Origin of the sequence: Endozoicomonas sp. ISHI1 (assembly GCF_024606225.1) — a bacterium.
GTDB lineage: Bacteria > Pseudomonadota > Gammaproteobacteria > Pseudomonadales > Endozoicomonadaceae > Endozoicomonas_A.
In genome coordinates, this window is the sequence record NZ_JAGRPU010000003.1 from 1 (window position 1) to 230,686 (window position 230,686).

At 48.2% G+C, this 230,686-nt stretch carries 190 protein-coding genes, 2 tRNA genes, 1 other RNA gene, 2 pseudogenes and 1 CRISPR repeat array (1 of these 196 cut by a window edge); of the genes and pseudogenes, 85 read left to right on the top strand and 110 right to left on the bottom strand.

Annotated features, from left to right (window positions below; all coding sequences use genetic code 11):
• Nucleotides 1-125 precede the first annotated feature (125 nt).
• Nucleotides 126-314 (bottom strand): helix-turn-helix domain-containing protein, encoded by a 189-nt coding sequence (locus tag KBW69_RS23620; protein ID WP_373690666.1) that lies wholly within the window; start codon nucleotides 312-314, stop codon nucleotides 126-128.
• A gap of 46 nt (nucleotides 315-360) precedes the next feature.
• Between KBW69_RS23620 and KBW69_RS03235 the strand changes: the two are divergent.
• Nucleotides 361-534 (top strand): annotated as a pseudogene (locus KBW69_RS03235) (transposase); the annotation flags it as partial.
• Between the two features lie 99 nt (nucleotides 535-633).
• Here KBW69_RS03235 and KBW69_RS03240 read toward each other — a convergent pair.
• On the bottom strand, nucleotides 634-8,592 hold the full coding sequence (locus KBW69_RS03240) for an AAA family ATPase (protein ID WP_257279893.1): 7,959 nt from the start codon (nucleotides 8,590-8,592) through the stop codon (nucleotides 634-636).
• Nucleotides 8,593-8,809: 217 nt separating this feature from the next.
• Between KBW69_RS03240 and KBW69_RS03245 the strand changes: the two genes are divergently transcribed.
• Nucleotides 8,810-9,229 (top strand): RING finger protein, encoded by a 420-nt coding sequence (locus KBW69_RS03245; RefSeq protein WP_257279894.1) that lies wholly within the window; start codon nucleotides 8,810-8,812, stop codon nucleotides 9,227-9,229.
• A 115-nt stretch (nucleotides 9,230-9,344) separates the two neighbouring features.
• Here the strand turns inward: KBW69_RS03245 and KBW69_RS23625 are convergent, their stop codons facing one another.
• Both KBW69_RS23625 and ruvB read right to left on the bottom strand, forming a co-directional pair.
• Nucleotides 9,345-9,476, bottom strand: a complete 132-nt coding sequence (locus KBW69_RS23625) for a zinc ribbon domain-containing protein (RefSeq protein WP_368736463.1) — start codon at nucleotides 9,474-9,476, stop codon at nucleotides 9,345-9,347.
• A gap of 44 nt (nucleotides 9,477-9,520) precedes the next feature.
• Entirely contained in the window at nucleotides 9,521-10,531 is a 1,011-nt protein-coding gene (gene ruvB, locus KBW69_RS03250) for a Holliday junction branch migration DNA helicase RuvB (protein WP_257279895.1), read from the bottom strand.
• A gap of 206 nt (nucleotides 10,532-10,737) precedes the next feature.
• Between ruvB and rarD the strand changes: the two genes are divergently transcribed.
• Complete coding sequence (gene rarD, locus KBW69_RS03255) at nucleotides 10,738-11,637, top strand: EamA family transporter RarD (protein ID WP_257279896.1); 900 nt, start codon at nucleotides 10,738-10,740, stop codon at nucleotides 11,635-11,637.
• A 39-nt stretch (nucleotides 11,638-11,676) separates the two neighbouring features.
• On the opposite strand, the gene ruvA is transcribed toward rarD, so the two are convergent.
• Nucleotides 11,677-12,288 carry a Holliday junction branch migration protein RuvA gene (ruvA, locus tag KBW69_RS03260; protein WP_257279897.1) on the bottom strand — a complete coding sequence of 204 codons (612 nt, stop codon included), beginning with the start codon at nucleotides 12,286-12,288 and terminating at the stop codon, nucleotides 11,677-11,679.
• Between the two features lie 136 nt (nucleotides 12,289-12,424).
• Between ruvA and KBW69_RS03265 the strand changes: the two genes are divergently transcribed.
• Entirely contained in the window at nucleotides 12,425-12,970 is a 546-nt protein-coding gene (locus KBW69_RS03265) for a carboxymuconolactone decarboxylase family protein (protein WP_257279898.1), read from the top strand.
• Here KBW69_RS03265 and ruvC read toward each other — a convergent pair.
• Nucleotides 12,967-13,494: a crossover junction endodeoxyribonuclease RuvC gene (gene ruvC, locus KBW69_RS03270; RefSeq protein WP_257279899.1), complete on the bottom strand. Its 528-nt coding sequence runs from the start codon at nucleotides 13,492-13,494 to the stop codon at nucleotides 12,967-12,969. The two genes, KBW69_RS03265 and ruvC, sit on opposite strands and share 4 nt — an antisense overlap.
• Nucleotides 13,495-13,718: 224 nt before the next feature.
• Here ruvC and KBW69_RS03275 point away from each other — a divergent pair, with 224 nt between their 5' ends.
• Complete coding sequence (locus KBW69_RS03275) at nucleotides 13,719-14,003, top strand: hypothetical protein (protein WP_257279900.1); 285 nt, start codon at nucleotides 13,719-13,721, stop codon at nucleotides 14,001-14,003.
• A 138-nt stretch (nucleotides 14,004-14,141) separates the two neighbouring features.
• On the opposite strand, the gene KBW69_RS03280 is transcribed toward KBW69_RS03275, so the two are convergent.
• The 5 genes from KBW69_RS03280 to KBW69_RS03300 all read right to left on the bottom strand — a co-directional run bounded on the left by KBW69_RS03280 (nucleotide 14,142) and on the right by KBW69_RS03300 (nucleotide 19,437).
• A complete protein-coding gene (locus tag KBW69_RS03280) occupies nucleotides 14,142-14,888 on the bottom strand; it encodes a YebC/PmpR family DNA-binding transcriptional regulator (protein ID WP_257279901.1) in 747 nt (248 codons plus the stop codon).
• Between the two features lie 143 nt (nucleotides 14,889-15,031).
• Nucleotides 15,032-16,813 (bottom strand): aspartate--tRNA ligase, encoded by a 1,782-nt coding sequence (gene aspS, locus KBW69_RS03285; RefSeq protein WP_257279902.1) that lies wholly within the window; start codon nucleotides 16,811-16,813, stop codon nucleotides 15,032-15,034.
• A 120-nt stretch (nucleotides 16,814-16,933) separates the two neighbouring features.
• Entirely contained in the window at nucleotides 16,934-17,194 is a 261-nt protein-coding gene (locus KBW69_RS03290; protein WP_257279903.1) for a zinc ribbon domain-containing protein, read from the bottom strand.
• A 180-nt stretch (nucleotides 17,195-17,374) separates the two neighbouring features.
• A complete protein-coding gene (locus tag KBW69_RS03295) occupies nucleotides 17,375-18,949 on the bottom strand; it encodes a hypothetical protein (RefSeq protein ID WP_257279904.1) in 1,575 nt (524 codons plus the stop codon).
• A 2-nt stretch (nucleotides 18,950-18,951) separates the two neighbouring features.
• Nucleotides 18,952-19,437 carry a hypothetical protein gene (locus tag KBW69_RS03300; RefSeq protein WP_257279905.1) on the bottom strand — a complete coding sequence of 162 codons (486 nt, stop codon included), beginning with the start codon at nucleotides 19,435-19,437 and terminating at the stop codon, nucleotides 18,952-18,954.
• 764 nt (nucleotides 19,438-20,201) lie between these two features.
• Here KBW69_RS03300 and KBW69_RS03305 point away from each other — a divergent pair.
• The gene (locus KBW69_RS03305) at nucleotides 20,202-21,491 is read left to right on the top strand and encodes an OprD family porin (protein WP_257279906.1); all 1,290 of its coding nucleotides are present in this window, start codon (nucleotides 20,202-20,204) and stop codon (nucleotides 21,489-21,491) included.
• Between the two features lie 202 nt (nucleotides 21,492-21,693).
• Here KBW69_RS03305 and KBW69_RS03310 read toward each other — a convergent pair whose 3' ends face one another.
• A complete protein-coding gene (locus KBW69_RS03310; RefSeq protein ID WP_257274968.1) occupies nucleotides 21,694-22,035 on the bottom strand; it encodes an HU family DNA-binding protein in 342 nt (113 codons plus the stop codon).
• Nucleotides 22,036-22,637: 602 nt separating this feature from the next.
• Between KBW69_RS03310 and KBW69_RS23435 the strand changes: the two genes are divergently transcribed.
• Nucleotides 22,638-23,207, top strand: coding sequence for a cold-shock protein (locus KBW69_RS23435; RefSeq protein WP_306674479.1), 570 nt, complete (start codon nucleotides 22,638-22,640; stop codon nucleotides 23,205-23,207).
• Nucleotides 23,208-23,270: 63 nt separating this feature from the next.
• On the opposite strand, the gene KBW69_RS03320 is transcribed toward KBW69_RS23435, so the two are convergent.
• Both KBW69_RS03320 and KBW69_RS03325 read right to left on the bottom strand, forming a co-directional pair.
• Complete coding sequence (locus tag KBW69_RS03320) at nucleotides 23,271-23,471, bottom strand: SlyX family protein (protein WP_257279907.1); 201 nt, start codon at nucleotides 23,469-23,471, stop codon at nucleotides 23,271-23,273.
• Nucleotides 23,472-23,485: 14 nt separating this feature from the next.
• The gene (locus KBW69_RS03325) at nucleotides 23,486-23,902 is read right to left on the bottom strand and encodes an HIT domain-containing protein (protein ID WP_257279908.1); all 417 of its coding nucleotides are present in this window, start codon (nucleotides 23,900-23,902) and stop codon (nucleotides 23,486-23,488) included.
• 157 nt (nucleotides 23,903-24,059) lie between these two features.
• On the opposite strand from KBW69_RS03325, the gene KBW69_RS03330 reads away from it, so the two are divergent.
• Together KBW69_RS03330 and KBW69_RS03335 are read left to right on the top strand one after the other, a co-directional pair.
• Nucleotides 24,060-25,775 carry a proline--tRNA ligase gene (locus KBW69_RS03330; RefSeq protein WP_257279909.1) on the top strand — a complete coding sequence of 572 codons (1,716 nt, stop codon included), beginning with the start codon at nucleotides 24,060-24,062 and terminating at the stop codon, nucleotides 25,773-25,775.
• Between the two features lie 103 nt (nucleotides 25,776-25,878).
• On the top strand, nucleotides 25,879-26,379 hold the full coding sequence (locus tag KBW69_RS03335) for a lytic transglycosylase domain-containing protein (protein ID WP_373690667.1): 501 nt from the start codon (nucleotides 25,879-25,881) through the stop codon (nucleotides 26,377-26,379).
• A gap of 36 nt (nucleotides 26,380-26,415) precedes the next feature.
• Here the strand turns inward: KBW69_RS03335 and KBW69_RS03340 are convergent, their stop codons facing one another.
• From KBW69_RS03340 to KBW69_RS03355, 4 genes are all read right to left on the bottom strand, one after another.
• Nucleotides 26,416-26,688 (bottom strand): acylphosphatase, encoded by a 273-nt coding sequence (locus tag KBW69_RS03340; protein WP_257274963.1) that lies wholly within the window; start codon nucleotides 26,686-26,688, stop codon nucleotides 26,416-26,418.
• Nucleotides 26,681-27,154, bottom strand: a complete 474-nt coding sequence (locus KBW69_RS03345) for a TlpA disulfide reductase family protein (RefSeq protein WP_257274962.1) — start codon at nucleotides 27,152-27,154, stop codon at nucleotides 26,681-26,683. The genes KBW69_RS03340 and KBW69_RS03345 overlap by 8 nt, the downstream gene beginning before the upstream one ends.
• Nucleotides 27,155-27,471: 317 nt before the next feature.
• Nucleotides 27,472-28,728 (bottom strand): YihY family inner membrane protein, encoded by a 1,257-nt coding sequence (locus KBW69_RS03350; RefSeq protein WP_257274960.1) that lies wholly within the window; start codon nucleotides 28,726-28,728, stop codon nucleotides 27,472-27,474.
• Between the two features lie 69 nt (nucleotides 28,729-28,797).
• A complete protein-coding gene (locus KBW69_RS03355) occupies nucleotides 28,798-29,373 on the bottom strand; it encodes a DUF4136 domain-containing protein (protein WP_257279910.1) in 576 nt (191 codons plus the stop codon).
• A gap of 229 nt (nucleotides 29,374-29,602) precedes the next feature.
• Between KBW69_RS03355 and arsC the strand changes: the two genes are divergently transcribed.
• Together arsC and KBW69_RS03365 are read left to right on the top strand one after the other, a co-directional pair.
• Nucleotides 29,603-29,947 carry an arsenate reductase (glutaredoxin) gene (arsC, locus tag KBW69_RS03360; RefSeq protein WP_257274958.1) on the top strand — a complete coding sequence of 115 codons (345 nt, stop codon included), beginning with the start codon at nucleotides 29,603-29,605 and terminating at the stop codon, nucleotides 29,945-29,947.
• A gap of 2 nt (nucleotides 29,948-29,949) precedes the next feature.
• Nucleotides 29,950-30,315 carry a DUF2069 domain-containing protein gene (locus KBW69_RS03365; RefSeq protein ID WP_257274957.1) on the top strand — a complete coding sequence of 122 codons (366 nt, stop codon included), beginning with the start codon at nucleotides 29,950-29,952 and terminating at the stop codon, nucleotides 30,313-30,315.
• Nucleotides 30,316-30,399: 84 nt separating this feature from the next.
• Here the strand turns inward: KBW69_RS03365 and KBW69_RS03370 are convergent, their stop codons facing one another.
• The 4 genes from KBW69_RS03370 to KBW69_RS03385 form a co-directional block, all read right to left on the bottom strand.
• The gene (locus KBW69_RS03370) at nucleotides 30,400-32,511 is read right to left on the bottom strand and encodes a hypothetical protein (RefSeq protein ID WP_257279911.1); all 2,112 of its coding nucleotides are present in this window, start codon (nucleotides 32,509-32,511) and stop codon (nucleotides 30,400-30,402) included.
• A gap of 14 nt (nucleotides 32,512-32,525) precedes the next feature.
• On the bottom strand, nucleotides 32,526-33,242 hold the full coding sequence (gene hda / locus KBW69_RS03375; protein ID WP_257274954.1) for a DnaA regulatory inactivator Hda: 717 nt from the start codon (nucleotides 33,240-33,242) through the stop codon (nucleotides 32,526-32,528).
• 205 nt (nucleotides 33,243-33,447) lie between these two features.
• Entirely contained in the window at nucleotides 33,448-34,515 is a 1,068-nt protein-coding gene (locus KBW69_RS03380) for an AI-2E family transporter (protein WP_257279912.1), read from the bottom strand.
• 76 nt (nucleotides 34,516-34,591) lie between these two features.
• Nucleotides 34,592-35,680, bottom strand: a complete 1,089-nt coding sequence (locus tag KBW69_RS03385; protein ID WP_257279913.1) for a DUF2066 domain-containing protein — start codon at nucleotides 35,678-35,680, stop codon at nucleotides 34,592-34,594.
• Between the two features lie 316 nt (nucleotides 35,681-35,996).
• On the opposite strand from KBW69_RS03385, the gene purM reads away from it, so the two are divergent.
• The 9 genes from purM to KBW69_RS03430 all read left to right on the top strand — a co-directional run bounded on the left by purM (nucleotide 35,997) and on the right by KBW69_RS03430 (nucleotide 45,618).
• Nucleotides 35,997-37,052 carry a phosphoribosylformylglycinamidine cyclo-ligase gene (gene purM, locus KBW69_RS03390; RefSeq protein ID WP_257274951.1) on the top strand — a complete coding sequence of 352 codons (1,056 nt, stop codon included), beginning with the start codon at nucleotides 35,997-35,999 and terminating at the stop codon, nucleotides 37,050-37,052.
• 80 nt (nucleotides 37,053-37,132) lie between these two features.
• On the top strand, nucleotides 37,133-37,798 hold the full coding sequence (gene purN / locus KBW69_RS03395) for a phosphoribosylglycinamide formyltransferase (protein WP_257279914.1): 666 nt from the start codon (nucleotides 37,133-37,135) through the stop codon (nucleotides 37,796-37,798).
• Nucleotides 37,799-37,920: 122 nt separating this feature from the next.
• The gene (locus KBW69_RS03400) at nucleotides 37,921-38,673 is read left to right on the top strand and encodes a DUF3108 domain-containing protein (RefSeq protein ID WP_257274949.1); all 753 of its coding nucleotides are present in this window, start codon (nucleotides 37,921-37,923) and stop codon (nucleotides 38,671-38,673) included.
• Nucleotides 38,674-38,814: 141 nt separating this feature from the next.
• Nucleotides 38,815-39,222, top strand: a complete 408-nt coding sequence (gene gloA, locus KBW69_RS03405) for a lactoylglutathione lyase (protein ID WP_257274948.1) — start codon at nucleotides 38,815-38,817, stop codon at nucleotides 39,220-39,222.
• An 81-nt stretch (nucleotides 39,223-39,303) separates the two neighbouring features.
• On the top strand, nucleotides 39,304-40,425 hold the full coding sequence (mltC, locus tag KBW69_RS03410; RefSeq protein ID WP_257274946.1) for a membrane-bound lytic murein transglycosylase MltC: 1,122 nt from the start codon (nucleotides 39,304-39,306) through the stop codon (nucleotides 40,423-40,425).
• A 90-nt stretch (nucleotides 40,426-40,515) separates the two neighbouring features.
• On the top strand, nucleotides 40,516-41,643 hold the full coding sequence (locus KBW69_RS03415) for a hypothetical protein (RefSeq protein ID WP_257279915.1): 1,128 nt from the start codon (nucleotides 40,516-40,518) through the stop codon (nucleotides 41,641-41,643).
• Nucleotides 41,644-41,758: 115 nt separating this feature from the next.
• Nucleotides 41,759-42,487 carry a hypothetical protein gene (locus KBW69_RS03420; protein WP_257279916.1) on the top strand — a complete coding sequence of 243 codons (729 nt, stop codon included), beginning with the start codon at nucleotides 41,759-41,761 and terminating at the stop codon, nucleotides 42,485-42,487.
• A 173-nt stretch (nucleotides 42,488-42,660) separates the two neighbouring features.
• A complete protein-coding gene (locus KBW69_RS03425) occupies nucleotides 42,661-43,938 on the top strand; it encodes a hypothetical protein (protein WP_257279917.1) in 1,278 nt (425 codons plus the stop codon).
• Between the two features lie 219 nt (nucleotides 43,939-44,157).
• The gene (locus KBW69_RS03430; RefSeq protein WP_257279918.1) at nucleotides 44,158-45,618 is read left to right on the top strand and encodes a hypothetical protein; all 1,461 of its coding nucleotides are present in this window, start codon (nucleotides 44,158-44,160) and stop codon (nucleotides 45,616-45,618) included.
• 70 nt (nucleotides 45,619-45,688) lie between these two features.
• On the opposite strand, the gene KBW69_RS03435 is transcribed toward KBW69_RS03430, so the two are convergent.
• Nucleotides 45,689-47,404 carry an ankyrin repeat domain-containing protein gene (locus tag KBW69_RS03435; RefSeq protein ID WP_257279919.1) on the bottom strand — a complete coding sequence of 572 codons (1,716 nt, stop codon included), beginning with the start codon at nucleotides 47,402-47,404 and terminating at the stop codon, nucleotides 45,689-45,691.
• A gap of 348 nt (nucleotides 47,405-47,752) precedes the next feature.
• Here KBW69_RS03435 and KBW69_RS03440 point away from each other — a divergent pair, with 348 nt between their 5' ends.
• Nucleotides 47,753-49,033, top strand: coding sequence for a hypothetical protein (locus KBW69_RS03440; protein WP_257279920.1), 1,281 nt, complete (start codon nucleotides 47,753-47,755; stop codon nucleotides 49,031-49,033).
• Nucleotides 49,034-49,161: 128 nt separating this feature from the next.
• Here KBW69_RS03440 and KBW69_RS03445 read toward each other — a convergent pair whose 3' ends face one another.
• Nucleotides 49,162-51,717, bottom strand: a complete 2,556-nt coding sequence (locus KBW69_RS03445) for a hypothetical protein (protein ID WP_257279921.1) — start codon at nucleotides 51,715-51,717, stop codon at nucleotides 49,162-49,164.
• 631 nt (nucleotides 51,718-52,348) lie between these two features.
• On the opposite strand from KBW69_RS03445, the gene KBW69_RS03450 reads away from it, so the two are divergent.
• On the top strand, nucleotides 52,349-54,787 hold the full coding sequence (locus KBW69_RS03450; protein WP_257279922.1) for a hypothetical protein: 2,439 nt from the start codon (nucleotides 52,349-52,351) through the stop codon (nucleotides 54,785-54,787).
• 277 nt (nucleotides 54,788-55,064) lie between these two features.
• On the opposite strand, the gene KBW69_RS03455 is transcribed toward KBW69_RS03450, so the two are convergent.
• Nucleotides 55,065-56,279 carry an argininosuccinate synthase gene (locus tag KBW69_RS03455; protein WP_257276428.1) on the bottom strand — a complete coding sequence of 405 codons (1,215 nt, stop codon included), beginning with the start codon at nucleotides 56,277-56,279 and terminating at the stop codon, nucleotides 55,065-55,067.
• A 558-nt stretch (nucleotides 56,280-56,837) separates the two neighbouring features.
• Here KBW69_RS03455 and pyrC point away from each other — a divergent pair.
• Together pyrC and rnt are read left to right on the top strand one after the other, a co-directional pair.
• On the top strand, nucleotides 56,838-57,890 hold the full coding sequence (gene pyrC / locus KBW69_RS03460) for a dihydroorotase (protein ID WP_257276426.1): 1,053 nt from the start codon (nucleotides 56,838-56,840) through the stop codon (nucleotides 57,888-57,890).
• A 92-nt stretch (nucleotides 57,891-57,982) separates the two neighbouring features.
• The gene (gene rnt / locus KBW69_RS03465) at nucleotides 57,983-58,582 is read left to right on the top strand and encodes a ribonuclease T (RefSeq protein ID WP_257276430.1); all 600 of its coding nucleotides are present in this window, start codon (nucleotides 57,983-57,985) and stop codon (nucleotides 58,580-58,582) included.
• 256 nt (nucleotides 58,583-58,838) lie between these two features.
• Here the strand turns inward: rnt and KBW69_RS03470 are convergent, their stop codons facing one another.
• The 5 genes from KBW69_RS03470 to clpB form a co-directional block, all read right to left on the bottom strand.
• Complete coding sequence (locus tag KBW69_RS03470) at nucleotides 58,839-60,569, bottom strand: hypothetical protein (RefSeq protein ID WP_257279923.1); 1,731 nt, start codon at nucleotides 60,567-60,569, stop codon at nucleotides 58,839-58,841.
• A gap of 314 nt (nucleotides 60,570-60,883) precedes the next feature.
• On the bottom strand, nucleotides 60,884-62,611 hold the full coding sequence (locus KBW69_RS03475; protein WP_257279924.1) for a hypothetical protein: 1,728 nt from the start codon (nucleotides 62,609-62,611) through the stop codon (nucleotides 60,884-60,886).
• 314 nt (nucleotides 62,612-62,925) lie between these two features.
• On the bottom strand, nucleotides 62,926-64,662 hold the full coding sequence (locus tag KBW69_RS03480; RefSeq protein WP_257279925.1) for a hypothetical protein: 1,737 nt from the start codon (nucleotides 64,660-64,662) through the stop codon (nucleotides 62,926-62,928).
• Nucleotides 64,663-64,950: 288 nt separating this feature from the next.
• Nucleotides 64,951-65,754 (bottom strand): Cof-type HAD-IIB family hydrolase, encoded by an 804-nt coding sequence (locus KBW69_RS03485; RefSeq protein WP_257276317.1) that lies wholly within the window; start codon nucleotides 65,752-65,754, stop codon nucleotides 64,951-64,953.
• 273 nt (nucleotides 65,755-66,027) lie between these two features.
• Nucleotides 66,028-68,598, bottom strand: a complete 2,571-nt coding sequence (gene clpB / locus KBW69_RS03490; RefSeq protein ID WP_257279926.1) for an ATP-dependent chaperone ClpB — start codon at nucleotides 68,596-68,598, stop codon at nucleotides 66,028-66,030.
• Nucleotides 68,599-68,770: 172 nt separating this feature from the next.
• Here clpB and KBW69_RS03495 point away from each other — a divergent pair, with 172 nt between their 5' ends.
• A complete protein-coding gene (locus tag KBW69_RS03495) occupies nucleotides 68,771-69,517 on the top strand; it encodes a hypothetical protein (protein WP_257254665.1) in 747 nt (248 codons plus the stop codon).
• A 40-nt stretch (nucleotides 69,518-69,557) separates the two neighbouring features.
• Here KBW69_RS03495 and KBW69_RS03500 read toward each other — a convergent pair whose 3' ends face one another.
• The gene (locus KBW69_RS03500) at nucleotides 69,558-71,351 is read right to left on the bottom strand and encodes an MOSC domain-containing protein (RefSeq protein WP_257279927.1); all 1,794 of its coding nucleotides are present in this window, start codon (nucleotides 71,349-71,351) and stop codon (nucleotides 69,558-69,560) included.
• A gap of 211 nt (nucleotides 71,352-71,562) precedes the next feature.
• On the opposite strand from KBW69_RS03500, the gene KBW69_RS03505 reads away from it, so the two are divergent.
• Nucleotides 71,563-73,203: an alkaline phosphatase gene (locus tag KBW69_RS03505; protein WP_257279928.1), complete on the top strand. Its 1,641-nt coding sequence runs from the start codon at nucleotides 71,563-71,565 to the stop codon at nucleotides 73,201-73,203.
• 42 nt (nucleotides 73,204-73,245) lie between these two features.
• On the opposite strand, the gene pgeF is transcribed toward KBW69_RS03505, so the two are convergent.
• Nucleotides 73,246-73,986, bottom strand: a complete 741-nt coding sequence (gene pgeF / locus KBW69_RS03510) for a peptidoglycan editing factor PgeF (protein WP_257255408.1) — start codon at nucleotides 73,984-73,986, stop codon at nucleotides 73,246-73,248.
• A gap of 66 nt (nucleotides 73,987-74,052) precedes the next feature.
• Nucleotides 74,053-75,009 carry a 23S rRNA pseudouridine(1911/1915/1917) synthase RluD gene (rluD, locus tag KBW69_RS03515; protein ID WP_257255409.1) on the bottom strand — a complete coding sequence of 319 codons (957 nt, stop codon included), beginning with the start codon at nucleotides 75,007-75,009 and terminating at the stop codon, nucleotides 74,053-74,055.
• Between the two features lie 352 nt (nucleotides 75,010-75,361).
• Between rluD and KBW69_RS03520 the strand changes: the two genes are divergently transcribed.
• Together KBW69_RS03520 and yacG are read left to right on the top strand one after the other, a co-directional pair.
• Nucleotides 75,362-76,282 (top strand): outer membrane protein assembly factor BamD, encoded by a 921-nt coding sequence (locus KBW69_RS03520; protein ID WP_257279929.1) that lies wholly within the window; start codon nucleotides 75,362-75,364, stop codon nucleotides 76,280-76,282.
• A gap of 50 nt (nucleotides 76,283-76,332) precedes the next feature.
• Entirely contained in the window at nucleotides 76,333-76,530 is a 198-nt protein-coding gene (yacG, locus tag KBW69_RS03525) for a DNA gyrase inhibitor YacG (RefSeq protein WP_257280036.1), read from the top strand.
• Here yacG and KBW69_RS03530 read toward each other — a convergent pair.
• The 5 genes from KBW69_RS03530 to KBW69_RS03550 all read right to left on the bottom strand — a co-directional run bounded on the left by KBW69_RS03530 (nucleotide 76,519) and on the right by KBW69_RS03550 (nucleotide 81,251).
• Nucleotides 76,519-77,766, bottom strand: coding sequence for a hypothetical protein (locus KBW69_RS03530; protein WP_257279930.1), 1,248 nt, complete (start codon nucleotides 77,764-77,766; stop codon nucleotides 76,519-76,521). The two genes, yacG and KBW69_RS03530, sit on opposite strands and share 12 nt — an antisense overlap.
• Before the next feature lie 50 nt (nucleotides 77,767-77,816).
• Nucleotides 77,817-78,797 carry a Nudix family hydrolase gene (locus KBW69_RS03535; protein WP_257279931.1) on the bottom strand — a complete coding sequence of 327 codons (981 nt, stop codon included), beginning with the start codon at nucleotides 78,795-78,797 and terminating at the stop codon, nucleotides 77,817-77,819.
• Between the two features lie 37 nt (nucleotides 78,798-78,834).
• Entirely contained in the window at nucleotides 78,835-80,052 is a 1,218-nt protein-coding gene (gene argJ, locus KBW69_RS03540; protein ID WP_257279932.1) for a bifunctional glutamate N-acetyltransferase/amino-acid acetyltransferase ArgJ, read from the bottom strand.
• Between the two features lie 214 nt (nucleotides 80,053-80,266).
• Complete coding sequence (locus KBW69_RS03545; RefSeq protein WP_257279933.1) at nucleotides 80,267-80,707, bottom strand: transposase; 441 nt, start codon at nucleotides 80,705-80,707, stop codon at nucleotides 80,267-80,269.
• The gene (locus KBW69_RS03550) at nucleotides 80,667-81,251 is read right to left on the bottom strand and encodes a hypothetical protein (protein WP_257279934.1); all 585 of its coding nucleotides are present in this window, start codon (nucleotides 81,249-81,251) and stop codon (nucleotides 80,667-80,669) included. Before KBW69_RS03550 ends, KBW69_RS03545 begins: the two co-directional genes overlap by 41 nt.
• 116 nt (nucleotides 81,252-81,367) lie before the next feature.
• Here KBW69_RS03550 and KBW69_RS03555 point away from each other — a divergent pair, with 116 nt between their 5' ends.
• Nucleotides 81,368-81,640, top strand: coding sequence for a hypothetical protein (locus tag KBW69_RS03555; RefSeq protein ID WP_257279935.1), 273 nt, complete (start codon nucleotides 81,368-81,370; stop codon nucleotides 81,638-81,640).
• Between the two features lie 76 nt (nucleotides 81,641-81,716).
• Here KBW69_RS03555 and aroA read toward each other — a convergent pair whose 3' ends face one another.
• The 21 genes from aroA to rsmI all read right to left on the bottom strand — a co-directional run bounded on the left by aroA (nucleotide 81,717) and on the right by rsmI (nucleotide 107,485).
• A complete protein-coding gene (aroA, locus tag KBW69_RS03560) occupies nucleotides 81,717-82,994 on the bottom strand; it encodes a 3-phosphoshikimate 1-carboxyvinyltransferase (RefSeq protein WP_257279936.1) in 1,278 nt (425 codons plus the stop codon).
• A 136-nt stretch (nucleotides 82,995-83,130) separates the two neighbouring features.
• A complete protein-coding gene (gene secA, locus KBW69_RS03565) occupies nucleotides 83,131-85,860 on the bottom strand; it encodes a preprotein translocase subunit SecA (protein ID WP_257279937.1) in 2,730 nt (909 codons plus the stop codon).
• A 435-nt stretch (nucleotides 85,861-86,295) separates the two neighbouring features.
• Nucleotides 86,296-87,231 carry a M23 family metallopeptidase gene (locus tag KBW69_RS03570; protein ID WP_257279938.1) on the bottom strand — a complete coding sequence of 312 codons (936 nt, stop codon included), beginning with the start codon at nucleotides 87,229-87,231 and terminating at the stop codon, nucleotides 86,296-86,298.
• Between the two features lie 366 nt (nucleotides 87,232-87,597).
• Nucleotides 87,598-88,512, bottom strand: coding sequence for a UDP-3-O-acyl-N-acetylglucosamine deacetylase (lpxC, locus tag KBW69_RS03575; RefSeq protein ID WP_257279939.1), 915 nt, complete (start codon nucleotides 88,510-88,512; stop codon nucleotides 87,598-87,600).
• Nucleotides 88,513-88,605: 93 nt separating this feature from the next.
• The gene (gene ftsZ, locus KBW69_RS03580) at nucleotides 88,606-89,799 is read right to left on the bottom strand and encodes a cell division protein FtsZ (RefSeq protein WP_257279940.1); all 1,194 of its coding nucleotides are present in this window, start codon (nucleotides 89,797-89,799) and stop codon (nucleotides 88,606-88,608) included.
• Nucleotides 89,800-89,987: 188 nt separating this feature from the next.
• On the bottom strand, nucleotides 89,988-91,226 hold the full coding sequence (gene ftsA / locus KBW69_RS03585; protein ID WP_257276280.1) for a cell division protein FtsA: 1,239 nt from the start codon (nucleotides 91,224-91,226) through the stop codon (nucleotides 89,988-89,990).
• Between the two features lie 97 nt (nucleotides 91,227-91,323).
• Nucleotides 91,324-92,097: a cell division protein FtsQ/DivIB gene (locus KBW69_RS03590; RefSeq protein WP_257279941.1), complete on the bottom strand. Its 774-nt coding sequence runs from the start codon at nucleotides 92,095-92,097 to the stop codon at nucleotides 91,324-91,326.
• Nucleotides 92,069-93,094 carry a D-alanine--D-alanine ligase gene (locus tag KBW69_RS03595; RefSeq protein WP_306674480.1) on the bottom strand — a complete coding sequence of 342 codons (1,026 nt, stop codon included), beginning with the start codon at nucleotides 93,092-93,094 and terminating at the stop codon, nucleotides 92,069-92,071. Before KBW69_RS03595 ends, KBW69_RS03590 begins: the two co-directional genes overlap by 29 nt.
• 2 nt (nucleotides 93,095-93,096) lie before the next feature.
• Nucleotides 93,097-94,569, bottom strand: coding sequence for a UDP-N-acetylmuramate--L-alanine ligase (murC, locus tag KBW69_RS03600; RefSeq protein ID WP_257276274.1), 1,473 nt, complete (start codon nucleotides 94,567-94,569; stop codon nucleotides 93,097-93,099).
• Nucleotides 94,559-95,647, bottom strand: coding sequence for an undecaprenyldiphospho-muramoylpentapeptide beta-N-acetylglucosaminyltransferase (gene murG, locus KBW69_RS03605; protein ID WP_257279942.1), 1,089 nt, complete (start codon nucleotides 95,645-95,647; stop codon nucleotides 94,559-94,561). Before murG ends, murC begins: the two co-directional genes overlap by 11 nt.
• Entirely contained in the window at nucleotides 95,644-96,831 is a 1,188-nt protein-coding gene (ftsW, locus tag KBW69_RS03610; RefSeq protein WP_257276276.1) for a putative lipid II flippase FtsW, read from the bottom strand. The genes murG and ftsW overlap by 4 nt, the downstream gene beginning before the upstream one ends.
• On the bottom strand, nucleotides 96,828-98,183 hold the full coding sequence (gene murD / locus KBW69_RS03615) for a UDP-N-acetylmuramoyl-L-alanine--D-glutamate ligase (RefSeq protein ID WP_257276277.1): 1,356 nt from the start codon (nucleotides 98,181-98,183) through the stop codon (nucleotides 96,828-96,830). The genes ftsW and murD overlap by 4 nt, the downstream gene beginning before the upstream one ends.
• Before the next feature lie 27 nt (nucleotides 98,184-98,210).
• Complete coding sequence (gene mraY / locus KBW69_RS03620; RefSeq protein ID WP_257279943.1) at nucleotides 98,211-99,293, bottom strand: phospho-N-acetylmuramoyl-pentapeptide-transferase; 1,083 nt, start codon at nucleotides 99,291-99,293, stop codon at nucleotides 98,211-98,213.
• 2 nt (nucleotides 99,294-99,295) lie between these two features.
• Nucleotides 99,296-100,738, bottom strand: coding sequence for a UDP-N-acetylmuramoyl-tripeptide--D-alanyl-D-alanine ligase (gene murF, locus KBW69_RS03625; protein WP_257279944.1), 1,443 nt, complete (start codon nucleotides 100,736-100,738; stop codon nucleotides 99,296-99,298).
• Entirely contained in the window at nucleotides 100,735-102,261 is a 1,527-nt protein-coding gene (locus KBW69_RS03630; protein WP_257274243.1) for a UDP-N-acetylmuramoyl-L-alanyl-D-glutamate--2,6-diaminopimelate ligase, read from the bottom strand. The genes murF and KBW69_RS03630 overlap by 4 nt, the downstream gene beginning before the upstream one ends.
• On the bottom strand, nucleotides 102,258-104,039 hold the full coding sequence (locus KBW69_RS03635) for a penicillin-binding transpeptidase domain-containing protein (RefSeq protein ID WP_257279945.1): 1,782 nt from the start codon (nucleotides 104,037-104,039) through the stop codon (nucleotides 102,258-102,260). Before KBW69_RS03635 ends, KBW69_RS03630 begins: the two co-directional genes overlap by 4 nt.
• Nucleotides 104,036-104,332 (bottom strand): cell division protein FtsL, encoded by a 297-nt coding sequence (gene ftsL / locus KBW69_RS03640; protein WP_257255312.1) that lies wholly within the window; start codon nucleotides 104,330-104,332, stop codon nucleotides 104,036-104,038. Before ftsL ends, KBW69_RS03635 begins: the two co-directional genes overlap by 4 nt.
• Nucleotides 104,333-104,345: 13 nt before the next feature.
• Nucleotides 104,346-105,278 carry a 16S rRNA (cytosine(1402)-N(4))-methyltransferase RsmH gene (gene rsmH, locus KBW69_RS03645; RefSeq protein WP_257279946.1) on the bottom strand — a complete coding sequence of 311 codons (933 nt, stop codon included), beginning with the start codon at nucleotides 105,276-105,278 and terminating at the stop codon, nucleotides 104,346-104,348.
• Nucleotides 105,279-105,302: 24 nt separating this feature from the next.
• The gene (gene mraZ, locus KBW69_RS03650; RefSeq protein WP_257252313.1) at nucleotides 105,303-105,758 is read right to left on the bottom strand and encodes a division/cell wall cluster transcriptional repressor MraZ; all 456 of its coding nucleotides are present in this window, start codon (nucleotides 105,756-105,758) and stop codon (nucleotides 105,303-105,305) included.
• A 432-nt stretch (nucleotides 105,759-106,190) separates the two neighbouring features.
• An RNA gene (rnpB, locus tag KBW69_RS03655) (RNase P RNA component class A) lies at nucleotides 106,191-106,569 on the bottom strand.
• A 79-nt stretch (nucleotides 106,570-106,648) separates the two neighbouring features.
• On the bottom strand, nucleotides 106,649-107,485 hold the full coding sequence (rsmI, locus tag KBW69_RS03660; protein WP_257279947.1) for a 16S rRNA (cytidine(1402)-2'-O)-methyltransferase: 837 nt from the start codon (nucleotides 107,483-107,485) through the stop codon (nucleotides 106,649-106,651).
• 238 nt (nucleotides 107,486-107,723) lie between these two features.
• Here rsmI and KBW69_RS03665 point away from each other — a divergent pair, with 238 nt between their 5' ends.
• The 4 genes from KBW69_RS03665 to KBW69_RS03680 all read left to right on the top strand — a co-directional run bounded on the left by KBW69_RS03665 (nucleotide 107,724) and on the right by KBW69_RS03680 (nucleotide 111,388).
• On the top strand, nucleotides 107,724-109,568 hold the full coding sequence (locus KBW69_RS03665) for a penicillin-binding protein activator (protein ID WP_257279948.1): 1,845 nt from the start codon (nucleotides 107,724-107,726) through the stop codon (nucleotides 109,566-109,568).
• Nucleotides 109,540-109,926, top strand: coding sequence for a YraN family protein (locus KBW69_RS03670; protein WP_257279949.1), 387 nt, complete (start codon nucleotides 109,540-109,542; stop codon nucleotides 109,924-109,926). Before KBW69_RS03665 ends, KBW69_RS03670 begins: the two co-directional genes overlap by 29 nt.
• A gap of 224 nt (nucleotides 109,927-110,150) precedes the next feature.
• A complete protein-coding gene (locus KBW69_RS03675; RefSeq protein WP_257279950.1) occupies nucleotides 110,151-110,735 on the top strand; it encodes a phosphoheptose isomerase in 585 nt (194 codons plus the stop codon).
• 80 nt (nucleotides 110,736-110,815) lie between these two features.
• Nucleotides 110,816-111,388, top strand: coding sequence for a BON domain-containing protein (locus tag KBW69_RS03680; RefSeq protein WP_257279951.1), 573 nt, complete (start codon nucleotides 110,816-110,818; stop codon nucleotides 111,386-111,388).
• Between the two features lie 383 nt (nucleotides 111,389-111,771).
• Here the strand turns inward: KBW69_RS03680 and KBW69_RS03685 are convergent, their stop codons facing one another.
• From KBW69_RS03685 to KBW69_RS03735, 11 genes are all read right to left on the bottom strand, one after another.
• Nucleotides 111,772-112,116, bottom strand: coding sequence for a hypothetical protein (locus KBW69_RS03685; RefSeq protein WP_373690668.1), 345 nt, complete (start codon nucleotides 112,114-112,116; stop codon nucleotides 111,772-111,774).
• A 148-nt stretch (nucleotides 112,117-112,264) separates the two neighbouring features.
• On the bottom strand, nucleotides 112,265-112,537 hold the full coding sequence (locus tag KBW69_RS03690) for an NADPH-dependent FMN reductase (protein ID WP_257279952.1): 273 nt from the start codon (nucleotides 112,535-112,537) through the stop codon (nucleotides 112,265-112,267).
• 116 nt (nucleotides 112,538-112,653) lie between these two features.
• Entirely contained in the window at nucleotides 112,654-113,118 is a 465-nt protein-coding gene (locus tag KBW69_RS03695; RefSeq protein ID WP_257279953.1) for a ClpXP protease specificity-enhancing factor, read from the bottom strand.
• A 323-nt stretch (nucleotides 113,119-113,441) separates the two neighbouring features.
• Nucleotides 113,442-114,077 (bottom strand): glutathione S-transferase N-terminal domain-containing protein, encoded by a 636-nt coding sequence (locus KBW69_RS03700; protein ID WP_257252699.1) that lies wholly within the window; start codon nucleotides 114,075-114,077, stop codon nucleotides 113,442-113,444.
• A gap of 285 nt (nucleotides 114,078-114,362) precedes the next feature.
• Nucleotides 114,363-115,181, bottom strand: a complete 819-nt coding sequence (locus KBW69_RS03705) for a MetQ/NlpA family ABC transporter substrate-binding protein (protein WP_257252701.1) — start codon at nucleotides 115,179-115,181, stop codon at nucleotides 114,363-114,365.
• An 83-nt stretch (nucleotides 115,182-115,264) separates the two neighbouring features.
• Nucleotides 115,265-115,921 (bottom strand): methionine ABC transporter permease, encoded by a 657-nt coding sequence (locus KBW69_RS03710; protein WP_257252703.1) that lies wholly within the window; start codon nucleotides 115,919-115,921, stop codon nucleotides 115,265-115,267.
• Nucleotides 115,911-116,942 (bottom strand): methionine ABC transporter ATP-binding protein, encoded by a 1,032-nt coding sequence (locus KBW69_RS03715; protein WP_257252706.1) that lies wholly within the window; start codon nucleotides 116,940-116,942, stop codon nucleotides 115,911-115,913. The genes KBW69_RS03710 and KBW69_RS03715 overlap by 11 nt, the downstream gene beginning before the upstream one ends.
• 365 nt (nucleotides 116,943-117,307) lie before the next feature.
• A complete protein-coding gene (locus KBW69_RS03720) occupies nucleotides 117,308-118,030 on the bottom strand; it encodes a sulfite exporter TauE/SafE family protein (protein ID WP_257252704.1) in 723 nt (240 codons plus the stop codon).
• Between the two features lie 237 nt (nucleotides 118,031-118,267).
• Complete coding sequence (locus tag KBW69_RS03725) at nucleotides 118,268-120,055, bottom strand: hypothetical protein (RefSeq protein WP_257279954.1); 1,788 nt, start codon at nucleotides 120,053-120,055, stop codon at nucleotides 118,268-118,270.
• Nucleotides 120,056-120,240: 185 nt separating this feature from the next.
• Nucleotides 120,241-122,028, bottom strand: a complete 1,788-nt coding sequence (locus tag KBW69_RS03730) for a hypothetical protein (RefSeq protein ID WP_257279955.1) — start codon at nucleotides 122,026-122,028, stop codon at nucleotides 120,241-120,243.
• Nucleotides 122,029-122,152: 124 nt separating this feature from the next.
• Nucleotides 122,153-123,172 carry a hypothetical protein gene (locus tag KBW69_RS03735; protein WP_257279956.1) on the bottom strand — a complete coding sequence of 340 codons (1,020 nt, stop codon included), beginning with the start codon at nucleotides 123,170-123,172 and terminating at the stop codon, nucleotides 122,153-122,155.
• 264 nt (nucleotides 123,173-123,436) lie between these two features.
• On the opposite strand from KBW69_RS03735, the gene KBW69_RS03740 reads away from it, so the two are divergent.
• From KBW69_RS03740 to KBW69_RS03750, 3 genes are all read left to right on the top strand, one after another.
• Complete coding sequence (locus KBW69_RS03740) at nucleotides 123,437-124,345, top strand: pseudouridine-5'-phosphate glycosidase (protein WP_257279957.1); 909 nt, start codon at nucleotides 123,437-123,439, stop codon at nucleotides 124,343-124,345.
• A gap of 127 nt (nucleotides 124,346-124,472) precedes the next feature.
• Nucleotides 124,473-124,952 (top strand): GNAT family N-acetyltransferase, encoded by a 480-nt coding sequence (locus KBW69_RS03745; RefSeq protein WP_257279958.1) that lies wholly within the window; start codon nucleotides 124,473-124,475, stop codon nucleotides 124,950-124,952.
• Nucleotides 124,953-124,981: 29 nt separating this feature from the next.
• Nucleotides 124,982-125,833: a S1 RNA-binding domain-containing protein gene (locus KBW69_RS03750; protein ID WP_257275574.1), complete on the top strand. Its 852-nt coding sequence runs from the start codon at nucleotides 124,982-124,984 to the stop codon at nucleotides 125,831-125,833.
• Here the strand turns inward: KBW69_RS03750 and mmsB are convergent, their stop codons facing one another.
• On the bottom strand, nucleotides 125,834-126,733 hold the full coding sequence (gene mmsB / locus KBW69_RS03755; protein ID WP_257279959.1) for a 3-hydroxyisobutyrate dehydrogenase: 900 nt from the start codon (nucleotides 126,731-126,733) through the stop codon (nucleotides 125,834-125,836).
• A gap of 416 nt (nucleotides 126,734-127,149) precedes the next feature.
• Between mmsB and hpaR the strand changes: the two genes are divergently transcribed.
• The 10 genes from hpaR (at nucleotide 127,150) to KBW69_RS03805 (ending at nucleotide 143,052) form a co-directional block, all read left to right on the top strand.
• Complete coding sequence (hpaR, locus tag KBW69_RS03760; protein ID WP_257279960.1) at nucleotides 127,150-127,572, top strand: homoprotocatechuate degradation operon regulator HpaR; 423 nt, start codon at nucleotides 127,150-127,152, stop codon at nucleotides 127,570-127,572.
• 153 nt (nucleotides 127,573-127,725) lie between these two features.
• Nucleotides 127,726-128,154 carry a cupin domain-containing protein gene (locus KBW69_RS03765; RefSeq protein WP_257275546.1) on the top strand — a complete coding sequence of 143 codons (429 nt, stop codon included), beginning with the start codon at nucleotides 127,726-127,728 and terminating at the stop codon, nucleotides 128,152-128,154.
• 331 nt (nucleotides 128,155-128,485) lie between these two features.
• The gene (locus KBW69_RS03770) at nucleotides 128,486-130,012 is read left to right on the top strand and encodes a Na+/H+ antiporter NhaC family protein (protein ID WP_257275547.1); all 1,527 of its coding nucleotides are present in this window, start codon (nucleotides 128,486-128,488) and stop codon (nucleotides 130,010-130,012) included.
• 691 nt (nucleotides 130,013-130,703) lie between these two features.
• On the top strand, nucleotides 130,704-130,994 hold the full coding sequence (locus KBW69_RS03775) for a hypothetical protein (protein ID WP_257275548.1): 291 nt from the start codon (nucleotides 130,704-130,706) through the stop codon (nucleotides 130,992-130,994).
• A 44-nt stretch (nucleotides 130,995-131,038) separates the two neighbouring features.
• Nucleotides 131,039-132,013: a formimidoylglutamase gene (hutG, locus tag KBW69_RS03780; RefSeq protein WP_257275549.1), complete on the top strand. Its 975-nt coding sequence runs from the start codon at nucleotides 131,039-131,041 to the stop codon at nucleotides 132,011-132,013.
• 105 nt (nucleotides 132,014-132,118) lie between these two features.
• Nucleotides 132,119-133,225: a fatty acid desaturase gene (locus KBW69_RS03785; RefSeq protein WP_257275551.1), complete on the top strand. Its 1,107-nt coding sequence runs from the start codon at nucleotides 132,119-132,121 to the stop codon at nucleotides 133,223-133,225.
• A 787-nt stretch (nucleotides 133,226-134,012) separates the two neighbouring features.
• Nucleotides 134,013-139,058 carry a hypothetical protein gene (locus KBW69_RS03790; RefSeq protein WP_257279961.1) on the top strand — a complete coding sequence of 1,682 codons (5,046 nt, stop codon included), beginning with the start codon at nucleotides 134,013-134,015 and terminating at the stop codon, nucleotides 139,056-139,058.
• Between the two features lie 81 nt (nucleotides 139,059-139,139).
• Nucleotides 139,140-142,436, top strand: coding sequence for a PAS domain S-box protein (locus tag KBW69_RS23630; protein WP_257275555.1), 3,297 nt, complete (start codon nucleotides 139,140-139,142; stop codon nucleotides 142,434-142,436).
• Nucleotides 142,437-142,507: 71 nt separating this feature from the next.
• The gene (locus KBW69_RS03800; protein WP_257275556.1) at nucleotides 142,508-142,846 is read left to right on the top strand and encodes a hypothetical protein; all 339 of its coding nucleotides are present in this window, start codon (nucleotides 142,508-142,510) and stop codon (nucleotides 142,844-142,846) included.
• Between the two features lie 129 nt (nucleotides 142,847-142,975).
• Nucleotides 142,976-143,052 (top strand) — tRNA-Pro (locus KBW69_RS03805).
• A 143-nt stretch (nucleotides 143,053-143,195) separates the two neighbouring features.
• Here the strand turns inward: KBW69_RS03805 and KBW69_RS03810 are convergent.
• Nucleotides 143,196-143,786, bottom strand: a complete 591-nt coding sequence (locus KBW69_RS03810; RefSeq protein ID WP_257275557.1) for a hypothetical protein — start codon at nucleotides 143,784-143,786, stop codon at nucleotides 143,196-143,198.
• Between the two features lie 466 nt (nucleotides 143,787-144,252).
• Between KBW69_RS03810 and KBW69_RS03815 the strand changes: the two genes are divergently transcribed.
• Nucleotides 144,253-145,512, top strand: coding sequence for a hypothetical protein (locus KBW69_RS03815; RefSeq protein WP_257275560.1), 1,260 nt, complete (start codon nucleotides 144,253-144,255; stop codon nucleotides 145,510-145,512).
• A 331-nt stretch (nucleotides 145,513-145,843) separates the two neighbouring features.
• Nucleotides 145,844-154,174: direct repeats of the CRISPR family, unit length 29 nt; unit sequence CGGTTCATCCCTGCAGGCGCAGGGAACAC.
• A gap of 107 nt (nucleotides 154,175-154,281) precedes the next feature.
• Here the strand turns inward: KBW69_RS03815 and cas2e are convergent.
• The 8 genes from cas2e to cas3 all read right to left on the bottom strand — a co-directional run bounded on the left by cas2e (nucleotide 154,282) and on the right by cas3 (nucleotide 163,200).
• Nucleotides 154,282-154,569, bottom strand: coding sequence for a type I-E CRISPR-associated endoribonuclease Cas2e (cas2e, locus tag KBW69_RS03820; RefSeq protein ID WP_257275562.1), 288 nt, complete (start codon nucleotides 154,567-154,569; stop codon nucleotides 154,282-154,284).
• A gap of 1 nt (nucleotide 154,570) precedes the next feature.
• Nucleotides 154,571-155,491 carry a type I-E CRISPR-associated endonuclease Cas1e gene (gene cas1e, locus KBW69_RS03825; protein WP_257275563.1) on the bottom strand — a complete coding sequence of 307 codons (921 nt, stop codon included), beginning with the start codon at nucleotides 155,489-155,491 and terminating at the stop codon, nucleotides 154,571-154,573.
• The gene (gene cas6e / locus KBW69_RS03830; RefSeq protein ID WP_257279962.1) at nucleotides 155,491-156,321 is read right to left on the bottom strand and encodes a type I-E CRISPR-associated protein Cas6/Cse3/CasE; all 831 of its coding nucleotides are present in this window, start codon (nucleotides 156,319-156,321) and stop codon (nucleotides 155,491-155,493) included. The genes cas1e and cas6e overlap by 1 nt, the downstream gene beginning before the upstream one ends.
• A complete protein-coding gene (cas5e, locus tag KBW69_RS03835; RefSeq protein ID WP_257279963.1) occupies nucleotides 156,321-157,100 on the bottom strand; it encodes a type I-E CRISPR-associated protein Cas5/CasD in 780 nt (259 codons plus the stop codon). The genes cas6e and cas5e overlap by 1 nt, the downstream gene beginning before the upstream one ends.
• A 9-nt stretch (nucleotides 157,101-157,109) precedes the next feature.
• A complete protein-coding gene (cas7e, locus tag KBW69_RS03840; protein WP_257279964.1) occupies nucleotides 157,110-158,171 on the bottom strand; it encodes a type I-E CRISPR-associated protein Cas7/Cse4/CasC in 1,062 nt (353 codons plus the stop codon).
• A gap of 23 nt (nucleotides 158,172-158,194) precedes the next feature.
• Complete coding sequence (gene casB / locus KBW69_RS03845) at nucleotides 158,195-158,740, bottom strand: type I-E CRISPR-associated protein Cse2/CasB (RefSeq protein WP_257279965.1); 546 nt, start codon at nucleotides 158,738-158,740, stop codon at nucleotides 158,195-158,197.
• Complete coding sequence (gene casA / locus KBW69_RS03850; RefSeq protein ID WP_257279966.1) at nucleotides 158,740-160,341, bottom strand: type I-E CRISPR-associated protein Cse1/CasA; 1,602 nt, start codon at nucleotides 160,339-160,341, stop codon at nucleotides 158,740-158,742. The genes casB and casA overlap by 1 nt, the downstream gene beginning before the upstream one ends.
• A gap of 141 nt (nucleotides 160,342-160,482) precedes the next feature.
• Nucleotides 160,483-163,200, bottom strand: a complete 2,718-nt coding sequence (gene cas3 / locus KBW69_RS03855; RefSeq protein WP_257279967.1) for a CRISPR-associated helicase Cas3' — start codon at nucleotides 163,198-163,200, stop codon at nucleotides 160,483-160,485.
• A gap of 317 nt (nucleotides 163,201-163,517) precedes the next feature.
• Here cas3 and KBW69_RS03860 point away from each other — a divergent pair, with 317 nt between their 5' ends.
• Entirely contained in the window at nucleotides 163,518-164,339 is an 822-nt protein-coding gene (locus KBW69_RS03860) for a hypothetical protein (RefSeq protein ID WP_257275667.1), read from the top strand.
• 104 nt (nucleotides 164,340-164,443) lie between these two features.
• On the opposite strand, the gene KBW69_RS03865 is transcribed toward KBW69_RS03860, so the two are convergent.
• A complete protein-coding gene (locus KBW69_RS03865; protein ID WP_257279968.1) occupies nucleotides 164,444-166,432 on the bottom strand; it encodes an amidohydrolase in 1,989 nt (662 codons plus the stop codon).
• A 58-nt stretch (nucleotides 166,433-166,490) separates the two neighbouring features.
• Between KBW69_RS03865 and KBW69_RS03870 the strand changes: the two genes are divergently transcribed.
• The 13 genes from KBW69_RS03870 to KBW69_RS03935 all read left to right on the top strand — a co-directional run bounded on the left by KBW69_RS03870 (nucleotide 166,491) and on the right by KBW69_RS03935 (nucleotide 172,716).
• The gene (locus KBW69_RS03870) at nucleotides 166,491-167,381 is read left to right on the top strand and encodes a LysR family transcriptional regulator (protein WP_257275670.1); all 891 of its coding nucleotides are present in this window, start codon (nucleotides 166,491-166,493) and stop codon (nucleotides 167,379-167,381) included.
• 192 nt (nucleotides 167,382-167,573) lie between these two features.
• Complete coding sequence (locus tag KBW69_RS03875) at nucleotides 167,574-167,987, top strand: hypothetical protein (RefSeq protein ID WP_257279969.1); 414 nt, start codon at nucleotides 167,574-167,576, stop codon at nucleotides 167,985-167,987.
• 110 nt (nucleotides 167,988-168,097) lie between these two features.
• On the top strand, nucleotides 168,098-168,352 hold the full coding sequence (locus KBW69_RS03880; protein WP_257274842.1) for a hypothetical protein: 255 nt from the start codon (nucleotides 168,098-168,100) through the stop codon (nucleotides 168,350-168,352).
• Nucleotides 168,353-168,636: 284 nt separating this feature from the next.
• Nucleotides 168,637-168,852 (top strand): hypothetical protein, encoded by a 216-nt coding sequence (locus KBW69_RS03885; protein WP_257279970.1) that lies wholly within the window; start codon nucleotides 168,637-168,639, stop codon nucleotides 168,850-168,852.
• 53 nt (nucleotides 168,853-168,905) lie between these two features.
• The gene (locus KBW69_RS03890) at nucleotides 168,906-169,127 is read left to right on the top strand and encodes a type II toxin-antitoxin system CcdA family antitoxin (RefSeq protein WP_257274846.1); all 222 of its coding nucleotides are present in this window, start codon (nucleotides 168,906-168,908) and stop codon (nucleotides 169,125-169,127) included.
• On the top strand, nucleotides 169,127-169,438 hold the full coding sequence (locus KBW69_RS03895) for a CcdB family protein (protein ID WP_257274848.1): 312 nt from the start codon (nucleotides 169,127-169,129) through the stop codon (nucleotides 169,436-169,438). The genes KBW69_RS03890 and KBW69_RS03895 overlap by 1 nt, the downstream gene beginning before the upstream one ends.
• A 290-nt stretch (nucleotides 169,439-169,728) precedes the next feature.
• Entirely contained in the window at nucleotides 169,729-170,112 is a 384-nt protein-coding gene (locus KBW69_RS03905) for a HigA family addiction module antitoxin (RefSeq protein WP_257274850.1), read from the top strand.
• A 292-nt stretch (nucleotides 170,113-170,404) separates the two neighbouring features.
• Nucleotides 170,405-170,944, top strand: a complete 540-nt coding sequence (traN, locus tag KBW69_RS03910) for a conjugal transfer protein TraN (protein WP_257279971.1) — start codon at nucleotides 170,405-170,407, stop codon at nucleotides 170,942-170,944.
• A 104-nt stretch (nucleotides 170,945-171,048) separates the two neighbouring features.
• A complete protein-coding gene (locus KBW69_RS03915; protein ID WP_257279972.1) occupies nucleotides 171,049-171,267 on the top strand; it encodes a hypothetical protein in 219 nt (72 codons plus the stop codon).
• Nucleotides 171,268-171,333: 66 nt separating this feature from the next.
• Nucleotides 171,334-171,693, top strand: a complete 360-nt coding sequence (locus KBW69_RS03920; protein ID WP_257276181.1) for a winged helix-turn-helix domain-containing protein — start codon at nucleotides 171,334-171,336, stop codon at nucleotides 171,691-171,693.
• Between the two features lie 15 nt (nucleotides 171,694-171,708).
• On the top strand, nucleotides 171,709-171,882 hold the full coding sequence (locus KBW69_RS03925; RefSeq protein ID WP_257276182.1) for a nucleotidyltransferase: 174 nt from the start codon (nucleotides 171,709-171,711) through the stop codon (nucleotides 171,880-171,882).
• Between the two features lie 18 nt (nucleotides 171,883-171,900).
• Nucleotides 171,901-172,314, top strand: coding sequence for a hypothetical protein (locus KBW69_RS03930; protein ID WP_257279973.1), 414 nt, complete (start codon nucleotides 171,901-171,903; stop codon nucleotides 172,312-172,314).
• Nucleotides 172,315-172,482: 168 nt separating this feature from the next.
• Nucleotides 172,483-172,716, top strand: a complete 234-nt coding sequence (locus KBW69_RS03935; RefSeq protein WP_257279974.1) for a hypothetical protein — start codon at nucleotides 172,483-172,485, stop codon at nucleotides 172,714-172,716.
• A 45-nt stretch (nucleotides 172,717-172,761) separates the two neighbouring features.
• Here the strand turns inward: KBW69_RS03935 and KBW69_RS03940 are convergent, their stop codons facing one another.
• Together KBW69_RS03940 and KBW69_RS03945 are read right to left on the bottom strand one after the other, a co-directional pair.
• Nucleotides 172,762-175,668 carry an RING finger domain-containing protein gene (locus KBW69_RS03940; RefSeq protein WP_257279975.1) on the bottom strand — a complete coding sequence of 969 codons (2,907 nt, stop codon included), beginning with the start codon at nucleotides 175,666-175,668 and terminating at the stop codon, nucleotides 172,762-172,764.
• A 143-nt stretch (nucleotides 175,669-175,811) separates the two neighbouring features.
• On the bottom strand, nucleotides 175,812-176,027 hold the full coding sequence (locus KBW69_RS03945) for a hypothetical protein (protein ID WP_257280041.1): 216 nt from the start codon (nucleotides 176,025-176,027) through the stop codon (nucleotides 175,812-175,814).
• Here KBW69_RS03945 and KBW69_RS03950 point away from each other — a divergent pair.
• The 3 genes and pseudogenes from KBW69_RS03950 to KBW69_RS03960 all read left to right on the top strand — a co-directional run.
• Nucleotides 175,956-176,159, top strand: a pseudogene (locus KBW69_RS03950) (conjugal transfer protein); the annotation flags it as partial. The gene KBW69_RS03945 and the pseudogene KBW69_RS03950 overlap by 72 nt on opposite strands.
• A complete protein-coding gene (locus KBW69_RS03955) occupies nucleotides 176,141-176,506 on the top strand; it encodes a hypothetical protein (RefSeq protein WP_257279976.1) in 366 nt (121 codons plus the stop codon). The pseudogene KBW69_RS03950 and the gene KBW69_RS03955, both read left to right, overlap by 19 nt.
• On the top strand, nucleotides 176,487-176,738 hold the full coding sequence (locus tag KBW69_RS03960) for an AlpA family transcriptional regulator (RefSeq protein ID WP_257274324.1): 252 nt from the start codon (nucleotides 176,487-176,489) through the stop codon (nucleotides 176,736-176,738). The genes KBW69_RS03955 and KBW69_RS03960 overlap by 20 nt, the downstream gene beginning before the upstream one ends.
• Nucleotides 176,739-176,807: 69 nt before the next feature.
• Here the strand turns inward: KBW69_RS03960 and KBW69_RS03965 are convergent.
• The 3 genes from KBW69_RS03965 to KBW69_RS03975 all read right to left on the bottom strand — a co-directional run bounded on the left by KBW69_RS03965 (nucleotide 176,808) and on the right by KBW69_RS03975 (nucleotide 178,245).
• Nucleotides 176,808-176,884 (bottom strand) — tRNA-Arg (locus KBW69_RS03965).
• A gap of 128 nt (nucleotides 176,885-177,012) precedes the next feature.
• Nucleotides 177,013-177,222, bottom strand: a complete 210-nt coding sequence (locus KBW69_RS03970; RefSeq protein WP_257279977.1) for a hypothetical protein — start codon at nucleotides 177,220-177,222, stop codon at nucleotides 177,013-177,015.
• Between the two features lie 117 nt (nucleotides 177,223-177,339).
• Nucleotides 177,340-178,245, bottom strand: coding sequence for a multidrug DMT transporter permease (locus tag KBW69_RS03975; protein WP_257279978.1), 906 nt, complete (start codon nucleotides 178,243-178,245; stop codon nucleotides 177,340-177,342).
• Nucleotides 178,246-178,495: 250 nt separating this feature from the next.
• On the opposite strand from KBW69_RS03975, the gene KBW69_RS03980 reads away from it, so the two are divergent.
• The 3 genes from KBW69_RS03980 to KBW69_RS03990 all read left to right on the top strand — a co-directional run bounded on the left by KBW69_RS03980 (nucleotide 178,496) and on the right by KBW69_RS03990 (nucleotide 181,206).
• The gene (locus KBW69_RS03980) at nucleotides 178,496-179,218 is read left to right on the top strand and encodes a VacJ family lipoprotein (protein ID WP_257279979.1); all 723 of its coding nucleotides are present in this window, start codon (nucleotides 178,496-178,498) and stop codon (nucleotides 179,216-179,218) included.
• A gap of 296 nt (nucleotides 179,219-179,514) precedes the next feature.
• On the top strand, nucleotides 179,515-180,687 hold the full coding sequence (locus KBW69_RS03985; protein WP_257279980.1) for a SpoIIE family protein phosphatase: 1,173 nt from the start codon (nucleotides 179,515-179,517) through the stop codon (nucleotides 180,685-180,687).
• The gene (locus KBW69_RS03990; protein ID WP_257279981.1) at nucleotides 180,688-181,206 is read left to right on the top strand and encodes an STAS domain-containing protein; all 519 of its coding nucleotides are present in this window, start codon (nucleotides 180,688-180,690) and stop codon (nucleotides 181,204-181,206) included.
• A 63-nt stretch (nucleotides 181,207-181,269) separates the two neighbouring features.
• Here the strand turns inward: KBW69_RS03990 and dusA are convergent, their stop codons facing one another.
• Entirely contained in the window at nucleotides 181,270-182,259 is a 990-nt protein-coding gene (dusA, locus tag KBW69_RS03995) for a tRNA dihydrouridine(20/20a) synthase DusA (protein ID WP_373690669.1), read from the bottom strand.
• Nucleotides 182,260-182,400: 141 nt separating this feature from the next.
• Entirely contained in the window at nucleotides 182,401-183,573 is a 1,173-nt protein-coding gene (manA, locus tag KBW69_RS04000; RefSeq protein ID WP_257279983.1) for a mannose-6-phosphate isomerase, class I, read from the bottom strand.
• A 539-nt stretch (nucleotides 183,574-184,112) separates the two neighbouring features.
• Between manA and KBW69_RS04005 the strand changes: the two genes are divergently transcribed.
• The 4 genes from KBW69_RS04005 (at nucleotide 184,113) to KBW69_RS04020 (ending at nucleotide 188,092) form a co-directional block, all read left to right on the top strand.
• Nucleotides 184,113-184,304: a hypothetical protein gene (locus KBW69_RS04005; protein WP_257254693.1), complete on the top strand. Its 192-nt coding sequence runs from the start codon at nucleotides 184,113-184,115 to the stop codon at nucleotides 184,302-184,304.
• A gap of 226 nt (nucleotides 184,305-184,530) precedes the next feature.
• Complete coding sequence (locus KBW69_RS04010; protein WP_257279984.1) at nucleotides 184,531-186,372, top strand: hypothetical protein; 1,842 nt, start codon at nucleotides 184,531-184,533, stop codon at nucleotides 186,370-186,372.
• A gap of 92 nt (nucleotides 186,373-186,464) precedes the next feature.
• Entirely contained in the window at nucleotides 186,465-187,382 is a 918-nt protein-coding gene (locus KBW69_RS04015) for a DMT family transporter (RefSeq protein ID WP_257279985.1), read from the top strand.
• The gene (locus KBW69_RS04020; protein WP_257279986.1) at nucleotides 187,382-188,092 is read left to right on the top strand and encodes a tRNA1(Val) (adenine(37)-N6)-methyltransferase; all 711 of its coding nucleotides are present in this window, start codon (nucleotides 187,382-187,384) and stop codon (nucleotides 188,090-188,092) included. The genes KBW69_RS04015 and KBW69_RS04020 overlap by 1 nt, the downstream gene beginning before the upstream one ends.
• A gap of 56 nt (nucleotides 188,093-188,148) precedes the next feature.
• Here the strand turns inward: KBW69_RS04020 and KBW69_RS04025 are convergent, their stop codons facing one another.
• From KBW69_RS04025 to KBW69_RS04040, 4 genes are all read right to left on the bottom strand, one after another.
• Entirely contained in the window at nucleotides 188,149-190,023 is a 1,875-nt protein-coding gene (locus KBW69_RS04025; protein ID WP_257279987.1) for a hypothetical protein, read from the bottom strand.
• Between the two features lie 188 nt (nucleotides 190,024-190,211).
• Entirely contained in the window at nucleotides 190,212-190,877 is a 666-nt protein-coding gene (locus KBW69_RS04030) for an amino acid ABC transporter permease (protein ID WP_257279988.1), read from the bottom strand.
• Nucleotides 190,878-190,945: 68 nt separating this feature from the next.
• Nucleotides 190,946-191,761, bottom strand: a complete 816-nt coding sequence (locus KBW69_RS04035) for an amino acid ABC transporter substrate-binding protein (RefSeq protein WP_257279989.1) — start codon at nucleotides 191,759-191,761, stop codon at nucleotides 190,946-190,948.
• A gap of 179 nt (nucleotides 191,762-191,940) precedes the next feature.
• A complete protein-coding gene (locus KBW69_RS04040) occupies nucleotides 191,941-193,005 on the bottom strand; it encodes a class I SAM-dependent methyltransferase (protein WP_257279990.1) in 1,065 nt (354 codons plus the stop codon).
• A gap of 301 nt (nucleotides 193,006-193,306) precedes the next feature.
• Here KBW69_RS04040 and yciA point away from each other — a divergent pair, with 301 nt between their 5' ends.
• The 3 genes from yciA to KBW69_RS04055 all read left to right on the top strand — a co-directional run bounded on the left by yciA (nucleotide 193,307) and on the right by KBW69_RS04055 (nucleotide 195,749).
• Nucleotides 193,307-193,690 (top strand): acyl-CoA thioester hydrolase YciA, encoded by a 384-nt coding sequence (gene yciA / locus KBW69_RS04045; RefSeq protein WP_257279991.1) that lies wholly within the window; start codon nucleotides 193,307-193,309, stop codon nucleotides 193,688-193,690.
• A gap of 10 nt (nucleotides 193,691-193,700) precedes the next feature.
• On the top strand, nucleotides 193,701-194,324 hold the full coding sequence (gene udk, locus KBW69_RS04050; RefSeq protein ID WP_257279992.1) for a uridine kinase: 624 nt from the start codon (nucleotides 193,701-193,703) through the stop codon (nucleotides 194,322-194,324).
• A 387-nt stretch (nucleotides 194,325-194,711) separates the two neighbouring features.
• A complete protein-coding gene (locus tag KBW69_RS04055) occupies nucleotides 194,712-195,749 on the top strand; it encodes a GMP reductase (RefSeq protein WP_257279993.1) in 1,038 nt (345 codons plus the stop codon).
• A gap of 246 nt (nucleotides 195,750-195,995) precedes the next feature.
• Here KBW69_RS04055 and pflA read toward each other — a convergent pair whose 3' ends face one another.
• Both pflA and pflB read right to left on the bottom strand, forming a co-directional pair.
• Nucleotides 195,996-196,727, bottom strand: a complete 732-nt coding sequence (gene pflA / locus KBW69_RS04060) for a pyruvate formate-lyase-activating protein (protein ID WP_257279994.1) — start codon at nucleotides 196,725-196,727, stop codon at nucleotides 195,996-195,998.
• Nucleotides 196,728-196,856: 129 nt separating this feature from the next.
• Nucleotides 196,857-199,139, bottom strand: a complete 2,283-nt coding sequence (gene pflB, locus KBW69_RS04065; protein WP_257279995.1) for a formate C-acetyltransferase — start codon at nucleotides 199,137-199,139, stop codon at nucleotides 196,857-196,859.
• 1,001 nt (nucleotides 199,140-200,140) lie between these two features.
• On the opposite strand from pflB, the gene KBW69_RS04070 reads away from it, so the two are divergent.
• Nucleotides 200,141-200,545 carry a hypothetical protein gene (locus KBW69_RS04070; protein WP_257279996.1) on the top strand — a complete coding sequence of 135 codons (405 nt, stop codon included), beginning with the start codon at nucleotides 200,141-200,143 and terminating at the stop codon, nucleotides 200,543-200,545.
• Between the two features lie 535 nt (nucleotides 200,546-201,080).
• On the opposite strand, the gene KBW69_RS04075 is transcribed toward KBW69_RS04070, so the two are convergent.
• Nucleotides 201,081-201,257 carry a hypothetical protein gene (locus tag KBW69_RS04075; RefSeq protein WP_257279997.1) on the bottom strand — a complete coding sequence of 59 codons (177 nt, stop codon included), beginning with the start codon at nucleotides 201,255-201,257 and terminating at the stop codon, nucleotides 201,081-201,083.
• 153 nt (nucleotides 201,258-201,410) lie between these two features.
• Here KBW69_RS04075 and KBW69_RS04080 point away from each other — a divergent pair, with 153 nt between their 5' ends.
• Both KBW69_RS04080 and mnmC read left to right on the top strand, forming a co-directional pair.
• Nucleotides 201,411-202,397: a tRNA-dihydrouridine synthase gene (locus tag KBW69_RS04080; RefSeq protein ID WP_257279998.1), complete on the top strand. Its 987-nt coding sequence runs from the start codon at nucleotides 201,411-201,413 to the stop codon at nucleotides 202,395-202,397.
• Nucleotides 202,394-204,409 carry a bifunctional tRNA (5-methylaminomethyl-2-thiouridine)(34)-methyltransferase MnmD/FAD-dependent 5-carboxymethylaminomethyl-2-thiouridine(34) oxidoreductase MnmC gene (gene mnmC / locus KBW69_RS04085; protein ID WP_257279999.1) on the top strand — a complete coding sequence of 672 codons (2,016 nt, stop codon included), beginning with the start codon at nucleotides 202,394-202,396 and terminating at the stop codon, nucleotides 204,407-204,409. The genes KBW69_RS04080 and mnmC overlap by 4 nt, the downstream gene beginning before the upstream one ends.
• A 211-nt stretch (nucleotides 204,410-204,620) precedes the next feature.
• Here mnmC and msrA read toward each other — a convergent pair whose 3' ends face one another.
• The gene (gene msrA, locus KBW69_RS04090; protein WP_257280000.1) at nucleotides 204,621-205,262 is read right to left on the bottom strand and encodes a peptide-methionine (S)-S-oxide reductase MsrA; all 642 of its coding nucleotides are present in this window, start codon (nucleotides 205,260-205,262) and stop codon (nucleotides 204,621-204,623) included.
• Nucleotides 205,263-205,616: 354 nt separating this feature from the next.
• Here msrA and KBW69_RS04095 point away from each other — a divergent pair, with 354 nt between their 5' ends.
• A complete protein-coding gene (locus KBW69_RS04095) occupies nucleotides 205,617-206,900 on the top strand; it encodes an ankyrin repeat domain-containing protein (protein WP_257280001.1) in 1,284 nt (427 codons plus the stop codon).
• 335 nt (nucleotides 206,901-207,235) lie between these two features.
• Here the strand turns inward: KBW69_RS04095 and KBW69_RS04100 are convergent, their stop codons facing one another.
• Complete coding sequence (locus KBW69_RS04100) at nucleotides 207,236-208,039, bottom strand: M23 family metallopeptidase (RefSeq protein WP_257280002.1); 804 nt, start codon at nucleotides 208,037-208,039, stop codon at nucleotides 207,236-207,238.
• Between the two features lie 570 nt (nucleotides 208,040-208,609).
• On the opposite strand from KBW69_RS04100, the gene KBW69_RS04105 reads away from it, so the two are divergent.
• Nucleotides 208,610-209,770 carry a glycosyltransferase family 87 protein gene (locus KBW69_RS04105; RefSeq protein WP_257280003.1) on the top strand — a complete coding sequence of 387 codons (1,161 nt, stop codon included), beginning with the start codon at nucleotides 208,610-208,612 and terminating at the stop codon, nucleotides 209,768-209,770.
• A gap of 45 nt (nucleotides 209,771-209,815) precedes the next feature.
• On the opposite strand, the gene KBW69_RS04110 is transcribed toward KBW69_RS04105, so the two are convergent.
• From KBW69_RS04110 to KBW69_RS04160, 11 genes are all read right to left on the bottom strand, one after another.
• Nucleotides 209,816-210,760 (bottom strand): ABC transporter permease, encoded by a 945-nt coding sequence (locus KBW69_RS04110; RefSeq protein WP_373690670.1) that lies wholly within the window; start codon nucleotides 210,758-210,760, stop codon nucleotides 209,816-209,818.
• An 11-nt stretch (nucleotides 210,761-210,771) separates the two neighbouring features.
• On the bottom strand, nucleotides 210,772-211,752 hold the full coding sequence (locus tag KBW69_RS04115) for an ABC transporter permease (RefSeq protein ID WP_257280005.1): 981 nt from the start codon (nucleotides 211,750-211,752) through the stop codon (nucleotides 210,772-210,774).
• Between the two features lie 129 nt (nucleotides 211,753-211,881).
• Nucleotides 211,882-213,441 carry an ABC transporter substrate-binding protein gene (locus tag KBW69_RS04120; RefSeq protein ID WP_257280007.1) on the bottom strand — a complete coding sequence of 520 codons (1,560 nt, stop codon included), beginning with the start codon at nucleotides 213,439-213,441 and terminating at the stop codon, nucleotides 211,882-211,884.
• A gap of 138 nt (nucleotides 213,442-213,579) precedes the next feature.
• Complete coding sequence (locus KBW69_RS04125; protein WP_257280009.1) at nucleotides 213,580-215,319, bottom strand: ABC transporter ATP-binding protein; 1,740 nt, start codon at nucleotides 215,317-215,319, stop codon at nucleotides 213,580-213,582.
• A 527-nt stretch (nucleotides 215,320-215,846) separates the two neighbouring features.
• Nucleotides 215,847-216,278, bottom strand: a complete 432-nt coding sequence (gene alaE / locus KBW69_RS04130; protein ID WP_257280010.1) for an L-alanine exporter AlaE — start codon at nucleotides 216,276-216,278, stop codon at nucleotides 215,847-215,849.
• Between the two features lie 431 nt (nucleotides 216,279-216,709).
• Entirely contained in the window at nucleotides 216,710-217,297 is a 588-nt protein-coding gene (thpR, locus tag KBW69_RS04135) for an RNA 2',3'-cyclic phosphodiesterase (RefSeq protein WP_257280011.1), read from the bottom strand.
• 82 nt (nucleotides 217,298-217,379) lie between these two features.
• Nucleotides 217,380-218,786 carry an o-succinylbenzoate--CoA ligase gene (gene menE / locus KBW69_RS04140; protein ID WP_257280012.1) on the bottom strand — a complete coding sequence of 469 codons (1,407 nt, stop codon included), beginning with the start codon at nucleotides 218,784-218,786 and terminating at the stop codon, nucleotides 217,380-217,382.
• Entirely contained in the window at nucleotides 218,762-219,796 is a 1,035-nt protein-coding gene (menC, locus tag KBW69_RS04145; RefSeq protein WP_257280013.1) for an o-succinylbenzoate synthase, read from the bottom strand. The genes menE and menC overlap by 25 nt, the downstream gene beginning before the upstream one ends.
• 13 nt (nucleotides 219,797-219,809) lie before the next feature.
• Entirely contained in the window at nucleotides 219,810-220,643 is an 834-nt protein-coding gene (gene menH, locus KBW69_RS04150; protein WP_257280014.1) for a 2-succinyl-6-hydroxy-2,4-cyclohexadiene-1-carboxylate synthase, read from the bottom strand.
• On the bottom strand, nucleotides 220,640-222,382 hold the full coding sequence (gene menD / locus KBW69_RS04155; protein ID WP_257280016.1) for a 2-succinyl-5-enolpyruvyl-6-hydroxy-3-cyclohexene-1-carboxylic-acid synthase: 1,743 nt from the start codon (nucleotides 222,380-222,382) through the stop codon (nucleotides 220,640-220,642). Before menD ends, menH begins: the two co-directional genes overlap by 4 nt.
• The gene (locus KBW69_RS04160; protein WP_257280017.1) at nucleotides 222,351-223,772 is read right to left on the bottom strand and encodes an isochorismate synthase MenF; all 1,422 of its coding nucleotides are present in this window, start codon (nucleotides 223,770-223,772) and stop codon (nucleotides 222,351-222,353) included. Before KBW69_RS04160 ends, menD begins: the two co-directional genes overlap by 32 nt.
• Before the next feature lie 278 nt (nucleotides 223,773-224,050).
• Here KBW69_RS04160 and KBW69_RS04165 point away from each other — a divergent pair, with 278 nt between their 5' ends.
• Nucleotides 224,051-224,383 (top strand): hypothetical protein, encoded by a 333-nt coding sequence (locus KBW69_RS04165; protein WP_257280018.1) that lies wholly within the window; start codon nucleotides 224,051-224,053, stop codon nucleotides 224,381-224,383.
• A 219-nt stretch (nucleotides 224,384-224,602) separates the two neighbouring features.
• Here KBW69_RS04165 and KBW69_RS04170 read toward each other — a convergent pair whose 3' ends face one another.
• Complete coding sequence (locus tag KBW69_RS04170) at nucleotides 224,603-224,830, bottom strand: hypothetical protein (RefSeq protein WP_257280019.1); 228 nt, start codon at nucleotides 224,828-224,830, stop codon at nucleotides 224,603-224,605.
• 247 nt (nucleotides 224,831-225,077) lie between these two features.
• On the bottom strand, nucleotides 225,078-226,607 hold the full coding sequence (gene putP / locus KBW69_RS04175; protein ID WP_257280020.1) for a sodium/proline symporter PutP: 1,530 nt from the start codon (nucleotides 226,605-226,607) through the stop codon (nucleotides 225,078-225,080).
• Nucleotides 226,608-226,870: 263 nt separating this feature from the next.
• On the opposite strand from putP, the gene hutI reads away from it, so the two are divergent.
• The 5 genes from hutI to KBW69_RS04200 form a co-directional block, all read left to right on the top strand.
• A complete protein-coding gene (hutI, locus tag KBW69_RS04180; protein ID WP_257280021.1) occupies nucleotides 226,871-228,127 on the top strand; it encodes an imidazolonepropionase in 1,257 nt (418 codons plus the stop codon).
• Between the two features lie 248 nt (nucleotides 228,128-228,375).
• Nucleotides 228,376-228,573, top strand: coding sequence for a hypothetical protein (locus tag KBW69_RS04185; protein WP_257280022.1), 198 nt, complete (start codon nucleotides 228,376-228,378; stop codon nucleotides 228,571-228,573).
• A 248-nt stretch (nucleotides 228,574-228,821) separates the two neighbouring features.
• Nucleotides 228,822-229,610: an ABC transporter permease gene (locus KBW69_RS04190; protein WP_257280039.1), complete on the top strand. Its 789-nt coding sequence runs from the start codon at nucleotides 228,822-228,824 to the stop codon at nucleotides 229,608-229,610.
• 9 nt (nucleotides 229,611-229,619) lie between these two features.
• Complete coding sequence (locus tag KBW69_RS04195) at nucleotides 229,620-230,312, top strand: ABC transporter ATP-binding protein (RefSeq protein WP_257280023.1); 693 nt, start codon at nucleotides 229,620-229,622, stop codon at nucleotides 230,310-230,312.
• 296 nt (nucleotides 230,313-230,608) lie between these two features.
• On the top strand, nucleotides 230,609-230,686 hold the 5' portion of the coding sequence (locus tag KBW69_RS04200) for a glycosyltransferase (RefSeq protein ID WP_257280024.1). It continues 1,464 nt past the right edge of the window; only the first 78 of its 1,542 coding nucleotides appear in the window; the start codon lies at nucleotides 230,609-230,611; its stop codon lies beyond the right edge, outside the window.

Below are 230,686 nucleotides of genomic sequence, written 5' to 3' on the forward strand. Positions count from 1 at the left end.
ATTTTCCCTTGCTTCAGCTTCGAGAGATCATCAAAGTGCCTTTTCCATGCGGCTCCCAAGTCACAGAGTTTTTGCTGCAAGGTAACGGCATTGCCCTGAGAAAGAAACTCTGTTTCCGAGTCTTTCTACCAGATCGGAAGCCACTTGGTCATAGTGTAGGCCGTTGGGATTTTCCCCCCGGCTTCCTGCTTCTGATTACAAATCTCAAGCGCCTTATTCCAGACAAAACGAGCTGTCCCGCAAAGCTGCATGAGTCTTTCATGCTGCTCCGGGGTAGTCTCCAGTCTGAATTTATAGGCCTTGAGAATCTTCATTTATTTATTGGTTGAGTTCACGCCAAAGACCCCATCCATTGCGAAGCTGATAAACAGCCTGAAAGCGGTTTCCTCCAGAAGGTTAAGGCAAGAGTTTTGCGATATTGCCGGTGCTTACAAAAAGCCGGTTTTGTGGTCACGATCCTACTTTGCAGGGAGCTGTGGTGGTGCGCCACTGGAAGTTATCAAAGAGTATATTGAGAACCAGGATCAGCCCTGACGGGCTGACGAAATTCACCTCCCTGCCAAGTCGCAGGGAGCACTCTTTCGGCTATAGGTAGCTACTGTAGTAGTCACGTTCTGACCAGAGAGTCAGCAGTCAGTTATGAAATGACTCATAAATCGAATCCAAATTCACGCTGTTCAAAAACTCTTCGGCAATGTTTGTCAGCTCATCGGGTTTGAGTATCAAAGCGTTGCTGGCGTTGTGCGCCTGCCGTAAGCAGGCATCCTTGCCAACTTCCTGAAGCCAGCAAGAGTTATCAATTGCAGACATCATGGCGTGCAGCTCTTCTGGTGAGGATGGGTCATGAGCACCATGGCTTATTGAGTCCCAAGCCCCCACGACGGCGATACTGGCATCGGCCCAACAATATGATAAGCAGCCGCCTTTTGAATGTGTCACACCATACAGGTAGTGACTGAAGGCCTGTTGAATCGCTAGCTTGTATTTCTTTGTTAAATTATTCGCAAGTTTTTTCTCCTCACGCTGCACCCGGAGGGACTCCAGATCGCTCTTGATATCAAGCCGTTTTTTCTCATATTCTTGTTCTTTAGCTTGATATTGATCATAAAGAAGTGTTGATTGATTGTCGTCAGTTTCACCAGGTCTCATTAAACGCAAGTCGTCGAGTTCGCGTTTGAGTTTATTCAATGCTTTCAAAACATTGCGTAATTCTTTATTCATTTCCTCATATTTATTGACCTTTTCCAATATAAGCTTCAAATCCGGGTTGTTCTCAGCTTGACGTTGGAGCAGGGCTGCGACTTTTTCATTAAGCGCTGTTCTTCGCCAGAAAGGTTGTCCCGTGATAATCACCGGACGCTGGTTCGGCCTGCCCGAGTTTAACTGCACAAACGCGGGATCATGGGCCAGCATGCGTTCTATATCCGGAATGCCCTCAGGTTCGTCCGTCCAGACGGTCTGTAAAGATACATTTAGAATCTGACTTTCAAGGGAATGGGAAACCCCGTCGTGGCAATGAGTCATGAAGAAGGCATTATCTTCTTCCTTTTGGAAGTTTTTATAAGCCGACCGCCATGCCTGGCTATTTTTTTCTCTGGACAACAGATTCTTATACCAGCTTTTCAGGCAATGGGCGGCTTGAGCCTTCAGTTCATCGATATCTTCCAGACCCACTAATAGCGCATGATGTGCGGCCTTCAGCATTTTGTCCTCATAAGTCGTCGGTGGATTCAGCCAACCCGATTTCAGGGCTTCACGGGCAAGCTGCATAACCGAAGGTCTGGTTAAGTCACTGAATTTCAGTATATCTACCATTGAACTCAACCAGTGCTGAGGGTTTGCGCCGGCCTGTACAATCATTTTTGAATAAAGTGACTTGAGTGGTTCAATGACCTGATCTTCATTATCGTTGGACAATATTTCTCTTATTGCTTCCTGCATCGGTCTATAGGTATAGGTACGCTGAACTTCGCGAATCTCATCACAGATCAGTTCCTCCTCATTAGTGCCCAATTTATCGTTGAACAATTTTTCTCTCATTGCTTCCGGCATCGCTTCATAGGAATAGATAAGCTCATCTTCGCAAATCACATCACAGACCAGACTCTTCTCCTCAGGGCCCAATACTTTCGTGTCCAGCGACTCTAATAGCGAGACGCCCATAGAAAAACTGGCCAGGTTTTTTTCCTTCCAAAGGCTCTGTACTATTTCGGAAATATTTAGATGGGTTGGCAGCAATGCACTGTCTGTCTCAATGGCTTTGTTCAGCTCATCAAGATTCATGCCATGGGCTTTAGCCAGAATTTTCCGTTGTTCTGAATCAGCCCCTTTCAGGAGATCCCTGACTTTCTTCGGCACAATGTCAGAACCACTGACCCGCCTGATGGGCTGGAATTCAGGTTTGATGCCTGTTGACTCTACTGGCGCCCCACCCAAATGCATTGACTTCCAGGTTAGGCCTCCATCCAGAGAATACTCTGCAAAGGTGTGGACACCGTTACCAATTTGCCTGCATGGAATCTCAAAATAACGACAAAAAGCAACAAAAACAGGCACACGGTGACGACAGCTACCTTGCTGCTGTGTTACGAGGAAACGAAAGAAATTTTCTTTGGCTTCTGGTTCAGCTTCACCGGAAAACGCCATGCAATAGTCCGCGATCGCCTCAATGCGTTGCGTCGCGTTTTGAGCGTTTTTTATCGCCCGCAACCCCTCCTGTGCCTTGATTGGTTGTTCGCCAATGGCCGTAAGCACTTCTTCCAGCACTGTTTTCATACCTTCGGAGCAGTGGGCGTCAAAACGTGTTGATGGTTCTGGTTTGGCTCCTTTAGCGGGAGCGGGTGTTTTTTTGCCCGGTTTTCTGTGTTCCACGACATAAGTAAGTTGTTCAATATAGAGAGGTTTGATCTCATGAAAACACAGTGTGTGAAGTCCGCTATATCGGTCCCTGACCAGGGTAAATGGCAAATCGGGTTTTATACGCAGACCCACGATATAGTCGTCGGGCGTCAGGCTGGGCAATGAATATCGACCATTGAACGATGTATCGTTAAGGGTTCCCAGCGTTTGATTTTCGGTTAATGTCACTTCCTGGTTCTCACCTGGTAACAGGGCAGGTATGAGGACTTCGACTCCCTGCATGTGTCGATCATTAATATCGATCTGTTTGACCTCGCCCTCTGCAGTAACATGAACATCACGTACCCGCTTCCGATATATCCCGGAAGAATGGTTCTGCATATCAAAAATTTTATAATCGTAAACTTTCGACTTGCCATGAGCCTCATAGTCCGTCATTTGGTCCAGTGCTGGAGCCTGTATCCCGCAGGCCTCCGGAATGTATTTTTCAGGAGCTTTAACATCGGCAGCAGTCAACGCTTTGTCAGTATGTTGTGGCACGTATTGTTCGTGAGCTTTAGTATCGGCAGCAGTCAACGCTTTGTCAGTAGGTTGTGGCACGTATTGTTCGTGAGCTTTAGCATCGACAACAGTCAACGGTTCAGGAGCGTTATCACTGCCAACAGCTGACGCTTCGTTAACAAAATCGTCAACCAGATGGTTCAGCAGATCACTCATCTGATGCCAAAGCTCAGGACTCCATTGAACGCCATGAGAGTTCCATGCACTTATCCGCCGATCAGCCTCCTGAAGATAAGGCTGGTTAGCTGACATTTTCAGTGTTTGTTTCTGTTCTTCCGTCAGGGGAAATATCCGATTAACGTCCACGCCCGTCTGGCCAAACTCATGATCAAACCAACGGTGCTGGCAGTGTTGGTAGAGTGTCTGGGTGAGAATATCGTCCGACTCATCAGGCTTCTGGGGAAGACCGGTTGCCTGCCATCTGGCCTGAGCTACCATCCTGATGATTTCCGTTCTGGCTTCTTCTTTACTCAGACGAGTCTTAATACGAATTTCATGGTGCTTCTCATCAATACTGTTGAGATCACTGCGTCCTACTACCCACGGACGATCAGTGTCCGATACCATTTGGTTGAACCAATGGCAAAGTCGATAATCGAGAGCGCTGTTATCCATGGCAAGAGCCGTTGGTTCTGGTAGTTTCTCCAATGATATCTCCGCAGCCATCAGATAAAGCCGGTAGTGCTGATTGAGGCATCGATGAAGTCCGTCTTCGGTAAAAACGCCCCTTTGGATAACGGCCCTGGCCACATTCTGTAAATCCAGGCTGGTGGGTTGCAATGGTAGTTTTTTCCGTTGCAAATAAGCCCTTAGACGACAATGTTTATTAGCCAGTTGTTCAGCGATGATTTTTCCCTCCGGGGTCTGTGGCAACACTTTCCCGGCAATTGTCTGCAATTCTTCCTGGCTGTACTGCCGGATGGGCAAATGCCGGAAGCGCCCTTTCAGTGCCGGTGATAAGGGTTTTCGTCCGCTGTACTCCGGTGGATTGATGGTGGCAAACAGGTGGAATCCGGGATGGGCGTCACCGGCCAGAATATCGTTTAACTCACCTTCCAGATGCTGGCTGTCGATCAGATTCATTTCTGAAATAACCACGATGCCGCCATGGACTTTTGCCGTCTGGATTGCTTTACACACTCTGTCCCAGGAACAATCACAGGCATTCAGGGAAAAGACCTTGGGCATGTATTCACCCTGTTGCTCAGCCTGCCGTTTGACACTTTCAATCACCAGGTTCAGAGTGGCATCTTTACCCCGTCCGGCGGGGCCTTCAATCAGCGTCGCCTGACGACCGTCGTGTTTTATGTTGAGGTGATAAGCCTGCTGACAGCGGTTTAAATCCTGTCCCAGCCGTTGCACCAGTTCGTTGACTGCCGATCCGGAGGTATCAAAATCAGGTCGGGTTTGTTCGGTGAATTTTTTGAAAGCCTGCTGTAGAGGGTGCAGGGTGGTTTGGTTATGAACCTTATTGCTCAGGGTGTTGTCCGGTTCGTAACGGGCAGCAAACCAGATTTCCAGTGCTGTCAGGGCATCCTGATAACTCTCACTGACTTCGGGACCCAGTACATCCCGAAAACTTTGCTGGATCAAACCGTTCATTTGCTGATAGGTAACACTGTCGTTTACGGGTAGCGCACGATCCAGATACCAACCCACCCAACTGCAGATATCCGTTAAATCCCTGGGCGTAAACTCATGATCTGGCAAGAGTTCCTGATAATACTGCCAGAGCGTCATAACACTTTCGGCGGTCCTTTGTGTAAGGGTGTGGGTGTCTATTTGGCGGTCTGGAAAATGCCGCTGTAAATGCCTGACCAGAGCCGGTTCCACTACCCTGTCGCGCAGGAAAGCCCGGTCCAGGCGTGGGTAGTAAGCCTTTGTCATCTTCTCTTTCAGGGCCGGGTCGAGCTGGCGTCCGGCGTAATGATCCGGGTTACCGGTAAGAATCACCCGGTGTTTTGAGCTAACCCGGACAGGATGGCCATTGACATAGATGCAGGGCTGCGGTTCCCATAAGCCGTTCAATGACGCCAGCAAGCCGACTCTGGCCAGGTTAGCTTCATCCAGAACCAGTGTTATGTAGTCTCCGCTTTTGTCGGACTGGGTGCTGGCCCATGCCATCAGTGCCAGATTTTGTTGCTCCATGGAGCGGTCGCCATCGGCGTGCTCTTGCCACTGCCAGCGTTTCATCAGAGTCTGTTCGCTGTCCGATGGTCCAAGGGACATCACCGAAACCTGTCCTGAAGCCCTTGCCATTCTGGCAGAAAAGTAACTTTTGCCGGTGCCGGTTTCCCCCTGCAGGAATAGCACGGGAGAGTCCGCAAGCCGGTCATGGAGTCGGGATAAACGACGACTTTCACGATCCTTCTGATTCAGCGAACCGTGATAAAGATCCTGAGCCAGTGCTGACAGGGGCTGATCAGCGGAACCTTGCCATACCAGTGATTCAGACAGTCGATTTTCTATGCGTTCAATACGTTCTGCGTCAGAATTCTCCGATGCATATTCTCCCCGGGCAATGTGAAAACAATCGGTGGCCAGAGATTGAATGGCGTCGGATCGGGTCTGCCCCGGGGGCAAAGCTGACTGCCAGCCGGAAGCCAGTGCATCTTGCAAACGTTTAATCTGTATTTCTGGCCTGATAGTTAACGATTGATATGGTTTCGCTGCTGCCGGATCGACTTCCAACTGAAACGCCATAGCATTTCGTTGTTGTTCAGGTGCATGGGCAACGATCATGTTACAGAGTTGGTCGAGAGCTTCTTTTTCATTCCGCCATGGTGGAAATGGATTTTCATAGGACAGTTGTAGTTCAGTGTCCTTTAAGACGGACGGGTCAAATACTCTGGCCAGTGGCCATAGGTTCTGCTTCACAAACTCTCTATCGAACCGTGGAGTAGTGTTGATGATGGCAGTTAACCGATCCGGGTCTACCGAGGTGGTTTGATCCTCATTCGGTTTCTTGTGAGCATCCGGCAGTAACCACCAACAGGCTACTTTCATAAAATCCCTTACGGACGGATTCTGCCGGGTGCCATGGGTGATGACGCTATTGATGGCCTTGCGCCAGTGACGGGGCAGGAGCTGAGAGGACTGGTCAACTTGCTGTGCCCGCCGGGCAGCCAGTATCAGGTTATTCAGCAACCCTTCGGTCAGTTCTGGCAGAGGGTTACAAAGTTCGCCGGGTACGCTTTTGAAGGCTTCGTAAAGTTTTTTAAGTGCTTGTTCTGGCAGGTCAGCCCGGGGGATATCATGCCTCACCTTATTGATATCCCAGATGTCAACCTCAGGACAGGATTTGCCCGTGGCGATCATTGAACTGAATACAGAAGATGAGCTTTTTGCAGACTCAGGCCAGAGCACTGTGACCCGGGCTTTTGGGTATGCCTGTAATTGTCCATTAACCAACAGAGGTTGCCCAATAATCAGAGGTTCCAGAAGCTGCTGAAGGGTTGAGCTACTTTCCAACCCCCGGAACACAACCGGCCTGCCGGAGGTTAATGCCTCCTGCAACTTACTCTGACGTCGTCCAAAATGCGCCTTTTGTTCTGAGCTGATATGGATATTATCAAACAGCTGACTGAGACTGGTCTGTTCGTTGACCTGAATGGCCAAAGTTGCTTGCTGGTCGTGATTGATCCACTGACTGGCCTGAGCTTGATGCCGATACGTGACGGTATTAAAGCCGACGTGATCACTTGTATTAGTCAATAGTCGTTTATCATTTTCTGCCAGCCCCAGGGATTTAGGTTGCTGTTTTGAATGAGCAACCTCCAGTCGCGGCTGCAAATCTGTGGTCTCACGAATTGTTTGCAGTGAACCCAGTAAACGAAACCAGCATGCCTCAGTAAGTGGAGAAGTGACGGTGACAACCCCCCCCGCCCTAACCTGCTCCAACAGACACGTGTTAGGAACTGCATAACCTTCTCTAGCAATGGCAATTGGGCTCAGCCACTCCGCGATGTTACTCTGGTTAACGATGATCGGGTTCCCTGATGCATTGAGGGAAGGTCCATTATCCAGTTTTTTCTCAAGTTCTTTCTCACCCGAGTGGGAAATGCTCTGGAACAGTGAATGAAGCTCGCCATTCCCTACCGGCATCTGATAAAACTGGACATCGTCGGGTAACTGACAGAGCAACCCATTGCTCTCAAAGCTCTTTTGCGCCAACATCTGTCGAATCGCCTGCTCAAAGGCCAGGTCTTGCCAGTTGGCTCCTTTCAGAATCACTCGTTGTCCGGCTCTCAACGACTCAAGTTTGCCGGGGATGTGCTGAATTCGTCCCTGTTTATCCACTCCGGGGCCGCCCAGAAGTAACCGTCGCCAGCTAGTGTGCGAATGGCAGTCAATAACAACGGTATTGTCATCGTCCATAGCACTTTCGATAGCACTTCCTGTAACGCTTCCTGTAACACTTTCGGCACTGCGGAGTTCAGTTAATACCGGAGGAACCCCCTCGATCTCCATCGTTGAGTCATTGTCGTTTTGTGGATCGAACTGCCAGGTGTTTTCAGGTCGATTAATTCGCCGCCAGAAATCAGCGCCTGGCGCATCATCCCGCTGGCCAACCGATGCCAACTGTGCAGGGTCTGCCACCACAAGCAGATCAACATGCTCACCCAGAGAGCGTTTCGTCCTGCTGATTTTGTCGTATAGACAGGGGTTATCCGGGTCCAGTAGATCATTAAATTTTGGCAGATCGTCGCTGGTGAGCTTTCGGATATCCATCACCAGGGTGAGTGGCTGTGAATTTTCAAACAGCTTGCCTGAGCGCAAAATCTGGTGGCCATCGTCAGAAATGCTCAGTCGGCTGACCAGATTACCCTTTGAGAGGTCATCGGGGTGGGAGATAAGAGTGACATCACGATGTTCATCGCCGCTCCGGGCCATTAAAAGCTGTCGAATCTCATCATCACTGGCGACAAAACGAAAATCAAAGGAATAAGGGGTTTTGCGAAGCGAGGAGCCAGTTGAGGATACGGTTCTCGCTTTGTAAGGCAGTGTCATCGAAGGTGACGATCTACTGAGTTCGGGAGTGACCTCATTGCAGATTTCGACCCGCTCTTTTGACGATAACTCCTGCTTTGACGTCCTGTCTGGCAGGCTGCTGTGAGGCACCTCACTGGCAGGAACACGTTTGTTTATTGCCCCATCAATCTGACCATCCATAATCCATCTCACTCCTGTAATCTGAAAGACTGCATCAAAATTGTTTAACTCTATGACCTTCAGACAGGATGAAAGTTTCATTTGGATAAATACTCGTGGCCATCACAAATGCAATGGCTTCACTGAATATTCATGAACAGCACAGGGAACCAAATGGATAGACAATGATCTAAAATAATAAGCTATTTGAAAATTAACGATAGACAGGAGAAGAGATATGAACGGAATCACACCACCCAACAGCCCAAATAATCAGTCATCTAATCAGTCATCTAATCAGTCATCACCATATCAAAAAGCGACTGACGAGTGCCCTATTTGTTTCGATGCTTTCGACAAAAGAGAAGTCAAGGTTGCCGAACAATGCAAACATATGTTTCACAAAGACTGCCTGACTCGATGGTTATCGGAAAATACAACCTGTCCTGTATGCAGAACCAGTCTGATGGATAGGGAAGTACAGCCATTGCCTGCCATGCCCTTGAGATTTTCATTTTTCCCTCGTTTCGACGATCGGGTCGGCGTCGCACGTTCTGCGGACACCCCAGCCCGGTTGGGTTCGCAGATAGCCTTCTCTGGATACGTGGGGAGGGATATTAATTTAGTGGATCACTCAGTCAGGGTTGACTACCCCTGATCAAAAGAAATCAATGGAGTATTCCTATGGGGGCGCCCGGCCCAAGGCGCCACTTTCCCACAATTTCGCACTGGTTCCTGTTTCGTCACAGGTTCCAATGAACCCGCTCCAGAGGCTAACACGCCACGTCCTGAGCTAAGATATTCCTGGCAGCATGAGTGTCATTATTCCCCGCATGACCACAAGCAACACATGTGAAGCCAGACTGTGACTTGCGGTTGTCTTTATGGACATGACCACAGGCAATATAGGTTTACAGCAAAGAGTCATCCACAATTCAAGCAACAGGACTTATTCTTCTGCCTGGTCATCAAGCCCAAAATGCAGGTATGCGTGCCTGGTGACCATACGCCCTCTGGGCGTTCTCATCATATAGCCTTGTTGAATAAGATAAGGCTCCAGTACATCTTCGATGGTATCTCGCTCTTCACTGATGGCTGCCGCCAGACTGTCTACCCCGACCGGTCCACCATCAAACTTTTCGATCATGGCCAACAGCAGTCGTCTGTCCATATGATCAAAACCGCTGGCATCGACATCCAGCATATTCAGTGCTGCATCGGCTGTCTCCTTGTGGATCACACCATTGCCCTTAACTTCAGCAAAATCCCGCACCCGTCTTAGTAATCGATTGGCGATTCTGGGCGTTCCCCTGGAGCGCCGGGCTATCTCTTGCGCACCTTCCTTATCAATACCCACCCCCAGAATTCCGGCAGAACGTTCCACGATATGAGTCAGATCCTCAATATTGTAAAACTCCAACCTCTGTACAATACCAAAACGATCCCGGAGTGGTGATGTCAGCAGGCCCGCCCTGGTGGTGGCTCCAATTAAGGTAAAGGGAGGCAGATCCAACTTAATAGAACGTGCCGCCGGGCCTTCACCAATCATGATGTCCAGCTGATAATCTTCCATCGCCGGATACAGCACTTCTTCCACCACCGGACTGAGGCGGTGAATCTCATCAATAAACAGAATGTCATTGGGCTCAAGATTGGTCAGCAGTGCCGCCAGATCACCTGCTTTTTCCAGCACCGGGCCAGATGTAGTTCGAATGTTGCTACCCATCTCATTGGCCAGTATGTGGGAAAGCGTGGTTTTACCCAGCCCCGGAGGACCAAATATGAGGGTATGATCAAGGGCGTCATTACGAAGCCTTGCAGCCTGGATAAAAATCTCCATCTGCTCCCTGACTTTTGGCTGCCCTACATAATCAGCCAGTTTTACCGGGCGAATAGCCCGATCCATCACCTCTTCCAAAGGGCTTTCCGAGGAGGATATCAATCGATCTGCTTCAATCATTTTCTAACTCATTTACCAGTACTCTCAGCGTACCATCTCCGGTCTGTTAAAAAAATAATGCAGCATTGGGAACAAAACGCTATTTTTAATCGTCCAAGCTGCAGCCGTGGCATTGAGATACCGGTGGGTGCGATGCCTTTTCAGCTAAAGGTCAATGGACTCCCAAGCACCCTGTTTTTCAATTCTGATTAAAGGAAGTACTCAGGATGAATACACATTTTGTTTCAGGAAAAGGCCTGACTAACTCGGTTCTGGCCTCCATGATGTTCGGGCTTGTGCCCGTCTATGTACAATTTATTGAACTGTCCGGAAATACCCTGTTCTGGAGCCGGATTGTTTTCAGTGCCGCCTGTCTGACAGTGGTCTGTAATCATATGGATCGGCTGCAGGGCTTCAGGGCTATTTTTCTTTGCCGTAAAACTGTCCTGATGCTATCTCTTGGCGGATTAATAGTAGGCTTTCAGTGGTGGCTGTTTGTTTGGGGCCCTGTGAATGACAAAACCCGAGATCTGTCCCTTGGTTATTTCTTGCTGCCACTGACTCTGGCATTAACCGGCAAACTGGTATTTGGCGAGCGACTCAACAAGACTCAATACTTTGCCATGGGGTTCGCCTCACTGGGTGTGCTTGCCATGATTTGGCAACAGGGCTCTTTACCCTGGGTCAGCCTGGCAGTGGCCGGTCTTTATCCGGTATATTTCATCATTCGCAAGCCATTAAAGGTCGACACCCTGCCCGCTCTGCTGTTTGAGCACCTGCTGTTCCTTCCAGCCAGTATTTTCATACTGATGAGCGATCACAGCTTTATGCAACACCTGACCCAGTCCGCCACTCTGTGGTATCTGCTGCCAGGTCTGGGACTGCTCTGCAGCCTGTCACTGATCTGTTACATCAACGCCTCAAGACACTTGTCTGTCAGCTCGTTTGGTCTGTTGTGCTACCTGGAGCCTGCTTTGATCTTCGTCGTAGCTGTGACTGTCCTGGGAGAAGGCTTCAACGCACAGCAGTGGTTAAGCTATAGCTTTATCTGGCTGGCTGCTGCAATCATTTGCGTTGACTCGGTCAGCAAGCTCATCCGGAAAACTGTCAACCAGACAAACAGGTGAGACTCCCGTGTCTCTCCTTCCAGATAATGTGAGGAAGCATCAGATCATACTTTTCAGAGCCTGACGAATCAGCTCTTCACTGGTCATACCGTCCTTGAACAATCTGCCAATGATTTTGCTGGCTTCCTGAGGCTTGTAACCCAGAGCCACCAATGCACTGACGGCTTCCTGTTCAATATCTTGTGCTGCGGCAGCCATTTCCCCACCAACAATCAAAGGCTTTTCTTCCAACAGGGGCGCTGACTGCCAACGATCCAGCTTATCTTTCATTTCAATAATCAGCCGCTCGGCTGTTTTCTTACCCACACCCGGCAGCTTGACCAGTGTGGCACTGTCTCCCTCCTTTACACAGCGTACCAATGCATCAGCTTCAATACCTGACAAAAGGGTCAGTCCAAGCTTGGGACCTACTCCATTGACCTTAATCAGGGTTCTGAACAATTCCCGTTCATCACGACTGCTGAAGCCGTAGAGAAGCTGAGCATCTTCACGCACGACAAAGTGGGTGTACAAAACGACTTCTTGACCCACTTCCGGCAATTTATAAAAAACCGACATCGGAGCTTCCAGTTCATACCCGATACCATAGGCTTCGATCAGCAAATGAGGAGGCTGTTTGTCAGCCAGAAGACCCCGAATTCTTCCAATCATGTCGTTTCCCAAATTTTTTATTTTCTGACCATGTAGTCAGAACACCTAACAATACGCTGAGAACCATGAACTCCTGAGGATTGCTCTTCTCTAATCACTGAGAGACATCAATCCAACAGCCTGAAGGAGCGGCCTCATGAGGAGACTTCGCACATTTTTGGGAGTACTCTGGCAAATCCTTCCTAAGGCTGGTCTGGCCAGTGAATACCATCCCGCTGTGACCGGCGGGGCTATTCCTATCCCTTTCATCCAGTCACAGAAATCTCTGTTGGTGGAGGCCCCTCCGGAGCGAATAGCAAATTCACCTAAGCTCGATAAGCCTGTTCGCAGTTTCACCGGCTATATACAGGGCTATACCAGCCTTCCTATGAGAGATCGGGCTCTGGTTGCTCTTCGAAGTGCCTACCTCTGTAATACCAGACACCTGATCCCGGACATTGCTCAATGTGCTCTGGACACCGGTCTGAAAGCCAGTGATGTACAAATGGTTGCTCGCGGTCTCCTGGCACCGGGCTGGGACAACCGCCAGCGCCTGTTACTGAAAACCACTGAAGAACTCTACAAAGAACAGATCATAGGTATAGAAAACTGGAAAGCATTGAAGAAAATCTATACGCCGCAACAGATTGTAGACCTGGTGTTTTGCATCGCTTCCTTTCACCTTTGCGTCCACCCAAACTAAGCCTGCCCCGTGAGACGACGACGTCGGGTACCTGTAGCACCTGCCATTCTGACCAGACTGGAGCGGGTATGAGCATGACAAAGAGCAACTGCCAGGGCGTCTGCGGCATCAGCCTGAGGAGTATCATTCAAGTCAAGGATAGACTTCACCATGTGCTTTACCTGGTACTTATCCGCAGAACCTTTGCCAACCACCGCCTGCTTGACCTGCCGGGCAGAATACTCCGACACCTCAAGATTATGATTGACCACAGCCACAATAGCCGCCGCCCTGGCCTGCCCCAGCTTCAGTGCCGAATCGGCATTCCTGGACATGAACACCTGTTCGACACCCACTGACTGTGGGGTGTAACGTTCAATCAGAGTACTGATACCTTCATAGATCTGCTGCAATCGCTCAGGCAAAGGCGCTTCCCGGATGCGAATACACCCGGAAGCCACATAATGTGTTTTATTACCTACTTCTTCAATTAATCCATAGCCGGTAATTCTTGATCCCGGATCTATCCCCATTAGGATGGCCATTCAGAATGTATTCTCAAGTCGGATATCGCGATTTTCCATGACAGCTGTTTGATATATCCCAAGAGTCACTGACTTCGGCAGCTCCTGCCAAAAACATCTGACAGACAGGAATTCTGTCATCATGATTACGTCAAAAGGATACTGTACATTCATACAATATACCAGTGATCCCACTGGGTATCAGAAACTTACAATTCAAGAACACTGAATTACCAAACTTGCCTGTGAGTAACGATAGAAGCAGCTTAGTATTTCTCTGGCAATGCTCTCATCGTGAAACCCTGGCAGGATCATTGCCCTTGCTCAAGACGGTTTTACTCCACAAGAAGATCCGGAAACAATCAATGCCCGATCTACTAAAAACATTATTGATTATCACTGGCATCATTGTCGTATTGTTTATGCTACTGATAGGGTTCAACGTCTGGGCATTCACTCATGTGTCTGCCGGGCAGGTATTTCCAGAACTAAAGCATGAAACCATTGTGATCAAGTTGCACGGTATTTGACCTCACTCGCAACACCGCAACAGCAAAATTTTTATATAGAAGCGGGAGCCCGACAATTTTTTATAAGAGCAAGAAAAGTAAAAGCAAAAAAAGCCCCGATACTTTCGCTGTCGAGGCTATTCACAAGGAAGGGATAACTTAACCCAGCTGCTCCATCACTTCAGCAGGAATATCAGCATTGGTGTAAACGTTTTGCACGTCGTCCAGATCTTCCAGACGATCCACCAGCTTCATGATTTTTTCTGCACCGTCTTTGTCCAGTTCCGTCTGGGTGGAAGCGATCATCGCTACTTCGCCACCTGCTGGCGTCAGACCTGCAACCTCTATGGCTTCTTTTACTGCCATGAACTCAGTCCAATCAGTGACTACTTCAATGGAACCATCGTCGTTAGTCACAACGTCTTCAGCGCCAGCTTCAAGAGCGGCTTCCATGACAGTGTCTTCATCCAGGCCCGGTTCGAAAAAGATCTGCCCCTTGCGCTCAAACAGATAAGCAACAGACCCGTCAGTGCCAAGATTGCCACCGTGCTTGGAGAATGCGTGACGTACTTCTGCAACGGTACGATTACGGTTGTCTGTCAGGCATTCCACCAGAACTGCGATACCGCCAGCACCGTAACCTTCGTAGATGACTTCTTCCATATTGGAATCGTCATCACCACCGGCACCACGAGCAATGGCCCGGTTGATGGTGTCACGGGTCATATTGGCCCCCAGAGCCTTGTCAACCACCTGACGCAGCTTGGGGTTGTCCTCGATATTACCACCGCCCTGCTTGGCTGCTACCACCAGCTCACGAATGATCTTGGTGAAGATTTTGCCACGCTTGGCGTCCTGTGCCGCCTTACGGTGCTTGATATTGGCCCATTTACTATGACCTGCCATAGAAAATACCCTTTATCTTTTCTTGAACAGGCCGGTAAAAACCGGCCTTAAACAATTTATGAAATGGTCGCAGACGCTTTATGTGTCGCAGACGCTTTGTGTGTCGCAGACGCTTTGTGTGTCGCAGACGCTTTATGGATTGATCAGTGACTGGTTGCAGACGCCGGATCGCGACGAATACGGATGTTCAGGTCGCGCAGCTGGCCAGCATCCACTTCACCCGGAGCCTGAGTCAGCAGACACGCTGCAGACTGAGTTTTCGGGAAGGCAATAACGTCACGAATGTTATCGGTACCACACAAAAGCATAACCAGACGGTCCAGACCAAACGCCAGACCACCGTGGGGAGGCGCACCGTATTTCAGAGCGTCCAGCAGGAAGCCAAACTTCTCCTGTTGCTCTTGTTCCTCAATCTTCAGGATGCGGAATACCGTCTGCTGCATTTCCTGATTGTGAATACGAACAGAGCCACCACCCACTTCGTAACCGTTGATAACCATGTCATAAGCACGGGACAAAGCTTCCGCAGGATTAGCTTCCAACTCTTCAGGTGAAGTCGTTGGGGCTGTGAAAGGATGGTGCAGTGCAGTCAAACCACCGTCGTCTGCTTCTTCAAACATCGGGAAGTCGACAATCCACAGTGGCGCCCATTCTTTCGTGTACAAATTCAGGTCAGCAGCGATCTTGCAGCGCAACGCGCCCAAGGCTTCGTTAACCACCTTCTCTTTATCAGCACCAAAGAAGACGATATCGCCATTCCTGGCATCCAGTCGCTCCATGATCTTCATGGTGACATCGTCGCCCAGGAACTTGATGATCGGAGATTGCAGGCCATTGGCGCCACTTTCAATTTCGTTAACCTTGATCCAGGCCAGACCTTTGGCACCGTAAATGCTGACAAACCGAGTGTAGTCGTCGATCTGCTTACGGGACAGTTCAGCACCACCGGGAACTTTCAGAGCAGCTACACGCCCTTTGGGATCTTCAGCCGGTCCTTTGAAGACCTTGAATTCAACTCCGGCCATCAGATCAGCCACATCCACCAGCTCCAGCGGGATACGCAGGTCCGGCTTGTCAGAACCATACAGGTTCATGGCCTGTGCATAAGTCATGTGCGGGAATTCGCCCAACTCAATACCGCCCACTTTCTTAAAAGTGCTCTTAATAAGGTCTTCAGCCATTTCCATGATCGGGGACTCATCCATAAAGGAGGTCTCAATATCGATCTGAGTAAATTCTGGCTGACGATCAGCACGCAGGTCTTCGTCACGAAAGCATTTTACGATCTGGTAGTAGCGGTCAAAACCTGCCACCATCAGCATTTGCTTGAACAGCTGAGGAGACTGAGGCAGCGCGAAGAACTTACCTTCGTGGGTACGACTGGGCACCAGGTAGTCACGGGCACCTTCCGGGGTAGCACGGGTCAGAACAGGCGTTTCGACATCCAGATAGCCGTGCTCATCCATAAAGCTGCGTACGGCACTGGTCAGCTTACTGCGAAGGATCATTTTTTCCTGCATTTCCGGACGGCGCAGGTCAACAACACGGTTTTTAAGACGAACTTCTTCACCCACATCGGTGTAGCCTTCGATCTGGAAAGGAGGTGTCTGGGCTTCGTTCAGGATGTCTACCTGCTTACCCAACACCTCAATCTCACCGGTGCCCATGTTGGTGTTTACAGTCCCTTCCGGACGAGGACGAACCAATCCGGTGATTTTCAGCACGTATTCACTGCGTGCTTTATCGGCAAGGGCAAAAGCCTCTTCGGTGTCGGGATCAATAACTACCTGGGCGATGCCTTCACGGTCACGCATATCCAGGAAGATCACACCACCATGGTCGCGACGGCGGTGTACCCATCCACAAAGAGTAACCTCCTGCCCGTCATGGGAGAGATTCAGTTCGCCGCAATAATGGCTGCGCATAAGATACCTCGAAACTGGGGAGCTATTCAGGTTCAGCACAGAATTATCAGAAATTTTGTGCCTGAATGTATGGTTTTGAGTCACTCCGGGTAAAACAACCTCAGTGCTCAAATAACCGAATTATTCACTGGCGGCTGCAGGGCCGCCCGAGCCCTTGGCAGGGCCCTGATGATCATTGGAGGACAGATTCTTCTTATTGCCACTCTTGAAGTCTGTTTCGTACCAGCCAGCGCCTTTCAGCCTGAAGGCCGGTGCACTCAACAGTTTTGTCAATTCAGGTTCACCACAGACACCACAGTCGGTCAGAGGCGCATCGCTGAAAGTCTGAATCACTTCCTGCACATCACCGCAACTTCCACACTGATATTCGTAGATCGGCATTGAATCTGTCTATCCTTTGTTTGCCATTGTCAGAACTGGGGCATTATACCTGAACCCTTGATTTTCACCAGATAGTCTCGGGGCCTATAGACAGGAAATGGAAACAGGATGAGGGATATTTTCAACAGCTGTAGCAGACTTTCCGAAAGGCCAGGGAGGGAAGTCCCTCCCCTCCTGCTTTCAAACTCGATTACTTTTACTGATTTGGATAGCTGCCTCCTGCTGTTTTTCCAGCGACTCAGCGACTTCCAGAGGAATCGATTCGAAATCCTGCAGATGCTCGGCAACACTCTTGCGTTGGGTATCCACATTCTCAGCCACTTCATCCAGGTGATCTTCTTTCATATCCTGGGTTTCTTCACCTTCTTCCAGCTTGGCTTCCATCCAGAGACGGGCAAAAATCTGCGGATTGCTTGCACCCTCAAAACTGAGGTTATCACCCCGGTGAGTCTCTGCCGCGGGGTTGGCTGCATCTTCAAGTGCTTTTTCTGAATGAGCACTATTCAGAGCAATAGCGAACCCCTCCCCGGCTGCAGGAAAGTTTCTTGCCTGTGGTTGATCATCAAGGCGCTGAGCAGCAATTCTCAGCTCAGCAGGGTCAGAGGGTGAGAACACCCGTCGCAGCGTCTCCATATCTTCAGCGGAGAGGTACTGATCAACGCCTTCATCACGTTCAATCTGGTTTTCCTCCAGCCGGACCTCGTCTCTTCTGAGCTCTTTATCCAGAGATTTTATTCCATCTTTGTTCTGCTCGCGCTTTCTGGACTCCCTGACCTGATCTTTCTGTTCCCTCTGTTCGAGCTCTTTGACGGTTTGCACACCTTCTTCACCGGTTTTCAATGCGGCAGGATCGAACCTCTGACGAATTCGCCCCAGCAGACTGTTAACACGAACAAACTCTTCCGTCACTGAGTTCAGCTGCCTGTTGGCTTTGAGCAAAGCGGCATGATCTGTGGCATTATTGGTTTGCAATGTTTGGATCTGCCCGCTCAGAGTATTAATTTCTGAGGTAATGCCTGCAATTTGATGCTCAAGCAAGGTTATTTCAGCCGTCAACCTGTCCACTAGGTTGTTGCTGCTGCTGTTGTTGTTACCAGCATAATTGTTACCGGCATGACTGCCAGCATAATTGTTACCGGAATAATTGTTACCAGCTTGGTTGTTAGCGGCCTGATTGGACTGAGCACTGGCCAATTCTTGCAATTTCAGGCTTTTATACAAGGTCTTGTTTACCAAGTCTTCGACATAGGAATTACGCTGAGCCGTTTTGTCCGTTAAATCCTCGGTTCTGGATCGAATATTCCCTCTAAGAGAGTGGGCAGTAGCTGCACTGTCTTGCCTCCTGCTCTGTTCATAAACCCTGTTACTGAAGGTCTGATCGATCGATGCAGCACTGACCATAGCCTGAGTATCACTGATCATTCCCTTAATGATAAGAATGAGTGACTGGGTATCATTAATATCTATATCCCGGGCATCGAAACGACGATTGAATTCATGCACTGCTGCCCTGAAGCCATCCATTCTTGCGTCAAAGGCTCTTTGAAGAAAGTCGCGACTGTCTGCATTAGAAGCGCCAGGCTGATCCGGGCTAACACTGACCGCCTGACCATTATTACTGTTTGCAGAGTTGGAAACCGAGTTCGAGCTGCTGAATCCTTGGCTTACCTGACCCTGATTTGAAGCTTGAGATGCTTGCCCGCCCTGTTGCACAGGGGTCTGGGATACTCCGGAATTGGGATCGACTGGGTTCATAGTCACTTCCTCCCTGAAGGTTCTATCAGATAGTGTTTTAATTGTTTAGCCTGTTTTCGCTGCTCTTCCCAACCTTTGGAAGATTTCAGAATTTTCGCGGCATTTGCCAACGCTTTAACCGCCAGTTTGCGATTTTTCAGACGAATAAAGCACTCTGTCATACAAATGGATGGACGAGGGTCTCTGTTATCCAGCTTTTCGGCATAATTCAGTGCGGGTATTGCAGCAGCATCCTGATTTAAATGGTGAAGAGCCAACCCTATTCCCAGATAGTAACGAGGACTGTGATGATCCAGAAGAGCCAGATACCGAAAGACCTTAAGAGCTTCTGCATAGTGACCAATGCCGAAATAACTGAATCCAAGTTGGTAGATGGCTTCCATCTGATCTTGATTCAGCCCTCTCAATTCACGTATTGTCCCGCCCTGTTTTAAATAAGCCAGCCAGAGGTCTTTTCCTTCTTCAGCGTTTCGCTGCAAGCTGCTCATAATTCATCCCTGAAAAGTAAATGATCTCAATTCATTATAAACATTCATTTTTTACTGCCTTTCATTCATTAGTCTTGTTCAATCAATAAAAAGAAATTAAAAGAACAATTTTTTATTCATTAAGATAATTTGCAAAATACCAGATCACTGTTTTACTCAAGTACTCATGTTGCCTAAACACTGAATCAAATCGACCGAGCCTAATAACATCAGGTCTACATTTTTGCAGGAGTTATACCCAAGGGTTATCTCTGAGTGTTTATAAAATTCTATTAAACCTCAGGAAACACGAGGGTTCTGTCCAATGAAACCTGACGTTATAACCAAGGTGAATGCTTCTGTAGGCATTGCGTCTCTTTCTGCTGGCGCGCTGGCTGATTGAATGTAGCTACATTTAGGTTGGTTCGGGAGATTTCAAGGGCGTTGCCGGAGATGTGCAGAATGATATTCTTGCGCAATTTCCGCGACAATTATTATGGATACGAGGGCATGATTGACGTTCACCTCTGAGGAGAACAAACAGTCAATGTCTTTAGGGGTGGGAATGCTGGATGGCTTTATCAGACAAGGATGCGGGCCCGCTTAACGCTAGTACAAAAGATGTGAGATTTTTCTAAACCCTGTTGCATCCTGTTCAGGATTGTATAAGAATCACTCTTAGCCCTATGGGGAGGTTTCGCAGTACATTCCGTCCAAGCAGTACAAGGATATTGAAACCAGGGCTAGAAGAACACACATCGAATACAGCAAGGAGCTGAACACTAATGAAACTTGCACAAATCAGTGCACTGAGTGCTGCCATCTTTATGGCTACTTCTGCTCAGGCTAATGCTTTTCTGGACGACTCAAGCCTGAATCTGGAGCTGCGCAACTTCTCCCAAACTAAAACTAAGGACGATGGCTCTACCGACTCTGCCAACTCACAGTGGGCACAGGGCGTTCGTCTTGACTTCTCTTCCGGCTACTTTGAAAACATCGTTGGACTGGATCTGGGTGGTTACTACTCTCTCAAACTTGGCGCTTCCGATATTGACAGTTTTGTTGGCAACCCGGGCTTGCTAAGAGTTGATAGCGATGGCGATTCCCACAGTTACGGCAAAACATCCTACGCAGTCAAATTCAACCTGGCTGATATGGGCGTAGCGAAGTATGGACGGATGTTCCTCGATACACCTCTGGTTAACGACTCTGACAGCCGTGTTCTGCCAAGCTTGAGTGAAGGCTTCTATGCAGACCTCAACTATGCTGGCCTAGATATTTTCGGTGCTTGGATTAGCAAAGGAAATGCTAAGACCGAGTCTGGATTCGTTGATTATCAAGCTATCGACAAGAAAGCCGAAGTCAACGATGAGGCAGTTAAAACCGTCGGTGGTTCTTATGACTTTGGTAACGGTTTAGAGCTTAATGCATCGTATGCAACACAGAATGAGTTTGCTCAAAAATATTTGACCGAAGCCACATTCTCCACAGAAGTAGAAGGTTTTGAATTAGGCTTCGGCGCACAATATAGCCAAGTTTCCTTCGATGGCGGATTTGAGCTCCTCCTTGATGCTGCCAATCAGGATACCAAGCAGACAGCTTATGGCCTAAAAGTTGATGCCAGCTATTCACAAGCTTCATTTGGCGTTGCCTATACAAAAGTAAAAAGCAATGATATGAAAATTGATCTTGATGCTGATGGTCAGGATGATTTTACTGGCGACTACTTCATTGGATGGTCTGGTGGTGACGACGATACCGGCTACTTCGGTTACAACTCCATTCAGATATCTGACTTCAACAGCAATGGTCAAAAAGCTTGGGGTTTCTCTGCAGGCTATGACTTTCAGGGTATTGTTGATGGCCTGAGCGTAAAGGGCATTTACGTCATGGGTGAAACCAAGTCTCAGGACGAAACTGAATATAACCTGGACATCAATTATGCCATTCCTCAGGTTGAAGGTCTGACTGCCCGTCTGAGATACGCTAACAATACTGTTGAAGCCAAAGGCAAAGACGATGTTGTTAAGACCGACACACGTGTCATCCTGAAGTACAACGTCGCTGTCTTCTGATCTGACCATCAAAAGACCGGCCTCATAAAGCCTCTGCATTTGCAGGGGCTTTTTTATTGCCTATAGAAAACAGTGAACCGACTAAAATCAGCACCCCGTTAACCTGTCATCGTTACGAAACAAACGCTTCGGACACTAAAAAGGGAGGCTTTACACCTCCCTTGACGGACTGAAAAAACTCAGCGAATCAATGCCAGCGTCATCACGAAGCGGCGTATTCCTTAAGCTTTTTCAGAGGACGCACCTTGACCTGTATACTGGCCGGCTTGGCAGGCACATCCATTAACTCGCCAGGCTTAAATGGGTTAGGTACGCCTTTCTTGGCTTTCTGAGCAGGTTTTTTTCTGGTCACGATCTTGAGCAGTCCCGGAAGAGTGAACTCGCCACAGCCCCGCTTCTTGATATGACGTTCAACCAGTATTCCCAGTTCATCCAGCACAGCCCCAACTTCTTTACGACTCAAACCGGTACTCTCTGAGATTTCAGCAAGAATCTGGGTTTTACTGTACTTATCCTTGATAGCTGCGGCTTTCTTCGCTGCCATACAATTACTCTCCTGATGGTTTTTCCCTGTAGGTTGTTCCGCACCAGCGGATTGCGATCTGCCACTTCACCAGGCTGATTGAATGTTTCACGAGGCAAGTCCAAAATATCGGACATTCAACTTCCCTAACCTCAGAGAGCCTGTAAAACCAGACTTTTGAAACATCTGAAATCACTATAACAAGTGATTTTTTACAGTGGTAGTCTTTTTTTGCACCCTTTAAGCATTGCTATAACCCTCTATATACGCTGCGTAGAAAGAGTTTGAGATAGAAGCACAATGGCGTTACATTAATCCTTACAGCAGAGTTACGCTGTGGTTTTTTGTTGCCCCGTTTGCATGCGCAATGAATTGAGCGCATTACTGATTTCAAAGCATTCTCATCATTTCGGGAGGCAGTCACTTCATTGATGCCTTGCAACAAAAAACTTTGTTGAAGTATGCAGGAGCCAGAACGAGAATAGACCGCCCTTTGCGGCAATTACTCCCGCATTGGTCTAGCTCCTGCATCCATGCAGTCGTGCCGGATATCCGCAATTTTTTCAGTCACATAGATAACAACCAAAAGGACTCAGTACTTGAAACATCTTAAATTTATCCACATGATCTTAGGCATCCTTTCACTGACAGCACTCATTGTGGAAGGGTCCATCCTTAACGCGCTGCTCGGTAGTGCACTGGCTATTGCTTCAGCCACCATGCTGTTACTAACCGCTGCACTCATTCACCTCTGCCTTGGCTGCTATCTGACAGTCTATCGCTGCAAGAAATCCTACGTGCAGGCACTGGCTTCATTCATGCTGATTGCCGCGACTGCGCTCATTGGCTGGGCGATGTTTTCTCACCAGACACCTGAAACTCCATCCTCACTGCTCCTTGTGACCGGTGTCCTGTTGCACGTCGCAATCAACCTGAAATCCCTTAATCCCACAAGCCCGGTGGAAATCATGGATTCCGGCAGAGAGACAGGCACCGTCAAATGGTTCAACGTTTCAAAGGGCTTCGGCTTTATTACCCGGGATAACGGTGAAGACGTTTTCGTTCACTACCGTACCATTCGTGGAGAAGGTCACCGGACCCTGTCTGAAGGCCAAAGGGTAGAATTTATCGTGGTGGAGAAGGATAAGGGGCTTCAGGCAGAAGACGTTATCGCTGCTCCCAAAGGTCACTGAGATCAACACACCTCTAATGAACGGGGCCGCCCCCCCCTGCCCCCCGTTCGCGTCAGGCCGTGATTAATAATGTGGAGGCGCACTCTCCTCCTGCTTTTCCAACTGAGAACTGGCCATGGCCATTAATTGCTTTTTCAGCTGAGTCATCTCCTGTTTAAGGCTATCAATTTCTTGCTGCTGACGGGTCACGACTTCATTAAGCCGGGCAATGGTATCTTCCTGAAAGCTGACCTGGGTCTGCAGCTCAATCAGTTCCTCATTCATTTCAAACACCCCATTCATTCAAAACAACTGAACAGTGATTCCAGCTTTTTTTTGATCTCACTGACCTGCCCCTTATCATAGGGCTTAGCTGGCAACCTGCCCCAAACCGGGTTTGGCCAGGCAGCATCACTTTCATAGCGAACAATGTGATGAACATGCAGCTGTTTAACCGTATTACCCAGTGCCGCCACATTCATCTTATCGGCCTCAAAAACATCACTCAGAATTGCAGCCGTCAGTGACGACTCACAAGCCAACTGCAACTGCTGTTCTTCATCAAGATGAAAGACTTCGTGAACCCCTGCCACTCTGGGCACCAAAATAAGCCAGGGATACTGATTGTCATTCATCAGCAAAACTCGGCAAAGGGGGAGATCCCCCATGACAAAGCAGTCTTCCTCCAGTCTGTTATCCAGCTGAAATTCGCTCATAATTTACTCCGGTTTAGCCGAGTTGCCAGTAATAATTCGCAGCACTATAACCAACCTGTTGGTGAAATTCGACTGTGATTCGCTCAACGTCATGACGTCTCTGGACAACCGTAGTAAAATGCGGCCTTTGCGTTTTGATAATCGGATAACTGAGCACATGCGTACTAGTCAATCCTTGATCTCTACCCTCAAGGAAACACCTTCTGATGCCGTCGTCGTCAGTCACCAGCTGATGCTGCGAGCAGGTATGATCCGTAAACTGGCATCCGGACTCTACAGCTGGATGCCCATGGGTCTGCGCGTTCTCCAGAAGGTCGAGAACATTGTTCGTGAAGAGATGAACCGCTCTGGCGCACAGGAAGTCTTGCTACCTGCCGTACAACCGGCTGAACTCTGGCAGGAAACCGGCCGTTGGGATCAGTTTGGTCCTGAGCTGCTCAGATTTAAAGACCGCCATCAGCGAGACTTCGTAATCGGTCCTACTCATGAAGAAGTCATCACCGATATGGTTCGTGACACCCTCAGCAGCTACAAACAGCTGCCTATAAATTTGTACCAGATCCAAACCAAATTCCGTGATGAAATCCGCCCCCGCTTTGGCCTGATGCGTGGTAGAGAGTTCATTATGAAGGACGCCTATTCATTCCATACCAATCACCAATGCCTTGGTCGTGAATACGCAAATATGCACGACACCTATAACCGCATCTTTACCCGTCTGGGCCTCAATTTCAGAGCCGTGGAAGCGGATACAGGCTCCATCGGAGGCAGTGCCTCACACGAAATTCATGTACTGGCCGAATCCGGTGAAGACGCCATCGTTTTTAGCGACCAGAGTGACTACGCGGCCAACATTGAAAAAGCAGAGGCCTTGGCACCTGCCCACGAAAGAGCAGTTCCTTCCGAGGACATGCGTCTGGTCGACACCCCCGCAGCAAAGACTATCGCTGACCTGGTTGAGCAGTTCAACCTCCCTATAGAGAAAACGGTCAAGACTCTGATTGTCGCGGCAGACGAAGAAGCGGAAGCAGACTTCGTTGCCCTGATAGTTCGCGGTGATCACGAGCTGAATGAAATCAAAGCAGAAAAACTGTCTGAAGTTGCAGCACCTTTGCGCTTTGCAACAGAAGAAGAGATCAAACCCATCATGGGCGCCGGACCCGGCTCACTGGGCCCGGTTGGCATCAAAATCCCCTGCATTGTTGATCGCACGGTTGCGGTCATGTCTGACTTCGGTGCAGGAGCCAACCTGGATGGCAAACATCATTTTGGGATCAATTGGGAAAGAGACGCCTCTTTCGACCGCATCGCCGATTTGAGAAACATTGTAGAAGGTGATCCGAGCCCGTGCGGTAAGGGCACTCTGGAAATCAAACGTGGTATCGAAGTTGGCCATATTTTTCAACTGGGCACCAAATACTCCGAGTCCATGAATGCTACCGTACTGGATGAAAACGGAAAAGCCGTGACTATGGCGATGGGTTGCTATGGTCTGGGGGTTTCCCGTGTCGTCGCTGCCGCCATTGAACAAAATCATGATGATCGCGGAATCATCTGGCCCGAAAGCATTGCGCCTTTCCAGATCGCCATTGTTGGCCTGAAGATTGAGAAGTCTGAAGCCGTCCGTGAAGCCGCCGAAAACCTCTACAAGGAACTGACTGAAGCAGGCTACGATGTCCTTCTGGATGATCGAAAGGCCAGTCCCGGCGTCAAGTTTGCCGACATGGAACTGATCGGCATTCCACACCGGGTAGTCCTGAGTGATAGAGGACTGGCGAACGGTCAGGTAGAATACAAATACCGCAGGACAGCGGATCGCGAAGACTTGGCACTCAGTGAAATTTCAGACTTTCTTAAGGAACGCCTGGCCTGAACCGATTATCAAACGGCCGTCGTTTTATAATAAAAACAACCTGATCACGGGTTTCATCCTCACACTTCTGCTGACTCCTGCAATCGGCTGGAGTCAACAAAAAGTGGATGAAGGCCTGAGAATCTATCTGGAAGAAGCACTCAGCACCACCGAGAGCTTTTCCGATCGTTTCGAGGCAGAAGTCTGGCTGGTCGATATGTCCAGCCGGCTAAAGCCATTTATGAAGCAACAGAGTCAGCGACAGCGACTGGAGCTACTCAAAAAAATTCACAAGAAGGCCACTGCGGCAAAGCTCTCCCCCGAACTGGTGCTGGCATTAATACAGACAGAATCCTCTTTTGACCGGTTTGCTGTTTCTTCTGCCGGAGCCCAGGGCCTGATGCAGGTTATGCCATTCTGGAAAAACGTCATTGGTCGCCCACAGGATAACCTGACCGACGTAGAGACTAATCTGAAATACGGTAGCCATATTCTCAGTTATTATCTGGAAAAGGAAAAAGGCAACCTGACCCGGGCACTGGCCCGTTACAATGGCAGCCTCGGTAAAACCTGGTATCCTGAGCGAGTGTACAAGAACTGGGATCGCCACTGGAGAAATGACTGAGACTGAACCCGTTGCTCCGGCCATGCCATCACTTGATTAACCGGTTGTAAAGTCGTAGAACAACTGTTCAGGCTCACTGGAAACACTGACATCAGTAACCCGAGCCATAGGAGGACCTTTATGCAGCCAGGCCACCAGCTCGTCGAGCTCCTTCTGTTCACCACACATTAAAACTTCAACCCTTCCATCTGGCAGATTTTTTGCCCAGCCGGTGACACCCAGTTTTCTGGCTTCCTGCTGGGTGGAGCCACGATACCAAACGCCCTGCACTCTTCCTTCAATCAGTGCGCGTCTGCATTCATTAGCCATTTGCATTAACCTTATTCATCAATGCCCGAATTTTCTTTTTCAGGCTATCCTTCGTCTCAGGTCCATATAGTACTTCTATCAGCTTTCCCTGTGGATTCAAAATCATTGTCGCAGGCAATACCTGAGGGGTTTTGGTCTCCAGCAGCGCCAGCGGACTCTGGGTAAGAACAGGAAACTGTATGCCCATATTTTTAGCTTTTTTTACCAGCTCTTCTCCCTGACTGTTATCGAAATCATACCCGAGAACCCGAATTTGTCCTTCCCTGGCCAAAGCGTTCAGCTCCGGAACCTCTTCACGACAGGGACCACACCAATGGGCCCAGATGTTTATAACGGTCCACTGAGCTTTGTCAGCCTTGAGAAAAACACCTTTTCCCTGGGTATCGGTCAAATCCGGCTTAGTACAGGCTGACAGAAAGAGACTGACCAGTAGCAGCGGGAAGAGTCGAAAAAAAAATAGTCGCATTGCCATCAGATCCAATAATGAGTTTGTTTTGATTCTAGCTGGAATGCCTCATAAAGTCGTCCGGAAGCCCCCCGGATTTGAGCTTTCCAGCATGAAGCTAACAAACCTGCTACTTTGTTTTCCAAATATAAGAAAACCGGCCTGAAAAACAGACCGGTTTTGAAACTGAACAGACGATTCAGATCATCAGGCCGTTACCGCTCTCTCCGGGGTCTGCCCTGATTCCTGTGATTCTGGCGAGCGGCTATAACCGATTACATTTATTGCAATCCTCGCTACGGACGCTTAAGTCCGACAGGCTGCCAGGTTCATTATTTTCAACATTCGATAAAGAGGTCATCAAGATGACAATCGAGTACAGCTCTCTGCTTTTCATTCAACTGTTTCAGTCGATCCACCAGTTGACCATACCATTCGGGCTTGTTCAGAGTCTCAACAGACTCCAGCTGCTGATCCGATGGGAAAGACCAGGGAAGTCGTTGACACATAGTATTGAGTTCAAGGTGCCTAAGATCCCTGGCCAGTATCATTTCACCCAGATCATTTTTACTGATAACGCCCTGCTCCAGCAGGTAACTGGTGTAAAGCTCCCAATCCTCAAGTGAAAGATTCCACCCCCTCTGATGTAGCTGCCTCAACTTGAAACTCAACCCTTTCTGAAACTGCTCATTAAATCCATTTAGAACCACCAAAACCCCCAGCAAGGGTGGAAGTGATTCATTACGGGTTTGATTGGATAAAGCAAAACTCCTGACCAGTACCGCACCAAAGAGAACCAGTATCCAACTTAAATAAATCCATAACAGGAACACGGGAACAGCCGCAAAAGCACCGTAGATTAATTGATACGACGGTGACAGAGTAATAAACAGAGCAAAACCACTCTTTGCCAGCTCAAGAAGAATAGCCACGACCAGAGCTCCTGTAAAAGCGTGACGAAAGGGCACACGCCGATTGGGTACAGCCATGTAGAGCAAAGTAAAAACAATGCTGCTCAGCAGGATGGGAGTCAATCGCAACAGCCACTGATCAACCCCAAGAAAGGCAGTGGTATCAGCTATGAGCTTCAGAGATGCCAGATATGATGTCAGCACAAAACCAACACCAATCAGGAAAGGTCCCATGCTGAGAATCGCCCAGTAGAGCAGAAAGCCGGTAATGCCCCGGCGAACCCTGTCCACCTGCCAGATCTGATTAATGGCACCATCAATGGTCCTGAGCATCATGAATGCTGTGACCACCAGAAAAGCAACACCCACTCCGGTCAACTTTCGCGCCTGTTGAGAAAAACTGGAAAGGTATGATTGGATTACCTCGCCCGCTGTCGGAACAAAGTGACTGAATATAAAACTCTGCACCATCTCGCCTACCCCCTGGAAAGAAGGAATAGCCGATAACATGCTGTAGGTAACCGTCATCATCGGCACTACAGCAAAAAGTGTCGTATAAGTCAGTGCTGCGGCATTATTCAGGCAACGGTGCTTGAAGAAAGTATCAGAGACAGACAGGAGATAGACACGAAGCCACTGAACACGTTGAGCCTGTGAAGAACTGGAAAGAAGCGAACCTGACATAACGAATCCCTGATATTGAAAAGAGCCTGACCAGAGAGTTTCAGCCAGACTCAAGCTCAGAGAAGCGTATCAGTTCTTGTGCCCGGGAGGAAAGCCATTCACTATAGCCTCCACCGCAGTATTGATCTTTTCGCTCCGCTGTTCGGGGGTGGCACCGTGAATCACTCTGGAAGTCGAACGTCCACGCCATTGCAGCTGATGGTTTTCCGGATTCACAAAATCGATAATGAGCGAACCTTCCTGATAGTCTCTCACCCGGGTTTCTGTAGTAAAGCCCATACCCCGGAAACCCGGACCATAACCCATGGAGGTCGTCATTTGATTCAGTTCCCTGCGTGTGCGGGTTGTGGTTAGATAATTTACCAGAAAATCAGGATAACCATCTTTGCTCACCTCTCGATACCCTCTGGCCTGAAGATCACGGTTAATAGCGGCCCGAATTCGCATATCCGTCAAACCATCAATGTGATACCCCTCAACCTCATTGTTTTCACCTGCCTTGTTCAGCCACGCGTAGGTTTTCCAGTCTTTCATCAACCGGGTGGCAGCAGGAGTATTGTTATAGTCCCAGTCAAGCCTCTGGTTGGAGCAGCCAGCCACTGCGACTGCAGCTATCACAACCAGCAACCGTTTAAGCTTGTGCATGATCTACCCACTTGTTGAAGGAAGTTTATTGTTAGATCTGTGTCCAGCAGCGAATGATGAACGCACACTCAAACCTGAGTACGGTGATTATCAGTACATGGCTTCAATTGCACCTAAACCCATTCAACGATAATCTTCCCGTCACAGAAATAATACTCGCAGTATGACTTCAGGCTCCCGGTCTGTCGACAGCTGCCCTTTACGATAAGACAAGTCAAGAGAAAGCAATATGAGCGTTACAATTTACCATAACCCGCGTTGTTCAAAGTCCAGAGAGACTCTTACCCTGATTGAGGAAAAAGGTATTAACCCTGATATAGTGCTTTACCTGGAAACCCCACCCAGCGAAGCCGCTTTAAACGACATTCTGAAAAAACTCGGTAAAAGCCCCGAAGAACTGATGCGCAGAGGCGAGCAGGAATATAAAGATCATATCAGAGGTCAGGATCTCTCAGAGCAGCAGCAAATTGCAAAAATGGTAACCTATCCAAAAATGATTGAAAGGCCCATCGTCCTTAGCAACGGTCAGGCCCGTGTCGGTCGCCCACCGGAATCTGTTCTGGAGATACTTTAATCGTGGAACTGACTCAAAAAGCCAATCTCAGCTACCGGTTGAGTCTGGTACTATACTTCTGCCTGCTAGCTTCGCAGATTGCGAAAGTGCTTTGGCTGCACCCACCCCAAAACTCAATATGGATGATTGCGTCATTCACCATTATTCCGCTGTTGCTGCCTGCTTACGGGCTGATCAGGCGAAAGCCAAGAGCATCGGCCTGGTTATGCTTCATTCTCTGCTTTTACTTCATCAGCGGTGTGCTTGATGCCTGGTTTATCACAGACTCCATTCATGGTTGGCTGATTACCTTATTCAGCAGTGCACTGTTTGTATCTGCCATGTTGTTTACCCGTTGGCAAGGACAATTAAACAACCCGTCCCGCTGACTGAACCCTTCCAGAATAAACCAACCCTTTCCCTCTCAAAAAAAAGCTCCTGCATGGGCAAGAGCTTTTTGTCGTCAACCGACTTTAATTGACCAGCTGCACTTCAACAGCTGAACCAGCCTGTTTCACCGTTGAGGGTGGGCTGCTAATAATGCGTTTCTCGCTAACACCTTCATTGCGGAGAAATTCGCTCACTAGATTAAGACGATCACTGGCCAGCTTATCCATTTTTTCCTGATTCGCAGGCCAGTTTACCAACAGCCATTGCTCCGCTTCTTTAATACGCTCATCCTGGCTGACATCACCCACTTCGGGTAATCTGCGATTATGAGCCCTAAGATACATTTGCTCAATCAAATGCCCTCTGATGTCTACTGGAATCTCTTTTACTTCTCCGGGCTTCGTTTGATGGATCGCCGAATAGAGTTCAACCAGATCGGATTCAAGCTCTGCTCTGGAGAGAGTTGGCCAATCTCGATCCTTGCTGGCCATCGCTTTTAGAGAAAGGTTAAGTTCAGGTCTTATCCTGAGTACCCGACTCCAACCTTTTAATTGTGTTTTGTCGTTCTCTGTCAACAAAGCCTTACCCGCCGGCATCTGTATTTCAGTGGACAACATTGGCGTAATACCTGCCTGATGGGAAAGATACTGTAAGGGCTGCTCAAGCACTCTCTCCCAAGTCTGGTGTATTGCTATTCCTGCCGCAACCAGAGGCGACTGACCATAGCGGGCTTTAATATCTATGGCAATGATGGACTGAGGATTTGCCATCAAAGCTTTCACAAGATTGATATCAAGCTCCGGATTGACTGGTCTGGCTTCAAGCTTTGAAAAAATCAGCTTGCCCCTGCTGCCACCTCCCACAGAGGAAGCAAGATTAAGGTTTACACGACTTCCGGCCAGATCGTATCCGGCAACAGACCGATCTGAAACGGGCAGTAAAGACAAATCCACATCTCTGGCAGAAAGGTTCAGGCTGGGGGCCACTGCATTACTCAAGTTGACACGGCCTTCCAGAGAGACAGGCACCCTTTCAAGCCAGTGCCCGCTGAGCTGAAAGGTGTATTGCTCTGGACTTAACACTTCCAGTTCAACCCTGCTGTTGCTGAATAGCTCAGGATTCTTTTTTTGAGAAGACTGAACAGCACCATTGAATTCGATACGCTTGACGGCTATAGGCAAAGAGCCCTTAGCAGATAAAGAGCTCCTAACCGGTAAAGAACCACCCTTAACCGGTAAATAACCATCAGCTGATAAAGGACGAAGGACAGTCCTTGCTATTTGTTCCAGGGGACTGCCATCGACAGTCAGCAAACCACCCCTGAATGAAAGGTCTTCGACAAAAGCTTTTCGACTTCTGAACCGAAAGCCCTCCGCAAATAACTCTTTCCAGTCCAGATTAAGACCTGAACCCAGATCCTGATACTCACCATCCAGCACTTTCGCCGTTCCAGTCAGCTCCACCCCCTGATCCATAGACCACTCAACAGAGAGGTCTGTTGAAAGAGAGCCTTTCAGCGAGCAATTTGAACATTTAAGAAATTTCTGACTGAAGACATCAGCCAGTGGGAGCTCATCAATGGATAACTGACCAGACATTGCCAGTTTCTTTAAATCAATAATACCGCCCAGCGACCAGTTAATGTGTCTTGAATCCTTGACTACTTCAATATCAATCTGATCAGGCCGATGGGTTTTCAGCTCCATTTTACTGAAATCAATACTGACTACTTTACTGGAACCAGTTTGCTCCGAGTTCACCACCCTCATCGACCCATCTTCAAAGACAAACTGCCCAGCTTCCCTGAGAAATTGATAAAGATTGGGCATAGGAGGTTTCTGGCCGATGATTGCCAGATCAAGAAAGATTCCGGGCTTTTTAAAATCAATTCGATCCAGCTCAATAGTTTTTTTCCACAAAGAGGTCCAGGCGACATTGACAGCAATAGATTCTGATTTAAGAGTAATTCCGGGAGAGATCCTGAGCTCCGGCTTGGTAAGCAGGAATTTACCGGATAAGAAGGCGTATTCTTTTTCAACAGGAAGGACTTCAACCCCTGTTTGATTTTCTATTTGCTGAAGCAGCTGGTCAGTATACCGACCAGGAACCATCAACATCACTGAAATCAGAAACAGCAGAATGGCCAGAACAACAACTAAGAACACAAACCGGGCAGCCGGTTTCTGGGTTTGCATACTACTTCTCTTGATTACCAGTTCATAACTTGTTTGACAAAGGGTATGGTCAACTTCCTTTTAGCTCTCAGTGAAGCACTGTCCAGCTTCTGCAGCATCTTAAATAAATGCCCCATATCCCTGTTACTGCGATATATGATATACCGAGCCACATCTTCATTCATATCCAGCCCACGCAAATGAGCCCGAAGCTGCAATGCCGACACCTTGTCCCTGTCACTGAGAGGCTGAACCTGAAACACCACCCCCCAGCTTAGCCTTGAGACCAGATCCGGCAGTTGGATAGAAAGTCTTTTAGGTGGACAACCTGCTGCCACCAGCAAGCGAGTCCGGGAATCCCTGAGACGATTAAACAGATCAAAAAGCCCTTCTTCCCACTCTGGAATGCCTGCTACACAATTAACATCATCTATACACACCAGTTGAAGTCTTTCCATACCTTCCAGCAGTTTGGAAGGATAATGAACAAGCTCCTGCATAGGTAGATAGATGCTTCGACCTTTTCGGCTATCTACCTGATGGCAGGCAGCCTGAAGAAGATGACTGCAACCAACACCGGGGGCTCCATAGAGATAGATAAACTGTTCTGATTCTACCCCACTGACCTCATGATCCATATCCAACATATTGACCAGCGCAGCATTATCTCCGCTGAAAAAGTTTTCAAAGGTGGCATCATCCCTGATCTGAACACTGAGCGGTAATTGCACAGGCTGGCTCACATACGACATTTAACAGCCTTGAGCGGGAAATGCCGCTCAACCCTAACAATGGATAGACATTCTGAACTCTCTGTCGCGGCATTTTTATCAAAAATCACCAGCTTCAGTGAGTTAATGGAATCTGCAAGAGACAGCTGCAACAAAACCATTCCACTCATCCCTGTTTGATTGGCAAGGCAAAATGGATTTTTGTTCGCTGAAGGCATAAAACACCTTATTCCCCCGGCTCACCAGCATTATATAAGTGGCTCGCCTTATAATTTCGATGCAGATGACGCAAGAGTACCATAATAATGGCTGCTAATGGCAGTGCTATTAGCATCCCGACGAAGCCCATAATCTGCCCACCCGCCATCAGCGCAAAGATAACAGCCACCGGATGCAGACCAATCCGGTCACCTACCAGATAAGGTGTCAACACCCACCCCTCCAAAGCCTGTCCCAGGGCAAACACACCGACCACCCAAACAAACGGCAAGTAGCCGTCAAACTGAAAAAGAGCGACAACAATGGCCGTAGTGAAACCGACCACAAACCCCATATATGGAATAATACTGACCAGCCCCGCCAGCAACCCGATCAACAACGCAAACTGCAAGCCTATCGCCCAGAGCCCCACGCCATAGATCAATCCCAGGGCCAGCATGACCATAAGCTGGCCTTTGAGAAAAGCCCCCAGCACCTCATCGCACTCACTGGCGAGTTCAACAAAAATAGGTTCAAGGTTAACAGGCAGCATCAGACGGATGTGCTCCATCATATGATCCCAGTCGCGCAATAGGTAAAAAGTCACAACTGGTATCAGGAACAGATTCACGAGAAAACCTATGACTGCCAGACCCGAGCTGGTCACCGAACGTCCAAGCCCGGCCAGAAGCCCACCGGCTTTTTGCCACTCCCCTGCCATGGTCTTGACCAGCTGGCTGATATCAAACCACTCAGGATCAAAGTCAGTGTATTCAACCAGCTTTGGAATGACATTGAATCGAACCCACTCCTCCCAGGCCGGAAGCAACTGCATCAGGGTTTTGACCTGCTGGAATAATGCCGGTATCAGAATGAGTAACATCAGTACCAGAAAAGTAAAAATCACCAGAAAAACCAGTGTCACCGAAAGTGACCGGGAGAGCTTGAGTCTTTCCAGTCGATCAACCAGCGGATCGCCCAGATAAGCAAGCACAGCACTGATCGCAAAAGGCGTCATGACAGCCCCGACAAAATTAATCAGCACTACACCTACGAATACGATGCCTGCTAGCATCCATTGTTGCTGTCTGGTCATTGTTTTCCTTCTGTTGCAACTCGTCTTGCAGGAAATAAAAAAAAACGCACTTCGGAATTTGATGTCTGACTTGCCTTCAGCCTCCCAGCCAACGGTATTTCAAGGTCTTGTTGGCCTCATCAGCACCCATCGCTCTCATCTTCCGCCCCAGGGCAATAGCATCCGATAATTGGCTCAGTGTGCCATCAATTAACAATTCCAACTGAATTTTGTTGCCGCCGACTTTAACTGCCATCACATCCCTCACTGCCGTCAAACCTTTGAGGTATTTAATTAGCCCTGCATAGTCTTGTGTGCTGGCAATACCCTCCACTTCCAGCATCGGATTAACACTGCTGCCACCAGAGAGGACTGCGTAGTGCCGGGAAAGGGAATTACCAATAAGATCAGCAATCGCCAAAGCCAATCCTTCTGCTGACAGGTCTGTAACTGTGGCATCAAATTGCTGATTTCTGAAGATAAGAACCATGCGACCATTATACCGTCCACGAATTTCGCTCAGGCGCCCCCCCAATATGGCCTCAGAGCCATACCTTGCTGATGCCTGAACCAACTTCCCCGAAAACAGTCCCCAGACATCTACATCAGAAATAGTGGCACTGTCTTCAAAATCCATCAGAGGGATAGTCAAAGGCAATGAGCGAGCAGCCATAACACGTTCGAGGTCGCTCACCAACGGAGAGTCTGGTACCTCTTTCAGAATTTGCCTTTCCCCCTGCCTTTCAATGGCTAACCAGACAATGGTATCCGGTCTGCTGGAGCCCCAGATCCCCAGACCATTTTGCCGCAACAGACGATTAACGGCCGCTTCATCAAAACTCACCTGAAGAAGAAGCTGCTCTCCTGACACAGTATCAAGGCGTTCATAGCTAAAACTCTGAACCAGCGCAGAGGCATTTCTGAGTGACTGTACCACCCCCTTATTATTGAGGGTGCTGCGTTGTCCGGTTACTTTAACCAGTACCTCAGACAGAGCTCGTTTAATGCCTGCTTCCCTTTCCTCACTACCCTGACTGCTGACAGGTATGCCAACGCGATAAAGTCCGCTCATTTGTGCAGCAAACAGCTGAGAAGAAAACAGGGCCAACACAAGGGTGAATATCAGCCAGGAAAGAGGGAACAACCGTTCCAGCTTGCATGTTTTATACATAATGTCCGGAATCAAAAACAGGCACTCTTCCTGAACAAACTGCCACCAGGATCAATTCAGTGACAGAAAGGTTCATGAAATGTCAGCGACTTCTGACATGACTGCTTATCTTTGTAAAGAGTACTAATTACCCAGACGACGAAACGTCCGGAGCCCAGTATCCTCTCATTCTGCCATAACTTTCTGGTTTTGTAGAAAATCTTTAGCCGACAGTAAGAGGCTGATCGAAGAATCCGAACACCGGCGGGCAGCTTTATGATTTTTCCGGGTTACGTTAGAATGCGCGCTCTGATCAATCCACTTTCGATTCCATGGTGCGGATACATCTCCGATGAGCAAAAGCAACCGCGATACAAATTCGCCAGCTTCTTCCCTGAGCTACAAAGACGCAGGTGTTGACATTCAGGCAGGCAACGCCCTGGTTGATCGTATCAAGCATGTAGCCAAAGCCACTTCGCGCCCCGAAGTAATGGGTGGCCTGGGAGGCTTTGGTGCCCTGTGCCAGATACCTTCGGGTTACAAAGAGCCGGTTCTGGTTTCCGGCACTGACGGTGTAGGCACCAAACTAAGACTGGCTATGGAACTGGGCAAGCACGATACCATTGGTATCGATCTGGTGGCCATGTGTGTCAATGATCTGCTGGTGTCTGGTGCCGAGCCTCTGTTTTTCCTTGATTACTATGCAACCGGAAAACTCAATATTGACGTTGCTGAGCAGGTCGTTACCGGTATTGGTGCAGGCTGTGAGCAGGCTGGCTGCGCCCTGATTGGTGGTGAAACCGCAGAAATGCCCGGTATGTATCAGGGCGAAGACTATGACCTGGCAGGCTTCTGTACAGGTGTCGTTGAAAAGTCCAACATCATTGATGGCAGCAAAGTCGCCACCGGCGATGTACTGATTGGCCTCAAGTCCAGCGGCCCCCATTCCAACGGTTACTCCCTGATCCGCAAGGTTCTGGAAGTCAGCCAGGCAGACCTGAGCACTCAGGTAGACGGTAAACCAATGGCTGAAGCCCTGATGGCTCCAACCCGAATCTACGTCAAACCCCTGCTGCAGCTTCAGAAAGAAATGCCAGTCCACGCCATGGCACACATTACCGGTGGAGGTCTGACTGAAAACCTGCCAAGAGTTATTCCTGAAGGTTGTGCCGCCGTCATCAACACCGAAAGCTGGGAAATTCCGGAAGTGTTCAAACATCTGCAGCAAGCTGGCAACATTGCCCAGTCAGAAATGTATCTGACTTTCAACTGCGGTGTTGGCATGGTGATCTGCGTTCCCAAAGAGCAGGCTGAACAGGCCGTTGCCAGACTGAATGAACTGGGCGAGGAGGCCTTTATCATCGGTCATATGGAATCGGGCTCCGGCGACAAAGTCGTTTACCGTTAAGAGAAAGAAAGGCTTGCCCGACACTCTCTGAGCATTGTTCAGGCCTTTCTCCATTGCAGAGAAAAATCTTGAGAGCGGAAATGACGAATAACCATCGAATCGTCGTATTACTATCGGGCAGTGGCACCACTTTACAGGCCATTCTCGACCAGCAGAATCAATACAGCTACAAGGTGGCTGGAGTACTCAGTAACCGTCCTGAAGCCTATGGTCTGGAGAGGGCCCGGAAAGCAGGGGTTGACACCTGTAGTCTCGACCACAAACGCTACCCCAGCCGGGAATCGTTTGATCTTGGCCTAATGGAACGTATTGATGAGTTTAAACCGGATCTGGTGGTACTGGCAGGCTATATGCGCATACTCAGTAGTACTTTTGTCAAACACTACCAGGGAAGACTGATCAATATACACCCGTCCCTGCTCCCCAAACATAAAGGTTTGAACACCTACCAGTCAGCACTGGATGCCAATGATAAAGAACATGGAACATCGGTTCACTATGTCACCGAAGAGCTGGACAGTGGCTCTGTTGTTATGCAGGCGACGCTGAATATCACATCTGCCGATACAGCGAAAACACTTGAACAGAGAGTTAAGGTCATGGAGCATCACCTTTATCCCAAAGCTATAGACTGGATTGTTTCTGGCCGAATAATGACAAAAGACGATGTCATATCACTTGACAATAAGCCGCTTGGCCCCCGAGGATATCGCATATCTGAAAAAAGTATCGTCTCAGCAGAATAACTCCGTTTTAGACTTTCGTGTTTTTTCGGACATTAAAAACGGTTTCATTGATGAATGGCGATAAGCTGTGAAAGTCTCCCTGTTACCCATGGGAGGTTTTCACCTAAAAAGGAATTATCCTAATGATCCTTTTCAAGAGCGTCCCTGCCCTGATGGTTTCTGGCCTTCTGATCGCCAGCTCCTCTTCCCTTGCAAAACCCATAGAAGTTTCATTAAAGCCATTCACAGCGGAGTATAAAGCGGAAGTTTCCGGTATCAGTGGCTCGGGCACTCGCAGTCTGAAAAAAGAGGGCGACCAGTGGGTACTGAATTTTGGCGCCAGTGCATCGGTCATCGTCGCCTCCATCAGTCTGGATGAAACCAGTCGGTTCAATTTACAGAAGGGTCAGGCACTTCCCCGGGATTACCAATACGAGCGCAAGGGGATAGGCAGCAAACCAGCTAAAACAGCCCGCTTTGACTGGAAATCTATGGAAGCCTCCTGGCAGCAAGCTGACAAACAATCGAAGATCCCATTTAAATCTGGCGCTCAGGATCCTCTTTCATACCAGCTTCAACTTCGGCTGGACTTGAAGGCAGGAAAAAAAGAGCTGACCTACCCGATTGTTGACGATGATGAAGTCTACGAAAGGCGGTTTGTGATCGAAGCCGATGAAGTACTGAGTACCCCTGCCGGGCCACTCAACACCACCCGCGTAAAAGTGGTCCGTGAAGATAACGACCGCGAAACCTGGATCTGGTTTGCAAAAGACTGGGACTATGTTCTGGTGCAACTCCATCAAAAAGAAAAGGGTTCAGACTATCTGATTCAGTTCAAAGGCGGTGAGCTGGATGGCAAAGCGATTAAGGGCCTCACTCCCACTCCAAAAAAATAGATCGATTGGGGGGCTGAGCTAATCTCCGTTCATGATATCTATTGGGCTGACGGGTTATGCTTTCCGGCAGCTAATGGATTCCGATAAGATGGCACTTCCTGTTTCAACACTCTTTCACCCTCTGAATATCAGGAGCTTTCTGTGAGACTTCTCCATACAATGCTTCGAGTGGGCGATCTTGATCGTTCCATTGCTTTCTATACCGATATACTGGGTATGAAGCTGCTTCGCAAGCACGATAACGAGCAATACGAATATACTCTGGCTTTTGTTGGCTATGCCGATGAATCAGAACAGGCCGTCATTGAACTGACCTATAACTGGGGCACGAGCGAGTATGACCCTGGCACAGGTTTTGGTCATATAGCTATCGGCTTTGATGATATCTATGCAACCTGTGACGCCATCCGTGCCAACGGAGGAAAGATTACCCGTGAGCCGGGCCCGGTCAAGGGTGGCACAACAGAGATTGCCTTTGTAGAAGATCCCGATGGCTATAAGATCGAAATGATCCAGAACAAAAGTGCATCTTCGGGACTCAGGGGATAAACACGCCATCACAGGGAAGTGAATCACTCAATGCCAGACAATCAAAAACCTTTCGCTAGCTGCATCAAAAAGATTCAGAGAATGGCTGGCCTCTGCCTGATGCTCCCTCTGCTTTTGAGTTGCTCCAGCAATACCGCCATTAACTACGCGACCGATGTTGTGGTCCGTGAGTTGGGTGGACCGGTCGCTGACGTCTACTCAGCGGTTCAGACAGTCAAATCCGTCCAGAAAGATGTGATCGCCTTTGAAGCCCTGGTTCGAATTCTGACAACAGAGGCCCGTGTTAACTGGGGTGACGAAAAAAGTGCCAGTAAGAAGGAATACGTCAAATACACCAACCATTACCGTACCCGGGTATTCGTTAACTTCGAACAGGGTAAGGTTCATGTTGAAACATTGGATAGACAGGATCTGAAAAAGGCTATTATTGTCACCCTGCTGACGCCTTACAACCCTGATGAAGTTGACCTGTTCAGCGACAAAGCAGTCCCCCTCGGCGAGGAGCCTATGCTCTACGGACAGGTTGTAGATCATCAGGGGCACCCCATACGCTGGGAGTGGCGAGCCAGCCAGTATGCTGACTACCTGATCAACCACCAGTTAACCACTCGTGCCAGCAGTAAGGGTACGGTTTACTCCGTTGACCTTGATCTGGTTGGCGACCATATGATCAAAAGGCAGTATCAATATGTCGGCATCGTTCGACAGATGTCGCAAAGATACAAGATCAAGGAAAGCCTTATCTATGCCGTCATGAGGACAGAAAGCAGTTTCAATCCCTATGCAGTGAGTCATGCTAACGCCTACGGCCTGATGCAGATTATCCCTTCGACGGCAGGAAGAGATGTCTTCAAGCTGGTCAAACGTCGCAATGGACAACCCAGCAGGCAATATCTTTTCAACCCGTTTAACAATATTGATGCAGGCACCGCTTATCTGCACCTTCTCGAAACACGCTATCTAAAAAATGTCAAAGATCCTCTGGTGAGGCACTACGCCATTATCTCTGCCTACAACGGGGGAACGGGGAATGTTTTGAAAACCTTCCACTCCAATCGCACCCGAGCTATGGAAATCCTCAACCAGATGAAACCTGAAGAGGCCTATTGGGCGCTCACCCGCAGGCATCCCAGGCAGGAATCTAGAAACTATCTGAAAAAAGTTACCAAAGCTCAGAAGGACTTTTATAAAGGTGATGTCTAATTTGACAGCACAACACGCTTATTTTCTTGAATTACTACTTGCCTGATCTATCTTTCCTCACTTCATAATTCGTAACGTATGGATCGAATAATGAAACAATCGCTTTTTGCTACACGGCTGTTGCCGCTTTTGTTTCTGTCTGCCATCTGTCAGGCAGAATCGTTAACAAGACGTTTTGTTGTCGAGTATAAAGAGACCACCCAGAGCTTTTCTGTTAAGCGCAGCCTGAATTCATTGTTGGACAATCCGAAGTACCTTGCCGACACCGACGACTATGCAGGTTTTTTGCCGCCCGATGACAAAACACACAAACATGGCGATTACGGGCTAAAAATGACCTTTATTAAGTCCATTTCATGGCAATGGCTATACGCCACCAACGTGCTGGTTGCATACGAACTGATCCTGACCACCAGGGACGCGGCTCCGAGGGGCAAACCTTATTCATGGATACCTGCAGAAGCGTTGGTCACTGCCGGCTGGCTTTTAAAAAGTTACTGGAACCCCGATTCACTGCTGTTTAACCCGAGGGGTCAACTGGAGGTCAGTCAGGATGAGCCGTTTGCAATCACCACTATGATGCTCCCGGGACAAAACCAACAAAAAAGGGACCAGCAAAACCCGGCATCACAATCATCCGGCCAGCAAACCTCTGGGGCAACTGGCCATGTCAGAGGCTCTGTCACCCGCCCCCTGTCGTCTGGCTCTGGCGGTGACAATGAAGGCCCTGAACAAAACCAGCATACTTTGGGTTTGGATTGTTACGTCGATTCCTGTCATGGCGTTTGTAAACTCCGACAAGCACCCGATAGTAGTGAGTCAGCTGAAGGGGCAGTGGGTTCCGCAGAAAGTTCGACAGACCAAACTCATCATGTAATGACAGAAGCACAACCCCTTCATCCACAGACCCATGAGACTGACGCAAATGTAACGAACAAAGCCAGTGTCGTTGTGTCACAAATCATAGAACACATGAATGAGTTAATAACTACTCACATCGAAAACGACGTGCACTCCAAGGCAAAATCCGCTTCTCCGGATATTAAGGTATTAAGGAATGCCATCAAGTTACTTGAACATCTTGACGCTTCCGATATTTCAAGATGTTCGAAGCCGTTTAGTATCTGTCCAGATGATGAGCCTAATGCTCATTATCATGTCTATTATAAGGGTGAGTTGATATTCACTATAATACGTACTGCAAGTAAACTGAGCTAATTCTCGGTTTTTAGTAACTATTAGAACCGAAGCCTTATTTAATAAACTCTATTATGCTCCTGGTGCTCCCGGTCACCAAACTGCAAATCTCGTTGTGTCACTAATCATAAAACACATGAATGAGTTAATAACTACTCACATCAAAAACGACGCGCATTCCAAGGCAAAATCCCCTTCTCCGGATATTCGGGTATTCAGGAATGCCATCAAGTTACTTGAACATCTTGACGCTTCCGATATTTCAAGATGTACGAAGCCGTTTAGTATCTGTCCAGATGATGAGCCTAATGCTCATTATCATGTCTATTATAAGGGTGAGTTGATATTCACTATAATACGTACTACAAGTAAACTGAGCTTTAATTCTCGATTTTTATTAACTATTAGAACCGAAGCCTTATTTAATAAACTCTATTATGCTCCTGGTGCTCCCGGTTACCAATCTAAAAAGGTCGTTGTGTCACAAATCATAAAACACATGAATGAGTTAATAACTACTCACATCAAAAACGACGTGCATTCCAAGGCAAAATCCCCTTCTCCGGATATTCAGGTATTAAGGAATGCCATCAAGTTACTTGAACATCTTGACGCTTCCGATATTTCAAGATGTTCCAGTCTGTTTAGTATCTGTCCAGTTAATGAGCCTAATGCTCATTATTATGTCTATTATAAGGGTGAGTTGATATTCACTATAATACGTACTGCAATTAAACTGAGCTTTAATACTCGATTTTTAGTAACTATTAGAACCGAAGCCTTATTTACTGAACTCTATTATGCTCCTGGTGCTCCCGGTTACCAATCTGCAGAAAGTGAATTTGAGGAGTACAGAAAACAGTAGAACAGTCAGGAAAAGTTTAAACAACGTCTGCCGTCTTTCAGCTGCACAAGTAGCCTGATGGTCATATCAGTGCAGCCTTTGGCTTTGACAGTAAAACACACTTATTTTCTTGAATTACCACCACCCTCATCTATCTTTGGTCACTAAAAAATTAGTAACGTATGGATCTAAGAATGAAACAATCGTTCTTTGCGGTTCTGCTGTCACTGCTTCTATCCATGTCTGCCATCTGTCAGGCAGAATCGTTAACAAGACGTTTTGTTGTCGAGTATAAAGAGTCCACCCAGAGCTTTTCTGTTAAGCGCAGCCTGAATTCATTGTTGGACAATCCGAAGTACCTTGCCGACACCAACGGCAATGCAGGTTTTTTGCCGCCCGATGACAAACCACACAAACATGGCGATTACGGACTAAAAATGACCTTTATTAAGTCCATTTCATGGCAATGGCTTTACGCCACCAACGTGCTGGTTGCATACGAACTGATCCTGACCACCAGGGATGCGGCTCTGAGGGGCAAACCTTATTCATGGATACCTGAAGAAGCGCGTGTCGCTGTTGGCTGGCTTTTAAAAAGTTACTGGAACCCCGATTCACTGCTCTTTAACCCGAGAGGTCAACCGGAGGTCAGTCAGGATGAGCCGTTTGCAATCACCACTATGATGCTCCCCGGACAAAACCAACAACAAAGTGACCAGCAAACCCCGACATCAGAATCATCCGACCAGCAAGCCTCAGGGGCAACTGGCCATGTCAGAGGCTCTGTCCCCAGCCCCCTGTCGTCTGGCTCTGGCGGTGACAATGAAGGCCCTGAACAAGACCAGCATACTTTGGGTTTGGGTTGTTACGTCGATTCCTGTCATGGCGTTTGTAAGCTCCGACAAGCATCCAATAGAAGTGAGTCAGCTGAAGGGGCAGTGAGTTCCGCAGAAAGCTCGATAGTCAACGCTCATCATGCAATGACAGAAGCACAACCCCTTCATCCACAGACCCATGAGACTGACGCAAATGTAGCGAGCAAAGCCAGTATCACTGTGTCACGAATCATAAAACACATGAATCGACTAATAATGACTCACATCATAAACGACGTGCATTCCAAAGCGACATCCCCTTCTCCGGATATTGAGTTATTCAGGAATGCCATCACGTTACTTGAACTTCTTGATCCCTCCGATATTTCAACAGATTTAGAACCGTTTAGTCTCTATCCAGAGTGTGATGTCTGGGATGATGCTGATGCTGATGCCTGTTATCACGTCTATTACAGAGGCAAGATGATATTCACTGTATTTCGCACTGCAAATAAAACAAGCTTCCAATCACCTCTGACATGCGGGTTTTTAGTAAGTATTAAAATCGAAGTCTTATTTAATGAATTCTATTATGCTCCTGATGCTCCCGGTTACCAATCTGCAAAAAGTGAATTTGAGGAGCAAAGGAAAAAATAGAAGTCAGTTAAACTACAAACGACTCTTGTGAATGTTCAGGTGCACTAGCAGCCTGTCGGACTTAAGGCTGTCCTACTACGGTTGCAATGGACAACCGGGCAGGCAATATCTTTTCAACCCATATCAGTACAACCTTTGGTTTTTGACAGCACAACATGCTTATTTTCTTGAATTACCACTTCCCTGATCTACCTTTCCTCACTTCAAAATTAGTAACGTATGGATCGAATAATGAAACAATCGCTTTATGCGGCAATGCTGTTGCTGCTTTTGCCTCTGTCTGCTATCTGTCAGGCAGAATCTCTAACAAGACGTTTTGTTATCGAGCATAAACAGACCACTCAGAGCTTTTCTGTTATGCGCAGCCTGAATTCATTGTCGGACAATCCGAGGTACCTTGCCGACACCAACGGCTATTCGGTTTTTTTGCCGCCCGGTGACAAACAACACAAGCCTGGCGGTTACGGGATAACAATGACCTTTATTGAGTCCATTTCATGGCAATTGCTTTACGCCACCAACGTGCTGGTTGCATACGAACTGATCCTGACCACCAGAGACACTGCTCTGAGGGGCAAACCTTATTCATGGATACCTGAAGAAGCGTTTGTCGCTGTCGGCTGGCTTTTAAAAAGTTACTGGAGCCCCTATTCACTGCTCTTTAACCCCGGGGATCAACTGGAGGTCAGTCAGGATGAGCCGTTTGTGATCACGACTATGACGCTCCCCGGACAAAACCAACAACAAAGTGACCACCAAAACCCGCCATCAGAATCATCCGGCCAGCAAACCTCAGGGACAACTAACCATGTCGGTGGGTCTGTCACCCGCCCCTTGTCGTCTGGCTCTGGCAGCGGTAATGATGGTCCTGAACAAGTCCAGCACACACTGGGTTTGGATTGTTACGTCGATTCCTGTTACGGCGTTTGTAAACTCCGACAAGCATCCAACGGCGGTGAATCAGCTGAAGGGACGCTGACTTTCGCAGAAAGTCCGACAGAACACACTCATCATGAGACGAGAGAAACACCACCCTCTCAGCCACACGCCCATGAGGATGCCACAGAAGAAGCGAGTAAAACCGAGACTTCATCGTGTTGGCTTCGCAAAAGATCGAATGAAGATGCCACAGAAGAAGCAAGCAAAGATGAGACAGGGCAAAAGGCGAAAAAGCCCAAGTTAGAGGAAGTAGATGAGCATTCTGAGTCACTTGTTAACGCCGTGCCTGGCACCGAAATAGATGAATCAAACGAAACAGCGGGTAATACTGTCTCTGAAATCATAGAGCACATGAACTCGTTAATCACTATTCTCATTGAAAACGATGTGCATTATAAAACGGAACCCCCTACCCCGGATATTCAGGCATTCAGGAATGCTATCGAACTACTTGAATATCTTGACCCTTCCGATATTTCACAAGGTTCTGAAATGACTGACTCGAATTGTGACTGTTCACACTGTAGTGGCTACAGCGATACTTGGTACATCGTCTATTACAGGGATAATGTGTTATTCACGGTGACACAAACTGAAAGTGAAACCAGATTTGCAGAACGCTGGACATCTGGGGAATCAGCAAAGATTAAAACTGAAGACTTATTTAATGAACTCTATTACGCTCCTGGTGCACCCGGTTACCAATCTACAAAAAATGAATATGAGGCATTCAAGAGATAATAGAATAGTCAGGGAAGGTACACTGGCTAATCCAGCAAGAGAATTTCCAGACCACTGAGCCGGTAAGTTCTTAATTGCTGCTGTCCTGAAAGGATAACGGTCGGTACAAAAAAACTTTCAGGTGCCTGGGCAGCTGCTGCAGGCAATGAGAATTGGTGGACAGGGCCGGCGCCAGGTTAATCCGGTTCTGTATCAGCCGCGAGCGGATAGAGGCACGGGCCCAACACTGTAACGACGCCGGTTGATAAAGTTTCGGCGTATAATTCTTCAGGATGTTAACAGCTTTGATATGCCCGAACTTTTCAGCCTCATGAAGCAGGCTAAAATCGGGCTTATTGTGATCATTACCGCTATTTGGGCAAACCCGAAACTGCTCATATGGATCAAAGTGGTTGTCCAGCAAAAGGGTGATGATTTCTGCTTTTTTTGGGTAATGAAAATAACCTAGCATATTTTGCAGAGCTCGATGAACAACTTTCACGCCCATAAAATCACGAGCATTTGGCTTGGCACCATTGGCCAGCATGAGCTTAGTCGCCTCTAGACGCGGAAAAAGTGCGCCTACCGCCACAGACAAAGGAAATATCATGCCTCCGGGATCATTCGGCTCCACGCCGTTGGCCAGAAGGATGGCTGTCATTTGCGGACCACTGCGAATCGCCCCGCACAACAGCAGCGCACGGGCAGAATAGCTGTAATGATACAGACTGGCACCGCTATGCAACAGCAGCTCAACGATTTGAACATGTCCATCCCATACCGCAAACCATAGCGGACAGCGACCTGTGCGGTCCGGGGCATTGGGGTCAGCACCATGAGCCAACAGAAATTCGACAGTATTACTCTGACCTGCCCATACCGCATAATGCAGTAGTGAACCCTTGTGGCCCCGAGCATTTGCATCAAACCCTTGATTAAGCAAGGTGCACACCATTTCTGGATTTATGGATGAAACAGACACGCTAACATAGCCGATTGCCTGGATGATATCAGTGCGTTCAGTGCAGAATTGAGCTGGAAAAACACCATTATTCAGCGGCCCTTCAGCGGACTCTTTGCTATCGGTTGATGATCGGAGTTTACAAACGCCATGACAGGAATCGACGTAACAATCCAAACCCAAAGTATGCTGGTGTTGTTCGGAGCCTTCGTTACCGCCACCAGAACCAGAAGACAGAGGGCTGGTAGAATAACCGTTAAGTTGGGTGGAGGTAGCTCCTGAGGCTTGCTGACTGGATGATGATGGCTGCTGGTTTTGTTGGCCGTACTGTTGGTCATTTCCGGGGAGCATCATAGAGGTGATCGCAAATGGCTCATCCTGACTGACCACCAGTTGTTCTATCGGGTTAAAAAGCAGTGAATCGGGTTTCCAATAGCTTTTCAAAAGTAAACCAATAAGGACAAACACTTCTAAAGGTAGCCATGAAATCGGCTTGACGCCCAGAGCGGCGTCATGGATGGTAAAGACCCGTTCGTAAGCAAGCACCAGATTCGTAGCGTAAAGCCATTGCACTGAAATGGACTTGGTAAGGGCTGCCTTTAGCTCATAACCGCTAAGTCCATGTCGTTTATCAGAAGACAGAAAATCTGACCCTGGATAGCCATCTTTGCCAGCGATGTCTGAAGGGATATGCGGCAGTGTATTGAGATCACTCTTTATAGAAAAGCCCTGGTTTGAAAAGCCTGCATCCTGTTGAGAATCGACAACAAAACGCATTGTCAACACTTCGGCTTGGCAGAAGACAGATATTATCGCTAGCAGTGTCGCAAAGAATGAGTTTCTCATTATTCCATCTCTACGCTCTAATTTATAAAGAAAAAAATAGATCGGGAAAGTGATAAATCAAAAAAACGGTTTTTTTGTCAAAAACCAAAGGTTGCATCAGATAAAAATGCGTCGGGAAGAAGATGCCAGAATACGCAGAACTATTAAAACCGAAGACTTATTTAATGAACTCTATTATGCTCCTGATGCTCCCGACTACCAGTCTGCAAAAAGTGAATATGAGGGACATATTTTGCCATATCAGTGCAACCTTTTGTTATAGACAGCAAGACACGCATATTTTCTTGATTTGCTACTTCCCTGATCTACCTTTCCCGACTACGAATCTGGTAATGCATGGATCGAATAATGAAACAATCGTTCTTTGCGGCGCGGCTGTTGCTGCTTCTGTCTATATCTGTCATCTGTCAGGCAGAATCGTTGACAAGGCGTTTTGTTATGGAGCATCAACAGACCTATCAGAGCTTTTTTGTTAAGCACGACCTGAATACATTGTTGGACAATCCGAAGTACCTTACCGACACAAACGATTATGCAGGTTTTTTGCCGCCTGATGACACACCACTCAGACTTGGCGGTTACGGGTTAACAACGACCTTTACTGAGTCTATTTCATGGCAGTTGCTTCGCGTCACCAATCTGCTGATTGCTTACGAACTGATCCTGACTACCCATGGTGCCGCTCTTGGCGGCAAACCTTATTCATGGGTACCTGAAGAGGCGTTTGTCGCTGTCGGCTGGTTTTTAGAACACTATTGGAATCCCGATTCACTGCTGTTTAACCCAAGAGATCAACTGGAGGTAAGTCAGGATGACCCGTTTACGATCACCACAACGACGCTTCCTGAACAAAACCAACAACACTGCAACCTAAAACAAAGTGACCAACAAAACCCGCCATCACAATCATCCGGTCAGCAAGCCTCTGGGGTAACCACTCATGCTACAGGCTCTGTCAACAGTCTCCTGTCGTCTGGCTCTGGTGGCGGTAACGAAGGCCCCGAACAAGACCAACATACTCTGGGTTTAGCGTGTTACGCCGATTCCTGTCACGGCGTTTGTGAACTCCGAAAAGCACCCAATAGAAGTGAGTTCGCTGAAGGGGCACTGATTTCCGCAGAAAAATCGTTAGGCCGCGCTCATTATGCAATGACAGAAATACAACCCCTTCCATCACAGGCCCATCAGGCTGACGCAAAAGTAGCGTACAAAACCAGAGTCTTTGTGTCACGAATCATAAAGCAAATGAATTGGTTAATGACTATTCTCATTGAAAATGATGTGCATTCCAAAGCAGAATCTCCTTCTCCGGATATCCAGGTATTCAGGAATGCCATCGAGTTACTTGAACATCTTGAACCTTCCGATATTTCAAAAATTTCACAACCGTTTAGTGTCCGTCCAGAGTGTGATGGCAGTGTTACCGGTTATCATCGCATCTACTATAGAGGCAAGATGATATTCACAATAATTGGCACTGCAAAAAAAACAAGCTACGAATCTTCACTGACATGTGGTTTTTTGGGAAGTATTAAAACCGAAGACTTGTTTAATGAACTCTATTATGCTCCTGGTGCTCCCGGTTACCAATTGGCAAAGAGTGAATTTGAGGAACAAAGGAAAAAATAGAGTGTTTTAGGGCGTACCAAGAGACTGTTGATAAATGCAGCCCTTCTCTGACTCGTTCCCAAACTGAGACCCGCAGTGCCTAAAAGCTTGGGAACCAGGATTATGCAACACCCTCTTTAAAGCAAGAATTATCTCCTCTTATACTCTGGCTGCTCCGGGAAATCCTCTTCAGGCAGCAAAAGATTATCGCCATTGGTAAGGCCATAGTTTTTAACTTCCACAAAAGACCCGTTCGAGTCCATGAATGAAAGAGTGGCTTTAACAATGCTATTATGAACTTGCATGTCATTGGGCAGCAGATCCGGATCGATTATAGCCAAAGGCATAGGAACAAAACTGGACATATGAGTGCCATAACCATAACGGGAAGCGCCACGGATGGTGGTAACGCTCTTTTCACCATTTTCACCACCAACCAGCAGATCCAAACCTAATGTTCTGATCAGAGGATCTGTACCACCCAGAGGCATTTCATCCGCTTGGTTTACAATCACAAAGTCACCCGGATTGTATTCATTACCCTCTGTCGCCAGAGCAATAGCAAGACCCGCTATATTCAAATCGTTTGAACCGTCTCCGACCGCTTCACTCAACAGAATGGGCTCATCGGGATATTGAGCCAGCACCCTGGCATAACTGATCGGATCGGAAGGATCAATAATGGCCTGATAAGCAATCTCGGCAGGGCTTTCGTAGGCTACCCAGATTTGCTCTTCAAATTCAGCAAAGTCAGCTGGTGATGAGTTACCCATGGCAGCACTGGCTGCCAGCACGTCATCGGCCAATTGACGTATTTCCTCATCAGTAATCTGATCGGTCCGGGTCAGATCGACACCTTCCAAGCCATCGCGATACTCATCGGTTTTATCGAGAGCCGCCACTTTTTCATCTTTAGAAAGCTCTGTTACAGGATTATATAAACCCAGTTTTTCAGCCATAAATAAACGGAAAGCAGCAGAGTGCAGAACGTCTTCTTGCAATTCGGGAAATAGAACAGGAGACTGCATCAGAACGGTGGCTACACCAGCACCGGGTACATTCACCGTTGTTGTCTTCAGATCCAGTTGCTCTTTATAAGCGGGTATATTCTCCTGAGCATCTCTGATCATTCCAGAGATAATAGTGCTGTGAATTCCTCCCAGCGAACTCCCTAACATATGTACATTCCCGGTATCAAGAAGCGTATTACCCTGATCGTCTCCCACACCATTGGCAATAGCCATGCGAATGCCGACATAATCCAGAGCCACCTGCCACATAAAGCCACGGGTGGTTAACAGATTTTCAGGACTGGCATAATCAGTCCGACGAACCGAAGCATCCAGATCAGCGACACCGTCGCCATCAATATCTACTACTCTGTCACCGTGCAGAGGATGGTCGATGGCAACCACAGCATAACCGGATCCAACCAGTTGTTCAGCAAACAGCTCAGCCTCATCTTTTGAACTACCGAAGCCGTGGCTATGCATAACCACTTTAAATCCGTCAGCGGGAACTGCACCAGAAGGCAGATAGATTCTGGCATTTATGGCATTTTGATCCGGCTCTTTAAACACTCGGATATCAGAAGCATTGCTGGCATTGATAGGCGTACCGTCGTTTGTTTGGAAATAACTGAAAGCGCCTGAGCAGAATACCTGTGGTGCCACCCTGTACTCATTGAAGTTCTCAGGATGACTGTCATGGCTGCCACCTTCCTGCATACTGTCAACATATTCATTGTAATCGCAGTTCTGCCCCATCTCAGGTGTGTCCAGATAGGCCGGCAAGTTGATGGTCGCAGAGAAAACCCGGTATTCAGGCGTTTCTGTCGAATCTGGTTCTGGAATGGACACGCCTTCCTTCTTCAGCAGATCAGAAAACCCTGCAACAAGCGTATTTTTCTGATCTGATGGAACAGCCTCTGGTACTAAATTTGTGATCTTGGTGTCTGATGAGTACTCATTAAGGTAGTTTTCAACAACAGGTCGAATCACACTAACATTAGTGCCCGTAGTAAAATCAGCCGCATATATAATACTGTTGTCAGAAATACCAGCCCCTGCCAACCGATCAATCACATCCTGCAAATGCAGCCCCATTTCATCATTACTGCTTAAGAGCTGCTTATAGGCAGATGAAGCCTGCAAAGATTGACCATGAACATCCTTAACTCCCGTTGTCAGAGTGACAAAATAGCGGGTATCTTCATCAAAAGGCTTCAGAGGCTCAATATTAATAGTGCCCGCTTTTGCCAGAATCGCTCGAAAATCTTCATTCCAAATAAGACTTTCAAGCGTGCCGTCAGCGTTTTCACGGAACATTTTAATGCTTCCCTGAAACGTAGCCGGATCAATGCCGGGTGAGCCCCCGGATTCTTCCGGAGCCTTGACAAATTCCAGAACCATTGGAACCGATGTACCCCACTGCTGAGTGCCATAGTAGTTCCAAAAGGTATTAGGGCTATCACCCGGAGTATCAGCCCAATCTGTCTCTCCGGGTACTTTCAGTGTGCCATCTTCATCGAGCCCAACAATATCGTTGGGGTAAGGAATAACACCATTGGCTGGATCAAACTTCAACGTCTGGGGTTGCAGGGTAACTTCATCAACATCGTCGTTTAGAACATCATCACAACCTGCCAGCAACATAGCAGGTAGAGTCAATGCAATCGCTTTGGCTAAACGTGTGTACTGCATCATTTTTCCTTGTAATTATTTTTCATCACTCTCGGTGAAGGGTATTTAAATAAGCTTATTAACAAGAAATTTTGATCTCAATTCGCCCAAAACTATTCGCACTTTTATCTGTGCAGTAAGCAAACCAGCAGGCGCTACAACAAGATCAATTGACAGCAGAAAGGATATTGAATTAAAACAATCGACTTAACCCGAAAGACCATGAAAACACCAATTCATTGATGCAGGTCACCTTATTAAAGGGCTTCGGTTTTCTTTTGTTACTCAATATTTCATTCTATTAACAAAACAACCCCACTAAATAAGAAGCTAAATATCCTGCATTGATGCTATTAAATCAAAAACATGAATCTGATGAATGATAAAAACGTGATTCAATTCGTTTCCACGCTCCAGAGGCTACCGCAGAAGTGCCCCCCTTCACCGATGCAGCGTTAACAAGTGGCCTGGCTTTACCTGCTGCTTTTGCAACAACCTCTTTGCCTGGGAATGTATACACAACGAAAAATGATCTGTGCAACTTGAGAAAACGTCTGGATTTCAACACTGAAGCATGTGAACGCAGATATTTACGACACCCTATTTCGTGAGGTGATCTATCCTTCCTCTCTGTAGACCAGATAGCAAGGACAGAATGATTAGACACTCACTCTTTGTAGCACCGCTGTTGCTGTTCCTGTTATTGTCAGTCATCTGCCAGGCCAAGTCGTTGACGAGACGTTTTGTTGTCGAACTTGAACAGCATGCAGGTTTTACAAACCAGAACTTTTCTACAAAGCGTGATCGACACACATGGCCGGGCACCCCGTCATCAGATACTGTCGACTCAAACAGCTATGCAGAAACAGATTCGCCATCTGATGACAAAGCACAAAAACCCGAGGGTTCCGGGGGAAAAACGCCCCTTGTTGAATCGATTTCGTGGCAATTGCTTTACGCTACTCATAGGCTGGTTGTCTACGAACTGATCCCAATCACCAAAGAGACTCCTCGAAGCCTTCCTTATTCATGGCTACCTCTGGATGTGGTTATATCGGTCGGTTGGTTTTTAAAAAGCTATTGGAACCCAGGTCCACCTCTGTTAAACCCGATTGAACAGCAAGAGTCCAGTCATGATCACCCGCTTGCGGCCATTACCATAATGTTTGGCTCCGGACATGATCAACATCAATACCAGCCATCAGAATCACCGGACCAGCAAGCCCCGGCAGCTACAAGCCGCCCACAGGCCTCGTTTACTGCACCCCAAAATACTGACTATGGGGGTGGTAACCCGGACCCTCATCAACACTCACATACTTTGGGTTTTAATTGTTTCTTCCATCCCTGTCGTGGCGTTTGTCAATTCCGACTATTATCCGGTTGCAAAGAGCTCGCTGAATCGACGCTGAATTCAGAAAACATGTCGACTGCCGGAAATGGCTCATCCTCTGATTTGGCGGATGGATACCACCTTAGTAACACGGATCATTTTGATCTTCTAAACATGACACCTTCCCAAAACAAATCAAGTTTCAAAGTATTGAATAATCACCCTGACACTCAGATCTCATTTGATTCTTATCAACTGTTTGAGCCACAGATGCGTGGTATTGACGTCAACCCAGCTAATAGCTTTAACCCCATAAACAGGGTCGGCTTTGATGGGACTGGCTTTGATGGGATCGACTTGGATGGGATCGAATTGGATGGGATCGACTTTGACTGGGCCAGCATAGACTCACTGAGCACCGGAGCCGCCTATACAAATGCCACTAAAGAACCAGTCAATGATCATCTGGCGATACCAGAGACTGGCTACCTTGCTCCCGAAGGAGCTAAATATTGGCAACAGGCTCTATCGGAACCTAATAATAAGCACTACAGCAGACAATTAATCTGTGACGTGATCGTGACCCGGGATGGTCAACCGCGACCATGCGGGATAATCTGCAAGAATGCAACCTCTCTGTCGGCTCACAAAAGCAGAGCCCACACCGGGCAACAAACCTGTAACCTGACTGTCATCAGGGAGGATGGTCAGCCGCAGCCTTGCGGGGTGGTTTGCAAGAATGCTGCTTCTCTGTCGGTTCACAAAAGCAAAGTTCACACCGGGCAAAAAATCTGTGATGTAACTGTGGTTGGGAAAGATGGCCAGCTAAGGCCCTGCAAGACGGTCTGCAAGCATGCTCAAGACCTCTCGAATCACAAAAATAGATACCACTCCGGGCAACAACAAACCTGTGACGCGATCGTGACCGGGAAGGATGGTCAGCTTCAGCCATGCGGTAAGGTCTGCAAGCATTCTCGCTCCCTGTTGGCTCACATAAGAAGAAACCACAACAGGCAAAAAACCTGTGACGAAACCATAGTCGGGGAGGATGGCCAGCCGCAGCCATGCGGAACAGTCTGTAAAAGTGCTCTAGCCCTGTCGGAACACAAAAAAAGAAATCACTCCGGGCAACAAACCTGTGATGCAATTGTTGTCGGGGTGGACGGGCTGCTGCGGCCATGTGGAAAAATCTGCAAGAGTTTCAGAGTCTTGTCAAATCACAAAATCGGAGAACACAGCGGGCAAAAGTCCTGTGAAGTAGCAGTGGTCGGAGAGGATGGTCAGCTGCGGCCATGCGGTAAAATCTGCAAGAATTCTAAAGTCCTGTCTGATCACAAAATCGGATATCACAGCGGGCAAAAATCCTGTGAATTAGCAATGGTTGGAGAGGATGGTCAGTTGCGGGCATGTGGGAAGGTCTGCAAGAATGCTCGCGCCCTGTTGGATCACAAAAGAATACACCACACCGGGCAACAAAGCTGTAAGGTTAGCGTGATTGGGGATGACGGCCTATTGCGGCCATGCGGAGAGATCTGTAAGAATGCTAAATACCTGTCGTATCACAAAAGAAAAGAGCACACCGGGCAACAAATCTGCTACATACGTGTGGTTGGGAAGGACGGCCAAATGCAGCCATGCGGAAGGGTCAGTAAAAATGCTCAAGCCCTGTCTCAGCACAAAAGAAGACATCGAAAACGTAAGCAGATTGGTGTAACTCCAGGTGATGAATGCAGTAATCCAGCAGGTAAAGTTCATAAGTAAGACTTGATCTGACACTGCCCTTTCCCCGGACTCAGTGGCTTTTCAGGAGCAGTCCCGGGGCTGGAAAAGAGACTGTTTACCTAAACTAAAATTGCACTTGTTTGAGGGTTTCGAGACAGCCTCTTTGTGCAGACATCTGTTTACTCCGAAAAACGGGCTCTAAAATTTGAAACAAGGCACGGGTTCCCACACTGGAGAGGGTGGGAACCAGGGCTATACAACCGCCGAAGCAGGAGGCAGATTATGAAGTGATTTCCGCGAGCAATATCTCGCTCACTTAATTAAGATTACGCCCTTTGTTGGCAGCAATTCTCAGCCTCAATGCATTCAGCTTAATAAAGCCTTCAGCATCTGCCTGATCATAAGCACCGGCATCATCTTCAAACGTGGCAATATTCTCATCAAACAGGGAGTCATCAGACTGACGACCAACAACCACTACATTACCCTTATAGAGCTTCAGTCGTACGACACCGTTCACGCACTCCTGACTTTCATCAATCATCTTCTGAAGCATCTCACGCTCGGGAGACCACCAGTAACCGTTGTAAATCAGTTTCGCATACTTAGGCATAAGCTCGTCTTTAAGATGCGCCACTTCACGATCAAGCGTGATGGATTCGATCGCTCTGTGTGCCTTCAGCATGATGGTACCACCGGGAGTCTCATAGCAACCACGAGACTTCATACCGACATAACGATTCTCGACAATGTCCAGACGTCCCACGCCATTTTCTCCACCGACTTTGTTGAGGTAAGTCAACACAGTTGCAGGTGTCATTTCCTGTCCATCAATGGCAATGATGTCGCCTTTCTTATAGGTCAGTTCCAGATACAGTGGCTGGTCCGGGGCCTTTTCCGGAGATACGCTCCAACGCCACATATCTTCTTCGGCTTCAGCCCAGGGATTTTCCAGAATGCCACCTTCGTAGGAGATGTGCAGCAAGTTGGCATCCATAGAATAAGGAGACTTACCTTTCTTCTTCTCAACCTGGATACCGTGCTCTTCACAATAGGCCAGCAGTTTTTCACGGGAATTCAGATCCCACTCACGCCAGGGAGCAATAACCTGCACACCGGGCTTGAGGGCATAGGCACCCAGTTCAAAACGCACCTGGTCATTGCCCTTGCCGGTAGCTCCGTGGGAGATGGCATCGGCCCCCGTCTCATTGGCAATTTCTATCAGTCGCTTGGAAATCAGAGGGCGGGCAATAGAAGTGCCCAGCAGGTATTCTCCTTCGTAGAGGGTATTGGCCCGGAACATCGGAAACACAAAATCCCGTACAAACTCTTCACGCAGATCTTCGATATAGATCTCTTTGATGCCCAAAGCTTCTGCCTTGGCTCTGGCAGGCTCAACTTCTTCGCCCTGACCCAGATCGGCAGTAAATGTTACAACATCGCACTGATAAGTATCTTCCAGCCATTTAGCAATGACTGAGGTATCCAGCCCACCCGAATAGGCCAGTACTACTTTTTTGATCTCTTTCACCGAGCACTCCCAATTCCCGATACGGTAAAACCTGATTTGTGAGAGAGTATTGATGATCCAGCATTGAAAATCAATATTTATTCATTAAACCAGAATATAAATTCATCACTTCATTGTTTGATGGCTACCTCACAGCTCCACAAGCCCGATGTGGAAACCACCCAACCGACTTCGGATAGCGACAAAGCGGACACCATTATTCTCGAATACTCCCTTATTTTCCAGACCAGAAATCTCACAGGCAGTCTACCTGATCAGATAGAGACCAAATAATGTGCAAACAATTGGAAAAGCACTACTCTTGAAGTCCTGAAAACCGGTTGAAAGGCACTATGCGATGGGTAAATATCACTACCAAGCCAGCATAATTTTAGATACGATGCCACCTCAGTGAAGAGAGTCTTCCTGACTCTCCAATCTACAACACATTATTAACGTGTTTTTTGATCATCCTTTGCTGTATTTAGCGGACTCGTGAGAAAAACACGTTTACACTGTTGCTATTCAGCAGTCACTCTTTCCTTCTCTGGAACAGGTACTCTTCAGAAGATGACGCAAATGCCCATAGCGAAAGAAAAGATCTCCCTGACACGCCCTGATGACTGGCATATCCACCTGAGAGACAACGCAGCCCTGGCCGAAACGGTGCGTTCTGCAGCCAGGAATTTTACCCGCGCTATTATTATGCCCAACCTGCGTCCACCGGTGCTGAATGCCGATGACGCTGCCGCTTACAAGGCCCGAATCCTTGAGCATGTACCTGCGGGCGTTCATTTTGAACCACTGATGACGCTGTACCTGACAGATAACACCACACCCGAAATAGTTCGCGAAGCCAAGGCCAGAGGCGATGTCAAAGCTCTGAAACTCTATCCAGCCGGGGCAACCACCAACTCTGACTCCGGTGTCACCGACATCAGCAACATTGAAGAAAGTCTGATCGCTATGACGGAGGTGGGCCTGCCACTGCTGGTACACGCTGAAGTTACTGACAAAGATATTGATATCTTCGATCGTGAAAAAGTTTTCATTGATCGCTACCTGCGAGACATTACTCTTCGGCACCCTGACCTGAAAGTGGTTATGGAACACATTACCACCGCTGATGCTGTCGAATTTGTCAAAAGCAGCCACAGCAATGTAGCCGCAACAATTACTGCACACCACCTGCTGTACAATCGCAACGATATGCTGGCAGGAGGGATTCGCCCTCATTACTACTGCCTGCCGATCCTGAAGCGTAATATCCACCAGCAGGCTCTGCTCGAAGCCGCAACCAGTGGCAACCCGAAATTTTTCCTCGGCACCGACTCTGCACCTCATACCGTAGATGCCAAAGAGACCGCCTGTGGCTGTGCAGGTTGCTATACCGCACCGGCAGCCCTGGAATTGTATGCTGAAGCCTTTGAGAGCATGAATGCACTGGATAAACTGGAAGGATTTGCCAGCCACTTTGGTCCGGATTTTTACGCTCTGCCCAGAAACCAGACTTCAGTAAGCCTGATTAAGGAAGAATGGCAATTGCCAGAGTCCATCCCTCTGGGAGACAATCAGGTGATTCCTCTGCGTGCAGGCGAAACCCTGAGCTGGCGCTTGCAAGACCTGAACTGACACTGAAGACCGGAAAGTCTGCCTTCAGATGGCTGACTTTCCATTGACTCTGAAAGAATTAAGGAGATTCCGTGGTCGATGACAGCCATCTGATGGCCAACCGCTTTCGTGGTTTTTTACCCGTTGTGGTGGATGTGGAAACCGGAGGTTTCAATTCCGTCACCGATGCCCTGCTGGAAATTGCGGCAGTAGTCATTGAAATGGACGAAAGCGGCTATGTGCACCCCGGTAAGCCTCAGTCTTTCCATATTAAACCCTTTGAAGGTGCCAATATTGAACAGTCGGCGATAGAGTTTATCGGTATTGATCCCTTCCACCCGCTTCGTATTGCCACTGAAGAAGAACAAGCACTGAACAGTATCTTCAAAACAGTACGCAAGGAAGTTAAGAAGCAGGGTTGCAACCGGGCAGTACTGGTGGGTCACAATGCGTCATTTGACCTTGGTTTTCTGATGGCCGCAGCAGAGCGGTGTGATATCAAACGTAATCCTTTTCATCCCTTCTCCTGCTTTGATACCGCTACCCTGTCAGGATTGGCTTATGGGCAAACAGTGCTGGCCAGAGCCTGCGAAGCCGCAGAGATTCATTTCGATAAGGGCGAAGCCCACTCCGCTCGTTATGATACAGAGAAAACCGCCGAGCTGTTCTGCTCTATCGTCAATCGCTGGAAGGATCTGGGCGGCTGGTTGTAAAGAGGCTTGTAGTACCATTGTTGTCTTTGCCTGGTTTGATGGCCCTGATGCCTCCTGGCAACTGGGCACTTTTTTTGTGACTGGGCCGGGTATTACCAGAGCACTGTGATTGGTGGGTGGGTGTGAAGATAAATGGGTTCCGGAATTTTTGAGAGAGTTGCTTGTGGCAACCACTCGAACAAATCACCAAGGCTGAGTAAATTTCATGGTTTGAAATTGATCACAACCATTGGTGGCGAAATTCCGGATATCTCTTTTATTCTTCCTGCCCGGAGCGCTTCATACCCAGTAACTCAATATTCATTTTCATCCACAGCAGAGTAGCAGCCAGATTAGTGTTGTTATTGCAGATTCCATCATTACCAGACAACAAGCCCCGAGTGTCATCAACTACCTTGTCCACCTCTTGTTGTTGTTGTTCAGGGAATGTCTCAAGCAATTGCTTCAGACGCAGCTGCCCTTGGGTCAGATGTGCAAACCTCTGAGGAAACTGACGTAATTGATAAAATTTAAACAAATCTGGTTCCAGCCCCAATACACTCCAGGTATCGAGCGACACAGAGATAAGGGTGTTCACGTCACGTGCATCAAGTGCAGGTTTATCTACTGTGTCCGTAAAATACTTAATCTCCCCATTGACTCGCAATCGACCGAGTTGCTCAGCGTCCAAGTCATACGTTATGTTCAAAAAAAACTTGAACATATTGCCATTAGTAAGAGGTTCTTTGTCCGCATAATAACCGTTACCCGCCAACATGGGGAATTCCAACAATGTTTTCAGGTCGTGTAACATGAATGACTCACTGCCTAAGCCGCTACCTTGACGTTCAGACAGGAAGTAAAACCGGGAATCAGTAAAGCCATGATATTTTAACGCCAGTGTTAAAGCCAAACTGACAAAATGTGCCAAATACGAATAAACCCGACCATCATAGTGACGCTTAAAAACACTTAAACTATCAACGACAAAAATACGATAACGCCCATTATCATTTTTTCGGATAGAAAAGACGCTAAAATGACCGGTTTGATCCTGAAAAATAAAATTTTTAGATTCATCTGTTGCCATTAACGGCAGATGGGTTATGAATAACCCAATCAGCTGCTGAAGACACTGAGGGTGGCCCAGATGAGTTTGCATATACTTTAACTTTGAAGGGCTGACAGCATTCACAATGTTGTCTAATAACAACTGTTTGGGCAACCCTTCAGGTAATCCAAGCTCCGGAAGTGCATATTTGGCAAATATTCTGATTAGATTTTCTGGCAGGCTCTCAAGCTTTGGATATTCAAGCAAAACGTGTGACATTTCACCTTTTTCCAGCTTGCCGGGAAAATGATGCTTAAGCAGCCTCAGAATCGCTTTCCAACGGTGTTCACCGTTCTCCAGAGAACCCTTCTCCTGCAAAATATCGGGGGATTCCGCGTACAATCTTTCCAATTCTGCATTAAAGTCATCAATATTTTTTTTCTGATCCATTGTTTTCAATGACTTTTCAGCGGCTTTGAGTATTTCTTTCAGTTTTTCCAGATGCCTGGCACGACTCTCATCGTTACCTGATGCCGATGCTGACGTTGAAGAACCTGAGGAACCTGAAGGGCCAGAACCGCCTTGCCCTTTATCGCTTTGCTTTTTACTTTGTTGCTCTTGCTTCGGTGGCGGAGATTTACCGTCGGTTTTAGTCTGCTCCTTGTTTTCGTTGCCATAACGGTTTAATTCGAATGGATAGCCAGTAAACGTCGTACCTTTATCCGGCTGCAGACCACCTCCTTCAGAGAGAGGCGAACTGATTATCGAACCTTTTTCACCCTTTTGTAATAGCAACAGCGGAGCAACGTTAGATTTTGGTAAACGAATGGGATCAGGCAAGAAAGGAGAAAGAATCGCATCGACACCCTCGCCGGAAGCGAGTGATGAAATGTGAGTAACTAAAGCCTGACTACTACCCGACAAAAGCAGAATAGGCACAATAAAAACAAAAGTCATAAAATACCTGGCTTCAAATAGAGATAAAGAAATCATTCTAGACAAGAAACTCAGATTTTCCTGATTTGGTCTTCTCCAACATGAAATGAGCAGATGATCCTGACGCCTTCCGGAAACCGGGTTCCTTTTTTTGTGACCGGGCCGGGCATTACCAAAGCGTTGAGATAGATGGTTATCAGTGGCGGGTGAATCGGTTCCGGATTTTTTTGCGAGGGTTGCTTATGGCAACCACTCGAACAAATCACCAACGCTGAGTCAATTTCATGGTATGAAATTGATCACAATCGTTGATGGCGACGTTCCGTATATATTTTTTATTCTTCCTGCCCGGGGCGGTTCATCTCCAGCAATTCAATATTCATTTTCATCCACAGCAGAGTAGCTGCCAGGTTAGTGTTGTTATTGCAGGTTCCGTCTTTGACTGATAACAAGCCCCGAGTTTCATCGACCACCTTGTCTACCTCTTTTTGTCGTTCTTCAGGGAATTTCTCAAGCAACCCCTCTAAACGCTGCTGCCCTTGGGTCAGATAGGCAAACCTCGGGGGAAACCAACTCAATTGAAAAAATTTAAACAAATCTGGTTCCAGCCCGTATCCACTCCAAGTTTCGAGCGACATAAGAATAAGGGTGTTCAGGTCATGTGTATTAAGTGCGGGATTGTCTGCTGTGTCCGTAAAATACTTAATCTCTCCATTGACTCTCAATCGACCGAGTTGCTCAGTATCCACGCCAAACGTTATGTGCAAAAAAAACTTCACCATATTGTCGTTAGTAAGAGGTTCTTTGTCCGCATAATAACCTTTACCAGCCATTAAGGGGGATTCCAACAATGTTTTCAGGTCGTGTAACATGAATGAAACATTGTCAAAGCCACTACCTTGACGTTCAGGCAGGAAGTAAAACCGGGAATCAGTAAAGCCATGATATTTTAACGCCAACGTTAAAGCTAAACCGACAAGATGTGCCAGAGACGAATAAACTTGATCTTCGTAGCAACGCTTAAAAACACTTAAGCTATCAACGGTAAAAACACGATAACGCCCTTTATCATTTTTCCGGATAGAAAGGACGCTAAAATGACCGGTTTGATCCTGAAAAATAAAATTTTTAGATTCACCTGTTGCCATTAACGGCAGCTGGGTTATAAATAACCCAATCAGCTGCAGAAGACACTGAGAGCTGCCGAGATAAGTTTGTACAAACTTCATAGTGAGTGGGTTAGCAACACTCTTAATCTTCTCAATTAACGCCTGCTTGGGCATCTCTTGAGGTAAAACAAGCCCCAGCACATCTTTGGCAAATAATCGGATTAAATTTTCTGACAGGCTCTCAAACCTGGAATATTCAAGTAAAACGTGTGACATTTCACCTTTTTCCAGCTTGCCGGGAAAATGATGCTTAAGCAGCCTCAGAATGGCTTTCCAACGGTGTTCACCGTTCTCCAGAGAACCCTTCTCCTGCAAAATATCGGGGGATTCCGCATACAATCTTTCCAATTCTGCATTAAAGTCATCAATATTTTTTTTCTGATCCATTGTTTTCAATGACTTTTCAGCGGCTTTGAGTATTTCTTTCAGTTTTTCCAGATGCCTGGCACGACTCTCATCGTTACCTGATGCCGATGCTGACGTTGAAGAGCCTGAGGAACCTGAAGAGCCAGAAGCGCCTTGCCCTTTATCGTTTTGTTTTTTGCTTTGTCGCTCTTGCTGCGGTGGCGGAGATTTACCGTCGGTTTTAGTCTGTTCCTTGTTTTCGTTGCCATAACGGTTTAATTCGAATGGATAGCCAGTAAACGTCGTACCTTTATCCGGCTGCAGACCACCTCCTTCAGAGAGAGGCGAACTGATTATCGAACCTTTTTCACCCTTTTGTAATAGCAACAGCGGAGCAACGTTAGATTTTGGTAAACGAATGGGATCAGGCAAGAAAGAAGAAAGAATCGCATCGACACCCTCGCCGGAAGCGAGTGATGAAATGTGAGGAACTAAAGCCTGACTACTACCCGACAAAAGCAGAATAGGCACAATAAAAACAAAAGTCATAAAATACCTGGCTTCAAATAGAGATAAAGAGATCATTCTAGACAAGAAACTCAGATTTTCCTGACTTGCTCCTCTCCAACATGAAATGAGTAGATGATCCTGACGCCTTCCGGAAACCGGGTTCCTTTTTTTGTGACCGGGCCGGGCATTACCAAAGCGTTGAGATAGATGGTTATCAGTGGCGGGTGAATCGGTTCCGGATTTTTTTGCGAGGGTTGTTTATGGCAACCACTCGAACAAATCACCAACGCTGAGTCAATTTCATGGTATGAAGTTGATCACAATCGTTGATGGCGACGTTCCGTATATATTTTTTATTCTTCCTGCCCGGGGCAGTTCATCTCCAGCAATTCAATATTCATTTTCATCCACAGCAGAGTAGCAGCCAGGTTAGTGTTGTTATTGCAGGTTCCGTCTTTGACGGACAACAAGCCCCGAGTTTCATCGACCACCTTGTCTACCTCTTTTTGTCGTTCTTCGGGAAATTTTTCAAGCAACCGATTTAGACGCTGTTGCCCCTGAGTCAGATGTGCAAACCTCGGGGGAAACCGACGCAATTGATAAAATTTAAACAAACCAGGTTCCACCCCCAATACATTCCAAGTTTGGATTGCCGTAACAATAAGGGTGTTCAGGTCATTTGTATAAAGTGCAGGTTTATCTGACGTGCCCACAAAAGACTTAATCTCACCATTGACTCGCAATCGACCAAGTTGCTCATCATCCAAGCCGTAGGTTATGTGCAAAAAAAACTGCACCATATTGTCATTGGTAAGGGGGTCTTTGTCCGCATAGTATCCGTTACCAGCCAACATGGGGAATTCCAACAATGTTTCCAGATCGTGCAACATGAATGACTCACAGCCAAAGCCACTGCCCTGACGTTCAGGCAGGAAGTAAAACCGGGAATCAGTGAAGCCATGATGTCTTAACGCCAGTGTTAAAGCTAAAGTGACAAAATGTGCCAGGAGCGAATAAACTTGATCTTCGTAGTAACGCTTAAAAACACTTAAACTATCAACGACAAAAACACGATAAAGTCCTTCAGTATTTTTCCGGATAGAAACAATGCTGACGTGGCCCGCATGGTCCTGAAAAATAAATTGTTTAGATTGACTTGCTGCCATTAACGACAGCTGGGTTATAAATAACCCAACCAGCTGCTGAAGACACTGAGGGTAGCCCAGTCGAGCTTGCATATACCTTAGAGTTAACGGCGGTCTGGCAGCATTGACAATGCTGTCTACTAACGACTGTTTGGGCACCCCTTCAGGTAATACAAGCTCCGGAATCGCATATCTGGCAAATACTCTGATTAAATCTTCTGGCAGGCTCGCAAGCCTCGGATATTCAAGTAAAACGTGTGACATTTCACCTCCTTCCAGCTTCCCGGGAAAATGATGCTTAAGTAGCCTCAGAATCGCTTTCCAACGGTATTTACCACTCTCCAGAGAGCCCTTCTCCTCCAAAATATTGGGGGATGCCGCATACAATCTTTCCAATTCTGCATTAAAGTCATCAATATTTTTTTTCTGATCCATTGTTTTCAATGACTTTTCAGCGGCTCTGAGTATTTCTTTCAGTTTTTCAAGATGCCTGGCATGACTCTCATCGTTACCTGAAGCCGATGCTGAGGCTGCACCTGAGCCTGAAGAGCCTGAAGAGCCAGAACTGCCCTGCCCTTTATGACTTTGTTTTTTGCTTTGTCGCTCTTGCTGCGGTGGCGGAGATTTGCCATCGCTTTTGGTCTGTTCCTTGCCTTCGTTGCCATAACGGTTTAATTCGAATGGATAGCCAGTAAACGTCGTACCTTTATCCGGCTGCAGACCACCTCCTTCAGAGACAGGCGAACTGATTTTCGAACCTTTTTCACCCTTTTGTAACAATAACAGCGGAGCAACGTTAGATTTTGGTAAACGAATGGGATCAGGTAAAAAAGAAGAAAGAATCGCATCGACACCATCGCCGGAAACGAATGATGAAATGTGAGGAACTAAAGCCTGACTACTACCCGACAAAAGCAGGATAGGCACAATAAAAACAAAAGTCATAAAACACCTGAGCTTCAAATAGAGATAACGAAGTCATTCTAGACAAGAAGCTCAGATTTTCCTGACTCCAGGATCTTAATACCGCACGAGACGTTGACTCGCGTTAGAAATGGGCAGAATTTCAGCACTGACTGCGGCACCACAAGTCGAATCTGAGATTTCCAACCTCAGAGTTAGCCAAAATACGACTTTGGATACCTGATTCCCCGTGCTTTTTGACTGAATTCAAAGAAACTTGTAAAGAGAGTCATTAATGCTCACCGGGGCACTGCTGAGCTTATATGAAACTCAGTTCAGGTAATGCTCCTCAAGGTATTGAGCAACAGCATCATGATTGCATTGACCGATCACCTGATGATCGGGAAGTTTTGCTTTCAAACGCTCTGTAGCATTTCCCATAACCAATCCTTTGCCAACAACCTGCAACATCTCAACATCGTTCATGCCGTCACCAAAGGCTACTGCGTCTTTGGGCTTTAGTCCTTTGAGTTTCATGACTTCTACCAGAGCCGCACCTTTACTCACGGCTGGCGCCATGACCTCAAGACAGGTATCCAGGGAGAAAGCCATATTCACGGAGTCGCCGAAAGCTTTATGAATATCCTGCTCCAGACCAAGTAACTCATTATGCTCTTTGGCTACAAAGAACACTTTGATAATCTTGTCGACAGGAATCGTATCCAAATCCTGCAGGGTGTAACTGAAACCTGTGTCCTTGTGAAACTTCAACAGGTTTTCATGGTGCTGCTCGACATACCATTTATCTTCACTGTACACACTTTGAAACACGGTTTCGCTGTATCGGCGGCCAATCGCAATTAAAGGCTGGATAAACGCAGGATTGAGATCATGGCTGACGATCATCTCCCCCTGAGGATTGTGTGCACGTGCACCATTAGAAGTAATAGTGAACATGTCGATGTCCAGCTGTGCCCTCATCTCTTCAACATCCAGGTGATGCCTGCCAGTAGCAAAGACAAAACGGATACCCTGACTACTTAAACGACGAATAACTTCTTTTGTGCGGGGCGCTAGCTCATGCTGGTCATTGAGAAGAGTACCATCAAGATCAGAGACAACAACGGGATACATGCATACCTCATCGGAGAGTGCGTTTTATCTGTATCCTGACACTAGCAGCCATGATAACACTGCTTTCTTGGCCTGCTGAATGACACAGTGATAACCAGATAAAACAGGTGTATTGGTCTCTAAATTATGCACATTGGTCTCACTTTCTGACAATAGCCGAATATACCAAAGATCATGAGTTAAGTATTCTCAGACTGCTATAACCAGCAGGGTTAGCCCTTAAGGAACATCAAAAGAAAGAAGCCGCTGGATAGCGGCTCCGGTAAGAGAGGATTATTCGAAAGTTATCTCACCATCTGTGAGTGTTGCCATGATGACATCACCGGGAGAGTATTGACCGGACAGTATGGATTCTGCCAACGGATTCTCAATACTGCGCTGTATGGCCCGCTTCAATGGCCGGGCACCGTAGACAGGATCGAAACCCACTTCAGCCAGTTTCTTCATTACTTGATCAGAGACTTCCAGAGACAGACTGTTTTCAGCAAGACGTTTGTTCAGTCGGCTCAACTGAATAGCCGCAATACCTTCTATCTGCTTCTCAGTTAACGGATGGAAGACCACCAGCTCATCAACACGGTTGATAAATTCAGGTCTGAAGTGAGCTCCCACTACATCCATAAGCGTTGATTTTAGTGCTTCAAAATCTTCACCCTGCATGGTCTGAATGACATCAGAGCCGAGGTTGGAAGTCATAACAATAACAGTATTTTTAAAGTCTACCGTTCTTCCCTGACCGTCGGTTAAACGACCATCTTCCAATACTTGCAAGAGAATATTGAAAACATCAGGGTGAGCCTTTTCTACTTCATCCATCAACACCAACGAATAGGGTTTACGTCGCACAGCCTCTGTCAGATACCCTCCCTCTTCATAACCCACATAGCCAGGAGGTGCTCCCAGCAGACGGGCAACAGAGTGTTTTTCCATAAATTCGGACATATCGATGCGAACAATAGCGTCTTCTGTATCAAACAGAAATTCCGCCAACGCCTTGCACAACTCTGTCTTACCGACACCGGTTGGCCCAAGAAACATGAAGGAGCCATTGGGTCTATTGGGATCGGCCAGACCCGCTCTGGAACGGCGAACAGCGTTAGAAACAGCGACTACTGCTTCGTCTTGACCAATGACACGACCATGAAGTGCGTCTTCCATCTTCAAGAGTTTTTCACGCTCACCTTCGAGCATTTTGGCAACAGGAATCCCGGTCCAGCGGGATACGACTTCAGCAATCTCTTCATCCGTGACCCGATTGCGGAGCAGCTTGGTTTCTCCACCTGACTCAGCAGCGTCTGCTTCTGCCAGCTTCTTTTCGAGCTCAGGCAACTGGCCATACTGAATTTCTGACATTTTGGCGAGGTCACCGGAACGCTGCGCCACCTCCAGAGCGATCAGCAGTTGCTCACGCTCTTCCCGTAACTTCTGAGATCCCTGCAGAACGACTTTTTCGGCCTTCCAGATGTCTTCAAGGTCTGAGTAATCTCTTTCAAGACGGCTCACTTCTTTGTCGAGCAGAGCAAGCCTCTCTCTGGATGCCTTATCGTCTTCTTTTTTGAGCGCTTCCTGTTCGATTTTCAACTGAATCAAGCGACGTTCCAAACGATCCATTTCTTCTGGCTTGGAATCCATCTCCATGCGGATACGACTGGCTGACTCATCAATCAGATCAATGGCCTTATCAGGCAGTTGTCTGTCAGTAATATAGCGCTGGGACAGTTTTACCGCAGCGACAATGGCCGGGTCGGTAATGTCAACACCATGATGAGCTTCATAACGCTCTTTCAGACCACGTAGAATAGCAATAGTGTCTTCTTCTGTAGGCTCATCCACCAGTACTTTCTGGAAACGACGCTCCAGCGCTGCATCTTTTTCAATATATTGCCGGTATTCATCCAGTGTCGTCGCACCAACACAATGTAGCTCTCCCCGGGCCAGAGCAGGCTTGAGCATATTACCAGCGTCCATAGCACCTTCTGCTTTACCGGCTCCTACCATGGTATGGAGTTCATCAATGAACAGGATGATCTGTCCCTCCTGTTTGGACAGCTCATTAAGTACCGACTTTAAACGCTCCTCAAATTCGCCCCTGAATTTGGCCCCGGCAATCAACGAGCCCATATCAAGCGACAAAAGCCTTTTACCCTTGATACCGTCAGGCACTTCGCCATTAATAATTCTTTGAGCCAGTCCTTCAACAATGGCGGTTTTGCCGATACCGGGCTCACCAATAATCACCGGATTATTTTTGGTACGCCGTTGCAACACCTGAACAATGCGTCTTATTTCGTCGTCCCGTCCAATGACAGGGTCCAGTTTGCCTGCTTCAGCCCGCTCAGTAAGATCAATGGTGTAAGTCGCCAGAGCATTGCGATTATCTTCCGCATTGGGATCATTGACCGCTTCGCCTCCCCTGAGATTGTTGATGGCATTTTCCAGAGCCTGCTGGCTTACCCCTTGCCCTTTCAGCACACTGGAAACGGACGAGTGCCCCTCCATCATCACCAGAAGAACGGTTTCACTGGAAATAAACTGATCCCCGCTTTTCTGGGCCTGCTTATCGGCCAGGTTAAGCAAACGGATGGTTTCCTGGGACGGTTGAATATCGCCGGTTGGATTATTGATGACTGGTACCTGATCCATTAGCTTCTCGAGCTCATCAACCAGCTGCTGCAAATTAAAACCCACCTGACTCAAAAGAGGCTTGATGGAACCACCCGGCTGATTCAGCAGCGCCAATAACAGGTGGACAGGTTCTATCTGATTGTGATCTTTACCCAGAGCCAGTGACTGAGCATCTGACAATGCGGATTGCAGCTTACTGGTGAGTCTGTCTGCTCGCATAGCTAGTTCTCCCGCGCTTTATTAATTGCCGACAGGGCGGCTTCTGTCATGTATATTGCGGCAGAATCGATCTTTTCAAGACTTGGCTTTCCCAGCCCTCCCGAAGTGGCTAATATCTTGGTGCCTGCTAGATTGAAGGGTTTTGATTTGATCCGAGATAACCTTCAATACTATGAAAAAATTATGGAACCCGCCCGCTCAACAGCATCGACCAACCCCATCTGATCCGTTATCTGCAACACTTTTTTTGATATTTGCCTTTATCATCACCCTTTCTCTTGAGGCAATGGCAGCGTCTGCCAACCCGGAAGACAGTCTCGTTGTCATTTTCAACGATCTGTCTTCGACAGGCTTTTGTCTTGGCGTTGTGACAGGAGAGAAAGAAATCACGACTACAGCCCTCTGCGCAAAAAACGGTGGGTTTGGCAACTACTCTATCTTCATCAGCCCGGAAGACCTCAGTTACTGGGAATATTTCACTCAACCTTACTGGCAATCAGAAAGAAACAAACAGGAACCCATTAGAGAGAACCAGATAGTAACCATCACTTTGGAACAGCGCCCGGAAAATACAAACATTGCCAAAGTTTCCAGGCGAGCAACCCCAATCAAGGCAACGCCTCTCTGGAAGTGTCTTGCTATGAACGGAGATTGGAACGATGCTCAGTGGAAATGGCAAATGTACCGGGTAAGACCTCTGAATCTTAGCACAGCAGCCTATACAGCCCCTCCCAAACAACTGCCCGAAAGTCTGAAGGTCTGGTACTTCGATAACACTGTTGCAATATTTGACCGGGATGGTGCCCTGATAGGCTTCTCCTATTGTCCGGAAGCTGCCTTCACCGCCCCTTCAGATGAATTCAGGATATACTCCGTTGACTATCAATCGGGAGAATATATAAACCATCAAGAATTCTAAAGCTGAATACAAACCACCAAAATGTCCCGACCGGATACCATCAGCCTTTACCTGGTTCAACACTTTTGCTTGTGTCACCTGCCAGGATAATTGTGACTTTCTCAGTCTTGGGTCGTGCACAGCAAAGCAGGAACTCACCTTCAGGGGGTGCAATGGAGATCTCACGATCGTAGAAAGTATCCCCTGCTACCAGCCGGGAGGCGCATGAATGACATACACCCATACGGCAAGCGTTAGGGGGTGTCAGGCCGTATTCTTCAGCCAGTTCCAGCAGTGAAAGATTGGGACCTGCATCCCATTTCGCAACAACCCCATCGGGTAAGAAAGTGACCTCAGCGGTTTCCACTACGGGCGGAGGCGGTGCTCCCGGTTCCGTTCCAAAGCTTTCGGTGTAGATCTGATGGGCGTTGGCTTTAAGTGCCAGCAGCGCTTCACGAACATGAGTTTGAAAAGTCTGTGGTCCACAGAGAAAGAACAGCAACTCATAGGGTGGCATATCTATCCGTTTATCACCGTCCATAATGTAAAGCCCGTCCAGCTTCTCAGCAATTATATCCTTCGTAAGATGGCCCTGATAATCGAAACGACCGGACGAAATGTCATTTTTGGTCGGTCGGGAAAAAATATGAATAACTTCGACATTGGGGAGTGCTCCTAGCTGATCCAATTCATCCCGGTGCGCCTGATGAATGCCATCCTGAACCGCGTGAAAGAAATATACAGGTGGGTAGTTTTTTACCGACGTGTGTGCTTTTAGCATGGCTAAAAGAGGGGTCAACCCAATCCCGCCAGCAAACAAAACCACGGGTTTTGGATTGCCGCGTGCAAGGGTAAACTGACCCATGGGGGAAGATACGCGAAGGTTGTCTCCCACCGCCAGTGTCCCATGCATATATGCACTACCGGGCCCGCCGGGAGAGCGCTTAATGGTCATACGGTAGTGGTCAGGGTCATCCTGAAAGTCGCTAAGACTCCAGACTCGGGTGATTTCTTCTTCAGCCAGCGGTACTTTCACCGTCAGGAACTGGCCAGCCAGTGCTCCTGCCAAGGGTGCCTCTCCATCTGGTGCTTCAAGCCAGACTGATTTTGTGTCTGGCGTCTCCTGACGGATGTCTTTAACCCTCAGTGCGCGAGAGCCTGACCAGCGACCTTTTGATAACTGCGCCCGATCTCGCTCCGCTGCGATTTTTGATGTTAAGAAGAAAGAAGACATCGGACTCAGGCCTTCAAGCTCTGACATCGCCTGCATCTGATCCAAGCTGGCTGTGCCCGCAAAAAGTGCTTTAGAGATGTTCAGCGCCAGAGTACGTGGCTCTGATTTGGCTTCGACCTGTACTTGATCCCCGGCGACGATGGTACCTGTTTTAACTACATTCAGGTAAATGCCACTATGACCTGAGATTGCAAACTCCGGAATAAAGCTATCCGGCTGCCCCAACCGCCAGCACACTTTGAAGCATGGAATACGAGGCCCGGAAACGGATAGCACTACTTCATCGCCTATGCGCAAAACATCTCCCACTGCCAGAGCGACCTCATCCAGCCCGTCTATAACGAGATTTTCTGCAAACCGACCCATTGGCCAATCTTCATCGTTGCCGCCAAGACGTTCTTTCCAGTACGCATAAGTAGTCGTTGAAACAGCATAGATATGGTCGTTATGGACAGCTACCTCATTACCCTCAATACCACTTGCATGAACCCTTACCGGGCCATGCACCTCAAATTTCAGGTAAGCCGTTGTAACACCGTGACCGCGTATGTTATGGCGCTTTGTTTTTCCAATGCAGATCGCTGTGAGTTTCATTTTTTTATACCAGTCCTGCTTAGTCATCCCTTTAAGCCGAAGCCTGAACAGTTAACATGAATCATTCACAACTGAAGTTCGACAAAAGATCAATCGCTTTGATTTACAACCCATTTATTTTCCTGAAACTTTGATTTTTGCTCTTTCTTAAGTTTTGTCAACAAACCTTCTTCATACTGACACATTGCTTCTCTATTCTGCCCTGACAATTTTAAAAAACACCTGTCATGGATTGAATATGGCTATAACAAGAAGACGTTTCTTTCAGGGAGCTGCCCTGGGGATTGCTACACTGCCGCTGCTCAAAACCTTTGCGAGCAGCCACCAACCCTTTCAGCACGGTGTAGCCAGTGGCGACCCCCTGACCGATCGGGTAATCCTCTGGACCCGGATCACTCCCGATGCCGACCCTGGTTTTCAACAGGCCATTATTCCCTATTCCTGGGAAATGGCCCTTGACCCGCAGATGAACCAGATAGTCCGGTCCGGCGAGGGCGTTACCGGCCCTCATGTTGACTACACCGTTAAAGTTGATGCCGAGAGCCTGGTATCAGGCACTGTCTATTACTACCGATTCTTTTCTAATGGAAAACCTTCACCGGTGGCCAGAACAAGGACTTTACCGGAAGGACACCTGAACAGATTGAGACTGGCGTTCTGCTCCTGCTCTAATTATCCGGCGGGCTACTTTAACGTCTACCGGGAGATTGCCCGAAGATCCGAGTTGGATGCCGTACTCCATCTTGGAGACTACATCTATGAATACGGTCCCGGTGGCTTTGGAACAAACAATAACCTTGGTCGTAGCCCGCTGCCTGCAAAAGAAATAACAGTACTTCAGGACTACCGACAGCGTTACGCCCAATACCGAACCGATCCGGATTTGCAAGAAGTTCACCGTCAGCACCCTTTCATCTGCGTCTGGGACGACCATGAATCGGCTAATGATTCATGGAAAGGCGGAGCCCAAAACCATAACTTTGGTGAGGGCATCTGGGAATCACGCCGCAACGATGCCATTCAGGCTTATTTTGAATGGATGCCCATCAGGGAGAGTGGCATTGTTGACCAGTTTGGACAAAAAACCATTTATCGGAGATTCCGATTTGGTGACCTGATTGATCTCTTTATGCTGGACACCCGACTGACGGGGAGAGACCGGCAGGCTCTGCCATTGTCTGCCAAAGCCGCTAAAGATCCGTCAAGAAGCCTGTTGGGTACGGATCAGGAGCAATGGCTGCATAATGGCTTAAGCCAATCCATGAACGAAGGGATTCGCTGGCGGGCACTTGGACAGCAGGTCTTGATGTCACAACTCACCATCAATTCGAATCTTCCTATCCTCATGGATCAATGGGATGGTTATCAGGCATCCCGACAGCGACTGTTTGATCACATTCAAAATCAGGGTATCAATAATTTGATGGTTCTGACCGGCGACACTCACAGCTCATGGGCTTTTGATCTGGCGCCTGAACCGCGCTTTCCTCACTACGGACGGATTTCAGGTTTTGGCGCACTGGGTGGAGAGTTTGGGACCCCCGCAGTCACATCCGGGTTTTCTGAAAAGACAGGTCTTGCCAAAGTGGCCTCACTGGCCCTGGACGGTGCTCTGCCGAACTTGAAGTGGACAAACCAGAGTGAAAAAGGCTATGTGTTGCTGGATATCAGTCACAGTCGGACGAAAGCTCACTGGTACCACGTAGACACGGTAGCCAGCAGAAACTACAACCACTATCTGAAGAGAGTGTATAAACAGAATGATGGTGCCAATCACATTCACAGAGCCTGGTCGGAAAGTAGCCCGGGCGAGTCACCCGCTCCAGCGCCTGATCTTGCCAATTTATTTGAAGGACTGAGGCAGCGCTATTATAGCTAGTAGTGAGCCACAGGAAGTGCCCTCATTGAGAGCACTTCCGATCTATTCAATCCAGACCAATGTGGCTAAACGTCCGGACTGGACGCCATCCCTCCGGTAAGAGAACCAGCGGTCATCCTCCTTGTAGGTACAGAAATTGCCGCCACTGATTTGTGTCACGCCCAGCTTATCCAACCGAAACCTTGCCAGTTGATAGAGATCGCCATACCAACGGTCACCTTGGCCTGGAATAAAAGCCGTCTCCATTTGCAGATCAGAATTCAGAAAAGCGTCACGAACTTCAGGCCCCACTTCAAAATGAGACTGGCTGATGGCTGGACCCAACCAGACCATTAACTGGTCGGGTTCATCGCCCATAGCTTCAGCCGTGGCTTCCAGGACGCCTGCCTGAAGCCCTTTCCAACCGGCATGAGAAACAGCAACATGGGTGCCGGATCTATTGCAAAAAATAACCGGGAGACAATCCGCCGTTAAGACAGCACAGGGTAACCCCTGCTTATCTGTCCAAACCGCATCACCTTCTCTCTCAATGTTATCCGGCCTGGCCATGACCACTTTAGTACCGTGAACCTGTTTAAGCCACTGAGGCCTATACCGCCATTGACGGTTCTCACCCAGCAACGCCCTGTTTTTTTCTACCACATCAGGATCATCACCGGATCGCAGCCCCAGATTGAAACTACTGAAAGCGCCCCGACTGTAACCCCCGGTTCTCAGTGTTACAGCAGCCCTCACACTTTCGGGCGCAGGCCAGTCCGGAAGCAGGTAACGATCTTCAGACATATTCGGTTCTCTCTATTACGATGCCTTGGGAACCTGAGTTCCCCGAAAAAAAACAGGGTATCCTGCTCAGGACTCTTTAGCGTCTTCTTTTAGTACATCCAGTAGCGCAGAAAAGTCATCCGGCAAAGGTGCCTCCCACTCCATATAATCATCTGTCACCGGATGCATAAGGCCCAGTCTCCCGGCATGAAGAGCCTGATGCCTGAAGCCTCTGAGAATCTCTTCCAGAACGGGAGAGCATCCCTTTGGAATTCTCAGGCGGCCAGCATACAAATCATCCCCCACCAACGGGAAACGAATATGGCTCATATGTACTCTGATCTGGTGAGTTCTCCCCGTTTCCAGTTTACAGCGGACATGGGTATAAGCATTAAATTTCTCCAGAACCCGGTAATGAGTCACAGAGGGTTTGCCGCTGGGTACCACCGCCATCCGGAGACGATGCGTCGGGTGACGGGCAATCGGTTCATTAACCGTTCCGCCAGCCGTCATGACGCCCTGAACCACCGCCTCGTATTCACGACTGACACTTCGGTCCTGAAGCTGAGCCACCAGATCGGTGTGAGCTGCCAGGTTTTTGGCCACCACCATCAGCCCCGAGGTATCCTTATCCAGTCGGTGCACGATGCCCGCCCTGGGCACCGAGGCCATCTCGGGGTAATGATATAACAGGCCATTCAACAAAGTACCTGAGTAATTCCCTGCCGCCGGATGAACCACCGTTCCCACCGGTTTATTGATGACCAGAATGGCATCGTCTTCATAAATAATATTCAGTGGGATGTTTTCAGGTTCCCAGCGTTCTTCATTATCGACTTCAACACTGAGTGTTAGCTGCTCGCCACCGATCAGCTTGTCTTTAGGCTTTTTCTTCTGGCCATCCACCCGCAAATCACCGTTTTTGATCCACTCCTGAAGACGTGCTCTGGAAAAGTCCGGAAAGCAGCTGACCGCAATCTGGTCCAGTCTTTTGCTTCCCAGTTCATCAGGCACAACGACCTGCTGATTGATCTGCTCACTCATCAAATACTTCTCAGGTTAGAGGGGCCTGGGCGAGCGCTATTCCCGGTCAGACCCCTGTGTCAATCAACAAAAAAATCTCAGCCACCGAAGGACAAATGCTGCAATAAAACAGGTCAATAAAAATGTTCAGCCTCCTGAAAGCAGTAGATTGATATTAATAGACCCGGTTTCTTTTCGTTTTACGGCGGACTGTGTTTAAATTGGTTGGATAAAGGCGGGAAGTTTATCACATCACTGGGTCTGGCTGGACTATGCTCAAAACTTTATCATCAACCTGCTTCCCTGCTGTTAAGTTCGTGGGGAGCACCAGCTCTCCTCACAATCATGCCGGAGTAAGGAAACTGTAAACACCATGACAATACTCAAAACCACATACTCGCGCCTGACAGGTCTGTTCCTTGCTGCGGTGGTTCTGGCAGGATGCTCCTCGACCCCTGAGAAAAAAACGATCCCGGAATCCCTGACTGAGGCCGAGCTCTACCAGACGGCCAACCAGTCGCTGAATAACCAGAGTTATACGAAGGCTATAGACTATCTGCGTGCACTGGAGTCACGCTATCCCTTCGGTTCTTTTGCGGAGCAGGCTCAGCTGGATTTGGTCTATGCCTATTTCATGAATGTAGAGCCTGAAGCCGCCAGAGCTGCAGCGGACCGTTTTCTTCGCCTGCACCCACAGCACCCCAATGCAGACTATGCCTATTACATCAAAGGCCTGGCCTCTAATACGGCTGCTATGGGCCTCATCGAACGTTACCTGCCACTGGACAACACAAAGCGCGACCCTGGTCAGGCTCGTCAATCCTTCAACGAGTTTCGTGAATTACTGACACGCTATCCGGACAGCAAATACGCACCGGATGCCCGTCAGCGGATGGTAGCCCTGAGAAATCGTCTGGCTGATTATGAAATTCATGCAGCCAATTACTACATGAAACGTAAAGCCTACGTAGCGGCAGTGAATCGCGGCAAGTACGTTGTTGAAAATATGCAGAAGACCCCGGCAGTAGAGCCCGCATTGGGTATCATAGTGGAAGGTTATCAACGGCTGGGGCTGACAGAGCCTGCGAATGAAGCCCTTGATGTTTTGAAACTGAACTTCCCGAATTCGAAACTGCTCAATGACCAGGGGGAATTCATCGGCTATCAGTCCTTCGGTGATGTCGACCCCTCTCTGCTCTATACCGTGTCATTCGGCCTGCTGGGTGATTCAGGTGTTGAGAAGCAGAAAGCGCAGACTCCTGTCGCTCCCAAACCTCCCGAAGACGAACAGTAATATCCCGGCTTCCAGCAGGAAGCCGCACGACCTTGCGGTTTACTAATTCAATGCCAACGACTGTGAAATGCCCAAAATGCGGCAAAGAAGTGGAATGGAAGAAAGAAAACACCTTTCGACCCTTCTGCTCCCGACGATGCAAGTTGATTGATCTGGGAGCCTGGGCAAATGAAGAGCGCTCGATTCCCGGAGACCCTGCTTTTGATGATCTGATGTCCGGCGAGATCGATGACCATCTAAAGCACTGAGAAACCTCTGCCTGCACCCAGCTCCTCGGGCCAGGAGCCCTGATTCAAGAGGGCTTTTGCCTGCGAGCGCTTAAACTCCAGAACTTCATACATGGCCTCACGAAGCTCTGGTTGATGCATATGCTCAGCCAGCTCGCTCAAATGCTGATCTGACAGCGCGGCAATTCTCTGCAATGCTGACTCTATCGATCTTTTGACCTGATCATCTGGCATCTGCTCAACCATAGTCAGCAGAGTATTCTTTCCTCGATACTGAACTCTGTGCAATCTTGATGGATGCAAAAGCTTCTGGGTAAATTCATCCATAGTGCAGTTCTTCGGGAGGGAAAATTGATTATAAAAAGACATACCAAAATCAATGCTGACTAACTTGCCAGTGATGAGCTCATCCCCCTTTTCAACGTTCATCAGCTCATCGCCTTCGGCGTGCTTGAATAAGTAATTATCAAGTTTCAGATAATCCTGATCGCCCAGAAGAAAACGCCTCATGACAAGATTAGTGACCGGATTATGGTCATCAGCAAACTGGCAAATGGGAGGGAATAATGTTTGATGAAAGTAAGTATCGCCAGGATAGAAGCCTTTAAGGTCTTTGGATGCCACACAATGATCCTGACGCTTTTCGTCCAGACTGTAGCGATGCATGTATTCCTGCCCATAATGCATAACTTTCTTGTAGGCTTCAGCAGCAAGGCACTCTCTTTGAGCCAGCACTTTTCGATTATCGTAGAAACGAGCTTTGTAAGGTTTTCCGGTGATCAGGTAGATTACTTTTTGCAACAGCCGTTTGAATTTTTCAGCACCCGATTCATACCCAAACGTTTTGATATGCCAGAGTCCTTGATTTTTCTTAGTTTTCGGAGAATCTGATTCCTTATCTATTCCCCTTGCTTCGGTTTTGACACGCATTAACCGGTGATCAACAACCCCCCGGCGAATTGGCCCGGGAAACTCTTCCCAATACTCGCTGAAGGGTCTGTCATTAATAGATGGAAGAATATTTCGACCAACCTGCCCAGTCTCTTTGTAATAGGCAACCTCTCGATCCTGAATAGGGCGCTGACCCTGTGCTGAAGATTCTTGATGCAGCCCTTCAGTGCCAGATGGATCTTCCCGTGAACCTATCGTTCTTCCCAGCGTGTCCTGGCCAGAAGGTGACGGGGATTGGTAGGTTGAATCAGCGGGTAGCCCTGATGTTGATCTGTTGCCACCGGGCCCGATACTAGGATGAGACATTTGCTTCCCTGCAAAAAGTTATTCATTTTAATTAAGACTAGTATAGGGTCTCAATGAATTTGGGACCAGAAAGCACCAATAGCCGCGATTCCCTGAACACCCCGGTCTATTAACTTCTCTTGATCAGCAAGCTCCATTCCTCCCAACCAGAAAACGGGTAGTGGACAGCGATCAGTCAGCTCATCAGCTTTCTTCTCACCTAATGTCTCACAGCCTGGATGCGTGTTTGTGAGCCTGACCGGAGAGAGTGTTACAAAATCGACACCCAATGATGCGGCCCGGTCAATTTGCTCCTGATTATGACAGGAAGCTGCCAGCCACTGACCAGATCGGCAGCGATTACGCCAATCAACACCCTCTTGCAGCAGCTGTTTCGAGGTAAGATGAATACCATCACACCAGGCATTGGCCAGTAGCTCAGCCCCGCCTTTAAGCAGTAGCTTGGCTCCGGTTTGCCGACAGAGATGATGCAGCTCTCTGGCTAAATGCTGATAGGTTGCTTTATCCAGCCACGGAGCCCGAAACTGGATCAGCTCCATTCCCTGCTCAATCTGATAACTCACTTTTTCCAGAAGTTCAGCAGCCGCATCAAAGTTTCCGGTGATCATATAACGGTTCGGTAATAGCGCCGCAGTGACAATAGAATCATTAGCCGGGGGAAAGTCCAGCCCGGGTAACTCTTTCAGATCAACCCAACGAATCTCCTGCCCCTCATTGCCGCAAGGCAGCCCTTTGATATCATCCGCCCACCAGGTATCGAGATAGACGGACTTGTCCGGATAATCATGCCGAATCGAAATCAATTTCTGGAACACAGCTGCTTCGATATCCAGTTCTTCCTTAAGCTCACGATTCAAGGCAGCCGTAACGAACTCTCCCTCTTCCACCTTGCCACCCGGAAACTCCCAGTAGCCCCCCATGTGTTTATCATTTGGTCGCCGCGCTACGAGAACTCTTCCATCTTCCCCGCGGATAACAGCCACCGCAACATGCACCAGCTTCCTGGCATTCGTCTGATTTTCTGAAGACATAACCTATTACCTTGTCATTAAACAACTGGTTAGGTACTTAGGTTCGATATTCAGCATTGATTCGAACATACTCATGGGAAAGGTCCGTCGTCCAGAGCGTTTCTGTGATATTACCGGCTCCCAGCTGAACACGGATCAGAATCTCTTCCTGATTCATTACACGCTCACCTTCAGCTTCGGTATAGGATCGGGCAGCACCCCCACCTTCCACAATGCAAACGTCGTTTAGCCAGATTGAAACTTTATCAATCTTCAGTTCATTGATTTCAGCTCTTCCCACAGCAGCAAGAATTCTGCCCCAATTCGGGTCACAGGCAAATAAAGCAGTCTTAACCAAAGGAGAGTGCGCAATGCTGTAAGCGACCTCAAGAGCATCAGCGACACTGCTCGCCTGTTCAACCTGAATGGTTAGAAACTTGGTAGCACCTTCACCATCTCTGACAATAGCCTGTGCCAGAGTAATAGCCACCTCTTCAACCGCCTGCCTCAGAGCCTGATATAAATGTCCTTGAGGCTGCGTTAACGACTCATTGCCGGCCTTGCCCGTGGCTACCAACATGCAACAATCATTGGTGGAAGTATCACCGTCTACCGATATTCTATTGAACGACAGATTTACAGCATCAGACAGGAGCTTTTGCAAAACAGTCTGTTCTACAGAGACATCTGTGGCCATAAAAGCCAGCATGGTAGCCATATTCGGCTTGATCATACCCGACCCTTTACTGATTCCCGTTACCGTGTACATTTTGCCATCGACTTCAAACTGCTGACTGGCACCTTTAGGGCGAGTATCAGTCGTCAGGATGCCTTCTCCTGCCGACTGCCAGCCATTTTCACTCAAATCCGTGAAAGCAGCGGGCAGGCCAGAAACAATTTTGTCAACGGGCAGAAGCTCGCCAATCACACCGGTTGAAAAAGGCAACACCTGATTTTCTTGCACTCTGGCGTGTTCAGCCAATACACGACAGACCTCAAAGGCATCCGTCATTCCCTGCTCACCGGTACCCGCATTGGCATTACCGGTATTAATAACAAAATATTCAGGCGAACAATGAATGCGACGTTTGGCCAGTTGGACTGGTGCAGCACAAAAACGGTTCAGTGTGAAAACACCGGCAACAGAAGCACCCTTATCCCAGTTCATAATCACAAGATCCTTACGATCCTGCTTCTTGATACCCGCCTCTGCCGTTCCAAGACGAAAGCCTTTCACTGGATGCATTTTCGGCCAGCTTCCTGATCCTACTGCCATGGTTTGTCCATCTCCTCTTTTTCATTCCAATTCAATGCATCCGTTATTTCTGCAAGCCGACACCGTCTGCCAGACTGAACAACCTCGATAACGAATTCAAAGAATCAGGCCAGAGAGCACATACTCAAATGGCCCGATGCGAAGTACAGTTATAGCTAACTCTTGATTAAATCCGCAACGAGCGCAACACTCGCTGTTATGGATAAGGTTCAAGCTACCTTGTCAAACACTTAAGAAAGACATTTCTGGCACCGTTGATGTCACGGTCAACGGTGAAACCCTCACCCTTAATCATTTTGGAAGAACCTAATTTTTCGTCAATGGTTCCGTTCCATGATCGAGTCTTGGATGTATAGGCTTCGTTGCAATCAACCACATGCTTTCCATACTTTTTTGCGTACCACTTAAGCCGAATTTTGAATGGGTAGTGATTGAGGTCAAGCATCTGGCGGCAGGTGTTACGGCGAATGGTGCGAACCTTCTTATCTTTGCGTGTGACCATACCTCTTGTCTCAAAGGTTGGCAAAAATACAACGTCGTAGTTCGACACCAGCTCGAACGCCAGCCGGTTATGCAGATCAAGAACAATGTCATCCTTTTTGCATTTCAGACGGTCAATTTCCCTGTTGAAATGAATAATCCGATCTCTTGCCACCCGCTATCAACGCCTCTTTTTCGCTGTAGCAAGTGGCAAAGGTGCGAACTCCGGGGTCAACTCCAACGCATCTAACCTTCCCTTGGATTTCGGGATTTAGCTCAATATGTTGTTGAACCTGAATGAACCAGCGACCTTTGTCGTAGGTTACGACACAAGATTTACCCATCGCTTCGGCTGGTACATCTTCTGCCAGGTGAATCTTGCCAAGAGCCTGTACGCAGGGATTTAATCCCTTTGGCAAACGGTCAATAGAGAATGAGTGCCTGCTACCTTTGCGGCTTTTGAAACTGATTTCTGCAAAGCCCTCTTTAGCTCCCCTGAGCTTCTTGTTGTGCTTGCAGACCGCTTTGAATGTAGTCGCTGCCGCCAGTGCTCCATTATCAGAAACAATCGAGTTATAAGCCCTGCCACTTTCTTTTTGCTCCTGCTCCACTTGAGCTTTAATGGCGGGTCGCATATTGATGAATTTTCCGCTGGCATCTTTATAGTCATCGTTACGGAAACGCTCAACAGCAAGGTTGTACGACCTCCGATAGAGCATCAGGGCATCGTGATAGGCTTGCTCATTCTCTGGGTAAAATCTGATCTTTTTTGACGCGACTATCTTTGCGTCTTTTAGCAGATCGCTTCCCGTAGTGGCTATTGCAGAATGAGGTAATGAAACCGATAAGCTCTTGGGTGCCGAATGACTCACTTTTGGAGCAGGATACGCTTTTGCGTGTCAATGCTGGATTTTTGCTTTCCAGAACTGACTCTTGCATAGCATATCTTCCTTTACTGGTTAATGAATATGCGGAAGTAACCACCACTGGTTTGCTTCACTTTTTCGTAGTGACCGCTTTCGATCTTGCGCCTTATAGTTTGGCTGGTTACGCCTTCAATCTTGGCGAGCTTTGTAGCCGAAACCCACAAGATAAATTCATCTTTTAATGATTTATCTTGTGTCTAGCGTAATTGATTTTGTGATTGTTGCAATTTTATTTGACTGTTCGCACTTTGTTATTAATTACTCAACAATTTCTTTAAATATCTGGAAATAGTTCGGAAAGGTCTTTGAAGTACAACCAGGATCATTGATGGTAATTGGGCTACCACCGAATGCCGCCAGGGAAAAACACATGGCCATTCTGTGATCGTCGTAGGTATCTATGACTGCAGACTTAACCATTTCTGGAGGATTAATCACAATGTAATCTTCACCTTCTTCCACTTCGGCTCCGACTTTACGAAGCTCAGTCGCCATCGCTGATAGCCGGTCAGTCTCTTTAACCCGCCAGTTGTAGATATTTCGAATAGCCGTCTGCCCACTGGCGAAAAGAGCGGTAGTCGCAATGGTCATGGCCGCATCCGGGATATGGTTCAGATCAACATCCACACCCTTGAGTTCACTTTTCTCTACTTCAATCCAGTTGTCACTCCACGTAACTTTAGCGCCCATTTGCTCAAGCACTTCAGCAAAACGGGCATCGCCCTGAACACTGGCATCACCGGTACCATGAACCCTTAGTTTGCCTCCGATAGCGGCCGCAGCCAGAAAATAAGAGGCCGAGGAAGCATCTCCTTCCACCATAATTTCGCCCGGGGAACGGTAGGTCTGCCCCCCTTCCACGACAAAGCTCTGGTATTCATTATTCAGAACATTCACACCAAAGCGACTCATAACCGAAAGGGTGATGTCGATGTAGGGTTTGGAAACCAGTTCACCATCAATGTTAATGATCGTTTTGCCTGATGCTAATGGGGCTGCCATCAGCATGGCAGTCAGGAACTGACTGGAGATATCGCCCCTGATGCTGACGTCTCCCCCCTTAAGACCCGAGCCTGAAATTTTCAGAGGCGGGAAGTTTTCCTTACCCAGGTACTCAATGTTTGCACCAGCCTGTTCAAGACAGTAAGTCAGATCGCCGATGGGTCGCTCATACATTCTGGGCTCACCCGTCAGAGTGTATTCACCTTCCCCCAGAGACAAAGCCGCCGCCAATGGCCTCATGGCAGTACCCGCATTCCCCAAAAACAGAGTCAGACGTTGACCAGAGCCCAACGGACCAGCTACTCCAGTGATTTTACAAACAGTATTGCTGTCTGACAGTTGATACTGAACACCCAGCGCTTTCAGAGCTCTGAGCATATAGCGAACATCATCGCTATCCAGAAGATTGCTGATGGTCGTTGTACCTTCTGCCAGCGCGGCAAGCAGTAAAATACGATTGGACAGGCTTTTTGAGCCAGGAATAGACACCTCCCCTTGCACGCGGGAGATGGGCTTTAAAACGAGTTGCTCCATTGGACTTCTTAACTGGCCGAATGATAGGAGGCAACGATTATACCGCAATACATCCATAAATCAGCCGGTGTTAAGCAGTCCATAAAAGAAAACAGGCCGTAAAGCGGCCTGTTTTCTTTTATGGAAGCAGTCAGTATCAGACAATCTTACCGTGACACTGTTTGTACTTCTTGCCAGAACCGCAGGGACATGGTTCATTTCGGCCAACTTTACGGCTTTCACGAACGAAAGGTTCAGTCAAACCTTTTGGCGACTCATGCTCTTCCACGGAGTTCTCTGCCATGCCCTGAGCCTGGTCATGCTGGAACTGCATACGACGAATCAGCTCCTGGCGACGCTGTTCTTCCAATTCCTCAGTTTTATCATCCTGCTGAACCTGGACATGAGAGAGGATACGAATGGTGTCCGTTTTGATATCTTCCAACATGGACTGGAACAATTCAAAAGCCTCTCGCTTGTATTCCTGCTTGGGGTTCTTCTGGGCATAGCCTCTCAGGTGAATCCCCTGACGCAGATGATCCATGGTCGCAAGATGCTCTTTCCACTTGTCATCCAGTACTCGCAACAGGATATGCTTCTCGAAGTTCCTCAGGGACTCGTCTCCCGCCAGCTCTTCTTTCCGCTTGTAGCTGGAGACTACCTCAGCCAGAATTTTCTCTCTCAGGCCTTCTTCTTCCAACTTGTCGTCTTCATCCAGCCACTTCTGGATCGGCAACTGCATAGCCAGTTCGGCCCCGAGCATCTGCTCAAGACCTTTTACATCCCATTGCTCTTCAAGACTCTCGGGTGCAATATGCTGGGAAATGACATCGCTGACCACTTCGGCTCTCATGCTGTCGATGCTCGACTGCACATTTTCAGAATTCAGAAGCTCATCACGCTGCTTATAGACCACTCTTCGCTGGTCATTGGCGACGTCATCGTATTCCAGCAACTGCTTTCGAATATCGAAGTTACGACCCTCAACCTTGCGCTGGGCTTTTTCAATCGCATTGGTCACCATTCGGTGCTCAATGGCTTCACCTTTCTCCATACCCAGTGCTTTCATGAAGCTCTTCACCCGTTCAGAGGCAAAGATACGCATCAGGTTATCTTCTAGAGACAGGTAAAAGCGGGAAGAACCCGGGTCACCCTGACGACCGGATCGACCACGCAGCTGATTATCGATTCGACGGGATTCATGACGCTCAGTACCGATTATATGCAGACCACCGGCTTCCAGTACTACCTTATGGCGCTTGTGCCATTCGGCCTTGATCTGATCTTCCTGTTCCTGACTCAAATTTTCAACCGCAGAGAGCTCGGCTTCCCAGCTGCCGCCCAGAATAATGTCAGTACCACGACCCGCCATATTGGTAGCAATAGTAATCGCACCTGGTCGACCCGCCTGGGCTATGATCTCGGCTTCTTTCTCGTGGAATTTGGCGTTAAGAACATTGTGAGGAATCCTGGCCTTGTTCAAGGCATTGGATAACAGTTCGGAAGCGTCAATGGATGCAGTCCCCACCAGAACTGGACGCCCCCGTTCAACGGTTTCCTTGATATCTGCAATGATTGCCTCGTACTTTTCTTCGATGGTCAGATAAACCAGATCGTTACCATCCTCACGCACCATAGGTTTATGGGTCGGAATAACAATAACGTCCAGTCCATAAATCTGGCGAAGCTCAAACGCTTCTGTATCCGCTGTACCGGTCATACCAGAAAGCTTTTCATAAAGTCGGAAGTAGTTCTGGAATGTCGTGGAGGCCAGTGTCTGACTTTCAGCCTGTATATTAAGCCCTTCCTTGGCCTCAAGTGCCTGATGCAGACCTTCAGAGAGACGACGGCCCGGCATGGTTCGCCCCGTATGCTCGTCTACCAGCAGCACTTCGCCGTCGGCTACGATGTACTCAACATTGCGCATGAACAGTACATGTGCCTTCAGTGCCGCATTCACATGATGAAGCATATTCAGATTATGAGCAGAATAGAGACTCTCACCTTCAGGCAGTAATCCCAGTTTCTGCAATTGCTCTTCAATAAACAGATGACCGACCTCAGTCAGTTCAACCTGACGAGTCTTTTCGTCCAACAGGTAATGACCGGTTGGCTCTTTATCTTCTTCAAGCTCTTCTTCCTGCTTTTTAAGCTGAGGAGCCAGCTTGTTCATCTGCTTGTAGAGTTCAGAAGAATCTTCCGCTGGACCGGAAATAATGAGTGGCGTTCGGGCTTCATCAATCAGGATCGAATCCACTTCGTCGACAACGGCATAGTGCAATTCACGCTGAAACTTATCTTCCTTGCGAAATGCCATATTGTCTCGAAGATAATCAAAGCCAAACTCGTTGTTGGTACCATAGGTAATATCAGCTTGATAGGCTGCTCTTTTCTCTTCAGGAGACTGCTGAGGAAAGACTACACCAACTGTCAGGCCAAGAAACTCATAGAGAGTACTCATCCACTGGGCATCACGACGAGCCAGATAATCGTTGACGGTAACAACATGAACACCCTTACCTGTAATAGCATTCAAGTAGACAGGCAATGTCGCCATCAATGTCTTACCTTCACCGGTTCTCATCTCGGCAATGCGACCTTCGTGAAGAGTAATGCCACCGATCAGCTGGACATCGAAGTGCCTCATACCCATGCTGCGCTTGCTGCCCTCCCTGACAACAGCAAAGGCCTCCGGCAGCAAAGCGTCCAGATTTTCGCCCTGTTGATAGCGATCCTTGAGCAACCGGGTCTTGCCCCGGAGCTCTTCATCGTTGAGACCAGACAGTTGATCTTCTATGGCATTGATCTGCTTGACCAGTTTGCCCATGCGTTTCAGCTGGCGATCATTCCGGCTACCGATAATTTTTTTGACTAACGAAGCTAACATAGATTGGTTACAGTCTCACTCTGATTCCGGGGCTGCCTCTCTTGCCGACAATCCCGGGTGGGCGGACAAGCTAAAGAACAGCCAAATATTTTATGACAATCACACAAAAGTCTCATCCATATTAGCTATAAATCTGCCCCTGAATGCTTAATAAACCATAAACGTTAAGCTCAAGATGGATATTTATTGACTGACATCAACGCCAGACACTTCTAACGAGTCGAATTAAAAAGCGGAAAATCCGCACTTTAAACCAACCAGCAAGGATATAAGGACAGAAAAGATGCATTTCAAGGGCGGGAAACTATTTTTCGTCACCGGCTCAGACACTCCAAAATCAATGCTCGGTTCGCGCAGTTCATTGAACAAAAAAGTCACAAAACAGAACCGGAAGTATCAGAAAAAATAAACAGCACATTACCTATTTTGGGAGAGTTACTTACTGACCCGATAAATGTAGCGCTGAGGATCCACATGTTTACCATTTCGAATCACTTCAAAGTGGACATGCGGACCTGTTGAACGGCCTGAACTTCCTACTTTTGCAATAACCTGACCACGGGTAACGATGTCACCCACCTTGACTTTGTTGACCTGACTATGGGCATATCGAGTTACGTAGCCATTACCATGATTTATCTCAACCATAAGACCATAGCCAGAACGTTCACCCGACCAGGTGACAACACCAGCAGCCACCGCAATGACGTCGGAGCCATTTACTGCGGCCATATCAATACCCGAATGCCAAGATAGCTTTCCGGTAAAAGGATCTGCTCTCTGACCAAAACGAGAAGAGAGCCAACCTTTCCTGACAGGAAGTCCCGCTATGAAGACATCATCACTCATGGCTCTGCTGGAGACCAGACTGGTCAGAATATCAAACTGCTGTTCTCTGCTATCTATCTGCTCGGAAAGTTGATCAATGGCATCAATAAGTGGAGGCTTTGAATAGAGAGATTTGTTAAAAGGTAAGGCTTCCGGCCCGCCAATAGCTGGCACCTCATCGAAGGAAAACTCGCCATCATTGAGATTCGCAGCCACGGTAAGCCTCTCTCCAACCGCATCCAGCCGGGTAATCCGCCCCTGCAACTCAGCCAGACGAATAGTCAGGGCATCAATTTGACGCTCTGCAGCGAGACGCACATTTTCAACTTCTTTCCTTTGTCCGCTCAGGGTTGCCCGCCATTGCTGCAAGCCTTCTTCGGTCAGGACAACACCAGGTTTTGAATTAAGGAAAAGATAGGTAATTCCTCCACCCAGCATCATGCAGAGAGAAATCGCCGAAAAAGCAGCCAGTGCCAGCCGCTTGCCTGTGACTCTGAACGACTGCGTCCGAGAGTGATCCTGCTTTACAACAATGACTTTCATTCGAGGAAGCCCTTTACTCCCAACGGTTTTAAGTTATTCACTCATTATTATGGAAATCACTGCCTAACGCCCGGGCTTCAATGCAGAAGGCGATAGAGCGTCATATCCATAACCTGCCCTGAGACAGAACAAGACCCTTCAGTCTTGGAGAATTGACTCAATTTCGGACGCAATGATGAACTTCGGTAAAAAAGTCATTTTGCTGTCTCTCTGCTATATCCTTGATCCTTGTTTTTTCGCTCTTGGCCCTTCAGATTAAGATAGCCACTTAAACCAGACGCTACATTCAGCCAGCACGACTTCAAAAAAGGTCGCCACAGCGACCTTTTTTGAAAAGTGATCAATGATCAATCCCCCGCACAAGGGTTAAGCGGTAACCGCAGCTGGCTTGAGGTAGGAAATCGGCGCTACTTCAGTATTCTCGAATGTCACCACCTCCCAAGCTTTTTCATTCTCCAGCAGAGAACGAACCAGCTTGTTATTCAATTCGTGTCCTGATTTGTAGCCCACAAACTGTCCAACCAGGCTATTGCCAAGCAGATAAAGGTCACCGATGGCGTCCAAAATCTTGTGTTTGACCAGCTCATCGTGATAACGCAAACCGTCCTCGTTCAGAATGCGGTAGTCATCAACCACTACTACGTTATCAACGCTGCCGCCCAGAGCCAGATTCTGTGAACGCAGGTACTCAACGTCACGCATAAATCCGAAGGTACGGGCCCGACTGACTTCTTTTACAAAAGAGGTGCTAGAAAAATCAATCTCAGAGGTCTGTGAACGACCTTTGAAAACAGGGTGGTCAAAATAGATAGTAAAGCTGACTTTAAAGCCGTCATAAGGCTTAAAGGTAGCCGTTTTCTCGCCATCAGTGACGGTGACTTCCTTCTTGATACGGATAAATTTCTTGGCCGCCTCCTGCTCCTGAATACCAGCAGACTGGATCAGAAAAACAAAAGGCCCGGCACTACCGTCCATAATCGGCACTTCATGGGCGCTAACTTCGACATAGGCATTGTCGATACCCAGCCCCGCCATTGCCGAAAGAAGATGTTCAACGGTATCTACCCGGACACCATCCTTCTGCAAAGAGGTGCACAGGGTTGTTTCTCCGACATTCTCTGCACGAGCAGGTATTTCCACCACAGGATCAAGATCTGTGCGACAGAAGATAATGCCAGTATCGACGGGAGCCGGTTTAAGAGTCAGATAGACTTTTTCACCGGAATGTAACCCCACTCCCGTAGCTCGAATAATATTTTTCAGGGTACGCTGTCTGATCATGATAACGCTATTCCGCGACCTCTAAGGCCCCTGTTATTTGAATGCAACGACTCATTGTAACAAAAGTTACATATGACACAACCGGTCATTCATTCAATCGGCTTGTCGACGCAAAAACGCCGGTATATCAAGGTAATCCACATTGTCAGATGATGGCGCCTGCCTGCGGGGCTTTTCATTTTCCTCAACCTTGGGCTGTTCAGCAGCTTTATTGCGAACACGAGGAGGAATATCGAGCTCCTTGAGATTCAGGGTACCATCTGGACGGACCGCCTTGGGCTTGGAACCTTCAACCACTTTAAGAGACTGATCCTGCTCCCCACCAGCGTCTCCCAGACCGGTCGCAACAACAGTCACTCTCAATTCATCTGTCATTTCCGGATCAATAACTGTGCCCACCACGGTGGTGGCATTATCTGAAGCAAATTCACGCACTGTATCACCTACTTCGTGGAATTCACCTACAGAAAGATCCAGGCCCGCAGTAATATTAACCAGCACGCCACGAGCCCCCTGAAGATTGACATCCTCCAGGAGAGGGCTGCGGATAGCACGCTCAGCAGCTTCAATCGCTCTGTTACTGCCTGTAGCAGAGCCAGTGCCCATCATAGCCATGCCCATTTCAGACATAACTGTACGAACGTCAGCAAAGTCAACGTTAATCAGTCCGTCACGGGTAATCAATTCCGAAATACCCTGAACTGCGCCTAACAGAACGTCATTGGCCGCACCAAATGCGTTCAGCAGACTGACATCACGCCCCAAAACCGGCAGAAGGTTCTCGTTAGGAATACAGACCAGAGAATCTACGCTCTCCTTAAGTTGATTCAGACCCTCTTCAGCCACTGCCATTCTGCGACGACCTTCGAAAGAAAAGGGCTTGGTCACCACTGCTACGGTCAGAGCACCCATTTCCCTGGCAATCTCAGCCACAACCGGTGCTGCTCCGGTGCCTGTCCCCCCACCCATGCCGGCGGTGATGAAAACCATGTCAGAGCCCGCTAACACTTCAGCAATCCGGTCTCTGTCTTCCATTGCAGCATCACGACCGACCTCCGGATTTGCCCCAGCACCGAGACCGCGAGTAATGTTAGCCCCCAGCTGCAGATGGGTATGAGCCTGAAGGTGCTGTTTTTTCAGAGCCTGAGCATCCGTATTGGCACAGACAAACTCAACGCCTTCCAACCGACTGTTCAGCATGTGACAGACTGCGTTACCGCCACCGCCACCAACGCCTACTACCTTTATCACCGCTTCCTGCGGAACATTATCCACCAGTTCAAACATGGCTCTCTCCTTTCTGTCACCGTAAACAGGATATTTTCTGAATATTCATTACCACAACACCACGATTACTTTCCTGTAAGAACACCCTGTAAAATGGTCATTTGCACAAGGTACTCCTACTTCACAAAAGACAATCCATTCACTGTCTTCTGTAGCGATCATTTCTGCTGATGGCGACTGCCCCTCAATCAGAACTGACCCTGAAACCATTTTTTAAGCCTATTAAGCAGACTTTCTTCCTGTCTGCCGAAGCTGGCCGTTTCCCTTCGCCCTTCCTGCTGAGCTTTCAAACCATAATGAAGCAGGCCGACACCTGTTGCATAGATAGGATTGCAAACGACATCTGTCAACCCCTGAATGGCCTGAGGCACACCGAGCCTGACCGGCATGTGAAAAATTTCTTCTGCCAGGTCTACAGCACCTTCCATTTTGGACGTACCACCAGTCAGCACAATACCGGCTGGAATGAGGTCTTCAAAACCACTTCGTCTCAATTCCGCCTGAATCAGCGTAAACAGTTCATCGTATCTGGGCTCAACTACCTCTGCCAGCGACTGTCGTGACAGTTCTCTGGCCGGCCTGTCTCCAACACTCGGAACTTTGATCATATCTTCAGCGCGAGCCAGTTGGGTGAGGGCACAGGCGTATTTAATCTTAAGCTCTTCAGCATGCTGTGTGGGCGTTCTCAGAGCCATAGCAATATCATTGGTGACCTGATCACCCGCTATTGGAATAACAGCCGTATGTCGTATGGCTCCCTCAGTAAAAATAGCAATATCGGTAGTACCACCACCAATATCTACCATGCATACACCGAGCTCTTTTTCATCTTCTGAAAGCACGGAATAGCTCGAAGCCAGCTGTTCCAGAATAATGTCGTCTACTTCCAGACCACATCGTTTAATACAGTTCTCAATATTCTGCGCCGCATTGACGGCACAGGTCACCAGATGCACTTTCGCTTCCAAACGCACACCTGACATACCCAGTGGCTCTTTCACTCCTTCCTGGGTATCAATCACATATTCCTGAGGCAGAATATGGAGAATCCGCTGATCTGCGGGAATAGCAACAGCCTGAGCGGCATCAATCACCCTGTCAACATCGGCACTGGTCACCTCTCTCTCCCTGATAGCAACGATTCCATGGGAGTTCAGACTGCGAATATGATTACCTGCGATGCCGGCGTACACAGAGTGGATCTGACAACCAGCCATCAACTCAGCCTCTTCCACCGCTCTTTTAATGGCATGGACCGTAGAGTCGATATTAACCACAACACCTCGCTTCAGACCCCGCGAAGTGTGGGAGCCGATCCCGATCACTTCCAGCTGACCATCTGCGGTTATTTCACCCACAATCGCTACAACCTTGGAAGTGCCAATGTCGAGTCCGACGATTAAATTTCCGTTATCTGCCGCTGTCATGGCATCTATCTTCCCAAACCACCCTGACTGAAAGAGTCAGTGCGCCGAACCCAACACTCCAGTGTTGCCACGAAAACGCATAACAATGTTTTCATGACTATTTCCAGGCCACCGAAGCCCCATTCAAATAGCGCAAATCAACGCGCTTTACATCCTGCCAGCGATCATCAAGCCTTGCATGATATAGCCTGATAAAACGCTGCAATCTTTCCATTCTGCGATCACGTCCAAGATTGACATCAACATGATCCACCTTCAGCCACCAGGAATATGTCGTACTGAGCCTCAATTCCCGGACAGTTACCCCCAAAGGCCTTATTACCTGACTAAATGCCAGGTATTGCTGCATTACATCCTGCGAACGATCTTCCAGCCCTGCCAACTTGGGCAGCTTACTGAAGGCCTCCAGAGACCCCGGTCTGAAGACTTCTCCGTCTTCATCAATCAAACCGTCATCCTGCCAGCGGGCAATCGGTTTTCGTTCTTCCAGCCTGACTATCAGAGTATCTGGCCACTCCCGACGTAGACTGGCTTCCCTCACCCAGGGCATATCCAGAACAGCCCTTCGCATCTTTTCCAGGTCAAGGTAAAAAAAACGGTTGACCAACCAGGGGGCCAGCCGTTTTTCAACATCACCACGTTCCAGATAATTGAACGTAGAACGCACTTCCACCCGTGCTATCGGCTGATTAAGCCACATCATCAACGTCGGCCAGATCCACAGAACAGTCCCGGCCAGAGCGCAGACAACAGTCAACCCAAAGCAGCGCTTCCATGGAATGAAACGAGCCTGCTTTTTGTCTCTTGCCACACTCGCCCGACGGCTCCGCTTGCCAGAGTTGTCAGATAGCTTCTGATTCAGTCTGAACAAGCTCGTTGCTTTCCTTTATTCCAGGCTCTTTCAGGCGAGCCGGTGACAGGGACGACTTCAGAATCTCCAGAACCAATGCTTCGAAACACAAACCCACTGACTTTGCGGCCATAGGAAAAAGACTTGTCTCAGTCATACCGGGCACAGTATTAACCTCAAGCAGCCAGAATTGCCCTCTCTCGTCCTGCATAAAATCAACTCGCCCCCAGCCAGAGCAGCCCAGTGTTTCGAAAGCGGTCAGAGCCAGTGCCTGAAGCTCTTGCTCTTTGCTTTCAGACAGGCCACAGGGCAAGTGGTATTGAGTATTCCCTGAGATATACTTGGCGTCATAGTCATAAAAAGACTCTGCCGACTCGATTCGAATAGCAGGCAGAGGCTGCCCGTTAAGAATCGCTACGGTAAATTCAGGACCATCAATAAACTGCTCCACCAGCACGCCCCCCCCGTATTCTGAAGCCTGCTCCCAGGCTGGAAGCAGATCCTGCTCCTGATCCACTCTTGAGATCCCTACGCTGGAGCCTTCCAGACTGGGTTTTACGAAAGCCGGTAATAACTCTGCACAGCAGTCCAGGCTTTCAACCCGTTCAATCAGCATAAAATCCGGAGTGGGTAAACCCACCGCCTGCCAGAGCAGCTTGCTTCTGTATTTATCCATCGCCAATGCTGAAGACATGATGTCACTGCCCGCATGGGGAATATCCATTTGATCAAGCAACCCCTGCACCGTACCATCCTCGCCGCGGGGACCATGCAGGGCAATAAAAACGCGATCAGGCTTCTGTTCAACCAGCTGACTGACCAGCCCGTCGACAGGATCAATACAACAACATTCTATGCCACTGTTTTGCAGGGCTTCAAAGATTCGTGTACCTGATGCCAGACTCACTTCACGTTCGGCCGAGCAACCACCCAGTAACACGGCTACCTTACCGAGCACTTTTCTTAGCTTTTGGCTGTCTGCATCGATGGCAACTTGCCCCTGATCTTGGCTGTACATCTTCAAGCTACCTTTCCGTCCCGAGTTATGTCTGCCAGTTTTTTACCCAGCTCTGTCGTCAGCCTCACAGCCAAAGCACCGATGTCTCCGGCACCCTGAGTCAAAACAAGGTCGTTATCTTGAACAACACCTTGCAGAAACTTGCTTACTTCATCGGGATTGGAGATAAAAATGGGCTCCAACTGGCCTCTCTGACGAATGCTTCGACAGAGGCTTCGTGTGTCTGCACCCGGAATCGGATCTTCTCCTGCCGGATAGACTTCCATCAAAAGCAAGACATCAACCTGGGACAGCACTTCAACAAAATCCTCGTAAAGATCTCGGGTTCTCGAATAGCGGTGTGGCTGATACACCATTACCAGCCGCTTGTCTGGCCATCCAGCCCGGATAGCCTTGATCGTTGCCGCCACCTCTGTCGGGTGGTGCCCATAATCGTCAACGAGCATCATCCGGGCAGACTCAGTCTGAAAATGTCCCTGCACCTGGAATCGTCTGCCAACACCCTGGAATTGCCTGAGCCCCTCACAGATGACGTCATCGGGCATACCTTCATCCGATGCCACGATAAAGGTGGCAAGCGCATTGAGAACATTGTGACGGCCAGGTATATTCAGCTCAACTTTTACCTTTTTGTTGTCGTGAGATTTCCGCTCGAGCTCAAAACAGGTTCTCATACCCTTCTGCTGGATATTAACCGCTCGGAAATCCGCCCCCTCACACTCACCATAAGTGATAACTTGTCGTTTAATTGATGGTAACAGTTCTTGCACTACAGGACAGTCTGTACAGACCACAGCCAGACCATAAAATGGCAGGTTGTGAAGAAAATCCACAAAGGTTTTCTTGAGCTTGCCAAAGTTTCCCTCGTATGTGGCCATATGATCTGCATCAATGTTAGTGACAATAGAGACCATCGGTTGCAGGTGCAGGAAAGATGCGTCCGACTCATCCGCTTCTGCCACGAGGTAGCGACTGCCTCCGAGCTTGGCATTGGTACCAGCAGAATTCAGACGACCGCCAATGACAAAAGTAGGATCCAGACCACCGTAGCCCAACACCGAAGCCAGCAGACTGGTAGTGGTTGTCTTGCCATGAGTACCCGCCACTGCGATGCCATGACGGTAGCGCATCAGTTCGGCCAGCATCTCAGCCCTGGGAACCACCGGTACACGTCGTTTTCTAGCCTCAACCACTTCCGGATTTTCCAAAGCGACTGCTGTAGAAGTGACCACTACATCCGCCCCTTCAACATTAGCGGCTTCATGACCAATGAAGACGGTAATTCCCTGATCTTCCAAACGTCGGGTTACCGGTGAGCGTCTAATATCCGATCCTGAGATCTGGTAGCCCTGATTCTTCAGCACTTCGGCAATACCGCACATGCCCGAACCACCTATGCCGACAAAATGAATGTTTTTTATACGACGCATTTCAGGTATAGGTGCCACAGGAAAAATAGGTTTATTAGCGGGCATGTGCCACCTCCAGACAATGATCAGCTACTTCCTCGGCTGCCATAGGCTTTGCAACGCTGCCCGCAGCCCTGGCCATGTTAACCAGCTGTTCAGGATTGCCCACAAAATTCTCTAACATATTGATCAGACAGGTTTCGTTCAGTTCTTTTTGTTGCACCATCATAGCCGCACCCTGATTGACCAGGTACTGACCATTAACGGTTTGATGATCATCAACAGCATGGGGATAAGGCACCAGCAGGGCCGCCCTCTGAGCCATGGCCAGTTCCGAGACCGTCAGAGCCCCGGACCGACAAATCACCAGGTCTGCCCACTCATAAGCACCGGCCATATCATCGATAAAGGGTTCCAGGCGGCCCTCTATATTCAGAGCACGATATGACTCACGAGTAGCAGCCAAATTACTTTTCCCGGTTTGATGCCAAACCTCGATGCGACCTTTAAACCGGGTGAGCGCTTTTGGAACCAGCTCGTTGATGGCTACAGCACCTTTACTGCCACCTAACACCAGCAGCTTTAAAGACCTGTCATTCAGTTGAGCGGGTAACTCCAAATCAGCGATATCTGTTCTAACCGGATTACCCGTCAGAATAAGTTTCCCAGAGCTATTGACTGGACCGAAAGCTCCTGGAAAAGCCAGCAACACTTTGCGGGCAATTCTGGATAAAATCCTGTTTGTGAAGCCTGCAATAGCATTCTGCTCGTGGATCACCAGAGGGATACCTGACAAACGAGCTGCCAACCCACCCGGACCAGTGACAAAACCACCCATACCCAAAACACAGACAGGGTTGCAGCTTCGAATTACTTTTACGGACCGATACAGCGAAACAGCCAACTTCCAGGGCGCTTTCATTAGAAAGCTCAAGCCTTTACCCCTTAGCCCGGTGACCGGGATAAAACTGATTTCAAATCCATGGCACGGCACCAGTTCAGCTTCCATACTGTCGGGCGTTCCCAACCAGTGAATGGTGTAGCCACGCTTCTCAAGTTCTCTGGCCGTGGCCAGCGCAGGGAAAATATGCCCGCCAGTACCACCAGCCATTATTAAAACAGTAGGTTTGTCAATAGTACTCATGGCGCCCCTCTGCTTTTTTTGTCTGTTTCGACATTAAACTGACGTCGTTCATAATCAATTCGCAGCAACAATCCAAAAGCCAGGCAGTTTATCAACAGGCTACTACCTCCATAACTGATCAGAGGCAACGCCAGCCCTTTCGTGGGCAGCAATCCGGTATTTACACCGATGTTGATCAGCGCCTGACTGCTATACAGTAAACCAATGCCATAGGCGACATAGCCATGGAACAGTAATTTTTTTGCTTCTGCCCGGTAACCGATTTGCAAAGCTCTCCAGGAAATAAATAGGATCAAAGTCAGAACGAAGACCGCCCCGAGGACACCAAACTCTTCAGCCAGAACAGCAAAGATAAAATCGGTATGAGCTTCCGGCAAATAGAACAGTTTTTGCAGACTGTTACCCAACCCTTCACCAAACCATTCACCCCGCCCAAAGGCAATCAGGGACTGGGTCAACTGATAGCCACTGCCAAAAGCATTGGCCCAGGGGTCCATATAAGAAGCCAGACGCGCCATGCGATAAGGCTCAAAAACAATCAAGGCAGCAATAGAGCCCACCAGCAGCAGGATGAGAATAATGAACTGCCAGAGTCTGGCACCTGCCAGAAAGATCATCCCCATGGAAGCCCCCATCAATACCACAAGGGCTCCGAGGTCCGGCTCCATTAGCAATAGTGTGGATGAAACAAAAAGAATGGTCATAGGCTTGAAAAAGCCAGTCCATTTGGTTCTGACTTCATCCAGGCGACGAACCAGGTAGGCTGCCAGATAAACGACAATCATCAGCTTGGCCGCTTCTGATGCCTGCAGATTGAAAAAGCCCAGAGGAATCCAGCGAACACTGCCATTGACCTCCCGGCCCACAACCAGCACAGCCAACAGTAAACCCAAACCACCAAAGAGGGAAAGCCAACTGTATTTCTCTATCGTTTTCACCGGTACCATCAAAATGCCTCCCATCAGGGACAGGCCGACAAAAACAAAAAAAACCTGCTTGATCAGAATGTAAAACGGATTAGAGTAAAGACTGCCCGCTACTTCCATGGAAGCGGAACTAACCATAATCAGACCAATCACCAGAAGCACCAGCACAGCACCCAGCAACGGAAAGTCAAGAGCACTGTCTCGACGGCCCGCAAAGGGTGACCTTATTTCGCTGAGAAGCTTATGGTGTAGAGTCATGCAAGGCGCTCCCTGACCAGAGTCGTAAAGACATCGCCACGCTGCTCAAAGCTTTTAAACATATCAAAACTGGCACAGGCGGGAGCCAGCAGCACGGCATCACCGCTCTCACTGACCTCGCAGGCATGATCTATTGCAGCAGCCAGATCTCTGGCATATTGAACCGGGATCACGTTACCGATGGCGTTATCGATATCAGCTGCGTCACGCCCTATCAGCACAACCTCACGACCATACTTTTGTAACGGTTGTTTCAGTTGATTAAAATCCGCCCCCTTGCCATCCCCACCGGCAATAAGAACAATTTTTCCGCTCAGGGTTTCACCCAAGCCTTCGATAGCCGCAACCGATGCACCGACATTGGTGGCTTTGGAATCATTAATCCAGACCACACCGTTTTTTTCAGCTACCCACTGGCATCGATGAGGAAGACCTGTAAAGTGGCTCAGAGCCTTCAGCATAGGCACCATCGGGATACCCACTGACTCACCCAGAGCCAGGGCAGCCAGCGCATTCAACTGATTGTGACGACCCGACAACTTCATGGCCGCTGTATTGAGAAGCCTTTCAACACCTTTACAAAGCCATGTATCTTCTTGATCCTCTATTAAACCATAGTCGTGCAAATCAGGTTTGCCGGAAGTAAACGCTGTTGCTGGTGTAGCTTGGGGAAGAAGAGGCACAGTCAGGGCATCCTGCTTGTTGTATACCGCATGTTTACAACCACGGTATATACGCTGCTTCGCCTTATGGTAGTCCATCATGGACTCATAACGATCCATATGATCAGGACTGATGTTCAACACTGTCGCAGCAACTGCACGTAAAGAGTGAGTGGTTTCCAGCTGGAAGCTGGACAATTCCAGGATATAGAGATCGACATCTTGCCTTTTAAGCAGATCAAGAGCTGGAGTGCCAATATTGCCACCCACTGCAACATTCCAACCGGCCTCTTGAACCATTTCTCCCAGCAGGGCTGTCACAGTGCTTTTGCCATTAGAGCCAGTGATGGCGACGACGGGTTTATCCACCTCACGACAGAACAGCTCAATATCACCCACCGCCTCAGCCCCCTTACTGACAGCATCAGCAATCTCTGGAGTAGCCAGTGCAATACCAGGACTGAGAATCAACTCATCCGCCGAATTCAACCACTCCGGGTTCAACCCACCCAGATGGACGGGTACATCCGGGAAAACGGCTTTGAGTTCATCAATGCCAGGAGGGTTATCCCGAGTATCCATCACTTTAAATGAACGTTGTCTTGCAGCAAGATACCGCACACAGGACATCCCGGTCTTCCCGAGACCGACTACAACCCTTGTACGATTTGAGCTTATCAATGCTGACACGCTTATTTTTCCCGAGCAAAAACTGTGTTAACGAATCTTCAGTGACGCAAGACCAATCAGGACCAGAATCAGGGTAATAATCCAGAAACGGACAATCACCCGGGGCTCAGGCCAGCCCTTCAATTCAAAATGATGATGCAGTGGTGCCATACGGAATATTCGGCGCCCGGTGAGCTTGAACGAAGCCACCTGGAGAATCACCGACACTGTCTCCATGACAAAAACTCCACCCATAATGACCAGCACAATTTCCTGACGCACGATCACCGCCAGCACACCTAATGCCGCACCAAGAGCCAGAGCACCCACATCGCCCATAAAGACCTGGGCGGGATAGGTATTGAACCAGAGAAATGCCAGGCCCGCTCCACCTATGGCAGCGCAAAAAACGACCAGTTCCCCGGAACCGGGCACAAAGGGTATAAGCAGGTACTGGGCAAAGTTCGCATGACCACTGGCATAGGCAAAAACAGCCAGTGCAGAAGCCACCAGAACAGTAGGCATGATTGCCAGACCATCCAGACCATCAGTCAGATTCACAGCATTACTGCAACCGACAATGGTCAGGTAAGCCAGTACAACAAAAAATGGCCCAAGATCAATGACGACGTTTTTGAAGAAAGGTACAATCAGACTGGTCTCTACCGGTGCTTTAGCTGTGGCGTAAAGAAAGACAGCCGCACCCAGCCCACCCACTGACTGCCAAAAAAACTTCCAGCGTGCAGGCAGGCCTCTTGAATTTTTCTCCACCACCTTACGGTAGTCGTCTACCCAGCCAACAACTCCAAACACCACTGTCACCAGTAAAACCACCCAGATGTAGCGATTACTTAAGTTGGCCCACAAGAGGGTACTGGCCGCGATACAAACCAGAATCAATGCCCCCCCCATAGTAGGTGTTCCGGCTTTGCTGAGGTGCGACTGTGGACCATCATCACGCACAGCCTGACCAATCTGGTGATAACTCAGTCGACGAATCATATAAGGCCCCAGCCAGAGCCCCATACCCAGTGCAGTAAGCACACCCAGAATCGCTCTCAGTGTGAGATATTTGAAAACGGCAAAGCCGTGGTAGTATTGCGACAAGAAATCCGCAAGCCAGAGCAGCATTATCAGCGCTCTCCCTTATATTCTGATCCCACAAGGGATCTGACTACATCCAACATATTCATTCCATTCGATCCCTTGACGAGAACCGTGATGGGACAATCCGCCTGTTGCTCTCTGAACACTTGTATCCGGGTTCTTACCCAGTTCGAGAGAGCCTCTTTATCATCAAAATGCTGCCCTTTACTGTCATGAAGGTCATTTTTGAACGCTTCAACCGCCGCAACAGACGCCTGACCGTAAGCAGCAAAATCATCAATACTTTGAGCAGCTGCATACTCACCCACATCAACATGTCGGGCTTGTGTTACCTCACCGAGGTCCAGCATGTCCCCCAGCACCATAATGGTTCTACCCTCACAATCTGCCAACTGATCGATGGCGGCCAGGGTGGCAATCGGACTGGCGTTATAACTTTCGTCAATGACCAGAACACTATTCGACAGAAAGTAACGGGTCCCCCTTTGTTGATAGGGCCGGGCATTTTCCAGCCCCTTGACAATAATGTCCAGCCCCAGCCCCACAGCAGATGCTGCTGCGGCAGCGCAACAGGCATTCTGAACCTGATGTTTTCCCCAGAAAGACAGGTTGACGATCGCCTGCTTTTCAGCCTCTTCCTGAACAACATGCAACCTGAAGCTCATACCTTCAGACGTTGAAGATACCTCTGAGGCAAACACGTCAGCTTCCTGTTTATCCAGACTAAAAGACAGCACTTTTCGACCAGACTGTTTCAATGCCCTTTCTTTCCAGCGCTGGAAGCTGGGATCATCGAAATTCAGTACAGCAGTACCGCTTTTTTTGAGACCTTCAAGAATAAAGCCCTTTTCATGAATGACCCCCTCAAGCGTTAACAAATCCTTGAGGTGATTCTCTGAAGCATTGGTAATGATGGAAACATCCGGTTCAGTCAGGCGAGTGATGTAATTAATCTCACCGGGTGAACTGGTTCCCAATTCAATCACTGCGTGCTGGTGATCTTCTTCCAGTCTGAACAGGGTCAGGGGCACACCATAAGCGTTATTCAAATTTCCCTGAGTGGCCAGAACCTCACCATCCTGCTCGAAGACAGAAGCCAGCATCTCTTTGACAGATGTTTTTCCACAAGTCCCGGTCACGGCTACCACAGGTTTATGAAAGCACTCACGATTAAACTGCCCCAGTCGCCCAAGCGCCTCGTCAGTGTCCTGAACCTGAATCTGAGGAATTCCCAGACCGTCAACGGGCACCTGAACCACAACAGCAGCGGCACCTGCAGCCTCAGCCTGATCAACATAGCTATGACCATCAAACCGGGGCCCCTTGATGGCAACAAAAAGATTACCTTGCCCAAGGGTTCTGGTATCAATACTTATACCCGTTATGGTGGCACCACCATCAGAATCGCCCGTCAGGAGAACTCCCTGAAGCGCATCGGTTACTTCAGAAAGGGTAAATGGGCGAATCATGATACTCCCTCACTGACTGAAGTCGATTGCGGCTGCCAGAGATCAAGTGCTTTTCTGACTTCTTCACAATCATCAAAATGATGCCTGACGCCGTTGACTTCCTGATAATTCTCGTGACCCTTACCTGCAACAACAACAATATCGCCAGCGGCAGCCGTGCAGACAGCCCCCCGAATAGCCTCTGTACGGCTGATGACAGACGTTACTGAGATGCCGGTTTGATCGACCCCTGCCAATATATCTCTGATAATGTCTTCAGGGTCTTCGTTTCTGGGATTATCGCTGGTCACGACTACTTCATCTGCACCCTCGATAGCAGCACAGGCCATGAGAGGTCTCTTACCCCTATCACGATCACCACCACAACCAAAGACACAGATTAATTTTGAAGCACTGTGCTCTCTCAAGGCTTTCAGAACGCTCATCAGAGCACCCGGAGTATGCGCATAATCAACCACAACCAACGGTTTCTGATCACCACCAAAGCTCTGCATTCTTCCCGGCACCGTGCTCAACTGAGGCACCTTTTCAAGAACCCGCTCGAGAGAATAGCCCTGACAACAAACAACCCCTATAACGGCCAAAAGGTTTTCAAGACTGAAACGGCCCAGCTGAGGTGTCCTCAGCTGGGCTTGACCCCAGGGGGTATCCAGATCAGCCTTAACTCCCCGTGCATTCAGGAGAATATTCTTAGCCGTAATATCTGCCTCGCCCGAGGTCATAGAGAAAGTAAAAACCTCAGTATCACCGGAACAACTGGACAACATCAGTTCGCTATAGTCATCATCCAGATTAATCACTGCTTTTTTGACACAGCCGTTGGCAAATAGCAGAGCCTTGGCGCTGGCATAGGCGTCCATCGTTTTATGATAATCAAGATGGTCACGACTGATATTTGTGAAAACGCCAACTTCAAACGTTAACTGATCTGCACGCCCCTGATGTAAACCATGGGAAGAAACCTCCATCGCCATGAAGGCCACTTCTCTTGCCACCAGCTCAGCCATAAAGCCCTGTGTAGAAACGGGATCTGAAGTCGTATTCAGACAGGGCTCCAGTTCAGGAGGAACACCTTTACCCAGGGTTCCCATCACCGCACAAGGCGCCCCCAGGAGAGAAAGTAACTGCGCAACAAACCAGCAGATTGATGTTTTACCATTGGTTCCAGTCACCCCGGTCAACTTCAAGTCTGAGGATGGGTGCCGATAGAATTGATCGGCAAGATAGCTGATGTGTGCTTTTAAGTTTTCGATAAAAATAACAGGCTTGCCGGCCAGATATTCAGTTTCAGAACGTGCCTCCCTGCTCGACTCAGCGAGCACTGCAGATGCACCTGCGTCCAGAGCTGCACCAATAAACTCCCGGCCATCGGAACTCAGCCCCTGTACAGCGAGAAACAGCTCACCCCCGACCAGCTTGCGGCTGTCGAGGGTTAATCCTGTAAGGGTTATGTCTTCATCCAGCTGAGGATGATTCAGCTTCGCCAGCACTTCATTTAAAGACGTCATTTGACGCGAGGTCATGTTCCATCCTGTTTCAGTTTCATAACTCCGGGCTGCTCCAGATTGAGTCTTTTGGCTGTCAGCACTTTTTCTTCACTGGGCCTGACGCCCAGCATTCGCAAAGCCTGACCATTGACCCTGGAGAAGACCGGACCGGCGATTATGCCACCGTAGTAATCTTTTCCAGCCGGGTCATCAATGATGACAACAGTGGCAATGCGAGGGTTTTCCACAGGAGCCACACCGGCGAAGAGACCCACGTAACGATCTTCAAGGTAGCCACTACCACCCACTTTTTTAACCGTTCCCGTTTTGCCACCAACATTGTAGGACTTGACGGCACCGCGCCAGCCAGTTCCTCCTTTACCCACTACCTTGCCGAGCATTTCCATGACGTCATGGGCGACATCCTCATCCATGACCCGAACACCATCTGGTGCCACATCACGCTTGATCACGGAGGCTGGTCTAAGCAAACCACCAGCGCCAAGTACTGAATAAGCCTGCGCTAGCTGTAATGGCGTAACTGTTAAGCCATAACCAAAGGACAGGGTAGCCACTTCAATGTCACTCCAGCGGTCTTTAAAGGGCAGAAACCCAGCCCTCTCTCCAGGAAAGCCTGTTCCCGGACTCTGCCCGATACCCACACGGCGCAGCAGATCTACAACCTTATCGACACCGATATCCAATGCCATCTTGGTCACGCCAATATTGCTGGACTTCTTCAAAACCGTTTCGACATCAATGGTTCCAAAGCCTCTGACATCCTTAACTGCATTTTGTCCAACACGCAGGTAGCCAACGCCGGTTTCAATCCGGGTATAGCGATCATATTTGCGGGTCTCCATGGCTGCCGCCACAGTAAAGGGCTTGAGGGTAGAACCCGGCTCCACCAGATCAGTCATCACCCGGTTTCTCATGCGGTAAGGCTGAAGCCCGATGCGATTATTCGGGTTGTAGGACGGCTGATTGACCATAGCCAGAATCTCTCCGGTCTGGACATCCATCATCACCAGCGAGCCCGCTGTGGCTTTGGCTTTTTCTACGGCACTCTTCAGCTCACGATAAGCCATATACTGGAGTCTGGAATCAATACTCAGCATCAATTCCTTGCCAGGTTGAGCGCCTTCCACGAGCTCGACCTCCCTGGCAAGGCGCCCCCGACGATCTTTCAGCAGCCTGCGGGTTCCCTCGGAGCCAGTTAGCCAATGGTCATATCCCAGTTCAAGCCCTTCCTGACCTTTGTCATCAATCCCCGTAATACCCACCAAATGCGCCGTCACTTCGCCCATAGGGTAGTAGCGTCGCTGCTCGTCAAGAACATGCACACCCGGCACTTTCAAAGCTTCGATTTTCCCAGCCTGCTCAGGTGTCATCTGGCGCTTTAGATAAATAAACTCTTTCGCAGCGTTCTTTTTTACTCTGTTTGCCAGCCAACCTTTGTCAACCTGCAGAGCTGCTGCCAGTTTATTCCAGTCTTCTGGCACCTTAATCAGGTCCTGAGGGTCAGCCCAGACGGTCATAACAGGGGCACTTACCGCTAAAATCTTACCGTTCCGATCAAATATGACGCCCCGGTGAGCAGGTATAGACTCATGACGAACAGACCGTTTGTCACCTTCGTTCTGAAGAAAATGACGATTTAAAACCTGAAGATCTACGAGACGGTAACAAATCACCAGGCCAGCCACGACAAACAACAGTTGCAGAAGCTTGATTCTCCAACGATAAGGCATAGCCTTTTCCTCACCAGCCTGTTTTTTTCTGCTGGCACTGGCTGGCCTTGTTGCAGTTTTCACGGTACCACCATTTTTATACGTCCAGCGTTTGGCACTTCCATATCCAATTCATCCCTTGCAATTTTTTCCACTCGCCCCGGACTGGTCAGGGAACTGTGCTCCAGAAGTAACTTCCCCCATTCGACCTGAGCTTTGTTTTTCTGCTCAAACTCCTGCTGAAGCTCATTATGAAGCCGCCTGTTTTCATGCTCGACGAAGCTCACAGCAACGCCTGACACAAGAACACAGGTCAACAGCAATGCATTGACTAAATTGGATTTCTGAAACAACACCAGCAGCAGTTTGCTATCCATTTTTTCAGCCTTCTCAGATTAGCTTCTCAGCAATTCGCATGACGGCACTCCTCGCTCTTGGATTAGCTTTAACCTCATGTTCACCCGGCTTGATCGCTTTACCGATAGGCCGCATTCTCTTATTCAGCTGATCTTCCCTTACCGGCATCCAGCGCGGCAGCTCATCACCCTTGGCCTGTTTTCTGATAAACCTTTTGGCAATTCTGTCTTCCAGCGAGTGGAAGCTGATGACTACCAGACGTCCACCTGGCTTGAGTACTTCCAATGCGATATTGAGACAATCCACCAAATCGTCCAGTTCGCGATTGATATAGATGCGAATGGCCTGAAACGCACGGGTTGCCGGGTGCTTGTTCTTCTCTCTGGAAGGGCTGGCAGAGGCAATAATTCCCGCAAGGCGTTTTGTGGTCGTAATAGGCTCTTCTTCCCTTTCCCTGATAATGGCCCGGGCAATTCTGCGCGAAAAACGATCTTCGCCGAGCTCCCAGATCACCTTACTGATTTCCTTTTCTTCAGCACGATTAATCCACTCGGCCGCACTTTCCCCCTGCGTGGTATTCATCCGCATATCCAGCGGACCATCCTGCATGAAGCTGAAACCCCGCTCAGCGTTGTCCAACTGAGGCGAAGAAACACCCAGATCCAGCAGAACGCCTTCCACTTCCTGACCATCAAGAACCTCTTCCAGTTCAGCAAAAGAACCGTGATAAATGGAAAAACGGCTATCCATTTCAGCCAGTTCACGAGCTACAGCTACCGCCCCCGGATCCTTATCGATACCTATCAGCCTGCCTCTGCCGGACAGTTTCTTCAGAACTGCACGACTGTGTCCACCACGACCAAATGTTCCATCGACATAGAGCCCGTCAGGATCTGTAACCAAAGCCTCAACCGCTTCCTCTAACAGCACAGTAATGTGCTGGTCTGATTGCTCTTGCAATGTCATCTATCATGTCCGGGCGCATACCCATTAGAGGGACAAAGACTGGAGCTCAGCAGGCACTTCAGCGGATTCACTGGCTTCCTGAAGATAATCATCTCGTCGCTGGTTCCAGCAAGCTTCATCCCACAGTTCAAATTTTTTGCCCTGCCCCAGAAGAATGCAGCGTTTATCCATGCCTGCATAATCCCTGAGCAAGGGAGGTACCAAAACTCGGCCACTGCCATCCATATCAATGTCGGTGGCGTGTCCGATAAGAAGTCTTTGTATTCGGCGTGTCATCGGGTGAAAACTGGGCAGGGCTTCAATCTTTGCCTGAATGGCCTCCCACTCATCCTGTGGATAAATCAATAGACAAGGCTCATCAGTATCGATAGTTGCCACCAAACGGCCTTCACAACGATCTTTCAACACCTGCCGATAACGGGTAGGTATTGCAAGACGCCCTTTGGCATCGAGATTGATGGCATTAACCCCACGAAACAAACCGATTCCCTCAAGTCAATTCAGACAGGATGGCAGGCCGCAATCCGAAGAGAAAAAGTGTTCACTGGCACCCCACTCTCCCACATCATGCTAACTAAACTCCACTTTTATCCACTTTACTCCACTGAAGCACACTATAGAAACCTCAAAAACCCACGTCAAGGTCAGAATCTGTCTGAAGAGTCAAATAATTGACCCCGCCAGAGACCAGACACCCAGCGCTTTGCATTAAAAAAGTGCATAAAAATGAGCAGCTTGGAGGGAAGAGCTATTTAAGCCCATGAAGCATGAGAACTGCCTGAAAAAAATTGTAAAAGTTTCAGATAATTGAATATCTTGATCAACACATCCCATTCATTGCTGAACGGCCAGTCAAATTCACTGAGACCGATTCCGTTTCAATTCGGGAACAGATAGCGGAAGAAAAAGAAAGTCTCGAGTTGGCCTGTAAGCCGGGTTCTGTCCAACCTGTAAACAGGTCTGGGCAATCATTCATCTGGGATACCTGTCACCAGGCACCTCAAGCAACCTACCCGAATCCAGTGCGGGTCACACCTCCAGGATTCCTATTTGGTCTTGCTCCAGGCGGGGTTTACCATGCCGTGAACTGTTACCAGTCACGCGGTGCGCTCTTACCGCACCCTTTCACCCTTACCGGTCACCGGATGGTGACTTAGGCGGTCTGCTCTCTGCTGCACTTTCCGTAGGCTTTCGCCCCCCAGGCGTTACCTGGCGCCGCACCCTTTGGAGCCCGGACTTTCCTCCACCAGATACTGAAACAGGATCTGACAGCGACTGCCCGGCCAACTCGAAGCGGCGAATACTACCGAATGATTTCCTTCACTGCAATTCGTTCATTTCCCATAATTAAGAGCCGAATCTATTACAACTTATTTCATCGTAAGCGATAGCTCATAGAGCTGCTTCTTGCGATACCCGGAAACATCGGCGATCACAGCAGCCGCTTTCTTGGCGGGTAACTCTTGCAGTAACCGTTGCAGCAATTTAACGGTTTCAGGATCAACGGCTTCTTCCTTGCGCTCTTCTGCACCCTCCACCAAAACCACAAATTCGCCACGACACTGATTGGAGTCCTCCTGCAGTATTTTCTCCACTGCTTCAACCTTGCCCGCAAGGACCGTTTCAAATGTTTTCGTCATCTCCCTGGCCAACACGATATAGCGATCTCCACCCAACACCTCCTTAAAGTCCGCAAGACTATCCAAAATTCGATGTGTGGATTCATACACAGCCCAGGTATTCATCATCGAGCCCAGCGCTTCAAGCCTTTTCTTCCTACCAGATGACTTGGCTGGCAGAAAGCCTTCAAAATAGAACCTGTCCGTTGGCAAGCCACTGACCGACAGAGCCGCTACGAGCGCACAGGCACCCGGAACCGGTGCTACTTTGATACCCTGCTCCCTGACCATTCGCACCAGCACAAAGCCCGGGTCTGATATCAGGGGCGTCCCGGCATCACTGATCAATGCCACAGAATCGCCCTGCCGTAATCGAGCCAGTAACACCTCTGCCTGATGCCTTTCATTATGCTCATGACAGGGAATCATGGGGGTCTCGACCCCAAAGTGATTGAGCAACTTACGACTATGCCTGGTGTCTTCTGCTGCAATCACTGACACCTGCTTCAGCACCTCAATGGCTCTCGGTGCCATATCATCAAGATTTCCAATGGGGGTCGAAACAACAAAAAGGGTACTTTCAGACATATCCTGCCAGCCAGTCGATCAACTATGAGGGTCGTTCATAGTCAGGGAGATTAAGAGACAAAAAACCATAAGTTTACTCTTTTCAGAGAGCCGTTGACAGAATCCTTAACAACCTGACCTCCCATCCTATCCTCATCAGGCTGACGCACAGACCATGTTAGGGTAAAATAGATGAATCAAAAACAGTTCGGTCGTTGACTCCGATTTTATGAGCCAGAACCTTTCCAAACGCACTCTGATGACTACACTGCTGATTGGCGCGGTGTTGACAGGATGCTCATTACAACCCAGCAAAGTCGCTGAACTTACTTCACCCTCGCAGGAAATGGCTCGGGAAGGAGCCGATCAACTGCTGGAGCGAGCCAAACGCAGCTCATTTCCAGAAAGCGCCAGACTCAAAATTCAGGCTGCCAGGCAATTAACCGATGACCAGTTAGCCAGAGCACGAACCATTCTGGACAGCCTGAATTATGGAGAGTTACCTGAAACTCTCAGAGCCGAAATGGCCGTGGCAAGAGCCCGCATTGCTGAGCGGGCAGGACAGAACCGGGAAATTTTCCTCTGGCTGGACAGAGCAGCAGTTATCAACAGCAGCAACACTCAGCTCCTGGATCAAAGTCACATTCTCAAAGCACGGGCGTATAACCGCTTCAGAGAATTCGTTGCAGCCCTGGACGAATGGAGCATGCTGTCTAATATCAGTGAGCTTGACCAACAACCCGAAAACCGCGATGCCTTTTGGGAAACACTGCTTAATGCACCTGAAGAGCGCCTGATTATTCTGAACAGTCAGACCGACAGTAAAGTCATGAAAGGCTGGCTGCAACTCGCTCTGGTTTATCGCTCTGACAAATCACTGAACCAGCAACTGGCCGATTTGAGCAACTGGCGATCTCACTGGCCGGATCACCCTGCAAAGGTCTACCTACCGAAAGACATCAGTGCGCTTCAGATAGCCGGCACTGAGCAACCCGACAAAATCGCCCTTCTTCTTCCTGTCAGCGGCCCACTGGCCTCTGCGGGCAGAGCGATTCGAGATGGCTTTCTCGCCGCTTATCATCAGAATCTTTCTGATGAGACCCTACCTGAAGTGTCCATAATGGATACTCATAACAAAAATGTTGTCGAGCTGGCCAACGAAGCTAAAAACGAAGGCGCCAAATTGATCATCGGCCCTCTGAACAAGACTAACGTCAGCCTGTTAAAAGAAAAGACCCCCGGAGACATTACCATTCTTGCCCTGAACAGCCTCGAAGACAGTGGCAGCCACTTTACACAAAAAGGCAGTTTCTTTGAATACGGTCTATCCATCGAAGATGAAGGCAGGGCTGTAGCCCGTCGAGGCATTCTGGATGGACACCGCCGTGTACTGATACTTCGCCCGGAAACTTCATGGGGTGACAGAGCCACGAACAGCTTTATGGCGGAATGGACAAAGCACGGTGGAGAGGTGGCCGGCATCACAAAATTCAACAGCAAAACCGAGTTCAGCCAACTGGCTGGCCGGGCCTTGCTGGTTGAAGAAAGTCAGAAACGCGCCAAAGAGCTGAGCAGTGTTCTGGGAGAGAAACTCGGCTTTACGCCTCGCAGAAGGCACGATATCGACATGATTTATATGCCTTCCAACCCCCAGGAAGCCCGCCAGCTCAAACCCGCGCTCTCTTACCAGTTTGCTGGTAAACTGCCCGTTTATGCCACTTCCAGCGCATACTCTGGCAGGGTCGACCCCAGCAGAGATCAGGATCTGAACAACCTCAGAATTCCCGTAATGAACTGGTACCTGCCTGGTCAAAAAAGCAGTCTTGAATCCAATATTCGAGCCACCTGGAGCAGCTCAAGAGGCCAGTATGGCAGTCTTTACGCCATGGGAGCCGACGCATTTAAGCTGTATCCTCGCCTGCAACAGCTCGCCAGCCTGCCCGGCAGTCGCCTGGAAGGACTGACAGGCCAGCTCAGCATCAACAGTAGGCATCACGTGGAGAGGGAGCTTTCCTGGCAGATCTTCCGAGATGGTCGACTGAAACCATTACCTAATCCGGTTCAAAAAAAAACTGATGTTCTGGCAATTAAAGCTTCGCAATAACCCGGGGCTTTCTGCTGAAAACCGGGCTTTGGAATACCTTAAAGCCCGGGGTATGAAGCTGGTCAATAGAAACTATGCCTGCAAAGCAGGAGAAGTAGATCTGATCATGCTCGACAAGGAAACCCTGGTTTTTGTAGAAGTCCGTTTCAGATCACAATCACAACTCGGTTCAGCTGCCGAGTCTATTACTACCCGCAAGCAAAATAAAATCAGAAAAGCCGCCAACCATTTTCTGGCACTCCACTCGAAGCATCAGCACAGGCTTTGCCGCTTCGATGCTTTTTTGCTCAAAAATGCATCTCCTTATGACGACGCAAACTCCGAAAAGAATATAGAATGGATTAAGGGTATTTTTTAAACTAAACAGCAAAAACATATAAACATGAGCCAATCTCTCTTGCTGTTGTCTTGCTGATGTAAGCAAGCAACAAAAAGGAGTAATGAAAAAGAAATCACGGTAAACTAATTGCTCTGTTAAAACACCCATAAACTCATGAGGCTCTCGCGATTATCAAATGCCTTTAGCGAAAGAAAATACCTGCTTCGAAACCTGCGGCGTCGAACCACTCGGGATTTTGAGACATGCATGAGCGCATTACACAACATTTTTCAGACAGCATTGACGCCAAAATTCGTGCTGCCGACACCCTGCCCCCCCTGATCGCCCAGGCATCCGAGCTTATGGTGCAATCCCTTCTGAATGAAGGAAAGATCCTGACCTGTGGAAACGGCGGCTCCGCAGGAGATGCTCAGCAATTTGTTTCCGATTTGCTCAACCGTTATGAACGAGAAAGACCTGCATTGCCAGCTATGTCTTTGTGTGCCGATAGTCTGACATTAAGCTCAATTGCTAATGACACCAGCTTTCACGAAGTCTTCTCAAAACAAATTCGGGCACTGGGACAACAGGGCGACATTCTTTTGGCGATTTCGACATCAGGCAATTGCCCCAATATTGTCCAAGCCATCCAGGCCGCTCATGATCGGGATATGCAGGTCATTGCCCTGACCGGTAAAAGCGGTGGCGATATGGTGAGACTGCTGCACCCTGAAGACATTGAAATAAGGGTTCCGGACAATAGTTCTCCACGCATTCGGGAAGTTCACACACTGGTCATTCATTGCCTCTGCGACCTGATCGATGAATTCCTGTTTTCCGGAGAGTAAGCCAATATACACAACAAAAAACATTTTTCACTTTAAAACAACAGACCCCGTTTAATTCATCATCGACAGGAGATAACAAGGTGAAGCGTTTATACGCCCTGATTTTAACCAGCTCAGTCATACTGCTGGGGGGTTGTTCGACCATTTTAAGCAGCGTCAATGAAGACCCCATCCGTATGGACCCCACAGAGCGATCATGGGGCAATTTGATAGACGACCAAACCATTGAAACCATTGCAGCCGTCAACATTAAGAAAGCCGACGAGCGCTTTAAAAACAGTCGCATTAAAGTCGTCAGCTTTAATGGCACCGTGCTTTTAATCGGACAGGTGCCCAGCAACGAGCTTAAACACCTGGCAGAAGAGACTGCCAAAAATGTCAGCGAAGTTGACAAGGTCTACAACGAACTTACTTTAGGCATTAACGCCAGCCTGCTCGAACAGAGTAACGACTCCTGGCTAACGACGAAGGTGAAGACCAATCTGATCAAGAGCGAAGACGTTTCTGCAGACCGCATCAAGATCAATACAGAAAAAGGTACTGTCTACCTGATGGGGCTGACAACACCCAGACAAGCACAGGCTGCAGTGGACATTACCAGGAACACTGGTGGCGTTCAGAAAATAGTCAAAGTCTTCGAATACATTCAGTAGCCCAAACAACTATGCTGGCGCAGCCATATTCAACAGGTCTTGTCCGCTTGTGCCAGCTTTTCTCACCCCTTGTCAAAACCTATCCATTCAACAAGCTAAGTAAAAATAGCACCAGAGGAAAGCCTTGCACTTTCCTCTCTCTTCCGAAATACCCATACCTTGTTTCACTGGCCTCAATGCGACTCAGCATTTCATATTCGGAGAATCTGTCTTCTTTCATACGGGGAGCACCTTTCGTCGTGATTAAGCAACCAAGCCACCATTTTTGAGTTTAATAATGTGAGAGGGGTGGATCATTTCTCCGCCAGTCATGTGCTTATTTTCAGGTAACAGAAATAAAATCGAAGAGAGGGAGAGCGCCACGAGCACTCTCTGAATGAAACTTACATGCCGTTTCGGAAAGTCTGGTGATCAATAACACCGCTTTCACGCACAGTTTTTAATCCAAGTGCATACTCTTTCAGGACGACCAGGCTGTAATCCATACGCTTTTGCATATGTTGATCAGCCTCTGCATCTTCACCCGTCATGACAGAAGTGACATTCCGCACAATAAGGTGATCAGGAATGTAGCACAGACGGCAATTCTTATAACTGCTTGAACGCAGCTCCACAACAGGGTAAGAACCGCCCTGCCCGGAAGACACCGCTGTAATCAAACCTGGCTTATGCCCTAATTGCTCTGCCCCGAAGATCAGGAAAAAGTTTTTCAGACCTGAAGGAACCATACCATTCCACTCCGGTGTCACCACTACAATCGCATCACTAGCAGCCTGTCGGACTTAAGCGACCGTAGCAAGGATTGCAAGAAATTGAGGATAAAAATTTCTGCTTCTGAGGAGAATAGCGAGCTATTTGACGAAGAAGCAGGAATTTTTAGACCAATTTATTGCAACCGCAGTAGGACAGCCTTAAGTCTGACAGGCTGCTAGCGCTTAATGCAGCCCTCCAGGGAGCCAAAAGAGACTTCCACTCCTCATTGCCAGACCAGATGGACTCATCCCACAACGGCAGAGGATTTCCTGCCAGATCAAGAAGATCAATCTGATCAAAGAGCCCCAACGCTTCTGCACGCTCCTTGAGGACACGACCGATACGAACACTCTGGGATTCCCTGCGGTGACTTCCACTAACAATTGTCAGGTTCATCAAAACCTCTTTCAACCATTCCGATTATTAAGTACAAGAAAATAATAACCAAAATATTCCACCGAAGCGAAGCCAGCTTGACCTGAAAGGCCAAGCCCAGAGATTTAAACTCCGACCTATTTAACGACTTTCAGATGTGGCTTGCCAGACTTGCGGGGAGTTTTTTTGGACTCCTCTTCTTTTGCAGGTGGTGTTTCCTGAGACTCCGGACCTGATACAGCCTCCAATTCAAGATGAGAAGCCCCTACCTCTTCCGACTCAGCGAAGGGCTCTACTTCGAACACCATACCCTGCCCGTTCTCGCGGGCATAGATGGCCATCAATGCTTCTACAGGAACCACTATGGTCAACGCCTCACCGCCAAAGCGACCATCAAAGGTTATGACATCATTTCCCATATGCATGGCACGCACCGCTGCAGGGGAAATGTTAAGGACTATTTGATTGTCCTTAACGTACTCTCTGGGTACCTCGACCCCTTTCCTGGCAGTATCCACCAGGATGTATGGGGTGCAGTCATTTTCAAGAATCCAGTCATACAAGGCTCTGGTAATGTAAGGACGACTGCTGGTCATTGTCATAATCTGTCTCCATCCAGGCTAACTTCCGACGGCTGCCTGACCCCAGGCCAACTCATCCTTCGCACCATCAATAGCCAATATAGAAGAAGTCCTTTAACCCTCTCCAGAAAAGAGGTATCGCCGAAGCGGGGCAAAGCTACTTTTTAGCACCTCAACGGCAAAGCGCAGCACTTTTTCGACACCCTCTGAAACAGAGAAAACTTCTAATATGCCAAGAGCTGAAAAACCATCTGTCAACCAGAGATTCAACGACACTCTTAGCTCATGGCTGCTTAGCCAGATTCTTAAATTCCGGCAGTCATACTGCCGGGATCCACCTCAAATCAAAGAGTGTCACGCATCTCTTTTTCAATTTCAGACAAGCTCTCTTTGAAGGACTCACGCTCAAACAAACGTTCAGCATAATCCAGGATAGCCTGCCCCTGCCTGGGCAGTTCAATACCCATCGCTGACAGCCTCCAAAGGATTGGGGCTACACAGCAGTCCACCAGAGTGAATTCATCACTCATAAAGAATGGCTTTTCAGCAAAAATAGGCGCTACGGAGAGCAGGCTTTCACGAAGCTCTTTACGAGCACGGGCCGCAGGCGTCTCTTTGGTTTTTGGATCCGTAATGATATCCACCAAGCTGCACCAGTCTTTCTGGATGCGGTGCATCATCAGACGACTCTGGGCACGGCTGACCGGATAAACGGGCAACAAAGGAGGATGAGGAAAACGCTCATCCAAGTACTCCATCATGACGCTTGGCTCGTAAAGCACCAGCTCACGATCGACCAGAGTTGGAAGACTATTGTACGGGTTGAGATCAGACAGTTCCTGAGGCAGATTTTCAGGATTTACATCCTGAATGTCTACCGCGACCCCTTTTTCGGCCAGAACAATACGAACCCTGTGACAGTAGTGGTCAGATGGATCCGAGAAAAAAATCATGGATGACTTTTTGGCAACTACAGCCATGAAATACCCCCGCCTCATGCAAAGGAAATGAGCTCCCAATCGAGCCAGCCTACTCATTCGATCCCATAAATCGGACGAGCAATGCTGGCCTGACGGGCCGACACAATAAAATAACGGGTTATCTTAGCAAACTTTACGCCCTGCGGAATAGAGACCCTGGAAACTTTCGTAACACAAGGGGACAATAACTCTAAGAACAACCCGAAAACCTGAATAAATATTCAAAACCCGCTATAACCAACAAGTTGTCTCAGAAGCTGTTAATACGCTTATGAGAAAAGCCAATTACTTCCAGCCAGGAACCGCACTCCCCTTAAACAGCTCCCTGGCTTTCTCCTCCACTGCCGGAGTGTGGTAAGACTCGACCAGAGCCCTGATGCGGGGATCATTCTTATTGTCCTCGCGCGCCACAATCAGATTGACATAAGGAGAGTCTTTACCTTCTACCAGCAGTGCGTCACGCTCTGGCAACAGCCCTGCTGGCACAGAGTAGGTAGAGTTGATGAAAGCCAGATCAACGTCATCCAGAGAGCGGGGTAATTGCGCAGCATCCAGCTCGATGAACTGAAGTTTTTTTGGATTTTCAACAATATCAGCCGGTGTCGCTTCCAGATTATTAATGTCTTTCAGCTTGATGAAACCCTTTTTGTCCAAAAGGATTAGCGTACGACCTTCGTTACTTGGGTCGTTAGGAATCGCTACTTTGGCACCGTCTTTAAGCTCACTGATATCTTTGATTTTTTTGGAGTACGCGCCAATCGGGTAGACAAAAGTATTTCCAACAGCTGCCAGCTTGAAGCCACGATCACGAATCATGCTGTCCAGATACGGCCTGTGCTGGAAGGCGTTAGCATCAATAGAACCGTCAGCCAGAGCCACATTGGGAGAAACGTAGTCAGAAAACTCAACCAACTCAACATCTACACCGTGATCTTTTTTAGCAATGTCAGCGGCCACTTTCATGACGTCAGCTTCCGGCCCCGCCATAACACCCACTTTCAAAGGGCCTTCTGAGGCATTCTCAGAGCCACATCCCGCCAACAGGACACCGCCCGCCACAAGCGCCGCAACTGCGAGTGACTTTAATTTATTGACTGCAAACATTCTTCACTTCTCCATTCAGCCAGTCACATTGGACAAACCACTGAAACAGCCTGCCCCATTCAATAATTTAAATTCGCAAACAATCAGCGAGTTCTGTCGTAATAATTTTGCAAACGGTCACCAATACTCTGTATCAGCTGCACCAGCACAATAAGCACCACAACAGTGGCGAGCATGATGACGCCATCAAAACGCTGGTAGCCGTAGCGGATGCCCAGATCACCAAGACCTCCACCACCGATGGCACCTGCCATGGCCGAGTAACTGACCAGAGTCACCAGAGTAATAGTCATACCATTAATCAGGCCGGGGCGCGCTTCAGGCAGCAATACCCGACTGACGATCTGCAAAGGTGTTGCGCCCATGGATTGGGCTGCTTCAACCAGTCCGAAAGGTACTTCATTGATGGCGCCTTCAGCAATGCGAGCAACAAATGGGATAGCTGCAAGGGTCAGTGGCACAATCGCAGCTGTTGTCCCGATGGAGGTTCCCACCAGCAGGCGAGTCAGGGGAATGATCGCCACCAGCAGTATAATAAAAGGCACAGAACGTGTAGCGTTGACGATAGCACCCAGCACTGAATTCAAAACCGCATTTTCTTTAATACGACCGGGCTTGGTAATATATAGCAACACACCAAGCGGAATACCAAAGAGAAAACTGAGCCCACCAGACACCACTGTCATGTAAAGGGTTTCCCAGAGTGCCTTCCCCAGAAGAAGCCAGGAATCAGCTGACATAACCCACTACCTCCACCTGTACATTATCCCTGAGGAACGTCATGGAAGCCTCAACATCTGACTCCTCGCCCATAATTTCTACCATCAGAAAGCCCATGGACTTACCATGAACGGTTTCAATGTCGGCTTGCAGAATCACAAAATCAGTACCAAACTGCCTTGCCGCCCGGGTAATTAAGGGCTCCACCACCCGACGCCCTACAAAGGTAATCCTTACAACCGGCCTTGAGCCTTCGGTCGGCTCTGACTGAAAGCGGCTTTCCACTTCAGCCGCCGGTTTTTGGTGGATGGCACTGCAAACAAACTCTCTGGACAATTCCGTTTTTGGATTCAGGAAGAAGGATTCGACATCATTCTCTTCAATCAGTTGACCATGGCTTAGTATGGCAACTCGATCGCAAATCGTTTTAACAACATCCATCTCATGAGTAATGATCAGCACTGTGATCTTCAACTCACGATTAATATCCTTCAAAAGTCCAAGAATGGATCGTGTGGTCTGAGGGTCAAGCGCAGAAGTTGCCTCATCACACAAAAGAACCTTTGGCTTACTGGCCAGGGCGCGAGCAATAGCCACCCTCTGTTTCTGACCACCTGAAAGCTGAGAAGGATAGCTGTCCCGCTTTTCTTTCAAACCGGTCAGATCCAGCAGGGGAATCACCGCCGTTTCTATTTCTTGTGAACTGGCACCGGCCAGTTCCAGTGGTAGAGCAATATTCTGATAAACAGTTCGACTCGACAGCAGATTGAAGTGCTGGAAAATCATGCCAATGTTGTGGCGGACCAGACGCAGTTCTTTCCCGGTCAACTGAGTGAGGTCCTGCCCGTCCACAATGACCCGGCCCGAACCGGGACGCTCTAACATATTGACACAACGTATCAGCGTACTCTTGCCAGCGCCGCTTGAGCCAATCACACCGTAGATTGATCCTTCAGGCACAGTGAGGTTAATCCCATCCAGCGCCTTAAGCTCTCTACCTCCTACCTTAAACACCTTGGTAAGGTTTTTCAGTTCTATCATCATTACTCCTGCCTGATTCAGATACAATCAGGTCATGGCCGACTGAGGTATATTCAGTCAGTTCAATCAATTCGTCTACCTTGATGGTTTTCAATGGGAGCTGGTCATGCTGTCGACTCGGATTACAGCCTTGAGGTCCGCCAGGCGACCTCTTTTTCACGACCAAAAAAAAAACCACTCTGTGCTAAACAGAGTGGTTTTTCATGAATGCGTTCATAACCCCTTCTTTTAGCCGTATTTCTAGAGCGCCCGCAAGCCAAGACAAATCAGCGCATTCCTCAAAAGCCTAAACGACAAAAAAACCAAAGTCAACTGCTCTGCTTTCCCAGCAGGAATGTAAGCGGAAGCATGGCCTCAAAGATCAACTAGCGAACACCCGAAGCAATAGCACTGACACCAGCAATACTGCAAAGAACAAGCAAGGCATGGCGCATAATTCTTTGATCAATTCGGGGGGATACATGGGAAGCGGTTTTACTCCCCAGCAATACAGCTGGAAGCAGCATCAGGGCATCTTTAAAGTCATCAAGACCCACCATGCCTGCTACTGATAGAAATATCAGTGAGATAGTACTGCTGAAAACAAAATAAATGGACATGCTGGCCCGGATTTTGTCACCGGTTTCGTTCTGCATGACCAGGGCTACCGGAGGCCCGCCAATAGACGATGTTGTGCCTGTGATACCAGAAACAACACCAGCGACAAACAAGCTGGATTTAGTCGCTCGAATCTTTACAGAAAACAGACTCACAAAAACGGCCATCAGCACAGCCAGACCAATAAAAAGACTCATGTGCTCTCTGGAGGCCACTGCCAAAAGATAAGCTCCCAGCAGTGAACCCGGAATTCTGCCAGCCACAGCATACTTCATCTCTGCCAAATCCAGTGCCCCCCGATACTTTCTGACCGTCAGGAGAGAAAGGAACATAGCCATGCAGATCAGGGTAGCCGGCACCAGAGAGGGTGCAACGATATAGAGAATAGGTGCGGCCACCACCGCCATACCAAAACCGACCATGCCCTGGATCAGAGCCCCCAGGAAGACAACGAGCATGGCTATTAGTTGCGGGTACAGACTCAAATCCATAACATCACTGAAACATCAAATATCGAAAGGGGATATAAATATAACCGTTTGCTATGAAAAGAATCTACTGTCATTTATACCCATAAAAGGCGTATCACGACAAAAGACGTTTATCTTCCAAACAACTCCCTGTAATGCTTTCTACAGAATGAAAGGTAATTGTCGTTACCTCCAACCTGAACCTGACTGCCGCAGTTAATCAAAAAAATCAATAAATTGCATGATTTCATTTGTTCATTAACCAAGTCCAGAGCTTGGAATGAGCACCCGCTTATCACCTATCATGGTTCCCCGGAGGAAAGTCGGCCATTGTGATTGGTCCAGCTTTGCCGATGGATTCAGCGGTTCAATGAACTTTTTACTTCTGGCTACGTATTCCTGTTTCTGCGTTTCTGAGAGATGTTGTTTGCCAGCAGAATTTACTACCCTATCAATCGTGCGGCAGAAATGATCATACATTTTCCGGGGATTAGACAAATTACCGGAAATCATCGGAATAACGCACTGACCAACAATACCTGCATCGGTTTCACTCAGTAACTCACTCCACGTTTTTCCCAAAGAACTGTTCAACTGAAACAAAATATTTGATAAGTGATGTATGAATCGATTTTCATCATAGTTATGCCGATGTATGTCCCACGTTGGTAAATGGGTTTCAAGATCTTCAAGGTTAAATGCCAGTTGGCCCAGGGCTTTTCTGGTAGACTTCAGATATTCCAGCGTTTTTTTGGCCGACTTCTCACACTCCTGCCATTCTTCTATCTTTTGGTCTTGTTGTTCCTGCGAGCATGTGGAAATGGAGCTTTCAAAGCACTCTTTCTTCTGCTGAAAATCCTGTTTTACCCTGGTGTACTCATTATGGAAGGCCGTTTTAATCTTTCTCACAACATCGGCAATGGCAATGATTACATGGATATCAGCATTTTTTAGCATGCTGGCTCGTACCGCATGATAAAAATCATGCTGCATAAACACGAGAATCAATATTGCAGATAAGTAGTCAGCAGTTTTTGGCAAAGGATGCCCAGGAAACGGAATGGCCATGTCTCTGTATCCTTTCAGGCCGCCGGTTCTAATATCTTCAGGTGTACTGCTCCCGATCACTGGATTGATTTTATGGGCTTCTTTCTGACAAAAACTGTCAATAAAAGCCTGTCGCAACGTGATCGACGGGCATATCATCCACCCAGTCCACCAGCAATCAACAAATAAAACCCAGAAATCTCTGCTTAGCAGGGCTTTTTTCATCGTTTTCTGCCCTCCTTCTTCTTCACCAAAGCCAATTGGGTACTTGCAGGACCAGAAACCTGCTTCAGCCGGAGGTGCTTTTTTAAGCAAACGCTTCATTTCCATGATGATGGAATCGACATCAAAAGAAGAATCGAGAAAAAACCTCTCTGACTTTTCCAATGATAACTTTATGATTTCCCAGTTGACTTTATTCGCGTTTCCCTTATCGTCAAACAGCTTGTGATGCACAATCTTAAATGAATTTATATTCTGGATACCTTCCAGGTAAACGCCCTGCAGGGTAACCAGGGTTGCAAATTCATTGCGGCTGATTTTCTTTTCCCGAAATGCACGGAGCGCTGCATAGGCAAAGGTATCTGTTTTTAAAAAGCGGTGGTGTTCTGTAGTGATTTTTTCTGGTTTGCAACAACACTGGGCAATTTGTTGGAGCTGCAGCGGAGTAATGGCGTTTACCTTCTCCATGATCAATGATTGTTGATCTGTCTCAATTCTACGAACGACTTCTTTAAACGCCTTTGCATGGTCATCAGCGCCTGGCAAATCCAGGGGACTAAAAGAGGTTCCTCTAACGTCTCTGACCTTCAAATCGGTTGAGGAGGTTGTTGAGTAGCGCTGGTCGTCAGGCAACACAGTATCATTAGTCGCGCTGCTAACACACCTGAATGAGCCGGTAATACTTCGCCAAATGGCACCAACGCGACTTGGCGTGGTATTTTCGGATCTTGAAAGCGTCGGATATTCATTTGCCCCGGCAATAAAGGAAGGAGTCATGTTTTAACCTCCATGTTGGTTTTATCATTTGGTATTAAAATGTTTGACCCGATAGACAGTATTAAGTTCCGGGCCATAAGCCACCGGATACGCACCAGGATAACCACTATTGAGAAGACGTTTTAATTCATTGTACGCTCAATCTAAAAAGATCAGAGAGTTGCATGACTTCATTTATTCATTAATCAAGCCCGGAGTTTCGAATGTGTCATCTTTTTATCACCTTTCATGGCTTCCTTGAGGAAAGTCGGCCATTGTGATTGATCCAGTTTAACCGATGGATTCAGCGGTTCAATCAACTTTTTACCTCTGGCTACGTATTCCTTTTTCTGCGTTTCTGAGAGATCTTCATTGGGATATAAATTGGCTTCCCTATCAATTTCCCAGCAGAAATCACTATAAAAATCCTGAGGATGAGACAATCTACCGATAATCATCGGAATAATACATTGGCCGACAATGCCTGCATCGTTTTCACTCAGCAACTTACGCCAGGTTTTTCCCGCAGACCTGTTCAATTGCACCAGAATATTTGACAAGTGATGTTTGAATAGCTCTCTATCATAATCATGCAGATGTATCCTCCACTTTCGCCTATGGGTTTCAAGATCATCAAGGTTAAATGCAAATTGGCCCAAGGCTATTCTGGTATCTCGCAGATAATCGAGCCTATTATTGACCGACGTCTCATACTTCTGCCAGTCTTCTATCTTTTTGTCTTGTTGTTCCTGCGGATATGTGGAAATAGAGCTTTCAAAGCACGCTTTCTTCTGCTGAAAATCCTGTTTTTCCTTAATGTACTCATTTTGGAAGGCCATTTTAATCTTTCTCACAACATCAGCAACGGCAACGATTAAATGGATATCAGTATTTCTTAACATGCTGGCTCGTAATGCATGATAAAAATCATGCGCTATAAACTCGAGAATCAATCGAACAGATAAGTGGTCAGCCGTTTTTGGCAAAGGATGGCCGGGAAAAGGAATCTCCATGTCTCTGTGGCCTTTCAGGCTACCGGCTCTAATATCTTCAGGTGTACTGATCCCGATCACTGGATTGATTTTATGGGCTTCTTTCAGGCAAAAACTATCAATGAAGGCCTGTCGCAACGTCATGGACGGGCATATTACGCCGCCGAAGGCAGAAAATAAAACAAAGAAGTCATTGCTTAACAGGGCTTTTCTCATCGTGAGCTGCCCTTCGTTTTTGTCTAAAGAAGCTGGGTAGTTACAGATCCAGAAACCGGCCTCAACCTGAGGTGCATTTTTAAGCAAACGCTCCATTTTCTTGATGATGGCATTGACATCGAAAGAACAACCGTTAAAAAACATCTCTGACCTTGTCAGTGAACACGCTATGAAGTCCCAGGCGTATTTATTAACTTCTCCATTATCATCAAACAGTTTGTGATGCACAATTCTAAATGAATTTATATCCTGGACACCTTCCAAGTAAACGCCCTGCAGGGTAACCAGGGTTGCAAATTCATTGCGGCTGATTTTCTTTTCCCTAAATGCACGGAGCGCTGCATAGGCAAAGGTATCAGATTTTAAAAAGCTTTGGTGTTCTATAGTGATTGTTTCTGGTTTGCGACAGCACTGGGCCATTTGGTGGAGCTGAAACGGAGTAACGGCGTTTACCTTCTCCATGATCAATGATTGTTGGTCTGTCTTAATTCTGCGAACCACTTCTTTGAACGCCTTTGCATGGTCACCGGTGCCTGGCAAATCCAGGGGGCTTAAAGAGGTTCCTTTAACGTCTCTGACCTTCAAATCGGTTGAGGGGGTTGCTGAATGTCTCTGATTATCAGGCAACACCGTATCATTAGCCGTGCCGCTAACACATCTGAATGAGCCGGTAATGGTGCGCCAAATGGCACCAACGCGACTTGGCGCAGTATTTTCGGATCTTGAAAACGTCGGGTATCCATTTGCCCCGGCAATACAGGAAGGGGTCATGATTTTAACCTCCATGTTGGTTTTATCATTTGGTATTAAAATGTTTGACCCGATAGACAGTATTAAGTTCCGAGCCATAAGTCACTGGATACGCACCCGGATAACAACTTTTGAAAAGACGTTTTAATTAATTGTACGTTCAATCAAAATAGATCAGTAAATTGCATTGGTTCATTAACCAAGTCCAGAGTTTGGAATAGGCACTCCATTTATCATCTATGTTGGCTTCCCGGAGGAAAGTCGGCCACTGTAATTTGTCGAGCTTTGCTGATGGATTCAGCGGTTCAATCAACTTTTTACTTCTGGCTACGTATTCCTTTTTCTGCGTTTCTGAGAGATCTTTATTGTGATATAAATTGACTTCCCTATCAATCTCCCAGCAAAAATAACGATAAAATCTCTGGGGATTAGACAAATTACCGATAATCATCGGAATAATGCACTGGCCGACAATGCCTGCATCGGTTTCACTTAGCAACTCGCGCCACGGTTGTCCCGAAGACCTGTTCAATTGAAACAGAATATTTGACAAGTGATATCTGAATCGTTCGTTATCATAATCTTCCGGATATATCCTCCAAGTTACTTCATTGGTTTCCAGATCTTCAAGGTTAAATGCAAGTTGCCCCAGGGCTTTTCTGGTACGTCGCAAATAATCGAGCCTATTATTGGCCGACTCCTCATACTTCTGCCAGTCTTTTATCTTTTGGTCTTGTTGTTCCTGCGGGTATTTGGAAATAGAGCTTTCAAAGCACGCTTTCTTCTGCTGAAAATCCTGTTTTACCTGAATGTACTCATTGTGGAAGGCCATTTTAATTTTTCTCACAACATCGGCAACGGCAACGATTAAATCGATATCAGCATTTCTTAACATGCTGGCTCGTACTGCATGATAAAGATCATGCAGCATAAACTCGAGAATCAATTGAGCAGATAAGTAGTCAGCAGTTTTTGGCAAAGGGTGGCCAGGAAACGGAATCGCCATGTCTCTGTGTCCTTTGAGGCTGCCGGTTCTAATATCTTCAGGCGTACTGATCCCGATCACTGGATTGATATTATGGGCTTCTTTCTGGCATAAACTGTCAATAAAAGCCTGTCGCAACGTGATGGAAGGGCACATCACCTTGCCGAAGGCATCAAACAAAACAAAGAAGTCCAAGCTTCGGATCTTGCAGGCGTCGGGTATCCGTTTACTCCGGCAATACAGGAAGGGTTCATAGTCGTAACCTCCATATTAGTTTTTTAATTTGGTACTATAGTTTTTGATTCGATAAACAATGAAAAGTTCCGGGGAGTAAGTCACAGCGACACATCGCTACCATGCGATGAACATGTACTCGTTATCTGAGCACACACGAAACCTCTGAACTATGTTTCACTTTGATTAAACTCCGGCTTTTCGTTCAGTTCAGAGGGTGTTGTCGTGAATAACTTTCTTGATATTCATCCGGATGTCACTACCGCTATGACCTCTGGCATCCCTGTTGTAGCACTTGAGTCCGTCGTATTTTCCCATGGACTGCCCTTCCCCCAGAATCTAGAGGTCGCTCTTGAGCTGGAAAAAATACTTCTGGATGAAGGCGTTCAGCCCGCTACTACTGCAATTATCAATGGAAGGATAAAAGCTGGCCTTTCGAAAGGAGAGCTGGAATTTATCACCTCTCAGGATAATTCGATTCACAAAGCAAGCCGAAGAGATCTGGCAGGCTTGATCAGCCACGAATATTCGGGAGGGACCACCGTGGCAGCCACTATGATGATTGCGGCCATGGTTGGGATACGGATAATGGCCACTGGTGGTATTGGCGGTGTCCATAAGCAGGGCGAAAAGACCCTCGATATTTCCGCTGATCTGATCGAGCTGGGTCGAACTCCTGTTGCCGTGGTTTGTGGTGGCCCCAAAGCGATTCTGGACCTGACGAAAACCCTTGAATTTCTCGAAACCCACGGCGTTCCGGTTATTGGCTACCAGACTGACAGACTACCCGCCTATTACAGCCGTGACTCTGACTTGTCGGTTGACTTCAGCGTCAATTCTGCCAAACAGGCGGCTCATCTTATTGAGTGTCAGCTCACTCTGCCAGCGTGCGGAGGCTTGTTGATCTGCAACCCGCTCCCCAAAGAATACGCAATACCCTGGGAAGACGTCTCTCCCAAAGTCGATGATGCTGTTTACCATGCAGAGAAACAAGGCATACACGGTAAAGCCCTGACACCCTTCCTGCTTGAGCACCTCTACCAGCATCATGGTGAGCAGCTGCTGCTGGCGAATCTTTCCATGCTCAGAAATAACACCCGGCTGGCGGCCATGATTGCCCGCCAATTCAATTAATCACTGTAACATCAGGATTGACTGAGCGACCCGACTCAGAACCATGTCGGGCTGCTATCCATTCATGATCCGTTATGCAAGAATACTTTTCTAAATTCTTTAACTCCATTTATCAGAAATCATTTACATGCCCGATATTTTCGTAGCCGATTATTCGAACCCCGACCATGGCCAGGCCATTATTGAGTTACTCGACCACTATGCCAAAGACCCAATGGGCGGAGGAATGCCATTAAGCACCTTCGCCAAAGGACATCTGATTCAGGAATTAGCAAAACGTCCTTTTGCATTCTCTGTCCTCTGTCTGGTTGATGGGCAACCAGCCGCTCTGGCTAACTGCCTGGAAGGATTTTCCACTTTTGCCTGCAAACCACTGATCAACATCCATGATGTGGTCGTTAATGAGTCATTCAGAGGTCAGAGCCTTTGCAGAAAACTTTTTGAAAAAGTTGAGCAAGTTGCCATAGAAAAAGGGTGTTGCAAAATCACTCTGGAAGTACTGCAAGGCAACCCTGTAGCACAGGCCGCTTACCGGAAGTTGGGCTTCGCAGGTTACGCACTGGATGAACACCTCGGACACGCCTTGTTCTGGGAGAAAAAACTCTGACTTTTCACCTTTCGCTCAAAGGAACAGATATGTCTGGAAAGTACGTTAAAATTGGCCAGAAAAATCGCCTGAAAGTCGTCGATAAAGCAGGCTTCGGTGTATTTCTGGATGGTAGACAGTTTGATGAAATCCTGCTACCCAAAAGACATGTGCCTACAGACTGCACTATTGGGGATGAACTGGATGTCTTTGTCTACCTGGACTCCGAAGACCATCTGATCGCAACGACAGAGACACCTCTGGCCTCTATTGGTGAGTTTGCTGCCCTGCAAGTCAAAGAAGTCAACCAGATTGGCGCCTTTCTCGACTGGAATCTGGGCAAGGATCTACTGGTACCGTTTCGTGAACAAAAAACCCGCATGCGTGAAGGCGGGCGCTATGTTGTTTATCTCTATCAGGATGAACAGACAAAACGCATAGTCGGATCCTCCAAGCTGCACAAGTTTATTGATCGCTCAGCAGGAGAGTATCAAAACAGCCAACCTGTATCCCTCCTGATTCACGACAAAACCGACCTTGGCTACATGGCGATTATCAACAACAAACATCAGGGACTGCTTTTCAGTCAGGAAGTAAACGACTCAGTCAAACTGGGTGATAAAGTACAAGGCTATATCAAGCGTATCAGACCGGATGGGAAAATTGACCTCTGTCTGAAAAAGCCCGGCTTTGACCAAAAAGCGATGGACTCTCTCAGCCAGCAGATCATGGACAAGCTGGAAGCCGCCGGAGGTTTTCTTCCCATGAACGATAAAACCGATCCTGCTGAAATAAAACGGGCCTTTGGAGCCAGCAAACGTGCTTTCAAAATGGCACTGGGTGGATTATACAAGCAGCGTCTTATTCAAATTGAAGCATCAGGTATCCGTAGCTGTCAGTGATTAACCTTCTGACTGCAAACTTTCTATAGCCTGAAAGATGCTGGAAAAATCTTTCTTGCCCATCCCCCCGGAAACATGGCGGTTATAGAGAGAATAAGCAAGGCCACCCAGAGGCGTAACGGTCTCACTGCCACTGGCAGCCGCCATTGCCAACTCAAGATCTTTCAACATCAGTTCACTCATAAAGCCCGGCTCATAGTCTCTGGAAGCCGGAGCATTCGCCATCAGTCCAGGACATGGGTTATACACCTCCAGAACCCAGTTTTTACCCGAGCTGGCCAGCATGATGTCAGAAAGTACGGCAGGATCGAGGCCATTTTTAGCGCCAAGATTAAGCGCCTCTGAGGTACCTATCATCGAGATAGACAGCAACATATTATTACAGGCTTTAGCCACCTGACCCGCACCTGGCCCACCCGCCAGAAAGACATTTTCCCCCATATCCAGCAGTAAAGGTTTCACCTTTTCAAACACTTCAGGATTGGCTGCCCCGCACATAAACGACAGAGTACCTGCTGCCGCGCCGGCAACGCCACCGGACACCGGCGCATCCACCATTGACTTCCCTTTCTCGACGGCAGCCGCCGATAACTTTCTGGCGGTATCCGCATCAATAGTACTGGTGTCGACAAGAATGGCAGAGGCCGGAGCAGAATCCAGCAACCCCTGATCCAGATAAAGACTTTCCACATGCTTGCCAGCGGGCAACATTGAAATAACGAACTCAGCCCCGGAACATGCCTGCTCTGCACTGCCCGAAGCTTTTGCTCCCAAAGCGGTCAGAGCATTGACTGCCTCAGGAACAAGGTCAAATACACTCACATCATGACCACCCCTGACCAGATTAGCTGCCATGGGCGCTCCCATATTGCCAAGGCCGATAAACGCAACCGTTGCCATGATCCGCACTCCCGAGTGTTTGTTGTTGTCATCTCAGCACAATTAAACAGAGTAGTACGTTTATAATATGCAGGATTTCGACTAAAACTAAAACCTGTGTATTTCATGCTGTGAAGACGGCTTCAATGCGTCAGAACCCCTCATTAAAGCCTACTCACTGAACACTTTTCACACGGCCAGGCCAGACGAGACTGCACTTCAGAATGCACTCATCTGCATGTATACAATGCTGATACTTCTGACAATGCCTCTGAGGAAGGTGAATATTCCGGTCGCATACCCTTTAGAGATACAGTTACTGTTTTTTTGTCGAGTACGAATAAATAGCATGTAATTAATTACATCATTGTCTTGATTATCCGGAACAAGATGCACACAATCCGCCAATCATAGTTATTTGTTGTAAACTAAACACGATGCGCAAGTACGAAGATTCTCTACCACTCAAGTTACTCAAGGCCAGAGAGGCAGCCATGAGCTTCTTCCGTCCCATGCTGCAGGAGCACTCCATTACTGAACAGCAATGGAGAGTGATGCGGGTTCTGAACGACGCTGATGAGATGGAAACCAAACAGCTGGCTGATGCTTGCTGCATCCTGAGCCCCAGTCTGACGGGCATTATCCAGCGACTGGAACAACAGGATTATGTCAGCCGCCGCAAGTCATCAGAAGACCATCGACGCATTTTGGTCAAGGCAACCCCAAAAGCCAGAAAACTCTTGGACGAAATGACCCCTATGGTGGAAAACAGTTATAGCCGTCTTACCCAGGGGTTAAGTCAGGAAAAGATGGAACGGCTGAAAGAGTTACTTGATGAAGTCAGCCTGCTGACCAACTGAGATCCATTATTTTACTTCTACAGGCGACTGAATATCGGCTGCATAACAGCCATTAAAGTACGTTCAGACGTGTGACGGGTGGTAGACTGATCAGATCAGGATTCATTTTTCTTTAGTGAATAAATCAACCAATCCCCTCGGAGTAAAATTATAATGAAGACCGCTCTAAAAAGCGCCGCTCTGTTTCTGGCTATTGGTAGTTCTTTCACTTTTCCTGCTGGCCAGTCTTCTACCGAAGTACTGGCGCACAGCACGACCAGTTGGGATGGTAACTCTCTGAAAGGAGTCAACCTCAAGAACCCTGAAGTCCATGTGCTTCGCATTGCCATTGCCCCACATTCAAGACTGCCTATCCATAAGCACCCTGTTATCAATGCAGGCTACCTGGTTAAGGGTAAGCTCACAGTTGTCCGCTTATCCGATGGCAAGAAACTGGAGCTGAAAGCGGGTGAGGCTTTGGTTGAGATGGTGGATGAATGGCATTACGGCGAAAACAAATCTGATGAGCCTGCAGAAATCATTGTCGTCTACGCCGGTGATGAAGGTCAGGCTATCACGGTGCTAAAAAAAGAAGAACCATAACCGATAGATCCCCGGTTTGGAGAGACTGTCGCGTGGGAACCAACGTTTTGCGACAGCTTCTTAAATTCAATTCCAGTCACCTTGCAGCATGACGAAACTGTCCAAGACAGGCTCCCATATTCTGAGGCTGGCGATACAGTGAATAAGCACTATATCAGTTTGCCCGGGTAACCCTCGGGCTGCATGAATTCACATCATTTAATACTATGCCAAGAGCTATACCAGAATAGTTTCTCGCCCGGTGCCCGCGGCTTAAGGTCTACACTGAGCAGGCTGCCATAGTTGTTGCTTAAATCCATCTGAGTTCTTCTGGTTACGAAAGGTATGATCAATGAAGAATTACAATATTTTTGCGTTGATAGTCTTTTTGTTGGGGATTTTGGCTGCAGTTAATAGTAACCACCAATACGAAAGCAATGTCGAATTGCTCAAACCCGCCTTTCACTATGGCTTCTGGTCGCTTCTTCCCGGATTAGTAACGATAGCCTTATGCTTGCTCACCAGAGAGCCATTAACAGCCTTGTTGGGCGGCATCATTATTGGTTCAATCATGCTCGGTCGATACGACCTGACTGACAAAGTGATTATTCCCAACTTAGCTAAAGAAGGCACTGCAGCTATATTATTGCTGTATTTGTGGCTTCTTGGCGGCCTCTTGGGGGTTTGGTCTAAAACGGGTGCCGCACAAGCATTTGCCACATTTATGACCAAACACTTTGTAAAGAGCCAACGTTCAGCGAAGCTTGTCGCATGGCTTCTGGGGGTACTGTTTTTTCAGGGGGGGACAATAAGTACAGTGCTGGTAGGCACTACAATACGTCCGATTGCCGACAAAGCCAAAGTCAGCCATGAAGAAATGAGTTACATTGTCGACTCAACAGCATCACCCATCGCTTCTGTATTGGCATTCAACGCTTGGCCTGCCTACGTTCAGGCATTTATTTTTGTGCCAGGCGTGTCATTTCTGGCAACGGAAGCAGATCGTTTAGCTTTTTTCTTTAGCAGTATTCCTTTCAGTTTTTACAGCATTTTGGCTGTTACAGGAACACTTTTACTGTGCCTGAATATTACTTGTTTTTCTGGGAACCTCATGAGACAGGCTAATAAAAGAGCAATGGAAACGGGTCAGTTAGACGCTGAAGGTGCACAACCACTTAGCTCAACAGAATTGCAAACGCCCAACGTTCCCGATCATTACAACCCGCATGTTCTGGAATTCATTATTCCTCTGGTCAGTCTGATTGGTATCGCTGTCCTGACGTTCGTTTATTTGGGTACTCCAAAAGTAAACTGGGCCTTCGGAACCGCTCTGTTGCTATCTGCTACCATTGCCCTGGTCAAAGGCATGTCATTGGCCAATGTCATTGAAGGTTTTGGTGATGGATTAAAAGGTGTGGTGGTTGCTTCAGTCATCCTGATGCTCGCCATGATCATTGGCAGTATCAGCAAGGAAGTTGGCGGCGGGTCCTATGTAGTGTCAATATTTGGTGAACAACTTCCCTTTTGGTTATTACCGGTTATTTTACAACTGGTTACTATGGCCATTGCTTTTTCAACGGGTACAAGCTGGGGAACCTATGCGATCACCTTCCCTCTCGCCATGCCTCTGGCCTGGGCCATTGCACAATCACAGTCATTAGCCAATCCAGAGCTGTTCATGATGATATGTTTTGCCACAGTGTTAAATGGAAGCGTGTTCGGCGATCAATGTTCACCCATATCCGACACGACTATATTAAGCTCGATGACCACAGGGTGCGATCTGATGGATCATGTGAAGTCTCAGATCATTCCAGCAATATTTGCTGCTTCGTTAGCCGCTTGTTTATGGACGGCAACTGCCTACTTTTTTGCATAGGTTTTTTGATTAAGAAAATACGTCTTGCAGATTACTCTTGCGTTTACATCTCGAATGTAAACGTTGATTTAAGGTGCTCACTGGTGCAGCAACTCAGGTGCGTTAAATGAGTTTAAGAAAACTCTTTTTTGTATTAGTTTTTTTTATACCAATACCTGTATACGCTTACCAGGTCTATAAGGTTGTGACTCCTTTCCCTTACCGATCATGCTCTTGTGAGACAGCAACCATTTTCAAAATAGATGATCTACATTATATGGCACACAGGTGTGGTGGGAGCTATCTAACCCGTCAGATTAATGTCGAAAGCTTTGACGTTGAAGCCCAAACGTTTCAAATTCGCGTTGGTTTCAGTCGCTATGAAGTTGTCATTCTTGAACATGAATCAAAACGAGAAGATTCAGCCAGACCACAATCCAGGTGTGTCAGATGAGTTTAAGATCCCTCTTTTTTGCATTAGTTTTTCTTATATCATTACCTGTCCACTCATACGAAGTGTATAAGATTACGTCCCCTTATGAATCATGCTCTTGTGAGCCGGCAACCATCCACAAAAGATGTGGTGAATATTTAATAGAATACAAGTATGGAGATAGATATCTTGTCAGCAATGTGGCCATCGTAAGTTATGATTTTGAAGCTCAAACACTTCGAATTCGTATTGGTTTAGAAGAGTTTGAAGTGACAATTCTTGAACATTTTTCAATGTGAGAGTAGTGAAGAAGGTCTGAAAGCACTGGAGAACAGCGTCACAGTTGCTACATTATTATTGCCAATGGCTTTTTATTTTCTGATGGAATCCCGGCTCTCTCCAATTGGAAAACGTCGAATGTCAGACATACCCATGGCGTTGGCAGCCTTCTTCACTGTTGATAGACTTTCGCTCACGCTCCGTAACGTTGAAGTCAGACGATGCCAGAAGCCTGAAACAAAAACAGCTTTGAACCGGTCGCCGCCTCCCCGGATCACTGAAAGCTGCTGAAGCCCCGGGGGGGCGGTATTCCAGAGTAAGAGTGCCCACTTCTCATGTCTGAGTTAAAACCTGTAGAAACCAATGTCTGGAACGGCCGGGAAGATTACGACGGCGACCCGCAGCAGACACAACGCTGGCACCAGAAAGTTAAACCCTACTCAGAACACTCAGGCTCCAGTGGTCTGGTGCTAATCGGGCTGGCCAGCGACGAAGGTGTCAGGCGTAATCATGGCAGAGTGGGTGCTGCCAATGGCCCGGACCTGATTCGAAAATGCCTCGCCAATCTTCCCTGGAATCGAGACGATGGACTTTATGATCTGGGCAACGTTCACTGTCAGGATGGCGACCTGGAAAGCGCACAGGATCAATTCAGCCAGGCGCTGGTGAAAGCGCTCAGGGATGGCATGCTACCAGTCGGCCTGGGGGGTGGACACGAAATAGCCTGGGGGAGTTTTAAAGGGCTGGCAGACTTTCTTATCCACGATCACAAGACCCTCAAAGGATTGAATATTGGTGTGATCAATTTCAATGCCCACTTTGATCTGAGAAAGCCAGAGAAAGGAGCCAGTTCCGGAACCCCCTTCTGGCAGATGGCTCAGTTCTGCGAGCATCAGAATCTTGACTTTCACTGTATGTGTCTTGGCATCAGCCGCAGCAGTAACACTCAGGCGCTGTTCGAACGGGCTGATGAGCTGAATGTAGCCTATATCACCGATGATCAGGTTCATAGAGATAATCTCGATTTTCTGATCGAAGAACTGACGTGTTTCACCTCTATGGTGGATCATGTTTGTTTAACCATTGATCTTGATGCTTTTCCCTCTTACCAGGCTCCGGGGGTGAGTGCTCCGGCGGTAAGGGGAATTCCCCTGGACCTAACGGCAACCCTTCTGCAGACCATCAAGGAATGTGCGAAAGTACGGGTGATAGATGTTGCTGAATACAACCCTGAGTTTGATCATGATCTGCGTACAGCAAGGCTGGCTGCCTGGTTGATTAACCAGCTCACCGATCAACCGAATGAATAACAAAGGGTGCACATGCTGAGGGAGCGCAGCTACTATTTCGCCTTAACAGCGTAGAAACATTGTGCGAAAATCATGCTTTCCGGATAAACACTATATGAGCGTAAAATGGAGAAACCCCGTCTTATTTGGGTGACCACGTTACTTTTTTCACTAACGTTTTTAGCCATGGTCACCCTTGTTCCCTGGTACGGTTTTACCCATGGTTTTGAACTCCGTGAATGGATCGTTGCAGGATTAATCCTTATGTTTAATGGTACAGCCATTACTGCTGGCTACCATCGGCTATGGTCTCACAAGACCTATGAAGCCCACTGGTCACTGCGTCTCTGGTTTGCAATCTGGGGTGCCATGGCGATTCAGAACAGCATCATGAACTGGACATCAGGTCATCGCCGCCACCATGCTTTTGTCGACGATCACCACAAAGACCCTTACTCTGCCAGTCGTGGTTTCTGGTTCTCCCACATTGGCTGGATGCTTCGGGACTACGATCCAAAGGCCAGTGATTTTTCTAATATCAAAGACCTGCAAAGAGACCCTATTGTCGTCTGGCAACAGAAATACTACGTGCCACTGGTTCTGTTGATGAATCTGGGTGTGCCAACGCTGGCAGGTTTCCTGATGGGCGATGTTATTGCCATGATACTTCTGGGCGGCGTATTGAGGCTGGTACTGAGTCATCACTTTACTTTTTTTATTAACTCTCTGGCTCATATCTGGGGCAAACGACCTTACACCGACAAAAATACCGCCCGGGATAACGGTATCCTGGCTCTGGTGACCTGGGGTGAGGGCTATCACAACTACCACCATATTTTTCAGTATGACTACCGCAACGGCATTCGCTGGTGGCATTTTGATCCAACCAAGTGGCTGATCTTCGGCTTCTCAAAAATCGGCCTGACGGGCAAACTGAGACGAGTCAGCGATTACCGGATTGAAAAAGCCCGGATCGATATGCAGTACAAATATGCCAGCCAGAGACTGACCTGCCAGATTGCCCTGCAAAAGCTGGAAGAGCAGTATGAAGTGGTGAGCAGCACCTGGCACGACTGGAACAAGCTTCGCCAGAAGTGGGTTGAGCACAAAGCAGAAGAGCTTAAACAGAACTGGGAAAACTCAGAGCTTCATAAGCAATATGAAGAGATGAAATCTTCCATGCAAGAGCAACAAAAACGCTGGCAGCTTGCCCGTGCAGGCCTGTTAACCTGATGATCAAAATCTACGAGTAGAGCTCAGCGTTGTTCCGTTCGCACTGAGCCTGTCGATGTGCGGTGCCACAATCGTTCGGCAAGTTCAGGACGAACGATTGTGTATCTCTTTCAGCGTCTGGCTGCACTGACACCTCACCAATGGAGGTCACTTTCCACTCGCTCATCACAGCCCTTGCAGACTTCAACCTCCCATAAGCCACCATCCTCAGAAGCATCGACAATGGGTCGATACCTCTGATCTGCAGTGTTCAAGATTTCGCTCAAACTCACTTCAGCATCCAAACCAAAAAGAAATTAAACATTTACAATCATATTCGGAGAAAGACTGGTCTAATCTGGAGAGTTCATAAATATAATTTTTTGACCGTTCAAGCACATACATGACATTGGGTAGCAAAGCCGAAGGGAAACTGTCTAAAGGTAAGGCTAAAGGCTAGGCATCAATAAATAACGACTGAACTATCTGCGGTAAATTGGCTAAATTATTGTCGAGATCCATGGCTCTTCTGGGAAAGATCACGGTTTATGTGCTCTTCCTTGGCCTGTTTCTGCCCCGTAATAACTGGGACAAATATCCCAATTTCATGGCTATCGCTCTTCTCACTTTTTCGGTAGCTCCATCTGCCTCGGGCAGCCTTTTGGAAAATGTCGAACAGGTCAAGAAGTATGAAAGTTATTTCAAAATGCTGGGAGAAATTGCCCAAAGCACCAGAGACACCTCTGCTATGCGGAATCAATATTGGCGAGTCCATATAGTGCGTTCCCGAACAGATAGCAGAGAATATATGCTAATCGACTCTGAACTGAGTTCAACCCCCATAGGTAGCCCCTTGATGGGATCACCTGTCTTACCAGACAACCCTGAAGTACACCCCTTCTCCATGAGCAATCCATTTCCGGAAGGCAGTCTACAGTTTACTTCCTGGCACATTGACTACGACAATGAGGCTTTGGTCACTGGTCCGCCATTTCAGAGAGTCGATCTTTCTACCTTTAAGCAACTACCAGCAGGAGGTAATCCCTTTACGTTCAGACCGGATGAAGAGACCTTGCTCAGTGTAAGAATGAGGGTGCAGAATCGTAAAAGTGGTGACCCTCAGCCCAAGCAGAGAACGTTTATTCTTGTGCCTAACCATGACGTACCCACTGCTGAAACAAGGTTCGACTCAAAGAACAAACTCAAACAAACCTTTTTCTGCCACTATATCAACAGTCAAAACTCAACTTGTGAGGTCTGCGTGGAGTTTGAGACTCTGGAAGATGAAAAGAGCATTCACGATCTGAGGACAGCCAGCCACTTTTATGACCAGAGTAGTGTTTTCAATAATCCTGTTGAAAAACAGGTGTCAGACACCTCTGCTTACCCGGTGACAGATGATGACTATCAGAAGTTCCTTGAGGTCTTTGAGCAAAATGTCCAAGGTGAATTCCTAAACGTACAGGATGGCGTCAGCGTAGACGTGTCTTCGGAGTACGAATCTATAGGACAGGCCCATGCAAGGGTGATTGGAAGAGGCCAGTTTTCCGTCGTTTTCACCCTGGATAATGTTCTCCCCGGGCTGGCTCTGCGACGTTTCCCCGGTTACATAAACAGAAGGGACGCCGATAACTTTCTGCTAACCCACGAAGCGGCCCTGAAGCTCTACAGGGAGTTGGGCGTCAACCTGGAACCCACCCGACTCTTGCGCATCAGAGCCGGAGAGGGATACTCCATCTATATGATCCAGCGTCATCTCAGAAAAGATCAACTGGCCGAAAATTTCATCGAAGGTCTGCTTGACTTTGGACCTGATGAAATTGCCATGTCAATCAAATCTCAGGACAGCACGGAAGAAGTTCACGAAATGAGCTACGCAGAAGCGGTCAGCCGCATTCTGCACGCAGTGATCGCTGCCATCTATAACAACCTGGAAAAACTGGGCAATGAAAATAGTGCCCATAGAATCTGCTGCGATGCCAAACCCGATAATTTTGCCGTCAGCTTTGCCTATCGCAAAGAGTGGAAAAGGCGCAATCTCTACCTCCGTGACGTGGTCACTCATGCTGACCTGACTGATTTCCACCCTTGCTCTCTGGTCTTGTTCGATCAATTGCTTTTCGATGGCGGCCCTGAAGCCGCAATGCTCAGCAAGATTCTAGGCTACAACCCCTACCGGGTGTATCAGGAAAAGATTAAAAGCTGGGCTGATGCTAAAAAGCTGATTATTAAATCTCTGGCAAACATTGCCTATCACGCTGGCGATATGGCATATGACATCATGCCTGAGCTGATAGACCGAACGCGTCTGATGCTTGTGGATGAGTGGCAATCCACTCCGGAACTCCGCCGACGCTATATGGACTATCTGTATCAGAGACCCATTTCAAGCACTGATGCCAGCAAACTACCGCTGGAACGCCTGTTCTTTGATCCCGATGAGATTTCGGCTGAAAGTGTAATTCAGTATCGAAACGATAGCTCTGGAAATAATCTCAAGCTAAAGCTTCACCATTACCTTTTGAAACTGGCCAGGGAGATGCGGCCAGAGCAGTTTCATCATCAGCTCTATCTACCCGTTGACTATCAACAGGACTGGTGGTTGCGCATCGTAGACAAAAAATACCGGGAAGCCTTTTCAAAAGCGCTGGCACGACGCTTTTCTGAACTCGATGCCAATGAGGCTAACGGTAGTGAGCCCACTGTAGTGGCCAGCGAATCCCTGAGAACACTGGTGAATTCGGTAGCGGCCGATCGCACATTGGTCGATGAGGCTAAGTTAAGTCAGCTTATCAACTGGCACGTCGTTGCCGGCAAGATACCCGGGCATGCAAACGAACAGAGAAAAAAACATGAGAGAACCTTAAGAAGAATCGAGAGGGACTACCTCATTCGAAGAGTCAACCGTTTTTACTCAAACCGACTCCAAAGTCTGCATATGACGACTGGGCCAGACTCGGCAGTTGCCGAGTTATTTGATGAACATCCGGCTGAGGCCAATGAAATTATTGAAGAAAGCCTGAAAGCCTTTAAAAATGGATTCAGCAAATTACAACAGCTTTTCTGGCTTCACCTGGTCAACCAACACCAGCTGCCCCTGCCAGAAGATGAGCAGCAACAGCTCGATAAAATCACTAAGGATGAATGGATTCAACAGGTCAACCAGAAGTATTCAGACAAAATCAGAACTGCCCTGAACAGGGCATTTGGACAAAAATCTTTCGAAGACAAAATACGCCTGTTAGCAAACAACTCCATGCTTGAAATACTCATCCGGGAAATTTTATCCGATACCGGTATTCCTTTGTTTTCTGGTGAAAAAGCCTCTGCCACAGGGCAGCAGCCAGAGGATAGGCCCCTTGATGAAACAGACTTTGCAGCTCTGCCGGCAACAAGACTGAAAAAAAACAGTACTTCTTTCAGCCAACAATCAACACACATTGAACTGACCCAGCCAACCGCGGACAGCCAACTGCTGTCAACCGGTTACTCTTTCGGTACTCTTACCCGAAAAAGCCTTACCGAACTGATGAAAAAATGGGGGATTTACCCCATGGACATTGTACAGGCAGAAGCTACAACCTTTCCTGAAGCCTATAGCCGACTGAGATCCCAAAACTGGGCCAGGGCTCTGGAAAATCTTAACCTTTTATTTCCTGTCTCTGTCGTTTACCCACTGCCAGAGACAGTCAGATTGCGTTTTAAACCCCGTGTTTATGAACGCCAATTCCTGGCCAGAGAGCTCAGATTAATACCCAGTCATGACAAAGTGCAGTTTCCAAGTTACACCCACAGGGACACACTGATTCAAGCGATCAAGGAGGTCATGGGGCACAGAACCCCAAGTCGCGAATCAAAGCCTCTGGTGATTATTGACCTTTCCTCCTCTGTCGATGAAATGATAACCGATACCGCTCATCACTCCACCCCTCCCCCCTCACCTCCCAGAATCATTGTGATTCAATCAATCCTGAGTCGTGCCGGGGCCAGAGAATTGCGTCAGGTAAAACAAGTGACCGTCCCCCTTGCACATTTAAATCAATGGATTCGTGAGAACAGGAAGTACGACTACCTTCTCAGAGTCTTGAGAGTACAAAATGACGATCAGTGGTTCACCCTGAAACTTCCTGAATCCGTTAAAACCAAAAAAGACAAAAAAGCTAAAAGAAGTGCTTACGCTGTCAGGCAGGCAATCCAGTGGCAATCATCGACACCCCCGACTTTGCAGCCGTCCCGTACAAAACGGATCAAACTGGAAAACCTCTCCCTGAATCCTCGTGAACAGATGGAGCTGATGCAACAGGGAATCACGGAACTGTCACAGGCAGAATTGACCCGGTACAGGGATCATCAAGCAGCAGTCCAGGCAAAACTGCATCAGGCAGAAGAGCAAGCGCTCAATGCTTTGAAATCACAATGGTGCCAGGTTCATAGCGTAGCGGCAGACCACTTCTGTCTGTATAACAGTCTGGTTCACTTATTAAACATGAGGCCGGAAAGTGCTGGAAAGCTGATCGACCATATCATATCCCTGCTAAAAAAACTGGTATTGACTATGCCTTATGCCAATCATGGCGTTCATGGTTACATTGTTGGCGGTTTATTTCGAAACATTATTTTTCTGGCTTTAAAAAATGATGCTATGAGAAATAATCTCTCGTTCCAGCTCAGAAACCTGCTCGCCAATGGCAACCCCTGGCTAAAAAGTCTGCTCAAACGACTCTTACGGAAACTTCCACGACACCTGCCAGTGGACTACAACCACATTCTGAATAACCTGGACCAGATGGACATTGATAGCCAATGGAGTCTCCTGAATCAGCTGATCATCAATGCTGGTAATAGTACAGCTTTTGATCTTGTATTGGCTGACTTGATTAACCAATTGGCGGTAGTGGCGGGTCAAACCCAACACGAGTACCTGATACATGATCTGGTTCAGCAACTGAGTCAACAATCGCATCAAGATAGCCTTGTGTTAACGCCTCACATGCTATTTCTTGGACTTGGAGCCCAAGCCCTTAACCATCTCATGAACAACCCCAGCCTGGCTGGTTTCCAGATGCTTGAGGGCCTCATGCCCTTTCAGCCGGGACAGCACATGTGGGGAGATTCCAATGTAGTAGAACACCTCTTGATGCCTTTGCTTCAGGCAGCCAATACGCCGTTGAATGTGATGATTGTAACGCCTGCTATTCACAACCCCCAGGAACCGCTGGGAGCTATGTTAATTGCGGCAACGGCTGGCCACCCGGATCTGGAAGTAATGCCGGTGCCCAGTCATGATCAACTACAGATCATGCAATGGCTAAACGATCCGGACACATTGACGCTATTCCATGGCGGCCTGGAAGCGCCACTACTTCCCCGGAATATTATCAATGTTGGAAATCACTGGCACCCTGTTGTGCCAACATATGCCTCAGCGGCAAATCTGATGTTATATCCTGTCACCTCGCCCCAGCTCAATCTCCCCGCGACAACAGCATCGGGCCACCCATCTCTAAAGCATTCAGTACAGCCAACCATTCTCATAAAAGCCGGGTCTGAATCGTCAATCCCCCCCCCCGAGGCTACAGCTTTCTCCTCTGTCAATGATGGAATGAACATCTTTCTGGATAACCTGCCTCCGAACTTTGGAAATCTGATGGCAACAGCGTCCTCAGTTAGAACGGAAGATCTACACAAACAAGTCAAACAGCAGTCCGATGAAGTCGAAGCAGGGCTTGAAGCTTTCAGCCAGTGCATTCAAGGTACAACCGGGATAACTTGCAGCCGACTTGAAGTAACATACTGGATTCGCTGGCTGGTGATTATTATGGCTCTGGTCATGAGCAATGTCTCAAGTAGTTGATCGGATCGAAACATTCACCCGGCAACTTTATCTCCCTTAGCTATCCTGAACAGGTTGCTAAGATTTTGCTTGAGGCAGGGCGTGGTCAAACCCTCTATTCGAAAAAAAATCATTCTTTTCACAGTGGTTCCCGTTACACTCTTCTATAACTTGCTGAGTGCGTTGCATATTTATACCTCTTTCAAGGAATCCTCCCATGAAATTGAGATACAGATGCGCAATAACATTGTGCACTTTGCCCGTGCCCTGGATGCCTACACTCAGGAAATCATGTCCCAGGCAACAGCCCAGGTTCGTTTATTACAGACCGAAACCTACCCAACTTACCCGCTGCTTCACAGCATTCTGGCTTCCAGCCCCTTCCTGACCAGAGTCTGCTGGATCGATACTAAAAAAACGGTCACTTCAGCCTGTATCAATAAACGCAAAAACAAAGCAGAACCCACCCGACTGGCAGCACTCCCCCCGACTGAACTTGGCAAAAGCTGGCAGCAGCTTCTCAGACCCAATGACTACTGGAGCAAGCTCTATAGGGATGTCAAAACCGGAAAGAGGCTGGTCAGCTTTATTGTACCCAGCGCTCAACCGGGCGATGGGCATCTGCTTAAACTGGATGTTGATATCAACGGTATGGTCCACGATGTCATTAACCCCAAGCTATTTGAAGGACGCAATATCGGAATCAACCTCTGGAAATTCAATATGGTCGACCGCAGCGGTGATTACCTGTACAGTGACAGCACTCAGGCGAACCGCTTTGGTCATAAAAACCTGCGCCAAACCGGCGAAGTATACGGTATTGAAGGATTTGGTAATAAGATCGAACAGTGGGTTGATTCCGGTCGCGCCGAAACCTTCCGGGCCTGGCTCCCCAACCCTCAGTATCAAAAAGAATACTGGTTCTTCGGTGCCCCGGTTTCTTCTTCCCAGTGGTGGCTTTATACCTCAGTCAGTCGACAGCACGCTCTCCAGGGTGTGTTCAATATAGCCCTGCTGGACATTGCTATCATGCTGATCTCCCTGCTCTTGATCCTCGGTGGCATCTGGTATGCCTCCAAAAAAATCACCTCCCCCCTGATTACTCTGAAATCCTGCATGGACACCTTTATCGAACATCATAAGCTTGTGGAACTACCCGATACCCATTCCAGAGACGAAGCTGGCTCACTGGCCCGTTCATTCGTCAAACTGACTCAGTGGCTTGATGCCAGAGACCATGCCCTGCACCAGGCCAGAGCCAACAATATGGGGCATATCGTTCAGGGATTAAAAGGACGCTACTTTTATTTCCAACTCGACACTGACGGTAAGATTGTCCATATCAGCCGTTCGGTAAAATCGGTCCTGGGCTTCCGTAGTGAGGAGTTTTCCGGCCCATTGGAGAATTTTTTGAGCCATGATCCGGGCAATTGCGCCTTCAAAGTCAATTTTCAGAAGGTACTGCGAGGTGAGCCGGTAGAAGCTTTCGAACTGGATATCCAGAATAAACAGGGGCAGTCACGAAGGATTGAGCTTTTTTGGAACGCCATGACTTCCGGGCAGCAAAGAGTGATTGAAGGACTGGCCAATGATGTGACTGAGCGGGTCAGTGACACCCTTAAATTCAAGGCTCTGCTGAATTCTGCACCGGATGCCATGATTATCCTGAATCCGGATGGCATTATTGTCATGGTCAATTCCAGAGCGGTCGAACTGCTGGGTTTTCTGCGGGATGATCTGATCAATATGCCCCTTTCTCTGCTTGTTCCTCCTCAATCACGGGAGAACCATCCTCTGATCAGCCCTCTGCTGGACAGGGCCTGGAAACAAACACAACTGTTCCGTCAGGAAACAGAAGCCGTTGACCGACATGGACGCACCTTTCCTGCTGAGTTAACCAGTAATCCACTGATTACCCGCGATGGTATTCTTATATCCGTTGTCATCAGAGATATCACGGAAAGTAAACAGATTGAGCAGGCCCTGCTGACAGCAAGGGACGAAGCCATTACCGCCAGTCGCTCAAAAAGCCTGTTCCTGTCCTGCATGAGTCATGAGTTACGAACACCATTGAACGGTGTCATTGGCTATGCGCAGGTTTTACAGCGATCAGGAGGACTGAACCCCGGACAACACCGGAAGCTGGCCATACTTGAACGGTGCGGACAACACCTGCTGACTTTGATTAACGACATTCTTGATCTCACAAAAATTGAAACTCAGGGCGTCGATTTGCACCCGGTATCGGTTAACCTCAGACAGTTGCTGCTGGAAACCCGGGAGTTGTTTGTCCCAAGGGCAGAGCATAAAGACTTACAGCTAATATTGAACATTGACGAGCAAGTCCCGGATTGGATAGAGGTGGATGATGTCAAGCTAAGACAAATTTTGACCAACCTTCTGGGTAATGCCATCAAATACACAGAAGAAGGCTCCGTTGAAATCCTTATTAGTGTGAAGGATGAGCGACTCTGCTTTTCAGTGAAAGATACCGGTGTTGGCATTGATCCGGAAAATTTTGAAATTATCTTTGACCCCTTCAGGCAATTAGATGAAAGCCTGAAGTCAGGGGGCACAGGATTGGGTCTGGCCATTAGCCGACACCTGGTTAAAGCCATGGGAGACGACCTGACGGTTACCAGCCACGTCGGCCAGGGCAGCAGCTTCAGGTTTTCAATCCCGTTGAAAGAAGTTCCGGCACTGGACACCGATAACGTCTTTTCTTCCGATCAGGTGGAACTGATACTTGCTGACAATCAGACCTATACCGCACTGATTGTTGATGATCTGGAAATAAACCGTGACCTGCTCAAGGTCATTATGGAAGAAGCCGGCTTTAAAACGCTGGAAGCCTGTGATGGACTGGAAGCTCTGGCCTGCCTCGAAACCCGGAAACCCGAACTGGTCATGATGGACATCAGAATGCCCAGAATGGATGGGATAGAAACTTTGAAACATATTCGTCTGAATCCCGAGCTGAAAAATCTGAAAGTAATCGCTGTGACTGCCAGCGCAGGCTCTGACATCCATACGCGCCTGAAGCAGAAAGGATTTGATGGTGTCCTGGCCAAACCCTTCAAGGTGAATTATCTCCTACAAGTAGTGGCCAGCCATTTGAAACTGAATATCAGAAAATCACGAGTAGCCACCGACAAAGCGGAAGTTTCAGAATTGCCAAAACTGGATGAGACTCATAAAAAAGCATTGCTCAGAAAAGTCTCCCAGGTCCTTGAGTTTGGTGACATACAAGAACTGACGTCTATAACAAATGAATTCAAAGAAGCACACTTGCAAACGTATTGTCAGTATCTTCTGCAAATAGCCGAAGCCTGTGACATGGACGAGCTGGAAAAGTTCTACGAGCAACTGCAGAGTCAGTCTGACAAAAGCCCGGCCTGAGAGTGCAAATTACTACAACAGCACTCAGTATTAACCTATACTGCGCCATTATTTACCCCATCGAGAAACCCATGAATTCAACCTCAATTATTCAGGAAATTCAGGATAAACTGACTCTCACCCTGAAAGACATCTATGCACTGGCACTCAGTGCCGATGAACAGCTGGAAATTCTGCAAAAAGAAGAGAAAGGCAAGTTTTCTGCCATTTTTCAGCAGGACGCAGGTTTCAGTGCCTCCGCTAACCGTTTTCTGCCCTACCTGATCGAATTAAATGAGGAGATCCAAAGCCTGCCCATCATGGAACCCGAAAACCAGAAAGATAAGATCCAGGGCATTATGAAGAAGATGAGAATGATACACGAAGTGCTGGCCAGATTTCACAGCATCAAAGACGAAACGCTGCACTGAGCCCGAGAGGACTGAGTTCCCCAGCTTCGGCCGTAGCGAATCTGTCTCAGATACCCCTTGCAAAATACGGCCGCCAAGGTAATATACGGCGACGTCAACGGGGCACTTCCAGATCCTCGGAAGCGTAGTCGGAGCGTAGCGCAGCCTGGTAGCGCACCACAATGGGGTTGTGGGGGTCGGAGGTTCGAATCCTCTCGCTCCGACCAGTTTTTGCTGTTTTGATACTCTTTTCTATATTTTGTTACCGTTTCCTGAAGTATTTTTTCAAGACCCAAGAAAACCAGCCAATCGATAACTCACCATTTCATTGAACAGAGCAAAGTTTACCTGACACTATCTTTTACGATTGTCAGGTGTCTAATTCATCAGGATGAACTCTTTGGCGAACGATGTTAGTTTGTTCACGCTGAGATTCTTCATATGATGGTGGAGCAGTAGTGTTTTGATCATTGAAGGTGATGCTTGACCTCGGGCCGGGAGATCGCTGAGACTGAGAAGTCCCTGCTGTATTTCTATAAGCTTCAGCTCTTAATCGATTTCTACGTGCTGCGGCTCTTAGTCGATCATGTTCTAGTCGATCACACTCCTTAAGAAACTCCTTTTGGAGTATGTAACCTATCTGATCGCCAACAACCCATCCAACTGCGACAGTTGTCACAGTTCCTAAAGTGCCAAATGACATATACCTCGCACCAGCGTAACAGCTAGCGGAAACAATAGACGAAGGGACTACACTCATTAGAAAATGTGTGAACTTCTTCTGATCCCGTGAAAGGCCATCATAATAATCAGCATCCCATAAAGTATTATGAAGAAGTAAGTGTTTTACGGATTTTACGGACCAATTCAAGAATCTGCCAACGTTTGACCCTGTCTCTGGTTCTGTTTGTGTGCCTCGATCAACCAATGTATGACGGGCTACTTGATTATCTACATTCATAATAAGATGCCTCCTGTTTTTAAATTATGATTCGTTCAAATTACACTTTCTCAAACGAGAGTGAGTTTCCCTGACATTTGGGACAGCACACCATACAAAATCCCAACGGGTATTTGGGATGCCTGGTAATCTGACAATAGAATTAAATTTTTCTTCCTATCAACTGAGACCGTCTTATTAGATGAATAGTTCCATTAACTCCATTTTCAGATGTAAATAGTTTCTCATCCCTGAACGGCCTGCCTGCAACCCCGCCGACAAACCATCAAATGGCTAGACAGGTTTTAAATCGACCAAAGAAAGCATACCAATGAAGACAACCCGTATAAGCCTTACGGTTATGAGGAAAAGAGAACCACGGCTCATTATTTCACTCTGCAAGGTCTCACATTTTAAATAGATAACCATGAACTTTTCTGTCCAATTGCTGTCAAAAAGCACAAGTTTTCATGGAGATTCTATTGCTATGAGATACGGATTAAAATCAACAACCGTAGCCACAGCTAAAAAAGCAACTAAAAAGAGTAAGACTGACTTAAACCCCAAGGTTTCAACGTTTACTCCACCTGCTCAGCGTGTTCATGAACATTCGGACACGCCTTCCAATAGCCAGCAAAGGGGGAAGACCCCTTATCCTGAGGCTACCACAGAGAGGATCAATCACGCCTTCGAAGCACTAAAAAAACAAAATTTCGAGAGTGCAGAAGAAGCATTCCGGGTCATCTTAAACGAAGATCAGGACGTACTAAGTCCGTTCCACTACCAAAACATAGTCGTAGGACTTGCAAGGTCGCTAAAAGAGCAAACCGAAAAAAAACAGATAGAAGCCTGCTCTCTACTGCAAGAACTCAGGTCGACCGGGTCGTTCACTGAGTTCGGGGCTTCGACCATTCATAACCTTGATCTAACCCTGAGCCGTTGTGAAGAGGCAGTTGGAGGGTACCTTGACGCTGAAGCACGACTATTAGCACTGAGAAACAAAAAGCCAGATGCCGATGCAAAAACCCTGTGCGAGCCTTCTGGCAATTTTAACGCAGATATTACTATGGCCCGACTTTGGCAATCCATGGACAAACACACGCTGACTGAAACACTTCTTCTGAACATAAAGTCAGAGCTGACTAAAAGGTTGCAGTCAAAACCCTATGCTCCCACTGAACAAAGGCTCAGCAAACACCTCCATACCGTCAACATGGCTCTGGTTCGAATCTGGCAAGTGATGGACAAGCATGAACGGGCTGAAGGACTGCTGCTAAACATCAGTGACAGACACCCCAATGCCGACGAAGACAGGCTGTGTGAACCCTCCGCGCATCATGATATTGACCTTAAACTGGTGCGTCACTGGGAGTTGGTGGGCAAATACAAACGGGCAGAAAGGCTGCTGCTGAACATGAGCGGCAAACCCCCCAATGCCAGTGAGGACATTCTCTGCACTCACTCTGAAGATCGTGACATTGACTTGGCACTGGTGCGACTCTGGCAGTTGATGGATAAACATAAACTGACTGAAAGACTTCTGCTGAGCATGAGCGGCAAGCACCCCAATGCCAGTGAGGACATTCTCTACACCCCCTCTGAACATCTTGACATTGATCTGGCTCTGGTTCACCTCTGGCAGACGGTAGGCAAACATGAACTGGCAGAAAAACTGTTTCGGGGTTGCTGTGAATTCTATCATTCGAATGAATGTGAATTAGCACTGCTGAATATATCTTCCGGTTGATATTTTACTCAACGTAAATGGCGGCAATGTTCCGCCGCGGTGTACCCATTACCGTCAGCGGGGTACACCTTATTCGACAATTTGCTCAAACCTTCGGACTGTTAAAAACATGGCAGGAAGCGGGGGCATTTTGCTTTTCCTCTTAGGTAGCGTAATCGCTAAAAATGCATGCCGGGCAGAAAAGGGGCACAAGTGGCTTGCTCAGCGAGCCGAGCTTAACGCCCCAATCAAGAGGGTGTCGCAAAACGCCAACAACTCATTCCCATGCTCCATATGGGAATGGATACCCTCCTGAAAACCGGGCTCTAAGCCTCAAATAATTCATCACAATCGGTTCCTCCCTGCGGGCGCAGGGAACACATCAACCATGGCGGGGTCTTTCCAGCCTTTTTCGGTACATCCCTCTGGGCGCAGGAAACACAGCTGAGTTTTAGGAGAGAAGCTGTCAGTAATCGGTTCATCCTTGCGGGCGCAGGGAACACGATTCTGGGCATTGATCCCAAGCGGGACTTTCCGGTTCATCCCTGCGGGCGCAGGGAACACCTCGCCTAAATCTGCGAGTGACGCAGCAAAGAAGGTTCATCCCTGCGGGCGCAGGGAACACGATCGAGAATCCACTGAGCGTAGACGGGCAAATGGTTCATCCCTGCGGGCGCAGGGAACACTCCATGTCTTTATGAATCGACATCAGCAGTTGCGGTTCATCCCTGCGGGCGCAGGGAACACTAGGGGCAAATTCCTGTGCATATTGTACAAAGCGGTTCATCCCTGCGGGCGCAGGGAACACTGAAAGGCGTCGCCCGACTGATTGCCGAGTATCGGTTCATCCCTGCGGGCGCAGGGAACACGCCTGCCCGGTCACCCCAGATACTGTTCAGACCGGTTCATCCCTGCGGGCGCAGGGAACACAACGTCCACTGATCGAGGTAATTTCTTCAGTTCGGTTCATCCCTGCGGGCGCAGGGAACACGCGTTTTAGTGACTACCAAATTCCTCAACTGCCCGTTTCATCCCTGCGGGCGCAGGGAACACTCACCCTAACTAGGTGACACCCGTCGCTCATACGGTTCATCCCTGCAGGCGCAGGGAACACAGCTCATCAAATTCAGAGCCAATGAGCACATTCGGTTCATCCCTGCAGGCGCAGGGAACACTGCGAGCAATGCCGCACAAAAGGAACGAAGATCGGTTCATCCCTGCAGGCGCAGGGAACGCACTATTGACTCTATCTTCCCATCTCGAATCAACGGTTCATCCCTGCAGGCGCAGGGAACGCAAATCACAACCGTCGAACATATCAATCAGACGCGGTTCATCCCTGCAGGCGCAGGGAACGCGAGCTTTATTGCAAGGTTCTGCAAGAAAAAGGCGGTTCATCCCTGCAGGCGCAGGGAACGCGGCGCCAGTGCCCGCCGTTGGCCGATGACACCCGGTTCATCCCTGCAGGCGCAGGGAACGCGTAATCGGGGTCTGTGGCGTATTTGCCCAAGGCGGTTCATCCCTGCAGGCGCAGGGAACGCGCGATTATCACATTGTTGATCACCCTGCTTGGCGGTTCATCCCTGCAGGCGCAGGGAACGCCGCAGCGTCTCAGCCGCTAACATGCGAGTCAGCGGTTCATCCCTGCAGGCGCAGGGAACGCGTGGGACGAATTCATTATTGAGATAATCAATATCGGTTCATCCCTGCAGGCGCAGGGAACGCCTGACCGGCACGGTCACCGGCACCGACACCCCCGGTTCATCCCTGCAGGCGCAGGGAACGCCTGGGCGTGATCGACTGGCCGGCCCACTCGCCCGGTTCATCCCTGCAGGCGCAGGGAACGCTCGTTTCACTCATTAGAGATACCCGTTTTTTACGGTTCATCCCTGCAGGCGCAGGGAACGCTCTTTAGTGAGTAGTTTCATGGTGTTGCCCTCCGGTTCATCCCTGCAGGCGCAGGGAACGCTGCTTTATGTCAGGAAAGAGGTCTTTGGCTGACGGTTCATCCCTGCAGGCGCAGGGAACGCTTGCTCTTGTGCGGTAGTGTCTCTATTGAATGCGGTTCATCCCTGCAGGCGCAGGGAACACGTGCCTACAAGATAGTCCAGGAATATGATTATCGGTTCATCCCTGCAGGCGCAGGGAACACATGAGAATTTCACAAGTACCACGGTTACGTATCGGTTCATCCCTGCAGGCGCAGGGAACACATCGTGTTCCGTTCACTGGTCAGCCTCAAGTACGGTTCATCCCTGCAGGCGCAGGGAACACCGAAACCTTTCATTAAAATCATCTGCCATCGCCGGTTCATCCCTGCAGGCGCAGGGAACACAAATACAAGAATGCACAAGAAAGGAAGAATTACGGTTCATCCCTGCAGGCGCAGGGAACACACCCGCAAGGCATTGACTACAACAAAGCATTACGGTTCATCCCTGCAGGCGCAGGGAACACCACACAATCCGCCACCACCCGCCTCATCAGGGCGGTTCATCCCTGCAGGCGCAGGGAACACAGCGTTTGTTAATGGAGTAGACACGCTGTTTACGGTTCATCCCTGCAGGCGCAGGGAACACGGCACGCCGTCGGCGCGACGTGCGGCCCAATGCGGTTCATCCCTGCAGGCGCAGGGAACACACTATTCACTGCTGTATAGTTATAAACAAGAGCGGTTCATCCCTGCAGGCGCAGGGAACACTATATAAAAATACCTGATTAAGAATATAATGGCGGTTCATCCCTGCAGGCGCAGGGAACACACCTTTTGAAGGTTCGCCGCAAAGAGCGGGCGCGGTTCATCCCTGCAGGCGCAGGGAACACACCCGGACACCAGACACCCGAACCGGCATACCCGGTTCATCCCTGCAGGCGCAGGGAACACTGGTTCAAGACCAACCGGGACGACATCGGCAGCGGTTCATCCCTGCAGGCGCAGGGAACACGGCCTACTTTGCAGGAGAGATCAGAGATATTGCGGTTCATCCCTGCAGGCGCAGGGAACACTCCCAAGGCCGATGGCAATACGGATTATGAAGCGGTTCATCCCTGCAGGCGCAGGGAACACTTTTATTCTGTATTCGAGTCTTTGCGCCAGGACGGTTCATCCCTGCAGGCGCAGGGAACACATTCTCGCTATCGGGAGAGAAGAAACTAATCTCGGTTCATCCCTGCAGGCGCAGGGAACACGAACTCCATTCCAACTGACTCATGCACTATTCCGGTTCATCCCTGCAGGCGCAGGGAACACGTCTTGCGGGGCTTCGTTGACATCGACGGAGACGGTTCATCCCTGCAGGCGCAGGGAACACCCAAAGAGGTGTGATTCATGGCTAAGAAAAAACGGTTCATCCCTGCAGGCGCAGGGAACACAATCCAATAACGGATTTAGAACCAACTACGCCCGGTTCATCCCTGCAGGCGCAGGGAACACCAAAAAACCATCATAGATACTCTGTCCCTGACCGGTTCATCCCTGCAGGCGCAGGGAACACTGAAGGCTGTCATGACCGAGCAGATAGGCTAGCGGTTCATCCCTGCAGGCGCAGGGAACACCCGAAGTCACTCCCCTTTGTGAGGCCGAATTACGGTTCATCCCTGCAGGCGCAGGGAACACCTACCAGAGCCGCCTAAAAAAGGTGATATGGACGGTTCATCCCTGCAGGCGCAGGGAACACTCAGGGTAATAAGTGGCCAGTGGTGTCTATTCCGGTTCATCCCTGCAGGCGCAGGGAACACACTAACATTTTATTTAACATATTAACGCCTCACGGTTCATCCCTGCAGGCGCAGGGAACACCTTTGGATCGAGTCGGCCAGTCTTGCGTCCACCGGTTCATCCCTGCAGGCGCAGGGAACACCTATTAGCCATGCTTTTTAGAGCGAGTCTTAACGGTTCATCCCTGCAGGCGCAGGGAACACAAACAGAGGGTCTAAAACATAAAGACTGCATACGGTTCATCCCTGCAGGCGCAGGGAACACACACTGCCAACCCGCCAAATGCCCCCTGCTGGCCGGTTCATCCCTGCAGGCGCAGGGAACACTCTCCAGCAAGGTGTGTTCCATAAACAGGCTCCGGTTCATCCCTGCAGGCGCAGGGAACACTGCCGGACTCACGAGAGCCGACGTAGAGAGTCCGGTTCATCCCTGCAGGCGCAGGGAACACTTTTGTCGTGTAAATCCTAGCCGTTTAAGTACTGGTTCATCCCTGCAGGCGCAGGGAACACAGGACTCACGACAATGAGTAAAGAGATTAAACCGGTTCATCCCTGCAGGCGCAGGGAACACATGAACCATAATAAAGATATAGTATCCTCAACCGGTTCATCCCTGCAGGCGCAGGGAACACTTTTTAAAGGTTTTATATGTATGCCCGTCGAGCGGTTCATCCCTGCAGGCGCAGGGAACACACCGCCGGAAGGGTGGTTGTGAACAAACCAGGCGGTTCATCCCTGCAGGCGCAGGGAACACGCTTCTCGGTTGATTCCCAGTTCTCTCCAAAGCGGTTCATCCCTGCAGGCGCAGGGAACACTTTTTGTCGTACAAATCCTAGCTTCTTAGGTACGGTTCATCCCTGCAGGCGCAGGGAACACGTAAAGCCTCACGTAGAACGATGTCTATCCATGCGGTTCATCCCTGCAGGCGCAGGGAACACCCCCCATTCCCGCAGTAACAGACCATGGCTCCCGGTTCATCCCTGCAGGCGCAGGGAACACTCTATTGCTGGCGTTGGCATGTTCTCTCTGTGCGGTTCATCCCTGCAGGCGCAGGGAACACAAATTGATTCAACGGGCAATAAGCAGTTATCTCGGTTCATCCCTGCAGGCGCAGGGAACACAGGTTACTAATGTTTCTTCTGATAACGTATTGCGGTTCATCCCTGCAGGCGCAGGGAACACGGAAATAAAAATTTTGGTAAACAAGTGTGTTCTCGGTTCATCCCTGCAGGCGCAGGGAACACTTCTATGGCAATTCGATTATTATTTCTATTTACGGTTCATCCCTGCAGGCGCAGGGAACACGGTGATGGAATGGGATGACGAGGTCAGCAAAGCGGTTCATCCCTGCAGGCGCAGGGAACACATTGCCAGTTTGCCGAAAAAATCTGTGTTCTGCGGTTCATCCCTGCAGGCGCAGGGAACACATACAATAAGAGCTGATATCCACCTGCTAAGCCGGTTCATCCCTGCAGGCGCAGGGAACTATACCCTCGACAAACTGACCGATGTTTTTTCCGGTTCATCCCTGCAGGCGCAGGGAACACGAGCTGTTTTAAAGGCTCGGGCCCGCACCAAACGGTTCATCCCTGCAGGCGCAGGGAACACCTTTAGAGATACTTTTTAAAGCACTCTGGGTACGGTTCATCCCTGCAGGCGCAGGGAACACCAAAAAATCAACAAACCGATTTTAATAAGGGTCGGTTCATCCCTGCAGGCGCAGGGAACACTTTAATTCAATTTCAATGTTTAGTTTCATTTTCGGTTCATCCCTGCAGGCGCAGGGAACACGCGCTACCGTGTTTCCGTTACTATCGCGAAAACGGTTCATCCCTGCAGGCGCAGGGAACACTAAGGCAGAGGGATTAAGATCAATTTCCCTAACGGTTCATCCCTGCAGGCGCAGGGAACACCTGAATCGGCTTCCCATTGTCAAGGAAAAAGACGGTTCATCCCTGCAGGCGCAGGGAACACGTTGACGCCTCACCCTTTGGCGTTACTCCAACCGGTTCATCCCTGCAGGCGCAGGGAACACTAAGAAAGAGAACGCTATTATCGAAAAGCTGACGGTTCATCCCTGCAGGCGCAGGGAACACTTACTATTGTTTTTTATGGCAGGAGGCATATACGGTTCATCCCTGCAGGCGCAGGGAACACAACGACCAAACCATGTCTCAGGCTATTAGAGCCGGTTCATCCCTGCAGGCGCAGGGAACACACTCGCTATCCTATGATACTGGCCTCTATTAGCGGTTCATCCCTGCAGGCGCAGGGAACACTTCTAGAAAATCTATAGAATCTATAGAGCCGCCGGTTCATCCCTGCAGGCGCAGGGAACACACATCGGCTGATCTCTTGCCCTTACCAAGGTACGGTTCATCCCTGCAGGCGCAGGGAACACAATCTCAGGAGGCATCCCATTTGCCACAAAATGCGGTTCATCCCTGCAGGCGCAGGGAACACTATTCAAAGCACAAGCTGATCTGGATTGATGCCGGTTCATCCCTGCAGGCGCAGGGAACACCTAGCCATTTCTTTGTTGGCTCTTTCTATAGCCGGTTCATCCCTGCAGGCGCAGGGAACACCATTCGTTTTTGCAGCAAAATATTTCCGATTCCGGTTCATCCCTGCAGGCGCAGGGAACACGTTCGTGTTGAAGTAGTATAATGTTTTCCCGCCGGTTCATCCCTGCAGGCGCAGGGAACACCAAGAGCCTTTATTATCGAATGTCATTACCTGCGGTTCATCCCTGCAGGCGCAGGGAACACCGGGTAACAGGCAAAATAGCTTCAACCTGTTTCGGTTCATCCCTGCAGGCGCAGGGAACACTCCATACTGTGCCTGTCCGGTTATCGTATAACCGGTTCATCCCTGCAGGCGCAGGGAACACATGACAATCTCTGTTCTTCACACGCTAGTATCCGGTTCATCCCTGCAGGCGCAGGGAACACAATAATTGAGGCCAGCATTTTAGGCACCCAGGCGGTTCATCCCTGCAGGCGCAGGGAACACAAATCTTATGTTGAAATTGAAAATAGATTACCCGGTTCATCCCTGCAGGCGCAGGGAACACACAATAAATTACCTATATATTTTTGTTCCAAACGGTTCATCCCTGCAGGCGCAGGGAACACTACCCCATATTCAAGAATATCCTTCCTTAGACCGGTTCATCCCTGCAGGCGCAGGGAACACCAGAATAATGGAGTATTGTCTGTTGATGGTTCCGGTTCATCCCTGCAGGCGCAGGGAACACAAGCTTTCCACCTTCAATGATCCGACCTTTTTCGGTTCATCCCTGCAGGCGCAGGGAACACAACCGGCAGGCTAAAACCCGCTAAAAAGGCATCGGTTCATCCCTGCAGGCGCAGGGAACACCCCTGCAAACTCTAATGGCCTATCGCAGCACACGGTTCATCCCTGCAGGCGCAGGGAACACCGGTAGCCCACGCCGAAATGGTATCCGCTGAACGGTTCATCCCTGCAGGCGCAGGGAACACGACACTAATGGTCAAATGAAAACGTGGATAGGCGGTTCATCCCTGCAGGCGCAGGGAACACTTTTTCCAGAACGTTTTCGTCATTAGAAATAACGGTTCATCCCTGCAGGCGCAGGGAACACCCGCCATTGCCGCAATAGCAGACCATAGCGCCCGGTTCATCCCTGCAGGCGCAGGGAACACTAAAATCAGGATACTGCAAAGCATCGGTCGTACGGTTCATCCCTGCAGGCGCAGGGAACACACATCTTTATTAGTTGTGCCTTCAGTATGAGACGGTTCATCCCTGCAGGCGCAGGGAACACAAGCGTAATACCTGCATGCTTTTTTCTTTTACCGGTTCATCCCTGCAGGCGCAGGGAACACTGTCGGCTATCATATCGAAAGAGTTATCACCGCCGGTTCATCCCTGCAGGCGCAGGGAACACTCTTTTATTTGTTCCATGTTTTGTTTCAGGAACGGTTCATCCCTGCAGGCGCAGGGAACACGTTATTAACGGTTCCGCAATAACGAGTAGAGTCGGTTCATCCCTGCAGGCGCAGGGAACACTGCGGCAACCCGGCCGGCTGGAACCCACCGGGCGGTTCATCCCTGCAGGCGCAGGGAACACAACCCTCCCCATTCCCCTGCAATGACGCCCGACGGTTCATCCCTGCAGGCGCAGGGAACACGAGGCTCCTATACAGGTTTTGCCAGATGAAACCGGTTCATCCCTGCAGGCGCAGGGAACACCGGGTAAGCCAGATGGATGGTTTCGGTGTCGTCGGTTCATCCCTGCAGGCGCAGGGAACACTAAGGGTAACCTTTTTCCCTGATCACACAGTGCGGTTCATCCCTGCAGGCGCAGGGAACACGATATAGGCTGGCACTTGGTTGTTAACTTCTTCGGTTCATCCCTGCAGGCGCAGGGAACACCTGGGGCATCTACCCGACAGGCCCTGATGCACCGGTTCATCCCTGCAGGCGCAGGGAACACCAACAAATTAAGTTCATAGTTTTGTAGGTTTACGGTTCATCCCTGCAGGCGCAGGGAACACCTGTTCATCAAAGGCACCATCAACAGACAATACGGTTCATCCCTGCAGGCGCAGGGAACACCTCAAATGCCGCCGAACCGTCATCCATATCGACGGGTTCATCCCTGCAGGCGCAGGGAACACTTCGTCTCTGGCCTTCCGCCAATTTTCAAAATCGGTTCATCCCTGCAGGCGCAGGGAACACCAATCGGTTCGGCGCGGCTGATCCGGTCCAGGCGGTTCATCCCTGCAGGCGCAGGGAACACCACCCTGAACCCCGTTATCGATCCGCACCCGGCGGTTCATCCCTGCAGGCGCAGGGAACACTGTCTTGGCTTCCTGATCCTGAAAAGCTATAGCGGTTCATCCCTGCAGGCGCAGGGAACACGAAATCGTAATACCGTAATCATTAAAGTCCACCGGTTCATCCCTGCAGGCGCAGGGAACACTCTAAAAAAATACACGATTAAATCAACAAGTTACAAGACCTAAATTTTCCACCAGCGAATTCATCAAAAAATCACTGTAAATACTCCATTGTTAAAGAACAGATTAATTACTCTTCCGATTTAAAAAGAACCAGCCTTAAACCATCTTCTTCAATCGGTATTCTCCTGTTTCTGCCGTGGGTTTGAAAATCAAATCCGGACTCTGTGTTGGTGGCCCAGGCCATGGCCACGTTGCCATCTTCAGCCAGCGCATTAATTTGCTCCCAAATCATTTCCCTGATTCTTATAGAGACATCACCAACGTACACGCCTGCCCGAATTTCCAGAAGCCAGACAGCCAACCTGCCTCTCAATCTCGGTGGCACATTTTCAGTCACCACAACCAACATACTCATTTCAACTGCTCCTATGGCCTGTGTCACCAATAGAAACAGGCTCAGGAATCGCCGGTGGTTGTGCATCATCCGGCGGTGGAGGTGGCGTAATTTCTCCTGCCGCCAGAATCTCTTCAATAGAGGGAATGATCTTTTTCAGAAGTCGTGTTTTACGGAAACTGTCACGACAGGCGATACGTACATCCCTGTCCGGGTTATGGGTACCCTTGGCAGCAATCTGAAACGCGACAGGCACCACTGTTTCAAATTTGAACAGGTCAGCAATGTCATACACAAATGCTTTGGGCTTGCCAGAATGAATAAATCCGATCGCAGGGGCATAGCCCGCCGCTAATACCGCCGCCTCAGTAACGCCATAGAGGCAGGCTGTAGCGGCACTTAAACATTTGTTGATGGTGTCGCCTGATTCCCAATCCTTTGGGTCATAACTTCGCCCCTTCCATTCCACACCGTATTGTTTTGCCATCAGCTGATACGTTTTCCTGACCCTGGCACCTTCGATCCCTCTCAGTTGATCCACTGAACGACGAGAAGGGGCAGGCTCACCAAAACGAAACTCGAACATCTTGCGAACGACTTTAAGTCTCAGTTCTTCATCCAGAGCCAGTTTTGCCTGATAGAGCAACTTATCTGACCTTGCACCGCCCGGCTGTCCGGCCGAGTAAAGTCGAACACCGGACTCACCCGTCCAAATCAGCAATGTCCCGGTCGTTGCCGCCAGTTTGACGGCAGCATGGGACACCCGTGTACCTGGCTCGAGCATAATACAAACGACAGAACCCACAGGAATATGCTTTCTGTCACCTTTGACTTCATCAACCACAACAAAAGCGCCATCACGGACATCTATCCGGCCTTTGCTGACAAACACCATGGACATCCGATCTTTGATTGGGATGGGTTTTAGTGGGATAAACGACATTAGCCCTCCAAACGGCGAATCAACATCAATCCGCAGCCAAATCGCTTAGCCTGACCAAACCCTTTTTGCAGTTGTTCCCAAAAAAGATTCTCATTTGTTATTTGCAAAACACCCTGGTAATCCATACTGCTATAGCCAGCATTACGCTTTTGCTTGGCATCACTCAGAGAATGCCATAGATAACCTGTAGCCTGAGTTGATTCAAGTTTAAAACCACCAGACTCTGCCTTTTTCTCCAACCAGCCTGTTGCAGCCTTATCAATCGCTATCAATTGATGCCGCATAAATACCTCGCGGTTTTCTGGCTGTTTAAATTCTGCAAGAGAAAACAATTGCAGCTTCAACTGTTTGCGGTTCAGGTTGTTGCGCAAAACTCTACGCTCTCCCTCAGCACCAGTGTATATATCACTCTCACTGAGCACGCCATGCTCAAGGCATTTTTGCAGCAGGTGCTGAAACTTGGCATCCATCACCACATCGTGACGTGCCGAGTTTTTTTTGCCTTGCTGCCGCCTGGCAATGGTTGGATTGGCTCTCAGTTGGAAAGCCAGTCGATCCCCCGCTTTCAGTTTCGGTTGAAAAGTTTTGCAATCAATCTGAAACAAAGGGGAATTGTCGGCAGGGGCATGGGCTGAAAGTACATAAAACAGAGGCCATTGTTGACGTGTACCCAGCTGCTTATGACTGTTTTCTTCCCGAAACAGGTACTGGCCATCAGGAAACACATCCCACAATAACTGGTGCATACCGTAGCTGTCACGACGGAGTAATTTGCCTAGCTGGGTCTGTTCCAACAGCGCAGGGGTGAGTTGAATACGGGATAAGTACATCAGCTTCCCTCTTTCGATGTTGGTTTGGACAACCAAAGATTTTCTTTGCGGGGCTGAAACTGCCATCGTTGCCGCGACAAAGGCTGGTCATGCCTCACCAGTTGCTGAATTTGGTTGAGTGGCACTCTGTCAGGTGCAGCAAAATCCGCCAGCTCTCCCTGCCAGTAGTAATACCAGGTACTGTCGGGTTTTAGAAAACGCTGGTCAGTCACCCACTCCAGTTTGCTGCGTAGCAAAGGTTTCGGTTGATAACGATCCAACGCCTGCAAAAAAGCCCCAGCCGTGATGAGCTCTGGCTGCAGAGGTGCAGCCAATGGACAGGCTTTTCGCCCCAGATAGAGGTGGAATCTGGGTTTTAACAATGCATCCCGCAACTGTTGCAGCGACCAGCGGGCCTGTTCGTTGACTTTGACAGCCACCACCGCTAAAGCATCCGTTCGATATTCCCTACTGGAGAGAACCGTGCCCAGACGCTCGCGCCCCAGAATCACTTCGTCACGCCGAGTACGGTAAGCAAACTTACCAACAGAATCCGGAGCCTGAGCTGTATGGTAATCCCTAAGAAAGCCACCAGCAGCTATCTGTTTTACCGCCAGCGAATAACCATACGTCAGAGCCTGCTGGCCAGTTTCATCGTCCCTGCGAATACCGAGCGCAGCGCCAAGCAAACCGAGTATTGCCGATTTGCCGGGATAGGTTGCGGAATGCCGGTTTTCGCCCAGGGCAATTTCACCCCAGCTGGCCATAGGGCCATAAAGTCGAAACAGCAGATAATTCATAATCTGCTCCTACTTAGAGACAAAAGCTAACAATTCCTGCAGGCGACCATCGCCGGTCACGGCATTCAGTGAGTATTGATCATCTGCACAGTTGCCATAAACATCGTTAAAATTGTCCCGCTGCTGCTCTAGTGCTGCGATGGCAGCGGTTGCATAATCTTCAGCGTATTTGTCAACAGGCTTCAGAAAAGCAACTGACAGAGACCGTGGCTGCTGATCGCCCACTTCTGCCAAAACATAAGAGGCATAAGCCCGACTGCCAAAACTGTTTTGCTTACCCTCAGGTGAAACTTTTATGGCCGCTTCAGTCAATGCAGCAATGGTTTTGTTAGCCAGCTCAATGTCACCGTTCAGGTTTTCAATAAGCAGCTCTTTGTTGATGCAGATATAGGAATAAAATAAACCGGCTGCAAAACCCGTTTCACCGATGTGTGCAGCGCCAGCATCTTCACTACCATCATTCAAATCATCGACCGCGGTGAAATAGTCGTCTTCAATAGTCACTGGATGGACGGAAATAGCGTGAGCAACCTGACAAGCAGCTTCTACGTTAAATGCAGGTTTAGATGCCAGCATACGACCGAATAACGCAATATCCGCAGCCATTCCCTCCTTACGTAACAGTTCCAGTTCTTCTTTGGCAGGGGCTCGCTTTTCAGTTATCAGCGTTTGAGTCAGTTCATCGATAGCTTGCTGTTCTTTGCCACTGACATGCACCAGTTGCTCAATTTCCAAACCAGAAAGAGGGTTTTCTTTGTCTTCTTTTTTCAGTTTGCCAAATTCCCCCGCAATGGCTTGTGCCCAATCTTTGGCTTTCTTTTCGGGAAGGCCAGCATCTTTTAACTTCTCAAAAACTTGCACACCCAACATTTTGGTGCGAGTACCCAAGTGCCCATCCAAAGCGCTTTGGAACAAATCTGAAACTCGCCAGGTACGTTTAAGACTTTGTGAAGATACCCTTAAACGGTCAGTCCCACCCATTTTGGCGGTTTTAGGTCGTCCCAGGTCATCCCGGTTCAGATTAGCGGGAGGATAAGAAGTCAGCAGATGCAATTGTAGAAAGCGGTTCATTGTTTATCTCCTTACAGAAAAAATCAGTCTTTAAATTCGCCGTAGTATTCAGAAGCCCATATCACCGCCAACCGGTCCTGAGGACGGGATGCTGGGGCAAGCCAAAACTCGCTCAGCCAGTGCAAAATACTGTCAGCCAGCGAAAGTATATTGACTTTGCCACCCAGTAGATTTACCACCCGACATATGCGAGTGAAAAACTCTTGCTCTGTACGGCTTTTTTGTAGCTGCTGAAAACGCAATTCGCTCATCGCAGCCTTGCCTCCTTTCTCTTTCGGCATTGCCAGGCTGGTAGCAAAGCTGTTATTTTCGTTGTGCTCTTTAACTCTTGCCAGCACAGCCGCAACCATTGCTGCATCGGCCAGATTAATGCCCCGTTCGCCCGGCCTCACTCCCCAATAACCAGGCATTTGTCGTAAAAAATGGGCAAAAGCTGAGGTGAGCAAAATATCATCACTGCTGGAAACGCGGCGCAATTGAGCACGTTCGCCGCGATTGTTTGGTAGGGACTCCCACCAGGACAACAAGGCTTTCTGGTCTTGCTCATTGAGTTTGCGATAGTCTTTCATCAGGCTACCTCCGGTTTGGCCTGTTCTTCTTCAAGAGTGCTGGCAAGTTGCCACAATGGTTTTAGTGATTTAAGCGTTTTCAGCTTACTGGACAGCAACCTGCGACTGCCAATAATCCTTTTCATATCCCGGTCTTCAATATCACCTTCCAGCACCCAAAAATGAAACTGCTCTGTCGCCGTTTTGCTGAGTAGTTCCACCCATTGTTTAGCCACCTTTGCCGGCAAATCTGAGGTATCTTCTGGCAAAACCGCCAAGGTATGCAGGTGCTGGTAAAATGCGCTTTCTGTTTTTTGCCAGAAAGCCTGGTCAATCATGCTGATGTCACCTTTGGCATCTTTAGGCCTGCTGAACCAGGCTGTTTTTACCTGCGTTCTTAACAAAGAAACGGTATCTTTAGCGGCAATCATTAACTGACCAACCAGGTCGACAAAAGCATCACGATAATTTTCATCCACTTTAATCAGTGGCATTTGATGCTCGTACCAGCAGCGAGCTTTCATGTTGTCCATGTCAAAACCAAAACACCATAGCCTCATGCCAGCCTCTGCTATTTCCCGGAAATAGTTCGCCCTTTCCTGCCAACGTTGCACGACTTCCGCCGCACCATTGCCATTATCGGCATCTGTGAGGCATAGACCTAGCCAATGACGATAACCCAGCCCACCTTGCTGACCTTTCAGGCTAAGCGGTGGATTTTTGTTTTTAGGATCTTTCCGGTAAGGGGTTAAAGGATGAAGCCAGAGACCTTCATAATTCACGCCATAGTTTTTAGTAGTGAAAGCGTTGAATAACGTTTCATCCTGAGCACCACACAAACTGCAGTTGCCTGTGGTTTTATTTTTTAATAAGCGGATTCTGCGAGGCATTCCCCAATACATTTGCAATGGATGCGTATCACTGGGTTGGGTACTTTGGCCAGATTTATCAGACAGACGAGTTTTTCCAAGCCAGGGAAATATGTCTGCCAGGTTTTGACATTCAGGTCCATAGTCTTCATGGGTTAACACATTCAGCCAAAGTTTTTGCCACAAGCTTGCCGAAGGTGCTTCTGGCAAAACCAGGGTGGTTAAAGGCCCACCTCCTCTTAAACCAACCCGATGCCCGGATCCTCCGGAAGGTGCATTGGTTTGCAAGGTAAACAATGCTGTTGCTGCGCAACTCTCGCACATCTCACTGACCGTATAGCCTTTGATAAAATGATCAAGGTTGTCTTTGAGAGTCTTGCTGCCCGGCGCTTCAATCAGCAAGGCAGATATCGGTTTTTGCTCAGCTTCCGGTAAATCAAAGTCTTGCAAAAATGCAGGGCCATCATCACTGACCAGTTCAAACGCTGATGCAACAGAACTAAACGCTTGCTGCAGGCTTGTTTCGGAGGGTGACTCTTCCCAAAGCTCATACCACTCCTCATCATCTTCAGGAGCAAGAGTGGTTTGTAAAAGACCAACTAACCATTGATACAGTGCTCCCTTAAAATCCGTTCGTGGAACGTTGACTTCAACCACCGGATTTTCAGTTTCGGCAATTTGCCAGGGAGCAATTTTACACTCACTGCCGTCTTGCCGGGTAACAGCCAACCACCTATCTGTAACTAGATTCATTTTAAAAGCCTCTATAAACCCAAAAGAAGATTAGACAAGTTTAATAGTGCTGCTATATTTTTTGTGATTAATTTTCTACCTGTGACGGAAAACCCACCTACACTGCTCCCGACCCTTCTCTGAGACTCAGAGCTGATCCGTTTAATAGTGCGGCAAACTACGTTCCCTGCGCCCGCAGGGTTTTCTGTCCAGATCCCAGCCGCCTTGTGACTGGTACAAATGTTTTGTTTCAGCCACAAGTGGCAATATTTGGAAGTACTTTAAGTAAGGGTACTGTTGCTTTATTCGTTCTATTTCCACTGACCAGTCGTCTGGAATAAGCAAGCTGGCTTTCTCCCACTCATGAACAGGCAACTGAAGCAGACTCAGTCGCCAAAAATGCTTTGGGTTGCCGGTATTGGCTAAAGGGTGTAAATGCCCGTTGTCATCCGGCACGGCTATTACGATAGTCTCGGTTTCGACTTCATTGAGCCGGGTAGGTATATGAGTATCCTCATCCCAGCCGTTAGCAGGGCCACCGCTTTTCCAGTTATAACCCGACTCAAGCTTCAGGCAATTGAATTCGCCCATATTTTTACGGGCATTATCTTTGGCAAGGGCATCATCACTGGCTTTTTGCAGCTGCTCAGGAATGTCTGTTTGCGCTTTGACACCATAAACGCCCTCGATCAAGTCACGGGCATCTTCTGGCATGGCAAAGCCTTGTTTTTCTAATAACAGTCTGGCAGTCAACCATAACTGCCCCACATGGGAATAAACACCTTGAATTCTGGGCAGGACGGACTTGAGCCACTGGTCACTATGAACTTGCAGCGGATCAGGTGAGAGAAGATAAAAGCAAGGCGTTAAACGCTGGTCTGGCTGGTCATTTTCGAGCCGTTTGCCTGCAACATCCCTATTATGACGTTGAAGTCGGCCTGCGCGCTGAATCAGCAAATCTATAGGTGCCAGATCCGAAATCATACTATCAAAATCCAGGTCCAGGCTTTGTTCTACGACCTGAGTGGCAATTAACACCTGACCCATTCTTTGTTCTGGGCCAGATTCTTTGCCAAATCTTTTTAATACATCCCCTTCAATCGTTTGCCGGTCAATCATGGAAAAACGACTATGGAACAGGGTAAGTTTTGCTGAATCAATTCGTGGGTCATCGTCAAGCTGCTGCCATGCTGACCTGGCGTCCCCGATGGTATTGCGAATCCAGCAAATGCAGCAACCCTGTTCGATAGACCTGATAATTAATTCAATGGCTTCTGCAGGATCACCCAGCCTCTTAACCTTAACTTGTCGTTTAACACTGTCACGAGTGGAAAGCTGTTTCTCAGCAAATCCCTGATCACATGCCTGACTGACTAGCGGGTAAGCTTTTGTTGCAGGCAGACTTTCCAACTCCAGCCCCCGCCCTTTAAGATAAGCGTCCAGTAATGCCTTACGAAATTGATGGGGCAATGTAGCAGACAATAAAATAACGCTACCGCCCTGAGAGGCGTGAGCTTGCAGTAGTGCAGCCAGTAACTCTCGCATATAGGAGTCGTAGGCATGAACTTCATCCAGAAGCAGCACCTTACCTTTTAGCCCCAACATTCGCAGTGACTGATGTCTTGCGGGCAATACCGCCAGCAAAACCTGATCAATCGTACCAACACCAACATCAGCTAATAACGCTTTCTTGCGACTATCTGCCAGCCATTGGTTGCAATAGGCACTGGCAGTTTGATCACCTGCCGCATAAGTCTGGTCGCTCTGTTGATCTTCCAGCTGAATTGATTCCTGAAAATCTTCTGACAACTGGCTGGCTCCGTGTGCCAAGACCAGAGAAGGTTTGGGACTCCCTTGAAATAAGGACCGATAACTGTTTTTTAACCTGTCGTACATGCCATTCGCTGTAGCCATGGTCGGCAAACCAACATACAACCCTTCTGCCAACCCCTGACTCAACAAACGATGCACCAATACCATAGCCGCTTCCGTTTTTCCGGCTCCGGTCACATCCTCCAGAATAAATAGCTGCGGGTTTTGTCGAATCTCAACGCTTTGAGCAAACTGCTGCAGAGGGGTAGGTTGTCGAATAAAATCGAACTGGTCTTGAATGGATCTGAAAGGGGTGATGGCTTTGGGCTGGAACTCGCGTTTTGACAAAACTTCTTTCGCCTTAGGAAGTGCTGTTTGTTTCCAGTATTCAGGTAAAGGCTGTATATCGCTATTATAGTGAAAAATGCTCTGGTCAGAACCAAGCCAGTCTGCCAGAACGGCAACACCTGCCAATTGCCATGAAGACTTCTTAAACCCTTCTTTATTGATTGAGCTTAATGGTGTCAAATCAGGCAACCAGTGTTTGGCTATTTCTCTCAAAAAAGATTCCGCAGCGGGAATGTCTTCCTCAGGAACAAGGGCTGTCTTAACTGTCCTCAAGGGCTGTGGGGGTTTACCATGATGACCACAAACAATTTCCAGCCAGGGGTGGACGGAACGCTGCGTTTTTTGGGACGGAATAATGTCAGATATCAGCTTACACAACTCATTCGTCCAGAGCGTAAAACCCAGAGAATCATGCCGAATATCTTTTTTACCTGTAACTTCAGGCACCAGTTCTGAAGAGAGTCCTGTCACTTTATTTTGAAAGCAACGGGCAAATTTACCTACATCATGTAACATCAAACAAAATGTGAACCATTGTTGTAACCAGTCAGGCTCTAATTCCAACTGTCTGGCCAGTGATTGGCATAGTTTTTTTTCTGGATCAAGTAGTAAACTGCCAACCGCAGCTACATCCAAACAGTGATAAACCAGCAAATGATAACTAGCATCGCCATTTTCGGATGAATGACCTGCTTTGCCCCAATAGTTGTAGAAAGACATGCCTGCTTCCACTCTATAACAAGAACTTCACATTATAACGAGTATTGCTTAACGGCCGAACCTTGTGCTGACAACGATTCACGGATTGAGATTGACACAAAAACCATCAGTGAAGTAATTCAAAGGCGATGAGAATAGAGTGTTTTTAAGAACTTAGAAAAATCATCCCTCCGGTTTCTATCGTCGTCTACTCTTTAAAGCCACGGGCCGACAGCGCAATTTGCACAGATTGATGACTTCAGGTCGCTTCGCAGTTTTACTTTGGTGATGTCGCTATGTTTCGTTTGAGTTTTTATCATTTTTATCAGCTCCTCAAGTTGTTGGCACTAGCTTTTGTCTCTCTGCTCATGCAGCTTAGTGGCTCCAGCGCTGATGAATGTTCGGGTCACAAAGACCCGGGTGCAGCGACTGAATGTAACCCGTCAAGCGACCCTCCGGCATCAGAAGAGAAAGCTGAACCGAAACCTGGGTATTCTTTTGTGGGCAGTGAATATGTGGGTTTCTTTATAAAAGGCTCCGTTCCCCGCGACAAGGCCATTGAGCTGGCCGGCGAGGCTTTTCAATTCGTCTCGCCGACAGACTCAGCGGACCGTGTACGCTGCGCTATGCTGGTGGTCACTATTAACATAGACAGCGCCTTTAAGATTCCATTGCATTACTTCTTTCATTTTCCTTACACCGAGGCTATCTGGATGCTGGAACTCAGCAAAGGCTCATATCTGGCAATCAAAGCACATACTGATTCATTGACAATGAAATATGTTCTCGAATATTTTGACAAATACAATACATCTTATGGCTCAATGACAACCAAAAAAGTAAACGGGAACGACACTTTTTCTCTCCGTTCAGAGGAGGATCTTTTATTTTCAGCCACCTTGGGCGAATCAACAGAGAGTGATGATACATCGCTAATAGAGAATTTATGGACAAGAAGCGCTAATGGTGGCTATTACAAAATTCCATGGGGGACTGCCAAACCTTCTGAAGCCTATTCCATAAAATGTCAGGTAGACGACAGCCTTGACAAAAGTATCTTTGGAGACGTCATCTGGGACAAAACTGCACAGCTCTACATGAAACGCAAACATGAATGTTCCATGGCGACTTCCGCTGAATTACCACCATTGTCCGATTAAGCCTGTTCCAAATCTACTTAAATATCAGGCAGGGCTATACCGCTCCCCGCTCGAGCAGGGCACCCGGTAGAGCAGCCTGGTGATATTGAAGCCTTATGGTTCAGTTAATGCTCTGTCACTCCCAGGGCACTGCTCTGCATCTCAATACTGGTGCTGCAGAAATCCCCTGAACCGTCTCTTGCTGATAGCATGTTTATGAGTCTCACTGCTTTGTGGGAGCCATGCGTCATATCCAAACCGGCATTACTGTGTTTCACCGGAGCTGACTCTCCGTGATAGACAGTGGCGGCAATGGTGATTTTATCGAGTTCTTTTGGATCGACTTCAAATGGGCTCTGGTCCAGTACCGTGAAGTTGGCATACTTGCCGACATCAATGGTACCAATTTCGTTTTCCAACCTTGCGGTATAAGCTGCGTTGATAGTGATGGCTTTGAGTGCGTCTTCGACACTGATCCGCTCCAGTGGCCCAAGTGTCCTGCTGCCGGATAAGCCTATCCGGTTAACGGCTGCCCAAGCCAGGCTGAGCGGCTGCGCCGGTGCCATTGGCGCATCAGAGTGCAAAGAAAGTATGCCGCCTGCTTCAATGAACGACTGGCCTCGGGACATATTTTCCGCCCGCTCTTTCCCAATTCCATGAACACTATAAAGCTCACCCAGTATGTGCGTGTAGTAAGGGTTAACGCTGAAGTTAGCACCTTGCTCCACCGCACGGTTAATATCATCCAGGCCGGTAAAACCTAAGTGATGGTATCCGGTGCGGTGATCTTCCCGTGGCGTGTCTTTGTTTAGCGTTTCAACAATATCAATGGCGGTTTCAAACCCCAGGTCACCATTTGCATGTACAATGACAGTGTAATCGTCATTCCAGTATGGCCTCATGCTGTCTTCGAGTTCTTCCGGCTTTTGGATCCATTCACCTTCATGGCCATCGGTATAGCCATCTTTCATGTGCATCAACTGGCTATACATTGCCCCATCAGAAAATAGTTTGACGTACTTTGGCAGCCATTTGATCTGGTCAGATTCCTTGTAAGTCCGGGTTTGTTGTTCAGCCAGCGCCTTGCCTTTCTCGGCATCATTTTGCGACAGCATATAGGTAAAGTTGCCCGCAGGAATCAACCAATAGTCCATCGGAAAGGTATCCTTCATCAAGACATCAACCATTTCGTTAAACATCTCCGGTGAAAGCAGGACACCCGGGTCAATAACCGTGGTGATACCCCCTGAATGGACATAGTCTTTGCTGCGTTTAATCCCTTCGGCAAAACGTCCTGATTCAAAGAAATAGGTAAAAAGCTCGTTCATGATGGCTTTCAGACCCGTTTCGTAGGCATGACCGTTATCCCAGTTAAGCTGGGATATTTTTTTTCCCTCCCAATCGGCTTGGTTCCAGCCCAGCACCGTCAGGGCGGCGTCGTTAAAATAAACTTCGTGAAAACTGCGGTGCCATACAATAATTGGCCGTGTTTCCGAGAGTTTATTCAAGGCCGATTTGTTCATGTTCTGGCCATGAAAATAGTTATGATATCCCCAGGTAATAAGGGGTTCTCCCTCAGGTAAAGACCGTTCCAGACGAGCGAGCTGGTCGAAGTACGCTTTCTCATTTTGGACACCCTTCACATACCCCCAGGGGAATGCCCAGTCTGCGGGGGTGATAAAATCCATGCTCAGTAACAGGCTGCTCATCCAGATATGCATATGGGGCTCGACAAAGCCCGGCAGGATCGTTTTATCGAGGAATTGTGTATCAACCATCAGGTTGCTTTCATTTTTGTAGGCTTCTATCAACGCTTCTTGCTGACCGATGTTGATGATCTTGCCGTCCTGAACGGCAATGGCTGTGGGTTTGCCATTAATTGTCTCTGAAAGGGTAATGATGTCGTTGGAGACAAATACAGTGATCGGGCTGTTGAGGGGCCCATCGGGTGCCCCTACCAGTGAGCACCCGGCCAGGATGGATAATGACACTGTTAAAACGGAAACTTTAAAGATGTTTTTCATATTGTAATCTTTCAATGAAAAAGGCAGAGCACCTCTGGATGAACCACTCTGCTGAAGGCAGGGTGAAAAATAGCAATTTTTAACGGTCATGATAAATGCATTATGATGGGCAATATCAGTCATTTTACAGGTAGCAGGAGGAAGATAGATGTTCTCATACGAGCACTTAGCCGCATTTTGCGCCACGTTTGAAGAAGCCAGCTACAGTAAAGCGGCAAAGAAACTAAACAAAGATAGAACTACTGTTCGCGAACAAGTGAAGGCCTTAGAAGACAGTTTCGCAATTCGTTTGTTTACTATTGAGGGAAAGAAAGCCGTGGCAACAACCGAGGCTGATGCACTGTATCGTCAGGCAAAGGTGTTGGTTAAAAATAGTGATCTGCTCTATCGCCGAATGATCGATCGCTACAAGCAGGCACTTGAATCTCTGATTGTTTACCATGACAACCTGGTACCCAATAGCCTGATAAAAACGGTTAATCAATCGATCACAGAGCAGTTTCCCATGCTACGCCTGCATTGGTTGCATCGAAACCGGGATGAGACGCTGGATGCGTTAGTGAGCAACCAGCATTGCGTTGCCATCATGCAAAGCCGGCTTAAAAACATGCCTGAACGAACATTCAGTTTTATTAACTTGGGCACCAGTGAACAAGGTTTTTATTGCCATCCTGATCACCCACTCGCGAAACGTGATTGCATTCAAATGAATGAACTTGAATTAGCAATGCAATACTTGAGTGAAAATCACCATAATAGTAATCCTGAACTTTATTCTATTTCTAGCAATGTCCGCTTAGTGAGTAATAACGATGTGCTGCTTACCCTTCTGCTTGAAGATGGATGGGCAATCCTGGAGCATTCCTTAGCCGCGCCTTTGTTGCAAAGTGGTAAGTTGGTAAATCTCAACGTTAATGAGTTGGTTAACACTGTTCGAGTGCCTTTATCATTTTATTGTCCTCCGGAGTTAGAAAACTATCCGGAAGTCGTCGCTGTTAAATCTGTTTTGCTGGGATTCGCGAAGGATAATTTCCGGTAAGAAAACGAAAGGTTCACATTCCACGACATGAAGGCCAAAGGGGTATCCGATCACGAAGAACAATACTCAGGCCACAAGACTTTGAAAGGCAGAAAAATCTACATCAGGAAGGCCACTGTACACGACAAAAATCAGGAGTAAGCCTGCGAGATCCACTATCTTAAGATTTTTCGCTAAAAATACCTCACAATTATGGAACCCGCTGACTTACTCATTGAACATTTTAGAACCTATCTGAACTGGAACAAGTGTCGACTAAGTGTTCTTGCCTATCTTGTGCTTGGCTTGCTGGAAAAGCAGACGGTAAACTTCACACACCTTACCACCACCTTTCCCGGGAAGTCACAGACAGCCTCCTGTTACCGCCGTATTCAGCGATTCTTTCTCGAAGTCGTTTTTGAGGAAAGTATCACAGCCAGGATGACCGCAAGCTTGTTTGCACCTGAAGGCAAATGGCAACTCAGCATGGATCGCACCAACTGGCTGTTTGGAATGTTCAAAATCAACATCCTGTTTCTGGCAATCAACTACAAGGGCATGGCTATCCCGATTTTATGGACACTCCTGCCCAAAATACAGAAACTGGATCAAAAAAGGCAGGCTTAAATACGTCAGAAACAAGGGAAGCCTTCGTCTGACCCTACTGTCTCCGGTGCAATTCCAGAGCGTGGTTCATCAGCTCGAAGGTTTCGGTATGATAGCCACCGCTACATCCCTTGTCAATTGTAAAACTGAAGGGGTGGTCACTGAAAACAACTCCGACACAGGAAAAAAACCGCTACTCACTGAACGACGACACCGACAAACACAACTACCTGATTGAATCCAGCGACGGGTTTAGCTTGCAACGTCAGGGTAATGTATGGTCAGACGGCCAGCGCACCTATGACGCCGACAAGGACAGCTGGCCCCGTGATGACTATGGCGATACCCTGACCGGAATGCTGAAGCCAAAACGAGTCAACCGGTAACGATTACGCTGCGCTCTGACCGCCGTCGACGTGGCCACCCGATATGGCGTAGGTGCTGCACCCCATACGGCAGTGCGAATTCGTGATTTGCCTATGCCCGGTTCCTTCGTCAGTGATGGCGTCGATGCCACCCGCTACATTACGGAAATGTACGAGATGCAATCGAGCTGAACGATCTGGCCGCTACCATCATCCGTTACCGGGACAGTGGTCAGGAAGATCAGGCCAGAAAGCTGGAGAAAACCAACCGCAACAAACTGGCGTCCGCAAAGACCTGAATCGCTATGCCCGCAAAATCTGGAGAAAACCAACCGCAACAAACTGGCGTCCGCAAAGACCTGAATCGCTATGCCCGCAAAATCAGCACACTCAGGAAAGACATGCGCAAGATCATGGACAACCGCTTTATGAGTGCTAAGGTGAAACGGCAGAAGATCGACCGGCTGAACCGGGAAATCAGCAAGCTGTCTGCTGACGCGGTTGGGAAGTATGGGAAATAGTTCTAATATATACCTGCTATACTAACCAAAATACTCAATAAGTAGGTATTGATATGAGCAAAAGTAAAACCACAGTGACCATTGATGACGAGCTGCTAGAACAGGCTCGAGAATTGAACATTAATATTTCTTCTGCCGCCGAACAAGGCGTTAAGGCTGAAGTCAGGAGTTTGGAGGAAGAACGTTTGAAGAAACTTTACAAGGAAGCCGCTGAAGAACTGGACCAGTTTGTAGAAAAACATGGCTTATTCAGCGACGGCATGAGGTTGTTTTAATGGCTCAGTTTGATGTTTTCAGAAATACAGGTGACAGTGCAGAGCACTATCCATACATCGTTGTTCTTCAATCAGACTTGATTCCGTCTAAAAAAAGTCAAGTCGTGGCACCGTTGAGTCATTCCAGCCAATTCGAAAAAATGCTGAAAGTGTGTCCATTGGTCGAACTTGAAAGTGAACAATGGATGTTGATTATCCCACATCTTACCAGTATTCCTTCGTCTTATCTTGTTGAGAAAGTAGCCAATATAGAATCAGACCGAGGTGATATATTGATGGCTCTGGACCGCCTGTTCACAGGCATCGGCTAACACTCACAGCAGAAACTTGGGATAGAAATAATCTATTCCCATAAGCACCATGTATAAGGCTGACGTGATCAGTAGCAAGCCGCAGAGTGTTTTAATTTCAATATTCTTGTTCTTCCACCAGTCCCATACTTGTAGCCAATTCTCCGAATTCTACACGGCCCACCTTCAGCCATTGAAATGCCACCGTGAAGGACTTTGGACCGTTAATGTATCAGGTTAGGTAACTGGCGCATTGTGTTTGAATTTAAAAACGGAGATACCTACATCGTGAACTACGAGGATTACCACTGATGGCTACACAACAATTTGATCCACCTCACCCAGGAGCATTGATCAACCGCACCTACATTGAGCCATTCACCTCAATGACCGCAAACAGAATTGCCGACCAGCTGGGCGTGGCCAGAAGTACTTTCAATCGTTTGCTGAATGAAAAAGCAGGCGTTTCACCGGAAATGGCCATTCGACCGTCGGAAGTACTGGGTGGTTCTGCTGAAAGCTGGATGACACTTCAGGAGAGTTGTGGAAAGCCAGGCAAGTGGTCGATACAGCAAACCTGGAACGCATTGATCTTAATCAGGTGGCGTAGCGACCGGTTCTTCGTGTTACCCAGTTATAGTGCTAGAAACCGGTCGTATAATGCCTGTGCATCTACGCTCACGGTAGAGTCATAGAAAGTATCTGAATTGTCTTCATAAAAGGCTATGGTTTTAGACATATAGAGGCATAACTACTAAAAAATCGATAGGTTTGATGATGACACTAAGGGAAGAGGTTGGACAATAGAAAGTCCAAAGAATAACGATATTATTCCTAACACTTGGGATAGTTAAAATGTAAAGCCACCAGAAACCATCAGCGACAACTTTCCTGACACAGTGGGCGATTGATCAATCAGCAATCCATCTACAGAGGAATTTCCCCAATCAGCTGACCGGGTCTTATCAGAAAATGAGGGAACCGCTGATGGAGGGCATTAACAAGCTCAGTCAGCCTGCAAAGAATCTATGGTCCGATTTAGGCAAAAGCTGGGACAAGCTCACTGAAAAGCTCTGGCCGACACCCGCTGAAGTACATGCTCAGACTGCCACTGCCAAGCCCATTGCCGGAGAACTGTCGCAGGAAGCTCAGAAGACTATGCTCGGAAATATGCAGCAACAATCGATGCGAAAGATGGCAGAAGTCGTCCATAAAATTCTGGGCGAGGATGCCACCAATCTGCTGTTCCGAACAGTTGGTGATGACCTGGCTTCTCAGGGCGGTCAGCTGAGCCAAGAAACCCTGATTATGAACCCGGCCATCACCTCAGCAATCAGTGTCGTCACCATGATCTACACGGCTTATACCATGACCAAACTGATTATCCAGATCAACAAGAAATGTGATAACGAAGAATTTGAATTGGCCGCCAAACGGGAGATGAAAACCTGCCATAAAGTCGGCAGTTACAGAGAAAGCAAGTTTTTGGGGTTGAGCAGCGTAGAGTACAGATCAGGAAGCAGCTGAACACTGGATGGGGCTCTGCCAAACATCCGGTTTGCTCGGTTATAACGCCTGAAACTCTGCATTCAGTGGACTGGAACCAGATTGACCTCAGCGAGTGGCTGGCATTGTTAAAATTGCAAAACAAACTGCCAGAGTTGAATGCTGATACATTGAAACAGTTGAATCTGGAAACTCTGACGGGCAAAGGGTCAAGGCTGGATTTCGACCAGCACCGGGAGGACAGTCGCAAGCGGCTGGAAGTCCGATTTCATGAGGTTCGACCTGAACAACTCAACTTGTATCAAGAACAAAAAACCAGCTCTATCCGCCACTCAAAACCATAGATTGATTTATAAATATCATGAAATGGTATATATTTACCATATGTTGGTAAAATAATATATTACATCATGTTCATTTTGAAAGGCATTTTGCGAGCGGAAAGTCAGGAAAAAATCCTTATATATCTAATGCTTCGCAGCTCCGGTTATGGCAAGGCCATTGCCGAATTTTACGAAATCTCCTCAAACTCCGTGCAAAAACAGCTTGCCCGGCTTGAAGAAGATGGCGTTTTGGTGAGCCACCTGATTGGCAGGCTCAGAGAATATCAGCTTAACCCCCGATACCCTTTCCTGTCGCCATTGAAAGAACTGCTTAAGTCGGCCCTGTCGGCCTATCCGGACTCCATGATCCAGAACCTCACCATGACCAGAACCCGCCCCAGAGCAGCAGGCAAACCGACTATTGCTATCCAACCAAGGGATCATTAATTTCAGAATTAAATCATGACAAATTTTAGTAGCACGCCCATTGTTGAACTGGCAGCCATTGTCGCCAATCATCTTAAGCAGCATGGCATTCGGGTGGTTTTGGTGGGTGGTTTAGCCGTTGAAATTTACAGTGAAAACCTATACCTGACCAAAGATATTGATATGGTTAACACCAGCTACGACTCCTAAGAATCGCTGAAAACCGCAATGGCTGAATTAGGTTTTTTTAAACAAGGCCGCGTGTTTGTCAATGATTCAACGCAGATCTGTGTTGAGTTTCCTTCTGCACCTCTCGCTATTGGAAACCAGATTATTCAAGAAACCACTGTCGCTCATTCAGAACAAGGCGACATACCCATTTTGCTTGCCTCCGATGTAATTAAAGATCGACTTCTGGCTTATTTTCACTGGCAAGACCGACCCTCTCTGGTGCAGGCATTGGCCATTATGATTAACTATGAAATTATTCCGGATGAACTCAAAGTTTTCTGTGACGCAGAAGGTGAGCCGGATCAATATGAAGTTATTGTACAGCTTCATAAAACTGCCAAAAAGCAACAATTAAGCTCCATGTTGGAACTGGAATCTCTGGTGCAAGAGGAATTCCTGAAGCACCTGTAGCACAAGACCTCTCCCAATCCTAACAGGAAGAACCATTTACTGGCTGGGCTTTTATTTTGTGAAAGCCAGAACCTTGCCCAACCCCTATGTTCGGGTCTTTTACCCTTCCCGAAAATGACTATTCAAGACTATCTGCGACGATTGAAGCAATGGCATCAGCAGCTCTGTTTGGACAGACTGATGTTGCTGGTACTGGTGCTGACGAATGCACTACTGCTTTTCCAATGCCTGAGTCGCAAACCGGCTGTTGAGTTGAGCTTGCCGTTTATTGATGGACAGGTTGGAATTCAGTCTGGTGGAGCATCACGGGTCTATCACAGAACCCTGACACCGAGAAATTTATCACCGACAAACTGCCGCCGGTTCGTTGCCGCTACTTTTGGTGAATCTCATTATTCGTAGTGCATCAGAGAATAGCCAAGAGTTTCCGGGACGTTGCTTGATTTACTATTCCTTCCATAGTTCAGTAATTGACACGATGTTGCCGAACACACCAAATCCTCCCAAAAAACTTTGGGTCAGTACAAAGCGGCTATTGGCGCTGAAGCTGGCTGAGAAGATTGGATTGGGGTGGCGGATAGTGAATTGTACTTTCCGTGACCCATCACCCGTCAGGAGCCTGATGTTCACGATACCATCAAAACCAGAGGTCATCACAAAGCGGCCATCGGCACTGAAGGTGGCTGAAGAGACCTGATCAGTATGATGGATAGTGAGTCCTTCTTCCCATGATCCATCATTCTTGTGGTTATGGATTTTTGCCGTTCCATCATAACTGCCGGTTACTGCATGTTGGCTATCGGGACTGAAGGTGGCTAAGAAGACCCAATGATTGTGGTGAATAGTGATTTCTTCTTCCCATAAGACATCGGTCTTTTCGCCGTAGATTTTTGCCTGTTTGTCGAAACTGGCGGTCACCACATGGCGGCTATCGGGACTGAAGGTGGCTGTCTCAATGAAATCACTGTGGGAAATGACGGCTTTTACTAACCATGATCCGTCGGCCCGTTTGCCAATGATTTTAACCAGGTTATCCTTGCCGACAGTCAACACATGTCGGCTATCCGGGCTGAAGGCGGCTGATATGACCGAACTATCGGTGCTAATATGGCTAATGGTGAATTCTTCTTCCCATGATTCATCGTCTTTCCAGCCAATGATTTTTGCCGTACCATCGTCACTGGCGATCACCACATAGCAGTTATCGGGGCTAAAGATGGCTGAGTTGACATAGTCCTTATGGATAACGATGATTTTTACTTGCCATGACACATCGGCTGATTTGCCCGTGATTTTTACCACATTATCTTCGCCGACAGTCACCACATGGCTACCATCATCACTGAAGCTGGCTAAATCGATAGGACCATCATGGCTGATGGTCCCTTCTTCTTCCCATGATCCAACCTCCTTCTGAACATGGATGTTTGCTGTACCATCTTTGCTGGCGGTCAACACACGGCTATTATCGGCGCTGAAGGTGGCTGAATTAATGGGCCCACGGTGGCGGATAGTGATTTCTTCTTGCCATGAACCATCCTCCTTCCGAACATAGATTTTTGCTGTTCCATCGTCACTGACGGTCAATACATGACTACTATCGGCGCTGAAGCTGGCTAATTTGACCGGACCATCGTCGCGGATAGTGAACTCTTCCTTCCAGGGTCCATCGGACTGATAAACATAGATTTTCGCAGTGCCGTCGTCACTGGCGGTCACCATACGGCGGCTATTGGCGCTGAAGATGGCTGAGATATGACCGTGATGGTGGATCTCGGCTTTTGTCACCAGATGAACGAGGCGTCCCAAGATTTTTACAAACTGTGAATCATCAGATGCCTGGCTGTTATGTCGGCAAAATTGGATAAAATGGTACAAGGTTTCATAACCTGTTTCTGCTTTATTCCATTCATTAACTGCTCTTTCTGCAATAGCTAAAGAATGACAACCGTCGTATTTTCTCAATAGTTGGTTAAAGTCGTTAAGTTTTTTACTCAAGGCGTTTAATTCTGTACGACATGTAGGACAATTTATAATTGAAGCATCCTGCTGCCTTTTGTTTAACCACTGTTTTAAACAGTCTACGTGATAAAGGTGATTGCAGGGCGTTTTCACTATATTTGACGTGCGTTCAAACTGCTCCTTACATACCGCGCACTCTGCATCAATAATGTGTGCAGGTTCTTCTTTATCCACATGCAGTGCATTATCGTCGAAAGCATTGATAGCGATGTAATCATCTATGGTTTCAGAGGCACTCATCAGGTGGCTGTCGTCAGACAAAATCATCAGGTAGTTGTTGTCAGTGGCTGCTAGCAGCTGCTCGATAAATCGGTTGTGTGTTGTGTGCTCATAGGAAGAACGCGGCAGTGCCAATATCGCCTCAAGAGGAGTAATAGTATTACCCCTGATGTTTGTGCCTTTTGTTTCCAGAACCTGCAAACGCTGAGGCATGTTCAGCTTATCCAGCATTTCCCTGAATTTAAAAGCGGCGTTGGGATCGTCGCTTTCAATGATGGCTAAAAGCTGGTTGGCAAGTAGCTCAAGGTCCTGAGTCGAAGCATTATTTTTACTCTGCTCTCCATTGTCGTCTTTTCTGTTATTGCCATCGCCGCTGCTAACATTACCTTCTCCCGGTGATTTGCTCTCTCGATTTTCAGGTGCTTCTCTCTTCTCCTGTTGTTGATGATGCTGGTTAGTTGCGTCATTTGATCCTGCATTGGGTCTGCTGCCAGAGGGTTGACCATCCTCATTACCTGCCTGTCGGCCATCACCATGATGGGTTTTCAAGACAGTACGCTCAAGAAGCAGTTTGAAACAGCCAAGTTGCCACTGAAGGCTTTCGCTGGCCGGGCAAGTCCTGGCGACACGCTGGAGGAGAGTGTCCCAGAAATCAACATCGGGCAGCTGTTCACTATCAAGAAAGTTGAGCCAGTCAAGGGGTATAGCCGCTTCACTGGCAGAGCCATCGACATTAACGCGGGTGATTTGCAAACGTGCCGGGGAGGGCTGTTGCTCAAACGAAACAGAATTCTTGCCTATGGACATCAGCCAGTTGATGACGGGTTGCAGAATAGTCAGGTCAATTTCGAACAATCCCGATGGCCTGCCGCCTCCACCTCCCCAGGGAGGAGGAGGCAAATAAAAAAAACCTCCTCTGGCGACACCGGGAAAATCGGCATTGCCAGCGGGCTGGCCACCTGTCACTGTCAGTGTCAGTGTGCTATTGCGTGTTTTCCCATCGTTGATTTCAATCCGAAACTTGCGCCCATCGGGATGATGACGGTCAATAAGGGTTGAGGAATAGCATATCGGCACAACTATCATAGCCAGCAGGGAAAAAAAAAATACCAATCACGCCCTTCTTGTTTGTAAGAAAATGCCAGAACAATCCGTGTTGAATGTTTGTTTTGGAAAAATAAAGGAACACCATGGGTGAATCACATTATTGGTAGTGCATCAGAGAATAGCCAAGATTTTCCGGGATGCTACTGGAGTTACTCTTCTTTCCATAGTTCAATGATTTTCGCAATGTTTTCGGTACCTCTATCAAGTGACACTAAACCGGTGGTCACCACAAAGCGGCTATTGGGACTAAAAGTGGCTGAGCTGATGTCATCACTATGGGAAATGATGGCTTTATCCACAATCAGGGCATCAGCACCGACGCTAACCGCCCCATGGAATTCACCGGTAACCTCAGTGAACAACAATTGGAAGAAACCGGAGACTTGTTTCCACCACAACTGCTTGGTGAGCTGCCCAATCTGGAATACGTTGCACGATTGGGCGGCGGACGTTTATTGAAAGGCAGAATCCCGATTCTTTGCTCGCCAAAATCCTGAACAATCGATTCCATCTCTGTTATGACAACTTCTCAAAAACAAACCAGCTCATTCGCAATCTGGTGTTTCGGGCTTGGCCTGATACTGCTCTGGTTGGCATTTTCACCACATACCCTGCCCTGTTTCTTATGCAGCCCCCTGACAACATCGTACTCATACGACAAGGCTCCATATCCTTGACCGCACTGACGGAACGGATTGCTGATGTTGCCTATCAACAAGACTGGATCAATAAAAGCGAGTACCAGAAAACCAGAATCACCAATGAAGTCTGGAGTGGCAGTTTGCTACCTGAAAATATAAACCTGTTCAATAAAGGTAAACTCAATGAACCACCATACCGTTAAAGAACTCTCACCTGCCGTCTTGAATACAGCACAAGCAGCAAAGTACATCGGCCTGTCAAAATCTGAATTGGATAGAGCAAGGATTTCAGGAGAACTTTGCGGGGAAGCTCCCCCAAAATTTTTCAGGGTGGGCAAAAAATTAGTCCGGTATCGGGTAGAGGATCTGGATAGCTGGCTGAACAATCAAAAAAGCTATGAAAGTCTGGCTCAGCAATACTCTGACAATGTGTAATGCATCCGACCTATTGACGACCCATCGCAAGGATAAAAAAGGCTCAAAACCTGGAGCCTTTACTATATCTGGCGCTCCCTGGAGGATTCGAACCTCCGACCTGCCCCTTAGGAGGGGGCCGCGCTATCCAGCTGTGCCAAGGGAGCATAGAAAAGCCAGCACGTAGATCGTTGCGGCTGGCTCGCTTTGCATTCTAACGAATGGATGGTGTTTTTCCAACAATTAAAGTCGTTCTGCAAACTGACTGGAGATAAATCCCTGTCGTTGAAATCAGTCAGCTGCTTTTTTCATTCAGATGGGCCCGGTGTCTCAGGGCTGATTCAAGTGTACTCTCGAAAGCAAGCAGTTTATCTGCCACTCTGGCACTGTCTACTCTCAGCTCACCTGCAAGGTAAGCTTTTCTCAGAGCCAGTAACCGTGCCTCATTGTGACAACTGTGTGTACTGCTTTGAGTCTCGGTTTCATTCTTTCGGCTGTCGTCCATGATTCCTCCTGATTGCCAAGCTCCTGATAGTCTCACAAGATATTTTCAGCTTCCAGTGCCAATACGTGGCTTTTTTACTAATCAGGTTTCATGCCAGATTCATTTACTTATGCATCGTCAGATACTTACCAGAATCAAGCCGGAAACGATTAATCCAGTGCCCCACCATTTTTGTGACGAAGCTCTCTCTCCAAGCAGAAAAACCCCCATCAAAACGCCTACTGGAATGCTGGTCTGGCGCAGAGCCACAATCAGGCTGACATTATCAGCAAACGCCATGGCGGCGAGCACGATGCTGTAGGTGGAGAACATCGCCACACCTGTAAAAAACAGAGCACCACGATGGCATGCAAACAACTGTACTATTTCAATTCGCTGCTTCTGAAAGGGAAACGTGAAAAGCACCAGCCATAGGCAGGTTGTGACGGCCTGAAGAATCAGATAGAGCAGAGCACTTTTAAAGGCCACTCCTTCAACGGGCCACAGCGCTCTCATTAACATGAGAGCCTGACTGTCGACCACAGAATATCCCGTGATACCCAGGGCAGCCATCACTGCAAAGGCCGTTGCAGAGTTGAGGTAGTGAGACCACCTGATATCTCTCCAGTGCCAGAGTGGCAGGATGATACAGCCTGAAACAATGAGGCTGAAAGCCAGCCATTTTCCCGGTGAGAGCTCTGCCCCCCAACCTAATAAACCGATAACAGGCGGAACCAGAAGAACAGGAAGAGCGCGCGAGACCGGATACATCAGCGACATATCGCCAAAACGGTAAGATTGACCCAGTCCCAGATAGTAGATGGCCTGAAACAGGCCACTCAGAATTAACAGGTACCAAATTTCCCGGGAGATTTCTCCCAACCAGTCGATATAAAAAAGCAACAGAGGCACAAAAGCCAGCATCCCGAGCATTACAGACAGGGTAAAGCTGGCTCCTGAAGGCCTTACTCTTTTTCCAAGACAATTCCAGCCGGCATGCATGAAAGATGAGACGAATACGAGAATAATTGCCAGGTTGTCCAAACGTATACTCCTTAGCTGGCATGGTCAGAAAATATCCTTTACGGACACCGTTAGATTGTCGCAGGCTCGTGGTTTTGGCAGATTCACAGGCAAGTGAGAGATTTTTATACATTTTTAAGTCTTTCGAATCAGTATAAAATGGATACCCTTATGATTTATTCCACTCAACGGTGCAATAATTCAAACTGTAACTCTCCACACACGATGATTTGGGCTAGTTTCTATCAACAAGGAAAGCGAGGACAGGAACGTGACACGCTCACTGGCTGCAAACCTGAAAAATACTCTAAAAAATATGGTTAAAGTAATACCCGCCTTGCTACTCGCCGGATTTGTTTCCAGTGCCGGTGCTGCTGTCGTTTCCTACGACGACCCCTGGGAGAAAGCGAACCGCGCTATCTTTTCGTTCAATGATACGCTGGACACTTATGCTCTGAAGCCTGTGGCTAAGGGTTACGATACAGTGACTCCCAAGCCTGTTCAGCAGCTGGTCACCAACTTCTTTTCAAACCTCGGCGAGATCCGCAATGCTGCCAACGCTTTATTACAATTTAAAGGCAGTGAGGCACTGAGTTCAGTTGGACGCTTTGGCATTAACTCAACGGTAGGTATGCTGGGACTGGTTGATGTCGCCACCCCACTGGGGATTGAGCAGAAATATGAAGACTTTGGCCTGACACTCGCCCACTGGGGTACACCATCAGGACCTTATGTAGTGTTGCCATTCTTTGGATCAAGAACACTGAGATCAGGTATCGGCTTATTGCCGGACTCAATGATGAACCTCCAGGGACAGATTCAGCCGGAGCGGGATCGTTGGACGGCCAGAGGAGTGGACTTAGTTAACACTCGTTCGTCCCTGCTCAGCTCTGAAGAACTGATTGTGGGTGATCGCTATACCTTTATCCGCGATGCTTATCTGCAACGTCGTGAATACCTGATTACAGGTCAGCTGCCAGAAGACGATTTCTGATGAGATAACACCCGCCCAAATACGCCTGAAACAGGGTGCTAACACACTGATTCAGGCGTATCCGGCCAACCCTGCCGCGATATAATCGGACGATTAGACCAGAACAAACGGTACCTCAGCTCAAGATAGATTTCTGCGCTTTACCTTACCTCAGCTTGCAGCAAAGCCGGGTTGAGAGTATGTTTCATCCATCACAAATTAATCACGGTTCAACGTCAGATGCACTCTGTTTTCCTTGACGCAGATTTTCTTGACACAGGTCTGAACAGATCTCTCCGGCAGGCAGGACTCTGGATATGACCAGCAGTACCATTCTGGTCATTGATGATGACACAATTGTCAGAGAAAGCATCGTAGCCTATCTCGAAGGTAGCGGATTCAGTATTCTTCAGGCAGAAAATGGTGAGCAGGGTCTGGCGATCTTCAAGGAGACTCCCCCGGACCTGATTCTCTGTGACCTGCGAATGCCCAAACTGGATGGACTGTCGGTGCTTCGTAGCGTCCGTGAGCTGTCTCCGGATATGCCCTTTATCGTGGTTTCCGGTGCCGGTGTCATGACCGACGTGGTACAAGCACTGCGTCTTGGCGCCAGTAACTATCTCGTCAAACCTATTGTCGATCTGGAAGTTCTGGAGTATGCCATTAACCGTGCTCTTGAAAATGCCCAACTGATACTTGAAAATCGCCGCTACCGTGAAAGCCTTGAAGAAGCTATTCACTCGCTGGAAAGCAACCTGCATCTGCTGCAGGAGGATCAGAAAGCAGGCCGTCAGGTTCAGATGAAAATGCTTCCCCAGGAGCCACTGATCTTTGAAAACTTCAAAGTAGACCACCAGATCATCCCTTCTCTCTACCTCAGTGGCGACTTTGTTGACTACTTCGCTCTGAACGAACACAGCTTTTCCTTTTATCTGGCTGATGTCTCCGGTCACGGAGCATCTTCAGCCTTTATCACGGTATTACTGAAGCATATGTCCATGAACTTGCTCAAGGAATATCAGTCCCATGGAGGCCGGGCCAGGGTCAAACCTTCCCATGTGCTGAACTTCCTCAATCGCAGCCTTCTGGAAACGGGTCTGGGCAAGCATGTTGCAGTCTTTGGCGGTGTCGTCGACACCCGTGATCAGAAGCTGACTTATGCCTTTGGCGGCCATTACCCTCTACCCATTCTTTCCACGCCGAAAGAGACCCGATGTATTGAAGGCCGGGGGTTACCGGTAGGCCTGTTCGAAGATGCGACTTTTGAAGATGTCACCATTGACTTGCCCGAGCAATTTACCTTAACTATCCTGTCCGACGGTATTCTGGAGGTACTGCCGCAGCAGACACTTCAGGAGAAGGAAGACTACTTGTTGTCTGTTATCAAAGAGGGAGCCGTCAACGTATCAGCGCTGACAGAAAAGCTGGGGCTAAAAACCATGAAAGCCGCTCCGGACGACATGGCCATGCTGATTCTGGCTCGAGAGTGAATGACTACTGGAAAAATACTGTTCGCAAAAAACGATGGTACCTATGTTCTGAAACTGGTGGGGGAAGTGCGCTTGACTCTGTGCTCATCTCTGGAACAGATGATCAATGAGCCTGATTTCACCTCGGTCATTATTGACCTGACCGACACAGACACTATCGACAGCACCTCACTGGGTCTACTGGCCAAACTGTCTATTCAGACCAAGAAAAACCTGGGGCTGGTACCGGTAATTATTTCAACCAAAGATGACATCACCCGGATTCTGCTGAGTATGGGGTTTGACAGGGTATTTGTGATTGTCAAGGAGCTGGAAGGCTATGAAAAGCTGAACCTGAACATGCACGATATTGCTTGCGATGGAAATCTGGAGCAACCCACCCAGGTCAGGCAAGTTCTGGATGCCCACAAGGTGCTGATGGGTCTGAGCGAAGAAAACCGGGAAGCTTTCAGTGAGCTGGTGAAACAGCTTGAGCAGATTCAAAACAGCGGTAAGACTAATACCAAGGGCAAGAGCTGAGAGCTTTCTCAAGAAAGAAAGTTTCAGCTCAACAGGCCCACCATCAGCCTTGTTGACGGTGACTCAAGCTGCATCCTGCGCCCGTTCCCTGAGACTTTCAACCTGCCTGACTGCTTCAAGCAGAACTTCTGATCCGGCGCCTTTTTTATGGGCATTTTCGCTGATATAACGACGGAACTTACGAGCCCCGGGCTCGCCCTGATATAGGCCCAACATATGACGGGTTATGTGGCTCAGGTATGTGCCTTTTGCCAGCTCGGACTCAATGTAGGGCAGCATTTTCTCAACCACCTGATGACGCTCAATCATTGGTTTACCGGTACCATAAAGACGATTATCGACTTCAGCCATCAGATAGGGATTATGGTAAGCCTCCCGGCCCAACATAACGCCGTCCACACGCTCCATGTGTTGCTCAATCTCAGCAAAGGATCCTATGCCGCCATTGATGATGATTTCCAGATCCGAAAAATCTTTTTTCAGTCGATAAACCACCTCGGGCTTAAGAGGAGGAATATCACGGTTTTCTTTGGGAGACAGGCCTTCAAGAATCGCAATACGTGCGTGAACAATAAATGTTTCACAACCGGCTTCAGCCACTTTACCCACAAAATCCACCAGTTCCTCGTAGGTATCACGACCGTTTATGCCAATCCTGTGTTTCACCGTCACTGGAATATTGACCGCCTGTTTCATGGCTTTGACAGCTTCTGCGACGGTTTGAGGTTCTGCCATGAGACAGGCACCTATCCGGCCACTCTGAACCCTGTCGCTGGGACACCCCACGTTCAGATTGATTTCATGGTAGCCACATTGTTCAGCATACTGCGCTGACTGGGAAAGATGTTTTGGGTCGTGACCACCCACTTGAAGAGCCAGTGGATACTCTTCAGGATTGTGTTTGAGAAAACGCTCTTTATCACCAAATACCAGAGCTCCGGTCGTCACCATTTCGGTATAGAGCAGCGAGCGCTCTGATAATAAACGGTGAAAATAACGGCAATGCCTGTCCGTCCAGTCCATCATGGGGGCAACGGAAAACTTACGGTCCAAGGGTTTGAGCTGAGTCACTGGCATAATATTTTTCAAAATTAGAGAACGAACAATGATATATCAGAAAACCCTGTTCGACATTAAGGGTCACTCATTCACGATCGTGAGATAGCAGAAGCAGCATAAGTAATTTGCCCTGTTTTAGGGAGTGGATGTCGCTCTGGCCAGACGGCCAACACCTTCCACTCGGTAGGATTCTGCCATAGCACTAATGAAACAGGCACTGCCAGGTGTCAGTTCAACAGATCTTTCTCCAGCTCTGATACACTGATGACCTTCCACACAAAAGAGAATCTCGGCGGCTTTTACCTGAAAAGGTTCACTAGCCTGCTCAGACTGAATGACACTAAAAAGAAAATCATCGACAGGAGAGACAAAACGGGTTTCACCATTTTCTTCCCGTTCAGGCTTCAGGTACACATCAGCAGGGGCAACGGTGACGAACTCAATGGTCTTGAGCAGCTCGGGTACATCAACATGCTTGCTGGTCAGCCCACCTCTGAGAACATTGTCGGAGCATGCCATGATTTCCAATGCCGTACCTTCGAGATAGGTATGGAGTGTCCCTGCTCTGAGGAACATGGCCTGGCCCGGAGTCAGTTCTACAACGTTAAGCAGTAATGGACTGAGAACAGCGATGTCACCCGGATAGAATTGATTCAGACGACAGACTTCCTGCCAGGCCGGATGATCCGAAGTCTCAGCAAACGACAGAGCAGCAGCAACCAAACAGTCCTTTTTTTCTTCCTTAAGGCCCATCAGGTGTTCATAAAAAGCCCTGAGTTTGCCTTCTCCAAGCCAGCACAATGCCTCTACCAGCGATTCCAGCCCAGCCATTTCGAACAAAAAACGCATTTCATCCAGTGACCGGAAACCATTCATGGCTCTGAAAGGTGTCAGGGCGTAGAGCAACTCTGGCTTGTGATTATCATCCCGGTAGTTTCGATGAAAGGCGTCCAGCGGCACGCCCAGATGATTTTCATGAACAAACCCTGCCAACGCCTGCTGTTTGTTAGGATGGGACTGTATAGACAGCGGCTTGGCAGCAGCCAGCACTTTGAAAAGAAAAGGCAGCCTGTGACCAAACTTTTCCAGAGATCCTCTACCCAGATGGGCGGCCTGGTCATCCACCAGCGCATTCAAGGGCACCGGATCATCAACCAGAGCCATAGAAGGTGCCTTCGGATGAGCCCCCATCCAGAGCTCAGCCATTGGCCGACCGGACTCGTTAGCCATACCGAAAAGTTCACACATAGCATTCTGACTGCCCCAGTCATAATGCTGCACAGGGTTTTCCAATCGAAAGATGGCCATAAACAATCCCTTTCAGAGAAATGCAATTCTTGAAGCCCGGCTATTAAACATTGGACGCCACATCAACGCCAGCACTAGCAGCCTGTCGGACTTAAGGCTGTCCTACTGCGGTTGCAATAAATTGGTCTAAAAATTCCTGCTTCTTCGTCAAATAGCTCGCTATTCTCCTCAGAAGCAGAAATTTTTATCCTCAATTTCTTGCAATCCTCGCTACGGACGCTTAAGTCCGACAGGCTGCTAGAAAAAAATTCTATGCCAGACGCTAATTTTCCTGAATCATTCCAGCCCGTATACAGATGATACCGTCAAAAAAATACTAAGCGTCAAAAGAGTGACAGGCAGAAAGAAATTCGATACCTTAATCGGTAACAGCTGAAGAACATAAGGGGTAGTTTTAAGGCTGTAAGGCTACACAATGATAATTTTGGATCGGAACAAATAGAAATACTGCATTCATCGACAACTGATTAAACAGGTTACCGCTTTAAACCTTAACCGTTTTAAAGCCCTGAAAAACAGCATCGTAAAGGAAGACGATCATGTATAATCCAGGACTCGACAGCAAACGTTTATTTGAAGACTCTACCCACCCTGGTGACGCAATAGGCGACATCCGTTATCCGGAATACCTTATCTCCCTTCTTTCAGACAGACATCAGGAGCCTCTGGCCTGTGAAGGATACACCTCCGACTCCCTCTCTCTGACAAATACCCGTCTGCCGCAGGTTTGACATCGCAAAGTACTCTGGAAATCAAGGTCGTACTGTTTTCCAGAGATACTCGAGAAACTCAACTATTCTTCTCTTCAAATTCGACAAAGACGATCTGGATAAAACACCGAAAGCTTTGGTTATACCAATAGCTCAGGTGTCGATAGCTATTATGAGATGCTCTCCAAACGTCAAGCTCGGGCTGTTAAGGAGTATCTGAAGAATTCAAATGGTCAGGGAAGGCAGGATGCGTATTTTAGGCAGCGTTTATCATGGCTTGTCCGGATTAGCCCGCACCGTCAAGGATGAGGTGCTTGCTCGCTTCCGGGGAAAAAAGACTGAAGTGGTCGAACATCCCGTTCGTAAAATGACAGAGAAAAGCTCCCACGCTTCTGATACCCGGCCTCTTGCCAATAAAAGCCCTGCAGCCAGTGAAAACCCTGTTGCTAGTAAAGGCTACCTTCTGGCCAAAAAACTTACCGATCAGTCACTGCCTGCCCACAAAGTCTCCAGTGTTGAACTTCCTCCCCGCTTTCCGTACATTGACATCCCGGAAGAAAACCAAAGCGCTTCTGAACCTCCTTCACGAACCAGAAAAATTCTTACAGCCCTGATGCCGGGCAGCAGCCCGGTACCAGAAAATTCAGATATATCCCTGAAGAAAACCAAAAGATGGCAAACCCGAAGGCTGCGCAAGGGTCTGCAAACCATCAAAAGAGAAACCGGGCTAGAAGTCTCGATCCGCAGCTTTGATGATCAGGCAGCCGTGCTCAGAGATTTTCTCACGGGTAAACGTGCCACACTGGGTTATCACGAAATAAAAGTCTTCTGTGACGATGTTAAAAGTGTAATGACAAACGCAGGCTCACTGCCTGGTCTGATCAAACTGGCGGTGACCAAATACATGATTGTGCTTTCAGATCTGGGACAGGCTGCTCAGCTCAAATCACTCGGTCAGAGGAGACAACAACTGGCTGAGCGATTCTTACCGGGCCATGATGGTTTTAGAGCGCACTGTCTGCGCAGAAACATAGATCCGGATTTGCCCCTCAACCTGCACGACATCAGGCGGTTTCAGGAAAAACTGATGGGTTGGCAGGACGAGCTGGGACACTGGCATAGGGGGCTAATTGAAAGCCCCGAACTCAGTAGTATGGAAGCGTTAAAAGACAGGCTGAAAGTGGAGTTGGAAAGCTTTATCGACAAGATGGAGAGCGCTGCTCCCGAAGCCGCGCAAGCACCAGCGTCATTAAGCCACGAGCAGTTGCAGGCAGAAATCACCAGACTTTATGACCAACATGGAATCAAAGATTTACCCGGCAGGCAACAAAATGCAATGGAACAATCCGTAGCTGAGCAACATCCAGTCTTGCAAAGTGCGACCCAATATCAGGTTCAGCCTTCCGGAAACCTTCAAAACCACACAGTAACTTCCCTTGAAAAAGCCCGCTTGCATCGTTGGGTGTTTGAACAGCAATTAGCCGATTTGAGAGTCCGGAATGATAGACTTGATCACGACCTGGAAGCAGTGGAGCAGGAACTCAGACGGGTCACGGAACAGAGACAGGATACATCGAAGGCCATTCAAGACATTCAGGCACGCAAACAAAAGTTACAAAGAAGAAAAGCCAAGATCCCACACTCTCCCCTGCCCACAGTGATATTAAGAGACAGCAAGGGGGCACAAATAGACTCAGACTTTATGAAAAAACCTGAGCTTGACGAGCGATCCATAAACCTGCATGTCGTTCGTTGTCAGCCAGAGGTTTACAGGCAGATCAATAATGCGCTTCTGAACACGACAGCGTTTGAAAACGACAAAGCCCTGAATCAATTCAAGGATACGATGAGAAGCTTCAGGAATCAGTGCTATCAATATGCCATAGGTGCCAAACTGCCCAGTAAAATCCTCTCGGAAAATGACACTCAGCTCATCACGAACTCCCGCCAGCGTATCAACAGTGCCATGGAAACCCTTCTGGCAAACCCCGAGACCGCTGACACGACAACAGCCTTCCACTTTCTCAGGATGCAAGAAGCGATCCTGGATAATTTCCTGAAAATGAACGGTATGAGCGGAGTTTCTTAAATCTCCATAGCGAAAAGTAGATTGTCGTGATATAAGACACGATTCAGCAGCCTCAGCCAGGCTGATATCCATCTCTTTCGACTCGACACTGTATGTCTTCACAAACCAAAGCCTGTCTTTATGCTCTGGCCACTGCCCTGATGTGGTCTACCGTTGCCACTGCCTTCAAGCTCACTCTCGACTATCTCGATCCGTGGCAAATGGTGTTCTGGTCGGTATTAACTTCAACACTTCTTCTAGGTGGTTTTGTTCTTGCCCAGGGTAAATGGTCCCTACTGATCCAACAGGCCAGAAACCACTTTAGGCTATACATCCTGCTGGGGTTTCTTAACCCTTTCCTTTACCACATCGTCCTGTTTGGTGGTTATGATCTGTTGCCCGCCCAGCAGGCTCAGGCACTGAATTACAGCTGGCCTCTGGCGCTCACATTACTGGCTGTGCCATTACTGGGTAACAAGCTGAGTTTCAAGGATGGCGTCTGTTGCCTGGTAGCCTACCTTGGTGTGGTGATTATCAGTACCAGGGGGGAGCTGCAAAAACTCAACTTTGACAGCCCTCAGGGAGTTATTCTGATGCTTTCCAGCACTCTGGTCTGGGCTTTGTACTGGATTTTAAATGCCAAAAATGAGGGCGACTCACAGACTGGCTTGCTACTGTGCTTCCTATTCGGATTACCCTGGATCACAGTGGCTGTTTTCTGGCAGTCCAGTGTCTGGCCTATTCCTCTGGAAGGTCTCACTGGCGCTTTGTATATAGGCCTGATTGAGATGGGATTGGCCTATATTTTCTGGCTCAAAGCCCTCAAACTCGCAGAAAACACCTCTATCATCAGCAACATCAGCTATCTCAGCCCTTTTCTCTCTCTGATATTCATCGCCAACTTTTTGAATGAGAGCATTCATCTTTCGACCTATACAGGGCTTGTTATGATTGTCACATCCGTGGTTTTTCAACAAAAAAAACCAAAGACTGAAAAGCCGCCACAGGCTCAGTTAATGAGCAACAATTAATGGCCAGAAACAGCTACTTTCAATTCAAACAGTTCAGGGTAGAGCAAAACCAGACTGCCATGAAGATCACCACCGACGCCTGTATCCTGGGCGCCAGAGCAGAGGTGGAAAACAGTCAATCCATTCTTGATATCGGTGCCGGAACCGGCCTGCTCAGTTTAATGGCAGCCCAAAGATCAACTGCCTGCATTGATGCGGTTGAACTGGATGATCATGCTGCTGCTCAGACGCAGCAAAATTTCTCAGCCAGTCCATGGAAGAATCGCCTGACGTTACATCATTGCCCCATACAATCGTTCATGCCTGAAAAGCGGTATGACTGTATACTCAGTAACCCCCCTTTTTTTGAGAATGCCTTTAAAGCCCCGTGCTCCAGGCGTTCACTGGCACGCCACACAGACAGTTTGAGTTTTCCGGAGCTGGCTGAAGCGATTGACAGACTGATGTCTGAGAATGGCAAAGCCTGGATTCTATTACCGGATGAATCCAGCTCACTGTTTTTGAAAGCACTCCACAGGGCCACTCCCTTGAAGCTGGAACGTACTCTGGCTATTCGATCTTCTGAGACTCATAAAGATCATCGTCACCTATTGGTTCTGGGGCGTTCTGGCTCAGAATATGAGTTTGAGCAGATCACAATATACAGTGAGCACCCTGCGTACACGAATGAGACAATCAACCTGCTCAGACCCTATTATTTGAAGCTCTAAAAAAAACGGCACCTATCGGTCAGGTGGCGTTTTTTTCGTTTATTCCCTGAACAAGACTACTCTGATGGATCAGGATTGTTGCGGGAAGCATTTTCAGATCCCTGAAATGGTTGACTTGATTCAGTTTTAACCGGAGTCATGGGAGGAGTTACGTCATCCGTCGTATCACCAAATGTCTCCCAATCTCTACCAAGCTGTCCCGGAGCCTGTTTTTTTCGCAAGTTCTCAAAAAATGGGTTTGCCGGTGATATTGTAGGTTTTCCCGCAGATGGATCATACACTGCTTGTCCCGAAGCTTCTTTTTTTTGTATGTCCTCAAAAAACGGGTTTTTCGATGATATTGTAGGTTTTCCCGCAAATGGTCCATACACGGGTTGCCCCGAAGCCTCTTCTTTTTGCTCGTCCTCAAGAGACGGGTTTTTAGGTGATATTGAAGGTTTTTCCACAAATGGTTCATATACTGTTGTAAGGGGCTCCGAACCGTCAGGGGGAATCGGCAAATACTCCGGGTGCATATCGGTACCATTTGCCGTCCTGGCCACTGATTCTTCCAGTAGCTTAAAGCTATTGACACTGTATCGGCTCTGGGCTTGTTTCATCAACTCATCAAGGTTATAGCCCGGGTGTTCACCCAATCCTAACTCTTCACCATAACTGGAGAGGAAATCGACTACCTGGCTTTGACTGTTAGCATTGTCCGGCGTTACAAAACTTCTGAGTTTTGCCAGAGTTTCCTGGAAACTTCTCAGATGGTGATATTCCCACATTTTGTCTGCATCAAAACTGCCACGGCCATTTTCCTTATCGATATCAACCCTGATTTTATCAATCTCAGACTGAACGTCATTGGCAAACAGAGACCAGTCATTATGCATGAGACGAACAGCCTCCTTCACAAGACGGTCTTTGTAAAGTGGCGTATCCTGTGGCCAGTTTTCCCTGGCTGCACACATGTAATAATCCAAACCTGGCAGACGCCTGGAGTGACCCGCTTCTGCCGTTGCGAATTTAAGCTTGTCAGTACCCCAGATCATCTGCCTGTTACGCTGGGCCCTGACGAGAGTATTGTGTTCTGAATTCCTATCGGGATTGTCAATGAAGGCAATAATGTCTTTGTAGACTCTGTTCCTGTACTTCTCACTGACCTCTCTGATACCGGAATCAATATCCAGACGATCCTGAGTCACGCTGGCGATATTAGCGGTGACACCCTGAACAAGATTCATAGCGTTGCTCTTCTGCAAGCTCAGGGTTTTCACTTGAACTCTGAAGGCATCACGAAGAGCCGCCTCAGTATCAAACTGACTACCCAACTCTTTATACTTAAGCTCGGTGGCCCAGCCCCTGAGATAGGTCAATTCATCTTGTGAACTCTGAAGTTTTTCTTCCAGTTGGTTTAGCTCATTGATTTCTTCCTGAGTCACCTCGTCAGGTCGTTTTAGCTGTTTGGCATCAAGCGCCACTCTTGCTTTGGCATAGGCCGCCAGATCGGTTTCAAACTGTTTATCCGCATCTTTCAGTGCATTTGATTTAACCTTAACCAGAAACTCAACAGAGGTTTTTTGGCCATCAGACACAATCTCCCGAGGCTTCACCTCAAAGCCGGGTTGCCGCTTGAGTCGTTCTGCATCTTCAGGATTCAGGGCAATACCTTCTCTACTCTTTGCCTTGATACGGTTCCCAAGTATGGCTTCCTCAGCCCTGACCTGTACCACCCGTCTGGCACTGATGCGAACCCTGGGGATACGGTCTGAGACACCGTGGGCAAAACGCCTGACATGGAAGGCCGCTATTTTCATTCCCTGAACGAAACGGCCCCAGTTTTTAACCAGCACTTTTTTAGGGTGCAAGGCCTTGATTTGCTGTGCCACTTCACTCTTGAAATGAGCCAGCCGGGGTACTAAAGACTCTATGCGTGTTGTTAAGCTCATCCTGACCTCTCCATGGTCAAACTCGGTCATAACTTTTCGTTAGTATAGGAAAGAATTGGAATCAGGAATGTCGATGTTAGTAGAAGTCAGAATAACAACACTATAAATTCAGAATGGCCGCAGAAGACAAGCGGGTGTCGTAGACTCGGCACCCGCTAACAAGAAACACTAAACGACTCTATGAACAGCTAGATGTAGGCTCGATTGAGACGTGCTTCAGCCCACTTTTGAAACCAGGTGCATATCATCACCACTCCCCAGTAAATCAGCGCCACAGTCAAGTAACTTTCGAAAAAATGGAAGCTGCTGGCGGCTTCCATCTGGGCACGAGCCATGATCTCAACAACCCCCAGAGTAAAGGCAAGAGAGGTACTCTTGAGCAGATCGATCCCATTGTTCATCAATCCGGGAAAAGCCACCCTTGCCGCCTGGGGAAGAATCACTCTTCTCATGCCTTCGGCCCGAGTCATACCTACACTCAAAGCAGCTTCCATCTGCCCGGAATGGATACTGATGATTGCCGCCCTCATACTTTCTGACATATAAGCAGCAAAATGCAAACCCAAACCAATGATCACAGCCACTATGGCAGGCATACCTGCAAGAGCAGGTATCAATTGTGGCAGACCGTAGTAAAACAGAAAGAGCTGGACCAGCAGAGGTGATCCCCTAAAAAAGGAGATATACAGGTCAGCCACATAGTGGAGACAAAAAGGTCGGGTAATTTTCACCAGTGCCAGAACAAGCCCCAAAGACAAGGACAACACCAGACCACCCAGTGTCATATAGAGTGTCGTATCCAGATTCATGGCAACTGTCGGAAGCATTCCGACAGTGTATTCAAAATCCATCATTCAAATGCCTGTAGCGGACTTCGGAACAAACAGGGCAGTATTCCAGAGAACAGTAATGGATGAAAGGTCTATCCGGCAGGTTTGGCAGTAATATCTCCACCGAACCATTTGCCGGAAATAGAAGCCAGGGTACCGTCTTTATCCATGGCATCCAGAGCGGAATTCACCTGATCTCTCAGAGCCAGTCCCTTCACATCATTGACGAAAGGCATGGCATTTTTCAGGATCTCAATCGGCTCACCGGCTAACTTCAGCGGCAAATCAGATTTATCAATCAGAGCCATTACACTGACACGATCCATAACAAATGCATCAGAACGTTTGAGCACCACGTCTTGCTCAATGCCGGTATCATAGGTCACAACATTAATTTTCTGCTCCGGATCATTCTGACGCAGGATCGCTTCAAAGTTAGAACCCAGATTTACAGCTACTCTCTTACCTGCCAGATCATCAACTGACTTAATGTCATTGTTATCCTTGTGGACCGCTATCTGGGCACCGTCGTAAACATAGGGCTCGGAAAAAGCATAACGCTCAGCACGAGCCTCAGTCAGTGTAATCTGGTTGGAAATAGTGTTCAGCTGACCTGCTTCCAGCATGCCAAAAAGGCCAGAGAATGGTGCTGTAACAAACTCAACATCTTTATTCAGGCGATGACCTATCTCCTTCCAGAGATCAACTTCAAAGCCTTTTAGTTCACCCTGCTCCATGAAAGTGAACGGATAGTAGGTGCCGGACATACCGACTTTAACGACAGAAGTCTTAACTTCATCATTGTTTGCCTGAATCTCTGCAGGCTGATGATCAGAGCAGCCAGCCAGCAAGACGGACAGAGCCAGTGTGGCAGTAGTTATAGCTTTTTTAAATGTAAGACCGAACATAAGTGCCCCCTGAGAAAAGCTATGGGCAATGTGCTAAAAGACTGAATTAATCCAACGAAAATTGGTCTTGCCGGATACCTGCCCATAATTAAATGCGCAGACTAACAGCCTTAACATTTATAACTGAAATAATATTTTAATCATTTTTTATGCGAAAATATTATATTAATTTTTCCCGATCAGCGCTTGAAAGCCTGATAGATCGAGAAGCCATTTTTCACGACAAGTGTTTTACAATCACCGAAAGCCTGGTTAATGATCGGACCATAGCGAAGGAAGCTGTTAGCGACAATTCTCAGCTCCCCCCCTTTCTTCAGAAGGTCAGCAGACCGCGCAAGAAACCCTTCCGTCACCGCATAATGCGTCTTAACACCCTGATGAAAGGGAGGGTTGGAAACGATCAGGTCAAACTCACCACTGACTTCAGACAAACCGTCGCTGGCCATCACATCAAAGTGCTTTACATTATTTTCCTGAAGGGTACGGGTCGAACTTTCCAGAGCCAGGGCGTCGGAGTCCACCAGAGTATAGTGAGCGTCGGGATTTAATTGCCCAAGAAAGCCGGCTACCACTCCGGCACCACAGCCGAAATCGAGAACACGTTTAGCCGTGCATTCATCAAAGGTATTGAGAAGTAGCTCCGTACCCGCATCAACACGTCCATGACAGAATACACCGGGTAAAGAGAATAACGGCATGGATATATCACGAACTTTAAGCTCGTAGGCACTGTAATAATCGGGCTTGGAAAATTCAGCGCCATTTTCCAGAGAGCCTGAAGCTTCAATTAGACTGCAATGACGCGCATTGTCCATGTTTTTGACTTCGGAAAAATTCTGCCTGAGGCGCTTGCGCCACGACTTGATACCTTCATTATTTTCACCTGCCAGCCACAGAACAGCCCCTTCGTTTAATAACGGTACAATCATCGCCAGCCAGAAATCCATCAGAGACTTGCTCTTCTGCAGGAAAACCAGCACCCCATCAAACCGGTCTACAGTCGAATGAACTACAGACTCATAGTGAAGAGACAACTGACTGCTTGCAGACCAGTCTTCTTTAATGGTTCTGTAGACTGAAAAGTCTCGAGTCAACCCGTGGATTTCTTCAGCGATTTTTTCCTTAGCAAGCTTTCTTCCCAGTGCATCAGCAGGCACACCCAGCACGAGCATTTTATTACAACGCAACCATTCACTGTTACGAACCACCAGCTGACTGGGGTTAGAGAGAACTCTATGGCTCATAGCATCCTTCAATCAAAAAAAATCATGGGTCAGTTTGATATCAGTTCCGGCCTGAAATCAGCGGGCTCTTATACCCGATTTACAGAGTATTGCATAGCAAATCTGATAATATTCGTTTTATACAAAAACGACATAAAGTGTATGACTTATTGTTCTGCCCGCTGTCTGCCTGAGCGACTTTATGATTTTTCAGGTTGAACTCCTATTTTTTGATACGTTTTCTGAAACTACCGATTTACATGACCTCTCACGGCTTTTAGGATTTACGCCAAATTTTTTTCGTGCTCACTGGAGAACCCTCATGCTCGAGCCACGAGGAGAGCTTATGCTCAGAACGCTCGCCATGCCAACAGACACCAACCCTAACGGTGATATTTTCGGTGGCTGGCTGATGTCACAAATGGATATTGCTGGCGGTATCGCGGCCAAGCAGAGAAGTCACTGCAGGGTTTCTACTGTCGCCGTTGAATCCATGTCATTTCACCATCCGGTCAATGTAGGTGATGTAGTCTGTTGTTATGCAGAGGTCATTCATGTCGGCACCACTTCCATGCGAATCAAGCTGGAGGTCTGGATCAAGAATATGCCTTTTCATCAGCAGCATATCAAAGTGACGGAAGGCATCTTTACCTTCGTGGCCATTGACAAGCATGGCCGCCCCCAACCTGTGGATAGAGATGAATAACGGGATATAAATGCTGAAACAAAAAACCATCCTGGTCGGCGTTGCCGGCGCCTCTGCTTCCGGTAAAAGTCTTCTGGCCAGTACTTTGGTAGAAGAACTTCAATCACAGCACGTTCATATCATTTCTGAAGATTCTTACTACAAGGATCAGACGCACATAACCATGAAACAAAGGGTTCAGACTAATTATGACCATCCCGAGTCCATGGACCATGACTTGATGCTGGAGCATATGAAGCTGCTGAAAGAAGGTTGGACAGTGGACGTGCCTCTGTACGATTACACAGAGCATAACCGTAAACAGGAAACCCGGACAGTCCCCCCTGCCCGAGTTATTTTAATTGAAGGCATTCTGTTGTTTACTCATCCGGAAATCCGTGAAACCTTTGACCTTCGGTTCTACATGGATACCCCCCTGGACATCTGTCTGATCAGACGGCTAAAGCGAGATATTGTCGAACGCGGCCGTGATGTTGATTCGGTCATCAGACAATACCTGGAAACCGTACGCCCCATGTTCCTGCAGTTCATTGAGCCTGCTCGCCAGCATGCCGACCTAATCATCCCCCATGGCGGCAAGAACAGAATTGCCATCGACCTGATCAAAACCAAGATTCAGGATCTGATTGATTAATTAATTCATTCATACACATCTATGCCCTGCTTTCAGTTCTGCTACTTTGTCAGTCAGATCATGATTTCAGACAGGGCACAGCCGTTCTACCGGTAAGCGTCGGCGACCCAGTCAAGGCGACAAAGCAGCCATAAGCGAAACAACAGCCATGAGGGAGGAAGAACGTCTCGGAAAATCAAGCTTTGACCTGAATACCTGTTTTTGTATAATCGACCGGTATAGGCGTAGAAAGTGTGTTCGCTTTCCGGGTCACCGGTATCTCCTCATAGGTAGCCTCCAAAATCCTGCCGCTTGTACACTCTCCCTTGTCATCAACCTGTCGAAGACTATAACTACTCAAACGTAAAAATTAGTCTTTAACCTGTAAAAAGGTCTAACGGGAAAGTTATGCGTGTTGAAGCTGATATCAAGCTGGGTTTTAAAGATGTTCTGTTCAGACCCAAGCGTTCAACCCTGAAGAGCCGCTCCCAGGTCAGCCTGGAACGTACCTTCAAATTTGTTCACACCAACCAGGAATGGACCGGCGTCCCTGTTATTGCTGCCAATATGGACACAGTGGGCACCTTCTCCATTGCCCTGGCCTTGGCAGAACACAAGATGCTGACCGCAGTGCATAAGCACTACACCATTGAAGAATGGGGAGCATTTCTGGACAGCGCACCTGCAGGTATTGAAAACCATGTCATGGTAAGCAGCGGAACATCCGATGCTGACTTCACCAAACTCAACGACATCCTGGCACTCAACGACAGTCTTCGTTTTATCTGCATCGATGTTGCCAATGGCTACTCCGAGCATTTTGTTCAATATGTTTCCAAAGTTCGTAAACAGCACCCTGAAAAAGTCATTATTGCCGGAAACGTAGTCACCGGTGAAATGGTTGAAGAGCTAATTCTGAAAGGTGCTGACATCGTCAAGGTTGGCATCGGACCAGGCTCAGTATGCACCACTCGTGTCAAAACCGGTGTCGGCTACCCACAACTGTCTGCCACGATCGAATGCGCTGACGCAGCCCATGGTGTTGGTGGTCAGATTATCTCTGACGGCGGTTGTACCTGTGCGGGCGACGTTTCCAAAGCCTTCGGCGGTGGTGCCGACTTTGTCATGATCGGCGGCATGTTTGCCGGTCACGACGAATCCGCTGGCGAAGAAGTGGAAGAAGACGGCAAGAAGTTCAAACTGTTCTACGGTATGAGTTCCGAGACCGCTATGGACAAGCACTCTGGCGGCGTTGCCAACTATCGCGCTTCTGAAGGTAAGACCGTTAAGGTGCCTTATCGAGGCCCCGTTGAAAACACTGTTCAGGACATCCTGGGTGGCGTTCGCTCTACTTGCACCTACGTGGGCGCCGCTACCCTGAAAGAACTGACCAAGCGAACCACCTTTATTCGCGTTCAGGAACAAGAAAACAGGGTCTTTAACTAGCAGCCTGTCGGACTTAAGCGTCCGTAGCGAGGATTGCAAGAAATTGAGGATAAAAATTTCTGCTTCTGAGGGGAATAGCGAGCTATTTGACGAAGAAGCAGGAATTTTTAGACCAATTTATTGCAACCGCAGTAGGACAGCCTTAAGTCCGACAGGCTGCTAGAAGCTCACTGTCATGGCCTTCTCCTTCCGGGCAAGGCCATTCCGATCTTATACTCCCCGAACAGGATGTTCGTTGGGAGGACTTTAATAGGCCGCCACAACCCCACGCACAGTAAACTCATCCCGGATCAAATCAAGCTGTTCTCTGCTGGGGGGAGTCACTTTTTCCAATTCATAAGTGTCGTTTAATAAATCCCACTTATGAACCCCCAGACTGTGATAAGGCAATATCTCAACCTTCTCAACGTTTTTCATGGGTTCGATAAACTCAGCTAACATTCGAGCATATTGAGGTTCGACTGTGTAACCATCGACTACGACGTAACGAATCCAGACAGGCTTGTTAATCTCGGCCAGATATCGAGCAAAGTCGCGGGTATGACTGCCGGTGACATAGGTCAGCTTATGATGCATCTCTTCATCCATATGCTTGATATCCAGGAGCACCAGATCGGTATTATTTAACAGGCGGATTACATCATCGTTAATGTGTTTGGCAAAGCCGTTAGTATCAAGACAGGTATGAATGCCTTCCTTACGACACTCATCAAACAGTTCAGCAACGAACTCTGCCTGCAAAACAGGCTCACCGCCGGTAACGGTCACCCCACCAGAAAGAAAGCTTTTAACTTTTTTGATTTCCCGAAACACTTCTTTGTGGCTTTTCAGCTCCCCGCCTTCACGAAGATTCCAGGTATCCCGGTTGTGACAATAACGGCATCTCATCAGGCAGCCCTGCATAAAGACCAGGTAACGGATACCCGGACCGTCGACAGTTCCAAATGAATCCAGAGAGTGAACACGTCCAATTGCCATAAATGACCCCAACTCAAACAGACAAATACCTGATATGCAGCCCTTGGGAAGATTCAATTTTCAGAATAAAAATATCCTACAAACAAGGCCGGCAAAGTGCCGGCCTCTGTCACTTAATGCCCGGAAGGTCTAAAGGGTTGCTGTAAAGGTACGGGCAATGACATCTCTTTGCTGCTCGGGAGTCAAAGAGTTGAAACGCACGGCGTAACCTGACACGCGAATGGTCAGAGAAGGATACTTGTCTGGATTTTCTACAGCATCTTCCAGCATTTCACGGTTAAGGACGTTCACGTTCAGGTGCTGTCCTCCCTCCCGACCAACTTCATGATGGAAATAACCATCCATCAAGCCGACCAAATTGCGACGACGGCCATCTCCATCTTTGCCCAATGCTTTAGGGACGATAGAGAAGGTGTAGGAAATACCATCTTTAGCATAAGAGAATGGCAGCTTGGCGACAGAACTCAAAGACGCTATCGCACCACTGGTATCACGACCATGCATTGGGTTAGCGCCCGGGCCAAACGGTTGACCTGCACGACGACCGTCTGGCGTATTGCCAGTCTTCTTACCGTATACCACGTTGGAAGTAATGGTCAGAATAGACTGGGTTGGGATCGCATTACGATAAGTTTTGTGTGAAGCCACTTTTTTCATGAAAGTTTCTACCAGCTCACAGGCAATCGCATCAACACGCTCTTCGTTGTTCCCGAACTTGGGGTAATCGCCTTCGATCTCAAAGTCTATCGCCAGACCGTCTTCGTCACGAACCGGCTTAACCCTGGCATACTTGATCGCTGACAAAGAGTCTGCCGCAACAGACAAACCCGCAATACCGGTGGCCATGGTACGAACCACATCACGGTCATGAAGCGCCATCTGAGACGCCTCATAGGAGTACTTATCATGCATGTAGTGAATAGCATTCAGAGCCGTGACGTACTGAGTCGCCAGCCAATCCATTAAATGATCCATGCTCGCGTAAACAGTGTCGTAATCCAAAACGTCATCCGTAATTGGGGGAACCTTCGGGCCTATCTGAGCCTTCAGCTTCTCATCCACACCACCATTAATGGCGTACAGCAGAGTTTTGGCCAGATTGGCACGAGCACCAAAGAACTGCATCTGCTTACCCACAATCATCGGCGATACACAGCAGGCAATGGCATAATCATCACTGTCCATGTCAGGACGCATCAGATCGTCATTCTCGTATTGAATGGAGCTGGTATCAATGGATACCCTGGCACAGAATTCCTTAAAACCCCGGGGCAGAGCCTCAGACCAGAGCACCGTAATGTTAGGCTCTGGTGATGGACCCATGGTGTAAAGCGTATGCAAGAACCGGAAGCTGTTCTTGGTGACCAGCGTACGACCATCCAGACCCATACCACCAATAGATTCTGTCGCCCATATGGGATCGCCGGAGAACAGTTCGTCGTACTCTGGCGTACGCAGGAAACGAACCATACGCAGTTTCATCACGAAGTGGTCGATCAGTTCCTGGGCATCAACTTCAGTGATCTTGCCAGTTTCCAAGTCACGCTGGATATAAATGTCCAGGAAAGTAGCTGTACGTCCCAGAGACATGGCCGCACCATTCTGGGATTTAACAGCCGCGAGGTAACCAAAGTAAGTCCATTGAACCGCCTCCCGGGCTGTTATTGCTGGCTGACTGATATCACAGCCATAGTCTGCAGCCATCTCTTTTATCTGCATCAGGGCACGGATCTGTTCCATGATCTCTTCACGCAGTTGAAGGGTCTGCTCCAGATTCTCTCCGGATTCCAGCGTAGAATCCAGCTCGCTATGTTGTACTTTCTTGTCTTCTACAAGACGATCAATACCGTACAATGCTATACGTCGGTAGTCACCTATAATACGTCCGCGACCGTAGGCATCTGGAAGACCGGTAATTACACCGGACTTACGGCAGTTTCGGATAGAAGGCGTGTAAACGTCAAATACACCAGCATTATGGGTTTTCCGGTACTCAGTGAAGATCTTCTTCACCATGGGATCCAGCATCTTTCCATATACTTTACAGGAAGTTTCCACCATGCGAATACCACCATTGGCAATCATACCCCTCTTAAGAGGCTTATCAGTCTGCAGACCAACAATCTTCTCGAGATCTTTTTGTATGTATCCGGCCTGGTGTGAAGTAATAGTTGAAGGCAGGTCGTGATCAAAATCGATGGGGGCATGTGTGCGGTTCTCTTCCTTGATACCCTCCATAACATCGTCCCAGAGTCGACTGGTGGCTTCGGTGGCGTCGGCAAGAAAGTCGTCCCCTCCTTCATAGGGGGTGTAGTTCTTCTGGAGGAAATCCCGGACATTGATGCTTTCAGTCCACTCACCCCGGGCAAATCCCGCCCATCCTGCTGGTAGGTCTTTGGCTTGTGCGCTCATTGATGGCAACTCCTCGTGTTTGAAAATCCGTGAAGAAAGAGTTGATGTGACAGGAGAATTGTCACATCGAAATATAAATAACTCCGGGTGATTCAAAACGTTTTTCGTCCATCCCGGATAAAAACTTCTCAGAACAAATCAGTCATCAGAAAACCTGGCTCATGACAAGCCGCACCACCCAAGCCATGAAGGAGACCCTATAACTTTTACAGAACCCATCATCATGGCAAAAGTAACCATTTGGGCAAACAGAAAGGGAATGACTATCTGTCTCGAGCCTCATCAAAAACCGACCTCGACCTGATATATAACGACAACCAACCTACACAGCGGCATCATTACGACAGTCTTTCTGTTCGATAAAAACTGCTGCTCACTGAATTACAAAATATATTAACTAAACACTTCCCACTATAGTGTCCAATACTTATTAAGATATCAATCGAACGCTTGCCTCCCTGGTAACAACTTATACGACCACAAACAACTTTATGAATGACAAGGTAGCATATCTTTACACAAAACAGCTTAATCAGAACATAACAATCAAATGCAAAAAAAAACAAACTTACCCATACAGAGTTATTTCTAAAATTTATTCATATATAGGATTTATAGCTATATAATCAAATCAACTTTAGAGCTGCTAATTTGTTAATATAATCGTTTTTAAAATCCAATTTAATTAATTAGTTATTAACAAATTTTCAAAATGCAAAAATATTATTTAAATAAACAACCTTAAAAACCATCGACTGCTATCCTTCCCTCCAAACATTGATGCGCCGTAGTAGAAGTTTCATATCAACCCCGGCCATACACATGGCCATAAGACTGATGCAACGTTAACAAAACGATCCAACACTCCATTTCCAGCTTCTGGATAACGCCTTGTTTATTTAGGTATTGTTACCTATACATGGGCTAGTGGAGATTTAATATCATCGTCTTATAAATAAACAAACCAATCTTTCCGGGACGAATCTCCTCTGGAGACAGTAATGAGCAAATATATTTACGCCACTGTTTATGAGCAGTTTACCGGCTTGAAACCACCTGAGCCAAAGTCGCACAAACCTCGCAGGAGAAGAGGCTATGGTCATCCTTATAGAATGCGTTTGAACATGCAGGAATCGGAAGACCAGAATCAGGATTCACCGTCTGGTGAGAGTAATCACTTTAATGATAATGAGCTTGATTTTCAGTCTGAGCCAAACAGACAACCTTTAACTCAACATCAACGACACCAAAATTACTCAATCAGAACGACACCTCAAAAACCAATTGAGTGCCAAAGCATCATTGAAGAGCAAAAAACGACGTGCTCACCCAAAGTGACCTATAAAAAACGTCGTCACTACGAACCCGCTGCTGGTAACGGAAGCGGAGATTCAGCCAGCCTATAAAGGCTGCCAGCTTCCCGGAATCACATCATAAACTAATTGCCCGTAATGTTTTTTACGGGCAGTTTTTTATGAGTTGTTATTTAGAGCCACCATAATCGTGATAAATCTCCACAAAATCTGTTCATAAACAGGTCTTTTTCTTACCAACCTAATTTCCAGCACAGACGAGTGAGAGCTTGATTTGAGCATCGCCTACCTTTTCCAGGCATAAGAAAAAGCGTTTTATTAATTAAAAAGGTCTGGACTTCAGATAACACTCACAATATGAAATCTTTATTTCCTAACTCTGACCTATCATTTCTGAAGACAACATAAGTTCAGCAGAGTTATGCTTGCAGGCTACCGGAATATTCCAGACTGCGGCAATTCTCAGTGACGCTTTCGCATCTGGATCATGAGGTTGTGACTCAAAAAGTCCCAGTGGGTGCGATCCAGACAGACAACCCAGTTCCCTTCGCGCACCATCCAGTCAACGACCATTCTGGCAATATCATCAAGCTCCATGCCACTCCGGGCGAAGAAGCGCCTGAGACGTTTACGCCTGGAGTCGTCTGGTACCGTGCCTCATAGTTCGGGCAATACGAATACGGGACAGGTTGACTGAACCCATCTGGATGAGGCCAAAAATAACCAGCGCAATAAGGTCAATACGGGATTGATGCCAGCCAAGAGAGGTTTTAAGATGCTTTGCCAGTGAATGTGTGTGTTGCACGAAAGGTGACTGCTTGAGGTAATGAGCTTGCAGAATACCTGCTGTCGGCCAACTATTCACCCTTTTATATCAAGCTTTGTCTCGAAATTGTCCCCTGCAGAGGAATTTCTGTTAAATTGTTTCGTTTGCCCAAGAGCGACACCCTATTCATTCATGAGCACTATAACCCTCGCCCCCATGGAAGGAGTCGTTGATTACCTTCTGCGAGAGCTGCTGACCGAAGCGGGCGGCATTGATCTGTGCATAACAGAATTTATCCGCATCACGGACACTCGGCTGCCTACACAAACTTTTCAGCGGATCTGCCCCGAACTCAAACACGGCTGCCGTACACGAAGTGGAACACCTGTCCACATACAGTTTCTTGGCAATAATTCTGAAATGATGGCCTATAACGCAGCCAAAGCGGCCCGACTCGGAGCGCTGGGAATCGATTTAAATTTTGGCTGTCCGGCTAAAACCGTCAATCGCCATAAAGGAGGTGCAGTACTCCTGAAAGAACCCGAGCTTATTCATGAGATTGTTTCAGCGGTTCGAAAAGCGGTTCCTGCGGAAGTGTCTGTCAGTGCCAAAATGAGATTGGGCTATTTGGATAGCGACCTTGCCCTGGAAAATGCTCAGGCCATAGAAAGTGCCGGCGCCAGCACTCTGGTGGTTCATGCCAGAACCAAGCTCCAGGGTTATAAACCCCCTGCTCACTGGCAGGAACTGGTTCAGTTGCGAGAGGCTCTGTCCATTCCTCTGGTAGCCAATGGTGATATTTTCAAAGTTGAGGATGCCCAGCGCTGCCGGGAAGTATCTGGCTGTCGGGACATTATGATTGGCCGGGGTATCCTTCGCGATCCGGATCTGCCTGCAGCTATTGTCGCCAGCCAGCACAATCAATGTCAGGAAGAACGCTGGGCTCGTTCTCTTTCACTGATCCAGAAATTCACCGAAAAAGTGCTGCTTACACCCGAAAATCCAGAGCAGGATCATCCTTACTTCATCAATAACCCCAGACGCTACCTGGATGGCAGGCTGAAACAATGGCTAAGCATGATGAGTAAAAGCTCCGTCAATGCCCGCGAATTGTTTGAAAAAGTGAAGCGAGAGACCTGTCTACAAACTCTCTCCCATATCATTAAGGAAGCCGTATGAGCCGTAAATCTGATTCTGCAGCCCTGTCTGTCACTCATGCCGACCTTGAATGGAAAGAAAACGGTCAGCCCGCATCCACTGCATTTAACGACATTTACTTTTCCAGCGATTCAGGCATCAGGGAAACCCGGCACGTATTTATTGAAGGCAATGATCTGCCAAAGCGCTTCGCCGCCCTGAATCAAAATCAATGCTTTTCTCTCGGGGAAACCGGCTTTGGCACGGGGCTCAACTTTCTCTGTACCTGGGCCTGTTTCGAGGAAGAAGCACCTGAGTCGGCAGGACTTCATTTTCTGTCGACCGAAAAGTACCCCCTGTCCCGAAGAGATCTCCAGAAAGCGCTCTCCATGTGGCCTGAACTGGCAAAGTACACCGCCCCACTGGTTGAATGCTATATGCCCGCTGTTGAAGGATATCAGCATTTTAGCTTTGCTGATGGCAGAGTAAAACTGACACTCTGCATGGGCGATGTACTGAACACACTGCCAGAGCTGGAAGGCCTGGTTGACGCCTGGTTTCTCGATGGCTTTAGCCCTGCGAAAAACCCTCAGATGTGGCAACCGGAGCTATTTAAAGCTATGGCAGCCAAAAGCCATTCGGACACCACCTACGCAACCTTCACGGCCGCAAGAATCGTCCGGGACGGGCTCAGTCAGGCGGGCTTCAGTGTCGAAAAAAGCGACGGCTTCGGGCACAAACGGGACATGATCAAAGGCAGACTGACTCAAACAGCCAAAAAACTGAATACCAAGCCGTTATGGTTTCTGCCCCACCGTCAGCCGGACAATGACGGCATGGCTCAGAGTGCCATCGTCGTCGGTGGAGGGCTTGCTGGCTGCAGCACAGCAAGAGCACTGGCTGAAAGGGGGTGGCAGGTTACCCTGATCGAACAGCACCAGGCTCTGGCGATGGAGGCATCCGGCAATCCTCAAGGCATTCTATACGCTAAACTGTCGGCCAATAACACGCCTCTCAGTCGATTTATCACCCAGAGCTACCTTTACTCCATTCATTTATTAAGCACTTTTGCCCACCTTCAACCGGAGCTCTGGCAACAATCCGGCGTCGTCCAGCTGGCTATCAATGAGAAGGTGCGGAAACGTCATCAGGATCTGGCAAATCACTTTCCCACTGACTTTCTTAGCTTCCTGTCCAGCCACGAGCTTTCAAAGGTCGCTGGCTTGCCGTTGGAACATGATGGCCTTTACTTCCCGAATGCGGGCTGGGTGAATCCTGCTCTTTTTTGTCAGACTCTGGCGAAGCACGACAATATCAATGTAGTGTCTAATACAAGGCTAGAGTCTCTTGATTACACGTCTGATGGCTGGACTTTGAATCTGTTGAGTAATGACGCCCTCCGAACAATGAAGTCCCACAATGTCATCATTGCCTGCGCCAAAGCATCCAACCAATTGCCCGCACTGGACTTTATTCCACTGAAAAACATCAGAGGCCAGATCACCGAAATAGGCTGTACTGACGACAGCAGCTTACTAAAAACAACGGTTTGCGGCGAAGGCTATGCAGCGCCTGCCACCCACGGTCGTCATACCATTGGAGCCACTTTCGATTTTCACAGTGACTCGGTTGAGGTTCTGACAGAGGACCATGAGAAAAATCTGGCAATGCAGAGGGAATGCGCACCTGAACTCTATCGGGCACTGGGGGGAGAGGAACAGGCCAACATTCTGGGAGGCAGAGCCAGCTTCCGTTGCACGACGCCCGATTATATGCCTGCTGTGGGAGCAATTGTTAACCAGAAAGACTTTCTGAATGAGTTTGCCATGCTTCGCAAGAACATAAAGCACCCATTCACGCGTCCTCCACAATACCTGAACGGTCTCTACATCAATGCCGGTCATGGTTCCAGAGGATTGATTACAGCACCTTTGTCGGGAGAATTGCTGGCTGCACAAATGAATGACGAGTGCTCACCTGTCGCCTCTGATCTTCTGGACCATTTGAACCCTACCCGATTTCTGGTGAGGGCAATGAGTCGAAATCAACTGTAATAACCGACAAAAATATATCGGTATAGCGAATCAACAAAGGTATATATACTCACAGAGAAGCCACAAAAGCAGATCTATCATAAGTTCACAGGTGTCAACAACGCCTTAAGATAATCATTCAGAAAACTGCATCCGGACAGCTCTCCCTCTTGAGGCTGTCCGTTTTTTTACCTGCAGAAAATTCATCAGCGTCAGGGAAACGCGGTCGGGTTTAAACCTGCAGTATAGGAGGCAGACAGACTCCCGTCCCTGCCAGACCACAATAACCTTCAGGGTTTTTGGCCAAGTATTGCTGATGATAGGCCTCAGCATAATAAAAGACCGGAGCATCTACAATTTCTGTGGTAATTTTGCCTTTACCGCTTTCGTTCAACGCCGTCTGGTATTGAGCCATCGATTCACGGGCTTTCTCACTCTGCTCATCGAAAGTGGTGTAAATCACAGATCGATACTGAGTGCCCCGATCATTCCCCTGCTGCATACCCTGGGTAGGATCGTGAGACTCCCAAAACAATCTCAGCAGAGATTCCAGACTGATGACGTTTGGATCGAAGGCCACCATGACCACCTCGGCATGACCCGTGCCACCACTACAAACTTCTTCATAAGTCGGGTTAGGGGTATAGCCTCCCGCATACCCAACCGCCGTTGTCCAGACGCCCTGTTGTTTCCAGAACAGCCTTTCAGCCCCCCAGAAACAGCCCATACCGACATAAATCACCTCCAGCTGCCCGGGAAAAGGGGGCGCAATGGCATGACCATTAACAAAATGCTCTGTCGGCACTTCAATCGCTTGATCACGCCCTTTCAAGGCGCTCTCCTCACTGGGCAGTTGATGTTTATCAAACAACATTCCAATCCCTCCAATTCCAGACAATCATAATGGCTTTATGGAGCCACAGATCAGAAAATCAATACCTACGACTCCCCCTTACTCAAGCATCATCAGAGCCGGATCAAGCCAGACATCGAACCTGCACCGCCAGTCAAGATGAGTGCCTGTTATTCTGCCCGTCACTCCTGCTCGGGGAACTTTTCCCAGTACTATTGATCCAAATACTTAAGACCGGTATTGCCGCTCGTTTTTCCCTGAGTCAGAAATTTGCAGTTTTCACGAAAAAAAATAATGAAAGTATTATTACGCTATAGGTTTCCGGGGATGGCAGCTTTGAAACTTATTCTTTAAACCCAGAAAAAGGTCATGTTTATGAATTTAACTACTGACTATTTTAATGCGGCTCGAATGAATGAAATGAGCTCTATTAATAATATACTTACACCGGATAACACTGTCTCCAATATGACTGCTCAGGGAGATGGTGATCCCCTATGCACAATATGCCTGGAAGGTTTATTCGGCCCATATAATGTTACGATGCTGCATAAAGGTGATTATTCTTTGATGCGCCCTTCCGAAAGACCTGGCAAACATTTTTTCCATAATAAGTGTCTGCGCGATTACCGCTCATCAAGCCCTGTATTTGACACCAGATGCCCTTCCTGCCGCACACCTGCCCTTGTTGCTGAAGACATCTCGTTCTCGCCCCTTGCCCACGCCATCGAGGCCGGTCGGGAAGAACAAGCTATCGAACTGATCGCCAATGGCGTCGACCCAAACGTTCTTCATTTAGGGAAGGGCATGGCCGCTATCCACATTGCCGCAAAAAACGGTAACCTGGAATTGATCCGCTCACTGCTAGACTATGGCGCTGATATTGACCTGCAAGATAAAAAAGGCATGACGCCTCTACATCATGCTGTCAGTTACGGTGATGTTCAGGTACTAAAAATATTCCTGGATCGCAAAGCAGATATGAACCTCCAGAACAAATACGGTTGTACAGCTCTTCACATGGCTGCCGAGGCCCCTGAAAACCCCGAGTTATTTGACACCTTAATCGATAATGGCGCCTCCTTTGATAAAACAGATAATGATGGGGCAAATGTCATGCATCTGGCAGCAGAATCAGGGCATGAGTGGGCACTGAAAAAACTGATAGCCAAACATGCCGACGTTAATGTGGTTGATGAAGCTGAATACACACCTCTTATTCTTGCAACGTATGGTTCAAGCACCATCAAAGAACCTTTGAAGAAAAATGCGCCTGAACTGGCCAGGATACTCCTTTCGGCAGGAGCCAGAATTGACCTTCACCCTGAAATCGGGTATTCCGCCTTTGATGCAATTGGGCAATGGAATAACCCTCTCCATATTGAGTTACTCAAAGAACTACTCCCGGCTGGCATGACTGCCTTTGCCGATGTTAATCAGCCAGTTTGTTCCAGTGGACAAACTCTTCTTTATTACGCACTTCTGGCAAAAGATAAAGAAGCGGTTCAAAAACTCATTGCCAGAGGGGCCAAAGTTGATGCTCGCAGCATTGGCAATATCAACTTTTATTCTCTGCTAGACCGACTTGGCGAACAAAAACAAGCATTTGTTGAAATTCTTAATCAAGCAGGCAGTCATCAAAGCAAAGATGGGGAATAACAGCGTTTGAACTTATTCATCAGGTATTGGTCAAATTATCCAGACGACCCCGTAGCGAGGAGTCCTAAGCAGCCTGTCGGACTTAAGGCTGTCCTACTGCGGTTGCAATAAATTGGTCTAAAAATTCCTGCTTCTTCGTCAAATAGCTCGCTATTCTCCTCAGAAGCAGAATTTTTTATCCTCAATTTCTTGCAATCCTCGCTACGGACGCTTAATTCCGACAGGCTGCTAAGTAAAACAGGCTCCTCACTGGCTCTGGTGCAGATGACGAGAAGTGATAACAAGGCATATCAGAAAATCAGCGCCGCCGTGGAGAAGAGTACCCAGACTCAACCCTACTCAAGCATCATCAGAGCCGGATCAAGCCGGACATCGAACCAGTTTGCCCGCCAGTCAAGATGAGCGCCTGTCACTCTGCCCGTTGCGCCAATAGCACCAATGACATCGCCCCTCTTTACTTTCTGCCCATCAACCACCTTTAGCTGGCTCAGGTGCAAGTAACTGGTGGTAATACCGAAACCATGGTCGATAATGATCGTGCCACCGGAAAAGTACAAATCAGACTCAGCCAGCCGAACAACACCATTGGCCGGAGCTATTACCGGAGCACCCTCAGGGCCGGCAATATCCAGTCCAAAATGTGGTCTCCTTGGCTCACCGTTAAAAACTCTCTGACTGCCATAGACACCACTGACAGGCCCCACTGCCGGACGTTCAAAGCCGGCAAAAAAATCTTTCTGAACGGAATCAAACTGTCTGGCTGATTTAACCCGCTGGTTTTCACCCGATATTCGACCCAGCACTTTCTCCGCCGGGCTGACGTATTTGTGGGCAATACCATTAATTCGCTGAATTTTATAGTCTCGTTTTGATAATCCGATTCTGAGTTCTTCTTTTTTACCGCCCGGAGCGATCAACCGAATGGTTTGCCGGAGTTGAGCATCCCGTCCAAACCCGATGATAAAACGACCATGCTCAGATACTCTGACAGACCTGCCTTTGTAGATAACTCCGGTTCCCGGCTTCACCTGCCCTATATAAAAGCCCCCCTGAACCAGTTTCGACTTAAGAGAAACAACATCCTGGGCCATTGCCAATGGAAACACCCAGCAGGAAAAAAGCAACAGAGTTAATCGCATAATGACTCCATGTCTGATATCACTACTTTTCAAACCTTATCCCAAACTGGTAGATTGGTATAAAGCTGTCAGGCTCAAGAGGTCTCATCCAGTTTGTATTTCCTGATAAACTGACAGCCAGACAGGATGCGACACTCTCAATATAAAAAGAATAACAGCAGGTACCCTATCATGAACATGGACTACATTATTCTAACCCTGTCTCTTTTTCTCCCCACCGTTTACGGTTTTGCTTTGTTACTGTCTCTGACTCTTGAGCCTGAAACCTGATCGTCAACCACCTGCGGAGCGCTCATGCCCACTGAAGTCATTTTCGATTTGCTGAACAAATTGCTCAGCAAATCGAAGTGATAAGCACACAAAGCCTGCCCCCCTTTCAGATGCACTGTTTTCACCTTTAGCCCTTAAGAACAAAGAATTTCAGCTGATTTGTCAGGAATTCATGCGGACCACTGGCAGAAAAGACATTCTCATCGTATGTTGTAATCAGCTTTGTGAAAAACAGATCTCTTTTAGCCAGTGAGAAAGTGACCTGTTTTCGGTCATAACTCTAAAAAAGAACGAGCACTGATGAAGGACATAGCCCTCCTGAAAAATCATCCTGCGGCCCTTTTCGGAATGTTTCTCTGGGGGCTGGCCGTAATTCTGATCTTTGTCAAAGTCGCCCTGGAACCGGGTCAGCACACCGTGCTGGACAGCTACCTGCTCGGCGCTGATCGGTGGATCGACCGGGTAAAGCTCTACTCGGGACCAGGAGGTTTCATCTATACCCCCACCTTTGCCGTACTTTTTGTACCGATCACCAAACTGCCCATATTTCTCGCTGACCTGCTCTGGCGTTTGTTTATCATAGGTCTTTATGCCTGGGCCAGCCTGAGACTGCTGAGGCATTTTCAGGAATATTCCGGGGAAACCCTCTTTAACAGGTTTGGATTATTCAGTCTGATTGCCGTTCCCATTGCTTTCTCTGGCTTTAGAAACGGGCAAGTGAATGTGATCCTCATTGCAGCCATGATGCTGGTGATCAGCCAGATTATAGAGAAGCGCTGGAACTCGGCAGCCCTGATTCTGGCTCTGATCATGAGCCTGAAACCGACCTTTATTGTCTTCTTCCTGCTGGTAACCACACTGTTCAGGCCTTTCTGGCTAAGAGTACCGTTGATGCTATTGGCATTTCTGTCACTGCCTCTGGTGTTTGGTGGCCTGGATTATGGACTCGAACAGTACAACAACTTTCTTGAGATGGCCGACTCAGCCGTTGACCGGGGAGTGACAACACCTAACTGGGCCAGTTTCTTCAACATTCCCATGCAACTTTTCAACTACTCTGTCCCGGAAAACCTGCAGAACATTTTGAAAATCATTCTGGCAGCCATGACCTGGGCCGTTTGCTTTTATGCCATTGTCCGTCATGGTACCAGGACTGGCCTGATCTATTTATTGAGTTTTGCTGCTTGCTATCACGTTATGTTCAACCCCAGAAGCGTTAATACCGATTATATTATTCTTGGCTCGGTTCTGGCCTTTTGGTTTACTGCTGCAACCTGCCAGTGGAGAGATAAAGCCCTGGCATGGACAACCGGTTTAATTGCCCTCGGTGTTCTCTTTGCTTTTGATATTTCAAGGACGTTGGTCACAGACGCCACCAGTTGGTTCAATCCTTTGATGGCTGCCGTTTTCACCGGTGTCCTGATCTGGCAATTGAGCAGTAAAAGGGTATTTGCACCCTGAGAAAAAAGCAAAAGGCCGCTAAAACGGCCTTTTTGTCAGTGACGCTTAACCTTTATAGAGCTTGGGATTGAGCACGTCCCTCAGCCAATCACCCAGCAGGTTAATCACCAGAACCAGTGTGACCAGGATGACACCTGGAATAACCGTAATCCACCAGCTACCAGAGAAAATATACTCAAAGCCACTTGAGATCAGCGAGCCCAATGAAGGTTCCGACACAGGCATCCCCAGCCCCAGGAAAGACAGGGCGGCTTCACTGATAATGGCGTTGGCAATCTGGACGGTTGAGATAACCAGAATGGGAGACAGACAATTTGGCAGAATATGACGGAACATAATACGTCCTGAGCCAAAGCCCATGACTTTGGCAGCCTCGACATATTCCTTCTTTTTCTCAGCCAGAACCGACGCACGAATGGTACGGGCATACTGTGGCCATTCTGCGATACCAATCACCAGAATCAACATCCACATTGCCAGCTTGCTGTACAACTCTGACCCAAAGGACGCCTGAAACACAGCCAACACGACAATGGCTACCATCATAGTGGAGAACGACAGCTGAATATCCGCCATCCGCATCAGGAAGTTATCAACTCGCCCACCCGCGTAGCCAGCCGTCAAACCAATAACAATGCCCAACAACGCCTGTAGAAGGACCGCAAAGAAACCGATGGTAATGGAGATTCTGGCACCATAAAGAATGGTACTCAGCATATCCCGGCCCTGTGAGTCTGTTCCCAACAGGAATCGCTCATCGCCCTCTTCACTCCAGGACGGCGCTATCTCGGAATCCATAATATCAATGGTAGAGAGATCATAAGGATTCGTCGGAGCAATAACCGGTGCCAGCAAGGCAGCAGCGACCATAACAGTCAATATAAAAGCAGCCAACATAGCCAGACGGTCATTGACGAAACTGTGCCAGATATTGGACTGACGAATCTTTTGCCAGGTAGAAGGCACCTCTTGTGCGCTTACTTCATTCATGGGCAACTCACTCATTGGCTGCCTCCTGCCAGTTTTACAGTTGGATTAATCAGGCCATAGATCAGATCGACCAGGGTATTCACCACCACAAAGATGCCACCGACGACGATCAGATAAGCAACAATCAGGGGAGTATCAACACGGTTTACCGCTTCCAGAAACATGAAGCCCATGCCGGGCCACTGAAAGACGGTCTCTGTCAGGATGGTATAGGCGACCATGGTTCCAATCTGGACACCCCCCACCGTAATAACAGGCAACATGGTGTTCTTCAGAGCGTGCAGGAAGTAAACACGTGCTTTCTGCAGACCTTTCGCTTTCGCAAATTTCACATACTCGCTGTGCAGGGTTTCCACCATCTCTGAGCGAATCAAACGAATAAACAGAGGTAACATGATACTGGCCAGAGAAACAGACGGCAGAATCAGATGTAACCAGCCACTTTTGCTCAGGAAGCCGGTTTCCCAGCTACCAAAGACGTGGGTTAACTCACCTCGTCCGTAGGAAGGCAGCCACCCCAACTCAATGGAAAACAGATAAATACTGAATATTGCAGTCAGGAAAACAGGGACAGAAATACCCAAAATACTGACTCCGAGAATCAACTTGGACAAAAAACTGTTCGGACGTATGGCACTATAAACACCTGCTGGAATGGAGATCAAAATAATCAGCAGGGTGGCACTGAATACCAGCTCAAGCGTCGCTGGCAACTTATCCATAATGACTTCCAGAGCGGGCTCTTTAAAGAAGTAAGAGGTTCCCAGATCCCCCTGGACCGCCCTGGACATAAAGCGACCATATTGCACCAGGAAAGGATCGTTCAGGCCCAGTTCATCACGCAGCACCTCCCGTTCAGCTTCTGACACGGACTGGCCCACCATCTCTCTGAGAGGATCACCCAGATTATCCTGGATGGAAAAACTGATCAGGCTGATGACAAACATCACCACCAGACCCTGCACCAGCCTCCTGAATAAAAATAACAACATAAAAAACCCTGCAGCGTTTTATACTTGCGAAAATGCCGCTCCACTCAGATGACGACACAGACTGATCAGAGGTAATGATCGATCAGAAAAAAACCAAAAAAGGACCGGTATGAGCCGGCCCTGTGACGATTACTTCTCGCTAACGACCAGGTCAGCCAGGTATGGGAAGTTCATGATGTTAACCACTTCTTCAGCTTTAACACCTTTACGGGCGCCCCAGGCCAGGTTCTCCCAGTGCAAAGGAACATAGGCTGCTTCCTGGTACAGTTCCTTCTCAACTTCCTGCAGCAGCTTGGCGCGCTTGTCCAGGTTTGTTTCAGTACCTGCTGCTTTAACCAGCTTATCGACGGACTCGTTGCAGTAGTTACCACTGTTGTACTGACCCCAGCCTGTGCTGGCATCAGCACAGGCAGTGGTGTATTCAGTCATGTTGGCGGAATCTTCAGTATCAGAGTGCCAGCCGATCATCATGATGTCGGCAGCACGTTCATCAAATGCTGGCCAGTACTGCGCCTTGGGCATGGTTTTCAGGTCAACCTTGATGTTAATACGCTCCAACATGCTGGCCACCGTCTGGGCAATCTTGGCATCGTTAATGTAACGGTTATTTGGCGCCATCATGGTGACAGAGAAGCCATCTTCATAACCTGCTTCTTTCATCAGCTGTTTGGCTTTCTTCAGGTCGTAACGCGGTTCCAGTTCATCAACATAACCTGCGTAACCTTCAGGCCCCTGCTGACCGGCAGCCTCGGCAAAGCCCTTCATAATCTTTTTAACAATGCCTTCATTGTTGACAGCATGAACGATGGCCTGACGAACTCGCTTGTCCTGGAATGCTTCAACACGATCCTGATTCAGCTGGAAAGAAATCAGACGGGAACCGGTCAGGGTGATCAGTTCAGCATCGCCAGAACGCTTGATACGCTCATGATCATTTGGGGGCACCGGGTAGATAAAGTCCACACCACCGGACAACAAAGCGGCAACACGTGTCGCATTTTCCTTGATCGGCGTCAGTGTGATGTTATCAACGTTACCCGGAGACTGCTTGTCCCAGTATCCATCAAAACGTTCATATTCCAGCTTCACGCCTTGCTGACGCTCACTGACGACGTAAGGTCCGGTACCAGAAATGTGACGGGAAGCAAAACTATCACCGTGCTTCACGATCAGTCCCTTATCACGGCCTTTATCATCTTTTCCGCTGTAGAACTGGCTATCCATCGGGAAGATGTAGGTAGCAGAGTTCAAAACCAGTGGATAAGGCTGCTTGGTCACCAGATCAAAGGTGTAGTCGTCGATCACTTTCAGCTCGGCGAACGGCGCGAAGATCGCTTTGTAGTCCGCGCTGTTAACCATACGATCGTAGGTCCACTTCACGTCTTTGGCGGTCAATGTGTTACCAGAATGGAACTTGACACCTTTTCTCAGGGTAAAGCGCATGGTCAGGTCATCGACACGCTCCCACTTCTCGGCCAGACGAGGCTCAAAACTCAGGTCCTGATTCCAGCGAATCAGTGGATCAAAGGACATATGCGCCATCTGCAGGGTACCGCCTGACAGCTGCTCATACGGGTCCAGAGATACAGGGTCAGCGTCGTAAGCAATCTTCAGGGAAGCAGCCTGTACACTCATTGCTAATGTAGAAGCCAGAGCAACTCCGGCCAGTGACTTGATCATTTTTTTCATTATTTTACCCTCTGGGCAGGTCAACAAACGTTTTTATACTTTTTTCAGAAACAACTTTTCTGTGAAAAATTTTCCGGGACAAAAAATAAAACTGATTCTGCGCACACGGCAACGAATAGACACCCGATCCATATGTCATCAGACCAATACAGCCGGTGTCTGTTGTGCGACTTCCAGATCCTGATGGCAGAGATGATCAATTTTCGGCATCAGCTCAATCAGGTTCCGGGTATATTCGTGCTCAGGCGATTTGAACAGTTTCTCAGTCTCATCCACCTCAACCAGGGTTCCATGCCTCATAACCCCAACCCGGTCACACATCTGACGGATAACTGTCAGATCGTGACTGATGAACAGCATGGTCAGACCCAACTCTTCCTGAAGATCTTTCAACAAGTTGAGAATCTGCGCCTGAACCGATACATCCAGCGCAGATGTAGGTTCATCACAAATCAGGAAGCGGGGACGGGTAGCCAATGCCCTGGCAATGGAAATACGCTGCCGCTGACCACCGGAAAACTCATGAGGAAACTTGATCCCGGCCTTACTGCCCAGGCCAACATGATCCAGCAGGTCAGCAGTGATCTGTCTAATCTGCCGTTCAGAGTCAGCCAGGCCATGAAAACGAATGGGCTCGGCAATAATGTCGTTAACATTCATACGGGCATTCAGACTGGAATAGGGATTCTGGAATACCATTTGAATCTGTCGCCTTAAAGGCTTACGGGCCTTTTCACTCAGCCGGGTAATATCATTACCTGCGAATACAACCTGCCCGGAGTCAGGCGGATAAAGACCCGCAATCACACGAGCAATGGTTGACTTGCCTGAGCCCGATTCACCCACCAGACCGAAGGTTTCACCATCACGCACTTTAAATGAAACATTATTGGATGCGGTCACATAACGACGGTTCTTCTTCAGGAAAGCAGACTGGGTTTCAAATTTGAGTATGACATTTTCAACGCTCAGGAGATTCTCATCTTCTATAGAGCCAAAGGATTCACGCTGACCCAACCAGTGATTCTTGACATCAATGTTGCGAGTTTCAACTTTCTCAATGTATTCGACCCGAGGAAAACGGTGCAGTTTGACATCGGTTCTTGGAACAGCGCTGATCAGACTCTGTGTATAAGGATGTTCAGGGTTTTGCAGAATCTTGCCGGGCTCGCCAATCTCCACCAATTCTCCCATATACATCACGGCAACGCGGTCGGTAACGTTTGCAATGACCCCCATATCATGGGTTACCAATACACAGCCGACTTCCCGCTCTTTACAGAGTTCACGAATCAAATCAAGAATCTGATTTTGAATGGAAACGTCCAGGGCAGTAGTGGGCTCATCAGCAATAATTAATTCGGGCTCACCAGCCAGAGCAATTGCAATAACTACCCGCTGACGCATACCACCAGAGAATTGATGGGGGTATTGCTTGATTCTGATTTCCGGTTCCGGAATACCTACGGCGCTCAGCATCTCGATTGCTTTGATAAAAGCATCAGCTGGATTTAATCCGAGGTTTTCGGTAATGGTTTCAACTAATTGGGTTTCAATGGTCAGAAGCGGATTTAATGAAGTCATTGGATCCTGAAAAATAAATCCAACTCGTTTGCCACGCACTTTACGAATGGCTTCTCCAGAAAGGCCTGAAATGACTTCACCATTCAACCTGATTTCACCACCTGCCACACGACCGGGGGCACTGAGCAAATCAATAATAGCATTACCAACCGTGGATTTACCGGCTCCGGACTCTCCCACAAGGCCCAGAATCTCACCTCTGGCAACCGTGAAAGACATTCCCTTTACGGCCACTGCAACACCGTGACGTGAAGGAAATTCAATACGCAGGTCATTGACCTCCAATAAGGACATGCTCCCCCCCTCAAATTCATTGTGAAAACACAGTCGTTTGTTAATAGCTGCTCTGATAAACGAAAAACTTTTAAAAGCGATTGTCCGGTTAATCGTTTATCAGCCGATTCTTTTATTGATGACTGCTTTTTCATCTAATTCTTATTCGTGCTTTGCCAATCCTGTCGCTCTTGAATACAACGGGCTTACGGCCTTGGAGACAAGAAAGATCTAATCAAAGCTTCGGGACCTGAAAGGTGCACATTCGCCTTTTGGCAAACACTCTTTTTATACACTCGCGCAACGACCAAGGCGGAAATTGTGCGAATCCGGGATCCACCGGACGACGCTGCAATTGTATAATAAAGAGGCAACCGGAACTGTCTAACTCCGCTATTGGCGGAGTTATAACAGGCAAACCCATACAACACATTCGGGTAAACTGGGGGGAACTATAACCAGATAGTTAGAAAATAGGAAGTCTCTGTAACCAGCAACACCTATTTTGCAGGCAAAATTTCGGACATCACTTACAAGAATAAGTAGTATTAGGCAGCTTTCATACCAACTGATACAAACCAGTTACGACAAAGCTGCATATAAACGCCATAGGGACGAGCCATCAACATTAAAGCGCCTATCTGACCCAGACAAGCAGTGATAATCTGCTCTAATGTTGCACCCGTGGCCGCAACCAGCCCGACGTAAACCGGAATCTGAAAAGAAACAAACGCCACTATATCCAGGACTGTATCTCCGACTTTTCCTGATTTGAAAAAATGGCAGTAGCTCATTACCCAGTCGCGATAAATACCATAAGGACGGGCAACCAGCATGTTAACTGGAATACTCATCAAACGAGATTGCAGGGATTGTTCAATAGTCAACCCGGCCACCAGAATTTCAACCAGCAATCCAACAACCAGTCCAAAACTGATCAGGGCAAATGTATCTGCCAGTGTTTCGCGCTTAATTGACATATCACTCCCCCTGAATGCAGACAATAGAATACCTCTGACGTAAGTCACATCAGAAAAAGTCTGAAAAGTTCTGAAAAAAATTATTTGGTTGCCAGGCACAGGCCGCTGGACCTCAAGCGATTGAGACACCTGTTTGACGCGGCATAATTTATACCCGACAAGAACAATTTACAACAGTGAAATACTTTGTTTTAAGAATTAAAAACAAAGTATAAAACTTTAATAAAATATTTTTATAGATTAATAAGCTAAACAAGACTGAATGAGCAAAAAGTATCACCACTATAAAATTAACTTCTTAAGCGACCATCCGGTTTCTGGTGTATTTTTGCGCATGTTTTTTTAGGTCAGGCTGAGCTGGATAGCAAAAAACCCTGCCTTTCAACGAAAGCGCAGGGTTTCCACTTAATTCAAACTGTTTAAGTCTGGTGTCAGGCTGAGTTAGCCAGAGGTTGCAAAGCGAATACTTTCATTACAGAGTAATGTGTGCCTTCTGACGTTGTTTCGCTCTTCATCAATACCACTTCATTGACCGTCATACGGTAACTGGGCATATTGAAAAAATGACTATGAGTCACATGATGATGCTGTTTGAAACGAGCCAGTGTGACGTGAGGCCGGAAATTGCGCATTTCACGACGCATTCCGCACATAAGGGCGCCTTCTTCACAAATTCGGGACAGTGTATTCAACTGCTGGCCTGAGTGTATATTCAGAGCCAGCGCGCGGGGTCTGTGTGCATCAGGGAAAAATTCGAAACACCCGGTCATACAGTCGAATCCGTGAACATTTGCCAGGGAATCTCCAATATAACTGGAAAACTGCTCAAGACTCCGCTCGTCACACTCACCCAGAAAGCGCAGTGTTATGTGTTGCTGTTGTGGTACCATCCAGCGAAGCTTGTGCTGAAGCACATCACCGGCTCGGTGTCGTGCTTTCTTGTGCAGTGTAGCTGCAAGCTCCAGCGGAATCCTGACAGCGATGAATGCACGGATGTTTTTTTGATCTTTTGTTTTCATCAGACACTTCAATTATCACCGCTCGTTGCCAGCATTATGCCTTGGTCTGGGTCAGATAGCGACGGTAATCAGTTAAATACGATTAAGGATTTGCAAGCCTGTCTGCTAACGCTTCCAGGGTTCGACGATTGGGCTTGAGGCCGGCGGGCATCTGTTCAGCCGGGAGCAAGCGAATCATATCAGGAATCTTGAACCGACTGATAATGCCTGCAAGCTTTTGTTTTGTAAATACTTCATTCAGTGAACCTGATTCGGTTTGTACAAATGCAAAAGGCCTCTGCCCATATTCATCATTCCTTACAGATACCACAACAGCCATGGTGATGTCGTCAATGCTGAGTAGAGCCTTTTCAATTTCTTCGGGATGGATGTTCTCTCCGCCAGAGATCAGCATGTTATCCATACGACCAATGACCATTATTTGATCGCCAGAATACTGCCCAAGGTCGCCTGTGTGATACCAACCCTGCCCATCGACGATCGGAATAATGTTGCCATCCTCAAAATAACCTGCAGATAACGTTTTACCTCTGACCAGAATCTCTCCGGAAGCAACTATGGTCAGCTCCCGATAGGGTAATGGCTCACCTGATGTCACTCCCGAGCTGATAAATTGAGGGGTTCCGGTACAGACCTGGGCACTCATCTCTGTCATACCGTAAGTGGTTAGAATCCTGATACCTTTTTCCTGAACTTGAGATACCAGCTCGGGAGACGCAAAACCTCCACCCAAAAGAATGTATTTCAGCCCGGTCTCATCCAGCAAATCGGCTCCTTCTACCAACAATCGGCGCAGCTGAGTATTCACCAACGACACATGGGTAATTCGTTGCTCCACCAGCAATTGCTGCAATGGCACTTTTTGCGTGTCTACGACTATCTCGGCACCTGCGAGCAGGCAACGAACAACAATGCCAAAACCGCCAACATGAAACAAAGGCAGAGACAACAGCCAGGCGTCATGCTCTGTCAGGGGCGTACAGTATTGAGAACCTTTTGCACTGTAAACATGATTCGAGAAAGTATGACTGACGGCTTTGGGCACACCGGTAGTGCCTGAAGTCGCAATCAGATCAAACATAGCTTCTGGCTCAATGATCAGGCGGGCATCCGCTACTTTAGATTGATCCCGGAGGGCGGGCCATTCCAGACCCGGTATCTCTCCAAACCCTTCATTAAGCGCCCACTGAGCGCCAATCTTCCGGCAATACTTTGTCTTCTGCTCAGCAGGCATCTGCGGATTGACCGGGCAATAGACCCACTGGCTTCTCAAGCAGGCAATAATCAATATCACCGAGTCCCAGGCACAGGTTAACGGTACCAGAATCTGATCACCTCTCCTGACGCCCTGACTATAGAAAGCATCACGGATTGTTTCTACCCTTGCATCCAGCTCAGCCCGGGTTACAAGCTGACCATTCACTCTGACAGCAACCTTTTGAGGATCTCTGAGTGTCCACTCTCTCAGAGGGCAGAACGATAACTCCATACATTCTCCATGGCGTTGAGCAAATCTGAAGACAGACGCTGACCATACTCAGGCAAATGACAAAATCCGGGGTTTTGAAAAGCAGAAAGGGTATCAAGACCAGGACATTCCTCTGGGTCACACTGAAGACTGAGTTGTTCAATAAGGCTCAGTCCCAGGGCACTTTCGAAGGATGAGCTAAAAACGACTCTGACCTTTTTCTTCCTGGCCCGGTTAGCCATGGACAAGCATTGGGAGACACCTCCCACCAGGGTTGGCTTCAATACAACAGCTCTGAGCCCGTCTTCAGCCCTGAATCTATTCATTTCTGAGAGACTCGCGCTGACTGCAGACCCCTGCAATGTTTCATCCAGCGCATAACCCATACCGGTTTCCCGGAATAATTGCGGGAATTCTTCAAAATACGGTGTAGGCTCTTCGATATAGCTGATTCTGCTGACAGGCACCTGTCTTGCAAAACCTATAGCCTCATCAATAGACCACCTTTGATTCGCATCGAGCCTGAGTTTTACATGGGCTGGAATCCGATCAAGAATTTGATGCACCGCTCCAACATCCTGCACAGTGTCATTGCGGCCAACTTTTAACTTAAACTCATCGGGCCATTTCTCAGGCCAATCATCCAGACGTCTGAGAGTCAATGCATCGACTCCCAGCAGCAGCGGAGACTCAGAGACCTTCTGTTGACTCCATTGCTCTTCGCCGAGACTGAACTGAACACTCTCGATAGCAAAAGCAACTGATGGATATAGAAGACTTTGATCGGGTAACCCCCGGGAACAATAGTATTCTGCTGCAGCCATCAACTGTTTCAGCGCTTCAACAATACTTTCCCTGCTGAAGTCTGGCAGTGGAGAGGCTTCGCCGTAATGCACCAGTCCATTCTGATCGAACATCTCAAGAATGAAGCCTTCACGGCCTGTCAGAGTCGTCGTTTTTAATGGCAGAGGTTTGCTCAACGGCTGTCGATATCGATAGACGTTGCAGGACTGAAACAGAGCGTGCGTCATAGTGAACTCAAGGTCACAACAGTAGTTGCCTTATGATCGCAGCCATAGCTCCCGGCTGCTCCCTATGAATATTATGACCTGCCTCTTTAATTTCATGAACACTATGAAAGCAACCCATCTCAAGCAGACGATGAGCGATGGCCTGAAATTTCAAATCACGTTCGCCGCAGAAATAATGTGATGTCCCTGAGGAGCGATTTAGCATTCCCCAAAACTCTGGTTGCCTGGACAGACTGAACGCCTCAAGTGCCCATGCCAGAGATTCCCCATTGGCACCCACCTCACCTTGTGCGGAAGATGAGCCGTCAGCTTGATGACTTGAACAACGATAATTCATCAGTCGTTCCCGCTCACGACTGTTCAGATCGGCAAAAACAGGCTGGTGATACCAACGCTGCATGACTTCATTAAGTGGGTCATTGCGAAACTGCTCTGCCCAACCCTGATCATTGTTCCAGCGAGCCCGACGCTCAGTGTTGTCTTCCAGACCGGGATGGGACGACTCGACCAGCAGCCGGTCGATAGCGTCCGCTGCCTGAGTAAGATGATTCATGGCCAGTCGCCCACCCAGTGAATAACCCAACACGCTGTAGTGATCGAGACCCAGCTGGGAAAGCGTTCCCCGCAGCAGATCACCGAAGGCTTCAAACGCATTATCTCGACAGACTTTGACATCGCGGCTTTTGCCATGCCCGGGTAAATCGACAGCCACCAGATAGAGATCTTCCTGAAGGTGTCTGGCTAACCCCTCCCAGTCTCCGGAGTCTCCCAGAAAACCATGCAATAAAACCAACGGCACACCTTCGCGGACACCCCAGGTTCGATAAGCAAGATTGGTTTCGTTCATGACAACACCTCCAGCTGACTTAGCGCCTGCTTTATCTGCTCAGCAGCCTGACCGGGTCGAGTCATCACCTCAATGACTGAAGCACCTGACTTTCGGCTCACCTGCTTCAGAACAGCTGCCAGTGCCTCACGACTGTCAGGCTGATGATAAGACAACCCAAACATTTCTGCAGCCTGACGGGCACTCAAACCATGGGGGGTGACAAAATATTTCTGCGCGGCTTCCGGTCGATCCTCAACCGGCAACAAGTTGAAAATACCACCACCGTCATTGTTGATGACTAACAGGGCAAACGGTGAATCCAGCTGCCTCAGTAGTTGCAGAGAATTTAAATCGTGGAGGAATGAAAGATCGCCGATGACGGCCACCATAAATTTCTTTTCACTCACAGCACAGCCCGCCGCTGTTGCCACCAACCCGTCAATGCCACTGGCACCGCGGTTAGCGTACACCTGCCCGCACTGTAAAAGGGAGAACATATCCAATAGCCGAATGGGCAGACTGTTCCCGATGAATAGACTACAGTTCTCAGGTAATAGTCTGGTCAGATGCGTCCCCAACCAACGTTCTGTCAACAAGCCCGGCGCGGAATCCAGTTTAACCACCAGACTACGAACCGATTGAGATAACTGTTCGATCTGGCCTTTCCACACTGGATCGGAGCCTTGATCGTCGGAAAGCCCGCTCAACATGCGACAGCAGTCAGCAACAGGTCCGACCAGTCGATAGGTCTGGCAGTGACCGGTATCCATTCTGCGAAGCCCCTGACCAACCATCCAGTAATGCTGCCACTCACCGTAAGAGATGAACTTGTCCAGTCTCTTTGACACCAGATGAGCACCCACCTGAAAAATGCGATCTGCCTGACTTAACAAAGCTTTTCCGGCTTTGCTGGCCAGCAGCAGATCAGGATGGGGAACCGTCGCCGGGTGGCCATGAAGCTGGGATTGAAGATCGGCCAGCAGTGGCCAGCCCAACGCCCGGGCCAACTTTACAACCGCTTCGGCAGACTCTTGCTCATCAATCCGTCCTGCTATGATCAGACCTTTGCTCGTCGAAAAGTCTGACCAACCAACGGGACTTTTGTCCAATGACACATTCAGCTCAGTGTTATAGGCAGTAAAAGGCGTATTGGCTGAACACCAGAATGACAATCGATTCAGATAACCTGAATAATCATAGACCTTTCCTACCGGATACAAAGGTTCCCGGAACATACAGTTGATATGCATTGGAAGCCCCTGCTGGCAGGAACGGGCAAAGGCTTGATCAATACTGGTCAGTAACCAGCCGGGAGGAATATTCTCATCAGGTGTTGGCAGTGTTAAAGTAGCCTCCGGATAGTCGGCATAAATATCCTGCTGCTCAATGGCCTGATTAGCTCCGCAGTCAATAAGCTCAGGAGGTCGATCGGCGGTGATTATAACCAATGGCACATCTGACTGTCTGGCTTCTATGATGGCGGGATAAAGGTTTGCAACCGCGGTCCCGGAAGTAGTCATCACCGCAACCGGTTTACGGGTACTTTTGGCCAATCCCAGAGCAAAGAATCCCAAACCACGCTCGTCAAAGTGCACATGCTTTTCAAACTGACTGTTTTCTGCCGCCACCAGTGTCAAAGGGGCAGAGCGAGAGCCCGGGGCAATGCAGACATGCTCAACACCCAGCCGACTCAATTCTTCCAGAATCAGTGCAGACCAGAGAAAATTAAGGCTGGGATGCCTGGTGGGAAAGGTCATGAGATCGTCCAATACGGTTAGATGTATCCATCACACTGGTCTTGGGATCCAACAATGATAGAACGGTTCCGATCTTGTTATTCAGCTCCTGCCACTCATCCCGGGCATCTGAGCCATTGACTATGCCGGCACCTGAAAACACCTTGAGCTGTTGCTCTTCCAGCAAAGCACTGCGTATCAATACCGTGAAATCGCTGCGCTTTTTACCCAGCACACCACAAGCTCCGGCATAAAGCCCTCTGCTATAGACTTCACGCTCTTCAATGAAATCCTTTGCCACCTCTCTGGGCTCACCTCCGACCGCAGGCGTGGGATGCAAAAGCGAAAGTATCTGACTGTCACTGACTCCATCCTTGAGCACGCCCCTGATTAACTGCCTTAGATGTTGAATCGTTTTTAGCTTGACCACGGAATGACTGCGGTCAAATTCCAGATCAGTGCAGATGGATTCAAGCCGCATCCGGATATCATCCAGCACGAGGCGATTTTCATGAACATTCTTTGAGTCATTGAGCAGACATTGCTCAAGTTTCAAATCTTCATTGCAATCAATGCCCCGCCGGGTCGTCCCTGCCAGAGCTTCAGTCTGAACAACCCGATCGACACGACGAAACAAACGTTCCGGAGAGCAGCCAAAAAAGAGTGAGCCCTGATCGGATTCAAAGGCAAAAACATAAGACCTGGGATTTGCCAATTGCCAGTGATACAGTAGCATCCAGGGATCCAACTGACCTTCCAGCAGACTTAATCTTGCCTCCCTGGAAAGCACCACTTTTTTCAGGGCACCTGACTCAAGCCCCTCAAGTGTCTCCCCAATCAGGGAATCCCAATGCGCCTTGTCAGGTCTGAATTCCGGGGTTCCCAATAGACAGTGAGTGTCCCCTTCTTCCAGTGTCCAGCTGACCCGTTCAAGATAACCCAGAGCCTTATCGATACTGGTGATCCATGACAGCCCATCATGACCCATTAGGTGACAGGCCAGCGAACATCCTTTTCGGGTCTGAACCACTTCGATCACCGGGAAAAAGAATTCGCCATACCCAAATGCAGGCCAGATCATCTTCTGACTGTCCGAAAAAGACAGGTATCCAAGGCAGCGCGTCGTTTTATCCAACATTGCGTTCACCTGCTGAAAGCAAGTGTTCACTTCAGACCGGTCTTTGATCTCGAATCGCCAGGCTTTTCCAAGACCCGCCACTTTATAATCACTGTCGCGATCCTGCCAGTAGGTTTTTTCAGGTAGTGTCTGATCAGACAACCAGTTGAATAGATTAATCATGGGAAGAGGCTGTTCAGTCCTTACCAAAGTCCGCTCTGGTGCATCGGACAAGCGAAGCTGTCTCAACCGCTCAGTCAGCTCTGCTACCTGACTTTGAACTTCTTCTATCAACACCCTACTCCCAAGCGCTTAGGCAAAATTCAGATAGTAAATGGTACGTATCAGAATCAATCCCTTCAGGATGGTATTTACCGAAGCATTAATGAATCAAGGAAAAAGGTTATCTTCCAAGACGAAGGCTCTAAGCATTTCATGCAACAAAATGCCAATGCCTATCGTACTGATGTGATCAGGAACTCACCCGATAGCCCTCAACAAAAGCCTCACCAAAAGCCGAATGGAAATGATAGTATAGAACTCGATATAAATACTCTGGAACCAGATCGAGTATGGCAACCAACGGCGAATCAGCCAGAAGATGGCTGGAAGAAAATCAGGACAAGGTTTCTCTTGAACGCATACGACAAATTCGAGATAACCTCTCAAATAAACTGCAGGCTGTGGATGAATCCGACGGGACCTATCCCGGTCTTCTGGAAGCGCTGGACGTAATGGATAATTATCTGCTTCAGGAAGAAGGGGAAGCAACGGCACCAGAAAGTGAACCTGCCAGCCTCGACCTGAGTCCATTGATTCCTCAATCCGACCATCAACCCCCTCAACTCAGTGAACAAGAGAAAAAACTGAAGTTTCAGCAGCTGCTGAAAACCGGGAAGTTTTAGCTCTCTGACCCAAATATGTTCAATTCTGCCAGACCTCTGCCTGAGCCATAGTGAAGGTCACATAAATACCGGGATATTTCCTCTTTGGCGTGTACTTTGCTCCACTGTCTGTGCAATCGTGGCTGCTGAAAATAAAAAAATGCCTTGATCAAGCCTTCGGCATTGCACCAGTCTATTCGGTGCCATGCCGGGCGCCAAGGCATGAGTTTAAAGAGGCCCTCAGTGAGGGACTTTCAGGCGCTTGCACTCCTCCACCACCAGGTCGTAGCTCCAGACCTGGTCCAGGGGAGCAGGTTCCTCATGCTCAATCAATTTGTGACACATCTGCATGGGGTTCAACCCTTTCTTCTTCAAGCGCTCCAAAACTTGTTTCAATTTGGCATCATGAGGATCAGTCACATCACTATCCTGATGACGCTTTTTGACAGCCACTTTCAATTGCTTCATGGCACCCTCTCTCTTTCGTTAACCTGTAGATTCAGGGTTTGTCATAGGGAACAGACACCTATTACTCTATACCCAATTAATTGATTCTGCGTGCTATAGGGAAGGAGTGAGCTCATAAAACGTCTTACGGCCTGACCCAGTCATTGGACTGTGTCAGTCAGGCCTTCGACGATCTGGAGAGAGGATGTCAACTGACCATGGCTAATACCGTGTACGGCTGATCAAACTCGTGATTAATCGACCAACCTTATGAGAGCGAGGGCTTTTCATCCTCATAGCGGGAAACAGAACGAGTCATGCTCTCCACTTTTTCAAAACGATCTGTCATATCCCTCGAAGGCTGACGCCCCAAAAAACTGAATAAAACACAAGCCATCATAGAGATCACAAACCCCGGTATTATCTCATAAAGATCGAATATGCCACCGATTAATGGTTTCCATATCACTACGGTGACAGCACCGGCAATAATGCCCGCCATAGCTCCCGGTCCAGTCATTCTTTTCCAGTACAGAGACAGCAGCAGAGCCGGACCGAACGCTGCCCCTAAGCCAGCCCAAGCATAAGATACCATTCCAAGAACAGTACTGTCGGGATTCATCGCTAGCCAGGTAGCAATCAATGCAATACCCAAAACCGCCAGTCGGCCCACCAGCAAAACTTCCCGGGCATTGGCGTTCACTCTGAAAAGATCCCGGTAGAAATCTTCAGCAAAAGCCGTAGAACACACCAGCAATTGAGAATCAGCAGTGCTCATAATGGCCGCGAGAATAGCGGCCAGTAAAATCCCGGCAATCACCGGATGGAAAAGCGTATTCACCATCAACATAAAGATGGCCTCAGGATCATGCAGCTGCACTCCGGACCGCCCGGTATAAACAATACCTGCCAGTCCCACGAGTAAAGCGCCCAGCATACAAATGCCCGTCCAGCTTACGGCAATTCGTCTGGCCAGAGTCAGTTGACCTGAAGATTGCACAGCTTTGAACCTGGCCAGAATATGCGGCTGGCCAAAATAACCCAGCCCCCAGCCCAGTAACGAGAAAATGGTAATGAATGAAAGGGCCTGACCTTCGCTCGTCGTAAAGAGATTCAGGAGTTGCGGGTTCAACTCTTCGATTTCCAGAATCACCTGATCCGCCCCACCACTGATCTCAATGGCTGCGATGGGCACAATCAGCAAAGCAGCTGCCATGAGTAGCCCCTGAATCAGATCCGTCCAACAAACCGCCAGAAAACCACCAAACAGGGTATAAGAAACCACCGACAACATTCCGATGATGACAGCCCACTCATATTGGATGCCAAAAACAGACTCAAAAAGCTTACCCCCGGCCACCAGACCGGAGCTGGTATAGAACAAGAAGAAGATAAGGATGAATGCTGCTGATACCGGTTGTAAAAGTCCTTTATGATCTTCAAAGCGACTGGCAAAATATTCCGGTAAGGTAAGCGAGTCGTCGGCAACCACGCTATAAACTCTCAAGCGTCGGGCAACGATCAACCAGTTCAGCCAGGTTCCTCCCAGCAACCCCGCTGCCAGCCAGAACGCTTCCAGACCTGCGGCAAAAGCATAACCAGGCAATCCAAGCAGCAACCAGCCACTCATATCAGACGCCCCGGCGCTCAGAGCGGCAGACCACGGCCCCAGAGAACGTCCCCCGAGAAAATAATCTGCTGAACTGGCTGTTTTTTGCCAGGCAATGTAGCCAACACCCAGCATTACGGTAAAATAGACCAGAAAGGTCAGGATTATCTGCAGATTTCCTTCAGACATAATTGATTCCCTAAATTGTCATTCGTGTTCTTTTTTTATCAAGGTAGTTCATTTATCACTCTTCAGTAATATTTATGTATTTTTTTATAGCCAGATGGATTAATCCTCACCTTTCAGTCACCCATCTTAGCTATCCACTCAACTCCAGATTTCCTTTCGTATTGAGATTATCTGGCTATTCTTATGACCGATATGCAGTCTTAATGAGCTGTCGGCGTCTCGATACTGGCTTCAATCTGGGGCCAACTGTCTGAGTTCAACCCATGGCAACGTGTCGTATGATCCCACTGAAAAAGTGCGACCAAGTCTGGATTAACGTCAACCTGGCGACTTTTGATCCCGCCATGTCAGATCCTTACGGCTCAAGACACGGTTGTGCCCTGGGTATTCACAATGGAAAAATTGCTCGCATCGAACCCATGTCTGATGTCACCGCTACGCGGCTGCCCTATGATGTGATCGACGGCCATAATGGTTGGCTGACCCCCGGCCTCATCGACTGCCATACCCATCTTATATTCGGCGGCCACAGAGCTCAGGAATTTGAATTAAGACTGAAAGGTGTGCCCAATGAACAGATTGCCGCACAGGGTGGCGGTATTCTTGCAACAGCCAGGGCCACCCGGGTACGCTCCAAAGAACAACTGATCAAATCGGCTCTTCCGCGCATCAAGGCATTAACCGCTGAAGGCGTTACACTGATTGAGATTAAATCAGGCTATGGTCTGAACTTGGCAGATGAAATCAAAATGCTGGAAGTCGCCAAAGAGTTGCACAATCGCCACTCCGTAAAAATTATCACTACATTGCTGGTGGCCAGCGCATTGCCTCCGGAGTTTGCGGGCAGAACCGATGAATATGTTGACATGATCTGCCAACAACTGATTCCGGAACTGGCGGAAAGAAAACTCGCAGAAGCCGTTGATGTTCATTGTGAAAATATTGCGTTTAGCATGACTCACAAAGCAAGGATTTTTCAGTCAGCAATAGACCATGGTCTACCGACAAAATGCCATACCGAACAGTTCAATGAAAACGGGGGAGCGTCTCTGGCGGCACATATGAATGCCCTATCCTGCGATCACCTGCAATATGTCTCTGAGCAGGGTATCGCCGATATGGCCAAATCCGGATCTATTGCGGTATTGCTTCCCGGATCTTATTACTTCATGCGTTCCCAAACCGCCCCCCCGGTAGAACTGCTAAGACAGTACCGTGTCCCTATCGCGCTGGCCACAGATACCAACCCGGGGACGTCACCCCTGGCCTCAATAAGGATGATGATGAATATGGGTTGTATCTTTTTTCAGCTGACACCCGCAGAAGCTCTGGCGGGCGTCACTATCAATGCTGCTCGTGCTCTGGGTATTGCCGATCACTACGGCAGCCTGGAAGAAGATAAAGTGGCAGATTTTTGCCTATGGGATATTGATCACCCCAATGAGCTGGCTTATCAACTGGGTCACTGTCCTTTGCAGCAGCGAGTCATTGATGGGCAGATCACTGATATCAGAGACTGATCGACTCAAACACCATCACGGATGACTAAGGTCACCAGTCCTGCAAAGCCCTACTCCATCTTGAAACACACAACTTTACTTCATTAAAGTGGCGATAGTGACAACACCGTCTATTCTAAATTCCCATGAAAACCTGTCTCACCCTCAGCCTGTGGATAATCCCGAGCTTATTGTCTGGATTAAATCGCTGCTTACTCGGGATCAGCATCACAGTAGCTGAGTGCTCAGGCAAAAAAAGGCAGAAAATCGTGACCCCAGCGTTATATGAAGCGCTTAACAGCGCCCACAGTTATCCCTGTACATGGGTGCAGGTAGCAGAAACGGTGACCGTTCAAAAGATCATCCTGTTTGATTATGCAGTAAGCCTCAGTCACTCAGTGCCTCTGAAATTCCTGGCAGGCTTTAAAATCGATCAGCGCCCGCGCTGGAAACAAAAGCCCACCTGATCGGTAAACCACGAATACGACCCGATATTTTTCTGTAGTAGGCATCAACGCTGCACCGGTCAGAAAAAGTTTCTGAATCTGAGATATGGGCAAATTTGTCGGCGTTCTTGTCCTTGTTTTATTCACACGGGGGGATGCAGGTTCGGGTATCAAAATTTGATTCGGTGTTGCGTTAATCCACCCAAAACGAGGGACGGTAGTGTGGATAAATCAAAGTTATAAATTCTGGAAGTTAAAATTTGAAAAAAATGTATTTGCACGATGCCGCAGAAGATATAGCTGCATCGTTCAAAAGTCGGCATTTATGGGCAGCCCTTGGCTGGCACGATATTCGGGCGAGATACCGCCGTTCGACCCTTGGTCCTTTGTGGTTAACCATCAGTATGGCGGTTACTGTTGGGGCAATGGGGCCACTCTATGGCACCCTGTTTGGTTATAATGCCTCTGAGTTTATTCCACATCTTTCGCTTGGGCTGATTTTCTGGGCGTTTATATCGGGCTCCATATCAGAGTTTGGTGATGCGTTTTTCAACTCGGCACACCTCTTAAAGCAAGCAAAACTTCCCCTGACTGTTTTCGTGTTCAGGGTTTGTTACCGTCATCTGGTGATCCTTGGGCACAACATCATTATTTATCCGGTCATTATGTTGTTGCTGAATCTTACACTGAACTGGAACATGCTCTGGTTGTCACCAGCCATCGTTCTAGTCATGGTGAATATTTTTTGGATGGGGTTATTACTCTCTATTTTCTGTACTCGCTATCGGGATATGTTCTCGGTCATTACCAGCATGATGACACTGATGTTTTTTATCACCCCAATTGTCTGGAAAGTGGAACAGCTACCTCAGTCCCGCCGTTACCTTGCTGATCTGAACCCCTTCACCGCTCTGCTGGAGCTGCTGAGGCAACCAGTACTGGGTAATATGCCAGCGGCTAAATATTGGATTTATACCGGCATAATGGCGATGAGTGGTTTAACCATTGCATTCTTGTTGCTTGCACGATGCCGTCACCGTGTCACCTATTGGCTGTAAAAACTTACTATGCACATTAAACTGGATAATGTATCGGTCAGGTTTCCGATATACGACGCTAAGCAGCGCTCCTTTAAACAGACCATTTTGAATGCTGCAACGGGTGGGACTATTCTCGATTCAGGAAAACTGACCGAAGTAGAAGCATTGAGAAATATTACTCTGGATATCAAAGAAGGTGACAGGGTTGCCCTACTGGGGCATAACGGTTCTGGAAAAACTACATTGCTTCGGGTAATGGCTGGGGTATATACCCCAACATCCGGGGCGATATCTGTTAAAGGAAAAGTGACCAGTCTGCTGGACTCTATGCTGGGCATGGATGGTGAGGCAACAGGGATTGAAAACATTTATTTACGAGGACTGTTTCTTGGCCTAAAACCTAAAAAAATCAGATCTTTGACAGATGATATCATTGATTTTAGCGAGCTTGGTAATTTTATAAGTATGCCTGTCAGAACATACTCTAGCGGTATGGTACTGCGCTTGGCGTTTGCAATCTCGATGAGTGTGCAACCTGAAATCCTGATCATGGATGAGTGGATAAGCGTAGGGGATGAGAATTTTAAAAACAAGGCTGATAGTCGTTTAGCCAGCTATGTAAATAATGCTGGTATACTAGTGCTGGCCACCCACAACACCTATTTTGCTAAAACATTATGTTCAAGTGTTATTCAGCTGAATCATGGAAATATTGGGTAAGATGATGGTCGATATTTCGGTCTATTATTTTTTTAGCATAACCTAGCACAACTGATAAAAATAAGTTTATCAGCTCAGTACAGGTCGGTAATTCAGCAGATATACTAAAAATCATCCTTAGAAGAATGAATGTTTGAGTAGCATTGGGATCGGACAATACAGACACAGAGCATAATCACGCACAATGATTAATAAGCAATAAAGGTATCATAACAGTGATTACTAACAATCATGCATCAAGAGTGTATAGAGAAAGATTAAAACCAATCAATAGCGCGATAGAAAGAACAATCTAAATGAATGCTTTTGTCAGCGAAAACAGCGACTTCGAGCTTATATTTTCGACTGGAAATATACCCGATTTAATTCTTAAT

Excerpts from the sequence above, each read along its gene's own strand:
- rnt (WP_257276430.1), top strand. The coding sequence starts at position 57,983 with ATGGCCAACCGCTTTCGTGGTTTTTTACCCGTTGTGGTGGATGTGGAA.
- KBW69_RS04125 (WP_257280009.1), bottom strand. The coding sequence starts at position 215,319 with ATGTCCTTATTGGAGGTCAATGACCTGCGTATTGAATTTCCTTCACGT.
- KBW69_RS04010 (WP_257279984.1), top strand. The coding sequence starts at position 184,531 with ATGCGTATTTTAGGCAGCGTTTATCATGGCTTGTCCGGATTAGCCCGC.
- KBW69_RS03400 (WP_257274949.1), top strand. The coding sequence starts at position 37,921 with ATGATCCTTTTCAAGAGCGTCCCTGCCCTGATGGTTTCTGGCCTTCTG.
- mraY (WP_257279943.1), bottom strand. The coding sequence starts at position 99,293 with ATGCTGCTCTGGCTTGCGGATTTCTTGTCGCAATACTACCACGGCTTT.
- KBW69_RS03450 (WP_257279922.1), top strand. The coding sequence starts at position 52,349 with ATGATTAGACACTCACTCTTTGTAGCACCGCTGTTGCTGTTCCTGTTA.
- KBW69_RS03885 (WP_257279970.1), top strand. The coding sequence starts at position 168,637 with ATGCCCGCAAAATCTGGAGAAAACCAACCGCAACAAACTGGCGTCCGC.
- menH (WP_257280014.1), bottom strand. The coding sequence starts at position 220,643 with ATGAACGAAACCAATCTTGCTTATCGAACCTGGGGTGTCCGCGAAGGT.
- hutI (WP_257280021.1), top strand. The coding sequence starts at position 226,871 with ATGGCAACGTGTCGTATGATCCCACTGAAAAAGTGCGACCAAGTCTGG.
- KBW69_RS03305 (WP_257279906.1), top strand. The coding sequence starts at position 20,202 with ATGAAACTTGCACAAATCAGTGCACTGAGTGCTGCCATCTTTATGGCT.
- KBW69_RS03715 (WP_257252706.1), bottom strand. The coding sequence starts at position 116,942 with ATGATAGAACTGAAAAACCTTACCAAGGTGTTTAAGGTAGGAGGTAGA.
- manA (WP_257279983.1), bottom strand. The coding sequence starts at position 183,573 with ATGGCCATCTTTCGATTGGAAAACCCTGTGCAGCATTATGACTGGGGC.
- KBW69_RS03970 (WP_257279977.1), bottom strand. The coding sequence starts at position 177,222 with ATGGACGACAGCCGAAAGAATGAAACCGAGACTCAAAGCAGTACACAC.
- KBW69_RS03280 (WP_257279901.1), bottom strand. The coding sequence starts at position 14,888 with ATGGCAGGTCATAGTAAATGGGCCAATATCAAGCACCGTAAGGCGGCA.
- KBW69_RS03785 (WP_257275551.1), top strand. The coding sequence starts at position 132,119 with ATGGAGAAACCCCGTCTTATTTGGGTGACCACGTTACTTTTTTCACTA.
- KBW69_RS03595 (WP_306674480.1), bottom strand. The coding sequence starts at position 93,094 with ATGTACAGCCAAGATCAGGGGCAAGTTGCCATCGATGCAGACAGCCAA.
- thpR (WP_257280011.1), bottom strand. The coding sequence starts at position 217,297 with ATGAAAACAAAAGATCAAAAAAACATCCGTGCATTCATCGCTGTCAGG.
- KBW69_RS03990 (WP_257279981.1), top strand. The coding sequence starts at position 180,688 with ATGACTACTGGAAAAATACTGTTCGCAAAAAACGATGGTACCTATGTT.
- KBW69_RS03435 (WP_257279919.1), bottom strand. The coding sequence starts at position 47,404 with ATGAGAAACTCATTCTTTGCGACACTGCTAGCGATAATATCTGTCTTC.
- ftsL (WP_257255312.1), bottom strand. The coding sequence starts at position 104,332 with ATGGATAGCAAACTGCTGCTGGTGTTGTTTCAGAAATCCAATTTAGTC.
- KBW69_RS04035 (WP_257279989.1), bottom strand. The coding sequence starts at position 191,761 with ATGTTCGGTCTTACATTTAAAAAAGCTATAACTACTGCCACACTGGCT.
- KBW69_RS03330 (WP_257279909.1), top strand. The coding sequence starts at position 24,060 with ATGCGTACTAGTCAATCCTTGATCTCTACCCTCAAGGAAACACCTTCT.
- ruvB (WP_257279895.1), bottom strand. The coding sequence starts at position 10,531 with ATGATTGAAGCAGATCGATTGATATCCTCCTCGGAAAGCCCTTTGGAA.
- KBW69_RS03905 (WP_257274850.1), top strand. The coding sequence starts at position 169,729 with ATGGCTACACAACAATTTGATCCACCTCACCCAGGAGCATTGATCAAC.
- KBW69_RS03480 (WP_257279925.1), bottom strand. The coding sequence starts at position 64,662 with ATGACTTTTGTTTTTATTGTGCCTATCCTGCTTTTGTCGGGTAGTAGT.
- casA (WP_257279966.1), bottom strand. The coding sequence starts at position 160,341 with ATGAATCTAGTTACAGATAGGTGGTTGGCTGTTACCCGGCAAGACGGC.
- yciA (WP_257279991.1), top strand. The coding sequence starts at position 193,307 with ATGCTCGAGCCACGAGGAGAGCTTATGCTCAGAACGCTCGCCATGCCA.
- KBW69_RS04170 (WP_257280019.1), bottom strand. The coding sequence starts at position 224,830 with ATGAAGCAATTGAAAGTGGCTGTCAAAAAGCGTCATCAGGATAGTGAT.
- aspS (WP_257279902.1), bottom strand. The coding sequence starts at position 16,813 with ATGCGCAGCCATTATTGCGGCGAACTGAATCTCTCCCATGACGGGCAG.
- KBW69_RS03300 (WP_257279905.1), bottom strand. The coding sequence starts at position 19,437 with ATGAGCAGCTTGCAGCGAAACGCTGAAGAAGGAAAAGACCTCTGGCTG.
- purN (WP_257279914.1), top strand. The coding sequence starts at position 37,133 with ATGACGAATAACCATCGAATCGTCGTATTACTATCGGGCAGTGGCACC.
- KBW69_RS03550 (WP_257279934.1), bottom strand. The coding sequence starts at position 81,251 with ATGCTCTATCGGAGGTCGTACAACCTTGCTGTTGAGCGTTTCCGTAAC.
- traN (WP_257279971.1), top strand. The coding sequence starts at position 170,405 with ATGGAGGGCATTAACAAGCTCAGTCAGCCTGCAAAGAATCTATGGTCC.
- udk (WP_257279992.1), top strand. The coding sequence starts at position 193,701 with ATGCTGAAACAAAAAACCATCCTGGTCGGCGTTGCCGGCGCCTCTGCT.
- KBW69_RS03705 (WP_257252701.1), bottom strand. The coding sequence starts at position 115,181 with ATGTTTGCAGTCAATAAATTAAAGTCACTCGCAGTTGCGGCGCTTGTG.
- hpaR (WP_257279960.1), top strand. The coding sequence starts at position 127,150 with ATGCGCAAGTACGAAGATTCTCTACCACTCAAGTTACTCAAGGCCAGA.
- KBW69_RS03520 (WP_257279929.1), top strand. The coding sequence starts at position 75,362 with ATGACAATACTCAAAACCACATACTCGCGCCTGACAGGTCTGTTCCTT.
- KBW69_RS03530 (WP_257279930.1), bottom strand. The coding sequence starts at position 77,766 with ATGTCTCATCCTAGTATCGGGCCCGGTGGCAACAGATCAACATCAGGG.
- KBW69_RS03415 (WP_257279915.1), top strand. The coding sequence starts at position 40,516 with ATGAAACAATCGCTTTTTGCTACACGGCTGTTGCCGCTTTTGTTTCTG.
- KBW69_RS04120 (WP_257280007.1), bottom strand. The coding sequence starts at position 213,441 with ATGAAAAAAATGATCAAGTCACTGGCCGGAGTTGCTCTGGCTTCTACA.
- KBW69_RS04055 (WP_257279993.1), top strand. The coding sequence starts at position 194,712 with ATGCGTGTTGAAGCTGATATCAAGCTGGGTTTTAAAGATGTTCTGTTC.
- KBW69_RS03345 (WP_257274962.1), bottom strand. The coding sequence starts at position 27,154 with ATGCGACTATTTTTTTTTCGACTCTTCCCGCTGCTACTGGTCAGTCTC.
- KBW69_RS23620 (WP_373690666.1), bottom strand. The coding sequence starts at position 314 with ATGAAGATTCTCAAGGCCTATAAATTCAGACTGGAGACTACCCCGGAG.
- KBW69_RS03630 (WP_257274243.1), bottom strand. The coding sequence starts at position 102,261 with ATGACCTCGCGTCAAATGACGTCTTTAAATGAAGTGCTGGCGAAGCTG.
- KBW69_RS03890 (WP_257274846.1), top strand. The coding sequence starts at position 168,906 with ATGAGCAAAAGTAAAACCACAGTGACCATTGATGACGAGCTGCTAGAA.
- menD (WP_257280016.1), bottom strand. The coding sequence starts at position 222,382 with ATGACCTTTCCCACCAGGCATCCCAGCCTTAATTTTCTCTGGTCTGCA.
- KBW69_RS04025 (WP_257279987.1), bottom strand. The coding sequence starts at position 190,023 with ATGAGCTTAACAACACGCATAGAGTCTTTAGTACCCCGGCTGGCTCAT.
- KBW69_RS03875 (WP_257279969.1), top strand. The coding sequence starts at position 167,574 with ATGGAACCCGCTGACTTACTCATTGAACATTTTAGAACCTATCTGAAC.
- KBW69_RS03960 (WP_257274324.1), top strand. The coding sequence starts at position 176,487 with ATGAACCACCATACCGTTAAAGAACTCTCACCTGCCGTCTTGAATACA.
- murC (WP_257276274.1), bottom strand. The coding sequence starts at position 94,569 with ATGCCCGCTAATAAACCTATTTTTCCTGTGGCACCTATACCTGAAATG.
- KBW69_RS03495 (WP_257254665.1), top strand. The coding sequence starts at position 68,771 with ATGAAAAAATTATGGAACCCGCCCGCTCAACAGCATCGACCAACCCCA.
- rluD (WP_257255409.1), bottom strand. The coding sequence starts at position 75,009 with ATGAGTGAGCAGATCAATCAGCAGGTCGTTGTGCCTGATGAACTGGGA.
- KBW69_RS04190 (WP_257280039.1), top strand. The coding sequence starts at position 228,822 with ATGTATTTGCACGATGCCGCAGAAGATATAGCTGCATCGTTCAAAAGT.
- KBW69_RS03430 (WP_257279918.1), top strand. The coding sequence starts at position 44,158 with ATGGATCGAATAATGAAACAATCGCTTTATGCGGCAATGCTGTTGCTG.
- KBW69_RS04195 (WP_257280023.1), top strand. The coding sequence starts at position 229,620 with ATGCACATTAAACTGGATAATGTATCGGTCAGGTTTCCGATATACGAC.
- ruvC (WP_257279899.1), bottom strand. The coding sequence starts at position 13,494 with ATGGCCATCCTAATGGGGATAGATCCGGGATCAAGAATTACCGGCTAT.
- KBW69_RS03730 (WP_257279955.1), bottom strand. The coding sequence starts at position 122,028 with ATGGAGGTTAAAATCATGACCCCTTCCTGTATTGCCGGGGCAAATGGA.
- lpxC (WP_257279939.1), bottom strand. The coding sequence starts at position 88,512 with ATGATCAGACAGCGTACCCTGAAAAATATTATTCGAGCTACGGGAGTG.
- KBW69_RS04115 (WP_257280005.1), bottom strand. The coding sequence starts at position 211,752 with ATGTTGTTATTTTTATTCAGGAGGCTGGTGCAGGGTCTGGTGGTGATG.
- KBW69_RS04015 (WP_257279985.1), top strand. The coding sequence starts at position 186,465 with ATGTCTTCACAAACCAAAGCCTGTCTTTATGCTCTGGCCACTGCCCTG.
- menE (WP_257280012.1), bottom strand. The coding sequence starts at position 218,786 with ATGGAGTTATCGTTCTGCCCTCTGAGAGAGTGGACACTCAGAGATCCT.
- KBW69_RS03725 (WP_257279954.1), bottom strand. The coding sequence starts at position 120,055 with ATGACTCCTTCCTTTATTGCCGGGGCAAATGAATATCCGACGCTTTCA.
- pflA (WP_257279994.1), bottom strand. The coding sequence starts at position 196,727 with ATGGCAATTGGACGTGTTCACTCTCTGGATTCATTTGGAACTGTCGAC.
- ftsZ (WP_257279940.1), bottom strand. The coding sequence starts at position 89,799 with ATGTTTGAACTGGTGGATAATGTTCCGCAGGAAGCGGTGATAAAGGTA.
- KBW69_RS03290 (WP_257279903.1), bottom strand. The coding sequence starts at position 17,194 with ATGCCGATCTACGAATATCAGTGTGGAAGTTGCGGTGATGTGCAGGAA.
- ftsA (WP_257276280.1), bottom strand. The coding sequence starts at position 91,226 with ATGACAGCGGCAGATAACGGAAATTTAATCGTCGGACTCGACATTGGC.
- KBW69_RS03790 (WP_257279961.1), top strand. The coding sequence starts at position 134,013 with ATGCTAATCGACTCTGAACTGAGTTCAACCCCCATAGGTAGCCCCTTG.
- KBW69_RS03420 (WP_257279916.1), top strand. The coding sequence starts at position 41,759 with ATGAATGAGTTAATAACTACTCACATCAAAAACGACGCGCATTCCAAG.
- KBW69_RS03505 (WP_257279928.1), top strand. The coding sequence starts at position 71,563 with ATGGCTATAACAAGAAGACGTTTCTTTCAGGGAGCTGCCCTGGGGATT.
- KBW69_RS03370 (WP_257279911.1), bottom strand. The coding sequence starts at position 32,511 with ATGCAAACCCAGAAACCGGCTGCCCGGTTTGTGTTCTTAGTTGTTGTT.
- KBW69_RS03685 (WP_373690668.1), bottom strand. The coding sequence starts at position 112,116 with ATGGTTCCTTCAGGTCTGAAAAACTTTTTCCTGATCTTCGGGGCAGAG.
- KBW69_RS04100 (WP_257280002.1), bottom strand. The coding sequence starts at position 208,039 with ATGCGATTAACTCTGTTGCTTTTTTCCTGCTGGGTGTTTCCATTGGCA.
- KBW69_RS03295 (WP_257279904.1), bottom strand. The coding sequence starts at position 18,949 with ATGAACCCAGTCGATCCCAATTCCGGAGTATCCCAGACCCCTGTGCAA.
- KBW69_RS03695 (WP_257279953.1), bottom strand. The coding sequence starts at position 113,118 with ATGACAATGACCAGCAGTCGTCCTTACATTACCAGAGCCTTGTATGAC.
- cas3 (WP_257279967.1), bottom strand. The coding sequence starts at position 163,200 with ATGTCTTTCTACAACTATTGGGGCAAAGCAGGTCATTCATCCGAAAAT.
- KBW69_RS03985 (WP_257279980.1), top strand. The coding sequence starts at position 179,515 with ATGACCAGCAGTACCATTCTGGTCATTGATGATGACACAATTGTCAGA.
- menC (WP_257280013.1), bottom strand. The coding sequence starts at position 219,796 with ATGACGCACGCTCTGTTTCAGTCCTGCAACGTCTATCGATATCGACAG.
- KBW69_RS03245 (WP_257279894.1), top strand. The coding sequence starts at position 8,810 with ATGAACGGAATCACACCACCCAACAGCCCAAATAATCAGTCATCTAAT.
- KBW69_RS04070 (WP_257279996.1), top strand. The coding sequence starts at position 200,141 with ATGAGCAAATATATTTACGCCACTGTTTATGAGCAGTTTACCGGCTTG.
- KBW69_RS03665 (WP_257279948.1), top strand. The coding sequence starts at position 107,724 with ATGACTACACTGCTGATTGGCGCGGTGTTGACAGGATGCTCATTACAA.
- KBW69_RS03355 (WP_257279910.1), bottom strand. The coding sequence starts at position 29,373 with ATGCACAAGCTTAAACGGTTGCTGGTTGTGATAGCTGCAGTCGCAGTG.
- KBW69_RS03485 (WP_257276317.1), bottom strand. The coding sequence starts at position 65,754 with ATGTATCCCGTTGTTGTCTCTGATCTTGATGGTACTCTTCTCAATGAC.
- KBW69_RS03570 (WP_257279938.1), bottom strand. The coding sequence starts at position 87,231 with ATGAAAGTCATTGTTGTAAAGCAGGATCACTCTCGGACGCAGTCGTTC.
- KBW69_RS04020 (WP_257279986.1), top strand. The coding sequence starts at position 187,382 with ATGGCCAGAAACAGCTACTTTCAATTCAAACAGTTCAGGGTAGAGCAA.
- KBW69_RS03750 (WP_257275574.1), top strand. The coding sequence starts at position 124,982 with ATGTCTGGAAAGTACGTTAAAATTGGCCAGAAAAATCGCCTGAAAGTC.
- KBW69_RS03535 (WP_257279931.1), bottom strand. The coding sequence starts at position 78,797 with ATGTCTTCAGAAAATCAGACGAATGCCAGGAAGCTGGTGCATGTTGCG.
- KBW69_RS03440 (WP_257279920.1), top strand. The coding sequence starts at position 47,753 with ATGAAACAATCGTTCTTTGCGGCGCGGCTGTTGCTGCTTCTGTCTATA.
- KBW69_RS03675 (WP_257279950.1), top strand. The coding sequence starts at position 110,151 with ATGCATGAGCGCATTACACAACATTTTTCAGACAGCATTGACGCCAAA.
- KBW69_RS03470 (WP_257279923.1), bottom strand. The coding sequence starts at position 60,569 with ATGACTTTTGTTTTTATTGTGCCTATTCTGCTTTTGTCGGGTAGTAGT.
- KBW69_RS03765 (WP_257275546.1), top strand. The coding sequence starts at position 127,726 with ATGAAGACCGCTCTAAAAAGCGCCGCTCTGTTTCTGGCTATTGGTAGT.
- KBW69_RS03870 (WP_257275670.1), top strand. The coding sequence starts at position 166,491 with ATGTTCTCATACGAGCACTTAGCCGCATTTTGCGCCACGTTTGAAGAA.
- KBW69_RS03380 (WP_257279912.1), bottom strand. The coding sequence starts at position 34,515 with ATGACCAGACAGCAACAATGGATGCTAGCAGGCATCGTATTCGTAGGT.
- KBW69_RS03555 (WP_257279935.1), top strand. The coding sequence starts at position 81,368 with ATGAAACCGATAAGCTCTTGGGTGCCGAATGACTCACTTTTGGAGCAG.
- yacG (WP_257280036.1), top strand. The coding sequence starts at position 76,333 with ATGCCAACGACTGTGAAATGCCCAAAATGCGGCAAAGAAGTGGAATGG.
- pflB (WP_257279995.1), bottom strand. The coding sequence starts at position 199,139 with ATGAGCGCACAAGCCAAAGACCTACCAGCAGGATGGGCGGGATTTGCC.
- cas6e (WP_257279962.1), bottom strand. The coding sequence starts at position 156,321 with ATGTACTTATCCCGTATTCAACTCACCCCTGCGCTGTTGGAACAGACC.
- KBW69_RS03925 (WP_257276182.1), top strand. The coding sequence starts at position 171,709 with ATGACAAATTTTAGTAGCACGCCCATTGTTGAACTGGCAGCCATTGTC.
- purM (WP_257274951.1), top strand. The coding sequence starts at position 35,997 with ATGAGCAAAAGCAACCGCGATACAAATTCGCCAGCTTCTTCCCTGAGC.
- KBW69_RS03815 (WP_257275560.1), top strand. The coding sequence starts at position 144,253 with ATGAGATACGGATTAAAATCAACAACCGTAGCCACAGCTAAAAAAGCA.
- ftsW (WP_257276276.1), bottom strand. The coding sequence starts at position 96,831 with ATGACTCTACACCATAAGCTTCTCAGCGAAATAAGGTCACCCTTTGCG.
- KBW69_RS03800 (WP_257275556.1), top strand. The coding sequence starts at position 142,508 with ATGAATTCAACCTCAATTATTCAGGAAATTCAGGATAAACTGACTCTC.
- hutG (WP_257275549.1), top strand. The coding sequence starts at position 131,039 with ATGTCTGAGTTAAAACCTGTAGAAACCAATGTCTGGAACGGCCGGGAA.
- KBW69_RS04110 (WP_373690670.1), bottom strand. The coding sequence starts at position 210,760 with ATGAATGAAGTAAGCGCACAAGAGGTGCCTTCTACCTGGCAAAAGATT.
- KBW69_RS03425 (WP_257279917.1), top strand. The coding sequence starts at position 42,661 with ATGAAACAATCGTTCTTTGCGGTTCTGCTGTCACTGCTTCTATCCATG.
- KBW69_RS03810 (WP_257275557.1), bottom strand. The coding sequence starts at position 143,786 with ATGAATGTAGATAATCAAGTAGCCCGTCATACATTGGTTGATCGAGGC.
- KBW69_RS03895 (WP_257274848.1), top strand. The coding sequence starts at position 169,127 with ATGGCTCAGTTTGATGTTTTCAGAAATACAGGTGACAGTGCAGAGCAC.
- KBW69_RS03920 (WP_257276181.1), top strand. The coding sequence starts at position 171,334 with ATGTTCATTTTGAAAGGCATTTTGCGAGCGGAAAGTCAGGAAAAAATC.
- KBW69_RS23435 (WP_306674479.1), top strand. The coding sequence starts at position 22,638 with ATGATCTTAGGCATCCTTTCACTGACAGCACTCATTGTGGAAGGGTCC.
- KBW69_RS03930 (WP_257279973.1), top strand. The coding sequence starts at position 171,901 with ATGGCTGAATTAGGTTTTTTTAAACAAGGCCGCGTGTTTGTCAATGAT.
- KBW69_RS03265 (WP_257279898.1), top strand. The coding sequence starts at position 12,425 with ATGAGGAGACTTCGCACATTTTTGGGAGTACTCTGGCAAATCCTTCCT.
- putP (WP_257280020.1), bottom strand. The coding sequence starts at position 226,607 with ATGTCTGAAGGAAATCTGCAGATAATCCTGACCTTTCTGGTCTATTTT.
- cas5e (WP_257279963.1), bottom strand. The coding sequence starts at position 157,100 with ATGAATTATCTGCTGTTTCGACTTTATGGCCCTATGGCCAGCTGGGGT.
- hda (WP_257274954.1), bottom strand. The coding sequence starts at position 33,242 with ATGTCGTATGTGAGCCAGCCTGTGCAATTACCGCTCAGTGTTCAGATC.
- clpB (WP_257279926.1), bottom strand. The coding sequence starts at position 68,598 with ATGCGAGCAGACAGACTCACCAGTAAGCTGCAATCCGCATTGTCAGAT.
- mltC (WP_257274946.1), top strand. The coding sequence starts at position 39,304 with ATGGCTGGCCTCTGCCTGATGCTCCCTCTGCTTTTGAGTTGCTCCAGC.
- KBW69_RS03325 (WP_257279908.1), bottom strand. The coding sequence starts at position 23,902 with ATGAGCGAATTTCAGCTGGATAACAGACTGGAGGAAGACTGCTTTGTC.
- KBW69_RS04005 (WP_257254693.1), top strand. The coding sequence starts at position 184,113 with ATGTATAATCCAGGACTCGACAGCAAACGTTTATTTGAAGACTCTACC.
- KBW69_RS04095 (WP_257280001.1), top strand. The coding sequence starts at position 205,617 with ATGAATTTAACTACTGACTATTTTAATGCGGCTCGAATGAATGAAATG.
- KBW69_RS03720 (WP_257252704.1), bottom strand. The coding sequence starts at position 118,030 with ATGGATTTGAGTCTGTACCCGCAACTAATAGCCATGCTCGTTGTCTTC.
- ruvA (WP_257279897.1), bottom strand. The coding sequence starts at position 12,288 with ATGATTGGAAGAATTCGGGGTCTTCTGGCTGACAAACAGCCTCCTCAT.
- KBW69_RS03690 (WP_257279952.1), bottom strand. The coding sequence starts at position 112,537 with ATGAACCTGACAATTGTTAGTGGAAGTCACCGCAGGGAATCCCAGAGT.
- arsC (WP_257274958.1), top strand. The coding sequence starts at position 29,603 with ATGAGCGTTACAATTTACCATAACCCGCGTTGTTCAAAGTCCAGAGAG.
- rsmI (WP_257279947.1), bottom strand. The coding sequence starts at position 107,485 with ATGTCTGAAAGTACCCTTTTTGTTGTTTCGACCCCCATTGGAAATCTT.
- pgeF (WP_257255408.1), bottom strand. The coding sequence starts at position 73,986 with ATGTCTGAAGATCGTTACCTGCTTCCGGACTGGCCTGCGCCCGAAAGT.
- alaE (WP_257280010.1), bottom strand. The coding sequence starts at position 216,278 with ATGTCAATTAAGCGCGAAACACTGGCAGATACATTTGCCCTGATCAGT.
- msrA (WP_257280000.1), bottom strand. The coding sequence starts at position 205,262 with ATGTTGTTTGATAAACATCAACTGCCCAGTGAGGAGAGCGCCTTGAAA.
- KBW69_RS04040 (WP_257279990.1), bottom strand. The coding sequence starts at position 193,005 with ATGAGCCATAGAGTTCTCTCTAACCCCAGTCAGCTGGTGGTTCGTAAC.
- KBW69_RS03745 (WP_257279958.1), top strand. The coding sequence starts at position 124,473 with ATGCCCGATATTTTCGTAGCCGATTATTCGAACCCCGACCATGGCCAG.
- KBW69_RS03865 (WP_257279968.1), bottom strand. The coding sequence starts at position 166,432 with ATGACCGTTAAAAATTGCTATTTTTCACCCTGCCTTCAGCAGAGTGGT.
- rsmH (WP_257279946.1), bottom strand. The coding sequence starts at position 105,278 with ATGACATTGCAAGAGCAATCAGACCAGCACATTACTGTGCTGTTAGAG.
- KBW69_RS04105 (WP_257280003.1), top strand. The coding sequence starts at position 208,610 with ATGAAGGACATAGCCCTCCTGAAAAATCATCCTGCGGCCCTTTTCGGA.
- cas7e (WP_257279964.1), bottom strand. The coding sequence starts at position 158,171 with ATGAACCGCTTTCTACAATTGCATCTGCTGACTTCTTATCCTCCCGCT.
- casB (WP_257279965.1), bottom strand. The coding sequence starts at position 158,740 with ATGAAAGACTATCGCAAACTCAATGAGCAAGACCAGAAAGCCTTGTTG.
- argJ (WP_257279932.1), bottom strand. The coding sequence starts at position 80,052 with ATGGCAGTAGGATCAGGAAGCTGGCCGAAAATGCATCCAGTGAAAGGC.
- murF (WP_257279944.1), bottom strand. The coding sequence starts at position 100,738 with ATGATTCGCCCATTTACCCTTTCTGAAGTAACCGATGCGCTTCAGGGA.
- KBW69_RS03445 (WP_257279921.1), bottom strand. The coding sequence starts at position 51,717 with ATGATGCAGTACACACGTTTAGCCAAAGCGATTGCATTGACTCTACCT.
- murG (WP_257279942.1), bottom strand. The coding sequence starts at position 95,647 with ATGAGTACTATTGACAAACCTACTGTTTTAATAATGGCTGGTGGTACT.
- mmsB (WP_257279959.1), bottom strand. The coding sequence starts at position 126,733 with ATGGCAACGGTTGCGTTTATCGGCCTTGGCAATATGGGAGCGCCCATG.
- KBW69_RS03340 (WP_257274963.1), bottom strand. The coding sequence starts at position 26,688 with ATGGCTAATGAATGCAGACGCGCACTGATTGAAGGAAGAGTGCAGGGC.
- KBW69_RS03670 (WP_257279949.1), top strand. The coding sequence starts at position 109,540 with ATGTTCTGGCAATTAAAGCTTCGCAATAACCCGGGGCTTTCTGCTGAA.
- pyrC (WP_257276426.1), top strand. The coding sequence starts at position 56,838 with ATGCCCATAGCGAAAGAAAAGATCTCCCTGACACGCCCTGATGACTGG.
- rarD (WP_257279896.1), top strand. The coding sequence starts at position 10,738 with ATGAATACACATTTTGTTTCAGGAAAAGGCCTGACTAACTCGGTTCTG.
- KBW69_RS03770 (WP_257275547.1), top strand. The coding sequence starts at position 128,486 with ATGAAGAATTACAATATTTTTGCGTTGATAGTCTTTTTGTTGGGGATT.
- KBW69_RS04080 (WP_257279998.1), top strand. The coding sequence starts at position 201,411 with ATGAGCACTATAACCCTCGCCCCCATGGAAGGAGTCGTTGATTACCTT.
- KBW69_RS03310 (WP_257274968.1), bottom strand. The coding sequence starts at position 22,035 with ATGGCAGCGAAGAAAGCCGCAGCTATCAAGGATAAGTACAGTAAAACC.
- KBW69_RS03700 (WP_257252699.1), bottom strand. The coding sequence starts at position 114,077 with ATGGCTGTAGTTGCCAAAAAGTCATCCATGATTTTTTTCTCGGATCCA.
- KBW69_RS04165 (WP_257280018.1), top strand. The coding sequence starts at position 224,051 with ATGGCAACCAACGGCGAATCAGCCAGAAGATGGCTGGAAGAAAATCAG.
- mnmC (WP_257279999.1), top strand. The coding sequence starts at position 202,394 with ATGAGCCGTAAATCTGATTCTGCAGCCCTGTCTGTCACTCATGCCGAC.
- aroA (WP_257279936.1), bottom strand. The coding sequence starts at position 82,994 with ATGGAGCAACTCGTTTTAAAGCCCATCTCCCGCGTGCAAGGGGAGGTG.
- KBW69_RS03475 (WP_257279924.1), bottom strand. The coding sequence starts at position 62,611 with ATGACTTTTGTTTTTATTGTGCCTATTCTGCTTTTGTCGGGTAGTAGT.
- secA (WP_257279937.1), bottom strand. The coding sequence starts at position 85,860 with ATGTTAGCTTCGTTAGTCAAAAAAATTATCGGTAGCCGGAATGATCGC.
- KBW69_RS03350 (WP_257274960.1), bottom strand. The coding sequence starts at position 28,728 with ATGTCAGGTTCGCTTCTTTCCAGTTCTTCACAGGCTCAACGTGTTCAG.
- KBW69_RS03500 (WP_257279927.1), bottom strand. The coding sequence starts at position 71,351 with ATGACTAAGCAGGACTGGTATAAAAAAATGAAACTCACAGCGATCTGC.
- KBW69_RS03320 (WP_257279907.1), bottom strand. The coding sequence starts at position 23,471 with ATGAATGAGGAACTGATTGAGCTGCAGACCCAGGTCAGCTTTCAGGAA.
- cas1e (WP_257275563.1), bottom strand. The coding sequence starts at position 155,491 with ATGTCGTTTATCCCACTAAAACCCATCCCAATCAAAGATCGGATGTCC.
- KBW69_RS03710 (WP_257252703.1), bottom strand. The coding sequence starts at position 115,921 with ATGTCAGCTGATTCCTGGCTTCTTCTGGGGAAGGCACTCTGGGAAACC.
- KBW69_RS04030 (WP_257279988.1), bottom strand. The coding sequence starts at position 190,877 with ATGATGGATTTTGAATACACTGTCGGAATGCTTCCGACAGTTGCCATG.
- cas2e (WP_257275562.1), bottom strand. The coding sequence starts at position 154,569 with ATGAGTATGTTGGTTGTGGTGACTGAAAATGTGCCACCGAGATTGAGA.
- KBW69_RS03240 (WP_257279893.1), bottom strand. The coding sequence starts at position 8,592 with ATGGATGGTCAGATTGATGGGGCAATAAACAAACGTGTTCCTGCCAGT.